The following is a 227,464-nucleotide window of genomic DNA, read 5'->3' on the forward strand; positions in this document are numbered from 1 at the left end:
CTCTTCCTTCCAGCGCACGCTGACGCCGAAATCATCCTGCATCGACACCGCCATCAATTCGGCTTCGCTGGGCGGCGTGCCGTAATGCAAGCCGCCACTGGTCAGCACCGGCAAGCCTGACGCCTTGGCCAGTCGCGCCGCATAACGCTCACGCTCAAGACCAACGCCGGTGGGCTGGTCGCTGCCCCAGGCGATGTCCCCACGCTCGCGCCCGGAGCCCAACACCACAATCGCATCGGCGCGCTGGGCGAGCGTGGCCCAGTCTTCGCGAGCCAATGGCGGCGCTGTCTCAAGCGCACGGGCGCCCCATTGCACCATCACCGGCAGGCTGATCAACCACATCCCGCCCAGCCCCAGGGCAAAGCACACCCCGGCCAGGCGCGGGCGGCTACGGCGAAACCACCAGGCACACGCCAACAACAACAAAAAAATGCCGGGCGGCAACAGCAATTGTTTGATGAAATAACGAAAAGGCATCGGGCATCTCCAAAGATGCCCGAAGCCTAAATGCAACGCGATCAAGCGACAATCTTTACCAGCCTGTTTCGACAACGTTAATGGATAGTACTGTGCTTCACTTGCACCGTACGGACCGGGACCTTTCCGGGCCGCGACCGGCCGCCAAGTCTTTGAGCCAAATGACCTTGGCCGAACGAGGAGGCTCCTGGGCTGGCGGGGAGGCCTGCCCATGAGAGGCGCGGTGTTGATTCAACTCCAGGTAAGTCCTGATCAATTCAAGCTCTGCCTGGCTCAAGCCTCGCAACTCCAGCTCCAGAGGCCGCTCATCACGCAATCGGCCTGCGGTTCTTGCAGCATCCAATGCCCGACCCAAACGGTCGATCAGTCCTTCATACAATTGCGGTTTCGTTAGAGTTCGCTGCGATTCAACCATCCCCTCACCTCATTGAAGAAATACTTGCTCCCCAATAAACAGCGTAGCCCCCGTTGCTGCACCTGCCCGGTGCCGCGACAGACGGCCCTTGCCGCGCAATCAGGGTTTCCCTCGATAGAGTGGGGTCATGTATGCTACGGCGCTTCCTGTAACTCCACTTCCCGCAGGGTTTGGGCACGGACGCGCCACTTTCTGGTGTCGAACAACCCGGACTATGCACCGAAGAGGATTAGGCCACCCCTATTCAGTTCAAAAGTAGCCATGCACGAACAATATCAGCCCCGTGAAATAGAAAATGCCGCACAAACCTTCTGGGACGAGCAAAAGTCCTTTGAAGTCAGCGAACAGCCAGGCAAGGAGACTTACTACTGCCTATCGATGTTCCCTTACCCCAGCGGCAAGCTACACATGGGGCACGTGCGTAACTACACCATCGGCGACGTGATTTCCCGCTACCAGCGCATGCTCGGCAAAAATGTCCTGCAACCCATGGGTTGGGACGCCTTCGGTATGCCGGCAGAAAACGCCGCGATGAAAAACAACGTGGCGCCCGCCAAGTGGACCTACGAAAACATCGCCTACATGAAGACCCAGCTGCGCAGCCTGGGCCTGGCGGTGGACTGGTCCCGCGAGGTCACCACCTGCAAGCCCGATTACTACCGTTGGGAACAATGGCTGTTCACGCGCCTGTTCGAAAAAGGTGTGATCTACAAAAAGAGCGGTACCGTGAACTGGGACCCGATCGACCAGACCGTACTGGCCAACGAGCAGGTCATCGACGGTCGCGGCTGGCGCTCCGGCGCGCTGATCGAAAAGCGCGAAATCCCGATGTACTACTTCAAGATCACCGCCTACGCGGATGAACTGTTGTCGAGCCTCGACGATCTGCCGGGCTGGCCTGAACAGGTCAAGACCATGCAGCGCAACTGGATCGGCAAATCCAAGGGCATGGAAGTGCAGTTCCCGTATAACGTCGATTCCATCGGCGAAGCGGGCGCCCTGAAAGTCTTCACCACCCGTCCGGATACGCTGATGGGCGCGACTTACGTCGCGGTCGCCGCCGAACACCCGCTGGCCACCCAGGCGGCACAGAACAACCCCGAGCTGCAGGCGTTCATCGCCGAATGCAAGGGCGGCAGCGTGGCGGAAGCCGACGTCGCCACCCAGGAGAAAAAAGGCCTGCCGACCGGCCTGTTCGTCGAGCACCCGCTGACCGGCGAGAAACTGCCGGTATGGGTCGCCAACTATGTGCTGATGCACTACGGCGACGGCGCCGTCATGGCCGTGCCGGCCCACGACGAGCGCGATTTCGAATTCGCCACCAAATACAGCCTGCCGATCAAGTCGGTAGTACGTACCAGCTCGGGCGACACCAACCCAGCCCCGTGGCAAGACGCCTACGGCGAGCACGGCACCCTGATCAACTCCGGCGAATTTGACGGCCTGGACTTCCAGGGCGCCTTCGACGCCATCGAAGTCGCGCTGATCAAGAAGAACCTCGGTGCTTCGCGCACCCAGTTCCGCTTGCGCGACTGGGGTATCAGCCGCCAGCGCTACTGGGGCTGCCCGATCCCAATCATTCACTGCCAAACCTGCGGCGATGTACCGGTACCGGAAGACCAACTGCCCGTCGTGCTGCCTGAAGATGTAGTGCCAGATGGTGCTGGCTCGCCATTGGCGCGCATGCCCGAGTTCTACGAGTGCAACTGCCCGAAATGCGGCGCACCGGCCAAGCGTGAAACCGACACCATGGACACCTTCGTGGAGTCCTCCTGGTACTACGCCCGTTACGCTTCGCCGCACTATGAAGGTGGCCTGGTGGAGAAATCCGCAGCCGACCATTGGCTGCCGGTGGATCAGTACATCGGCGGTATCGAACACGCCATTCTCCACCTGCTGTACGCGCGCTTCTTCCACAAGCTGATGCGTGACGAAGGCCTGGTGAGCTCCGATGAGCCGTTCAAGAACCTGCTGACCCAGGGCATGGTGATCGCCGATACCTACTATCGTCGCGAAGCCAATGGCGCCTACACCTGGTTCAACCCGGCGGACGTCGAACTTGAGCGTGACAGCAAAGCCAAGGTGATCAGCGCCAAACTGAAAGCCGACGGCCTGCCGGTGGAAATCGGTGGCACCGAGAAGATGGCCAAGTCCAAGAACAACGGCGTCGACCCACAGTCGATGATCGACCAATTCGGCGCCGATACCTGCCGTCTGTTCATGATGTTCGCCTCGCCGCCCGACATGAGCGCCGAATGGTCCGACTCCGGCGTCGAAGGCTCGCACCGCTTCCTCAAGCGCGTCTGGCGCCTGGCCCATGCCCATGTCAGCCAGGGCTTGCCGGGCAAGCTGGACGTCGCGGCCTTGAACGACGAGCAGAAAGCCATTCGCCGCAGCACTCACCTGGCCATCCGCCAAGCGAGCCTGGACGTAGGGCAGAACCACAAGTTCAACACCGCCATCGCCCAGGTGATGACGCTGATGAACGTGCTGGAAAAAGCCCCGCAGGCCACCGAACTTGATCGCGCGCTGATTCACGAGGGCCTGGAAACGGTTACCCTGCTGCTCGCACCGATCACGCCGCATATCAGCCACGACCTGTGGAACCGCCTGGGCCACAGCGGCGCCGTCATCGATGCCGCCTGGCCGGTACAGGATGACAGCGCCCTGGTTCAGGACACGCTGCAACTGGTCATCCAGGTTAACGGTAAACTGCGCGGCCAGATCGACATGCCGGCCAGTGCCAGCCGTGAAGAGGTCGAAGCGGCTGCTCGCATCAACGAAAACGTGCTGCGCTTTACCGAAGGCTTGACGATCCGCAAAGTGATCGTGGTGCCCGGCAAACTGGTCAACATCGTCGCCAGCTAAATCGGATCGGGCGCGGGGCTTGGGCCCTGCGCCGAACTAAACCTTTAGGGCCTGGATAAGGCCCACCTGGTTTCAAGGGGAGCAACAAAATGATCAAACGCAATCTGCTGGTTATGGGCCTTGCCGTGCTGCTGAGCGCTTGCGGCTTCCAGCTGCGCGGCACCGGCACCAACGAGCTGTCGCTCAAGGAACTCGACGTCAGCGCCCGCAACGCCTATGGCGAAACCGTCACCCAGCTGCGCCAGACCCTGGAGAACAGCGGCGTGCACGTGTACAACGGCGCGACCTACAAACTGATCCTGACGGACGAGAAAGAAACCCAGCGCAATATCAGCTACGCCAGTGCCGGCCGTGCGTCCGATGTGGAGTTGAACACTGCGCTCTACTTCGAAGTACAGGGTCGCGATCAGTTGCCGCTGATGGGTGACAAGATCCAGGTGCAGAAAGTCGTGAGCCACGATGGCAATAACCTGGTGGGTTCGGACTCCGAGACCCTCCAGGTGCGCAAGGAAATGCGTCGTGAGCTGATCCAGCGCATGATGACTCGCCTGCAAATGCTGACCCCGGAAAAGCTCGCCGCCCTGCAGCAAACCGCTGACAACAAGGCCAAGGCTGACGCCGATGCCCTGAAAGCCGCGCAAGAGTATGAAGACAACACGCCGAAACAATCGCCTGTTGAAGTTCCTGTCGAGTAAGCCAGACGGGGCGCCCCTGGCGCCCCGTTCGCCCTGCCTATGAAACTCGCCCCCGCCCAACTCGCCAAACACCTGCAAGGTGGCCTCGCGCCTGTTTATATCGTCAGCGGTGATGACCCGCTGCTGTGCCAGGAAGCCGCCGACGCCATCCGCACTGCCGCGCGCCAGCAAGGCTTCGATGAACGTCAGGTATTCAGTGCTGACGCCAGTTTCGACTGGGGTACCCTGCTGCAAGCCGGCGCGAGCATGTCGCTGTTTGCCGAAAAGCGCCTGCTGGAGCTGCGCCTGCCCTCGGGCAAGCCGGGCGACAAAGGTGCGGCGGCGCTGATGGAGTACTGCTCGCGCCCTGCCGAAGACACCGTGCTGCTGATCAGCCTGCCCAAGCTCGATGGCAGCGCGCAGAAAACCAAGTGGGGCAAGGCACTGGTAGAAGGTGCGCAAACCCAGTTCATCCAGATCTGGCCAGTGGACAGCAACCAGTTGCCGCAGTGGATTCGTCAGCGCCTGTCACAATCGGGGCTGGCGGCGACACAAGATGCCGTGGAGCTGATCGCCGCCCGGGTCGAGGGCAACCTGCTTGCCGCCGCACAGGAGATCGAAAAGCTCAAGCTGATGGCCGAGGATGGGCAGATCACCGTCGAAACCGTACAAGGCGCAGTGGCCGATAGCGCTCGCTTTGATGTGTTCGGCCTGGTCGATTCGATCCTCAACGGTGAGCCCGCCCACGCGCTGCGTATGCTTGAAGGCTTGCGTGGCGAAGGGGTGGAACCGCCGGTGATCCTCTGGGCCCTGGCCCGGGAGCTGCGAGTACTGGCGAATATCGCCTTGCAATACAGCCAGGGCACACCCCTGGACAAATGCTTCAGCCAGGCCAGGCCTCCGGTGTGGGACAAGCGCAAACCGCTGATGAGCAAAGCCCTGCAACGGCACTCGGCGCAACGCTGGGCGCAACTGTTGCTGGAAGCGCAACGCATCGATGCGCAAATCAAGGGCCAGGCAGCCGGCTCGCCGTGGATGAGCCTGAGCCGTTTGTCGCTATTGATGGCCGGCCAGCGCCTCACCCTGCCAGCCGAATAACCCTCTCTTGAAAACACCATAGATCCAATGTGGGAGGGGGCTTGCTCCCGATGGCAGTGTGTCAGGAATTTATGTTTCACTGATGTACCGCTATCGGGAGCAAGCCCCCTCCCACATTTGACCTGCGTACCTTTCCTACACTTCGCGGGGCTTTACAGCCGCTCAACTTAGGCAGATTATTTGCCCGCTCCACCACCCACAGAGACTAGACACCATGAGCAAAAAGCCATCCAAGCATGGCCCCAACAAGGCCAAATCCATCATCGCCCAGCCACTGTTCCGCAGCCGTCAGGAACGCGCCGGCAAGGGCAAAGGCAGCTACCGCCGCGAAGCCTTCCAGTCTAATAGCTGGGAGGCTTCTTACTTTCTGGCTGCCTGAAGGCAAGCGCCCCTCTGGCATGATAAGGTCTGTACCTGATTTGTAACCCCCTGGACCTGTGCATGCCCTCTAGTCTTTCTCGTCGTTGGCACCTACGCCAATTGATCGCTGCCTCCAGCCTCATTCTGCTTGTCGCCTGCGCGGAAAAACCCACCGCCGCGGACGCTCAGCCCCTGCCCAAGCTCCAGACGGCACCGGCTATCGCACCGGCTGTGGTAGCCCCCTTGGCAGTGGATAATCTTGATATCCAACCGACCCAGACCTTTGCCGAATGGCAGGCTGGCTTCCGTGCGCAAGCGCTGCAAGCCGGGATCACTGCGGCTGTGTTCGATAACGCTTTTGCCGGCGTCACCCCTGATATGGCGGTGATTCGCGCCGACCGCAGCCAACCGGAATTTTCCCGCCCGGTGTGGGAATACCTCGACGGCGCCCTGTCACCGGTGCGCGTGCGCAATGGTCAGGCGCTGCTGGTCAAGTACGCCGATATTCTGCAAAGCATCGAACAGCGCTATGGCGTCGACCGCCAGGCACTGGTCTCGGTGTGGGGCATGGAGAGCAACTTCGGCGCGTTCCAGGGCAATAATTCGGTGATCCGCTCCCTGGCCACCCTGGCCTATGAAGGCCGTCGCCCGGCCTTTGCCCAGGCGCAGCTGCTGGCAGCGCTGCAGATCATCCAGCATGGTGATATTCAGGCCGACCAGATGAAAGGTTCCTGGGCTGGTGCGATGGGCCAGACGCAGTTTATCCCGACCACCTATAACACCCATGCGGTGGACTTTGACGGTGATGGTCGTCGCGATATCTGGAACAGCCCGTCCGACGCCCTCGCCTCCACGGCGCATTACCTGCAAAGCTCCGGGTGGCAGAAAGGCCAGCCATGGGGCGTTGAAGTGCAGCCGCTGCCGTCGGGCTTCGACTACAGCCTGGCCGATGGCGGCGTGCGCAAGACCGTGGCGCAATGGCTGCAACTGGGCATCCAACTCCCCCCTGGCGTGAGCCTGCCGGCCAATGTCGACCAGTTGTCCGCCGCCCTGCTGTTACCGGCTGGCTACCGTGGCCCGGCATTCCTGGTATTGGATAACTTCCGCGCAATCCTCAAGTACAACAATTCGTCGTCTTATGCGCTGGCGGTTGGCCTATTGTCGGAGCGATTTGGCGGCGGCGGTGTGATTCGTGGCAGTTGGCCCAAAGATGAGCTGCCGCTGAGCCGCTCCCAGCGTATCGACCTGCAAACGGCACTCAGCGCCAAAGGCTATGACGCCGGTAATCCGGATGGGATTATCGGCGCCAATACGCGCAAGGCGATTCGCGCGGCGCAGCAGGCGTTGGGCTGGCCGGCGGATGGGTATCCGACGGTGAAGTTGCTGGAATCACTGCAAGGCCGGTAGATTGACTTATGGCGACTACCGCAATCGGGGGCAAGCCCCCTCCCACACTTGGAATGCATTCCAAAAATGTGGGAGGGGCTTGCCCCCGATTGCGGTTTAGCAGACTGTAAAAAACTCAGGGGTTGAACACTACATCCTGCTCCAACACCACCCGCCGCTCCCCCGCATCCAAGCGCACCAAAGCACCCATCGGCAACGTCAGGTTGGGGTCGCAATGCCCACTGCGCCAGCCGGCCAGCACCGGAACGCACAGGGGTTCGAAGGTCTGCTTCAGCAACCGCTCCAGCGCACCGTTATCCACACCCGCCACATCCCCTACCAGCACACCGGCGACCTGGGCCAGCTTGCCGGCCAGGCGCAGGTGAGTCAGCAGGCGGTCGATACGATAAAGCGGCTCGTTGACGTCCTCGATAAACAGGATGATGCCTTCGGCGTCTATCTCATACGGCGTGCCCATTGTTGCAGCAATCATCGACAGATTACCGCCCAGCAAGCGCCCACAGGCAATGCCTGGCTCGATCGTGGTCAATGGGTAGGCCACCGGGTGCGCAAGCACACTGCCGGCGCCCAGTTGGCCACGCAGCAGGCTGAACAGGGAGGATTCGGTTGGCTGTTGCTTGTCGCCCAGCAGGTCGGCATTGAGCATCGGCCCGTGGAATGTGACAAAACCGGCGTAACGGTTGATCGCCAAGTGCAAGGCGGTGATATCGCTGTAACCCACGAATGGTTTGGGGTGGGCGCGCAGCAGGTCGTAGTCCAGCGCGTCGAGCAAGCGCGGCGTGCCGTAGCCGCCGCGCAGGCAGAAGATGGCATCGACGTCGGGATTGGCGAAGGCGGCATGCAAATCGCGCAGACGCACTTCATCGCTGCCGGCCAGGTAGCCGTCGCGCTCGTATACACCGGGGTAAATACGCAGGTCGTAACCGCGGGCACGCATCCATTGCCCGGCTTTTTCAACATCCAGCGCGGCAGGGCCAGCGGGGGCGATCAGGCCGATGGTGCCTTCGGGGCGCAGTGCAGGTACGGCGGCGGTCATCTATGGTTCTCCCTATATGACGCAGAACGAAATGTGGGAGCTGGCTTGCCTGCGATGCAAGCGCCTCGGTGTATCAGTGACACCGAGGCGCTTGCATCGCAGGCAAGCCAGCTCCCACACAAGCCAGCATTTCACATTGATTCTGGGGGCGGCTTACGAAACCAGGCTCGCCTTGACCAGCTTGGCCTGCTCGTCGGCGTGGTACGAAGAACGCACCAACGGGCCCGACGCCACGTTCTTGAAGCCCATCTTGTAACCTTCCTCGGCGAACCAGGCGAAGGTGTCCGGGTGCACGAAACGCTGCACCGGCAAGTGGCTGCGCGATGGTTGCAGGTACTGGCCCAGGGTCAGCATGTCGATGTCGTGTTCGCGCATGCGCTTCATGACGTCGATGACTTCTTCGTCGGTCTCGCCCAGGCCCAGCATCAAGCCGGATTTGGTCGGGATGTGCGGCATCATCTGCTTGAATTTCTGCAGCAGGGTCAGCGACCACTGGTAGTCCGAACCCGGACGCGCAGCCTTGTACAGGCGCGGTACGGTTTCCAGGTTGTGGTTGAACACATCCGGCGGCTCGGCGGCGGTGATTTCCAGAGCCACGTCCATACGGCCACGGTAGTCCGGCACCAGGGTTTCGAGCATCACGTTGGGTGACAGCTTGCGGATCTCACGGATGCAGTCGGCGAAGTGCTGGGCACCGCCGTCGCGCAGGTCGTCACGGTCGACCGACGTGATCACCACGTACTTGAGTTTCAGGTCGGCGATGGCGATGGCCAGGCTTTGCGGCTCGTTGACGTCCAGAGGTTTCGGACGGCCGTGGCCTACGTCGCAGAATGGGCAACGACGGGTGCAGATGTCGCCCATGATCATGAACGTGGCGGTGCCGCCAGAGAAGCATTCACCCAGGTTCGGGCAGGACGCTTCTTCGCATACGCTGTGCAGTTTGTGTTTGCGCAGCAGGGACTTGATACGGTCGACTTCCGGCGAAACCGGGATGCGCACGCGAATCCAGTCGGGTTTCTTCGGCAGTTCGGTGGTCGGGATGATCTTGACCGGGATGCGTGCAACCTTCTCGGCGCCGCGCAGCTTGACGCCGGCTTCCACCTTGGCACGCGGGGCCGGGGCTGGACGCTCAGTGATGTCCAGCGTCGGGATCATGGTTTGCACAACATCAGTAGTCATATCAATCGATTCCGCCCGTCAGGGTCGTCTGCTCTGCATAGTCGAGGTGTTTGACGAGCTGCGCGCGCAGCCGGGCACTAACCTCGGCAAATTTAATCGGTGTGGCATGATCGCTCAGTTGGGTCATCGCCAGCCCGGCATAACCGCACGGGTTGATCCGCCGGAACGGCGCCAGGTCCATGTCCACGTTCAAGGCCAGGCCATGAAAGGAACAACCGTGGCGAATACGCAGCCCCAGAGAGGCGATTTTCGCGCCGTCTACATACACACCGGGTGCATCGGGCTTGGCCGCGGCGGTCACGCCATAACTGGCCAGCAGCTCGATCAGGCAAGCCTCCATGCGGCTGACCAGGTCGCGCACGCCAAAACCCAGCTTGCGCACATCCAGCAACAGGTAAGCCACCAATTGCCCTGGGCCATGGTAAGTCACTTGGCCACCCCGGTCGACCTGCACCACCGGAATATCACCCGGAAGTAACAGATGCTCGGCCTTGCCGGCCTGCCCCTGGGTGAATACCGGCGGGTGTTCCACCAGCCAGATTTCATCCGGGGCAGAGGTGCCGCGCTCGTTGGTAAAGCGCTGCATTGCATGCCAGACCGGCTCGTAGGCCATCTGGCCGAGCTCGCGAAAGCCCAGAACGTGCGACATCACAGCACCATGTGCACGAAGCCGGTGGCCCGCAGTTCGCTGTTGATGTTGTAGAGCTGGTCCTGATCGGTCGCAACGATGTGCAACTGAATCGTGGTGTACTTGCCGGTGGAGCTTTGACGCTCGTCCACGCGGTTGTCGTTGATCGTCGCGTGTTTCCTGACGATTTCGAGAATCTTGTCCTTGCGGCCGACACCGGTATCGCTGATCACCTTGACGGGATAATCCGTCACAGGGAATTCGATCTTTGGCGCCTTTACTTCTACGTCTTTATCGGTCATGGCAGAACAGCCTCGTAAGCGCTAAGCCGTGGCGACGGGCAAAGCCCCGCGCTGGATCAACGCGGGGCTTTGCAGGTGCACACAATCAGTTGAACAAGCCGTAGAAGAATAGACGGATGCTATCCCATACGCGGCGGAAGATACCACCTTCCTCGACAGCGTCCAGCGCGATCAGGTCGGCGCTATGCACCACCTTGTCGTCCAGCTTGACTTCGACTTTACCGATCACGTCGCCCTTGGCGATTGGGGCGACCAATTGCGGGTTCAGGGTCATGCTGGCGGCGAGCTTTTTCAGCTGGCCTTTAGGCATGGTCAGGGTCAGGTCGTCAGCCAGGCCGGCCTTGACTTGGGAGGTGGCGCCTTTCCATACCGGCGCGGTCGCAAGCTCGGCACCCTTCTGGTAGAAGGTCTGGGTTTCGAAGAAGCGGAAGCCGTAGGTCAGCAGTTTTTGCGTCTCGGCCGCACGGGCCTGTTCGCTGTTGGTGCCGAATACCACGGCGATCAGGCGCTGGCCATCACGCACAGCGGACGACACCATGCAGTAGCCGGCTTCGTCGGTGTGGCCGGTTTTCAGGCCGTCGACGGTCTTGTCGCGCCACAGCAGCAGGTTGCGGTTAGGCTGCTTGATGTTGTTCCAGAAGAACTCCTTCTGGGAGTAGATCGCGTAGTGCACCGGGTCAACGCGGATGATCGCGCGCGCCAGGATCGCCATGTCGTGAGCCGACGAATAGTGCTCTGGGTTCGGCAGGCCGGTCGGGTTCATGAAGTGGCTGTTGGTCATGCCCAGGTCGGCGGCAGTCTTGTTCATCACGTCGGCGAACGCATCTTCGCTGCCGGCGATGTGCTCGGCCAGGGCGACGCTGGCGTCGTTGCCGGACTGGATGATGATGCCGTGCAACAGGTCACTGACGGTGACTTGCGAGCCGACCTTGATGAACATCCGCGAACCACCGGTACGCCAGGCGTTTTCGCTGACGGTGACCGGATCGTTCTCGCCGATCTGGCCGCGACGGATTTCCAGGGTCGCGATATAGGCAGTCATCAGCTTGGTCAGGCTGGCTGGCGGCAGGCGTACATCACCGCCGTTTTCGACCAGCACGTTGCCACTGGCGGCGTCCATGAGGACCCACGACTTGGCGGCCAGTTGCGGGGAGGCCGGCACCATTTCAACCGCCCAGGCGGCCGGGGTGATGATCAGCGAGATAAGCAGGCACGTGCGTTTGGCTAAGGTGGTGATGTTCATCCGTCTCTCGAAATTGCTTATGGAAACTTGCCCTCGCGGGCAAAACTATTCAGACAGCCCGCTTCCAGACTGTCACGTGTTCGGTTGCCCGCTCACCCCTTGCCCCTGGGTTTTTATTGTTCAACGAGCCAACAACCTGGACTCAAGCGCGCAGGCGCACCTGAGCCATCAATCCGTTACTTATTCTGCGGTGACCACGCTGGGTTGCCCCAGGTTGGCCAGGCGGACGCTGTTCTGCACTTGCGCCACTTCACTTGGCGAACCGATCGGGCCCATGCGTACACGGTGCAACGTTTGCTGGTTACGCACGATGGAGCTGATGAAGACCGGCGCGCTGACCATACCGCTGAGCTTGGACCTTAACAGTTCTGCCGCATCCGGGTTGGCGAAAGCACCGACCTGCAGGTATTGCCCGCCCGCCATCGAGGCGCCCGGTGCTGCGTGAGGGACGACGACGGTATCCGGAGCATGTTGCGCCGGCGGCGGCGTCCACTGCTCGATCTTGCCGGTCGAGGCCGTCACTTGCGGTTGGGGGGTTGCCGGTTCGTTAAGCATCAACGGCGCCGGCTTGCCACGCTGGGCCCAATACTGTGCCGGGTCGATGCCCTCGACTTTCACCCGTGCAGTGCCGGTTTCGGCGTATCCAAGCTTCTTGGCCGCGGCGTAGGACAAATCGATGATCCGGTCCGAATAGAACGGCCCGCGGTCGTTGACCCGCAGGATCACCGTACGGTTGTTGTCCAGGTTGGTAACGCGAACATAGCTGGGCAACGGCAGGGTCTTGTGGGCCGCGCTCATGCCGTACAGGTCATACACCTCGCCATTGGCGGTGTTCTGGCCATGAAACTTGGTGCCGTACCAGGACGCGGTGCCGGACTGCACGTAAGTCTTGGATTCCTGCAGCGGGAAGTAATTCTTGCCCAGCACGGTGTAGGGGTTGGCCTTGTAGGGGCCGGTGTGCAGAGTCGGCGTGGCGTCCGGGATTTTCGAGACATCCACATCCCACCACGGCGCGCCGTCTTTGTGCGCACGGTTGATGTCCAGGCCCGGCTGGGCGAGCACCACCGCGCCACCGGCCTTCTTGGCAGGCGCACGGTTAGGGGTGGTGGAGCAACTGGCAACCAGCAAGGACAACGCGGCGAACGCCACCAGCTTGAGCGGTTTTTTGAACGGCGATACCCGCATTACTTGTTGCCCCGTGCTTGAACCAGCTCATCTGACAGCTGATGCACGGCCATGGCGTACATCACACTGCGGTTATAACGCGTGATTGCGTAGAAATTCTTCAGGCCCATCCAGTATTCCGGGCCGTTTGCACCTTCCAGGCGGAATGCCGTCACCGGCATGTCGTCGCGTGGCGCATTCTGACTCGACCAGCCCAGCGCTCGCAACTCCCCGACGGTCTTGACCGGCTCGATACCCTGGGTCAAGCCTTCATCGGCGCGCTCACCTGTGACATCGGCGCGGATAACCACCGGTTCGCCGCCAACCCAGCCGTGACGCTTGAAGTAGCTGGCCACGCTGCCGATGGCGTCGTCGGGGTTGCTCCAGATATTGATATGGCCGTCGCCGTCAAAGTCCACCGCATAGGCGCGAAAGCTGCTCGGCATGAACTGCGGCAAGCCCATCGCGCCGGCGTACGAGCCCTTGAGTGTCATCGGGTCGACCTGTTCTTCGCGGGCCAGCAGCAGGAATTCGCGCAGCTCCTTGCGGAAGAATTCGGCACGCGGCGGGTAATCGAAGCCCAGGGTCGACAAGGCGTCGATCACCCGGTAGCTGCCGGTATTGCGGCCGTAGAACGTTTCAATGCCGATGATCGAGACGATGACCTGGGCCGGCACGCCGTATTCCTGCTCGGCGCGGGCCAGGACGGCTTCATGCTGGCGCCAGAAGTCCACGCCGCGGGCAATACGTGCGTCAGTAAGGAACATCGGGCGATATTCCTTCCACTGCTTCACGCGTTCGGCGGGGCGGGAAATGGCGTCGAGGATCGCCTGCTTTTTCTGGGCTTCGCGGAACACGCCCATCAGTTGCTCGCCAGCAAAACCGTAGTCGCGGGTCATCTCACCGACAAATTCGGCGACCTGGGGTGAACCATCGTAGTCACCGGCCTGCGCCTCTTGCGTTGCCCCCAGCAGCCCAATCAGGCCCATCCAGGTCGCATGCCGAGTCGCCCAGCCGCGCATTACTTGCATTGACATCTTCACCTTATTCAAACCTGTGCGATCCACTTGCGATGCGTATGAATCGACATCAAAACCCCAAACGCTGACAGCAATGTCACCAGCGAAGTTCCGCCGTAGCTAATGAATGGCAACGGCACCCCAACCACCGGCAGCAGGCCACTGACCATACCGATGTTGACGAAAACGTAAACAAAAAAAGTCATGGTCAGGCTGCCGGCAAGCAATTTACCGAACAGCGTCTGCGCCTGGGCGGTAATCACCAGGCCGCGACCAATCAACAGCAGATAGATCAACAATAAGGCGCAAATGCCCACCAGGCCGAACTCTTCGCCCATCACCGCGATGATGAAGTCGGTATGACTTTCGGGCAAGAAGTCCAGATGGGACTGGGTGCCCAGCAACCAGCCTTTGCCGAATACGCCGCCGGAACCGATGGCCGCCTTGGACTGGATGATGTTCCAGCCGGTGCCCAACGGGTCGCTCTCCGGGTCGAGGAACGTCAGGATCCGTTGCTTCTGATAGTCGTGCATGAAGAAGAACCACATGGCCACGGCCACGGGGACGGCAGCGGCCAGCACGCTGAGGATCCAGCGCCAGCGCAAGCCCCCCATAAACAGCACGAACGCGCCACCGGCCAGAATCAGCAATGAGGTGCCAAGGTCAGGCTGGCGCACGATCAGAATAAACGGCACGCCGATTAGAAGCAGGCTGATCACCACGTGCTTGAGCTGTGGCGGCAAGGTGCGCTTGGACAAGTACCAGGCGATGGTGGCCGGCATCAGGATCTTCATGAATTCCGACGGTTGGAAGCGAATCACCCCGGGAATGTTGATCCAGCGCGTGGCTCCCATGGCGTTATGGCCCATGACATCCACCACCACCAGCAGCAACACGCCGGCGACATACCCCAGCGGCACCCAACGCGCCATGAAGCGTGGTTCAAGCTGGGCGATCACCACCATCGACAACAGGCCCAGGCCAAACGAGGACGCCTGTTTGATCAGCAGGTCCCAGTTCTTGCCGCTGGCCGAATACAGCACGAACAGGCTGCCGGCCGCCAAGGTCAGCAGCAGGATCAGCAGGGGGCCATCAATGTGCATGCGTTGCAGCAACGTCGCACGGCGACGCATCACATCCTCGCTGGAGAGGATGCGGTCAAAATTACTCTTCACGGGCCGTAACCTCGGGGCTTGATGGGGGGCCGCCATATTCGGGCTTGAGCTTGCCATCCTCGGCCAACAGCCAGGCATCCATGATCTGCCGCACCACGGGCGCCGCGACGCCAGAGCCGGACTCACCGTTCTCGACCATCACCGAGACCACGATTTTCGGGTCGTCAGCCGGGGCGAAGCCGACAAACAAGGCGTGGTCGCGGTGACGCTCCTGAACCTTGGAACGGTCATATTTTTCGCCCTGCTTGATCGCGACCACCTGGGCCGTACCACTCTTGCCGGCGATGCGGTATTGCGCGCCGGCTGCCGCCTTGCGTGCGGTACCCCGTGCGCCGTGCATGACTTGCTGCATGCCGTGGTTGACCTTGGCCCAGTCCGACGGGTCGCGCAGCACAATATCGGGAATCGGGTTGTCGTCTACCGGCTTTTCGCCTTCGATGGTCTTGGCCAGGTGCGGCCGATTCCAGATGCCTTTATTGGCCACCAGCGCCGTGGCCTGGGCCAGTTGCAGCGGCGTGGCCTGCATATAGCCCTGGCCGATCCCCAGGATCAGGGTTTCACCCGGGAACCATGCCTGACGGCGCGTCGCACGCTTCCATTCCCGCGACGGCATCAGGCCGGGAGACTCTTCGAACATGTCCAGAGAGACTTTCTGACCGAGGCCGAACTTGCCCATGTAGGCAGACAGGCGATCGATCCCCAGCTTGTGGGCCAGGTCGTAAAAATAGGTGTCGTTGGAGCGCATGATCGCGGTGTCCAGGTCGACATAGCCGTCACCGGAGCGGTTCCAGTTACGGTATTTGTGATCATAGTTGGGCAGCATGTAGTAGCCGGGGTCATAGACCCGACTGGAGGCCGTGACCACGCCGGAATCCAGGCCGGCGATCGCCACCGCCGGCTTGATGGTCGAACCCGGTGGATACAGGCCGCGCAATACGCGGTTGAACAGCGGTCGATCGATGGAGTCGCGCAGCTCGGCGTAGGCCTTGAAGCTGATGCCGGTGACGAACAGGTTAGGGTCGAAACTCGGCTGACTGACCATCGCCAGCACTTCGCCGGTTTTCGGGTCCAGCGCCACCACGGCGCCACGCCGGCCACCCAGGGCCATCTCGGCCGCTTCCTGCAACTTGATGTCCAGGCTCAGCACAATGTCCTTGCCCGGTATCGGGTCGGTGCGCTTGAGCACGCGCAAGACGCGGCCGCGGGCGTTGGTCTCGACTTCTTCGTAACCCACCTGGCCGTGCAGCTCGGGCTCGTAGAAACGCTCGATGCCGGTCTTGCCGATATGATGGGTGCCGCTGTAATTGACCGGGTCGAGGGTTTTAAGCTCTTTCTCGTTGATCCGCCCCATATAGCCGACCGAGTGGGCAAAGTGCGCCCCTTGCGGATAGTGGCGCACCAACTGCGCCACCACTTCCACACCCGGCAGACGGAACTGGTTCACGGCGATTCGGGCGATCTGCTCTTCGGTCAGCTCGAACAGGATCGGCACCGGCTCGAACGGCCGGCGCCCCTGCTTCATGCGTTTCTCGAAGATCACCCGGTCTTCCGGCGTCAGTTGCAGCACCTCGACAATCACATCGAGCACCTGCTGCCAGTCGCCGGAACGCTCACGGGTCATGCTCAGGCTGAAGCTGGGGCGGTTATCCGCGACCACCACGCCATTGCGGTCGAAGATCAGCCCACGGGTCGGCGGAATCGGCTGCACATGCACCCGGTTGTTTTCCGACAGCGTGGAGTGATAGTCGTACTGGATCACCTGCAGGAAATACAGACGCGCAATCAGCACGCACATCAACGCCACCACCAAAATCGCACCGAACACCACCCGCGCGCGTACCAGACGTGCGTCTTTCTCGTGGTCCTTGATGCGGATCGGCTGGGTCATCGGGGGCAGCGCAGACTATTTGTGGTAAGGGTGCCCGGACAGGACTGTCCAGGCGCGATACAGCTGTTCACCGATCAGAATCCTTACCAACGGGTGCGGCAATGTCAGCGCCGACAACGACCAGCGCTGATCGGCTCGCGCGCAGACTTCCGGCGCAAGCCCCTCGGGGCCACCGACCATGAAGTTGACCGTACGCGAATCCAGGCGCCAGCGATCCAGTTCCACCGCCAACTGCTCGGTGCTCCAGGGCTTGCCGTGCACTTCGAGAGTGACGATACGCTCGTTGGGGCCGACCTTGGCCAGCATGGCTTCGCCTTCCTGGCGAATAAAGCGCGCCACATCGGCGTTCTTGCCCCGGGTATTGAGCGGTATTTCCACCAGTTCAAGCGACAGCTCAGCGGGCAGACGCTTGGCATACTCGTGCCAGCCTTCTTCCACCCACTTGGGCATGCGTGAACCGACAGCGATCAGACGCAGGCGCACAGCCGTTCCTTATTCCTGGTCTTTGTTGAGCTTGTCGAAGTGCGCGTGGCCCACTTCCGGGCTGTGGTGCTTGCCATCGGCGGCACGGCTCTGCTCGGCGCCTTTCCACAGACGTTCCAGGTCGTAGAACTGGCGGGCGTTGGAGGTCATCATGTGAACGATCACATCGTCCATGTCCAGCAGTACCCAGTCGCTGTCGCCCTTGCCTTCCTCACCCAGAGGCTTCACGCCCTGGGCTTTGACGGCTTCGCGAACCTTGTCGAGCATCGCGCCGATCTGGCGGTTGGAGGTACCGGTGGCGATGATCATGAAGTCGGTGATGCTTTGCTTGTCGCGTACGTCCAGCACCTGGATGTCCTGGGCCTTAACGTCTTCCAGGGCGGCCACGGCCACTTTCACCAGCTCTTCGCCAGCCAATTCCGGGCCCACGTGGGCTTCAACCGGCAGCGGTGCGCTTTTGAAGGTGCCTTTGCGCTTAACTTTGCTTACGTCTTTGTTCGTCATATAAAACTCGTTTTGCTCGTATGTTCGGGCGCTTGCTGCACGGCTCGTGCGTTCAAGCGCGCCTTTTCAGTTCGACGCACGGTAAAGCCCGTGCGCATCGATGTAGGCCAGGACCGCGTCAGGCACCAGGAAACGTACCGACTTACCGCTGGCCAGCAGTTGACGGATCTGGGTGGCGGACACCGCAAGCGGGGTCTGCCAGACGAATGCAATATTCCCGTTCGGCCCGGTCAGGGCCAAGGGGTCACTTACCGACCGCGCGGCCAGCAGGTTGCGCAAGGCATCCGGCGGTTCGCTGTCGGCATCCGGGCGTTGCAAAACCAGGATGTGGCAATGCTGGAGGAGCTCCTCCCAGCGGTGCCAAGAGGGCAGGCCGCAAAATGCGTCCCAGCCCAAAAGCAGAAACAACTGGTCATCTGCGGCCATCTCGGCGCGCATCAGCTCCAGGGTGTCGACAGTGTAGGACGGTTTATCGCGCTTGAGCTCGCGGTCGTCCACCATCAACGGCTGTATGCCCTCTACGGCCACCTGCACCATTTCCAGACGCTGTTGCGCGGACACCTGCGGCGTATCGCGATGCGGCGGCCGAAAATTGGGCAGCAGCCGCACCTCGTCCAGCGCCAGGGCATCGGCGACTTCCAGGGCACTGCGCAAATGGCCGATGTGCACGGGGTCGAAAGTACCGCCGAGCAGCCCGATGCGTTTAGCCATCAAGTGCGCACATGACCGTCGCCGAACACTACGTACTTCTCGCTGGTCAGCCCTTCAAGGCCAACCGGGCCGCGTGCATGGAGCTTGTCGGTGGAGATACCGATCTCCGCCCCCAGGCCATACTCGAAGCCGTCGGCAAAACGTGTCGAGGCGTTGATCATCACCGAAGCGGAGTCCACTTCATTGAGGAAACGCCGGGCATCGCTGAAATGCTCGGAAACAATGGCGTCGGTGTGCTTGGAGCCGTATTTATTGATGTGTTCGATGGCCTGATCCAGGTCGTCGACGATGCGAATCGACAGGATCGGCGCCGTGTATTCGGTGTACCAGTCTTGTTCAGTCGCTTCGATCACATCGCTGCCGAGCAGTGCACGGGTACGCTCGCAGCCACGCAGTTCCACGCCCTTGTCACGGTAGATGGCAGCCAGCGGCGGCAGCACGCGCTCGGCAATGCCGGCGTGCACCAGCAGGGTCTCCATGGTGTTGCACGGCGCGTAGCGGTGGGTCTTGGCGTTGTCGGCAATGCGAATCGCCTTGTCGAGGTCGGCGGCGATGTCGATGAAGACGTGGCACACGCCGTCCAGATGCTTGATGACTGGCACCTTGGCATCCCGGCTGACGCGCTCGATCAGGCTCTTGCCGCCACGGGGCACAATCACGTCGACGAATTCCGGCATGGTGATCAACGCGCCCACAGCCGCGCGGTCGGTGGTTTCCACCACTTGCACCACTTCAGCTGGCAACTCGGCCACGGCCAGGCCTTGCTGGATGCAGGCGGCGATAGCACGGTTGGAATTGATCGCCTCGGAGCCGCCTCGCAGGATGGTAGCGTTGCCCGACTTCAGGCACAGGCTCGCGGCGTCGATGGTCACGTTCGGACGCGACTCGTAGATGATGCCGATCACACCCAGCGGCACGCGCATCTTGCCGACCTGGATACCGGACGGCAGGTAGCGCATGTCGCGGATTTCACCGATGGGGTCAGGCAGCTTGGCCACCTGACGCAGGCCTTCGATCATGTCGTCGATACGTGCCGGGGTCAGTGCCAGGCGATCCAGCAAGGCAGGTTCCAGGCCATTGGCGCGACCGTTGGCCAAGTCCAGTTCATTGGCAGCGGTCAACTCGGAGCGCGAAGCATCCAGAGCATCGGCAGCCGCCAGCAGCGCACGGTTCTTCTGCGCAGTGCTCGCACGGGCGATCAACCGCGAGGCCTGACGGGCAGCGCGACCCAGGCGGGTCATGTAGTCAAGAACGGACTCAGTCATGGTCAGGGAGTCTTGGCAAAGAGGAAAGCGGCAGATTATAGCTGTGACGCCGCTCGACTGACAGCGGTGAGGGGCGGATGGTCGAAATGAACTGTAAAAACCCGGGGTTCAGCGGTAATTAAGGTGAGAGTTGTTATTATTCCGTCACATTTAGCCGTAATAACCCTGAACGCCATGCCCGGACTTAACGCCCCACTCCCCGCAAGCGCCCTGCCCGACGGCTTCTTCGACCGCGATGCACAACTGCTCGCGCAAGAACTGTTGGGGAAAATCATTCGCCACCGTGTCGGTGATCTCTGGCTTTCGGCGCGAATTATTGAAACCGAAGCCTATTACGTGGCCGAAAAAGGCAGCCATGCGTCGCTGGGCTACACAGAAAAGCGTAAGGCTTTGTTTCTGGATGGCGGTCATATCTATATGTACTACGCCAGGGGCGGTGATTCCCTGAACTTCAGCGCCCACGGCCCGGGGAATGCCGTGCTGATCAAGTCGGCTTACCCGTGGGTCGATGAAATCTGCGGGCCGGCGAGCCTGGCGCAAATGCTGTTGAACAACCCCAACCCCGACGGCACCCCGCGCCCGGCGCAGAAGCTGTGCGCCGGGCAGACCCTGTTGTGCAAGGCACTGGGCCTGAAAGTGCCGATGTGGGACGCCAAGCGCTTCGATCAGGAACTGCTGTATGTCGAAGATGTGGGCCAGGTGCCCACACAGATTATCCAGACCACCCGGCTGGGCATTCCCAGCGGGCGCGATGAACACTTGATGTACCGCTTCGTCGATGCCGGCTATGCGCCGTACTGCACGCGGAACCCGCTGCGCCGCGGGCAGGTCGAAGGCCGCGATTATTTTTTGATCTAACGGGCGACACATCCCATGTGGGAGCTGGCTTGCCTGCGATAGCGGTGGGCCAGGCAACTTCCATGCTGACCATGCCGCAGCCATCGCAGGCAAGCCAGCTCCCACAGTGGAAATTCACCGTCTCATTATGGAGTGGATTGTATGGGCCAATGGCTCGATAGCATCACCGGCTGGCTGACCCTGAACCCGCAATGGCTGGCAGCCGCGGTGTTTATTGTCGCGTGCGTGGAGTGCCTGGCCATTGCCGGGCTGATCGTGCCGGGCACGGTATTGCTGTTTGCGATTGCCGCACTGGCCGGCAGCGGTGCGTTGTCACTGAGTGAAACCCTGCTGCTGGGCTTCCTCGGCGGTCTATTGGGCGACGGGGTTTCCTACTACCTGGGCCGACATTTCCATCAGAACATCCGGCGCTTGCCGGGCCTGCGACATCATCCGGAATGGATGAATGGCGCAGAAACCTACTTCCACAAGTACGGAATCGCCAGCTTGCTGGTCGGGCGCTTCATCGGGCCATTGCGCCCCATGCTGCCGATGGTCGCCGGTATGTGCGACATGCCGTTCCCGCGCTTTGCGATCGTCAGCCTGATCGCCGCCGCCGGTTGGTCAGTGGCGTATCTGCTGCCGGGCTGGGCAGCCGGTGCCGCGTTCCGCCTGCCCTTGCCGGAAGGTTTCTGGCCGGAAGCGGCGATTGTCGCGGCGTGCCTGGCGGCGCTGTTGGGATTAAGTTTGAACAGCAGCCTGCGCGCCCATCGTCGCGCAACGTTGTGGATCGGTTGTGCCAGCCTGACCCTGCTGATCGCGCTGTTTATCGGCTACCCGCATCTCAATGACTTCGATCAGGGCCTGAGCGCCCTGGTGCAGGAGCATCGCAGCCCGTGGCTGGATGAGGTGATGGTGCGGATCACGCAATTGGGCGAGTTCAAGAAAATGTTCGTCGCCAGCGCCGTGTTCACCGCCCTGTTGTTTGTGGCCCGGCAATGGCGCCACGCGCTGTTTGTGGGAGCGACCCTGGCAGGCGCGGCGGTGATCAACACCGGCACCAAGCTGTTCTTTGCCCGCGGCCGCCCGGAGATTCTGACCGACCCGTTGACCAGTTTCAGTATGCCCAGCGGCCATGCCTCCGGCGCTTTTGCGTTCTTCCTGGCGCTCGCGGTATTGGCCGGTCGCGGCCAACCCACGCGGTTGCGCCTGACCTGGATGCTGCTGGGCTGCATACCCGCCGCATTCATTGCTCTGTCGCGGGTGTACCTGGGCGCTCACTGGCCCAGCGACATCCTCGCAGGCACGCTACTGGCCATGACGGTGTGTGCGTTCAGCCTGACCGTGATCCAGTACCGCAGCCCGCTGCCGGCAATGACGCAAAAAGCCTGGTGGCTGGTATTGCCGGCGGTGGTGGCGGTGCTCGGCTTCATTGCATTCACCGGCACCTCCCATGCATTGCTCAGGTACGCCTACTGACCCTTGGCCGGGCCAATCCAGTCCACTGAAGCAGAGCGACGCTCCACGCAACGCTCGCGTCGCTCCAGCAGCATCTCGTCGGCAATGTCGGCGGCGCGCTCTGCGATGTACTCTGCGCCCCGGGTGGCGTCCTGCTGGAGCAATTGCGTGGTCACGCTGACAAAATACGTGTCCCAGGCCACTTGTTCCGATGGTGTCAGACGAATCATGGTCATCCCCGATCATTATGGTGTGATCGGAAAATATTGCAGGCGCCGCGCCTGAAATGACGTAGCAAAATCCGAAAGCAACCGCAGAAAATTCTGTATCTCAGGTGAACAACTCACCCTGCAATTCATCCAGCAACATCTGAATGGCATCCAGCCGCTGCTGCGGATCGTCAATTCGCAGCAAGTCGACCTTATCGGCGTCGGTAAACGGCAGCAGGTACGCCAGTTGGTTGCCGAGGGCCTGCTGGCTTTCGGCATGGGCGTTCATCTCCAGCGAAGCCACCATCGGGTGCTCCGCCAGGGCCTCCAGCAGCGCCAGCAAGTCGGCGTCCTCTTCTTCCAGAGGCCGATCCGGCATCTCCTCCAACCATTTAACCTCGGCCACCAGCAATTGATCTTTCTGCACCGTGACGTCTAGTACGCGGAAACGCCGGCCACCCTCGACACGAATCCCCAGCAGGCCATTGTCCTGCTGTTTGAAGTCGCGAATAAACGCTTCGCAGCCGATCAGCGCGTAGCCGTCCGGGGCTATGCCCACTTCCTGGTCATTGAAGATGCACACCACACCAAAGCTTTCGCCCTTTTTCATGCAGCGGCTGATCATGTCCAGGTAGCGCGCCTCAAATATCTGCAGGTCGAGGGTGCAGCCTGGGAACAGCACAGTGTTGAGTGGGAACAGCGCCAGACTCATAACGGTTTCCTTAAAACCCGGGTTAAACAATTACCGATACGGCCAACGGCAGAAACACCGCCGTCGCCACGCCCATCAGGCTCATGGCCAGCGCCGCAAAGGCGCCGCACTCTTCGCTTTCCTGCAGGGCCACCGAGGTGCCGACCGCATGGGCGGTCATGCCCAGCGCCATGCCCCGCGCTTCAGGGCTGTGCACGCCCAGGCGCGACAGATACGCCGGGCCGATCATCGCGCCGACCACCCCGGTGATCAGTACAAACACTGCCGCCAATGCCGCCACGCCACCAATCTGTTCGGCGACCAGCATGGCAATCGGCGACGTCACCGACTTGGGTGCCATGGTCATCAGCACCCTGTGTTCGGCACCGAACCACCACCCCAACAGCACACACAAGCCGGTAGCCAGCACCCCGCCTACCACCAGCGTAGTAAAAATCGGCCAGAACAATTGGCGAATCCGCCGCAGGTTGAGATAAAGCGGTACCGCCAATGCCACCGTTGCAGGCCCCAGCAGGATCCCCATGATCTCGGTGCTTTCGCGGTACTCGGCGTAACTCAGGCCACAGGCGAGCAACACACTGATCACCAGCAACATCGACACCAGCACCGGTTGCAGGAAGATCCAGCGGGTTTTCTCATACCCCGCCAGCACCAGCTGATAGGCGCCCAGGGTGATACCGATGCCGAACAACGGATGATGAATGACCGCCGTCCAGGCGCCCTGCCAGTCAAGCATCATTGGTCCTTCTCCTTGCGCCTGACCATCTGCTGCATCAGCACACCGACAAAGCCCATGGCGATCACCAGCGACAACACCAGCGCCCCGACGATAGCCCAGAAGTCCGCGACAATGTCCTTGGCGTAGACCATCACTCCCACGGCGGGCGGCACCAACAGCAACGGCAGATAACGCAACAGGCTGCCAGCCGCCAGGCTCAGCGGCTCGCCGACTTCACCGCGCCAGACCAGAAAGCCCAGCATCAGCAGCAGCCCGATGATCGGCCCCGGCAGTACCGGCAACAGCAAATGATTGATCGCCGTACCGATCAATTGAAACAGCACCAGCCAAGTCAGGCCACGTAACAGCATCCCGCTCTCTCCCCCCTCAAAGCCCATGCGCATTATAAGCACGCCCGCCCTATGCCCAGGCATTCGCCAAAAGCATGTTGGGTTGACCGGGCCATTTGCCCATGATGATCTACATTGGTTCTCTGTATCCCATATAAAACCCCTTATCAACGGGGGATAAAAATGATGAACCCAGGAGAGACGCAATGCCCTATGTACCCGTAGCGCAGCTCAAAGATTATGTCGGCAAGGAACTGGGACGTTCCGAATGGCTCACCATCGACCAGGCGCGCATCAACCTGTTCGCAGAGGCCACCGGCGATCATCAGTTCATCCACGTCGACCCGGTCAAGGCCGCACAAACCCCGTTCGGCAGCACCATCGCCCACGGTTTCCTGTCACTGTCACTGATGCCCAAGCTGATGGAAGACATCCTGATCATGCCCGAGGGCTTGAAAATGGCCGTCAACTACGGCCTGGACAGTGTGCGCTTCATCCAGCCGGTGAAGGTCGACTCCAAGGTGCGCCTGAACGTCACGCTCACCGACGTCACCGAGAAAAAACCCGGCCAATGGCTGTTCAAGGCCACCGCCACCCTGGAAATCGAAGGCCAGGAGAAACCTGCCTATATTGCCGAGTCGCTGTCACTCTGCTTCGTGTAAGGCCGACCCTGTGGCGAGGCAATAAACCTTGCCACAGTGTATGTAAATTTATGTATGAATCTCGCGGCTGCGGCATACTCGGCGCTCAATTATCCGGATCCCGCTATGCGCCCACTCGCTCCCCTTGCCCTTGCCCTGTTGCTGACCGCTTGCGGAGACGGCGAATCGCTGTTGCCGCCCGATGCGCGCCTGCCCGATGGCGGCCGCTACCGTGGCGATGTGGTCAACGGCCTGCTGCAAGGCCAGGGCCGCGTGGACTACCCCAACGGCAGTTGGTACGCCGGCCAGTTCGATAAAGGCCAGTGGCACGGCCAGGGCGAATGGCATGGCAGCAATGGCGAAGTCTATAAAGGCCAGTTCCAGCAGGGCCTGTTTGATGGCCAGGGCAGCTTGACTACCACGGGCAGCAGCTATGTCGGCAGCTTCAAGAACGGTCGACGCGATGGCGAAGGCACCCTCAAAGAAGGGCAGATGACCTATCGCGGCGAGTTCAAGGACGACCAGTACGCAGGCCTCGGTCGCCTGGAATTGGCCGATGGCAGCCAGTACCAGGGCCAATTTGCCCACGGCAAGCCCAATGGCGAAGGCCAGCGCAATGACGACAGCGGCAATCAGTTCAGCGGCCACTTTGTCGATGGCCAACTGGAAGGCAATGGCACCTTCAATAGCGCTGAGGGCGATATCTATATCGGCCAATTCAAGCAGAACCAACTCAACGGCAAAGGCCGCTATGAAAACGCCGACGGCGACGTATGGATCGGCCAGTTCAAGGAAGGCGCCCTCAGTGGCAAAGGCGAATTGATTGGCGCCGATGGCAGCCACTACGTCGGTCAGTTCAGTGACTGGCGCTTTACCGGTGAGGGGCGCTTGAACCTCACCGATGGCAGCTTCTATATCGGTGGCTTCGACAGCGACAACTATCAGGGGCGTGGCACCCTCGTGCTCACCGACGGCACCGTGCAGGCCGGCACCTGGGTCAATGGCCTGCGCGTGCGCGATGCCGATGGCAAGTTGCTGCCCGACCCACTGGAAACCGGCCTATTGGCCCAAGGCCGCTTGCTCGACGAGGCCCTGGCCGCCGTTCCGGCCTCGACACCTGCCGTCGAGCTTTATACGTTGGCGTTGGCAGGTGACGGCAAGCAAAGCGTGTTTCTGCGCGAAGCCGATTACGTCAGCAACCTGCTCACCACCCGCTTCGGCGCGCGCGGGCAGGTCCGCCTGGTCAACCACCGTGACCACATCGCCGACCGTCCGCTGGCCACCCGCGAAAGCCTGCGGCGTTCCGTGCAAACCCTGGCCGAACGTACCGGGCCCGAAGACCTGGTGTTCATCTACTTGACCAGCCACGGCACCCATGAACATGAGTTGGTGCTCGACCAGCCGCGCATGGAACTGGCCGACCTGCCCGCCGATGAACTGGCCGCCGTGCTGGCGCCGTTGAAAAACCGCGACAAGATCATCGTGATTTCCGCCTGCTACTCCGGCGGTTTCATTCCGGCCCTGAAAGATGAGCGCACGCTGATCATGACGGCATCCCGTGCGGATCGCGTGTCCTTTGGCTGTTCAGAAGAGGCGGACTTTACCTACTTTGGCGATGCCCTTTTCGCACAAGCCCTCAACCAAACGGACGATTTGCAACACGCGTTCAAACTGGCACAACTGCATGTGGCCGAACGCGAACAGGCGGACAACTTCGAAGCCTCGGAACCGCAGATATGGGCGCCCAAAGGCGTGATCGCCCATTGGCAACTATTACGCAAACAGCAGGCACGAAAGGCGCTCGAAAGCGTCTCAATGAATAGCAAGGAAGCCAAAGGCAACTAAGCTGTAACGTGTAACAAGGGGGAAACATCATGTACCTGACACCTCAGCATATCTTGCTGGCCGGGGCCTCTGGCCTCACCGGCGAACACCTGCTTGATCGCCTGCTCAACGAACCCACCGTGACCCGTGTACTGGCGCCGAGCCGCAAGCCGCTGGCTGAACACCCACGCCTGGAAAACCCGGTGGGCGACCCTGCAGTGTTCCTGCCGCAACTGAGCGGCCGGGTGGACATTGCCTTTTGCTGCCTGGGCACCACGATCAAGAAAGCCGGCTCGGAAACGGCGTTCCGTGCGGTCGATCTGGACATGGTGGTGGCCTTCGCCAAGCGCGCTCGGGAACTGGGTGCGCGGCATCTGATCGTGATCAGTGCGATCGGCGCCGACCCGAAATCCTCAGTGTTCTACAACCGAGTCAAGGGCGAAATGGAGCAGGCACTCAAAGCCCAGGACTGGCCGCAACTGACCATCGTGCGACCTTCCTTGCTGCTGGGGGAGCGGCTGGAACCGCGTCTGGCCGAACAGCTGGCCGGGCCGTTGTCGCGTTTGATTCCGGGCAAGTACCACGGCATCGAAGTCTGCGAACTGGCTCGCGCCATGTGGCGCCTGGCGCTGGAAGAACAGGATGGCGTACGGGTGGTGGAGTCGGATGAGCTGCGCAAGCTCGGCAAGTAAGAACGCCAATCCCAATGTGGGAGGGAGCAAGCCCCCTCCCACATTGGGTTCGTGTAGTTCTCAGAGTCCGCCAGTGGCGTTGAAGCCCACACCCAGCACGGTCAACAACGACAGTGGCAACAGCAGCGTATCGAGCAGCGCGCTGGCGGGCAGGTCGATATGAGGATAGGTGGGCGCCTCGGCACCAAAGCGGTCCTTGGCACAGCAGCCGCCATTGATCGCATACAAATCCAGGCGTGTACCGGCATACACCACTGGCGCGCCCGCTTGCGCGGCGTCCAGGGTGCGTGCCGTGGCGCAACCAGCGAGGTGCAACGCCAGTAATAGCAGCAGCACTTTATTCATCGCCGCCCAAATGGTGCTCGCCCCAGCGCGGCAGCATGTCCTGGGGAATGTTCAGCAGGTTGAGAATGCGCGCCACCACGAAGTCCACCAAGTCATCGATGGTCTGCGGCTGGTGATAGAAACCCGGCGACGCGGGCAAGATGGTCACGCCCATGTTCGACAACTTGAGCATGTGTTCCAGGTGAATACTCGAATACGGTGCTTCGCGCGGTACCAGGATCAATTGGCGACGCTCCTTCAAGGTCACGTCCGCCGCCCTTTCGATCAGGTTATTGCAGGCGCCCGTGGCAATCGCCGACAGGGTGCCGGTGGAGCATGGCACCACCACCATCGCCGCCGGCGCGCCGGAGCCCGAAGCTACGGGCGACATCCAGTCTTCCTTGCCATAGACCTTGATCTGCCCCGCTGCCGCACCGGTGTATTCGGTGAGGAACGCTTGCATCATCTGCACCTTGGCCGGCAATTGCACATCCGTCTCGGTCGCCAGCACCAATTGGGCGGCCTTGGAAATCAGGAAGTGCACTTCACGGTCTTCACGTACCAGGCAATCCAGCAGGCGCAGGCCGTAAGGCGCGCCGGATGCGCCGGTCATTGCCAGGGTGATACGTTCGGGGCCGCTCATTTCAACGCCTCGGCCAGCTTGCCGTGCAAGCCGCCAAAGCCGCCGTTGCTCATGACTACCACATGGGTGCCGGGCTTGGCCAAGTGCTTCACATGCTCAATGATGCCTTCCAGCGAATCACACACGGTCGAAGGCACGGTGCACAGCGCAGCGATCCCCGGCAGGTCCCAACCAAGGTTGGCAGGCGCGTACCAGACCACCTGGTCGGCGTCGTTGACGCTTTCCGGCAGGCCATCGCGGTGCGCACCCAGCTTCATGGAGTTGGAGCGCGGTTCAACGATCGCAATGATTTGGGCATCGCCAACGCGCTTGCGCAGGCCGTCGAGCGTAGTGGCGATAGCTGTTGGATGGTGGGCAAAGTCGTCGTAGATGGTAATCCCATTCACGTCGGCGACTTTTTCCATGCGCCGCTTGACGCTTTTGAATGCGCTCAAGGCCGCGATGCCCATGGCCGGCACCACACCGACATGCCGTGCAGCCGCCAGGGTTACCAGCGCGTTGGCAACATTGTGCTGGCCGGTCATATCCCACTCCACGACGCCTTGGGCTTGGCCTTCGAACAGCACTTCAAACCGGGAGCCGTCTTCGCTGAGCAACTTGACCTGCCATTGCCCGTCCACACCGGTGGTCTGCACCGGCGTCCAGCAGCCCATGTCGATCACGCGCTGCAACGCCGGTTCAGTGGTCGGGTGGATGACCAAGCCTTCACTCGGGATGGTACGCACCAAGTGATGAAACTGCCGCTCAATAGCCGCCAGATCGGGAAAGATGTCCGCGTGATCAAACTCCAGATTATTCAGGATCGCTGTGCGCGGACGGTAGTGGACGAACTTGGAGCGCTTGTCGAAAAACGCGCTGTCGTATTCATCGGCTTCGATCACGAAAAACGGCGTATCGCCCAGGCGCGCCGACACCGAGAAATTCTGCGGCACGCCGCCGATCAGGAAGCCCGGGCTCATGCCCGCATGTTCCAGCACCCAGGCGAGCATACTGCTGGTGGTGGTCTTGCCGTGAGTGCCGGCCACCGCCAATACCCAACGACCTTGCAACACATGATCAGCCAGCCATTGAGGGCCTGAGACGTAAGGCAAACCTTTATTGAGCACGTACTCGACCGCTGGGTTGCCGCGGGACATGGCGTTGCCAATCACTACCAGATCCGGCGCCGGGTCGAATTGCGAGGGGTCGTAACCTTGGGTCAGCTCGATACCTTGCGCCTGCAGCTGCGTGCTCATGGGCGGATAAACATTGGCATCGGAGCCCGTAACGTGATGGCCCAGCTCTTTGGCCAGAACCGCCATCGAACCCATGAACGTACCGCAGATACCCAGAATATGAATGTGCATAGTCGACCTCGTAAACATCGAGGCAGGTTAGCGTAGGGTGGGAAAGTTCGCACGCTTTAGCTGAGGGCGAAACGCCCGCCGGTAGGATCCGACGGGCAAAAGGGATGTCTTAAACCGTGGTGCCAGCTTTTTTAAGCTCAGCGTCTTTCAAGGTCATGATTCGTTCGGCCGCTTTTTCCATCGCGTCATACCGACGCTCTATTACGCCTAAGCGTCCCCCGGTACTGGGAGATGTTGACGACTCGATGTGAGGTTTGAAAATAACCCCGTTGTCCTCAGCCACTTGCCTCATATGGGTTTCTGAAACGCTCAGTAACTGCTCCAGGTTAGTCAAGCGTGCCCCACGCTCCTTGGGCCAGGCGTCGCCGATGGCAAGCCGGTCTGCGGTGCTGCCCGACGCCAGCGTCATGACGACATTGGCAAACTCCAGCACCACTTTCTCTACCCGATCCAGATGGCGCGTGGCTCCCGGCGCAGGCTCATCGGGTGCGGGTGGCGCAACGGTTTGCGGCATGGGCTTCTGATCGGGCTGTGCAACGCCGGGCAAATGCGGTGGCGGTGGCGCCACTGGCGACGGCACGTATTGGCCCTTGATCGCTTCCCCCGCGGCCACGGACCCGGCATACGCCCCCACATTGATCGGCGCGCTGACCATACCATTGACGCCTGCATTGATGAACGCGTCCTTGACCGTCTTGCTGGTAGAGGGTGATGTAGAAATAACGCCCGCTTTGACCAGCCTGTCGGCATCCAACAGTCGCTGGGTGACATCGGCCATGCTGACCTTGGGTGAATCGTCCTGTTTCACAGGGGCGGTCCCACCGCGGGGGGGCGTCTGAGGCCCCTTGGTCAGCACGTCCTTGAGTCTACCTGCGGTTGACTGGCTTGAACTGCCCGCGGTCGCACTGGCACCAGGGGTTTCGTGGCTTGTCGTCGGCTTTTTCCCACCCGCCGTGGTTTGGGGCCGGGTGGGCGAGGGACTGACCGGAGCAGGCGGCACTCTGGGCGATGGCGTGGGCGGCACGTGAGGCGTGGGGCGGGATCCTCCCCCGAACCGCCGTCCAAAAATTCCACGCTTGATGCGCACCTTCGGCGTTTGATCAGTCTCCTGCGCAGACAACTGCGTGCCAGGCTCAGGCTGAGTGGGGTCCATCGGTTCGCCCCAGCCCGCGGTTAAGGGTTGCGGTTGGGACGTGAGCGTAACGTCAAGTTGAACAGGGAGTTGTAGCACAGGAGTCGTTATTGGACTTGTAATGTTCATGTGTTGTCACCCTAGAAGTTTCAAACAACTGTGATTAAGGGCACGTGATGCTCTGCCCTTATTCCATCAGTGCTTAAAACAACGTGCAGCGTTCCGGGGCGACGTGAGTACATGGCGCGATAAAAAACCTTAAAGCCTGTGCGACAAAACTTGAGCCATCGGCAATAACTGAGTTATTCCGACAGGTGTCGCACTCCCTTAATGGGTGGAGTCCCTTGAGATTCCATGTTTGCGTAACTTGCGGTACAGCGTATTGCGACTGACCCCCAACTGTTCAGCCACATGGCTCATATGCCAGCGCTGCTGCGCCAACGCACCGAGTAATGCCTGACGCTCGGCGCTTTCCAGTGGCAAGGCGTACGGCGCATCCACCCTCGCCCCCAGCGGCTGCGCCTGACGAATCAATGCCGGCAAGTCGTCAAGCCCGACTCGGCCGTCCTCACAGAGCGCCACCACCGTGCGCAACACCGTACGCAACTGTCGCAGGTTGCCGGGCCAGGGGAATGCCAACAAAGCCTGGCGCGCCGACTCGTCTAGCATCACCTGTTCGGTGCCGGCCTCTTGGGCCAAGAGGAAGTCCAACAATTGCGCCTTGTCAGTGCGTTCGCGCAACGGCGGCAGGGCGACTTCCAAGCCGCTCAAGCGGTAATACAGGTCTTCGCGAAAGCTGCCATCGGCCACACGCTCCAACAAATTACGGTGCGTCGCGCTGATGATGCGCAGGTTCACGGCTTGAGGTTCGCCGCCGATAGGCACCACCAGGCGATCCTCCAGCACCCTTAACAAGCGGGTTTGCAGCGCCAGTGGCATATCGCCGATTTCGTCGAGAAACAGCGTACCGCCGTCGGCCTGTTGCAGCTTGCCGCGCATGCCTTCTTTAAGGGCGCCGGTGAAACTGCCGGCGCGATAGCCAAACAACTCGCACTCGATCAGGTTTTCCGGAATGGCCGCACAGTTCAGCGCGACAAAGGCCTTGTCGCCTCGCTGGCTGGCCTGGTGCACGGCCTTGGCGAAAGCCTCTTTACCGCAGCCGGTTTCGCCGTTGATCAGCAAGGGCACGTCGCGTTCGAATACTCGCGAGGCCTTGCGCAGCTCATTTTGCAACGCCGGATCGCCCAGGCAAATACCCAGTGGGCGTGGCGCCTGCGGCTTGACGACCGGGGCCGGCGTACTGCGGGGCTGGCCTCGCAGCGCTGCAAATAGAGGCCGACCATCGCGGCTACGCAGCGGCCAACTGGCCGTGGCATTCGCGCTGGCCCGCCCTAGCAACTGATCCAGGGAACAGTCGAAAAACGCGTCCACCGGCTGACCCACCAAGCCGCCGCGTAGCTGCCCCAACAGGTTCAGGGCGCTCTGGTTCACCGCACAAATGCGCCCTTCGCCATCGAACGCCAGCAAGCCTTCGCTGAACAACCCGACCGACTCAGCCTGCAGGTGAAAACGCAGCAGCCAATGGTGTTCGAAGTGGCGCAGGAAGTAGCAACTTTCGATCATCTTGGCCGACAGGTTCACCAGCGCCATGGTGTGGAACTGGCTCTGGCGCGACACGGCTTCGCGGGCCGAGGACACATCCAGCACCGCCAGCAATTCACCGTGAGGGTCGAACACCGGGCTCGCCGAACACGTCAGCCCGGTATGGCGGCCGCGAAAATGCTCGTCACGGTGGATGGTCAGGGATTGACGCTCCACCAGGCAGGTGCCGATGCCATTGGTGCCTTCGCAGGCTTCACTCCAGTCGGCGCCCAGCCACAGCCCGGCGCGTTCGAAAATCTTGCGCTCGGACGGCGCGGTGACACAGTTGAGGATCACCCCCCGGGCATCGGTGAGCAGCACCGCATGACCGGCCCCCGAGAGTTGCTGGTGCAGGCTGTTCATTTCGTTGCCGGCGATATGCAGCACCTGGCGCAGGCGTTCGCGGCTTTCCAGCAGGCGGCCATGCTCAAGCACGGTGGGCGCAACGGTCAGCGCGGGGTCGAGGTGGTAGTCCTCAACGCAACGCAGCCAGGAACGGGCGATGGAGGGATCGCTACCCGGCCCTTGAAGCGGCTCTTGCCCCCGGGTGACGGTGAGAACCTGCTGGGCATGGCGACTGAAATGATCGTTGTGCATGTTCTTATTATTCTCCCTGCGTGAGAGCGCCCAGCATCCACCAGCCATCCGGCCATTGCAATCCCGGGCCGACCCATCGGTCACAGGCTGTACCGTTTGCGGTACAAACTGTCACCCCTCCTGTATCGCCCCGGCCACATTCATGCCTTGTAAACAAAACCAAACCCTTGATTTACCTGGCCTGCACGCACTGGCCCAACCTTTGCTCTACGCTTTATAACGCGCTTGCAGCGCTGTACTCCGATAAACATAAAAGCAGGAGATGCCCACCATGCGTTATGCACACCCCGGTACCGAAGGCGCCATCGTTTCGTTCAAGGCCAAGTACGGCAACTACATCGGCGGCGAGTTCGTTGCGCCGGTCGATGGCAACTACTTCTCCAACACCTCGCCGGTCAACGGCAAACCTATCGCCGACTTCCCGCGTTCCACCGCCAAAGACATCGACAAGGCTCTGGACGCCGCCCACGCCGCCGCTGACGCCTGGGGCAAAACCAGCGCCCAGGACCGCTCGCTGGTACTGCTGAAAATCGCCGACCGTATCGAGCAGAACCTCGAACTGCTGGCTATCACCGAAACCTGGGACAACGGCAAGGCCGTGCGTGAAACCCTCAATGCCGACATTCCCCTGGCCGCCGACCACTTCCGCTACTTCGCAGGCTGCATTCGCGCCCAGGAAGGCAGCAGCGCCGAAATCAACGAACTCACTGCCGCCTATCACTTCCACGAACCACTGGGCGTGGTCGGCCAGATCATCCCGTGGAACTTCCCGCTGCTGATGGCCGCCTGGAAACTTGCCCCGGCCCTGGCCGCCGGCAACTGCGTGGTGCTCAAGCCCGCCGAGCAAACCCCGCTGGGCATCAGCGTACTGATGGAACTGATCGGCGACCTGTTGCCGCCAGGCGTACTGAACGTGGTGCATGGTTTCGGCAAGGAAGCCGGCGAAGCCCTGGCGACCAGCAAACGTATCGCCAAGATAGCCTTCACCGGCTCTACCCCGGTGGGCTCGCACATCATGCATGCGGCGGCCGAGAACATCATTCCGTCTACCGTTGAGCTGGGAGGCAAGTCGCCGAATATCTTCTTCGCCGACATCATGAAAGCGGAACCTGCATTCATCGAAAAAGCTGCCGAAGGCCTGGTGCTGGCGTTCTTCAACCAAGGCGAAGTGTGCACCTGCCCATCCCGCGCCCTGGTGGAGGAGTCGATCTACGACGACTTCATGAAAGTGGTGATGAAGAAGGTCGAGTCGATCAAGCGCGGCGATCCGCTGGACACCGACACCATGGTCGGCGCCCAAGCGTCCGAGCAGCAATTTGACAAGATCCTGTCCTACCTGGAAATCGCCAAGGGCGAAGGCGCGCAACTGCTGACTGGCGGCAAGGTTGAAAAGCTAACTGGCGATCTGGCCACCGGCTATTACATCCAGCCGACCCTGCTCAAGGGCACCAACGACATGCGTGTGTTCCAGGAAGAAATCTTCGGCCCGGTGGTGAGCATCACCACTTTCAAGGACGAAGCCGAAGCCCTGGCGATTGCCAACGACACCGAGTTCGGCCTGGGCGCCGGCCTGTGGACCCGCGACATCAACCGCGCTTACCGCATGGGCCGCGCGATCAAGGCCGGTCGCGTGTGGACCAACTGCTACCACCTGTACCCGGCGCACGCCGCGTTTGGCGGTTACAAGAAGTCTGGCGTAGGGCGCGAAACCCACAAGATGATGTTGGATCACTACCAGCAGACCAAGAACCTGCTGGTGAGCTACGACATTAATCCGTTGGGCTTTTTCTAACCCCACACCCCCTCCCACCTTTGAAATGCAATCAAGGGTGGGAGGGGGCTTGCTCCCGATCGGGGAGTGTCAGTGCAAGTATGAGTCACTGACCCACTGCTATCGGGAGCAAGCCCCCTCCCACATTTGGATCTTCATAAGTACTTGCGATGCGCATTCGGCACACACCGGCCGAGTTGAAAACAATAAGAATGGAAGGTACTTCCCATGCCCAGCGAACCCACGAGTTCTTCGGTCGACTTCGAAAAAGTCGGCACCGATTACTTTCAACAACGAGAATTGAAAAAAGGCGCTGCCGGCTGGGTGCTGTTAGTCGGCCTTGGCGTCGCCTACGTCATCTCCGGCGACTACGCAGGCTGGAACTTCGGCCTGGCCCAGGGTGGCTGGGGCGGCATGTTCCTCGCCACATTGCTCATGGCTACCATGTACCTGTGCATGTGCTTCTCCCTGGCCGAACTGTCTTCGATGATCCCCACCGCCGGCGGTGGCTACGGTTTTGCCCGCAGCGCCTTTGGCCCTTGGGGCGGGTTCCTCACCGGCACCGCGATCCTGATCGAGTACGCCATCGCCCCCGCCGCAATTGCGGTGTTTATCGGCGCTTACTGCGAGTCGCTGTTCGGCATTGGCGGCTGGATGATCTACCTGGCGTTCTACATCATCTTTATCGGCATCCATATTTTTGGTGTCGGCGAAGCCTTGAAGCTGATGTTTGTCATCACCGCCGTCGCCGCGATCGCTTTGGGCGTATTCCTGGTGTCGATGGTGCCGCACTTCAACGTCGCCAACCTGCTGGATATTCCGGTGACCGAGGCCAAAGGCGCCAGCAGCTTCCTGCCGTTCGGCTATGTGGGCGTGTGGGCGGCGATCCCTTATGCGATCTGGTTTTTCCTCGCAGTAGAAGGCGTGCCCCTGGCCGCTGAAGAAACCAAGAACCCCAAGCGCGACCTGCCCCGTGGGCTGATCGGCGCGATTGTGGTGCTGACCAGTTTTGCCCTGTTGATCCTGGTTATCGCGCCGGGCGGTGCAGGCACGTATGCGCTGATCAAATCCGGCAACCCGTTGGTGGAAGCCCTGGCGCTGTCCTACGGCGGTTCGACCTGGATGGGCAGCTTCGTCAACCTGATTGGCCTGGCCGGTTTGATCGCAAGCTTTTTCTCGATTATCTACGCCTACTCGCGGCAGATTTTTGCCTTGTCGCGCGCTGGCTACCTGCCGCGCAAATTGTCCGAGACCAACAAGAGCAAGGCGCCAGTACTGGCATTGGTGATTCCCGGGATTATCGGTTTCGGCCTGTCGCTGACCGGCCAGGGCGATTTGCTGATATTGGTGGCGGTGTTTGGCGCAACGATTTCCTACGTGCTGATGATGGCTGCGCACATCACCCTGCGCATCCGCCGCCCTAAAATGGAGCGCCCGTACCGCACGCCGGGCGGCATCTTCACCTCGGGCGTGGCGCTGGTACTGGCCTGCGTGGCCGTGGTAGCAGGCTTTTTGGTTGACCCACGCGTGGTGATTGGCGCGGCGGTCATCTATGGAGTATTAATTGCTTACTTTGCTTTCTACAGCCGGCATCACTTGGTAGCAGGCACGCCCGAAGAAGAATTCGCGGCGATCCAGGCCGCAGAGGCCGCCCTGCACTAAGTGCCGTAAACCTCGGCGCGGGCGCCTGCTCGCGTCGTCAAGGAGACACTGTATGGCAAGTTTTTCCCACGCGGTGGGTGCACACACCTATCGCTTCGACAGCCTCAAGGATCTGATGGCCAAAGCCAGCCCGGCGCGCTCCGGCGACTTCCTGGCCGGTGTCGCTGCGCAAAATGATGGCGAACGGGTCGCCGCCCAGATGGCGCTGGCAAATACACCCCTGAAGCACTTCCTGGAAGAAGTGCTGATTCCCTATGAAAGCGACGAAGTCACCCGGCTGATCATCGACACCCACGACAAACAGGCCTTTGCCACGGTGAGCCATCTCACCGTCGGTGGCCTGCGCGACTGGCTGCTCAGTGACGCGGCTGATGAACAATCCCTACGCGCACTGGCGCCGGGGCTGACACCGGAAATGGCGGCAGCCGTGTCCAAAATCATGCGCGTACAGGACCTGGTGCTGGTGGCACAGAAGATCCGCGTGGTCACCCAGTTTCGCGGCACCATGGGCCTGCGCGGGCGCTTGTCCACGCGCTTGCAGCCTAACCACCCCACCGACGAACCAGCAGGCATTGCCGCGAGTATTCTCGACGGCCTGCTCTACGGCAACGGCGACGCCATGATCGGCATCAACCCGGCCACCGACAGCATCGCCTCGATCTGCGCCATGCTGGAGATGCTCGACGCGATCATCCAGCGCTACGAAATCCCCACCCAGGCCTGCGTACTCACCCACGTCACCACCTCCATCGAGGCGATCAACCGTGGCGTGCCGCTGGACCTGGTGTTCCAGTCGATCGCCGGCACCGAGGCCGCCAACGCCAGTTTCGGCATCAGCCTGAGCGTGCTGCAGGAAGGTTACGAAGCCGGCCTGAGCCTCAAGCGCGGCACCCTGGGGCAAAACCTGATGTATTTCGAAACCGGCCAGGGCAGTGCGCTGTCGGCCAATGCGCACTTTGGGGTCGACCAGCAAACCTGTGAAACCCGTGCCTACGCCGTGGCCCGGCACTTCAAGCCGTTCCTGGTCAATACCGTGGTCGGTTTTATCGGCCCGGAGTACCTGTACAACGGCAAGCAGATCATCCGCGCCGGTCTGGAAGACCACTTCTGCGGCAAGCTGCTCGGCGTACCCATGGGCTGTGATATCTGCTACACCAACCACGCCGAAGCCGACCAGGACGACATGGACACACTGTTGACCCTGCTCGGCGTTGCCGGCATCAACTTCATCATGGGCATCCCCGGCTCCGACGACATCATGCTCAACTACCAGACCACCTCGTTCCACGACGCCTTGTACGCCCGGCAAACATTGGGTTTAAAACCGGCGCCGGAGTTTGAACAGTGGCTGGCGAAAATGGGCATCTTCACGCAAGAAGGCGGCAAAGTGCACTTCGGCAACAGCCTGCCACCGGCGTTTCGCCACGCTCTGGCGCAACTGGGATGAAGGAGCCGACCGTGCAACCAGAATTGCCTGACAACCCGTGGCTGGAATTACGCCGCCTGACCCCGGCGCGCATCGCCCTGGGCCGCACCGGCACCAGCATTCCTACCAGTGCCCAGCTGGACTTCCAGTTTGCCCACGCCCAGGCGCGGGATGCGGTGCACCTGCCCTTCGACCATGCCGCGCTCAGCGGCCAATTGGCCGAACGTGGCCGCGACAGCCTGTTGCTGCGCAGCGCCGCCACGGACCGGCATATGTACCTGCAACGCCCGGACCTTGGGCGACGCTTGAGCGATGAGTCGGCCCAAACCTTGCGCGACTACGCTTCGGCGCATCCGGGTGGCGTGGATTTGGCCATCGTGGTGGCCGATGGCCTGTCGGCATTGGCGGTGCATAAGCATACGGCTCCGTTTCTGACGCGCCTGGAGGAACAGACCCACGCCGAAGGCTGGTCCTTGTCACCGGTGATACTGGTGGAACAAGGCCGCGTGGCAGTGGCCGATGAAATCGGGCAATTACTCGGCGCCAAAATGGTGGTGATCCTGATCGGCGAACGGCCGGGGCTCAGCTCGCCGGACAGCCTGGGCCTGTATTTCACCTACAACCCCAAGGTGGGCCTCACCGATGCGTATCGCAATTGCATTTCCAATGTGCGGCTGGAAGGCTTGAGCTATGGCATGGCGGCCCATCGCCTGTTGTACTTGATGCGCGAGGCGTGTCGCCGGCAACTGTCGGGGGTCAACCTCAAGGATGAGGCACAGGTTCAGACGCTTGAATCCGACGACCCGGACTTGATGAAGGGCAATTTCCTGCTCAGCCCACCGAGTGACCGATAGCGGCACGATTGCGCTTTTTTGCCGCATTAGGCAGCATCAAGTCACGGCCGCTCGCGTGGTCATACCCCATTTGGAAGTTGAGGCCTGGCATGCGGATTACTCAAGCGACCCTGGAACACCTGGACCTGTTGACCCCGTTGTTCGTCAAATACCGCGAGTTTTACGGGGCCCTGCCATTCCCGGATTCATCCCGGGCCTTCCTGGAAAAGCGCCTGCGACGCAAGGAATCGGTGATCTACCTGGCCCTGGCCGATGATGATGACAAGCGACTGCTGGGCTTTTGCCAGCTGTATCCGAGCTTTTCCTCGTTGTCGCTGAAACGGGTGTGGATCCTCAATGATATCTATGTAGCCGAGGATGCCCGCCGGCAACTGGTGGCGGACAACCTGATGCGCACGGCCAAGAAGATGGCCAAGGAAACCCAGGCCGTACGATTGCGGGTATCCACCAGCAGCGACAATGAAGTGGCGCAGAAGACCTATGAGTCCATAGGCTTTCGTGAAGACACCGAGTTCAAGAACTACGTGCTGCCGATCAACGAAGACTGACCCCTAATCCCCCAAACACTGTAGATCTCTTGTGGGAGGGGGCTTGCTCCCGATGGCGGGGTGTCAGTTAACGAATTTGTCCCTGACCCACCGCAATCGGGAGCAAGCCCCCTCCCACAAAAAACCAAGCCAACCGCTTCACACTTTCACGACACTCCCCGCTACAAAAGCCACACGCTTTTCACCATTCAATCCGTATAATGCGGACCTCTCAAGGTTGTAAGAACCACGACATACACTTGTAGCCTTATTACCCGTCGTCCCCGCACTGGCCCGCTGAGCCGGGCCATTCACACAGGTGCCATCCATGGATTTCAACCCGCTTGACCTTATCCTGCATCTCGACGTTTACCTCGACATGCTGGTAACCAACTACGGTCCGTGGATCTACGCCATTCTGTTCCTGGTGATTTTTTGCGAGACCGGCCTGGTGGTCATGCCATTCCTGCCGGGTGATTCATTGCTGTTTATCGCTGGCGCCGTAGCGGCTGGCGGCGGTATGGACCCAGTGCTGCTGGCCGGCCTGCTGATGCTGGCGGCGATCCTCGGCGACAGCACCAACTACGTCATAGGACGAACGGCTGGCGAACGCTTGTTCAGCAACCCCAACTCGAAGATCTTCCGCCGCGACTACCTGCAAAAGACCCACGATTTCTACGACAAGCACGGTGGCAAGACCGTGACCCTGGCGCGCTTTCTGCCGATCCTGCGCACTTTCGCGCCGTTCGTCGCCGGCGTGGCCAAAATGCCCTACCCGCGCTTCTTCGGGTTCAGCGTACTCGGCACCATCCTCTGGGTCGGTGGCCTGGTGACCCTGGGCTACTTCTTCGGCAACGTGCCCTTCATCAAGAAAAACCTATCGCTGCTGGTGGTGTTCATCATTCTGTTGTCCCTGGTGCCAATGATCATTGGCGTGGTGCGCAGCCGCTTTGGCCGCACGTCCTCCGAAGCCAACCCACACTGATTGCCCATGTGGTCCCTAAGCGCCTGGCGTCGCCGGCGCCTGCTGGCCAAGCACCCGATTGCCGATGACACCTGGCAACGGGTGCGCCACCACCTGACCTTCCTCGACGGCATCAGCGCCGAGCAAGACCAGTGGCTGCGCGAAGCCTGCGTGATCTTCCTCGCCGAAAAACACCTCACCGCCCTGCCCGGCGTCGACCTGCACCAGGAACAACGCCTGCTGCTCGCCGCCCAGGCGCAATTGCCGCTGATGAACCTGGGCGACCTCGACTGGTATCAGGGCTTTCATGAAATCGTGCTGTACCCCGACGACTTCCTCAGCCCGCAGCGCCATCGCGATGCCAGCGGCGTGGAGCACGAGTGGGACGGCGAACACAGCGGCGAAGCCTGGCAACAAGGCCCGGTAATCCTCGCCTGGCCTGGGGTGCTCGCCAGTGGCCAATGGGAAGGCTACAACCTGGTCATCCATGAACTGGCGCACAAGCTCGACATGCTCAACGGCGACGCCAACGGCCTGCCACCGCTGCACCACGACATGCGCGTGCAGGAATGGGCCAGCGTGATGCAAAGCGCCTTCGACGACCTCAATCGCCAACTGGACGCCAACCCGGAGGCCGACACCGAGATCGACCCTTACGCGGCGGAAAACCCAGCCGAATTCTTTGCCGTCACCAGCGAGTACTTTTTCAGCGCACCGGATTTACTGGTCAACCGTTATCCACAGGTGTACGCCCAACTCAGCCGCTTCTACCGCCAGGACCCACTGGCGCGCCTGACCCAACTGCAAGCCGGCGACCCACGTTATCAGCCGCAAGGCGAATGACCGTACGACGCTTGGCGCATGGCATCGGCGTCAGAATATGCCTATAATCGCCGCCACTTTTAGGCCAATCCGGCCATGTCATATGGCCAACTAACGGGGGCAACGCCCAATGAGCTACAGCAAGATTCCGGCTGGCAAAGACCTGCCGAACGACATCTACGTCGCCATCGAAATTCCGGCCAACCACGCGCCGATCAAATACGAAATCGACAAAGACAGCGACTGCCTGTTCGTTGACCGTTTCATGGCCACCCCGATGTTCTACCCGGCCAACTACGGTTTCATCCCCAACACCCTGGCTGACGACGGCGACCCCCTCGACGTGCTGGTCGTGACCCCTTACCCGGTTACCCCAGGCTCGGTTATCCGCGCACGTCCAGTCGGCATCCTGAACATGACCGACGACGGCGGCGGCGATGCCAAAGTCATCGCAGTGCCACACGACAAGCTGTCCCAGCTGTACGTGGACGTGAAGGAATACACCGACCTGCCGCCACTGCTGCTGGAACAGATCAAGCACTTCTTCGAGAACTACAAAGACCTCGAAAAAGGCAAATGGGTGAAGATCGACGGTTGGGGCAACGCAGAAGCCGCCCGCGCCGAGATCATGAAGTCGGTTGCCGCCTACAAAGGCTGATACCCGCACCTCATTGCTTCGGCAAATAAAAAAGCCCCGTTAGTTCGGGGCTTTTTTATGGGCAAAATTAAACATCAAGTTCAATGTTTATTTTATGCTGTTTATATAAGTTGTACGCCTGAAAGATCGAGCCACAACTAAGCTAAATCCTACATATGCAATTCAACGCATGGTTTATTTGATTGGTTTTTCCCGCCAGTAAACTCTGCGTTTATGAATACATCAGGTGATCGTTTAAAAGCGCTACTCCGGGAAGTTAATCTTTCCGCCTCCGACTTCGCCAAGAACCGCGGTGTCACGCCTCAACACGTGAACAACTGGTTCAAACGCGGCGTTCCCATGGGCCGACTCAACGAGATAGCAGAACTGCTGTGCGTCTCAAGTCGCTGGTTAAGCGACGGCCGAGGCCCCAAACACCCGCCCGCCAACTACCTGCTGGAAGGCCCCGACACAAGGAAACTACTGCCCACCCGCGAAGACACCGGCAAATACCTCACAGGCCCCGCCTGCCGTCCGGAAACAACCGACGTGGAGATCCCCCTCCACCCCACATTCACCTCAAGCGAACGCATCCGCGTCTCCCGGCACAGCCTGCAAACCCTCAACGTCCATCCCGACCGCGCGGTAGGCGCTTACATGGTCGACAACAGCATGACCGACATCATCCAACAAGGCGCCACCCTTGCCATCGACCGAGGCCGCACCCAAATCATCGACGGCGAAATTTATGCGGTAGAGCACGACGGGATGCTGCGCATCAAATACCTCTACAACCGACCTGGCGGTGGGTTGCGCCTGCGCAGCCACAACGCCGCCGAACACCCGGACGAATACCTCAACCACGAAGAACGCTTCGAACAAAGCTTCAAGATCGTCGGCTGGGTATTCTGGTGGTCCACCCTCAACAACCGCCGGCCGCCCGTGCCGCTGGATGAACATCTATTGGGCTGGGAAGGCTCTAAATCGGAACCGGAGGTGGGCAACTGAAGTGAATGTGGGTATCATGCGCCGCACATTTGGCAGGGGGATGGCTTAGCTATCTGCCCTGTCAGGCGATGCGGAGGAGTTCCCGCGGATGCCCCTACTATTCAGCCCGACGCCATGTGGGCTGAGCGATTTGAAGGCTGGTGAGGTTTGTCAAAAACAAGCTGAGGCAGTCCCCGAGAAGCCGGCCACAAGCCGGCTTTTTAATGCCTGTAAGAATACAGTTCAATTGTCCAGCAGCTGCTGGACAATTGAATCGTCAACAAAGGCGGGCAGGTATCCTACCCATCCTTCAATAGGCGTTATTTAGGCTGCAAACACTCCACAGCCCTATCCGCCACCATCTTCGCCATCTCCACCAGATGCATCACCGCCCTCTGCGGCGCAGCCACTGACTCGCCGATCACCCGTGACGTAGCCAGCGCACAATGCAGCAGCTCAGCCACCTGCACCCAGGCATCCTCAAAGCTCAGATCTTCATTGACCGTGAATGAGTTGGTCGGGTGTGACGACAGCGTATCTGAACGAACGTTATCCATAGCAAAACTCCTAGCAGTAAGTGACTACCACCGTCCTTTCGCGACTAAACGAGCAGAGGTGGCGGCTGTACGCAGGTTAGTCGACCGGCCGCTAGGCACCGGCGCACCCGAGGGTGCCCTGCGCACAGCCACCATAAAGTGCAGGCGAGAAGACACCTGTCTTTGGGATGGCGCGTGCGCCCAGCGAGGTCCGGGCGACTAAACCCGATCACTGAATTAGCAGTGACGGTCAGCAGCCTAGTCACCCAATTCCACTGGCGCAAGCGGTTGGGATTCTCTCGGAAACGTCCTGCAAATGAAAGGGATCGTACCTGCTGGCTACTCAAAATCAGGCAATTCATTCGCGTTATGCGCATTAGTACGGCGCCCCCAATCGCTCGCTCTTTGTCTCCTTTAAGTTGACAGTAAGACTCGTCACACCCGATTTATCCCCCGCCACCCACCCATTAATCTGTGCCCATGTTGAACGCAACGCCCAACCAACCTAAACAAAAAAGGATTCAACCATGAGCGCTCCCACCTACAACCGCTTGAACAAAGACGACGCTATCGTTCTGCTGGTCGATCACCAAACCGGCTTGATTTCCCTGGTGCAGGACTTCTCGCCCAACGAGTTCAAGAACAACGTGTTGGCCTTAGCTGACCTGGCCAAGTTCTTCAACCTGCCGACCATCCTCACCACCAGCTTCGAGCAAGGCCCCAATGGCCCGCTGGTGCCAGAGTTGAAGGAAATGTTCCCGGAAGCGCCGTATATCGCTCGCCCTGGTCAGATCAATGCCTGGGACAACGAAGACTTCGTCAAGGCGATCAAGGCCACCGGGCGCAAGCAGATCATCATTGCCGGTGTGGTGACGGATGTGTGCGTGGCGTTCCCGACCTTGTCGGCGCTGGCGGAAGGCTTTGAGGTGTATGTGGTGACGGATGCGTCCGGCACGTTCAACACCACGGTGCAGCAGGCGGCGTGGAGCCGGATGACGCAGGCCGGTGCGCAGTTGATGAACTGGTTCTCGGTGGCGTGTGAGCTGCACCGCGACTGGCGCAACGATATCGAAGGCCTGGGTAACCTGTTGTCCCAGCGGATTCCCAACTATCGCAACTTGATGAACGGTTACGCGGCGCTGACAGCTCATCAGAAATAAGCAAACCCAGCGTGATAAGCCTGCCCTGAAAAGCAGGCTTTTTCCATTGCTTGCCCGCCCCTAGCCCGCCAACTCCCGTTCGATCTGCTCAATACTCGGCAAACTGGTTTGCAATTCTGCGGGCAAAGATTCCACCAATTGATATTCCGCCACGCCGATAGGTCGGTTGTTATCGCGCAGTGCATATTCAGCCACCACCTCATTTTTACCTTTGCACAACAACAGACCAATCGTCGGGCCATCCTGTGGGTGCTTTATCTCGGCATCCACAGCTGCGAGGTAGAAGCTCAGTTTGCCCAGATGTTCGGGCTTGAACTTGCCAGCCTTGAGTTCGATCACCACGTAGCAACGCAGCTTCAAGTGATAGAACAGCAGGTCGACGAAGAATTCATCACCGCCCACATTCAGCAGCACTTGCCGGCCTACGAAGGCAAAGCCTGCGCCCAATTCCAATAAGAAGTCGGTGACATGCTTGATCAGGGCGTTTTCAATATCACGCTCTTGCGCGTTCAGGCCCAGGCTGAGGAAATCAAAGCGATATGGGTCCTTGAGGGTTTCACGCGCCAGATCGGATTGGGCTTTGGGCAGATGGCTTTCAAAGTTACTGACGGCCTTGCCACTGCGTTCCAGCAGGCGGTTTTCAATGTGCATCATCAGCGTGTTGCGCGACCAGCTGTGTTTAACGGCCTGGAGAATGTACCAACGACGTGTTTCGGGGCCCGGAAGCTTATCGAGCAACACTAGGTTGTGACCCCAGGGCAATTGTGCAGCAGCTTGTTGCACAAATTCAGAATCCGGCCACGCCTCGGCAAAAGCACGCATGTACTTCAGATTGCGCGGCGAAAAACCCTTGATGTCTGGAAAGGCCGCCCGCAGATCCTGCGCAAGGCGGTCGATCACTTTGCTACCCCAGCCTTGATCGTTCTGACGGGTCAAAATATCGCGACCGATCTGCCAGTAGAGCAGCACCAGTTCACGATTGACCGCGATTGACGCACGCTGCTGTGCGTTATGGATACGGCCCTTGAGGTCTGTCAGCCAATCACTGTAGCCCTCTGGAGGTGCCGTCAACCCGATGGAGGTCTCGCTCATGCCTTTTTACTCTTGTGTTTTCAGCAGGCTAGTTAGCCCGCTGTGCCGTCACAAGCGCTCATGAGTACTCTCGGACGCGTCCTGCGTACCTTGCAGAAAGGTCCTGCTGGCACTGGCTGTGGCCCTTGACTCTCCCCTATACGGCACCCCCTACCCTGAACGCCCATTTCAGGAGCCTTCAGCATGAGTCAGCGCATCCTGGTCATTCTCGGCCATCCGTCCACCGATAGTTTTTGTTCAGCCATGGCGCAGACCTATATCCACGCTGCGAAAACGGCAGGTCACGAAGTACGCATCCTGCACCTGGGCAACCTCACATTCGACCCGATTCTTCACCACGGTTATACCCAGGCTCAAACACTGGAACCCGACTTGCTCAGCGCCCAAGCCGACATCCTTTGGGCCGAGCACCTCACATGGGTTTTCCCTGTTTGGTGGGGTGGTATCCCGGCACTGATGAAAGGCTTTATCGACCGAGTTTTCCTACCCGGCTTCGCCTTCAAATACCGCGCAGGCAAGGCATTCCCTGACAAGCTGCTCAAGGGCCGAAGCGCGCACTTGTTAGTGACCCTGGACACGCCGGCGTGGTATTACCGCTGGGTCTACCGCATGCCGGCCATCCACCAGATGCGTCGCACCACGCTGGCGCTGTGCGGCATCACACCGAGCAAGACGCTGCTGTTCGGGCCGGTGCTGGGCGCTACACTGACGCAGCGGGCCAAGTGGCTGAAACAGGCCGGCGCATTATTTGAGAAAGGGAATTTTCATGTACATCGGCAAAGCCGCGCAGTTGTCCGGCACGACCATCAAGGCGATTCGTCACTATGAGGCGATTGGATTGATGCCCGAGCCGCAACGCCTTGGTGGCTATCGGGTTTATACGGCGCAGAGCGTAGAGCGACTGACCTTTATCAAATGCGCCCAGCAGCTCGGGTTCAAACTCAAGGAGTTGCAGGAGATTTTGCTGGGGTACGACGGTGACGCCTTTCCCTGGGACAGGGCGGACCAAGCCATCACCAACAAGAAGCAAGCGCTGGCCGCGCAAATCACCGTGTTGCAACGGATGCAGGCGGGCTTGATTGAGTTTGAAACCCAACTGAAAGACGCCCAAGGGCACTGCTCGTCAATCAGTAGTGTCGCCATTTGAAGTAGCCCTTACGCATGAGTTGCCGCTGACTTTTGCGAGCCCCGTGTAAGGGCAATCTGATTTTCCAAACCGTTCATCCAGCCGCTTTTCGCTGCGGCAGACTCCGACGCCTTGCCTTCTGTCGAGACGTCATGGATGACCCACGCTGCCCACATTGCCGCTATCGAACATGAGCTGGATGGCTTCCATCAGAGCCTGGTGGAGTACCGCCAGCAAATGGGCGCCTGGTATTCGCGCGCGCTGGATTCGGTCAGCCATGCAGCGGATATGCCGTCGTTGCTGGGCATGGACCGAGTGTTGCGGGTTGGGGATTCGCAGCGTTCGGTGAGCATTACCGATGCAGATTTCTCCACCGTGGCCCGTTGCCCGGTGGGTGGCGTGCTGGAGATCGAGAGCAAATTCGAATCAGCGTATGACGTGCCGATTGGCGACATCCCGGTTGAGGTGATCGGCCTGGATGACGGCATCTCCACGCGGGTGATGCTCGATGAACACGGCAAGGGTTCGCACTACTGCGCCGCTGGCGGGCGCTATGAGGTGCGGGTTCAGGGCGGTGTTTCAGCGCAGCAAGTGGAGGCCTTGTTTACCTCCTATGCAGGGCTGACGGCGGACTTGGAACAGTGGCTTCGGTCACAGTGGAAAGACTTCAAACCCCACTGGGAACGCTCTAGTGCCAGCGCGATTGGCAGCGGCGTGCTGGCGGGCAGTTGGGCGGCGATCACGGATGTGTGGGACAGCATCAAGCTGGTGCAGGCGATGCTTGAAGACCCGCTGAAGTACGTCGAGCAACTGGGTAGCGAGGCGGCCAAGTTGGCGCAGATCGCCACCGATGCGCCCAAGGTCATGGAACAGGCGATGTTGCTCGCCAGTGACGAGGCGGCGCTGTACCTGTTACTGCGCACCGCCATGATCTGGCTGGACGCGTTACCGCCCCGTGAAGTCGCGCAAGCGGCCGCAGGTTTTATGGTGTCGTTGCTGATTGACCTGGTGATTGGCGCGGTGTTGACCATCGCGTTGCCGGCGGCGGGCGTGGCGTATTTGAGCGTTCGCCTGGTCAAGCATGGCGCACAAATTCTCAAGGCTGCCGTGGGCTTCGTGAAGGGGGTGCTGGCGATTCTCACCAAGTTCATGCAGGCGGTCGACCGTTATAAAGCGGTGGCGGTTCGCGGTGTGGTCGGCTGGGTGAAACAAGGCACGATGCAGATGCGCTGGCGGGCGCGGCAGAACGCGGTGCTGACGCAAAAAGAGCGTGTGGATGATGTGCCGGTCATGGCGTCGAATCCGAAGGGAGACGCGGCGACGCCAGCGGACAAGACGGTCACCAACGGCTGCCCAGTGTCGATGGTCACCGGGGAAGAATTGCTCACTCTTACCGACGGCGCGCTGGACGGGATTTTGCCGTTTGAGTGGACACGGCTGTATCGCACCAGTGCGGTGGGTGTGGATTGCGGGTTGGGGTTTGGCTGGAGCCATGCGCTGGCGCACAGGCTTTGTGTGTCGGGCGATTCGGTGGTGTGGATCGACCATGAGAACCGCTCGACCACCCTGCCCTTGCCTACAGCGGCTCGACCCGCGATCACCAATAGTCTTGCCGAAGCGGCAATTTACTTGGGCTCGACGCCTGATGAACTGGTGCTGGCCCAGGCGTCGCGGTTCTATCACTTTCGCGACGGTGCGTTGGTTTCTATCAGCGATGCGTATGACAACCGTCTACGCATTTGCCGTGATCGCTCGGGAAGGATCGAGCGGCTGGATAACGGTGCTGGTCGCTCGCTGCTGCTGCGTTATGAGCTGGATCGCATCGTGGCGGTGGACTACCAGGTGCATCGCGCCAAAGGGCGTGAGCCCTACGTCTGGGAAGCCGAGCAGAACGTTGTTTCCTACGCCTATGACGAAGACGGACGACTGGTTTGCGCGACCAATGCTGTCGGAGAAAGCGAGCGTTATAGGTACGACGATCAGCACGTCATTCTTGAGCGGCAGCTGGCCGGTGGGGCGAGTTTCTTTTGGGAATGGGAGCACGCTGGCAAGGCGGCGCGTTGCGTTCGGCATTGGGCGAGTTTTTCCCAGATGGACACGCGTTATGCCTGGGGGGATGACGGGCGTGTCACCGTACATAACGCCGATGGCAGCCAGGAAGTGTATGTCCACGACGACCGAGCGCGATTGGTGCAGCGCATCGATCCGGACGGCGCGCAGCATTTCAAATCCTACGATGCCAAGGGTCGGCTGACCGTCGAGCAAGACCCGCTGGGCGCGGTGACGGCGTATCAGTACGACGAAGCCGGACGCTTGGTGGCGTTGTTTCCCGGGGATGATGAGCCGACCTCCTACGAACATGACAACGGCTTCGTACGGGTTGTAAGGCGCGGCGAGGCTGTCTGGAAATACGAGCGTAATGAGCAAGGCGATATTACGCGTAGGATCGATCCTGACGGCGAGGTTACCGATTACAGCTACAACAAACACGGGCAACTGACCGGAGTTTGGTACCCGGATCACAGTTGCCATCGGCTGGTGTGGAATGAGCGTGGGCAGTTGCTGGAAGAGCAATTGCCCAATGGCGGGATCAAGCGTTATCGCTATGACGATTTAGGCCGACAGATTGCCCGTGAGGATGCACACGGCGCGCAGACAGTCTATGAATGGGACAGCGTCGGTAGGTTGATTCGCCTCGCCTTGCCAGGCGGCGCCACACGAGAGTTCAGCTACAACCCCTACGGAAAAATCATCGCCGAACGCGATGAGCTCGGCCACGTCACCCGCTACGAATATGCCAATGGCCTGCACCTGATCAGCCGCCGCATCAACGCCGACGGCACCCAGGTCAAGTATCGCTACGACAATGTTCGGTTACTGCTGACCGAAATCGAAAACGAAGTCGGCGAAACCTACCAACTCGACTACCACCCCAACGGCCTGATCCAACAGGAAACCGGCTTCGACGGCCAACGCACCGCCTACGTCTACGACCTCAACGGCAACCTGCTGGAAAAGACCGAACACGGCGACGACGGCAGTCAGCTCATCACCCGCTACGAGCGCGACCACGCCGGTCGCCTCGTACGAAAAACCCTGCCTGATGCCAGCGTTGTCGACTATGCCTACGACCGCCAAGGCAATCTCCTCAGCGTCGAAGACGGCCACTGGGCGTTGGCCTACGAATACGACCGCCAAAACCGCCTGACCGCCGAACACCACGGCTGGGGCACCTTGCACTACGGCTACGACGCCTGCGGCCAACTACAAAAACTGCGCCTGCCCGACAACAACCGCCTCACCTTCAACCATGACAAGGGAGGCCATCTCGCTACGGTCGAGCTCAATGGTGAGGTGCTCACTGCACATTTATTCAAGAGCGGCCGCGAACACCAACGCCAACAAGGTCAACTGCTCAGCCACTATCACTACGACGAGCAAAACCGCCTACACGCCCACGCCGTTACGCAGCAGCAAAACTACCTCTACCAACGCCAATACGACTACGACAAAAGCGGCACCCTCACCCGCCTGCTCGACAGCCGAAAAGGCGAACACCTTTACCGCTACGACCCACTGAATCGTCTGACCCGCGCCGATCATTCCCAAGACGTCCAGGAGCGCTTTGCCCACGACCCGGCGGGCAACCTGCTGATGCAAGACCGCCCCGGCCCGGACATCGTTGCCGGCAATCGCCTGATGATCCAGGGCGACCGCCATTACGACTACGACGCCTTCGGCAACCTGATCCGCGAACGGCGCGGCAAAGGCCATCAACTCGTCACCGAATATCGCTACGACTGCCAGCATCGGTTAATCACCATCACAAAGCCGAACGGCGAAACCGCTAGTTATCGCTATGACCCGTTTGGCCGGCGTGTCAGCAAGACCGTGGATGACATAACCACGGAGTTTTTCTGGCAAGGCGACAAGCTGATTGCCGAGCACCATGGGGACTGTCATCACAGTTATATCTACGAGCCCAACAGCTTCCGCCCGCTGGCACTGCTGGAAGGCTACGGACCACAAGCCACAACACCCTACCACTACCAACTCGACCACCTCGGCACACCGCAGGAACTGACCAGCCCCGAGGGCGAAATCGTCTGGTCCGCCCACTACCGCGCCTACGGTCAGATCGCCCGGCTCGACGTAGGCAAAATCGACAATCCGCTGCGTTTTCAGGGGCAGTATTTCGATCAAGAAAGCGGCCTGCACTACAACCGCCATCGCTACTACAATCCAGATATTGGTCGTTACCTGACGCCGGATCCGGTGAAGTTGGCGGGTGGGGTCAATGGGTACCGGTATGTACCCAATCCGACGGGATGGGTGGATCCACTAGGTCTAAATGCATGCCCCGGTGAAGATGGCTGTAAGCCCGAGATTGAAGCGCGTGAATCAGCCCAGGCAGTTCGAGTTAATGAGGGTCAACCAGAGCTACCAAAAGCAGGAGGAGCACAGCGAGCAGCCCGGTACTCGGCCAATTGGCAGACCGCTGACCTGAACGAAAATATCGTTAAATTTGCTGGACCTGACCCGATAGTAATAACTACAGATAAAGGAAAGAAAATATACAAAAACCCTCAGAGCGGGATTGAAATAGTGGAGGACCTTAATGGTAATTACTTTAGAATTCACGACCCGTCCTTGCCGGGATCCAGGCGTTATCTTAGTTTAGCCGGAGCAATCCCCAACAACAAAACCTCCTCTTCTGGCAAACAGATGGGAAGAACACAAAGCGAATACAATGAAGTCACACATTTTAAAAAAGGAAATTCTCGATGAAATTGATTTGTACGCCCTTGACTGGCGAAGCCATGTTTTTGCTAGACCTAAATGCGTGCCCAAACGACCAGATGGAGCGTGTGGTCCTCACAAGCATAGAGCACCAACAACTCTTGAAATCGGGAATATACGAGGAGATCAATGATTCTTTAAAAAAGATCATCGATGACTATGAGGACGAACACATTAACACTTCCGAAGAGCTCACCGAAATGCTAAGAATTTTAAAAAAAAAATCCTTGCCTGAAAACCCCGAACTATTAGAAAAAATAATCCATTTAACCCAGTTAGCTATCGATAGAAAAACCGGTGTTTTTTTCTACTTCTAGGCACTAGACGTGAAATTAAAGAAAGCACGAGTTATAGAAACCAGTATCCATATAGAAGAGGACGTAATACTGCTCATCGAGGGAGTCATCATTAATTGCTTCGTCAGCTATTCCCCACATGAGATAGAAGTCGGAAAGACGTATGACGTCGAGCTGACAATGAATCTATCTGACGATTACGAGATTGAAAGGGTTGAACCGAGAACACCACTGATTGAAAAGACAAATCCCGGATATGCTTACCTACTTTATGGAAACCTACGCGACACACAATTTCACAGCTTCGTCTCATTAAACGATGAGGACATTCACTACGACCATCCTGAATGTAACGAGCGCTTCATAAAACTAAAAGTCGACAGAATCGACGTCAGCTTCCGTTGAATATCAAACGCCCCCCTGAGAACGCACTCTGTGGCCCAGTAGCGCCTCGACGATGAGCCGAATACAAAGCACAATCAGCTCACAAAATGAGCCGAATACTCTCTCTATTCGGCTCACACGCCCCCAGGCGTCCCCTTATGAATCAACAACACGCCACCTGGCCGACCTACTGGAAAAAACTACCTGACACGCCTCCCCGGAGGCGGCCGCAGCACGCGTTATCAGATCAATCCCGCCCAGCAGTAACAGCCCCACTCATTTGCCCCAATCCCCCATGTCTGCTAGTGTCGCGCCGGTTTACCGTCTACCGGAATTGCCGCCATGGCCCGCAAAAAAGTTGCACTGGATTTCGAACAATCCCTCGCCGACCTGCAAACCCTGGTCGAGCGTCTGGAGAACGGCGAGTTGTCGCTGGAAGACTCGTTGACGGCATTTGAGCAAGGCATTGGCCTGACCCGCGACTGTCAGAGCGCGTTGGCGCAGGCGGAGCAGAAGGTCCAGGTGCTGCTGGAGCGCGACGGGGAGTTGGCGCAAGAGCCTTTCGATGCGGAACAGCCGGAATGATCAGCGCGTATCAGGCCAGTAGCCAAGCCCGGGTGAATGCGGCGCTGGAGCCCTTGTTTGCTGCGCCAAGCCCGGAATTGACGCGCCTCTATGAAGCCATGCGCTACAGCGTGATGAATGGCGGCAAGCGGGTGCGCCCGTTGCTGGCCTATGCGGCCTGCGAAGCCCTGGGCGCGCCGGCGGTCGAGGCCAATGGCGCAGCGTGTGCGGTGGAGTTGATCCACGCTTACTCCCTGGTACACGACGACCTGCCGGCGATGGATGACGACGATCTGCGTCGCGGCCAGCCCACGACCCACAAAGCCTTCGATGAGGCTTACGCGATCCTGGCCGGGGATGGCTTGCAGAGCCTGGCGTTCAGCGCGTTGCTGGACCCGGCGCTAAGCAGCGTCAACGCCGAGATCCGCCTGCGCATGGTTACTGCTCTGGCCCACGCTGCTGGCCCGGCCGGAATGGTCGGCGGCCAAGCCATCGACATGGGTTCGGTCAGCCTCAAGCTGGATCAAGAAGCCCTTGAATACATGCATCGCCACAAGACCGGCGCGTTGATCGAAGCCGCCGTGCACCTGGGCGCCCTGGCCAGCGGCCGCGCCGACGCCGAGCAACTGGCGGCCCTGCAGACTTATTCCCGCGCGATCGGCCTGGCCTTCCAGGTGCAGGACGATATTCTCGACGTGGAAAGCGATACCGCCACCCTCGGCAAACGCCAAGGCGCCGATATTGCACGGGACAAGCCGACGTATCCGGCTCTGCTGGGGCTGGAAGCCGCCAAGGCATACGCCATTGAGCTGCGTGACCAGGCCCTGGATGCCCTGCGACCTTTCGACGCGGCGGCCGAGCCGCTGCGTGACCTGGCGCGGTATATCGTCGAGCGCCGCCACTGACAGCCCCGGCCATTTGCGCCGCATATCGGCCAAGTTCGGCGCCCTGCGTGGGCAGTTTGCACCGCTTGAGGTAAACTGCCGCCTCTTCTATACCTATAACGATTCGCCTGATGCCCACGACGTTTCAAGAGATTCCCCGCAAACGCCCGTCCACGCCCCTGCTCGACCGCGCTGCCACGCCGGACGGCCTGCGTCGACTGGGTGAAGCCGAGCTGGAAACCCTGGCCGATGAGTTGCGCCTGGAATTGCTCTACACGGTCGGCCAGACCGGTGGGCATTTCGGCGCCGGGCTGGGCGTGATCGAGCTGACCATCGCCCTGCATTACGTGTTCGACACCCCGGACGACCGGCTGGTGTGGGACGTGGGCCATCAGGCATATCCGCATAAAATCCTCACCGGCCGTCGCGAGCGCATGGGCAGCCTGCGTCAGAAGGACGGCCTGGCCGCCTTCCCGCGCCGTTCCGAGAGCGAGTACGACACCTTTGGCGTCGGCCACTCCAGCACGTCCATCAGTGCAGCGTTGGGCATGGCGATTGCCGCCCGTCTGCAAAACAGCGATCGCAAGGCGATTGCCGTGATCGGGGATGGCGCGCTGACTGCCGGCATGGCCTTCGAAGCGCTCAACCATGCGCCAGAAGTGGATGCCAACATGTTGGTGATCCTCAACGACAACGACATGTCGATCTCGCGCAATGTCGGTGGCCTGTCCAATTACCTGGCGAAAATCCTCTCCAGCCGCACCTACGCCAGCATGCGCGAAGGCAGCAAGAAAGTACTGTCACGTCTGCCTGGAGCGTGGGAAATCGCCCGTCGCACCGAAGAATATGCCAAGGGCATGCTGGTGCCCGGCACCCTGTTCGAAGAGCTGGGCTGGAACTACATCGGCCCTATCGATGGCCACGATCTGCCGACCCTGATCGCCACCTTGCGCAACATGCGCGACCTCAAGGGCCCGCAGTTCCTGCATATCGTCACCAAGAAGGGCAAAGGCTTCGCCCCGGCTGAAGTCGACCCGATTGGTTACCACGCGATCACCAAGCTCGAACCCCTGGACGCGCCCGCCGCTGCGCCGAAAAAGGCCAGCGGGCCGAAGTATTCCGGTGTGTTTGGCGAATGGCTGTGCGACATGGCCGCCGCCGACCCACGCCTGGTGGGCATTACTCCGGCGATGAAGGAAGGCTCCGACCTGGTGGCGTTCAGCGAGCGTTTCCCGTTGCGTTACTTCGACGTGGCGATTGCCGAGCAGCACGCTGTCACCTTCGCCGCCGGCATGGCCTGCGAAGGCGCCAAGCCGGTGGTGGCGATCTACTCCACCTTCCTGCAACGCGGTTATGACCAGTTGGTTCACGATGTGGCGGTGCAGAACCTCGACGTGCTGTTCGCCATCGACCGCGCCGGCCTGGTGGGCGAAGACGGCCCGACCCATGCTGGCAGCTTCGACCTGTCCTACCTGCGCTGCATCCCCGGCATACTGGTGATGACGCCCAGCGACGAAAACGAACTGCGCAAGATGCTCAGCACCGGCCACCTGTACAACGGCCCGGCCGCTGTGCGGTATCCCCGGGGCAATGGCCCGAATGCCGTGATCGAGAAAGACCTGGAGCCGATTGAAATCGGCAAAGGCGTCGTGCGTCGCCAAGGCAGCAAAACTGCATTCCTGGTGTTTGGCGTACAACTGGCCGAAGCGCTGAAAGTGGCTGAAAAGCTTGATGCCACAGTGGTGGACATGCGTTTCGTCAAACCGTTGGATGAGGCGCTGGTACGCGAAATCGCCGCCAGCCATGAGTTGTTGGTGACCGTCGAAGAGAACGCCATCATGGGCGGCGCCGGCGCGGCAGTCAGCGAGTTCCTGGCGCGGGAGAACATCCTCAAATCGGTGCTGCACCTGGGCTTGCCGGATGTGTACGTCGAGCACGCCAAGCCGGCGCAGATGCTGGCTGAGTGTGGCTTGGACGAGGCCGGCATCGAGGCTTCGGTGCGCGAGCGTTTGGCGCTTCTGGCCCTGTAGAAACCGGGACTAAATGTGGGAGGGGCGGTGGGACGATTCGACTTGCTCCCGATCGCGGTGTATCAGTACCAGATGTTCTGACTGACACACTGTAATCGGGAGCAAGTCGAATCGTCGCACCGCCCCTCCCACATTTAACTTGTATCACCTTCAAAATCGCTATGGACAGCCCATGAAACGCCTGTGCCTCGCCCTGCTGCTTTTACCCGCCGCCGATCTGCTCGCCGACACCCGCGACCAGGCCTTGAAGCTCTCCGATGTGGTCATCAGCGCCAACCGCCAAGTGCAGGCGCGTAATGACAGCAGCGCCGCCAACACCGTCTTCACCCGCGCCGACATCGACCGCCTGCAACCCACCAGCGTCACCGACCTGCTCAGCCGCGTGCCCGGTGTGCAGGTTGCGCCGACCGGTGGGCGTGGCAGTTTGCCGGGGATCTTCATTCGAGGCACAAAGGCCGCACAAAGCCTGGTACTGGTGGACGGCCAGCGCATTGCCAACACCACCACCGGTGATAGTGGCCTGCAATATCTGAACGTCGATCAGATTGAGCGTGTAGAAGTGCTGCGCGGTTCCCGCTCGGTCATTTACGGCAGCGACGCGATTGGCGGAGTGATCCAGGTGTTTACCCGGCGCAATGTCGAGCAAGGCTTGCAGCCGCGCTTGAAGCTCGGGTTTGGCAGTAACCAGACGTGGGAACGTAGCCTGGGCTTGTCGGGCGGCGATGAACATACGCGCTTCAACCTGGGCGCAAGCCTGGATGAAACCGCAGGTATCAACGCGAGCCACGCGTCGTTCCCCAGTGACGGCGACCATGATGCCTACCGAAACCAGTCCATCAGCCTGAACCTCCGCCATTCGTTCAGCGATGAGCTGGAGGTAGGTTTCAATCTGCTGGATAACCGTGGCAAGTCGGAGTACGACAACAGTTATGGCCGCTACAACGGCGCCACCGGGCAGAGCGTCGGCCAGAAACCCTACACCGATTACACCGTCAGCAGCGCCAGCGGTTATGTCGATGCCAAGCTCAATGAGACCTGGCAGTCGCGCCTGGAGTTGGGCCACAGCGAAAACCGTGACACCAAGCGCGATACGCTCAGTGATGATTTCAGCGTGTTCAATACCTACCGCGACTCGGTCAACTGGCAGAACGACCTGACGCTGAATGAGCAGAACAACCTGATCGTCGGTGGCGACTGGTATGAAGACCGCTTCCACGGCTCCACCACCTTTACCGAAAACAGCCGCTGGAACCGCGCCGCCTTTGTGCAGCACCGCTTCCACAGCGAGTGGTTTTCCACCGAGCTTGGGCTGCGTCGCGACCAGAACCAGCAGTTCGGCGGTCAAAATAGCTGGAGCGGCACCCTGACCGTACCGGTCAACCCTGACAACGACCTACTCTTGAGCTACAGCGAAGGCTTCCGCGCGCCGACCTTCAACGACCTCTATTACCCCGACACGCAGTACAGCAACCCCAATCTGCAGCCCGAGACATCAAAGAGCTACGAGCTGCAATGGCGCAGCCAACTGACCGACAGCACACGGGTGGAAGCCTCGCTGTATCGTACCGACCTGAGCGACGCGATCATCCTTGACGCCGGCAAGCCGCAAAACGTGGCATCGGCGCGGATCAACGGCTTTGAAGCGGCGCTCAAGCAGGAAGTGTTTGGCTGGCAGGGCAACCTGGGCCTGTCGCTTATCGACCCGCGTGACCGTGACAGCGGCCACACCCTGGCACGTCGCGCTCGGCGTACATTGAACCTGGATCTGGATCGGCAGTTCGACAAGCTGGGCGTTGGCGCGAGCTGGCAGGCGATCAGCAGCAGCTACGATGATGAAGCCAACCGCAACCGTTTGGGCGGGTATGCCTTGTTGGGGCTACGCAGCAGTTGGGCGTTGAACCGAGAGGTGTCGTTGTCGCTGAAGGTGGATAACGTGCTGGACAGGTCCTATGCCCGGGCGAAGTACAGCTACCTCGGCGAGGCTCAGAATTATCGTGAAGAAGGTCGGGTGTGGATGGTTGGGCTGACATGGACGCCTGAGTTCTGAGGGACCTGCACCGACGTCATCACAGGCAAGCCAGCTCCCACAATTGAAATGCATTCCCCTGTGGGAGCTGGCTTGCCTGCGATAGCGGTTTCACAGGTTAGGCGATAAAACCTGACACAACCGCCCCACCGCCTCCAACATCTGCCCGCTGGGCCGCTCCAGGCCCTTGTCCGGCACTAATCGCACCCGCGAAGACATCATCGGCCATGCCTTCCACCCTTGTCTCTGAGCTTGATCACCCACCAGGATCACCTCGGGATCACGCGCCAGCACCGACTCGATATTGACCTGCGGCGCCGGCAACTTCAGATCATCAAACACATTACGCGCCCCGCACACACTGAGCGCATCGCTGATGATCTGCCCACCACCCACGGTGTACAGCGGTTGGTTCCACACTTGGTAAAACACCCGCAACGGCTCGGCCCGCTGATAGCGCTGGCGCAACTCGGCCAAGCGCTGGCGTAGTTGTGCAGCGAGCTGGCGCCCTGCCTCAGCTCGGCCCAATTGCTCGGCAATGGCCTGGACCTGAGTAGTCAGTTGCTCAAGGCTATGGGGCTCGGCGATATACACCGGGATATTCAACCGCTGAAGCTGCTCACGCTGGGCCGGGCCGACGCTGCCGGGCCACAGCAGGACCAGGTCGGGCTTCAGGCTGAGCAGACGCTCCATATCCAGTTGGCCGTAATGCCCGACCGACGCAACCGTTGCCAGTGCTGTTGGCCGCTCACCACCATCAAGCACACCCACCAACAGGTCGGCTGCGCCCAGCTCAACGACGATTTCAGACAGCGACGGCGCCAGGCTGACCACTCGTTCGGCTGCCATCGCCTGAACACTCAATACGAGCAGCAGTGCCAGCCAGTAGCGGCTCATCCCAGTTGACGCGGAATGCGGTAGAGGTAAAACAGCACCATGGTCGACATTGCCAGCAGGAACAGTGGCACCGCTTCCAGCCCCACGAACACCGCCAGCGCACCGATCCAGGCCGGTAGCGCGGCTACCAGCAAAGCCGTGCGCCGACGCGCCGCCAGGGTGATCCAAGCAGCAGGTTCTTCAGGGGTATCGAGGGCTTTGGAAGTGGCGATCAGCGCATGTTTATAGCCGTGAAAATAACGCAGGCTGAGAAACATCGAGGCCACGCCGGCAATGAAGAACGGCATGGCCAGCACGGGCAGCAGGGGTTCAGCGCGACCAAACAGCAGATTGATCACAAACAGGGGCAGCAATGCCAAAGCCAGGTACTGCCACCAGTTGAAGGATAACCGCCGTTTCACCTGGCCGCGAGTCACGCGCGGTCGACCTCGCCCTGGTGCTCGTTGCCCATCATATGGTCGAGCTTGCTGGCTTTGGTCGCCAGGTAGAGCTTGTTGTGCGGATTGTGCCCGGTGTGCAGCGGCACGCGCTCGGCCACGGTGATGCCCATCTCGGTCAAGGCTTTGACCTTGCGCGGGTTGTTGGTCATCAGGCGCAGGGATTTGACCCCCAGGTGCTCAAGCATCGGCAGGCAGATCGCGTAGTCGCGCTGGTCGGCGGCAAAGCCCAGGCGCTCGTTGGCTTCCACGGTGTCGGCGCCGCCATCTTGCAGTTCGTAGGCGCGGATCTTGTTCAACAAGCCAATGCCACGGCCTTCCTGACGCAAGTACAGCAGCACGCCACGGCCTTCACGGGCGATGGCTTGCAAAGCGGCTTCCAGTTGCGAGCCGCAGTCACAGCGCTGGCTGAACAGCGCATCGCCGGTCAGGCACTCGGAATGCACGCGCCCCAGCACCGGCGCGCCATCCGTGATGTCGCCGAGGCTGAGCACAACGTGCTCGCGCCCGGTGGCTTCTTCGAGAAAGCCGTTCATGGTGAACGTGGCAAAAGGGGTAGGCAGCTTGGAAGCGGCGACGAAAACGACGGGCACCGTGTGCTCCTGATTTCAGATTTCACAGAGGCGGCCATTGTAACAGCAGGTTCCTACAGACGCTTAAGCTGAATTATCGCTGATAAAGATCAATAGGTTCGATTGGCCTTCGCGTCAGTTCTATGGGCCCGGGAACGGATACGGCTGTTTCCAGCGCGCAAAAGTCGCTTTGAGCTCGCCGGTCTTGACCAGGGCGGCCAAACGCTGGTCATACACCGCCATCAACGCCCTGCCGCGCTCGGTATCGGCAAAGGCTATGTAGAGCGGCAACTCGGCGATATGCGTAAGTTTGAACAGCGCCGGGTCTTGCGCCTGGCTGAGTACATACTTGGCTTCAGTGAGGGCATCGATATAGAAATCGGCGCGACCGTATTGCAGCATTGGCAGGATACCGTCGCGCCGTTCGATCTGGTTGAAGCGGCGCACATTGGGCAGGTATTGCTCGTACTTGTAGCCACGCACCCAGGCCAGGCGGTAGTCGCCCAGCGTCGCCTGTGTCGGCGTAGGCGCAGTGGCGAGCCCAAGGGCGTATACGTGGTCGGCGTCGAAGTTCCAGCGGGGGTACAACACCCCGCTGACTTCATTGCGATAGGTGCCGACGCATCCATCCACCTCGCCACGCTGGGCCAGGCCGACCGAGCGGGTGTAGGGCTCGCTGCGGGTCTGCAGGGTGATGCCTACCGGCTCGAAGATCTGGCGCACCACGTCCCAGGCCAGGCCGCTGCCATCTTTATTGGTGTAGTCGTTCCACTCTTCGCCGGCCAGCATGACCTTGCCGGGCACCGACGCCTCATCCGCCTGAAGTACAGAGGTAAAGGCACACAGAGCGATCAGCAGCCAGCAGCGCACGACCATAGTGACGGCTTCCTACGTGGTAATCATCAGATAAAGGGTAGCGCAGGACGCTGGCTACGGCGTCTCGCGAAAATGCTGATAGCCGCGCACGGCCGGTGTAATGTCCTGACCATGGGCATCGAGCAGGGTCACGCCCTGCCCCGCTTCGACCCGACCGATCACGTGAATCGGCCAGCCGCCCGCTCGCAAAGGTGCCAACGCGGATATCGGCAAGGTAAATGCCAGCACGTAGTCATCGCCCCCGCTCAACGCCGCGACGCGGGCCTGATCCTCGCCGACAAATGTCAGCAAGGCGGTAGATAACGGCAACCTGTGACGTTCGATCACCAGGCTGACCGCCGAAGCCTTGGCGATATGCCCACAATCGGCCAGCAGCCCGTCGGAGATATCCATGGCCGCGCTCGCCTTGCCCCGCAACGTCAGCCCCAGGGCCAACTGCGGTTGCGGCGACCAGTAATGTGCCAGCAGCGGCTCGGCAACTGCCGCATCCGCCGTGCGTTGGCCCAAGACCAATGGCAAAGCACCAGCGGCATCGCCCAGTTCGCCGCCCACACACAGCAGGTCACCCGGCTGCGCACCACTGCGCGTCAACGCCTGCCCGGCCGGTACGCGGCCAAATACGGTCAGGGTCAGGCTCAGTGGCCCTCGGGTGGTATCGCCGCCCACCAAGCCCACGCCGCAACGTTGCGCCATGGCGTTCAGGCCTTGGGCATAGCGTTGCAGCCAATCGGCATCCACGGTCGGCGTGGTCAGGGCAAGTGTAAACGCGAGGGGGTCGGCGCCCATGGCGGCCAGGTCGCTCACCGCCACGGCCAGCGAGCGCTGGCCGAGCAGGTACGGGTCACAGGGGTCGGCAAAATGCACGCCGGCCACCAGCGTATCGGTAGAGACCGCCAGTTGCTCTCCGGCGGGCAGCGCCAGCAAGGCACAGTCGTCGCCGATCCCCAGGGCAATGCCATCGCCGCCTTGCGCACAAGGCGCGGCGGCGAAGTACTTGCGGATCAGCTCGAACTCGCCCATGCGGGACTCAAGCGCAGACTAGCGCTTGTGTTCCTTTACTTCGGCTTCACGCAGGCGCGGGGCCAGCTTGTCGAGCACGCCGTTGACGAACTTGTGACCGTCGGTCGAACCGTAGACCTTCGCCAGTTCGATGCCTTCGTTGATCACCACGCGGTACGGTACGTCAACGCGCTTGAGCAGCTCCCAGGTGGACAGGCGCAGTACCGCCAGCTCAACCGGGTCCAGCTCTTCGAGGGTCAGGTCCAGGCATGGCGTCAGCGCAGCATCGATCTCGGTCATGTTGGCCGGAACACCGTGCAGGATGTCGTGGAAGTAGGTCTGGTCAGCAAAGGTGAAGTCGTTATCGACGCGAAATTGCGCTTCGATCTCGTTCAGCGAAGTGCCAGCCATATGACGCTGGTACAGCGCCTGGGTGGCGAGCTGACGGGCCGCACGGCGCTTTTCGCTTTTCGAAGGCTTGCCGGCATCGGCTGGACGCTCGTCACGCGGGTTGAAACGATCGCTTTCGTCGGAAATCACTTGGCCTCCAACTGCGACAGCAGGCTGACCATTTCCAGCGCGGACAAGGCAGCTTCAGCGCCCTTGTTACCGGCTTTGGTGCCGGAACGCTCGATGGCTTGCTCGATGGAATCAACGGTCAGTACGCCGAAAGCGACTGGCACGCCGAACTCCATGGACACCTGGGACAGGCCCTTGGTGCATTCGCCGGCTACGTATTCGAAGTGCGGGGTGCCGCCACGAATGACCGCGCCCAGGGCGATGATCGCCGCGTATTCACCCTGCTGAGCAACTTTTTGCGCAACCAGTGGAATTTCGAAGGCGCCAGGGGCGCGGATAAGGGTGATATCGCTCTCGCTCACACCGTGGCGAACCAGGGCGTCAACCGCACCGCTTACCAGGCTTTCAACCACGAAGCTGTTGAAGCGGCCAACCACCAGGGCATAGCGGCCTTTGGGGGCGATGAAGGTACCTTCGATGGTCTTCAGGGTCATTCGACAAATCTCTTAAAGAGCCGGGACGCGAAAAGTGCGTCCCTCAGTGATGATTTAACCGCGAACAAGGGGCAAAAATCGCCGGCCTTTATTCGGAGGGCACGTATTCTACAACTTCCAGGTCGAATCCGGATATCGCATTAAATTTCATCGGTGCGCTCATCAGGCGCATTTTGCGCACGCCCAGGTCGCGCAGGATCTGCGAACCGGCACCGACGATGCTGTAGGTGGTCGGTTTTTTCACCGGCACGGCGTCGGCGGTTTCGCGGATGTGCGCCAGCAATACGTCGCCGTCCAGCGGGTGACCGAGCAACAGCACCACACCGCTGCCAGCCTCGGAAACCGCGGCCATGGCGGCGCGCAGGCTCCAGCGGCCGGGTTGCTTGACCATCAACAGGTCGCGCAGAGGGTCCATGTTGTGCACCCGCACCAGGGTCGGCTCTTCGGCGCAAATGTTGCCCAGGGTCAGGGCCATATGCACGTCGCCTTCCACTGAATCACGGTAGGTCACCAAATTGAATTGGCCCAGTTCGCTGTCCAGCGGCTGCTCGGCAATCCGCTGAACGGTACGTTCGTGGATCATGCGGTAGTGGATCAGGTCGGCAATGGTGCCGATCTTGAGGTTGTGTTCGGCGGCAAAGGCTTCCAGTTCGGTGCGACGGGCCATGGTGCCGTCGTCGTTCATCACTTCGCAGATCACCCCACTCGGCTCGAAACCGGCCATGCGCGCCAGATCGCAGGCGGCTTCGGTGTGACCGGCGCGAGCCAGGGTGCCACCCGGTTGAGCCATCAGCGGGAAAATGTGACCGGGGCTGACGATGTCTTCGGCCTTGGCATCTTTGGCGGCGGCGGCTTGCACGGTACGCGCGCGGTCAGCGGCGGAGATACCGGTGGTGACGCCAGTGGTGGCTTCAATCGATACCGTGAACTTGGTGCCAAAACCCGACCCATTGCGCGGCGCCATCAACGGCAGCTTGAGCAACTCGCAGCGTTCGCGGCTCATGGGCATGCAGATCAGACCACGGGCGTGCTTGGCCATGAAGTTGATGTGCTCAGGCTTGCACGCCTCGGCAGCCATGATGATGTCGCCTTCGTTCTCGCGATCTTCGTCATCCATAAGGATGACCATCTTGCCTTGGCGGATGTCTTCAACCAGTTCTTCGATGCTATTGAGCGCCACGCGGCACCCCCTTGGTCAGGATTTCAGGTAGCCGTTAGCGGCCAGAAAACTTTCGGTGATGTTGCCTGATGCAGGCTCTGCGGCCTTTTCGCCCAGCAACAGGCGCTCCAGGTAACGGGCAAGCAAGTCCACTTCCAGGTTCACCCGGCGCCCAGGCTGGTAGGAGGCCATGATGGTTTCGCTGAGGGTGTGGGGAATGATGGTCAGTTCAAATTCGGCGCCATTGACGGCGTTCACGGTCAGGCTGGTGCCATCAACGGTGATCGAACCCTTGTGGGCAATGTACTTGGCCAGCTCTTTGGGCGCACGGATGCGGAATTCCACGGCGCGTGCGTTTTCACTGCGGGCCACCACTTCGCCGACACCGTCGACATGGCCGCTGACCAGGTGACCGCCCAGGCGCGTGGTCGGCGTCAGGGCTTTTTCCAGGTTGACCGGGCTGCCGGCCTTGAGGTCGTTCATCGCGGTGCAGTCCAGGGTTTCCCGGCTGACGTCGGCGGCAAAGCCGTTGCCCGGCAGCTCAATAACGGTCAGGCACACGCCGCTGACGGCGATACTGTCACCCAGCTTGACGTCGCCGAGGTCCAGCTTGCCGGTTTCAACCAGCAGGCGCACGTCGCCGCCTTTGGGGGTCATTGCACGGATGCTGCCGATGGATTCGATAATGCCGGTGAACATTTCGCTCTCCTGAAAACGAGGGGCTGACGCTTAAGCGCAGGCCGGGAATTATACGCTCGCTGTCGGGACGGGAATGGCAGTGACTCGCCAGTCGTCGCCTACAGCGCGCATGTCAGTGATCTTGAGTTGGGGCGCGTCGACCAGCTTCTCAAGCGGCCAGTCCAGCAACGGCCGGGCAGCGGAGCCGAGGAACTTGCCGGCGATGAATATGACGTACTCATCCACCAGGCCCTGCTGGGCAAACGCGCCCGCCAGGCTCGGGCCCGCTTCCACCAGCACGTCGTTGACGCCACGGGCGGCCAATGCCACCAGCGCCGAGCGCAGGTCGACCTGGCCCTCCACGCCCGGTACCACCAGGCACTCTGGGCCACGGGGAAACTGGTTCTCCGGGGCCACGCAGGTGATGACCAGTGCCGGGCCTGCCTTGAAGAAGGGTGCATTGAGCGGCACGCGCAAGCGGCCGTCGATCAACACGCGCAGCGGCGGGCGCGACATGGCCAGGGCGGTGGTTTGTTCATCCAGGCCCAACTCAGCGGCGCGCACAGTCAAGCGGGCGCCGTCGGCCAGCACCGTATCGGCACCGGTCAACACCACACTCGCCTCGGCACGCAGACGTTGGACGGCGGCGCGGGCAGCGGGGCCGGTGATCCATTGGCTTTCGCCGCTGGCCATCGCCGTGCGGCCGTCCAGGCTCATGGCCAGCTTGACCCGCACGAACGGCAAACCGTGCTCCATGCGCTTGAGGAACCCCGGGTTAAGCGCCCGCGCCTCAGCTTCCAGGACACCACTGCGCACCTCGATACCCGCCTGGGCCAGACGCTGCATGCCACGCCCGGCCACTTCCGGGTTCGGGTCCTGCATACCTGCCACCACCCGCGCCACACCGGCGCTCACCAGTGCATCGGCGCACGGCGGCGTACGGCCATGGTGGCTGCACGGCTCCAGCGTCACGTACACCGTCGCGCCGCGGGCCTTTTCACCGGCGGCGCGCAGGGCATTCGGCTCGGCATGGGGCTCGCCGGTGCGCTCATGCCAGCCTTCGCCGACAATCTGCCCGTCACGCACGATCACACAGCCCACCCGTGGGTTGGGGTGGGTGGTGTACAGGCCCTTGCGCGCCAATTCGAGGGCACGCGCCATGTAATGGGCGTCGAGGACTGCCTGTTCAGACTTCATTGTTTGGAGGGCTCACGGGCCAGGCGGTCGATTTCTTCGCGGAACTCATTGAGGTCCTGGAAGCGTCGATACACCGAGGCAAAACGGATATAGGCGACTTCGTCGAGCTTTTGCAGTTCGCCCATCACCAGCTCGCCGACCACGAGGCTCTTGACCTCGCGCTCGCCGGTCGCCCGCAGCTTGTGCTTGATATGCACCAGCGCCGCTTCCAGGCGCTCGACACTCACCGGGCGTTTTTCCAGGGCGCGCTGCATACCGGCACGCAGTTTTTCTTCGTCGAAAGGCTGGCGGCTGCCGTCGGACTTGATCAGACGGGGCAATACCAGTTCGGCGGTTTCGAAGGTGGTGAAACGTTCACCACAGGCCAGGCATTCGCGCCGGCGACGCACTTGATCGCCCTCGGCGACCAGACGCGAGTCAATGACCTTGGTGTCGTTGGCACCGCAGAAGGGACAGTGCATGGTTGGCAGGCAACAAAAAATGGGAGGGCCATGGTAGCGCATCCCCGTCGCAAGACAAGCCATAGCCTTTACGGTATATAGGCAGGCTTATATGTTTGATATTTTTTAAGCCACGGATTTTGTCCTTTCTGGAGCCGTACATGCAGTTACGACCACTCGTTCTACTCACGCTGTTCAGTTTTCTGGTCGCCTGCAGCAGCGAAGCCCCCAAACCGGCCGCGCCTCAACCGACACCGGCACAAGAGAAAAAAGTCCCGGGTATTGAAGACCTCGGCCCCCTGCCCGCCTATCAACGGGAAATCAGCGGCAGCCTGACCAACGTGCCCGCCGGCGCCGAAGTCGAGATGGCGCTGCTGGTGATCGACGACCGTTCGCGCCCGCAGCAACTGCTCGCCAGCAGCGTGCTGAGCGGCAATGGCAAGCCCCTGGCCTTCCGCCTGCGCTTCAACCCTGAAGCCTTCCCGGCCGGTGCACGCGTTGAATTGCGTGGCCGCGCCAGCCAGTCCGGCCAGTTGATCCTGCACCTGCCCGCCGTGCGCGTCACCCAGGCGATCACCCAGAGCACCGGCCCCCTGCAACTCGTCAAGGCGCCATGACGCCACCGCTGCACCTGCAGCGCGCCTTGAGCGAGCTGATCGGCGACGCGCAATTGGTGCCCTGCCCGCTACCGGGCACCGAATTATCGCTATGGCTGCTCGATGCCGACAATATGGACCGCGCCTTCAGCCAGGAAGAAACCCGGCGCATCCTGCATGAGCCGCCCTATTGGAGCTTTTGCTGGGCCAGCGGCCTGGCGTTGGCGCGCTACCTGGCGGCGCATCCCGAGTGGGTCGCCGGTAAACGCGTGCTGGATTTCGGCGCAGGTTCGGGCGTAGCCGGGATCGCCGCCGTAAAGGCGGGTGCCCTGGAAGTAGTGGCGTGTGACCTGGACCCGCTGGCCCTGGCGTCTTGCCGCGCCAACGCCGAACTCAATGCGGTGGAGCTGGGCTATTGCGCCGACTTCTTCGCCGAAGCCGACCGTTTTGACTTGATCCTGGTGGCCGACGTGCTTTACGACCGCGCCAACCTGCCGCTGCTGGATCAATTCCTCACCCGTGGCCGCGAAGCGCTGGTGGCCGATTCGCGGGTGCGGGACTTCCAACACCCGCGTTATCAACGGCTGGAGGTTCTGGACGCGTTGACCCTGCCGGACCTGGCCGAGCCTTGGGAGTTTCGCAAGGTGAGTCTGTACCATTCGCGGCGCCAGCCCTTATAGTTGCCCCCATTCCCGCTTTATTCGAGACGCCCCATGAGTGAGCCCACGCCGTACATCTTCGACGTCACCACCGCCAACTTCGACCAGGCGGTGATTCAGAATTCTTTTGAAAAACCTGTGCTGGTGGACTTCTGGGCCGAATGGTGTGCGCCATGCAAGGCGCTGATGCCGATGCTGGCGCAGATTGCCGAGAGCTATCGCGGCGAGTTGCTGTTGGCCAAGGTCGATTGCGAGGCCGAACAGGACATCGTCGCGCGTTTCGGCATTCAAAGCCTGCCGACGGTGGTGTTGTTCAAGGATGGCCAGCCGGTGGACGGCTTTGCCGGTGCGCAGCCGGAGTCGGCAGTACGGGCGATGCTGGAGCCACATGTGCAGATGCCACCACCGGCTGCGGCGGATCCGCTGGAACAGGCCCAGGCGCTGTTCAGCGAAGGACGCATCAGTGAAGCTGAAGGGCTGCTGGTGGCGCTGTTGGGCGAAGACAACACTAACGCCCCCGCGTTGATCCTGTACGCACGCTGCCTGGCCGAACGCGGCGAATTGGGCGAAGCCCAGGCCGTGCTTGACGCAGTCAAAAGCGACGAGCACAAGGCCGCCCTGGCCGGGGCCAAGGCGCAGATCACCTTCCTGCGCCAGGCCGCAGACTTGCCGGACACCGCCGATCTGAAGAGCCGTCTGGCACAGAACCCGCAGGACGACGAGGCGGCCTATCAGTTGGCGATCCAGCAACTGGCGCGCCAGCAGTACGATGCGGCACTGGAAGGTTTGCTCAAGTTGTTTACCCGCAACCGCAGCTACAGCGAAGGCTTGCCGCACAAGACGTTGCTGCAGGTGTTCGAATTGCTGGGCAATGAGCACCCGCTGGTCACGGTGTACCGCCGCAAATTGTTTGCCGCGTTGTACTAATCACCGATCCAACGGTACAGCGGCGTATCCCCGCCGCTGCTCACCTTGACTTTAGCGCTATGGCGCAGGCGCACCAACAGGCGCTTGCCCGCGCCTGCATCGCCTGCCAACCCTTCCAGTTGATCGAGCAATTCCAGACCATTGAGCTGCCCGGCCTTGCGCAGCACATCCTGGGCGCTCTGCCATAGGTCGTCGTTCTGTTTGACCGGCGCCGCGGCTGGCGCACTGGGCGTTGGGGCGGCCTGAAGCTGTGCGCCCAAGCGCGCCCAATCGCCGTCGTCCAGTTCCAGGGTCAAGTCCACCGGCAGGTCGCCGATGGTTCCACGAATTCGCAACATCGCTGTACTCCTGCATTTTTCTGACCGTCATGCTCCCATGCAGCTTGCGCAACACCAAGCAGGCGGTCAAACTCTCGGCTCTATTGTTATAAGATCACATAACAAAACTTTCATCCTGGAGCCCTCCCATGCGCCGTTTGCTGCTTGCTTTGCCGTTCGCCCTGCTGCCACTGGCTGTTGCCCACGCTCACGAAGAGCATGACCACGAGCACGGCAGCCTCGGCGCCCATGAACACGGGGTCGGCCGTCTCAATGCCGTGCTGGATGGCAAGGCCCTTGAGCTTGAACTGGACAGCCCGGCGATGAACCTGGTGGGTTTCGAGCATGTAGCGACCAGCGCCGCCGATAAAGCCAAGGTCGCCGATGTACGCAAACAGCTGGAGAACCCATTTGCCCTGTTCAACCTGCCCAAGGCTGCAGGGTGTGTGGTCAGCAGCCAGGAACTCAATAGCCCGCTGTTCGGTGACAAACCAGAAGCCGACCATGACGACGATGACCACGCCACCGACGGCAAAGGCGCCGCCGCCCACGAGCACCATCACGACCACAGCGAAATCCACGCCCACTACCAATTCACCTGTGCCACGCCGACGGCCTTGGGCAACCTGGACTTGAGCCAAGTGTTCAAGACCTTCCCCGCCACCAAGAAAATTCAGGTACAACTGATCGGCCCGAGCGGTCAGCAAGGTGTTGACGCGACGGCCACCGCCGCCACCCTGAAGTTCTGACTTGAAAGCACAGTCCATGTGGGAGCTGGCTTGCCTGCGATACTGGCGACGCGGTGCAGCAGGCACACCGTAGCGATGCCATCGCAGGCAAGCCAGCTCCCACAGTGGATCGGCGCCATTTTCGACTACCAGGCGACACTGACTTCCCATGACTCAAGCGTTAATCGAACTGTCCGACCTGGGCTTCAACTGGCCCGGTCACCCGCAGTTGCTGGACATCCCCGCGTTCCGCCTGGAACCCGGGGAAACCCTGTTCCTCAAGGGCCCGAGCGGCAGTGGCAAGACCACACTGCTGGGGCTGCTGGGGGGCGTGCAGAAACCCAGCCAGGGCAGCATCCGCCTGCTGGGGCAGGAGTTGACCGAACTCTCGGCCGGCGCCCGTGATCGTTTCCGTGTAGACCACACCGGCTACATCTTCCAGCAGTTCAACCTGCTGCCGTTTCTATCGGTGCGCGAAAACGTCGAGTTGCCTTGCCACTTTTCCAGGCTGCGCGCGCAGCGGGCCAAGCAGCGCCATGGCAGTGTCGACCAGGCAGCCGCGACCCTGCTCGCGCACCTGGGCTTAAAGGATAAGGACTTGCTGGAGCGCCGCGCCGACTCGCTGTCTATCGGCCAGCAACAACGGGTGGCCGCTGCCCGTGCGTTGATTGGCCAACCGGAACTGGTGATCGCCGACGAGCCCACCTCGGCCCTGGACTATGACGCCCGCGAAGCGTTCATCCAGTTGCTGTTCGCTGAATGCCGTGAAGCTGGCGCCAGCCTGTTGTTTGTCAGCCATGACCAGAGCCTGGCGTCACTGTTCGACCGTAACCTGTCACTGGCCGAACTCAATCGCGCCGCCACGCCCGCAGAGGTTTGAGATGTATCTGTTTCGTCTAGCCATGGCCAGCCTGGCTAACCGCCGCTTTACTGCGATCCTCACTGCCTTCGCCATCGCGCTTTCCGTGTGCTTGTTGCTGGCGGTGGAGCGCGTGCGTGTCGAGGCGCGCAACAGTTTTGCCAGCACCATCAGCGGCACCGACCTGATCGTCGGGGCACGTTCGGGCTCGGTCAACCTGCTGCTGTATTCGGTGTTTCGCATCGGCAACGCCACCAACAACATCCGCTGGGACAGCTTTGAGCATTTCGCCGCCAGCCCCCAGGTGAAATGGGCCATTCCGATTTCCCTCGGCGACTCCCATCGCGGTTACCGCGTGATGGGCACCAACGAATCCTACTTCGAGCATTACCAGTACGGGCGCAAGCAAAACCTCGAACTGGCCAGCGGCCGCGCCTTCGCTACCGACCCGTTTGAAGTGGTGCTCGGCGCCGAAGTCGCCGACGCCCTGCATTACAAACTCGGCGACAAGCTGGTGCTGGCCCACGGTGTAGCGGTGGTCAGCCTGGTCAAGCACGACGACAAACCCTTCACCGTGGTTGGCATCCTCAAGCGTACCGGTACGCCGGTAGATCGCACATTGCACATCAGTCTCGGCGGCATGGAGGCAATCCATGTCGATTGGCACAACGGTGTGCCGGCCCAGGGCAAAGGCCGCGTCAGCGCCGACCAGGCGCGCAATATGGACCTGACGCCGCAAGCCATCACCGCGTTCATGCTCGGCCTGAACAACAAGATTTCCACCTTCGCCCTGCAACGAGATATCAATGAATTCCGTGGCGAGCCGATGCTGGCGATCCTGCCGGGCGTGGCGTTGCAAGAACTGTGGAGCATGATGGGCACCGCCGAGAAAGCCTTGTTCGTGATTTCGCTGTTCGTGGTGCTGACCGGGTTGATCGGTATGCTCACGGCGATCCTCACCAGCCTCAACGAGCGCCGCCGCGAGATGGCGATCCTGCGTTCGGTGGGCGCACGCCCCTGGCATATCGCGAGCCTGCTGATCTTCGAAGCCTTCGCCCTGGCCTTGTCCGGTGTGGTAGCAGGTGTGGGCCTGCTGTATGTCTGCATCGCCGCCTCCCGGGGTTACTTGCAGGCCAACTACGGGCTGGACCTGCCGATGTCCTGGCCGAGCGAATATGAATGGACTCTGCTGGCGGGTATCCTCGCCGCAGCGCTGTTGATGGGCAGCGTGCCCGCGTGGCGCGCCTATCGACAATCTTTGGCCGATGGCCTGTCCATCCGTTTATGAGGAAGGCTTCGATGCGTCGTGCCCTGTTTGCCCTGTTGCTGCTGACGGCCTTGCCCGTGTGGGCGGATGAACAGCCCAAGGACCTGTCCTGGCAGGAAATGATCCCGCCGGATGCGCCACCGGAAGTGCCTAATATGAAGCCGCTGCACGATCTGTCGAACATGGCCGATGCCTTGTCCGTCGAGGCGGCGCCGGCGGCCAAGCAGGATTTGCCCAACGCGCCGGTGGTGCAGAGCCTCGACGGCCAGCACATCCGCCTGCCGGGGTATATCGTGCCGCTGGAAGTCAGCGAAGAAGGCCGCACCACCGAGTTTCTGCTGGTGCCGTATTTCGGCGCGTGCATCCACGTGCCGCCACCGCCGTCGAACCAGATCGTGCATGTGAAAAGTGAAGTCGGGGTGAAACTCGATGAGTTGTATCAGCCGTACTGGATCGAAGGCGCGATGCAGGTCAAGCCGTCGTCGAGTGAACTGGCCGACGCCGGTTACCAGATGGATGCCCAGAAGATTTACATGTACGAGCTGCAGGAGTAGCGCTGATCACCCTTTCATTGAGCTGAGTCAAAAGACCGAACGGAACGATCTTTACCATTGGACGTACAACTTTTAAACGTCCTTTGGAGCTCCCATGAACAAGTCTCTGCTCGGCGCGTCCCTCTTCGCGCTCGCCCTCGTCGCCCCGGTCGCACACGCTCACCAGGCGGGCGATATTCTGGTGCGTGCCGGTGCAATCACCGTCAACCCGGAGGCCGACAGCGGCAAAGTCAAGGTTGACCAGGGCCCGCTGGCCGGCACCAACCTGGGCGGCAAGGCGACCATGAGCAGCGATACCCAACTGGGCTTGAACTTCGCCTACATGATCACCGACCACGTCGGTATCGAATTGCTGGCCGCTACACCGTTCGAGCATGACGTGAAACTCAAGAACACCGCACTGGGCGCCGCCAACGGCAAGCTCGGCTCGCTCAAGCACCTGCCGCCGACCCTGAGCGTCGTGTACTACCCGCTGGACAACAAGTCGGCATTCCAGCCGTACGTGGGCGCCGGTATCAACTACACCTGGATCTACGACGAACACGTCGGCGGTCGCGCTCAACAAGCCGGCTTCAGCAACTTCAAGGCCGAAAACTCCTGGGGCTGGGCCGCACAGATCGGCGCCGACTACATGATCAACGACAACTGGATGATCAACGCCCAGGCGCGCTACATCGACATCAGCACCAAGGCGACTGTGGATAACAATGCGCTGGGCCAGGGCACTCGGGCCAAGGTCAATGTGGACGTGGATCCGATGGTTTACATGGTGGGTATTGGCTACAAGTTCTAAGCAACACTGCATAACCCATGTGGGAGGGGGCTTGCTCCCGATAGCAGAGTGTCAGTCAACAGATTCATGGACTGACCCATCGCTATCGGGAGCAAGTCGAATCGTCGCACCGCCCCTCCCACATTTGGTTTTGTAGCGTGTCAGCTGTGGCGGTAGAACCGGTCCAGCAACGCCGGAAGTCCCGCCCGCCATGCCCTGGGCTTGATGCCGAAGGTATGCAGGATTTTCTTGCACGCCAGCACCGCGTGCTGCGGTTCATCCGCCGCATCCGGCCGAGCCGCGTGGGCCTGGGCAGTGGGGGATTCAATGGCCAACGCGTGGAAGTTGCGCGCTTCGGTCAGAATCGCCTGGCCCAGCGCCAACGGTGTGGTCGCCTCATGCCCGGCGTAATGATAGGTGCCCCACAGCGGAGCCGCGCAATCAAGCTGCTTGAGCACCGAGATAATCACCCGTGCGGCGTCGTCTACCGGCGTCGGGTTGCCACGACGGTCGTCGGCCATCAGTAGTTCATCAGGTTTTTCGGCCCGGGCCAGGAACCGCCCGAGCGTGCCGTCGACACTGTCATCGAGCAACCAGCCAAATCGCAGCAGCACATGTTGCGGGCAAGTGGCGCGCACGCTCTGCTCGATACGCCACAACGCCTGGCCGCGCAGGCCCAGGGGCACCGGCTCGTCTTTTTCGCTGTAGGCGGTGGCGCGGGAGCCATCGAACACCCGGTAGCTGGACGGTTGCAGCAGCGTGATGCTGTGGTGCTGGCACAATTCAGCCAGGCGTTCGATGGCGAACTCCTGGGCGGCCAGACGGGTTTCGCTCACGGTTTCGGCCTGGAACCAGTCGAAATAGTAGGCGAGGTTGATCAATGCATCGGGACGGGTGTCGTCGAGCAATTGGGTAAGGCTCGCGGCATCCCAGCCGTCTTGGGGCGGTTTGGGGGCGAGGAAACCGATGTCTTCCTCTGCACCGAGGCGAATCAGCGCCTGCCCGAGGGCATTCCCGCCGCCCAGTAACATAAGGCGCATTCGCATAGATTGAGCAGGCCCGGTCTGTTTGGAACGATGGTTATTATCGACAGGCGTGTGCGCCTTGCCGCAGGTAGTTGCCAGAATCGTTGCATTTTGCGGGTTTGTAGCGCAACCGTCACGGATAAAGTACGTGTTTGCAACTTGTTGGAGCAGGTGGCATCAATCACTTCATGAACCTTCCCGAATCAACGGCCAGCGCACTGGATGGTTTTCACCCCGCCGTCAGTGCCTGGTTTTGCAGCACCTTCCCCTCGGTGACCGGCGCCCAGGCCCAGGCGTGGCCGCTGATCCGCCAGCGGCGGTCAACGCTGATCGCCGCGCCCACCGGCTCGGGCAAGACCTTGACGGCCTTTTTGGCGGTACTCGACGATTTGGTCCACCAAGGCCTGGCCAACGGCGGGCAACTGCCGGACGAGACCCTGGTGGTGTATGTGTCACCGCTCAAGGCGCTGTCCAACGACATCCAGATCAACCTGCAAAACCCGCTGGCCGGCATTACCGAGCAGCTTCAAAGCCTGGGCCTGCCGCCGCTGGTGATCCGCACCGCCGTGCGCACCGGCGACACCCCGCAAAAAGACCGCGCACAGATGCGCAAGCGCGCGCCGCATATCCTGGTGACCACGCCCGAATCTCTGTATGTGCTGCTGGGTTCGGATTCCGGCCGACACATGCTCGCCAGCACGCGTACGGTGATCGTCGATGAGATCCATGCCATCGCCGCCGGCAAGCGCGGCAGCCACCTGGCCTTGAGCCTGGAGCGCCTGCAAGCGCTGTGCGCCGAGCCATTGACCCGTATCGGCCTGTCAGCCACGCAAAAACCCATCGACGCGGTCTCGCGGTTTTTAGTCGGCACCGACCGTGAGTGTGCCATCGTCGACATCGGCCATGCGCGCCCACGGGACCTGGATATCGAAGTGCCGCCAGTGCCGCTCTCGGCGGTGATGGCCAACGATGTGTGGGCCCTGGTCTACGACCGCCTCGCGCAATTGGCCCGCGAACACCGCACCACGCTGATTTTCGTCAACACCCGGCGCCTGGCCGAACGCCTGGCCCGGCATCTGAGCGAGCGGCTGGGCAAGACCGCCGTGGCCGCCCACCATGGCAGCCTGGCCAAGGAACTGCGCCTGGACGCCGAGCAACGGCTCAAGGCCGGCGAACTGCAAGTGCTGATCGCCACCGCGTCCCTGGAGCTGGGCATCGATATTGGCGAGGTGGATCTGGTCTGCCAGATCGGCTCACCCGGCTCGATCAATGGCTTTTTGCAACGCGTCGGCCGCTCCGGGCACCAGGTCGGCGGTACGCCCAAAGGGCGCCTGTTTGCCACCACCCGTGACGACTTGATCGAATGCGCCGCGTTGCTCGACTGCGTACGCCGTGGCGAGCTGGATACCTTGCATATTCCAGTGGCGCCGCTGGACGTGCTGGCCCAGCAGATCATTGCCGAAGTCAGCGCCCGTGAATGGCCGGAACAGGCGCTGCTGGCGCTTGTTCGCCGCGCTGCGCCTTACGCCGAGCTGGATGAGCGCCACTACCAGGCCCTGTTGCAGATGCTCAGCGAGGGCTACAACGGCCGCCAGGGTATCCGCAGCGCCTACCTGCACCGTGACGCCGTGACCCACACCCTGCGCGGCCGCCGCGGTGCCAGGCTCACCGCCGTCACCAGCGGTGGCACCATCCCGGACAACGCCGACTACAGCGTGTTGCTGGAGCCTCAGAGCCTGAACATCGGCAGCGTCAACGAAGACTTCGCGGTGGAAAGCATCGCCGGCGACATCTTCCAACTCGGCAATACCTCTTACCGCATCCTGCGGGTCGAAGCGGGCAAGGTGCGTGTCGAGGATGCCCATGGCCAACCGCCGACCATCCCGTTCTGGCTGGGCGAAGCACCCGGGCGCAGCAACGAGTTGTCGGTGGCCGTGGCGCGCTTGCAAGGGCAAATCGACAGCTTGCTGGGTGCCACGCCCGGCGACCTGCAACCGGCCCTCGACTGGCTAACCGGCACCCTGGGCCTGCATCGCGCCAGCGCCGAACAACTGCTGGATTACCTGGCCCGGTCGCGCCAGGCCCTGAGCGCCCTGCCCTCCCGGGACACGTTGATCATGGAGCGGTTTTTCGACGCGTCCGGCGGCACCCAGTTGATCATCCAAACGCCGTTTGGCAGCCGCATCAACCGCGCCTGGGGCCTGGCGTTGCGCAAGCGCTTCTGCCGCACCTTCAACTTCGAGCTGCAAGCGGCGGCCAGCGAAAACGCCATCGTGCTGTCGCTGTCTACCAGCCACAGTTTTGCCTTGGATGAGGTGTGGCGTTACCTCAACAGCAACAGTGCTGAACACCTCCTGATCCAGGCCGTGCTGGATGCGCCGCTGTTCGGCGTGCGCTGGCGCTGGAATGCCGGCGTGGCCCTGGCGTTGCCGCGCTACACCGGTGGGCGCAAGGTGGCGCCGCAGATCCAGCGCATGAAGAGCGAAGACCTGATCGCCAGCGTCTTTCCAGACCAGATCGCCTGCCTGGAAAACCTCGCCGGCGAGCGCGAAATCCCCCATCACCCACTGGTGGAACAAACCCTCGACGATTGCTTGCATGAAGCCATGGACAGTGGAGCCTGGCTGGCACTGCTGCGGCGCATGGAGCGCGGTGAAGTCCGATTGATCAGCCGCGACCTGCCCGCCCCTTCGCCCATGGCTGCGGAAATTCTCAGCGCCAAGCCCTACACCTTTCTCGACGACGCCCCGCTGGAAGAGCGCCGCACCCAGGCCGTGCTCAACCGACGCTGGAGCGACCCGCAGAGCACCGACGACCTGGGCGCACTGGATGCCGAGGCCATCGCCGGCGTTCGCGAAGAAGCCTGGCCCGCGCCCAACGGCGTGGATGAAATGCATGAAGCGCTGATGAGCCTGGCGTGCATCGCAGCCCCTGAAGTTGCGCCGCAATGGGCCGCATGGCTGCACGCCTTGGCCAAGGCCGGGCGAGCCTGTCAGTTGCACAACGGCATGTGGGTCGCCGTGGAGCGCTTGAGTTGCTTGCAAGCGCTCTACCCTAACGATTTGCCACTGCTGCCCGGGTTCGACGAGCCCTGGGAATTTGACGAAGCACTGTTAGAAGTACTGCGTGCGCGCCTCAGTGGTTTTGGCCCGTTGAACCTGGTCGAAATCGCTGCCCCCCTGGCGCTGCCCGTGGCGGCAATCACTCAGGCCCTGTCGCGCCTGGAGCAGGAAGGCTACGTGCTGCGCGGGCACTTCAGCCCCGGTGCCACGCAGGAACAATGGTGCGAACGTCACTTGCTGGCGCGCATTCATCGCTACACGGTCAAGCGCCTGCGCCGGGAAATCGAGCCGGTGGCGTTGCAGGATTTCATGCGTTTTCTGTTCGATTGGCAGCACCTGTCCGACAGCACCCGTGGCCAGGGCAGCGCCGTATTGCCGCAGATAGTCAGCCAACTCGAGGGCTACGCCGCCGCCACGTCGGCCTGGGACACTGACCTGCTCAGCGCGCGCATCAAGGATTATTCATCGACCTGGCTCGATGACCTGTGCCGCAGCGGCAAGCTGGTATGGACGCGCTTAAGCAACAAGGCCGGCGCCATGGCGTTGCGCAGCACCCCGGTGGTTTTGCTCCCCCGTAGCCAGGTAGCGTTGTGGAGCGGGCTGACCGAGCCCACCGACAGCACCACGCTGTCGCCCAAGGCGCAGAAAGTCCACTCGGCCCTGCGCGAACACGGCGCCTTGTTTTTTGATGAACTGGTGCACGAGGCCCACCTGCTGCGCAGCGAGCTGGAGACAGCCTTGCAGGAACTGGTAGGCGCCGGCCTGGTGAATGCCGACAGCTTCGCCGGGCTGCGCGCCCTAACCACGCCTGCCAGCAAACGCCAGGCTCGCAGCAGTCGACGTGGGCGCGGGGCGTTTGTCGGCGGCATGGATGATGCCGGTCGCTGGGCCTTGGTCCGCCGTTCAGCCAGCGCTGCTGGCCCACATTCGACCGAGACCCTGGAGCATGTGGCGATGACCCTGCTGCGCCGTTACGGCGTGGTGTTCTGGCGCTTGCTGGAGCGCGAGGCGGATTGGTTACCGAGTTGGCGTGAATTGCTGCGCACCTTCCATCGGCTGGAGGCACGCGGGGAGATTCGTGGCGGGCGGTTTGTCAGTGGGTTGGCGGGCGAACAGTTTGCGTTGCCGGAGGCGATACCCTTGCTGCGCGAGGTGCGGCGGCGGGCACATGACGGGAGCTTGATCGCGGTGTGCGGGGCGGATCCATTGAACCTTGTGGGCACGCTGCTACCGGGGGCCAAAGTGCCGGCGGTGAGCGGTAATCGGATTGTATATCGCGATGGGCTGCCGGCGGCGGTGATGGTCGCCGGCAAGCAGCAGGTGTTGCTGGAGATGGATCAGCAGGCAGTGCAGGAGAAGTTGATCAGGCGCTGACCTTTAGGCCCTCATCGGGAGCAAGCCCCCTCCCACATTTTGATGTGTGAACACATTCAAATGTGGGAGGGGGCTTGCTCCCGATAGGGCCGGAACAGCCACTCTCATCATTGCGGCCTGGCTTGCTCGGCCTCTGGCTCATCCTCCTGCGCCACACGCTTGGGCAACAACACCTGCTGTGGATAAGTCTGCGCAAAATGCACCTCGTCACAGTTATCCACAAGCTTTTTCAAGCGCTGATTGAACGCTCGACTCACCGCATATTGCCCACCCGATACCGTGCGGAATTGCGCCGTGAGCACCACGCCATTGAGGTCCATCTTGTCCACGCCGAACACTTCCAGTGGCCCTTGCAGGTTGTACTTGAGGAACACGTCGTCACGAATCGACTGGCCTGCTTCACGGATCAGCTCCACGGCCTTGTCCACGTCGGTGTCGTAGGTGAACTGCACCGAGAAGAACGCATAGGCGAATTGGCGCGACTGGTTGGTGACCGCCTTGATCTGCCCGAACGGTACCGAATGCACAAAGCCCTTGCCGTCGCGCAGGCGAAGGGTGCGGATGGTCAAGCCCTCGACGGTACCGGCGTGGCCGGAATCGAGCACCACCCAGTCGCCGATGGAGAGCGTGTCTTCGATGATGATAAACAGGCCGGTGATCACGTCCTGCACCAACTGCTGGGAGCCAAAACCAATCGCCAGGCCGACCACCCCCGCACCCGCGAGTAACGGCGCGACGTTGATACCCAGATTGGCCATGGTGGTGATCGCACAGATAACCACCAGAATGATTTTCACCGCATTACGCAGCAGCGGCAGGATGGTTTTGACCCGCGTACTGGGCTGGCGGCTGGAGCGTTTGTTCACCGGGGGCTTGAGCGCTTCCTGAATCGCCGTATCGAGCACCACCCAGAACAGCCACGTCATCAGCAGGATCAGGCCGATACTGCTGAGCGAATCGCTGATCGCCCGGCCCACTGAGTTGCGTTGGGCGAACTCGAACAGCGACACGCCCCAGATACGCCCCAGTATCTCGATAAAAGCGATGGCCATCACAATGCGCAATATCGCGTGCAACAGGCTGAGAAAGCGCTCCTTGTAGGCACTGCTGCGCTGTATCGCCACTTGGCTGCGCGACTTGAACAAGTGTTGCAGCACCGTGCTGAGAAATACCGTGCCGATCAGCAGGATGGTGGTCAACAAGGCGCAGCGCAGGGCCTTTTGATTATCGTCGCCGGCACCGATCAAGTTGATCGCCGAGACCAGTACCATCAACAGGATCGGCCAATACCACAGCCCGGAAAATATCCGCAGCGATTGCTGCAACGCCGGATGCTTAAGGCGCTGCGCCAACGGCCGGTTACGAATCAAATGCGCCACCGGGCGACGTAGGCGAACCACCAGCACACCGAAGATCACTGTCGCGAACAGCCCGGTAAACACCGCAACACTGCTGGTGATGTTGCCGCCCAGCTGCCGGGCGATCTGCGGGCTGGTGAGCGCGTCGCTGAGGGCGGCAAGGAAGCCGATCAGGAACAGCGGTTTGGGGCAATAGTCGCGAATGATCTGCACCGCCGGGCGCTTGTGGCCGACATTGAACATGACGATCACGCACAGCAGCATGGAGGTGGAAAAGATGCCGCTACTGGTGGCGTAGGCAAAACACAGCGCCAGTGCCCGTCCTACGGAAGAGGCGAGAAAATGGCTGACATACAGCGTCAATGGCAGGCAGATAACCGCAGGGATGGTGTAAGGCACCACATACCCCAGCACGCCCAGCAAGCGTGCCCGCCGGCGAAAAAAGGCGCGCAGGCTCAAGCGCCGCACGATAAAGCGCCCCAGTAACGTCAGCAGCGCAAAAGCACCCACCCAAACGGCGGATAACAGCAGGAAATCCCCGGCCACACTCCACGGCGAGCGTGCGGCGGTCTGGTCGACCAGCCGCCCGACTTCATTCGCGGCCCGGTCGGCCCGCAGGCGCCACTCGTCGATAAAGTTCTGGTTCAGATCGAGCTTCTGCTGCACATCATCAATGCTGGAACTGATGGCCCCGAGCAGGCCGCCCTCCACCAGCAACTCGGGCTTGGCCGCCGCGTCGGACTCAGGCGCGGTGGCAGCAGCTTGCAATGCGCCGCTGCCGCAGAACAGCAGCGCCCCTAGCAGTAATGCAGTCTTTAAATTCAGCAAAACAGCGGGCTCCTTCAGAAGGGTCTGTAAGGAACTGACGGGTTTGAGCCTTGATCGTTCCCTGTGTTTGCGGGCATGTGATTCAAATTGCGGGAGGGGGCTTGCTCCCGATAGCAGGCTGTCAGTCAGCAACTTCATGACTGATGCACCGCTATCGGGGGCAAGTCCCCTCCCACATTTCGCACCCCGTACCGTCTGTAGGAACGTGGAAACTTTCAGCCAAATATCGCAGTCATCCCATAACGCACCCCACCTCCCCAGGAGCAACCATGGCGGCGATTCATATCGGCATTTCCGGCTGGCGCTACACGCCCTGGCGCGGGGACTTCTACCCCGACGGGCTGACCCAGAAACGCGAGTTGCAGTTTGCGTCACGCGCCGTGAGCAGCATTGAAATCAACGGTTCTTTCTATGCGCTGCAAACCCCCAAGCGCTATGCGCAGTGGTACGCCGATACGCCTGAGGGATTCATGTTCAGCGTCAAGGCGCCACGCTATGTCACGCATATCCTGCGCTTGCGCGAGGTGCACAAGCCCATGGCCAATTTCTTCGCCTCCGGGGTGCTTGAACTGAAAGAAAAACTCGGCCCCATCCTTTGGCAGTTCCCGCCCAGCTTCAAATTCGACGCCGCGCTGTTCGAAGCCTTCCTGGCCGATTTACCCACCAACACCCAACAGGCCGCCGCCCTCGCCCGCCAGCACGAGCCGCGTCTGAACGGCAAGGCAAGCATGAAAGCCTATGGCAAAAAACCCTTGCGCCATGCGGTGGAAATTCGCCACAAGAGCTTTGCGGTACCGGAGTTTGTGCAGCTGCTGGACAAGTACGGTGTTGCCCTTGTCGTGGCTGACACCGCCGGCAAGTGGCCCTATATCGAAGACGTCACCGCCAACTTCATGTACCTGCGATTACACGGCGACAAGCAGCTCTACGCCAGCGGCTATACCGATGAGGCGCTCGAACGCTGGGGCGACCGTATCGAGCGCTGGGCCCACGGCAAACAACCGGCGGATGCGCACCTTGTCGCCCCGCAACGCAAACCCCGCGTGCGCAAACAGCGTGACGTGTTCTGCTTTTTCGACAATGACATCAAGGTGCGCGCGCCTTTCGATGCGCGCCAGTTGTTGCAGCGCTTCGGGCTGGACAAGCACCTGCTCACGGCACCCGGGCAGTTGCCGGAACCGGGAGTGTTGCCATGACTCACCCCGAGCTGATCCCCGTGCCCCCCACCACCGCCATCACGCGTTTTACCGTGCTAACGGTGAATATCCATAAAGGCTTCACCGCCCTGAATCGACGCTTCATCCTGCCCGAACTGCGCGAAGCGGTGCGCAGCGTCGGTGCCGATATGGTGTTCCTGCAAGAGATCCACGGCACCCACGAGCGCCATCCCCAGCGCTATAGCGACTGGCCGAAGATGCCGCAGTACGAATTTCTCGCCGACAGCATCTGGCCGCAGTTTGCCTATGGTCGCAATGCGGTCTACCCCCATGGCGACCATGGCAACGCGCTGCTGTCAAAATTCCAGATCATTCGTTACGACAACCTCGACATCTCCCAAAGCGGCCATGAGAACCGCGGCCTGCTGCATTGCGTACTGCGCCTGCCGGGCGGCGAACGCGAGGTGCATGCCATCTGCATCCACCTGGGCTTGCGCGAGGTACATCGCCAACAGCAACTGCGCTTGCTTGAGCAGCGTATTGGCCAGATCCCGGCGGATGCGCCCCTGGTGGTCGCCGGCGATTTCAATGACTGGCGGCAAAAGGCCGACCTGAGTCAAAGCGGCCTGCAGGAGGTGTTCATCCACGCCCACGGCAAGCCTGCGCGTACGTTCCCGGCACGCCTGCCGTTACTGCCGCTGGATCGCATCTATGTGCGCAACCTGACCATCCACAACCCGCGCGTGCTCACCACGCGGCCGTGGTCGCACCTGTCAGACCATGTGCCCCTGTCGGTGGAGATTGAGTTATGAGCATTGCGGTAGAACATATCGCCACCGACCAGCCGCCGGATGACAGCAAGGCCCGCGACCTGGACTACGGCTGGCAGAGCGGCAATCGTGTGCAATTGCTGGAAAATGGCGAGGCCTATTTTCCCGCGGTGTTCGAGGCCATGCGCGACGCCCAGCGGGAAATCCTGCTGGAGACCTTCATCCTCTTTGAAGACAAGGTCGGTCATGAGCTGCAAGGCATTCTCATCGAAGCGGCGCAACGCGGGGTCAAGGTGGTGGTCAGCCTTGACGGTTTCGGCTGCGGCGAGCTGAGCCCGGCCTTTCTGCGCGAACTGGCCGAAGCCGGCGTGATCGTGCAGATGTTTGACCCGGCATCCAAAACCCTCGGCATTCGCACCAACTGGTTTCGTCGCCTGCACCGCAAGATCGTGGTGGTGGACGCTAGCGTGGCGTTTATCGGCGGGATCAATTTTTCCGCTGATCACCTGGGGGACTTCGGCCCCGAAGCCAAGCAGGATTACGCGGTACAGATCATCGGCCCGGCAGTGGCCGACTTGCACCATTTCGCCCTCGCCCAAAGTGGCCGCCAGGTGCGCGCCCGTAGAGGTTGGCGCCGACGCCAGCAACGGCCTTCGCCATGGGCAGACGAGCACGGCGACGGGATGGTGCGCCTGATTTATCGCGACAATATCCAGCATCGCGACGACATCGAAGAAGCCTATATCCACGCCTTGAGCCAGGCCCGGCAGCGGGTGGTAATTGCCAATGCCTATTTCTTCCCCGGCTATCGCTTGCTGCGCGAGATTCGTAACGCAGCGCGCCGGGGCGTGCAGGTGCAGTTGATCATGCAAGGCCAGCCCGACGTGCTGCTGGCCAAGCTGGCGGCGCGCATGCTCTACGACTATCTGCTCAAGGATGGCGTGGTGATTCACGAGTACTGCCAACGCCCGTTGCACGGCAAAGTGGCGCTGGTGGACGACGAATGGAGCACCGTTGGCTCAAGCAATCTCGACCCGCTGAGCCTGGCGCTGAACCTGGAAGCCAACGTGCTGATTCGTGACCGCGCCTTCAACCAGCAGCTGTACCAGAGCCTGGAAGCCCTGGCACGAGACCATTGCCAGACCATGCCGGCCAAGCGCAAGCCGCGCCTGTGGTTGTGGCGCCTGACCGTGGGGTTTCTGGTGTTCCATGTCATGCGCCACTTTCCCGCGCTGGCGAGTTGGTTGCCGGCACACAAGCCGCGTTTGAAACCCATTGAGAGTCCGGCCCATGACGTCTGAGAAAAACGGCTCACGGTTCCAGCGCTGGAAGAAGCCCCTGACCATTGCGTTCTTCCTGCTGCTGATCGTGCTCTTCACCCTGCTTGCCCGGCGCATCGACTGGAGCGAAGTGCTGCAGACGTTGAGCGACTTCAAAGTCAGCACATTGCTGATCGCCGGCGCCCTGACGCTGTGCAGTTTTATCGTGTACGCCTGCTTCGATCTGATCGGCCGGACCTACATTCGCCAGCCCCTGCGCTGGAAGCAGATCCTGCCGGTGGGCATTATCAGTTATGCGTTCAACCTCAATCTGAGCGCCTGGGTCGGCGGCATCGCCATGCGTTACCGGCTGTATTCGCGATTGGGGGTAAGCACCAGCAATATCGCCAAGATCCTCGGCCTGAGCCTGGCCACCAATTGGTTCGGCTATATGGCCTTGGCCGGGGTAGTGTTCAGCAGCGGGCTGGTCACCTTGCCACCGGGTTGGAAGCTCAGCACCGGCGCTCTGCAAGGTGTGGGCGTGTTGCTGGTGATCGCGAGCCTGGGTTACCTGGCGGCGTGCCGGTTTTCGAAAAAACGTGCGTGGTCGATCCGCGGCATCGAGATCAATTTGCCGTCGCTGCGCATGGCCTGCCTGCAACTGGCCCTGGGCGCCTTGAACTGGTCACTCATGGCAGCGGTTATTTTTACCTTGCTGCCCGCCAAACTCGATTACCCGCTGGTATTGGGCGTGTTGCTGATCAGCGCGATTGCCGGTGTGGTCACCCATATACCCGCCGGGCTTGGGGTGTTGGAGGCAGTGTTTATCGGGTTGTTGCAGCATGAGGCGTCGCGCGGGAGTCTGCTGGCCGGGTTGATCGCGTATCGGGCAATCTACTTTATTTGCCCATTGCTGATTGCGTTGGTGATGTACCTGGGGGTGGAGGCCAAGGCCAAGGCGTTGCGGGTGAAGAAGACACCCGCTTAACGTCTATCGGGATTGGATAATGCTCAACCGCTCACCCACTACCATTTCGGTAATCCAGTCCACCAGGATCGAGGTATAGGCCTGTTGCGACACCGGGTCGCTCAAGGCATGGTCCGCGCCGTCGATGATGCGGTGGGTCAGGGAGTGAGTCTGCTGGCACGCCGCGCGATAACTCATGATGGTGGCATGGGGCACATGGTCGTCGGTTTCCGATTCCACAATCAGCACATCACCGGTAAATTGCGCGCAGGCGTGCAGGGCACGGTTGGTTTCGGCACGTACCAACGTGCCGCGGTAATCCATCAGGTCGGCTTTATCCAGCTCACGCTTGGGCTTGAGCCATTCCTGGTCGCGGTACAGCGCGGGCACCCGCAGCGCCAGCCAACGCACGGGGCGCAACGAAGTGAGAATTGCCGCCAGGTATCCGCCATAGCTGGTGCCCACCACCGCCACTGCCGAGGTGTCGATGGCCGGGTGGGACAGCAGCCGGTCGTAGGCGGCCAGCAGGTCGCGCAGATTGTCTTCGCGGGTGACGCGCGATAAGGGAATGCCGGTGCCGGCGTGCCCCCGCAGGTCGAAGGTCAGGCATACACAACCCAGCCCCGCGATGCCTTTGGCGCGTTCCAGGTCGCGCTCCTGGCTGCCGCCCCAACCGTGCACAAACAATACGCCGGGCACTTTGGACTTTGGGCTGAGGAATGTCCCACTCATCTGTTCATCATCTACATCGATACTGATGCTCTCGCTTCTAGCCGTCATAAGATTGAACCGTCACATACTTGAGAAGAAAGTCGCTGTCTTCGGCCGGGCCTCGGTACACCTCAATGGCATCCGCCGGCAGCGCTTGATCCACGTAGGTTTCCACCGAGGACACGCGGATGGCCTTGAGGCTCGGGTTGTTGATGAAACTCTGCAGCGCCGCGACTTCCGCGCTGCTGGCCCCGCCCATGCGCCAGGACTGTTCGAGCACGCCGCTACGGCGCTGGCCGTTACTGTCCAGGCCCTGGGCGATGTCGTAATTGCGCCGCGAGGCGTAGAACCCCGGGTAGGCTTCGTCGGCAGCATTATCGAAAACCCGGGCGTGCTCGATGGCTTGCCGCACATCGTCAGGCAGGGCCAATTGCAGCAAGTCTTCATAGTAGCCGGGCACGACCAGCAGGTTGGATCCGCCGTAGACCTCCTCGCCCTGCCCGTCCCGGGTCAGGTATTGCTCGCCGCAATAGCTGAATACGTGCTCACCGATAAAGCTCTGGCCCACGCTGTGGGTAACCACGTCGTGCAGGTCTTGTTCCAGCACCACGCCGGCGCTGAACAACTTTGCGGCGTCAGGACGCGCCACTATCGCGTCGAACTCATCGAGACTGTGGATCACTTCCTGGCCCCGTCCAGCACAGGCGTGCACCGGTTTCATACGGATCGGGCCACTATAGAGCAAGCGCGCGGCGGCGGGCTTGGCGTCTTCCAGGGCGAACACACTCAAGCCATCCAACACAACGTCGCGTACGCGCTCGCAGAAGATCGGCGACCAACCTTCAGGTGCCTTTGCTTCAGGGCTCAACAGGCCGTGGCTGATCGCTTTGGTACAAATGAAATCGTGATCGACATAGCCCCCCCACAAATCTTCCGGCCCTCTGACGTCAAGCTTCAACGCCAGGGCGGGACCGACCAGAGTTTGCGTGGGTAGCAGGTACAGCTCGCGACCGGCGTGCATCTGGGGGTCGTAACTGCCACCAAACTTGAGCCCCAATATCTGCGCCAGCCAGCGGGCCAATGCGCGGTTGGTTTCAACCTCATGCAATGGCGCACCTTCGCGCGTCGAGTGTGCGACCACCAATTTGTTGCGATTTGTCGGGGTCATGCGTCCCCCTTGGCTATCCCGCCATGTGTGTGGTGGGAAAGTTGCAGGGATCAGGCCAACGCGGCTTTGTGAGGGATGTTTATCAAATCAATGAGTTGCACTAAAAGCGATGGCAGTTAGCCTGCTCTATTCTGCACGACGATGCCCCAACCCCCCTGCGTTCTGCACGATTCAAACGCCAAACCGGGTGCGGTAGTCGCTGGGGGTCAAGCCAGTAATCTTCTTGAAGAGTGCACGAAAAGCGCTGGGGTCCTGATAACCCACGGTCCAGGCGATGTGGTCGATCGTGCCGTTGGTGAACTCCAGCATCTGCCGCGCCTTGCCGACCCGCAGATGCTGGCAGTACTCGGTGGGTTTAAGCCCCGTCGCACTGCGAAAACGGCGCAAAAACGTGCGCTCTTCCAGGTTTGCCGCCTGCGCCATCGCCGCCACCGAAACATCCACTGCGCCACTGGCTTGCAGCCAATGCTGGACCTTCAGGATCGCACTGTCGCCATGCCTGAGGATCGGCGCAAAGTTGCTGCCGCACTGGCTGGCACTGTCGCGGTGTTCGATCACCAGAAAACGCGCAGTGTCGGCGGCGACACTGGGCCCCATCAGCCGGTCGACCAGGCGCAGGCCCAGTTCGGACCAGGCCATCAGCCCGGCGGTAGTGATCAGGTCGCCGTCATCGACGATGGGCTTATCCGCTTCCAGGCGCACTGCCGGGTAACGGGCCGCGAAGGACTCCGAGGACGACCAGTGAGCGGTGGCGCTACGCCCATCCAACAGACCGCTACGCGCCAACATGATCGAGCCAATGCACACACCGCCAAGCACCGTGCCGGCAGCATGCTGCTGGCGGATCCACTCCAGCAGTGCGGGCGGCGCCTGGTCTTCGGTGAACTCGCCAATCGACGGCGGTACCAGCAGAGCCATCATCGGTTGGGCCGGCGACGGGTGGCTGTCGAACACGCGCGCAGGCGTGCCGTGGGCGTCCACCTGCCAGTGGCTGACCCGCAGCAGCGGCAGTTGCGCAGATTGGTACTCGGCGGCGATGCGATTGGCGACCCCGAACAGGTCGGTCAGGCCATGCACGGCGGCCAGTTGCGCGCCCTGATAGATCAATACACCCAGTTCGAGCGTCGCGCGTTCCACGGCCATTGTCAGTTTTCCCCCTGTTATTGTCGGTGCGCCCAATTCTCAACCTCGGCGCCAGCTAAGATACTGGGCCCATCAACCCATCAGGAGGCAACATACATGGCCAAGCAAGCGCTCATCCTAATCGATATCCAGAACGACTACTTCCCTCAGGGCAAGTGGCCGCTTGACGGCGTAGAAGCCGCGGCGGACAGGGCGGCGCAGGTGCTACAGGCATTTCGACAGGCAGGCGATGCGGTGATTCATGTACGCCATGAGTTTGAAGGCGACGACGCGCCGTTCTTCACGCCCGGCTCCGACGGCGCCCGCTTGCACGACAAGGTGTTGAACGAGGGTGATGAACCGGTAGTGCTCAAGCATTTTGTGAATGCGTTTCGCCAAACCAACCTGCGCGAATTGCTGGAGCAGCGCAGCATCACCGATCTGGTGGTGGTCGGCAGCATGAGTCATATGTGTGTGGACGCCGTGGTGCGGGCGGCGGCGGACCTGGGCTATAAGGTCACGGTGATCCATGACGCTTGCGCTACTCGCGATCAGGAGTTCAACGGCCAGGTGATTCCAGCGGCGCAGGTGCATGGGGCGTACATGGCATCCCTGGCATTTGGCTATGCGGGCGTCATGTCGGCGCAGGAATACCTGCAGGCGCAAACGGCGGCCGCGTGACCGCCACTTACGCCGATCACTTTAGCGTGTCGCGATGATGAACAGACGCGGAAAGGGCAGCAACACAGTGCCATCGGCCAGGGCTGGATAAGCCTGGGCAATTCGCGCCTGGTATTGCTGCAGGAAGGCGGCCTTTTCATCGTCGGTCAACGGCGCAAGAAAGGGCCGCAATGCCGACGCCTTGAACCACTCCACCACCGCCGCATGATCCGCCAACGGGTGCTGATAGGTAGTGCGCCACACATCCACCGTACTGCAGTGCTTACTCAGCAACTCGTAGTAGTAACTCGCGGTGTGCCGCTCATTGTGTTTGACCGCGCCGATCTTCGCCGACCATGGGCCGTCGGCCGCCACTTCGCGGGCCAACCGGTGGGCGGGCTCGTCGAGATTGTCCGGGGTTTGCACCGCCAGCGTACCGCCAGGGTTCAGTTGTTTGACCAAGTGCGGGTATAGCGCGGCGTGGTCGGGCAGCCATTGCAGTGAGGCATTGGCCAGAATCACATCGAATTTTTGTGCTGGATTCCAGGCGCCGATATCTGCCAGTTCGAAGCTCAACGCCGGCAAGCGCTCGCGGGCGTCGGCCAGCATGTCGTCGGAGCTGTCCATGCCGGTGACTCGCGCTAGGGGAAAGCGCTCGGCCAGTACCGCTGTGGAGTTGCCCGGCCCGCAGCCCAAGTCGACGGCAGTGCGCACGTCGGTTTCGGGAATCGCCGCCACCAGGTCACGGACCGGGCGAGTGCGCTGTTGTTCGAACAGGGTGTACTGCTTGGCAGACCAGGTCATCGCTGCTTTCCTTCTTGTCAAAGAGGGCTACAGCCTAAATCTTGTGATCCTTGAGAACAAATGCCGCCAAGTGAGCACGCAACCGATCAAAACGCAGAGGGCTGAGGCTGCCATTGTTGCGCGGTGAGGGGGTTGTCCAGCTCCATCTGTATCAACTGGCCAACGGTTTGCCCGACCTTTTGCACGGCCATCTCGACCTTGCGGGTGGGTGGGTTGGCGAAGTTCAGCCGGATGCAATTACGGTATTTTCCCGCTGCCGAGAAAATATTGCCGTTGGCCACCTGCACATCCTGCGCTTCCAACAGCCGGTTGAGGGCGTAGGTATCGAACTCCCCGGGCAATTCGACCCACAGCGTAAAGCCGCCCTGAGGCTGGCTGACGCGGGTCCCCACCGGGAAATAGCGGTTGACCCACTCACTCATCAGATCGCCGTTGCGCTTGTATTGCTTGCGCATACGCCGCAGGTGCAACTGGTAATTACCCTTGGCGATAAATTCGGCCACGGCCAATTGCGGTTGGGTGACGGTGGCGCCAGAGCCGATGAACTTCATATGCAGCACCTGGGGCAGGTAACGCCCCGGAGCGATCCAGCCGACGCGCAGGCCAGGGGCCACGGTCTTGGAAAACGAACTGCACAACACCACGCGGTTGTCTTCATCGAAGGACTTGAGCGAGCGTGGCCGCGGATAGCGATGCGACAGATCACCGTAGATATCGTCTTCGATGATTGGCACGTCAAAGCGTTGGGCCATGCGGATCAGCTTGAGCTTGCGCTCGTCGGGCATGATGTAGCCCATGGGGTTGTTACAGTTGGCGGTCAATTGGATGACCTTGATCGGCCACTGCTCCAGGGCCATCTCAAGGGCTTCCAGGTTGATGCCGGTCACGGGGTCGCTGGGGATCTCCAGCGCCTTGAGACCGGCCGCCTTGAGGATCTGCATCATCCCGTAATAGCTCGGCGAGGCGATCGCCACGATATCGCCGGGCGCGCAAATCGCACGGATTGCGGTAGACAGGGCTTCCTGACAGCCACTGGTGACAATCAGGTCGGCCGGGGTCAGGCGAACACCCGCATCGATGGACAGCCGGGCGATCTGTTCGCGCAAGGCCAATACACCCTGGATGTGGCTGTATTGCAGGCTGGTGTTGTCGCTGCGCCGGCTGATACGGGCCATGGCGGTCAGCAGCGGCTTGAGGGTCGGCACGCTGATGTCCGGCATACCGCACCCCAGTTGCACGATACCGGCGCCTTGATCGAGGCGTATCAGTTCCTGGACCATGTCCCACTGGGAAATGTCCACCGGCCGCAGGATGGGTCGGCCCATCTGTGGCAAAGGTGCCACGCGCCGGTCCGACGGCACGAAATAGCCCGACTTGGGACGCGATACCGCCAACCCCGAACATTCCAATACACGGTAGGCCTGTTGCACGGTCGTCAGGCTGACGCCGTGCTCATGGCTGAGGGTGCGTACAGATGGCAACCGCTCACCGGGCCCGTACAGGCCCTGCTCGATGCGGCTGCTGATGAATTCGGCGAGGTTCAGGTAAAGAGTCATAGGCCCGACTGTAGCTTCTGATCTGTCGCTTAAGAAGTTACAGATTGGCCTTTTTTTGAAAAATTTTCAGCATAAAACCCCAATCTGTATTCAAAAGATTGAGTTCTGCTGTATCTGCAATACACGTCGTCGCCTTGGGATGATAGGTCCCATAACAGTGCACGAGACCTTTGACAAGGTTGGTACAAAGTAGTCACAAAATAGTAAAGCAGCACTGTACGCACCAAATTTTCAGAAATGCCCTACAAAGCAAGCACCTTACAAACCAACCAGGTGTTTGAATCTGCCCAGCGAATACCAAATGGATCAAGCGCTATGACGACAAGGACGACGCTCACACCGCAGATGGCCGAGTACGAACAGAAATTCACCGATGCCGGTGAAGTTCGATGGCTGCCCTATTTGATGTACTTCCACCCCACTGACCATGCTTCCCCCGTGGTCAATACCGATTCATCCGGCTTTCGCTACTCCGAGTCATTGGGTACCCGCTATTCGGTGGTCGACGGTATCAAGGGTAATGGCCCGGTACGCCTGTTGGCGGGCAGCTCCACCGTGTTCGGCATTGGCGCCAGCGCCGACAGCTGGACCCTTGCTTCGCGCCTCACGAAGAACGATCCCCGTGGCCAGCGCTGGATCAATTTCGGCGGCCGCAGCTTCAACTCTACCCAAGAGCTGGTGCTGTTCACCCTCAACCGGCACCACCTGCCCAAGGTGGATGAAATCGTGCTGTTCTCCGGTTTCAACAACCTTGGCCTGGCACGTCAGCCTCACGCCTATCGGGGCGAGCACGGCGCGTTTTTCAACTGCCATCAGTTTTTCGATGCCTTGACGCCACAGCAGCCGACCGCCAGCAACTGGAGCCTGTCGAATCTGTTCGGCAAGCCTCAGGAGCCCGAGCAACCCACGCCGCCGTCGATGCAGGAACAGATCGACTACGCCGCCAACCTGACCTTGCAGCACCTGGATATCTGGCGCGCCCTGGCCACCGACATGGGTGCGAAGCTGACGTTCATCCTGCAACCGCTCGCCGGCTGGGTCCGCGAGACCGGCAGCCATGAGGAAGAGCAACTGTTTGCCGAACTCGACCAACTCGGTAATTTCACCGAGGTGTATGGCGACATCCTGCAAACCTCGGTGCGCGAAGCCTACGCCCAGCGCTTGCGCGACGGGGCGCGGGCCATGGGGGTGGAGTTTGTCGACATCACGCCATTGCTGGCCGAGGCACTGGGCCCGCAAGACTGGCAGTTCGTCGACCGCATCCATTTCACCGATGCCGGCAACGACCTGGTTTCAAAACTTATTCTCGATGTCACCCGCTAAAAGGACTTGCACATGAAATCCATCAAGAAGTTTTTCCAGCGCCTGTTTGGAAAAAAGAAGAAGAAACCTGACTCCTCCATTTATCCGATGTTCTGACGCGGCACTGGAAGGTAATGGCTATGGATGGCTCGATTCCAACACGCATCCCCGCAGACGACAGGTGGCGCGAACTCTATCGTTTGGCGCTGGAGCCTGAATGTTTCCTGGATACGGAGTACCTCGACACCCTGCTGGGCAAAGACGTCGAGCCGGTGCAGTTGCCGCTGCTGTCACAGCGGATCGATGCGTGGCAGTCGGAACAGGCGTCGGCGTATGCCGGCGCCGCCACCGCCGCCGTCGAACAGCACAACGCTCGCGCTTTTGCCCAGGCATTGGCGGTTTATTCGGCACCGATGGCCTCGGTGCTCGGCTGCTGGCTGCAGGGCCTGAGCGCACCCGGGGTATTTGAAGACCCCGCGCAGCTGCGCCTGATGCAACTGTTTGCCCATGACATCGGCGTCGGCTACCCGAACGCCTCCCGCGGCCATCACTTCAACGCGTTGTTGGGCCAGCTACAGCTGACCACCTACGCCTTGGCGCCGGCGCAATTGGCGACCCTGCCGGACCTGCATGACGACGCGTTCGAACTGCCCGCGCTGTTGCTTGCCCTCAGCCGACGCAGCGATGCCTACGGTGATGAACTCTGCGGTGTCGATTGGGCCTTGCGCGCCGTCGGGCTTTGCCCGGGCTGGGCAGCCATGGGCCAGCTTGAAGGGCTGGCGCTGGAACTCGGCCGGCTGGATCTGAGCGCGTCATTCCCCGGCCTGGAACCGGCTTCGTTGCGCCATATCAGCCAATGGGTCGCGCACCGCATCATCGAGCAGGGCGAAGAGCGCCAGGCCCGTCTGCTACGCGGCGCCAACTGGCTGTTCGGCGCGCTGCAACGCTGGAATGCGCGGCTGTATAACGCCTCGCTGACCGCCACTTCGCCCCAACAGGCCATGGCGCATTTGATGCAGCGTCTGGCGCGGGTGGGCGCGGTGTATCACCAGAGTTACCTGATTGAAGGGCGCAGCCTGGCGCTGTGGATCGAAGAAGCGCAGCGCGACCCGTTGCCCCTGCTGGATGTGCTGTCGCGCAGCCGTTTGATCGTGCCGGGCAACTCGAAAAAAAGCCTGCTGGTCACCAGCCTGGTGGCGCCGACCGGGCGCATGTTCCGCATCTTCAGCGAGGCAGACTTGAGCGTAATTCGCCAGTGGATCGACTGGTTGCCCCAGGCTGGCGCCACGCCGCAACTGCCACGCCAGCCAGTCGACAGCGCCGCCACGGTGCCCCGCCCTGACTCAGCCAGCCCTGCCGACACCGGACACTGGCCCAAGAGCCTGCGCGAAGCCTATTTTGTCTTGCAGGGGCGTGCGCTGCAGCCGGCCACCCGCCAGTTTGCCCATGCCTATGTGAGCCGTTGGCTTGAGCGTTCGCGCCAGTCGCTGAAGACGTCCGAGCGCCAATTGCCCGACCAGTGGGGCCCCAATGTGCTGCGCGCCTGGTTGCTGGACAAGCATGACCAGAACGGCCAACAGTTCGATGACAGCGACCCGGCGCAAATGCCCAGCCGTGAAGAAATCATCGAGTCGACCCTGCAACTGGCGCCGCTGACGCTGATCGACGGTGCGTGGCTGCAAGGCTTTACCGACCTGGGGCTAGCGTCTTCCCACGTGGGCTACACCCTGTTCCAGACCTATTGGGATGAATTGGGCAACGGCATCGAGGCGCTCAATCATCCGAAAATTTATCGCGATGGCCTGCGTGACATGGATTTCGAACTGGCCCCCACCGGTAGCCGTGAATTCGCCGAAGACCCGCGCCTGGACGAAGACTCCTTCCGCCTGCCCGTGTATTGGCTGTGCCTGGGCAAACTGCCGATGACGTTCATGCCCGAAGTGCTCGGCATGAACCTGGCGATGGAGCTGTCCGGCGTGGGCGGCAGCTATCGTTCGGCGCGGCGCTTTTTACGGCACTACGGGTTCAGCACGGCGTTCGTCGACCTGCACAACACCATTGATAACGTGTCCACCGGACATTCGGCCTGGGCTGCCGATGCGATCGATGCGTACATGCGTGCGTTGACCAGTGCCGAGCAGGTCGCCGCGCAATGGCAGCGCGTGCGCGTGGGCTATGAGTCCCTGGCGCCGATGCCAGGCAAATGGGCCTCGATGTTGCGTCGCTTGCGCCTCTCATCGGCCGACCATGTACTCCCGCGCCCAACCCGCACAGCGGCTTCAAAAGGCTATCTGCATCACTTGCCGATCACGCGGCAGGTATTGCTGCAAACCCACGAACAATAACGCCACGAGGAGCAATTATGTCTTTGGTAGAAGTGCATAACGAATGGGACCCCCTCGAGGAAATGATCGTGGGTATTGCCCATGGCGCACGCGTGCCGCGGCCGGACAAGGGCCTGTTCGCCCTCGACTACAGCGAGCACCACGACTCGCCCAATGAGATTCCGTCAGGGCCTTACCCCGAACAACTGGTTGAAGAAGCACAGGAAGACCTGGACGCCTTTGCCGCCTTCCTGGTCGGCCATGGGGTGACCGTGCGCCGGCCCAAAGAGACTTATCACGCGGCACTGTTCGGCACCGGCGACTGGAAGACCGACGGCGAATACAACTACTGCCCAAGGGACGTTCTGCTGCCGATCGGCAAAACCATCATTGAAGCGCCGATGGCCTTGCGCAGCCGTTACTTCGAACCTTTTGCCTACCGCGAACACCTGCAGGCGTACTTCGCCAGCGGCGCCAACTGGATTTCCGCGCCCAAGCCGGAACTGCCCGACAGTACCTACCGGGTCAACCCGCGCGAGGGCTCGATCATCGCCAACGATGAGCCGATTTTCGATGCCGCCAACGTGCTGCGCATGGGCCGCGACATTCTTTACCTGGTGTCGCGCAGCGGTAACCGCATGGGCTACGAGTGGCTCAAGCGCGTGCTCGGCGACCAATACCGCGTGCACGCCCTCAGCGGGTTCTACGACGGTACGCACCTGGACACCACCATCACCCTGGTGCGTCCAGGGCTGGTGGTGTTGAACCCCGAACGCATCGGCAAGGATCAGGTGCCCGAAGTGTTCAAGCACTGGGACATCATCTGGGCCCCCGACATGGTGGACACCGGTTACTGCTGGTCGTACCCGCGTGCCTCTATCTGGCAGGGCATGAACTTCATCATGGTCAACCCGTCGCTGGCGGTGATCAATGACCAGCAAGTGCCGCTGATTCGCGCACTGGAAAAACACGGCATCGATGTGGCACCGCTGAAGATGCGCCACGCGCGCAGTCTGAGCGGCGGTTTCCATTGTGTGTCCGTGGACATTCGTCGACAGGGCACGCTGGAAGATTACCGTTGAGCAGGGCATGACCATGCAGGCACTGGATTACTACTCGATCGTGCTGTTCGTGATTGCCACCTGTGTCACGCCAGGCCCGAACAACGTGATGTTGATGTCGTCCGGGGCCAATTTCGGCATCGGCCGTACCTTGCGCCATGTGGCCGGTATCAACATCGGCTTTCCGCTGATGCTGGTGGCGGTCGGGTTGGGGGCCGGGGCGGTGTTCCGCCAGTACCCGTGGTTGCATGACGGCTTGCAGGTGGTCGGCGCGTTGTACCTGTTGTTCCTGGCGTATCAGATTGCCAGTGCCCCCACCACCGATCTGGGTGACCAATCAGGCAAGCCTTTGGGGTTCACCGCTGCGGCGCTGTTCCAGTGGGTCAACCCGAAAGCCTGGGTGATGGCGGTGGGCGCAGTGCTGGCCTACACCTCGCCCTTGGGCTCGTACACGGTGCAGGTGTTTCTGATTGCGCTGTTGTTTTTTGTATTCGGTTCACCGTGTTCGATGGTCTGGGTGTTTTTCGGGCAGTACCTGCGGCGCTTCCTGACCCAGCCACAACGTTTGAAGGCGTTCAATATCACCATGAGCCTGGTGCTCGTGGTGTCCTTGATCCCGGTTCTACGAAGCCTGCCATTCGCGCAATGGTGGTCTTGATACGCAGAGAAGGTTGCCTACACGCCAGCAGTTCGATTGGCGCAGGCGACTCCATGGATTGGCGGAATGTGATGAGGATGCACAGTTAAATGGCTAATTATGTTTTAGGGATTTCTGCCTTCTACCACGACAGTGCTGCCGCCCTGGTCAAGGACGGCGTGCCCGTCGCTGCCGCCCAGGAAGAGCGCTTCACTCGCGTGCGCCATGACCCGGCGTTCCCGGCCCAGGCGATTGCCTATTGCCTGGACGCCGAGGGCATCAGCCTGGATGACCTGGAGGCGGTGGTTTATTACGAAGACCCCCAGGAAAAATTCTCCCGGGTGATTTCGTCGTTTGCCAGCGGCGGCATCGGCGGCGCACGTACGTTCATCAATGCGATGCCGGAATGGATTCGCTGGAAGTGGAACGTGCTCAAGTTCGTCGACGAGCAACTCGAAATCCTGGGCCGGGGCAAGGCGCCGCGCACCCAGGCTTCCCAGCATCACCGCTCCCACGCGGCGGCGGCGTTTTACCCGTCACCGTTCAAGAACGCGGCGGTGTTGTGCATCGACGGCATCGGCGAATGGCATTCGACCACGATCTGGCACGGCCAGGGCACCAATCTTGAACTGAAAAACTCGATTTCCTACCCCCATTCGGTGGGTTTGCTGTATTCGGCCATGACCTACTATTGCGGGTTCAAGGTCGACTCAGGGGAATACAAGCTGATGGGCCTGGCGCCCTATGGCCAGCCGATCTACGCCGACAAGATTCGCGACGAGCTGATCAATATCCGCGAGGACGGCTCGTTCACCCTGAACATGAAGTACTTCGAGTACCTGCGCGGTGAGCGCATGGTCGGCGAAGCGTTTGAAGAGTTGTTCGGTGGGCCGATCCGTCAACCCGAAAGCCCGATCTCACAGCGCGAGTGCGACCTGGCCGCGTCGATTCAAAAAGTCACCGAGGAAGTGGTGCTTGGCCTGGCCACTGCCGCGGTCAAGCAGACCGGAGAGCGCAATCTGTGCCTGGCCGGTGGCGTAGCCTTGAACTGCGTGGCCAACGGCGTGCTCAGCCGCTCGGGGCGCTTTGATTCGATCTGGATCCAGCCGGCGGCCGGTGATGCCGGTTGCGCCCTGGGGGCGGCGTTGGACTTTGCCGTCAAGCACAGCGGTCGTCCGCACCTGGAAGGTGGCAAGTCTGATGCCATGAGCGGCAGCCTGCTGGGGCCGGGCTTTGGCGACGAAGAAATCGCCCGCTTCCTGCTGGAAAACCACTACCCCTTCACCCGCTATGACGACGCCGGGCTGTATGACCAGGTTGCCAGTCGCCTGGCCGAGGGCGCGGTGGTGGGCTGGTTCCAGGGGCGCATGGAGTTTGGCCCACGAGCCTTGGGCGCGCGTTCGATTCTCGGCGATGCACGCAACCCCGAGATGCAGCGCACCATGAACCTGAAGATCAAATACCGCGAGTCGTTCCGCCCGTTTGCCCCGGCCGTGCTGGCCGAGGACGCCGGCAACTATTTCGATATCTGCGAAAAAAGCCCTTACATGCTGATGGTCGCGCCGGTCACCGACTCGATCAAATCCCAGCAGTCGCGGCAAGAAGGCGGCCCGGAGCGCGGGCTGGGCAGTATCAACAATATTCGCTCGCAATTGCCGGCGGTGACCCACGTCGACCTGTCGGCACGGGTGCAAACGGTGACCGAGGAAAACAACGCACCGTTCACCTACCTGCTGCGCAGTTTCAAGGAACGCACGGGGTGCTCGGTGCTGGTCAATACCTCGTTCAACGTGCGCGGTGAGCCCATCGTGTGCAAACCCGAGGAAGCGTACGCCTGCTTCATGCGCACCGAAATGGACGTACTGGTTTTGGGCCGTTACGTGCTGGAACGCCCCGGCCAACCGGCCTTCGTCGAGGCTGTGGACTGGCGCAGCGAGATCCCGCTGGATTGATCCTTACCTTTAACTCAATGGAGCTTTTACCGTGCTGAGATTTCTTGCGTTTCTGATGTTTATCGTCGTGTTGCTGCCCATCGGGCTGACGCGTTCGGTGTTTCACTCTTCCCGTTTCGGCCGGCGCTTTCACCAGGCGCCGACAGCCTGGGATCACGCTGTGAGTAAACGGTAACGCCCATTGCCTGAGGAACTGCGCCCATGTCAAAAGTGATCTACAAGAACCTCAACAGCTCACCGATCCTGGCGGTCGGCGGGAGTGGGGTTTGGCTTGAGGATGCAACGGGCAAACGCTACCTCGACACCTGCGGCGGTGTCGCAGTGTCGAGCCTGGGCCATGGGCACCCGCGGATCGCCGCGGCATTCGAGCGCGAAGCGAAGAAACTGGCCTGGGCCCATGCGGGCAGCTTCACCACCGCTGCCGCCGAGGAGCTCGCTGAGCGCCTGGTGGCAGCCAGTGGCGGCCTGGCGCGTGCGCAGTTCTTGTCCGGCGGCTCGGAGGTGATGGAGCTGGCGATGAAAATCGCTTACCAGTACCAGTGCGAGCGCGGCTTGCCCGACAAATCAGTGTTCATTTCCCGCCAACAGAGCTATCACGGCAGCACACTGGGCACCTTGAGCATCTCCGGCAACCCGCAGCGCCAGTCGGTATTCGGTCGACTATTTGCACCCGCCGAGTTCGTCTCCCCCTGCTACGCCTACCGTGATCAACGGCCCGACGAAAGCCAGGAGCAGTACGCCACGCGCCTGGCCGATGAACTGGACGCCAAGATTCGTAGCCTGGGCAGTGAGAACGTCGCGGCGTTCTTTGCCGAGACCGTAGTGGGCTCCACCAACGGCGCGGTGCCTGCGGTGCCCGGTTATTTTCGCAAGATCAAGGCGGTGTGCGAGCGCCACGATGTGCTGCTGGTCCTTGATGAGGTGATGGCCGGCATGGGGCGTACCGGGCAGCTGTTCGCCTATACCGACGACGGCATCGTGCCGGACATGGTCGCGGTCGGCAAAGGCCTGGCGGCGGGTTACATGCCGATCTCGGCGCTGTTGATCAGTGACCGGGTGCATTCGGTGATGGCCCGTGGCTCGGGTGTACTGGGCAACGGCCAAACCCATGTCAACCACCCGCTGGCCTGCGCCATTGCCCTGGAGGTACAGCAAGTCATCGTCGAAGAAGACCTGCTGACGCAAGTGCGCCAACGGGGTGAGCAACTGCGCACCTGGCTCAGGGAAAGCCTGGCTGACCTGGATATCGTTGGCGATGTGCGCGGGCGCGGATTGTTCGTGGGCGTCGAGTTTGTCGAGAGCCGTTCCACCAAGGCGCCATTCAGAGGCGGCGGCGCCTATGCCGCGGCCCTCAAGCAAGAGGCGCTGCAACGCGGCCTGCTGATTTATCCCGGCAGCGGCACAGTGCAAGGCACACAAGGCAATCATGTGCTGTTCGCACCGCCGTTTATCACCAGCGAAGGGGAACTGGGGCAAATGGTCGAGCGCTTCAATGCAGTGGTCAGGGCTGTCGCCTACTAGCGATCGAGCGGGCTTACCGGGGGACGGTCGTTGTCACCCACATTAGCTGGAAAGGGAGAAATGAAGATGCAGACGATCGAACCATGCAAGGACAAAGTCCTGCTGTCGGTGTGCACTATGGACTGGTGTGATCACGGCGTGGAATTCGCCAAGACCGTGTTCTCCAACCTCGAGGTGTTTTGCTGGGACCCGGGCGATCCCTACCCTTATCACCTGGATGATTGGGAAGGCGACTGGATCATCTCCTACCGTGGCGACTTCATCTTCCCGCAGAGCATCTACAAGAATGCCCGCAAAGGCGCGATCAACCTGCACCCGGCGCCCCCCAAATATCGGGGCCTGGGCAGCCAGCATTACGCGATCTACTACAACGATGAAACCTACGGTTCGACCTGCCATCACCTGGCCCCTTCGGTGGACAGCGGGCAGATCATCGATGTGGCGCGCTTCAACGTCGCGCCCGCCGAGACGGCTTCCTCGCTGCGCCTGCACGTGGGCGCCTATTGCCTGCAGCAGTTCATTCACCTGCTCACCGACTACATCCTGCAGGGGCGGCCATTGCCGGTTTCGCCGGAAAATTGGGGCGAGCGCCTGTACAAGCAATCGGAACTCAAGCCCTGGATGGAGAAGATTCGCGCCCAAGAGCCGGATCATCGTTGCTTCAAGTAGCTTTTTTGACCATCACTTCAAGCCGCGGTGGCTTGGGGTGCTCACTGCGCGCTGGCGCCACGGGTATGAGTGCACCTATGTTTGAGTTTTCAAGTTTTGCAGCGGCACTGGGGGTCTACGTGATCGGCACCGCCAGCCCGGGCCCAGGCAACCTGGCCATCGCCAACACCTCCTTGAACTACGGGCGCACACCGGGCCTGGCGCTGGCGGCGGGGGTTATTTCCGGGTCGTTGTGCTGGGGCGCGATGACCGCTGCCGGCGTGTCGGCGCTGTTAATGTCCAACACCCAGATCATCCTGTGGCTGAAGGTGTTCGGCGCCTGCTACCTGTTCTTCCTGGCCTGGAAGTCGGTGCGCAGTGCGCTGGCGCATAACGCCACGACGGTGGCCAAAGCGCGAGCAAAACAGACGCGCAACCTGGGCTTCTATCTACAAGGGTTGGGCATTCACCTGACCAACCCCAAGGCGGCCTTGACCTGGTTCACCGTGACCACAGTGGGGCTGAGCGTCAACGCACCGGCATGGGCGAGTTTTGTGCTGGTGGCGGCCTGTGCGTTGTTGGGTTTCCTGATTTTCTGCACCTACGCCCTGGCGTTTTCCGCCCATTCGGCAGAACCTTTTTTTGCCCGGACCCGCAAGTCCTTCGGGCTGATTTGCGCAGCGTTCTACTCGATGGTTGCCATCGGCTTTCTCAGTTCGTTGCTCTGACTCCAACTTTAAGTGGCCTCCGTACACCTGTAACCGCGAAACCCGAGTGGCAGGTGACGTGCTAAGGCCCGTTCCAGGAAAAAACCATGTCCTTGTCGTTTGATTTGATGCTGGCGTTTGCTTTATTTGCGTTTGTCACGTCCGTCACCCCGGGCCCCAATAACGCCATGCTGCTGGCCTCAGGGGTTAATTTCGGCTTCCAGCGCACCATCCCGCATATCCTGGGCATCAGCTCCGGATTCCTGGTGCTGGTATTGGCGGTGGGGCTTGGGCTGGGCGCGGCGTTTACCGCCTATCCGGTGCTCTACACCATCCTGCGCTACGCGGGCGCGGCTTACTTGCTGTACCTGGCGTGGAACATCGCCCGTTCGGGCCCGGCATCCGAAGACACTGAAGGTAAAGGCAAGCCTCTGGGGTTCTGGGGCGCGGCGGCGTTTCAATGGGTCAATCCCAAGGCGTGGGTGATGGCAATCGGTGCAATCAGCACCTACACACCGTTGCAGGGCTACACCATGAACGTGGTGATCATCGCTACGGTGTTCGCCCTGATCAATGCGCCGAGCGTGGGGGTTTGGGCAGGATTCGGCAGTGTGTTGCGCAACGTGCTGCGCAACCCGCGCTGGTTACGCGTGTTCAACTTCGGCATGGCGGCGTTGCTGGTGATATCGCTGTATCCGTTGCTGCAGCAGACGAGCTGAGTTCCGGCGCTGTATTTTTTGCACCACCAAGATCTGCGCTCATAAAAAAAGCGAAGCCAAATCAATGGCTTCGCTTTTTTGGATTACGTTCTGAAAAGCTGAGGGTCAGAACGGAATATCGTCATCAAAGCTGTCGAAATCCTGAGCCGGTTGCGGCGCAGCCTGTTGTGGCGCTGGACGCGACTCACGCTGTGGCTGCTGGGTTGGCTGTGGACGCGACTGCTGTGGACGCGGTGCCGAGTTGGACATGCCGCCCTGGCCCTGTTGGTCGCCCTGTGGACGGCCGCCCAGCAATTGCATGGTGCCTTGCATGTCGACCACGATTTCGGTGGTGTAACGCTTGATGCCGTCTTTTTCCCACTCGCGGGTTTGCAGTTTGCCTTCGATGTAGACCTGCGAACCTTTGCGCAGATATTCGCCGGCAATCTCAGCGACCTTGCCGAACATCGACACGCGGTGCCATTCGGTTTTCTCGACCTTCTGGCCGGTCTGCTTGTCGGTCCACTGTTCGCTGGTCGCCAGACTCAGGTTGGTCACGGCATTACCGTTAGGCAAGTAGCGAACTTCGGGATCCTGGCCGCAAGTACCGACCAATATGACTTTGTTAACCCCACGGGCCATAACGTTCTCCTAGGCTGGGCGCGCTGTCGGCACTGGGTTGACCAGTTGCTCGAGCGTCGCGCGATCCAATAATTCGGTGTCCAATTTGATGTAAATGGCCGCCTCTTCAGCGACCACGACTGCATCCGTTACCCCTACGACGGCCTTCAGGCGCTCTACCAGACCAGCCTCGCGGATCGCCTCGGGCGATAGCGGCAAACGCAGACTTGTGACGTAGGGAGGTTCGCGCATGGTAACAGCAAAGACCAGCCAAAGTGCAGCCAGCCCGGCGCATCCGAGGAAGACAACCGACAAACCGCCATGCTGGAACATCCAGCCACCCATGATGCCGCCCAACGCCGAGCCAAGGAACTGGCTGGTGGAGTACACCCCCATCGCCGTGCCCTTGCCGCCAGCCGGTGAAACTTTACTGATCAGCGACGGCAGCGAAGCTTCCAGCAGGTTGAACGCGGTGAAAAACACCACCGTACCGATGACCAGTGCCCGCAGGCTATCGCCGAACTGCCAGAAGAATAGTTCAGTGAGCATCAATGTCGCGACGGCGCCGAGTAAAACTCGTTTCATTTTGCGTTTCTTCTCGCCATAGATGATGAACGGGATCATGGCGAAGAACGAAATCAGCAGCGCGGTGAGGTAGACCCACCAATGCTGCTCCTTGGGCAGGCCGGCTTTTTCCACCAGGGCCAGGGGCAAGGCGACGAAGCTGCACATCAGCATTGCGTGTAATACGAAGATACCTAAATCCAGGCGCAGCAGGTCCGGGTGCTTGAGCGTCGGCAGCAGCGCCTGACGTGCGACGCCCGATTCTCGGTGCTGCAGCGTGCCGGTAGAGCGCGGCACCATAAAGGCTACGATCACAATCCCGACCAGGGCCAGGCCGCCAGTGGCCAGAAACAACCCGTGCAGACCAAAAGCGCTCGTCAGCAACGGGCCGACCACCATGGCCACGGCGAACGACAGACCGATGGTCATGCCGATCATGGCCATGGCCTTGGTGCGGTGCTGTTCTCGGGTCAGGTCCGACAGTAAGGCCATGACCGCGGCGGAAATCGCCCCGGCGCCTTGCAGGATGCGTCCGGCAATCACGCCCCAGATTGAATCGGACTGGGCCGCAAGCACACTGCCAAGGGCGAACACGATCAAGCCAAGATAAATCACCGGGCGACGGCCAATGCGGTCGGAAATAATCCCGAACGGGATCTGAAAAATCGCCTGGGTCAGGCCATAGGCGCCAATCGCCAGGCCGATCAACGCGGGGGTAGCGCCTGCGAGATCCATTCCATAGGTCGCCAGCACCGGCAACACCATAAACATGCCCAGCATACGGAAGGCGAACACCAGGGCCAGACCGCTTGCCGCTCGGGTCTCGCCGCTACTCATGCGTTCGCTGTGGGGATCGTGCATGGAAAAACCTCGTGTGAACCGGCGGCGATTCTACCAGTCCCATCGATTGAGAGGGTATATGCGGCGCTTTGCCGCGCAGCTTTCATCTAAGGCTGCAAGCGGCCTTTTGACAGTGTATATTCATCCAGTCTTTAGCCGTATACTCCGGCATTATTTACGCCCGCCGTGCGAGGCCATCTTGGACAAGATCCTGATTCGTGGGGCTAGAACCCACAACCTGAAGAACATCGACCTGACCCTGCCCCGGGACAAACTGATCGTCATCACCGGCTTGTCCGGCTCCGGCAAGTCGTCCCTGGCGTTCGACACGCTATATGCCGAAGGTCAGCGTCGCTATGTGGAATCCCTGTCGGCCTATGCCCGGCAATTCCTGTCGATGATGGAAAAGCCCGACGTCGACACCATCGAAGGCTTGTCGCCGGCCATTTCCATCGAGCAGAAGTCGACCTCCCACAACCCGCGTTCCACCGTGGGCACCATTACCGAAATCTACGACTACCTGCGCCTGCTGTATGCGCGCGTGGGTATTCCGCGCTGCCCGGACCACGATATTCCCCTGGAAGCCCAGACCGTCAGCCAGATGGTCGACCTGGTACTGGCCCAGCCGGAAGGCGCCAAGCTGATGCTGCTGGCGCCCGTCATCCGCGAGCGCAAGGGCGAGCACCTTTCGGTCTTCGAAGAGCTGCGCGCCCAGGGTTTTGTACGTGCGCGCATCAACGGCAAGCTCTATGAGCTGGATGAAGCGCCCAAACTCGACAAGCAGAAAAAGCATTCCATTGATGTGGTGGTCGACCGCTTCAAGGTACGCGCCGACCTGCAGCAGCGTTTGGCGGAATCGTTCGAGACCGCGCTGAAGCTGGCCGACGGCATTGCCCTGGTGGCGCCGATGGATGACGAGCCGGGCGAAGAGATCATCTTCTCCGCGCGCTTCGCCTGCCCAATCTGTGGGCACGCCATCAGCGAACTGGAGCCCAAGCTGTTTTCCTTCAACAACCCAGCCGGCGCCTGCCCGACGTGCGATGGCCTGGGCGTGAAGCAGTTCTTCGATATCAAGCGCCTGGTCAATGGCGACCTGACCCTGGCCGAGGGGGCGATACGCGGCTGGGACAGGCGTAACGTCTACTATTTCCAGATGCTCGGGTCATTGTCCTCGCACTACAAGTTCAGCCTGGAAGTGCCATTCAACCAGCTGCCGGCAGACCAGCAGAAGGTCATTCTTCATGGCAGCGGCTCGCAGAATGTCGACTTCAAGTACCTGAACGACCGTGGCGACATCGTCAAGCGCTCCCACCCGTTCGAAGGCATCGTGCCGAACCTGGAACGTCGCTACCGCGAGACCGAATCGGCAAGTGTGCGTGAAGAACTGGCAAAGTTCCTCAGCACACAGCCTTGCCCGGATTGCCGTGGCACACGCCTGCGCCGTGAAGCGCGGCATGTGTGGGTGGGCGAAAAAACGTTGCCGGCAGTGACTAACCTGCCAATCGGCGATGCGTGTGAATATTTTGGTGTCCTCAAGCTCACCGGGCGTCGTGGGGAAATTGCCGACAAGATCCTCAAGGAAATTCGCGAGCGCCTGCAGTTCCTGGTCAACGTTGGCCTGGACTACCTGTCACTGGACCGCAGCGCCGATACCTTGTCGGGCGGTGAAGCACAGCGGATCCGGCTGGCCAGCCAGATCGGTGCGGGCCTTGTTGGCGTGCTGTATATCCTCGACGAACCGTCGATTGGCTTGCACCAACGGGATAACGATCGCCTGCTCGGCACGTTGAAACACCTGCGGGACATCGGCAATACCGTGATTGTGGTCGAGCACGATGAAGATGCCATCCGCCTGGCGGACTACGTGGTCGATATCGGCCCGGGTGCAGGTGTGCATGGCGGACATATCGTTGCCGAGGGCACGCCTGCCGAAGTGATGGCGCATCCTGATTCGTTGACCGGCAAGTACCTGTCTGGCCGGGTGAAGATCGAAGTGCCCGCCAAGCGTACGCCGCGTAACAAAAAGATGGCACTGCATCTCAAGGGCGCGCGCGGCAACAACCTGCGCAATGTCGACCTGGAGATTCCGCTGGGCCTGCTGACCTGTGTGACCGGTGTTTCCGGTTCGGGCAAGTCGACGCTGATCAACAACACGCTGTTCCCACTCAGTGCCACCGCGCTGAACGGCGCGACCACCCTGGAAGCGGCGGCGCACGACAGCATCAAGGGCCTGGAGCACCTGGACAAGGTGGTCGATATCGACCAAAGCCCGATTGGGCGTACCCCACGCTCCAACCCGGCCACCTACACTGGGCTGTTTACGCCGATCCGCGAGCTGTTCGCGGGTGTACCCGAGTCCCGCTCGCGCGGCTATGGACCTGGGCGGTTCTCGTTCAACGTCAAGGGCGGGCGCTGTGAGGCCTGCCAGGGCGATGGCTTGATCAAGGTGGAGATGCATTTTCTGCCGGACATCTACGTGCCGTGCGACGTGTGCAAAAGCAAGCGCTACAACCGCGAAACCCTTGAGATCAAGTACAAGGGCAAGAGCATCCATGAAACCCTGGAGATGACCATCGAGGAAGCTCGCGAGTTCTTCGACGCGGTGCCGGCGTTGGCGCGCAAGCTGCAAACGCTGATGGATGTGGGCTTGTCGTACATCAAGCTGGGGCAATCGGCGACTACGCTGTCAGGTGGCGAGGCACAACGGGTCAAGCTGTCTCGCGAGCTGTCCAAGCGCGATACCGGCAAAACCTTGTACATCCTCGATGAACCGACCACCGGTCTGCACTTCGCGGATATCCAGCAATTGCTGGACGTGCTGCACCGCCTGCGAGACCACGGCAATACCGTGGTGGTAATCGAGCACAACCTTGATGTGATCAAGACCGCTGACTGGCTGGTGGACCTTGGGCCGGAAGGTGGTTCCAAGGGTGGCCAGATCATCGCAGTGGGTACGCCGGAGCAAGTTTGCGAAATGCCACAGTCGCACACCGGTTACTACTTGAAACCGTTGCTGGCGCGCGACCGGGCCTGACTTTTTCTAGCCCAATAAAAAGCCCCTGTCACTTTGCGGTGACGGGGGCTTTTTTACAGCTGGGAATCAGAACTGCGATTGCAGGTAATTCTCCAGGCCAATCAACTTGATCAGGCCCAACTGTTTTTCCAACCAATAGGTGTGATCTTCTTCGGTGTCGGCCAACTGCACGCGCAGAATTTCCCGGGTGACGTAGTCGTTGTGCAGCTCGCAAAGTTCGATGCCCTTGCAGAGCGCAGCACGAACTTTGTACTCGAGGCGAAGGTCGGCAGCGAGCATGTCCGGTACCGTGGTCCCCACATCGAGATCATCAGGACGCATACGCGGCGTGCCTTCGAGCATCAGGATACGGCGCATCAGTGCGTCGGCGTGCTGTGCCTCTTCTTCCATCTCGTGGTTGATACGCTCGTAGAGCTCGGTAAAGCCCCAGTCTTCGTACATGCGCGAATGGATGAAATATTGGTCACGAGCTGCCAGTTCGCCCGTCAGCAACGTGTTGAGGTAATCGATTACGTCGGGGTGACCTTGCATCGCCCTACATCTCCCTGCTTGAAAGACTGTAGTTTGAACCATGATGACTTGAAGGTCACGGGATCAACGGCAGAAAAGTGAAGATTTCCGTAGAAAAGTAGCTGAAATAACGCAAAAACCGCCCAAATGAGGGCGGTTCTGCTTATCGTTTAGAGTCAGTTAAGCGATACACCCAGTGCCTTTGCGATTGCTTCTCCATAAGCCGGGTCGGCCTTGTAGAAGTGCTGCAATTGACGCTGGACCACATCGCTGGAAACGCTAGCCATCGCACCGGCAATGTTATTGGTCAGCAGGGCTTTCTGCTCATCATTCATCAAGCGGAACAGCGCGCCCGCATGGCTGTAGTAGTCCGTATCTTCGCGGTGATCGTAACGATCAGCAGCGCCGCTCAGGGCCAGTGCCGGCTCTGCGTACTGCGGGGCTTGCTTGGGCGCATCGGCATAGCTGTTTGGCTCGTAGTTGGGAGCCGCACCGCCATTACTGCCGAAGGCCATAGAACCGTCACGCTGGTAACTGTTAACCGGGTTGCGCGGCGCGTTTACGGGCAGTTGCTGGTGGTTAGTGCCGACACGGTAGCGGTGGGCATCTGCGTAGGCAAACACTCGACCTTGCAACATACGATCGGGTGACAGGCCAACGCCTGGAACCATGTTGCTCGGACCAAATGCAGCCTGCTCCACTTCAGCGAAGTAGTTCTGCGGATTACGGTTGAGCTCAAGCTCGCCCACTTCGATCAGCGGGAACTCTTTTTGCGACCAGGTCTTGGTCACGTCAAACGGGTTCTCATAATGAGCGTTTGCTTGAGCCTCAGTCATGATCTGGATGCAGACGCGCCATTTCGGAAAATCACCGCGCTCGATAGCACCAAACAGATCACGCTGGGCATAGTCAGGGTCGGTACCCGCCAGGCGTGCAGCCTCGGCCGGGGCCAGGTTCTTGATGCCTTGCTTGGTCTTGTAGTGCCACTTCACCCAGTGGCGTTCGCCCTTGGCGTTGATCAGACTGTACGTGTGACTGCCGAAGCCGTGCATGTGGCGATAGCCGTCTGGAATGCCACGGTCCGAAAACAGAATGGTGACCTGATGCAGCGCCTCTGGAGAGTGCGACCAGAAGTCCCACATCATCTGCGCGCTTTTCAGGTTGCTCTGCGGCAGGCGTTTCTGGGTGTGGATAAAGTCCGGGAATTTCAGCGGATCCCGGATGAAGAACACAGGGGTGTTGTTGCCCACGATGTCCCAGTTGCCCTCTTCGGTATAGAACTTCAGGGCAAAACCACGTGGATCACGCTCAGTGTCAGCAGACCCGCGCTCACCACCCACAGTGGAGAATCGCAGGAATGTAGGCGTTTGCTTGCCAACAGATTCGAACAGCTTGGCACTGGTGTACTGGGTGATGTCTTGGGTAACGGTGAACGTACCGTAGGCACCCGATCCTTTGGCATGCACGCGCCGCTCAGGAATGTTTTCACGGTTGAAGTGAGCGAGCTTCTCGATCAGATGGAAATCGTCGAGCAACAATGGGCCACGAGGGCCTGCGGAACGGGAGTTCTGGTTATCCGCAACAGGAGCCCCGCTGGCGGTGGTAAGGACTTTATTCTGGCTCATGCGCAATCTTCCTCAGGTCGGACTTTGAACTGCCGGCTAAGCGGCTTGGAGGGAGTATTGATCATCAACACTACGCCTACAAATTCATTAAATCGTATGCGTCGATAGAAAATAACTAACAAGACTCCGCTCGCTATAGTGCAGCGCACTGTCTATGGAAGCTTGTATAAGTTGCGCTTTTGTTACGCGCACAAAAAACCGGGCGCGAGGCCCGGTTTTTTGTTGCAGCTTGTCGTCTTACTCGGCGCTTACAGCTTCGCCGGCAGTAGCACGATCAACCAACTCGACGTACGCCATAGGCGCGTTGTCGCCAGCGCGGAAACCGCACTTGAGGATGCGCAGGTAGCCACCCTCACGGGTAGCGTAACGCTTGCCCAGGTCGTTGAAGAGCTTACCAACGATAGCTTTCGAACGAGTACGGTCGAAAGCCAGACGGCGGTTAGCCAGGCTGTCTGTCTTGGCCAAAGTGATCAGCGGCTCAGCAACGCGACGCAGTTCTTTAGCTTTCGGCAGTGTAGTTTTGATCAGCTCGTGCTCGAACAGCGACACCGCCATGTTTTGGAACATGGCCTTGCGGTGCGAGCTGGTACGGCTCAGGTGACGACCACTTTTACGATGACGCATGGTTCATTCCTTACCAAACTCACGTTCGGTGATTACGACGATCAGGCAGTCGCCTTGTCGTCCTTCTTAAGACTTGCAGGCGGCCAGTTGTCGAGGCGCATGCCGAGGGACAGACCGCGGGAGGCCAGAACGTCCTTGATTTCAGTCAAGGATTTCTTGCCCAGGTTCGGAGTCTTCAACAGTTCTACTTCGGTACGCTGAATCAGGTCGCCGATGTAGTAAATGTTTTCCGCCTTAAGGCAGTTAGCCGAACGTACAGTCAGTTCCAGATCGTCAACCGGGCGAAGCAGGATCGGATCGATCTCGTCTTCCTGCTCGATTACCACTGGTTCGCTGTCACCTTTGAGGTCGACGAACGCAGCCAACTGCTGTTGCAGAATGGTTGCAGCGCGGCGGATAGCCTCTTCAGGATCCAGGGTACCGTTGGTTTCCAGATCAATAACCAGCTTGTCCAGGTTAGTACGCTGCTCGACACGGGCGTTTTCCACCACGTATGCGATACGGCGAACCGGGCTGAACGAAGAGTCAAGCTGCAAGCGACCAATGCTGCGGCTTTCGTCTTCATCGCTCTGACGCGAGTCGGCCGGTTCATAACCACGACCACGAGCTACAGTGAGCTTCATGTTCAGGGCGCCGTTAGACGCCAGGTTAGCGATTACGTGATCGGGGTTAACGATCTCGACATCATGATCCAGCTGAATATCGGCAGCGGTAACCACCCCCGAACCCTTCTTCGACAAGGTCAGCGTAACTTCGTCACGGCCGTGCAGCTTGATAGCCAGACCTTTAAGGTTCAACAGGATTTCAATTACGTCTTCCTGTACACCTTCGATGGCGCTGTACTCGTGGAGCACACCGTCAATCTCGGCCTCGACTACTGCACAGCCGGGCATTGAGGACAACAGGATGCGGCGCAGCGCGTTGCCCAGGGTGTGGCCAAAACCACGCTCGAGAGGCTCGAGAGTAATTTTGGCGCGGGTTGGACTGACAACCTGCACATCAATGTGGCGGGGTGTCAGGAACTCATTTACCGAAATCTGCATGGATGCACCTATTTTCTAGCCCTTACTTGGAGTAGAGCTCGACAATCAGGCTTTCGTTGATGTCGGCGGACAGATCACTGCGAGCAGGAACGTTCTTGAAAACGCCCGACTTCTTCTCAGTGTCTACTTCTACCCATTCTACGCGGCCACGTTGGGCACACAGATCGAGAGCTTGGACAATGCGAAGTTGGTTTTTAGCTTTCTCGCGAACTGCGACCACGTCACCAGCACGAACCTGGTAAGACGGAACGTTTACGGTCTGACCGTTAACGCTGATCGACTTGTGCGATACCAGCTGACGGGATTCGGCACGAGTCGAACCAAAGCCCATACGGTATACAACGTTGTCCAGACGGCATTCGAGCAGTTGCAGCAGGTTTTCACCGGTTGCACCTTTCTTGCCAGCAGCTTCTTTGTAGTAGCCGCTGAACTGACGCTCGAGAACGCCGTAAATACGACGGACCTTCTGCTTTTCACGCAGTTGGGTGCCGTAATCGGACTGGCGACCGCGGCGTTGGCCGTGGATACCAGGTGCTGCTTCAATGTTGCACTTCGATTCGATCGCGCGCACGCCGCTCTTCAGGAAGAGATCGGTGCCTTCGCGACGAGCGAGTTTGCATTTTGGACCAATGTAACGAGCCATTCTTTACAATCTCCTGGATTACACGCGGCGCTTCTTCGGCGGACGGCACCCGTTGTGCGGGATTGGCGTCACGTCGGTGATGCTGGCGATCTTATAGCCACAGCCGTTCAAAGCACGGACAGCAGACTCACGACCTGGACCTGGACCTTTGACGTTAACGTCGAGGTTTTTCAGGCCGTATTCCAGCGCAGCTTGACCAGCACGTTCAGCAGCTACTTGAGCAGCAAACGGGGTGGACTTGCGGGAACCGCGGAAACCCGAACCACCGGAGGTAGCCCAAGAAAGCGCGTTACCTTGACGGTCGGTGATGGTCACGATTGTGTTGTTAAAAGATGCATGGATGTGGGCGATGCCATCAACCACTGTCTTTTTAACTTTTTTACGAGGACGAGCAGCAGGTTTTGCCATGATAATTTTCCTGTCGATTCGCTGGGGCGATTACTTGCGGATCGGCTTACGCGGACCTTTACGGGTACGCGCGTTAGTCTTGGTACGCTGACCGCGTACTGGAAGACCACGACGATGACGCAGACCGCGATAGCAACCGAGGTCCATCAAACGCTTGATTTTCATGTTGATTTCGCGACGCAGGTCACCTTCAGTGGTGAACTTCGCCACTTCGCCACGCAGCTGTTCAATCTGCTCGTCGCTCAGATCCTTGATCTTAGCGGCTGGGTTTACCCCAGCAACTGCGCAAATTTTCTGCGCAGTAGTGCGACCAACACCATAGATGTAGGTCAGCGAGATAACAGTGTGCTTGTTATCTGGAATGTTAACGCCTGCAATACGGGCCATTCAGTGGGACTCCAATTGACAGCTACCTACGCCCCGGAAGCCAAGAAATAGGGCGCGAGATAATATCGCTGTAATAACAAATAATCAACCCGGCAGCGCACTAGCTGCCGGGCTTCAAGCGGATCACACTCAGCCTTGGCGCTGTTTGTGACGCGGTTCCGCGCTGCAAATTACTCGAACAACACCTTCGCGGCGAATAATCTTGCAGTTACGGCACAGCTTTTTCACCGATGCACGAACTTTCATCACCAACTCCTCGAACCTTATGGGGTACTCAGCGCAACATGCCGCTGCCGTAGCCCTTCAGGTTGGCTTTCTTCATCAGGGATTCGTACTGGTGCGAAACGAGGTGCGATTGTACTTGGGACATGAAGTCCATCACAACCACGACCACGATCAGCAACGAGGTCCCGCCAAGGTAGAACGGAACGTTTGCTGCAACCACCAGGAACTGGGGCAACAGACACACGGCCGTCATATATAGAGCACCGAACAGGGTCAAACGAGTCAGAACGCCATCAATGTAGCGTGCCGACTGCTCACCTGGACGGATACCCGGAATAAAGGCACCGGACTTCTTCAGGTTTTCCGCTACGTCTTTCGGATTGAACATCAACGCCGTATAGAAGAAGCAGAAGAAAATAATCCCTGCACTAAACAGCAGAATATTCAACGGCTGACCAGGAGCGATCGACTGAGAGAGGTCCTGCAGCCAGCCCATGTTTTCGGACTGACCAAACCAGGTACCCAACGAAGCCGGAAACAGCAGAATGCTGCTCGCGAAAATTGCCGGAATAACACCGGCCATATTCACTTTCAGCGGCAAGTGGCTGGTCTGCGCAGCAAAAACCTTACGGCCCTGCTGACGCTTGGCGTAGTGAACAGCAATACGACGCTGACCACGCTCAATGAACACCACAAAACCGATAATCGCTACTGCCAGCAAACCGATGGCAACCAGGGCGAAAATGTTGATATCACCCTGACGTGCAGACTCGAAAGACTGCCCGATCGCTCTCGGAAGACCGGCGACGATACCTGCGAAAATCAACATCGAGATACCGTTGCCAACACCACGCTCAGTAATCTGCTCACCCAGCCACATCATGAACATCGCACCAGCCACGAATGTGGATACCGCGACGAAATGGAAGCCAAAGTCACCAGTGAACGCAACGCCCTGCCCTGCCAGGCCAACGGACATGCCGATAGCTTGAACCAGGGCGAGGACTACAGTGCCGTAGCGGGTGTACTGGCTAATCTTGCGACGGCCAGCTTCACCTTCCTTCTTCAACTGCTCCAGCTGCGGGCTGACGGCTGTCATCAGTTGCATGATGATCGACGCCGAAATGTACGGCATGATCCCCAGTGCAAAGATGCTCATCCGCTCCAGCGCACCGCCGGAAAACATGTTGAACAAGCTAAGAATGGTCCCCTCATTCTGTCGAAACAGGTCTGCGAGTCGGTCCGGGTTGATACCTGGAACCGGGATGTGTGCGCCTATTCGGTAGACGATAATCGCCAGGAACAGAAAACGCAGACGAGCCCAAAGTTCAGACATACCGCCTTTGCCGAGCGCTGAGAGAGCACCTTGCTTAGCCATTTATTCCTCGAACTTGCCGCCAGCTGCTTCGATAGCCGAACGCGCACCTTTGGTGGCGCCGATTCCCTTGCCGATAGTGACAGCGCGAGTCACTTCACCGGACAGCATGATTTTCACACGCTGTACGTTGACGTTGATCACGTTGGCATCTTTCAGGGTCTGCACAGTAACGATGTCGCCTTCCACTTTAGCCAGCTCGGACAGACGCACTTCTGCGCGGTCCATGGCTTTCAGGGATACGAAACCGAACTTAGGCAGGCGACGATGCAGCGGCTGTTGACCGCCTTCAAAGCCTGGAGCGATGGTGCCACCGGAGCGGGAGGTTTGACCTTTGTGGCCACGGCCACCAGTCTTACCCAAACCGCTACCGATACCACGGCCCGGACGATGCTTTTCGCGACGGGAACCCGGCGCTGGACTCAGATCATTGAGTTTCATCGATTAACCCTCTACACGCAGCATGTAGTAAGCCTTGTTGATCATCCCGCGATTCTCGGGAGTATCCTGGACTTCTACAGTGTGACCGATGCGACGCAGACCCAAACCTTTAACACACAGTTTGTGGTTAGGGATGCGGCCGGTCATGCTTTTGATCAGCGTTACTTTAACGGTAGCCATGATCAGAAGATCTCCTTGACAGTCAGACCACGCTTGGCAGCGATGGACTCAGGAGATTGCATAGCTTTCAGACCCTTGAAAGTGGCGTGAACCACGTTTACCGGGTTAGTCGAGCCGTAGCACTTGGCCAGAACGTTCTGAACGCCAGCAACTTCGAGGACAGCACGCATAGCGCCGCCAGCGATGATACCGGTACCTTCAGAAGCAGGCTGCATGTACACCTTCGAAGCGCCGTGAGCGGACTTCATTGCGTACTGCAGAGTGGTGCCGTTCAGATCAACTTGGATCATGTTGCGACGAGCAGCTTCCATTGCCTTCTGGATCGCGGCAGGCACTTCACGTGACTTGCCACGGCCGAAGCCAACACGCCCTTTACCATCACCCACCACGGTCAACGCGGTGAAAGTGAAGATACGGCCGCCTTTAACGGTTTTGGCTACGCGGTTAACTTGAACCAGCTTCTCAATGTAGCCTTCGTCGCGCTTTTGGTCGTTATTTGACATAACTTAGAACTCCAGCCCAGCTTCACGAGCAGCATCAGCCAGCGCTTTCACGCGACCGTGGTACTTGAAGCCAGAGCGGTCGAAAGCCACTTGCGAGACGCCAGCGGCCTTAGCACGCGTAGCGACCAGCTGGCCAACCTTTGTGGCCGCGTCGATGTTGCCAGTGGCACCATCACGCAGTTCTTTATCCAAAGTCGAGGCGCTTGCCAGGACTTTGTTGCCGTCGGCCGAGATGACCTGGGCGTAGATGTGCTGCGACGAGCGGAACACGCAGAGACGCACGACTTCGAGTTCGTGCATTTTCAGGCGTGCTTTGCGAGCGCGACGCAGTCGAGTAACTTTTTTGTCGGTCATTTGCTATGCCCTACTTCTTCTTGGCTTCTTTACGACGGACGACTTCGTCCGCGTAGCGCACACCTTTGCCTTTGTACGGCTCTGGTGGACGGAAGTCGCGGATCTCAGCGGCCACTTGACCTACCAGCTGCTTGTCGATGCCCTTGATCAGGATATCGGTCTGGCTAGGAGTCTCAGCAGTGATGCCCGCTGGCAGTTCGTAATCCACTGGGTGCGAGAAGCCAAGGGCAAGGTTCAAAACCGTGCCTTTTGCTTGCGCTTTGTAACCAACACCGACCAGCTGGAGCTTGCGCTCGAAGCCTTGGCTTACGCCTTGGACCATGTTGTTTACCAACGCACGCGTGGTACCGGCCATTGCGCGAGTTTGTTGATCGCCATTGCGAGCAGCGAAACGCAGCTCACCAGCTTCTTCAACGATCTCAACGGACGAATGGATGTTCAGTTCAAGAGTACCCTTGGCACCCTTCACCGAAAGCTGTTGGCCTGCGAATTTGACTTCGACACCGGCTGGCAGCTTAACGGGGTTCTTAGCGACGCGAGACATGCTTATCCCCCCTTAGAACACAGTGCAAAGAACTTCGCCGCCGACACCGGCAGCGCGCGCAGCACGATCCGTCATCACACCTTTGTTGGTGGAGACGATAGACACGCCCAGACCGCCACGAACTTTCGGCAGATCTTCAGCGGACTTGTACTGACGCAGGCCTGGACGGCTAACGCGCTTCACTTCCTCGATGACCGAACGGCCTTCGAAGTACTTCAGCTCGATGGACAGCAGTGGTTTGATTTCGCTGCTGATCTGATAACCCGCAATGTAGCCTTCGTCTTTCAGGACTTTGGCAACAGCTACCTTCAACTTGGAAGATGGCATGCTTACGACGGACTTTTCAGCCATCTGGGCATTACGGATACGAGTTAGCATGTCCGCTAACGGGTCCTGCATACTCATGGGCTAGACGCTCCTAATACAAAAAAATTAGCCTTGCGGCTACATATGTCGCCGAGAATCTCCGAGCACAAAAAACACGGGCTCAGGCGAGCCGCGTATTTTAGACACACTCCAGAAATGAAACAAGCCCCAAAAGGGGCTTGATCCAGATTCAAGGTCACCGGCGGTCAGTATCTTGCGATTCCGACCACCTGGACGTTGAAAGTACTTACCAGCTGGCTTTAACCAGACCTGGTACGTCACCACGCATTGCCGCTTCACGCAGTTTGTTACGGCCGAGGCCGAACTTGCGGTAAACGCCGTGTGGACGACCGGTCAGGCGGCAGCGGTTACGCATGCGCGAAGCGCTTGCGTCACGTGGCTGCTTCTGCAGAGCAACTGTAGCTTCCCAACGCGCTTCTGGACTTGCGTTCAGATCAACGATGATTGCTTTCAGTGCTGCACGCTTCTTGGCGTACTTGGCAACCGTGAGCTGACGCTTCAGCTCGCGGTTTTTCATGCTCATCTTGGCCATGGTCCTACTCCAATCAGTTGCGGAACGGGAATTTGAAAGCACGCAACAGGGCGCGACCTTCATCATCGTTCTTGGCAGTGGTGGTCAGGGTGATGTCCAGACCGCGGAGAGCATCGATCTTGTCGTAGTCGATTTCCGGGAAGATGATCTGCTCTTTCACGCCCATGCTGTAGTTACCACGACCATCGAAGGACTTGGCATTCAGGCCGCGGAAGTCGCGGACCCGAGGCAGGGAGATCGACAGCAGACGATCCAGGAATTCGTACATACGCTCACGGCGCAGAGTCACTTTGACGCCGATCGGCCAACCTTCACGGACTTTAAAGCCAGCGATGGATTTCCGAGCGTAAGTCACAACGACTTTTTGACCGGTGATCTTTTCCAGGTCGGCAACAGCGTGCTCGATGACTTTTTTGTCGCCGATCGCTTCGCCCAGACCCATGTTCAGGGTGATTTTGGTGACGCGCGGAACTTCCATCACGTTCCCGAGCTTAAGTTCTTCCTTAAGCTTAGGGGCGATTTCCTTCCGGTAAATCTCTTGTAGTCGTGCCATGGTCTAATCTACCTAGCAGTGTTCAAGCATCAACCGCTTTTTGGGTCGACTTGAAGACACGAATTTTCTTACCGTCTTCTACTTTGAAACCAACGCGGTCAGCCTTGTTGGTTTCGCCATTGAAGATGGCGACGTTAGAAGCGTCCAGCGGAGCTTCTTTCTCGACGATACCGCCCTGCACGCCCGACATCGGGTTAGGCTTGGTATGACGCTTGACCAGGTTCAGACCACCGATAACCAGACGGTTATTAGCGAGAACCTTAAGCACCTTACCGCGCTTACCTTTGTCTTTGCCGGCGATCACGATGATCTCGTCGTCACGACGAATCTTTTGCATGTCGGATCTCCTTACAGCACTTCTGGGGCGAGCGAGACGATCTTCATGAACTTCTCAGTACGAAGTTCACGGGTCACTGGCCCAAAGATACGGGTGCCGATCGGCTCTTGCTTGTTGTTCAGAAGAACAGCAGCGTTGCCATCAAAGCGGATAATGGAGCCATCAGCACGACGTACGCCGTGACGAGTGCGGACTACAACAGCAGTCATCACTTGGCCTTTTTTCACCTTACCGCGAGGAATTGCTTCCTTGACGGTAACTTTGATGATGTCACCGATACCAGCGTAACGACGATGGGAGCCACCCAGCACCTTGATGCACATAACACGGCGAGCGCCGCTGTTATCGGCCACATCGAGCATGGATTGAGTCTGAATCATATAATTTCTCCGACCCCTAGTCCTTAGACTTCCACAGCGCGTTCGAGAACATCAACCAGCGCCCAAGACTTGGTCTTGGCCAGCGGACGAGTTTCACGAATAGTGACTTTGTCGCCGATGTGGCACTGATTGGTTTCGTCGTGCGCGTGCAGCTTAGTCGAACGCTTAACATATTTACCGTAGATCGGGTGCTTAACGCGACGCTCGATCAAAACGGTGATGGTTTTGTCCATCTTGTCGCTGACAACACGGCCAGTCAGCGTACGGACAGTCTTTTCGGCTTCAGCCATGATCACTTACCTGCCTGCTGGTTGAGCACAGTCTTCACGCGAGCGATGTCACGCTTAACTTGCGAGAGCAGATGAGACTGCCCCAACTGGCCAGTTGCTTTCTGCATACGCAGATTGAACTGGTCGCGCAGCAGGCCGAGCAGTTGCTCGTTCAGCTGCTGTGCGGATTTTTCACGAAGTTCATTCGCTTTCATCACATCACCGTCCGTTTAACAAAGGAGGTGGCGAGCGGCAGCTTTGCAGCAGCCAGGGCGAAAGCCTCACGCGCCAGCTCTTCAGAAACACCCTCGATTTCATACAGGACTTTGCCTGGCTGAATCTGGGCAACCCAGTATTCCACGTTACCCTTACCTTTACCCATCCGAACCTCGAGAGGTTTTTTGGAGATCGGCTTGTCCGGGAATACACGGATCCAGATCTTGCCGCCACGTTTTACGTGACGGGTCAGAGCACGACGCGCTGACTCGATCTGACGAGCGGTGAGACGACCACGAGCTACAGACTTCAGCGCGAACTCGCCGAAGCTGACTTTGCTACCGCGCTGAGCCAGACCACGGTTGTGGCCTGTCATCTGCTTGCGGAACTTCGTACGCTTAGGTTGCAACATTTGGCGTACCCCTTACTTAGCAGCTTTTTTACGAGGCGCTGGTGCTTGTGGTTTCAGTTCTTCTTGGCGACCACCAATTACTTCGCCTTTGAAGATCCAAACCTTTACACCGATCACACCGTAAGTGGTGTGAGCTTCGTAGTTGGCATAGTCGATGTCGGCACGCAGGGTGTGCAGTGGCACACGACCTTCGCGATACCATTCAGTACGTGCGATTTCAGCACCGCCGAGACGACCGCTCACTTGGATTTTGATGCCTTTGGCACCAATGCGCATGGCGTTCTGTACGGCGCGCTTCATAGCGCGACGGAACATTACGCGACGCTCCAGCTGCTGAGCTACGCTCTGCGCAACCAGCATACCGTCGAGCTCCGGCTTGCGGATCTCTTCGATATTGATGTGCACAGGCACACCCATTTGCTTGGTCAGGTCCTGACGCAGTTTCTCAACATCTTCACCTTTCTTCCCGATAACGATACCTGGACGAGCGGTGTGGATGGTGATACGTGCAGTTTGGGCCGGACGATGGATATCGATACGGCTTACGGACGCGCTTTTTAGTTTGTCTTGGAGATACTCACGCACCTTCAGATCAGCGAACAAATAGTCCGCATAAGTCCGACCGTCTGCGTACCAGACGGAGGTGTGCTCCTTGACGATTCCCAGGCGAATGCCAATGGGATGTACTTTCTGACCCATCTCTTCGACTCCGTTACTTGTCAGCAACCTTGACAGTGATATGGCAAGACCGCTTGACGATGCGATCAGCACGGCCTTTGGCACGTGGCATGATGCGCTTCAGCGAACGCCCTTCGTTGACGAAAACGGTGCTGACCTTCAGGTCATCAACGTCTGCGCCTTCGTTATGCTCGGCGTTGGCTACGGCCGACTCCAGCACTTTCTTCATGATCTCGGCGGCTTTCTTACTGCTGAAAGCCAACAGGTTGAGCGCTTCGCCCACCTTCTTCCCGCGGATCTGGTCGGCGACCAAGCGGGCTTTCTGGGCGGAGATTCGAGCGCCCGACAACTTAGCGGCTACTTCCATTTCCTAACCCCTTAACGCTTGGCTTTCTTGTCTGCCACGTGCCCACGATAAGTGCGGGTACCGGCAAACTCGCCCAGTTTGTGGCCGACCATGTCTTCGTTAACGAGAACTGGGACGTGTTGACGACCGTTGTGTACTGCGATGGTCAGACCGACCATTTGTGGCAGGATCATCGAACGACGCGACCAGGTCTTAACTGGTTTGCGATCGTTCTTTTCCGCCGCCACTTCGATCTTCTTCAGTAGGTGAAGATCAATAAAAGGACCTTTTTTCAGAGAACGTGGCACTGTCGTATCCCTCTATTTACTTGCGACGACGGACGATCATTTTGTCGGTACGCTTATTACCACGAGTCTTCGCGCCCTTAGTCGGGAAGCCCCATGGCGATACCGGATGACGACCACCAGAGGTACGACCTTCACCACCACCGTGTGGGTGGTCAACCGGGTTCATGGCAACACCACGAACGGTTGGGCGAACGCCACGCCAGCGTTTGGCACCAGCTTTACCCAACGAACGCAGGCTGTGCTCGGAGTTCGAGACTTCGCCCAGGGTCGCACGGCATTCAGCCAGTACTTTACGCATCTCACCAGAACGCAGACGCAGGGTCACGTAGACACCTTCACGAGCGATCAGCTGAGCCGAAGCACCAGCGGAACGAGCGATTTGCGCGCCTTTACCTGGCTTCAATTCGATGCCGTGTACGGTGCTACCAACTGGAATGTTACGCAGTTGCAGAGCGTTGCCCGGCTTGATCGGCGCCAGAGCACCTGCGATCAGCTGGTCACCAGCACTCACGCCTTTAGGGGCGATGATGTAGCGACGCTCGCCATCTGCGTACAGCAGCAGAGCGATGTGAGCAGTACGGTTTGGATCGTATTCAATACGCTCGACAGTGGCAGCGATGCCATCTTTGTCGTTGCGACGGAAATCGACCAGACGATAATGCTGCTTATGGCCACCACCGATGTGACGAGTGGTAATGCGACCATTGTTGTTACGACCACCAGACTTCGATTTTTTCTCGAGCAGCGGTGCGTGAGGAGCGCCTTTATGCAGCTCCTGGTTGACCACCTTGACCACAAAACGGCGGCCAGGGGAAGTCGGTTTGCATTTAACGATTGCCATGATGCACCCCTTCCTTACTCAGCACTGCTGCTGAAATCGAGATCTTGGCCTGGCTGAAGGGAGATAACTGCCTTCTTCCAGTCATTACGCTTGCCCAGACCGCGAGCAGTGCGCTTGCTCTTACCCAGAACATTCAGGGTAGTAACACGCTCTACTTTCACGCTGAACAGGCTTTCGACGGCCTTCTTGATTTCCAGCTTGGTTGCGTCAGTTGCAACCTTGAAAACGAACTGGCCTTTCTTGTCAGCCAGAACCGTAGCCTTTTCGGAAACGTGCGGGCCAAGCAGAACTTTAAATACGCGTTCCTGGTTCATCCCAGCAGCTCCTCGAATTTCTTCACGGCCGACACGGTGATCAACACCTTGTCGTATGCGATCAGACTAACTGGATCGGAACCTTGCACGTCACGTACATCAACGTGTGGCAGGTTGCGAGCAGCCAGGTACAGGTTCTGATCAACAGCTTCGGACACGATCAAAACGTCGGTCAGGCTCATGTTGTTCAGTTTGCCCAGCAGATCTTTGGTTTTTGGACTTTCGACAGCGAAGTCCTGAACCACGACCAGACGATCAGTACGCACGAGTTCAGCAAGGATGGAGCGCAGAGCTGCGCGGTACATCTTCTTGTTGAGCTTCTGAGAGTGATCCTGTGGACGAGCTGCGAAAGTGGTACCGCCGCCACGCCAGATTGGGCTACGGATAGTACCGGCACGAGCACGGCCAGTGCCTTTCTGACGCCAAGGGCGCTTACCGCCACCACGTACGTCGGAACGGGTCTTTTGCTGCTTGCTACCTTGACGGCCGCCGGCCATGTAGGCCACGACTGCTTGGTGAACGAGCGTCTCGTTGAATTCGCCGCCAAATGTCAGTTCGGAAACTTCGATCGCTTGAGCGTCATTTACATTTAATTGCATGTCAGCTTCCCCTTAACCGCGAGCCTTGGCCGCTGGACGTACAACCAGGTTGCCGCCAGTAGCGCCAGGAACAGCACCCTTGACCAACAACAGATTGCGTTCAGCGTCGACGCGCACTACTTCGAGGGACTGCACGGTCACGCGCTCAGCGCCCATATGACCGGACATTTTTTTGCCCTTGAATACACGACCAGGAGTCTGGCACTGGCCAATAGAGCCCGGGACGCGGTGGGAAACGGAGTTACCGTGAGTGTTGTCTTGACCACGGAAATTCCAACGCTTGATCGTACCCTGGAAGCCTTTACCTTTGGACTGACCGGTTACATCAACCAGTTGACCAGCGGCGAAGATTTCAGCGTTGATCAGATCGCCAGCCTGGTAGTCGCCGTCTTCAAGACGGAACTCCATAACAGTACGACCAGCTGCAACGTTTGCTTTAGCGAAGTGACCTGCTTGAGCAGCAGTCACGCGCGAAGCACGACGCTCGCCGACAGTGACTTGCACTGCACGATAGCCATCGGTTTCTTCAGTTTTGAACTGGGTGACGCGATTCGGTTCGATCTCAATGACCGTGACCGGAATGGAGACACCTTCTTCGGTGAAAATACGGGTCATACCGCATTTACGACCGACTACACCAATAGTCATGTTGTAAACCTCATGAGTGTACGGGGCTTTCACCCGCTATGGCCGCCCATTTCAGAGCGTTACACGACTAAGACCCAAGTCTTAGCCGAGGCTGATCTGTACTTCCACACCGGCCGCCAGATCGAGCTTCATAAGTGCATCAACGGTTTTATCCGTTGGCTGGACGATGTCCAGTACGCGCTTATGAGTACGGATCTCGTACTGGTCACGCGCGTCTTTGTTGACGTGCGGGGAGACCAGAACGGTGAACCGCTCTTTACGGGTAGGCAGTGGAATTGGACCACGCACTTGAGCACCAGTACGTTTCGCGGTTTCCACGATTTCCTGGGTGGATTGGTCGATCAGGCGATGGTCAAAAGCCTTCAACCTGATACGGATTTGCTGATTTTGCATTGGATTTCAGACTCCGGCTGCTATTCCCACCGGGCGCAATACGCCCGTTAAAAGGAGGCGCAATTCTATAGACGCCCTAGATAGGTGTCAACCCAATAAAAAAGCCCCCGCTAAGCGGGGGCTTTCTCAAAACATCAAAGCTCACTCAAAAGAGAGATTACTCGATGATTTTAGCTACAACGCCAGCACCAACGGTACGGCCGCCTTCACGGATTGCGAAGCGCAGACCGTCTTCCATTGCGATGGTTTTGATCAGGGTAACAGTCATTTGAATGTTGTCACCTGGCATTACCATTTCAACGCCTTCTGGCAATTCGCAGTTACCGGTCACGTCAGTAGTACGGAAGTAGAACTGTGGACGGTAGCCTTTGAAGAACGGAGTATGACGGCCGCCTTCTTCTTTGCTCAGAACATAAACTTCTGCGGTGAACTTGGTGTGCGGCTTGACCGAACCTGGCTTAACCAGAACCTGGCCACGCTCAACGTCGTCACGCTTGGTACCACGCAGCAGAACGCCGCAGTTCTCGCCAGCACGACCTTCGTCGAGCAGCTTGCGGAACATTTCAACACCGGTGCAGGTGGTGACGGTAGTGTCACGCAGACCAACGATTTCCAGTGGATCCTGAACGCGAACGATACCGCGCTCGATACGACCAGTCACAACAGTACCGCGACCGGAGATCGAGAATACGTCTTCGATTGGCATCAGGAACGGCTTGTCGGTCAGACGAACTGGTTCTGGGATGTAGCTGTCCAGAGTTTCAACCAGTTTACGAACGGCAGTGGTGCCCATTTCGTTTTCGTCGTTGCCTTCCAGAGCCATACGAGCAGAACCGATGATGATCGGAGTGTCGTCACCTGGGAAGTCGTAAGTGCTCAGCAGATCGCGCACTTCCATCTCAACCAGTTCCAGCAGCTCAGCGTCGTCTACCAGGTCAGCCTTGTTCAGGAAAACCACGATGTACGGAACGCCAACCTGGCGGGACAGCAGGATGTGCTCACGGGTTTGTGGCATCGGACCATCAGCGGCCGAGCAAACCAGGATCGCGCCGTCCATCTGGGCAGCACCAGTGATCATGTTCTTCACATAGTCAGCGTGACCTGGGCAGTCAACGTGAGCGTAGTGACGAATAGTCGAGTTGTACTCAACGTGCGCGGTGTTGATGGTGATACCACGAGCTTTTTCTTCTGGTGCGCTGTCGATCTTGTCGAAGTCAACACGAGCCGAACCGAAAACTTCGGAGCAGACGCGAGTCAGAGCAGCGGTCAGAGTGGTTTTACCGTGGTCAACGTGGCCGATGGTGCCAACGTTTACGTGCGGTAGGGAACGATCAAATTTTTCTTTAGCCACGACAATTAACTCCTTGCCTAAAGGACTGAATCAGCCTTGTTTTTTGGATACAGTTTCAGCGATGTGCGCCGGAGCTGTGTTGTATTTTTTGAATTCCATAGAGTAGCTTGCGCGACCCTGGGACATGGAGCGAACGTCGGTCGCATAACCGAACATCTCACCCAACGGAACCTCGGCGCGAATCACTTTGCCGGAAACCGTGTCTTCCATACCCAAGATCATGCCGCGACGACGGTTAAGGTCGCCCATGACATCACCCATATAGTCTTCAGGTGTAACAACTTCTACCGCCATGATTGGCTCAAGCAACTCACCACCGCCCTTCTGGGCCAGTTGCTTGGTTGCCATGGAAGCAGCCACCTTAAACGCCATCTCGTTGGAGTCGACGTCGTGGTAAGAACCGTCAAAAACGGTTGCTTTCAGGCCGATCAGCGGATAGCCGGCAACAACACCGTTCTTCATCTGCTCTTCGATACCCTTCTGGATAGCAGGGATGTATTCCTTAGGAACCACACCACCTACTACTTCGTTCACGAATTGCAGACCTTCCTGACCTTCGTCAGCAGGAGCAAAACGGATCCAGCAGTGACCGAACTGACCACGACCGCCGGATTGACGAACGAACTTGCCTTCGATTTCACAGTTCTTCGTGATGCGCTCACGATAGGAAACCTGAGGCTTACCGATGTTGGCTTCGACGTTGAACTCACGGCGCATCCGGTCAACCAGGATGTCCAGGTGCAGCTCGCCCATGCCAGAGATGATCGTTTGACCAGTCTCTTCATCAGTCTTGACGCGGAAAGATGGATCTTCCTGAGCAAGCTTGCCCAGAGCGATACCCATTTTTTCCTGGTCATCCTTGGTCTTAGGCTCTACGGCAACCGAGATAACCGGCTCCGGGAAGTCCATGCGAACCAGGATGATTGGCTTGGCAGCGTCGCACAAAGTCTCACCAGTGGTGACGTCCTTCATGCCGATCAGGGCCGCGATGTCACCAGCGCGTACTTCCTTGATCTCTTCGCGAGCGTTTGCGTGCATTTGCACCATACGGCCCACGCGCTCTTTCTTGCCTTTAACCGAGTTGATCACGCCGTCGCCGGAGGCCAACACGCCCGAGTAAACGCGAACGAAGGTCAAAGTACCCACGAATGGGTCTGTAGCGATCTTGAACGCCAGAGCCGAGAACGGCTCGTTGTCGTCAGCATGACGCTCCATCTCTTCTTCCTCGTTATCAGGGTTGGTACCCTTGATAGCAGGAATGTCGGTTGGAGCAGGCAGGTAGTCGATAACGGCGTCGAGAACCAGGGGAACACCCTTGTTCTTGAAGGAAGAACCGCAAACAGCCAAGACGATCTCACCAGCGATAGTACGCTGACGCAGAGCGGCCTTGATTTCCACGTTGGTGAGCTCTTCACCTTCGAGGTACTTGTTCATCAGCTCTTCGCTGGCTTCAGCCGCAGCCTCAACCATGTTGTTGCGCCACTCGTCAGCCAGTTCCTGAAGCTCTTCAGGGATAGGCTTGCGAACAGGAACCATACCTTTATCGGAATCGTTCCAGTAGACAGCTTCCATATTGATCAGATCAATCTGACCCTGGAAGTTATCTTCAGAACCGATCGCCAACTGGATAGGCACCGGAGTGTGACCCAGACGCTGCTTGATCTGACCGATCACGCGCAGGAAGTTGGCGCCAGCACGGTCCATCTTGTTTACATAAACAAGACGTGGAACACCGTACTTGTTGGCTTGACGCCATACGGTTTCCGACTGAGGCTCAACACCCGAGGTGCCGCAGAACACAACGACAGCGCCGTCGAGTACACGCAGGGAACGCTCAACTTCAATAGTGAAGTCTACGTGGCCCGGGGTATCGATTACGTTGAAGCGATGCTCGTCTTTGTACTGCTTCTCGGAACCTTTCCAGAAGGCGGTAATAGCAGCAGAAGTAATGGTAATACCACGCTCCTGCTCCTGAACCATCCAGTCTGTGGTCGCGGCGCCGTCATGCACCTCGCCCATTTTGTGACTTTTGCCGGTGTAAAACAGTACGCGCTCGGTGGTGGTGGTTTTACCAGCATCCACGTGAGCGACGATACCGATGTTACGGTAGCGGCTAATCGGAGTAGTACGAGCCATAAAGCCCTCGCAAAATTAGTGAAGCTAAAATTAGAAGCGGTAGTGCGAGAAAGCTTTGTTAGCTTCAGCCATACGGTGCACGTCTTCACGCTTCTTAACAGCAGCACCTTTACCTTCAGCAGCGTCCAACAGTTCGCCGGCCAAACGCAGAGCCATAGACTTCTCGCCGCGCTTACGGGCGAAGTCTACCAACCAGCGCATTGCCAGAGCGTTACGACGGGACGGGCGAACTTCAACCGGAACCTGGTAAGTAGCACCGCCTACACGGCGCGACTTCACTTCGACCAGCGGAGCGATGGCGTCGAGAGCTTTCTCGAAGATTTCCAGGGGGTCGCTGTTCTTGCGTTCTTTAACCTTTTCCAGCGCGCCATAAACGATACGCTCGGCAACGGCTTTTTTGCCGCTTTCCATCACGTGGTTCATGAACTTGGCCAGAATTTGGCTTCCGTATTTTGGATCGTCAAGCACTTCGCGCTTGGCTGCTACGCGTCTTCTTGGCATGGATAAGCCCTCAAACGGTCTTCAGGTTCGCTCGGAATCGGTGCCCTTTCGGGACGCCTCCGACCTTACTCTTATCGACTCAGAAAATAAGATGATTCAGGTTTACAAAAAGCCGCTACTACTTAGGCTTCTTGGTACCGTACTTCGAACGACCCTGGTTACGACCTTTAACGCCGGAAGTATCCAAGGAGCCGCGTACGGTGTGATAACGAACACCTGGCAAGTCTTTTACACGACCGCCGCGGATCAGTACCACGCTGTGCTCTTGCAGGTTGTGGCCTTCACCGCCGATGTACGAGGAAACCTCGAAACCGTTGGTCAGACGCACACGGCATACTTTACGCAGTGCCGAGTTAGGTTTTTTCGGCGTGGTGGTATACACACGGGTGCATACGCCACGACGTTGCGGGCAGTTCTGCAGCGCAGGTACGTCGGATTTCTCGACGATACGCTTACGCGGCTGACGTACCAGCTGGTTGATAGTTGCCATCTACTAGCTCCACTGTTGTCTTGCGACGCTATTGTCTTGCAAGAAAAGCAAAATGGCAGGAACGAATTCCCGCCAAATTTAGGGGTACAAGAGTCTAAAGAGGATCTTGTCCCCAGTCAAGGCAAGGCCCCGACCTCCCCTCGCGCCGAACCGGGGCAAAAATGCCTCGATCCGACGAACGGGAGTGTCAGGGCCCAGACTCATCTATCGCAGAACTCAGTTACCGCTTGAGTTCAGTGCTTCGGTCAGTGCAGCTTCCACTTCACTGGCGCTCACGCGCAGCGGCTTGTCAGCATCACGGCGACGCTTACGCTCGCTGTGGTAAGCCAAACCGGTACCCGCCGGGATCAGACGACCCACGACCACGTTTTCTTTCAGGCCGCGCAGGTAATCGCGCTTGCCGGTTACCGCTGCTTCGGTCAGTACGCGAGTGGTCTCCTGGAAGGAGGCCGCCGAGATGAACGACTCAGTGGACAACGACGCCTTGGTGATACCCAGCAGCACGCGAGTGAACTTGGAAACGAATTTCTCTTCGTTCGCCAGGCGCTCGTTTTCTACCAGTACGTGAGTCAGTTCCATCTGGTCGCCCTTGATGAAACTGGAATCGCCGGATTCAGCGATTTCAACTTTACGCAGCATCTGACGCAGGATGGTCTCGATGTGCTTGTCGTTGATCTTCACGCCTTGCAGACGGTAAACGTCCTGGATCTCGTTAACGATGTACTTGGCCAGAGCACTCACACCCAGCAGACGCAGGATGTCGTGTGGATCGCTCGGGCCGTCGGAGATAACTTCGCCGCGGTTTACCTGTTCGCCTTCGAACACGTTCAGGTGACGCCACTTCGGAATCAGCTCTTCATACGGATCGCTACCGTCGTTCGGAGTAATGACCAGACGGCGCTTGCCTTTGGTTTCTTTACCGAACGCGATGGTGCCGCTGACTTCAGCCAGAATCGACGCTTCTTTCGGACGACGAGCTTCGAACAAGTCGGCAACACGCGGCAGACCACCGGTGATGTCACGGGTCTTCGAAGTTTCTTGCGGGATACGCGCGATAACATCACCGATCGCGATCTTCGCACCATCCGCTACACCGACCAGGGCGTTGGCTGGCAGGAAGTACTGAGCGATTACGTCAGTGCCTGGCAGCAACAGATCCTTGCCGTTGTCATCAACCATCTTCACGGCAGGACGGATGTCTTTACCGGCAGCTGGACGATCTTTGGCGTCGAGTACTTCAATGTTGGTCATACCGGTCAATTCGTCAGTCTGACGCTTGATCGTGATGCCTTCTTCCATGCCCACGTAGGTCACGGTACCTTTCATTTCGGTAACGATTGGGTGAGTGTGCGGATCCCACTTGGCCACGATTGCGCCAGCGTCGACCTTGTCACCTTCTTTAACCGAAATCACAGCACCGTACGGCAGCTTGTAACGCTCGCGCTCACGACCGTAATCATCAGCGATTGCCAGCTCACCGGAACGGGACACAGCAACCAGGTGGCCATCCACTCGCTCAACGTGCTTGAGGTTGTGCAGGCGGACGGTACCGCCATTCTTCACCTGAACACTGTCGGCTGCGGAGGTCCGGCTTGCCGCACCACCGATGTGGAACGTACGCATGGTCAGCTGGGTACCCGGCTCACCGATGGACTGGGCAGCGATAACGCCGACCGCTTCACCGATGTTTACCTGGTGACCACGAGCCAAGTCACGGCCGTAGCACTTGGCGCAAATGCCATAGCGGGTTTCGCAGCTGATCGGCGAGCGAACGATCACTTCGTCGATGCTGTTGAGTTCGATGAACTCGACCCACTTTTCGTCAACCAGGGTGCCAGCAGGAACGATAACTTCCTCGGTACCTGGCTTGAACACGTCACGGGCAATCACACGACCCAATACGCGCTCACCCAGCGGCTCTACAACGTCACCGCCTTCAATGTGCGGAGTCATCAGCAGGCCGTGCTCGGTGCCGCAATCGATCTCGGTTACAACCAGATCTTGTGCAACGTCTACCAGACGGCGAGTCAGGTAACCGGAGTTAGCGGTTTTCAACGCGGTATCCGCAAGACCCTTACGAGCACCGTGAGTGGAGATGAAGTACTGAAGTACGCTCAAACCTTCACGGAAGTTCGCAGTGATCGGCGTTTCGATGATGGAGCCATCCGGCTTGGCCATCAGGCCACGCATACCGGCGAGCTGACGGATCTGCGCAGCAGAACCCCGTGCGCCCGAGTCGGCCATCATGTACATCGAGTTGAAGGATTCCTGGTCAACTTCGTCGCCGTGACGGTCGATGACTTTCTCTTTCGAGAGGTTGGCCATCATCGCCTTGGAAACTTCGTCGTTCGCCTTGGACCAAAGGTCGATCACCTTGTTGTACTTCTCGCCCTGGGTTACCAGGCCGGAGGCGTACTGGCTCTCGATCTCTTTCACTTCGTCAGTGGCGGCACTGATGATGCGAGCTTTTTCATCCGGGATAACGAAGTCGTTAACGCCGATGGAAACGCCGGAGATAGTGGAGTAAGCGAAACCTGTGTACATCAACTGGTCAGCGAAGATAACGGTCTCTTTCAAACCAACCACGCGGTAGCACTGGTTGATCAGCTTGGAGATCGCCTTCTTCTTCATCGGCAGGTTGACGACATCGTACGACAGACCTTTTGGCACAACCTGGTACAACAGCGCACGGCCGACAGTGGTGTCGACGATACGGGTGTTGCTCACGCTGCCGCCGTCACGGTCATTGACGGTTTCGTTGATCCGCACTTTGACCTTGGCGTGCAGTGCGGCTTCGCCGGCACGGAACACACGGTCAACTTCCTGCAGGTCAGCGAACACACGACCTTCGCCCTTGGCATTGATCGCTTCACGGGTCATGTAGTACAGACCCAATACAACGTCCTGCGACGGAACGATGATTGGCTCACCGTTGGCTGGCGACAGAATGTTGTTGGTCGACATCATCAACGCGCGCGCTTCCAACTGGGCTTCCAGTGTCAGCGGTACGTGCACGGCCATTTGGTCGCCGTCGAAGTCGGCGTTGTACGCAGCACAGACCAGCGGGTGCAGCTGAATAGCCTTACCTTCGATCAGTACTGGTTCAAACGCCTGGATACCCAGACGGTGAAGGGTCGGTGCACGGTTGAGGAGAACCGGGTGTTCGCGGATCACCTCGGCGAGAACGTCCCAAACTTCTGGCAGTTCGCGCTCGACCATTTTCTTGGCCGCTTTGATGGTGGTCGCGAGACCGCGCATTTCCAGCTTGCCGAAGATGAATGGCTTGAACAGCTCAAGTGCCATCTTCTTGGGCAGACCGCACTGGTGCAGACGCAGGGTCGGGCCTACGGTAATTACCGAACGACCGGAGTAGTCAACACGCTTACCGAGCAAGTTCTGACGGAAACGACCTTGCTTACCCTTGATCATGTCAGCCAAGGATTTCAGAGGACGCTTGTTGGAACCGGTGATAGCGCGGCCACGACGACCGTTGTCGAGCAAGGCATCGACAGCTTCCTGCAACATACGCTTTTCGTTGCGCACGATGATGTCCGGAGCGGACAGGTCAAGCAGGCGCTTCAAGCGGTTGTTACGGTTGATCACGCGGCGATACAGGTCGTTGAGGTCGGACGTCGCGAAACGACCACCGTCCAACGGTACCAGCGGACGCAGGTCTGGCGGCAGAACCGGCAGAACGGTCAGCACCATCCACTCTGGCAAGTTGCCGGAACCCTGGAAGGCTTCCATCAACTTCAGACGCTTGGACAGCTTCTTGATCTTGGTTTCGGAGTTGGTTTGCGGAATTTCTTCGCGCAGACGGCCAATCTCGTGCTCCAGGTCGATAGCGTGCAGCAGCTCGCGGACAGCTTCGGCACCCATACGGGCATCGAAATCATCACCGAACTCTTCCAGCGCTTCGAAGTACTGCTCGTCGTTCAGCAGCTGACCTTTTTCAAGGGTGGTCATGCCTGGATCGATAACGACATAGCTCTCGAAGTAGAGAACGCGTTCGATATCACGCAGAGTCATGTCCATCAGCAAGCCGATACGGGACGGCAGCGATTTCAGGAACCAGATGTGGGCAACCGGCGAAGCCAGTTCGATGTGCGCCATACGCTCACGACGAACCTTGGCCAGTGCGACTTCAACGCCGCACTTCTCGCAGATCACACCACGGTGCTTCAAGCGCTTGTACTTACCGCACAGGCACTCGTAATCCTTTACCGGGCCAAAGATCTTGGCGCAGAACAGGCCGTCACGCTCAGGTTTGAACGTACGGTAGTTGATGGTTTCCGGCTTTTTAACTTCACCGAACGACCACGAACGGATCATCTCAGGCGATGCCAATCCAATACGGATGGCGTCGAACTCTTCGACTTGACCCTGGTTTTTCAGCAAATTCAGTAGGTCTTTCAAGGCCTTTCCTCCTGGCGGAGCAGAGAGCGGACCAAACGGCCACGCTCTCGATTCGCGTCACGTGTTATTCGGTTTCCAGATCGATATCGATGCCGAGGGAACGAATTTCTTTGATCAACACGTTGAAGGACTCGGGCATGCCCGGCTCCATACGGTGATCGCCGTCCACGATGTTTTTGTACATCTTGGTACGACCGTTCACATCGTCCGACTTCACTGTGAGCATTTCTTGCAGAGTGTATGCAGCACCGTATGCTTCCAGTGCCCAGACCTCCATCTCCCCGAAACGCTGACCACCGAACTGAGCCTTACCACCCAGCGGCTGCTGGGTAACCAGGCTGTACGAACCAGTAGAACGAGCGTGCATCTTGTCGTCTACCAAGTGGTTCAGCTTCAGCATGTACATGTAGCCAACAGTAACCGGGCGCTCGAACTTGTTGCCGGTACGACCGTCGAACAGCTGCATCTGGCCGCTTTCCGGCAGGTCTGCCAGTTTCAGCATGGCCTTGATTTCGCTTTCCTTGGCACCGTCGAACACCGGGGTAGCCATTGGAACGCCGCCGCGCAGGTTCTTCGCCAGATCCAGGATTTCCTGGTCGGAGAAGGTATCCAGCTCTTCGTTGCGACCGCCGATCTCGTTGTAGATCTCGTGCAGGAACTTGCGCAGGTCTGCGACCTTGCGCTGCTCTTCGATCATACGGTTGATCTTCTCGCCCAGACCTTTGGCCGCGAGGCCCAGGTGGGTTTCAAGGATCTGACCAACGTTCATACGCGAAGGTACGCCCAACGGGTTGAGGACGACGTCGACCGGGGTGCCATTGGCATCGTGCGGCATGTCTTCAACCGGCATGATCACGGAGACCACACCTTTGTTACCGTGACGACCGGCCATCTTGTCGCCCGGCTGGATGCGGCGACGGATTGCCAGGTAAACCTTGACGATTTTCAGCACGCCTGGAGCCAGGTCATCGCCCTGCTGCAGTTTGCGCTTCTTGTCTTCGAACTTGTCGTCCAGCAGACGGCGGCGATCAACGATGTAGGCCTGGGCCTTCTCGAGCTGCTCGTTCAGAGCGTCTTCAGCCATGCGCAGTTTGAACCACTGGCCGTGCTCAAGACCGTCGAGAATTTCGTCGGTGATGTCCTGACCTTTCTTCAGACCTGCGCCGCCTTCGGCCTTGTGGCCTACCAGAGCGGAGCGCAGACGTTCGAAGGTCGCGCCTTCAACGATACGGAACTCTTCGTTCAGATCCTTACGGATCTCGTCGAGCTGGGTCTTCTCGATGGACAGTGCACGAGCATCACGCTCAACGCCGTCACGGGTGAAGACTTGTACGTCGATGACAGTACCTTTGGTACCGGTAGGTACACGCAGGGAGGTGTCTTTAACGTCGCTGGCTTTTTCACCGAAGATGGCACGCAGCAGCTTCTCTTCCGGAGTCAGTTGGGTCTCGCCTTTCGGAGTGACCTTACCCACCAGGATGTCGCCTGCGCCAACTTCAGCACCTACGTAAACGATACCGGCTTCGTCCAGCTTGTTCAGTGCAGCTTCACCCACGTTCGGGATGTCTGCAGTGATTTCCTCAGGCCCAAGCTTGGTGTCACGTGCCACACAGGTCAGTTCCTGAATGTGGATCGTGGTGAAGCGGTCTTCTTGAACCACACGCTCGGACAGGCAGATGGAGTCTTCGAAGTTGAAGCCGTTCCATGCCATGAACGCGATGCGCATGTTCTGACCCAGAGCCAGTTCACCCATATCGGTGGACGGGCCATCGGCCATGATGTCGCTACGCTGAACGCGATCACCCTTGCTCACCAGCGGACGCTGGTTGATGCATGTGTTCTGGTTCGAGCGGGTGTATTTGGTCAGGTTGTAGATGTCGACACCGGCTTCGCCAGTTTCTACTTCGTCATCGGCAACACGAACCACGATACGGCTGGCATCAACAGAGTCGATAACGCCGCCACGACGAGCCACGACGCAAACGCCGGAGTCACGGGCTACGTTACGCTCCATGCCGGTACCTACCAGCGGCTTGTCAGCACGCAGGGTCGGTACAGCTTGACGCTGCATGTTGGAACCCATCAATGCACGGTTGGCGTCATCGTGCTCCAGGAACGGGATCAGCGACGCTGCAACCGAAACTACCTGCTTCGGAGAAACGTCCATCAAGGTGACGTCTTCCGGCGCCTTGACGGTGAACTCGTTCAAGTGACGAACAGCTACCAGCTCGTCGATCAGGACTTTCTTGTCGTTCATCGTGGCCGAAGCCTGAGCGATCACGTGATCAGCTTCTTCGATGGCGGACAGGAACACGATCTCGTCGGTGACCAGAGCGTCTTTCACCACACGGTACGGGCTCTCGAGGAAGCCATACTGGTTGGTACGCGCATAAGCGGCCAGGGAGTTGATCAGACCGATGTTCGGACCTTCCGGCGTTTCGATCGGGCAAACACGACCGTAGTGCGTCGGGTGTACGTCACGAACTTCGAAGCCAGCACGCTCACGGGTCAGACCGCCCGGGCCCAGTGCGGATACACGGCGCTTGTGGGTGATCTCGGACAGCGGGTTGTTCTGGTCCATGAACTGGGAAAGCTGGCTGGAACCGAAGAACTCTTTCACCGCCGCAGCCACTGGCTTGGCGTTGATCAGGTCTTGCGGCATCAGGCCTTCGCTTTCAGCCATCGACAGACGCTCTTTGACCGCACGCTCAACACGCACCAGGCCAACGCGGAACTGGTTCTCGGCCATTTCGCCTACGCAGCGAACACGACGGTTACCCAGGTGGTCGATGTCATCGACGATGCCTTTGCCGTTACGGATGTCGACCAGCGTCTTCAGTACCGCGACGATGTCTTCCTTGCACAGCACGCCCGAACCTTCGATCTCGGTACGACCGATACGACGGTTGAACTTCATCCGGCCGACCGCAGACAGGTCATAGCGCTCAGGGCTGAAGAACAGGTTGTTGAACAGGGTTTCGGCAGCGTCTTTGGTTGGTGGCTCACCAGGACGCATCATGCGATAGATCTCGACCAGCGCTTCCAATTGGTTGCTGGTGGAGTCGATCTTCAGAGTGTCGGAGATGAACGGACCGCAGTCGATGTCGTTGGTGTACAGGGTCTCGATGCGAACAACCTGGGCCTTGGCGATTTTCGCCAGGATCTCGGTGTTCAGCTCGGTATTGCACTCAGCCAGGATTTCGCCTGTAGCCGGGTGAACGATGACCTTGGCGGTCGTGCGACCCAGAACGTAGTCCAGAGGCACTTCCAGCTCTTTGATACCAGCCTTTTCGATCTGGTTGATGTGGCGCGCAGTGATACGACGGCCAGCCTCAACGATGACCTTGCCTTTCTCATCCTGGATGTCCAGGACAGCAATTTCACCACGCAGACGCGAAGCGATCAGCTCCAGCTTGAGGGTTTCATCCTTCAGGCTGAATACGTTGGTGGTATAGAAAGCGTCCAGCACTTGCTCAGTGGTATAGCCGAGCGCGCGCAGCAGTACCGAGGCCGGCAGCTTGCGACGACGGTCGATACGCACGAACACGCAGTCTTTCGGGTCGAACTCGAAGTCCAACCACGAACCGCGGTACGGAATGATCCGCGCGGAGTACAGGAGTTTGCCGGAGCTGTGCGTCTTGCCGCGGTCGTGGTCGAAGAACACGCCCGGGGAACGGTGCAGCTGGGAAACGATTACACGCTCGGTACCGTTGATAACGAAGGTACCGTTCTCAGTCATCAATGGGATCTCGCCCATGTAGACTTCTTGCTCTTTGATGTCCTTGATCGCTTTGTTCGACGATTCTTTGTCGAAAATGATCAGACGGACTTTTACCCGCAAAGGTACGGCGTACGTAACGCCACGCAACACGCATTCTTTGACATCAAATGCCGGTTCGCCCAGGCGATAACCGACGTACTCCAGCGCAGCATTGCCGGAGTAGCTGATGATCGGGAAAACGGATTTGAAGGCCGCATGCAGGCCCACGTCGCGGAACTGATCTTTGGTCGCTCCCGCCTGCAAGAATTCACGATACGAATCCAGCTGGATAGCCAGAAGGTACGGGACATCCATGACGTCCGGCAACTTGCTAAAGTCCTTGCGGATACGTTTTTTCTCAGTATATGAGTAAGCCATCAGCGTTCCCCAGCTTGGTCACCTGCTTGTTTGGCCCCTCCGACGGGAGCAGCCAGAAAATCTTGCAAACCCCATGGTTTGCACCACCGCTTCGGGTGGCTACAGCGCGTTAATGGCGGCGACCGAGTCGACAGCCAAGAACGGAAAAAGGCCGGTGGCAAGAGCCACCAGCCATCAGCCTTCAGCTTAACGCTTGGGCTGGAGACGCAAGGTCGATGCTTACTTCAGCTCGACTTTAGCGCCTGCTTCTTCCAGAGTAGCTTTGGCTTTGTCAGCTGCGTCTTTGGCAACAGCTTCCAGAACCATGGCAGGAGCGCCGTCAACTACAGCCTTGGCTTCTTTCAGGCCCAGACCGGTCAGTTCACGTACTGCCTTGATCACGTTTACTTTCTTCTCGCCAGCTTCGGTCAGCATGACGTTGAATTCGGTTTGCTCTTCAACAACGGCAGCAGCAGCAGCTGGGCCAGCGGAAGCAGCGGCAGCGGAAACGCCGAATTTTTCTTCGAAAGCTTTGATCAGCTCAACAACCTGCAGAACCGACATTTCAGCTACGGCGTTGAGGATATCGTCTTGGGAGATAGACATTGCTGTATTTCCTGAATTGGGGGACGGCCTACGCGGCCATCGAAATAAACAAAAATACGCGAGAGAAGTTGCTCAGCCTTAGGCTGCGGCAGCTTCTTTTTGCTCGCGAACTGCAGCCAGAGTACGAGCCAGCTTGCTGGTAGCGCCTTGAATCACGCTCATCAGCTGCGAAATGGCTTCGTCGCGGGTCGGCAGTGTTGCCAGTACGTCGATTTGGTTAGCTGCGAGGAACTTGCCCTCGAACGCAGCTGCCTTGATCTCGAACTTATCCTGACTCTTGGCGAACTCTTTGAACAAACGGGCAGCAGCGCCTGGATGGTCCTTGGAGAACGCGATCAGAGTCGGGCCAGTGAACACGTCGTTGAGAACACTGTATTCAGTGTCAGCAACAGCGCGCTTGAGCAGGGTGTTACGTACAACACGTACGTATACGCCAGCTTCACGAGCCTCTTTACGGAGTCCGGTCATAGCGCCTACTGTCACACCACGGGCATCAGCCACGACAGCGGACAGAGCAGCTTTGGCAGCCTCGTTGACTTCAGCGACGATGGCCTTCTTGTCTTCGAGATTAATTGCCACGGGTTTAACTCCTGCTTGTTACCGTTTCATCTGGCCGAGGCCGGATGTCGTTTTGGTGTCTGATTCGGTAAGGAACCGGGAGCACCATCTGCGTAGGCTTGTTGGTTTAAGACTTGCGTCGCCTACGGTCTTGGATAGCCCCCGCCAGGCAGGGACCCCAATCTTTCAATTGGCGCAATCGCTTGCGCCAATTTGTGTCTTATACGTCCAGCGAGCCTTGGTCGATGACCAGACCTGGGCCCATAGTGGTGCTCAGGGTAACGCGCTTGACGTAGATGCCTTTCGAGGAAGCTGGCTTGATACGCTTCAGATCAGCGATCAGGGCTTCAACGTTTTCCTTCAGCTTGACGGCGTCGAAGCCGACCTTGCCAACGGAGGTGTGAATGATGCCGTTTTTGTCGGTGCGATAACGAACCTGACCAGCCTTGGCGTTTTTAACCGCGGTAGCTACGTCTGGCGTTACGGTACCGACTTTAGGGTTAGGCATCAGGCCACGTGGACCCAGGATCTGACCCAACTGACCTACAACGCGCATTGCATCCGGGGAAGCAATAACGACGTCATAGTTCAGATCGCCGCCTTTCATTTCGGCAGCCAGATCGTCCATACCAACGCGATCAGCGCCGGCAGCCAGAGCAGCTTCAGCCGCCGGGCCCTGAGTGAAGACAGCAACACGTACAGTCTTGCCAGTACCGTGTGGCAGCACAGTAGCGCTACGAACGACCTGGTCGGATTTACGCGGGTCAACACCCAGGTTCACAGCAACGTCAACAGACTCGCTGAACTTGACAGTCGACAGCTCGGTCAGCAGAGCAGCAGCGTCTACGAAGTTGTAGGACTTGCCTGCTTCGATTTTGCCGGCGATAGCCTTTTGGCGCTTGGTCAGCTTAGCCATTACACACCCTCCACGTTAAGGCCCATGCTACGAGCAGAACCGGCGATGGTACGCACGGCTGCATCCATATCAGCTGCAGTCAGATCCGCGTTTTTGGTTTTCGCGATTTCTTCCAGCTGAGCACGAGTTACGGTGCCAACCTTAACGGTGTTCGGACGAGCGGAACCGCTAGTCAGACCAGCAGCTTTCTTCAACAAAACCGAAGCCGGGGTCGACTTGGTTTCGAAAGTAAAGCTACGGTCGCTGTATACAGTGATGATCACTGGAGTCGGCAGACCTGGCTCAAGACCCTGAGTACGGGCGTTGAAGGCCTTGCAGAATTCCATGATGTTCACGCCGTGCTGACCCAGAGCTGGACCGACGGGTGGGCTAGGGTTGGCCTGAGCGGCCTTCACTTGCAGCTTGATGTAAGCGGTAATCTTCTTGGCCATGAGGCACTCCAATTACGGGTTCAAACGCCTAGAAAGGCTCCCCGGTTACTTGCGCGTTTATCCCAGTGACGACAAAACCCCACAGCCTAAGGCTGCGGGGTTGGGATGCTTTTTCAGCTAGACCTTCTCGACCTGGCTGAACTCCAACTCTACCGGAGTAGAGCGACCGAAAATGAGCACTGCCACTTGGATCCGGCTCTTTTCGTAGTTAACTTCTTCGACGGTGCCATTGAAATCAGCGAAAGGACCATCTGTAACACGAACAACCTCACCCGGCTCGAACAATGTCTTCGGCTTGGGCTTGTCGCTACCGTCAGCAACACGACGCAGAATTGCTTCTGCCTCCTTGTCAGTGATCGGAGCAGGCTTATCAGCAGTACCGCCAATGAAACCCATGACACGAGGAGTATCCTTGACCAAGTGCCAAGTACCTTCATTCATGTCCATCTGTACCAGCACGTAGCCAGGGAAGAACTTGCGCTCACTCTTGCGCTTCTGGCCATTCCGCATTTCAACCACTTCTTCAGTGGGAACCAGAATTTCGCCGAAGCCATCTTCCATGCCTGCCAGCTTTACGCGCTCCAGCAAAGAGCGCATAACATGCTTCTCGTAACCCGAGTAAGCATGCACAACGTACCAACGCTTAGCCACGGGACACCCTTAGCCAACAATCAAGGAAACAAGCCAGCCGAGCAGGGAATCGAGCCCCCACAACAGCAACGCCATAACCAGAACAACAGCCACAACAATCAATGTGGTCTGCGTGGTTTCTTGGCGAGTCGGCCAAACGACTTTACGAATTTCGGTGCGAGCTTCCTTTACCAGGACCGCGAAAGACTTGCCTTTAGCAGTCTGCAGGCCTACAAAGGCAGCTACAGCAGCGAGGGCGAGCAATGCGAGGACACGGTACAGGATCGGCGAAGCAGAATAGTACTGATTGCCAACAACGCCTACGACCACCAAGGCGACTACAGCGAGCCACTTGAACAGATCGAAACGAGAGCTTTGAGCTTCAGCCTTAGGAGTCATCTATGAAGATCCTGTGAAAAGAAAGCCAGACACACCACGTGAATCTGGCAGGTCAGGAGGGAATCGAACCCCCAACCTACGGTTTTGGAGACCGTCGCTCTGCCAATTGAGCTACTGACCTAAAACAAAATCAGGCCGACCATTATGCAGGCCTGAAAAAGACTTTACAACAACCAACCCCAACAGACTTGAAATCACCTGACAATCACAGCCAGACATAACACGATACAAGCCGAGGCAGCTGTTAAAACAAAGGCAGATATTTTCATATCTGCCTTGTTATATGGAGCTCTTGAGCGGATTTGAACCGCTGACCTCACCCTTACCAAGGGTGTGCTCTACCAACTGAGCTACAAGAGCAAAACACCTTGCACAACCTGCAAACTTGGAGCGGGTAGCGGGAATCGAACCCGCATCATCAGCTTGGAAGGCTGAGGTTCTACCACTAAACTATACCCGCGGAGCTTGCAGCTCACGCTAAAAATGGTGGAGGGGGAAGGATTCGAACCTTCGAAGTCGTAGACGTCAGATTTACAGTCTGATCCCTTTGGCCGCTCGGGAACCCCTCCTAAGCGAGCCGGCATTCTACATCACGCCGGCCTTCTGTCAAGCATTTTCTCATTAAAAATATGAGGTTAGCTGCGTTGACCTTCGTTTCACCTTGAAGCCCTTAAAGGTCTTCACTGCGAAGCGGGCGCCATTCTATGCAAACTATTCGAGAGTTGCAATGCCTTCGCACAGCATTATTTTATGTTTTAACTCATTGAATTCATTAGCAAGGCTTTCAAAGGGCAGATCGTCAGCCAAGCGCCTACTCTCAGGGGCTACTCGCAACCAGTAACCCGAGGCTTCAGGCGCGCTCAACAATTGAAGCCTGACCCTTATGTCCAAGCTTGTCAGCCGCTGCTCGAGAGAGAGCGCCTGGTGACGATCCGAGAAACCACCAATGTACAGACAGGTGCTTTGTGCATCAGCCCCCCTTGCTCGATCACGCCGCGCCACCGTGTCGGCAGACTCACTCAGGAGCCGAATATCTTGCTGCGTTCCACGATAGAGACTCAATGGTGTGACGTCCTTGGCACGCAATGGAGCTTCTTGCTGATGCCAGACGTAGTAGAAAACATTGAGGACAAGTAAAAGCAAAAACAGCCAGCGCATAATCACCTCAAGACAAAGGACACGCCATTGCCAAACCAACAAACACAAGGTCCGGGACCAAACAAGCCTGAGGTGCAGCATCCCTGACCAGGTCGGCATCCCCCCCCGTCAGGAAGACAGTGAAATCCTCGCCCCAATAGCTTCTCGCCAATTCAAGCTGGGTCAACACGAACCCTCTTAGCATAAGCGTACAACCGCGCTCGACAGCCTCTACGGTCGTCCGCCCAGGAGAGAGACGCTCAAGAGCTCTCTCAGCCGCGGCATCGTCATAACGTATCTTGCGCGTATGGGTTCGCAACTGATTGCGCATAAGTGGCAAGCCCGGGCAAATAAACCCACCCAAGTGCTCACCATCAACATCAATAAAGTCTGCGGTCGCCGCCGTACCAAAATCGAGCACTACGCATGCGCCGGACGCTAACTTATATGCACCCAGCATCGCCAACCAACGATCCAGCCCAAGCCGCTCGAACTCTTCGTAGCCATTGTGCACACCGGCCATTTGTCGCGCGGAACCCGCACAGGAAACGGTAACGCCAAATGCCTTCACCAACGCCTCTACCAGCTTGTCGGTTTCCTCAAGCGCTCGAACACTCACTAACCGACAACGCGTGAGCAGAAGGCCAGGAAGCGCTATCAGGCTCTCAATCAACGCATCATCCGAACCCACCACGCCTTCGGCGGAGACACTTGCATCACTCGCCTCAAGCACGCGCCACTTTATGAAGCTGTTCCCACAGTCGAGCTCAAGAATCATCACGCAACCTCAGGCTTAACTCACCACCGCTGTATATTTTCTCGACGCCATCGACATTCAAGCGCAACGCGCCCTGATGATCCACGCCCAACACCACCCCATCAATCTGGGTAACACCAGCAACGAGAGACACAGGCTTGCCCTGCCACAAGTGATGCCGCTCCCACTCATCTTGCAGCCCGGCAAAACCGGCAGTCTTATGTCGATCCAGATAGCCTTGCAACTGCATCCCCAGACGCGCCACCAATTGGTTGCGATCAATAGCAGAACCGGTCTCGAGCTGAATTGAAGTCCATTGCTGATCCACATCATCGGCTTTCTGCATATTCACATTGATGCCTATCCCTAGGACAACGTGACAGATATCCGCAGGATCCCCCACCAGCTCCAGCAAGATGCCAGAAATTTTCTTGCTCCCGACCAAGACGTCGTTTGGCCATTTCAAAGCCGCGCCCTGTACACCGGTCTCACGCAACGCCTGCATAACGGCTAAGCCAACTACGAGACTCAACCCCTCCAACTGTCGCAGACCACCTTCAATGCGCAGCACGAGACTGTAGTAGACATTTTGCGCAAACGGACTGACCCATTTTCGACCACGCCTTCCCCTACCAGCCGTCTGCTGCTCCGACAGTACGACAAAGGGGGCTGCGCACCCTGAGTCAACGAGACGCAAAGCTTCGGCGTTAGTGGAGTCGATGGAATCGAAAATATGAACTGGCCAGGTTAAAGAGGCCGCATTCAGGGAAATTTGCTCTGCACTCAAGAACACCAACGGCGCAGCCAATTGATACCCACGACCTCGGACCTTATGAATGGGCAGCCCTAACTCTGCCTCAAGATGCTGAAGCTGCTTCCACACAGCGCTGCGACTGACGCCCAGGGCGGCGCCAAGCGCTTCTCCAGAATGGAATCGACCGTCTTTCAGTAGTTTCAACAACATCAGCATGCAAATATCGCCTCACAATGAGGCACGCATAATAGCCATGCGTAAGGTCATTGCATAGAAACGCAGGGCGTTTGCACTCAGGACATGAGCGATGGTTTTTTAGTTTTTTCGACCGCCCAAAACAAAACCCCTGTCTGCGTTAGCAAACAGGGGTTCTGGAATTTAATCTTGACGATGACCTACTCTCACATGGGGAAACCCCACACTACCATCGGCGATGCATCGTTTCACTGCTGAGTTCGGGATGGGATCAGGTGGTTCCAATGCTCTATGGTCGTCAAGAAATTCGGGTACTGAGTCGTGACCAGTTGGTCTCGCTTCAGCAAATTGGGTATGTGACAGTTTTCGGTGTTTTGTGAGCGTCGAACTTTCGGTTCATTTTCGTCTTCACACACCGCAATCTGGTCTCTTTCGCTTTTCAGCTCAGAGCATGCAAATTGCTTGGGTGTTATATGGTCAAGCCTCACGGGCAATTAGTATTGGTTAGCTCAACGCCTCACAGCGCTTACACACCCAACCTATCAACGTCGTAGTCTTCGACGGCCCTTCAGGGAACTCAAGGTTCCAGTGAGATCTCATCTTGAGGCTAGTTTCCCGCTTAGATGCTTTCAGCGGTTATCTATTCCGAACATAGCTACCCGGCAATGCCACTGGCGTGACAACCGGAACACCAGAGGTTCGTCCACTCCGGTCCTCTCGTACTAGGAGCAGCCCCTCTCAAATCTCAAACGTCCACGGCAGATAGGGACCGAACTGTCTCACGACGTTCTAAACCCAGCTCGCGTACCACTTTAAATGGCGAACAGCCATACCCTTGGGACCGGCTTCAGCCCCAGGATGTGATGAGCCGACATCGAGGTGCCAAACACCGCCGTCGATATGAACTCTTGGGCGGTATCAGCCTGTTATCCCCGGAGTACCTTTTATCCGTTGAGCGATGGCCCTTCCATACAGAACCACCGGATCACTAAGACCTACTTTCGTACCTGCTCGACGTGTCTGTCTCGCAGTCAAGCGCGCTTTTGCCTTTATACTCTACGACCGATTTCCGACCGGTCTGAGCGCACCTTCGTACTCCTCCGTTACTCTTTAGGAGGAGACCGCCCCAGTCAAACTACCCACCATACACTGTCCTCGATCCGGATAACGGACCTGAGTTAGAACCTCAAAGTTGCCAGGGTGGTATTTCAAGGTTGGCTCCACGCAGACTGGCGTCCACGCTTCAAAGCCTCCCACCTATCCTACACAAGCAAATTCAAAGTCCAGTGCAAAGCTATAGTAAAGGTTCACGGGGTCTTTCCGTCTAGCCGCGGATACACTGCATCTTCACAGCGATTTCAATTTCACTGAGTCTCGGGTGGAGACAGCGCCGCCATCGTTACGCCATTCGTGCAGGTCGGAACTTACCCGACAAGGAATTTCGCTACCTTAGGACCGTTATAGTTACGGCCGCCGTTTACCGGGGCTTCGATCAAGAGCTTCGCGTTAGCTAACCCCATCAATTAACCTTCCGGCACCGGGCAGGCGTCACACCCTATACGTCCACTTTCGTGTTTGCAGAGTGCTGTGTTTTTAATAAACAGTCGCAGCGGCCTGGTATCTTCGACCGGCATGAGCTTACGGAGCAAGTCCTTCACCCTCACCGGCGCACCTTCTCCCGAAGTTACGGTGCCATTTTGCCTAGTTCCTTCACCCGAGTTCTCTCAAGCGCCTTGGTATTCTCTACCCAACCACCTGTGTCGGTTTGGGGTACGGTTCCTGGTTACCTGAAGCTTAGAAGCTTTTCTTGGAAGCATGGCATCAACCACTTCGTTAACTAAAAGTTAACTCGTCATCAGCTCTCGGCCTTAGAATCCCGGATTTACCTAAGATTCCAGCCTACCACCTTAAACTTGGACAACCAACGCCAAGCTGGCCTAGCCTTCTCCGTCCCTCCATCGCAATAACCAGAAGTACAGGAATATTAACCTGTTTTCCATCGACTACGCTTTTCAGCCTCGCCTTAGGGACCGACTAACCCTGCGTCGATTAACGTTGCGCAGGAAACCTTGGTCTTTCGGCGTGGGTGTTTTTCACACCCATTGTCGTTACTCATGTCAGCATTCGCACTTCTGATACCTCCAGCAAGCTTCTCAACTCACCTTCACAGGCTTACAGAACGCTCCTCTACCGCATCACTTACGTGATACCCGTAGCTTCGGTGTATGGTTTGAGCCCCGTTACATCTTCCGCGCAGGCCGACTCGACTAGTGAGCTATTACGCTTTCTTTAAAGGGTGGCTGCTTCTAAGCCAACCTCCTAGCTGTCTAAGCCTTCCCACATCGTTTCCCACTTAACCATAACTTTGGGACCTTAGCTGACGGTCTGGGTTGTTTCCCTTTTCACGACGGACGTTAGCACCCGCCGTGTGTCTCCCATGCTCGGCACTTGTAGGTATTCGGAGTTTGCATCGGTTTGGTAAGTCGGGATGACCCCCTAGCCGAAACAGTGCTCTACCCCCTACAGTGATACATGAGGCGCTACCTAAATAGCTTTCGAGGAGAACCAGCTATCTCCGAGCTTGATTAGCCTTTCACTCCGATCCACAGGTCATCCGCTAACTTTTCAACGGTAGTCGGTTCGGTCCTCCAGTTAGTGTTACCCAACCTTCAACCTGCCCATGGATAGATCGCCCGGTTTCGGGTCTATTCCCAGCGACTAGACGCCCTATTAAGACTCGCTTTCGCTACGCCTCCCCTATTCGGTTAAGCTCGCCACTGAAAATAAGTCGCTGACCCATTATACAAAAGGTACGCAGTCACCCAACAAAGTGGGCTCCCACTGCTTGTACGCATACGGTTTCAGGATCTATTTCACTCCCCTCTCCGGGGTTCTTTTCGCCTTTCCCTCACGGTACTAGTTCACTATCGGTCAGTCAGTAGTATTTAGCCTTGGAGGATGGTCCCCCCATATTCAGACAAAGTTTCTCGTGCTCCGTCCTACTCGATTTCATGACTAAGAGATTTTCGCGTACAGGGCTATCACCCACTATGGCCGCACTTTCCAGAGCGTTCCGCTAATCTCAAAGCCACTTAAGGGCTAGTCCCCGTTCGCTCGCCACTACTAAGGGAATCTCGGTTGATTTCTTTTCCTCAGGGTACTTAGATGTTTCAGTTCCCCTGGTTCGCCTCTTGCACCTATGTATTCAGTACAAGATAACCATCTTATGATGGCTGGGTTCCCCCATTCAGACATCTCCGGATCAAAGTCTGTTTGCCGACTCCCCGAAGCTTTTCGCAGGCTACCACGTCTTTCATCGCCTCTGACTGCCAAGGCATCCACCGTATGCGCTTCTTCACTTGACCATATAACCCCAAGCAATCTGGTTATACTATGAAGACAACATTCGCCGAAAATTCGAATTTCTCGATTAAGAGAACTCACAAATTTTACCTTAGCCTGATCCGTTACCAGTGAAAGTAACGTTCAGTCTATCTTTCTATCACATACCCAAATTTTTAAAGAACGAACTAGTCAAAGACTAGAAATCAACATTCACCATCACAACGATGGAATGCTCATTTCTAAGCTTTATACAAACAGAAGCAGTAGTGGTGGAGCCAAACGGGATCGAACCGTTGACCTCCTGCGTGCAAGGCAGGCGCTCTCCCAGCTGAGCTATGGCCCCGTATTTCTACAGGCGTTTCCCACACAAAATTGGTGGGTCTGGGCAGATTCGAACTGCCGACCTCACCCTTATCAGGGGTGCGCTCTAACCAACTGAGCTACAGACCCAATTTCGGGCTGCTTCTTTTCGTCTTCTTCAATGAATCAAGCAATTCGTGTGGGAACTTATGGAGCAGCTGATGTCGTCGATTAAGGAGGTGATCCAGCCGCAGGTTCCCCTACGGCTACCTTGTTACGACTTCACCCCAGTCATGAATCACACCGTGGTAACCGTCCTCCCGAAGGTTAGACTAGCTACTTCTGGTGCAACCCACTCCCATGGTGTGACGGGCGGTGTGTACAAGGCCCGGGAACGTATTCACCGCGACATTCTGATTCGCGATTACTAGCGATTCCGACTTCACGCAGTCGAGTTGCAGACTGCGATCCGGACTACGATCGGTTTTATGGGATTAGCTCCACCTCGCGGCTTGGCAACCCTCTGTACCGACCATTGTAGCACGTGTGTAGCCCAGGCCGTAAGGGCCATGATGACTTGACGTCATCCCCACCTTCCTCCGGTTTGTCACCGGCAGTCTCCTTAGAGTGCCCACCATTACGTGCTGGTAACTAAGGACAAGGGTTGCGCTCGTTACGGGACTTAACCCAACATCTCACGACACGAGCTGACGACAGCCATGCAGCACCTGTCTCAATGCTCCCGAAGGCACCAATCCATCTCTGGAAAGTTCATTGGATGTCAAGGCCTGGTAAGGTTCTTCGCGTTGCTTCGAATTAAACCACATGCTCCACCGCTTGTGCGGGCCCCCGTCAATTCATTTGAGTTTTAACCTTGCGGCCGTACTCCCCAGGCGGTCAACTTAATGCGTTAGCTGCGCCACTAAAAGCTCAAGGCTTCCAACGGCTAGTTGACATCGTTTACGGCGTGGACTACCAGGGTATCTAATCCTGTTTGCTCCCCACGCTTTCGCACCTCAGTGTCAGTATTAGTCCAGGTGGTCGCCTTCGCCACTGGTGTTCCTTCCTATATCTACGCATTTCACCGCTACACAGGAAATTCCACCACCCTCTACCATACTCTAGTCAGTCAGTTTTGAATGCAGTTCCCAGGTTGAGCCCGGGGATTTCACATCCAACTTAACAAACCACCTACGCGCGCTTTACGCCCAGTAATTCCGATTAACGCTTGCACCCTCTGTATTACCGCGGCTGCTGGCACAGAGTTAGCCGGTGCTTATTCTGTCGGTAACGTCAAAATTGCAGAGTATTAATCTACAACCCTTCCTCCCAACTTAAAGTGCTTTACAATCCGAAGACCTTCTTCACACACGCGGCATGGCTGGATCAGGCTTTCGCCCATTGTCCAATATTCCCCACTGCTGCCTCCCGTAGGAGTCTGGACCGTGTCTCAGTTCCAGTGTGACTGATCATCCTCTCAGACCAGTTACGGATCGTCGCCTTGGTGAGCCATTACCCCACCAACTAGCTAATCCGACCTAGGCTCATCTGATAGCGCAAGGCCCGAAGGTCCCCTGCTTTCTCCCGTAGGACGTATGCGGTATTAGCGTCCGTTTCCGAACGTTATCCCCCACTACCAGGCAGATTCCTAGGCATTACTCACCCGTCCGCCGCTCTCAAGAGAAGCAAGCTTCTCTCTACCGCTCGACTTGCATGTGTTAGGCCTGCCGCCAGCGTTCAATCTGAGCCATGATCAAACTCTTCAGTTCAAACATCTTTGGGTTTTTAAGAAACCCTAAACTTGGCTCAGCAATCGTTGGTTACATCTTTGATTTCTCGCGGAGTAACTTGTGATGCTGATAATCTTGTTGACTACCAGTCTGACTCCACAAGCACCCACACGAATTGCTTGATTCAGTTGTTAAAGAGCGGTTGGTTAAGATCTTTCGTCTCAACCGAGGCGCGCATTCTACAGCAGCCTCATTTGCTGTCAAGTGATTATTTTCAGAAGCTTTCGAAGATTTCTTCAACAACTTCAACCACTTGCGCTTAAGATCTCTCCGAAGCGGGAGGCGAATTCTACAGCGTTACACGCTGCTGTCAACACCTCTTTTTCAACTTCCTTTTGGCTTCGATGAACTGAAGCAACCTGCTGCCGAAAACTACGTAACTCATTGTTTACCAAGGAGTTTTCCGTTTCGACTGCGCCGGAAGTGGGGCGAATTATAGACAGATATAATTCGCCGTCAACATCTAATTTCAGACTTATTCGGATTTGAGCGTAATTCGCGCAAACGCCTTCTTACCCGCCTGACAAACGTGAGTGGCGCCCAGCTCATACATAAATGTGCGATCAACCACTTCACCATCTATACGTACACCACCCGACCCCAAGAGATCACGAGCGACCGCCGAGTTCTTCACCAAGCCCGCCTTATTAAGGACAGCCGCAATCGGCATAGCCTCGGCAGCGGTCAGTTCAATCTCCGGCAGATCGTCCGGCAGCTCACCATCCTTCATACGATTACCAGCTGCACGATGCGCACTGGCAGCAGCCTCTTCGCCATGGAAGCGCGCGACAATCTCCTCAGCCAGCTTGATCTTCACATCACGCGGATTGGCGCCTGCCTCTACGTCCGCACGCAACGCATTGATTTCGTCCATCGAGCGGAAGCTCAACAGCTCGAAGTAACGCCACATCAGCGCATCAGGAATGGAAACCAGCTTGCCGTACATTACGCCCGGCGCCTCCTGGATACCGACATAGTTACCCAGGGACTTGGACATTTTCTTGACGCCATCCAACCCTTCCAGCAACGGCATAGTCAGAATGCACTGAGCCTCCTGACCGTATGCGCGCTGCAACTCACGCCCCATCAGCAGGTTGAACTTCTGATCGGTACCGCCCAACTCAACATCCGCACGCAGCGCCACCGAGTCATACCCCTGGACCAATGGGTAGAGGAACTCATGAATCGCGATCGGCTGATTGGTGGAGTAGCGCTTGTCGAAATCATCGCGCTCGAGCATACGTGCCACGGTGTACTGGGAGGTCAGGCGAATAAAGTCTGCCGGCCCCATCTTGTCCATCCAGGTGGAGTTGAATGCCACCTCGGTCTTGGCCGGATCAAGGATCTTGAACACTTGGGTCTTGTAGGTCTCGGCATTATCGAGAACCTGCTCACGAGTCAGCGGCGGGCGCGTAGCACTCTTGCCGCTGGGATCACCGATCATTCCCGTGAAGTCACCGATAAGAAAGATGACTTGATGGCCCAGCTCCTGAAACTGACGCAGCTTATTAATAAGCACGGTATGACCCAGGTGCAGATCCGGCGCAGTCGGATCAAAGCCAGCCTTGATACGCAGGGGCTGGCCACGCTTAAGCTTTTCGATCAGCTCAGCTTCAACCAACAGTTCTTCCGCACCACGTTTTATCAGCGCTAGCTGCTCTTCAACCGACTTCATAACAGACCCGCAAGGCTCAGATTCAAAAGGGAACCAACCATACAAGATCAGGGACTAATTACAAGTTTTGCCCTGCGCACGGACACCGTTCAGCGAGCCCAGCATTCGCGAGCTTGCGCCACAGATGATTTGGTTATATTTTATACAGTTATTTCATCTTCATCATGTCATTCATCTTTTCCATTTCATCTTCAAAGTCAAATTACCTATGACCACTGAACCGTCTAAAGCGCCGCCGCTTTACCCGAAGACCCACCTGCTCGCCGCAAGTGGTATCGCCGCCCTTCTCAGCCTGGCACTGCTGGTATTCCCTTCCAGTGACGTAGAAGCCAAACGAACATCCCTGAGCCTTGATCTGGAAAGCCCAGTTGAACAACTGACACAAGATCAAGACGCTTCCGACGCCCAACAAGCCACAAACACTGCAACTGAATCACCTTTCGCACAGATCGAAAGCGCTCCCGAAGACACCCAGCAAGCCGCCCAGGAAGCACCTGCGGCAGCTGCCGCAAAGAATCCCCAGCATCGCGAAGTCATCGTGGGCAAAGGCGACACGCTATCCACCCTGTTCGAAAAGGTTGGGCTGCCTGCCACCGCTGTGAATGAAGTGCTGGCCAGCGATAAGCAAGCCAAGCAATTCACCCAGCTCAAACGCGGCCAGAAGCTTGAATTTGAACTGACGCCAGACGGCCAGTTGAACAACCTGCACACCAGCCTCAGCGACCTGGAAAGCATCAGCCTGAGCAAAGGTGCCAAAGGCTTCGCCTTCAACCGCATCACCACCAAGCCGGTTATGCGTTCCGCCTACGTACACGGGGTGATCAACAGCTCCTTGTCACAATCGGCTGCCCGAGCCGGCTTGTCCCACAGCATGACCATGGACATGGCCAGCGTATTTGGCTATGACATCGACTTCGCTCAGGACATCCGCCAGGGCGACGAATTCGATGTGATCTACGAACAGAAAGTGGCCAACGGCAAAGTGGTGGGCACTGGCAATATTCTTTCTGCGCGCTTCACCAACCGCGGCAAAACCTACACAGCCGTTCGCTACACAAACAAACAAGGCAATAGCAGCTATTACACGGCCGACGGCAATAGCATGCGCAAGGCCTTCATCCGTACGCCCGTGGACTTCGCCCGTATTAGCTCGCGTTTCTCCATGGGCCGCAAGCATCCAATTCTGAACAAAATTCGCGCACACAAGGGTGTGGACTATGCCGCTCCGCGTGGCACACCCATCAAGGCGGCGGGCGACGGCAAGGTACTGCTGGCGGGGCGCCGGGGTGGTTACGGCAATACGGTGATCATCCAGCACGGCAACACTTACCGTACGCTATACGGCCACATGCAAGGGTTCGCCAAGGGCGTCAAAACCGGCGGCAACGTGAAGCAAGGTCAAGTGATCGGCTACATCGGCACCACCGGCCTGTCCACCGGACCGCACTTGCATTATGAGTTCCAGGTCAACGGCGTACACGTCGACCCCCTGGGTCAAAAACTGCCAATGGCCGATCCGATCGCCAAGGCCGAACGCGCACGCTTCATGCAACAGAGCCAGCCGTTGATGGCACGGATGGATCAAGAGCGCTCCACCTTGCTGGCTTCGGCGAAGCGTTAAGGTATGCCGCTCTATATCGGTGTGATGTCCGGAACCAGCCTTGATGGACTGGATATCGCCCTTATCGAGCAAGGTGCGGCGATCAAGCTGATCGCCACGCACTACATCCCGATGCCAGACACCTTGCGGGCTGAACTTCTGAGCCTGTGCGCCAGCGGCCCGGATGAAATCGCCCGCTCGGCAATCGCCCAGCAACAGTGGGTAACACTCGCCGCGCAAGGCATCCGGGCCTTGCTGGAGCAAAACCGCTTCAAGCCTCAGGACATCCGCGCAATTGGCAGCCATGGGCAAACGATCCGCCATGAACCCGCTCGAAGCTTTACGGTGCAGATCGGCAACCCTGCCCTGCTCACCGAGCTGACAGGGATCAGCGTAGTCAGCGACTTCCGCAGCCGTGATGTTGCCGCCGGAGGCCAGGGAGCCCCTCTGGTTCCAGCGTTTCATGAAGCTCTGTTTGGCGAGCACACTGGCAATCGCGCAGTGTTGAATATCGGCGGGTTCAGCAACCTCAGCCTCATCGAGGCGAGCAAGCCTGTAGCGGGTTTCGACTGCGGTCCCGGGAATGTTCTTCTGGATGCGTGGATTCACCACCAGCGCGGTGAACACTTCGACCGCGACGGGCAATGGGCCGCTAGCGGCAAGGTTCAGCCTCAACTACTCAACGCATTGCTCAGCGACCCGTTCTTCTTGACCAAAGGCCCCAAAAGCACAGGTCGCGAAGTGTTCAATCTGGCCTGGCTGCAACAGCACCTGAGCCCGTTGCCCGTCTTTGAGCCCGAAGACGTGCAGGCCACTCTGCTGGAGCTGACGGCTCTCACCATCGTCGAATCTCTGCAAAGCGCACAGACGAGCACTGAGACGTTGCTCATCTGCGGCGGCGGCGCGCACAACACGATGCTGATGAATCGGCTGACCGCGCTATTGCCTTCTACTCACGTCAGTAGCACAGCCACTTACGGGGTAGACCCGGACTGGGTCGAAGCCATGGCCTTCGCCTGGCTGGCGCACTGCTGCCTGGAAGGCATCGCCGCCAACCGCCCTAGCGTAACCGGCGCCCGTGGGTTACGGGTGCTCGGCGCCATCTACCCGGCCTAAACTGGCTTCAGACAGCAAAACGCCGCTTGGCCCATAAAAGCCAAGCGGCGTTTCTGTATCCGCTACCGATCAGATCGAGAACGAAGATCCGCAGCCACAGGTAGTGGTGGCATTAGGGTTCTTGATCACGAAACGCGAACCTTCCAGACCTTCCTGATAATCCACCTCGGCACCAGCCAGGTATTGGAAGCTCATCGGATCCACGACCAGGCTGACGCCCTCGCGCTCGACGATGGTGTCGTCATCGGCCACATCTTCATCGAAGGTAAAACCGTACTGAAACCCTGAACAACCGCCGCCCGTAACAAATACGCGCAGCTTCAAGCGATCATTACCCTCTTCATCGACCAGGCTCTTCACCTTGTGCGCAGCACCGTGGGTGAATTGCAAAGCCGTGGGGGTGAAGGATTCAACGCTCATGCTGATAATCTCCCGGCGTAGCGCCGCCATATGCGTAATGACCGGCATTATCCGCTTCTCCTAGAAAAGCGGTCAACTATTGTTACGGTATATCAATCTGTGCAGCCGCCATAAAAACACGAAAGGCCCGATCACCGGGCCTTTTGCGTAACCACCAGACTGCGTTAAGGCAACATTCCCGCGTGGGCCAGGCCCAACTTCTCATCCAGACCGAACAGGATGTTCATGTTCTGCACCGCCTGGCCCGACGCGCCTTTGACCAGGTTGTCGATCACCGACAGCACCACAACCAGGTCGCCATCCTGCGGACGATGCACGGCGATACGGCACACATTGGCACCACGCACACTACGAGTCTCCGGGTGGCTGCCCGCCGGCATCACGTCGACGAACGGCTCATTGGCATAACGCTTTTCAAACAGCGCCTGCAAGTCGACCGAGCGATCAGTGACGGTTGCATAAAGCGTGGAGTGAATCCCACGGATCATTGGCGTCAGGTGCGGCACAAAGGTCAGCCCCACATCCTTGCCCGCGGCGCGACGCAACCCCTGGCGGATTTCAGGCAAGTGGCGATGGCCTTTTACCGCATAGGCTTTCATGCTTTCCGACGTTTCGGAGTACAAAGACCCCACCGCCGCACCACGACCAGCGCCGCTGACGCCCGATTTGCAGTCGGCGATCAGGCGCGACGCATCCGCCAAGCCAGCTTCCAGCAATGGCAGGAACCCCAACTGTGTCGCCGTCGGATAGCAACCTGGTACCGCAATCAGGCGTGCTTGCTTGATCTGCTCACGATTGACTTCCGGCAAGCCGTACACCGCCTCCTCCAACAACTGCGGCGCTCCATGAGGCTGACCGTACCACTTGGCCCACTCATCGGCGTCCTGCAAGCGGAAGTCGGCCGACAAGTCGATAACCTTGGTGCCGGCCGCCAGCAACTCACCGGCCAGTGCATGGGCGACACCGTGAGGCGTGGCGAAGAACACCACGTCGCACGCGCCCAGGGTCTTGATGTCCGGCACGCTGAACGCCAGGCCGTCATAGTGGCCTCGCAGGTTCGGGTACATATCGGCCACGGCCAGCCCAGCTTCGGATCGGGAAGTGATGACCGCCACCTCAGCTTGCGGATGCTGAGCCAACAGACGCAGCAATTCGACACCGGTGTAACCGGTGCCGCCGACGATACCGACCTTGACCATAAACCTGCCCTCAACGAACCCACTGGAAAGCCGTCGATAATAGGGGCCGTATCGTCCTGCGACAACCGTCAACGTGACGTACGGGCGCATGAGCCACTACTATCTTCGCTACCGTGAACCTGGGAATAACCAAAATGCTCTATCTATGGGTCAAAGCCTTCCACATCGTCAGCATCGTCTGCTGGTTTGCCGGGCTGTTCTACCTGCCGCGCCTGTTCGTCTACCACGCCCAAAGCGAAGACAGCGTCAGCAAGGAGCGCTTCAGCGTTATGGAGCGCAAACTGTACCGCGGCATCATGGGACCGGCGATGATTGCCACACTGGTCTTCGGTATCTGGATGCTGGCGCTCAACCCCGGCATTTTCCAGTCAGGCGCGTGGATGCACGCCAAACTGACCCTGGTCGTTCTGCTGATCGGCTACCACCATATGTGTGGAGCGCAGGTAAAACGCTTCGCCCGTGGCGAAAACACCCGCAGCCATGTCTTTTATCGCTGGTTCAATGAAGTACCGGTTCTGATATTGCTGGCTATCGTAATTTTGGTCGTGGTCAAACCGTTCTAGTTTCAATTACTCGGGGGAACTTCCAATGTCGCTGCCCGCTTTACTGGAACAACATCTGCGCCTACCCGTCGTGGTGGCGCCGATGTTTCTGATTTCCAATCCGCAACTGGTCCTGGCCTGCTGTCGTAATGGCGTGGTTGGCAGCTTCCCGGCGCTCAACCAGCGTGAAAGCAGTGGTTTCAGGGCCTGGCTGGAAGAAATCGAAGCGGGCTTGGCCCAGTTGGACAACCCTGCTCCCTATGCTGTGAACCTGATCGTGCACAACAGCAACCCACGGTTGGAAGCAGACCTGGCAATCTGCGTAGAGCACAAGGTACCCATCGTCATCACCAGCCTCGGCGCGGTAAAGGAACTGGTCGATGCCGTCCACAGCTACGGCGGCCTGGTGTTTCATGACGTCACCACCCGGCGACATGCCGAGAAAGCCGCTGAGGCGGGCGTCGATGGCCTGATTGCCGTAGCCGCGGGTGCCGGTGGCCACGCTGGCACCTGGAGCCCCTTCGCTCTGATTGCCGAGATTCGCCAGTTCTTTGATAAAACCCTGCTGCTGGCCGGTTGCCTCAACCACGGCCACGAAATTCTCGCCGCCCAGTTGCTGGGCGCCGACTTGGCGTATTTCGGCACGCGCTTTATCGGTACTACCGAAAGCCACGCGCCAGATGCCTATAAAGAGATGCTGCTCACGTCGCGCGCCGCCGACATCGTGCACACTCCGGCAGTTTCCGGCGTACCTGCGAGCTTTATGCGCCAGAGCCTGGAAAATGCCGGTTTCGACCTCGCCGCGCTGCAAGGCAAAGGTGAAGTCAATTTCGGTTCCAAGCTCAAACCATTGAGTGATGAGGCCAAAGCGTGGAAAACTGTATGGTCAGCGGGCCAGGGCGTCGGTGAAATCGATGATTTACCCAGCGTCGATGAACTCGTCGCCCGCCTGGATGCCGAATACCGCAAAGCACGCGAGCATGCCGCGCAACTGCGCTGGCCACGCTGACCTACTGCACGGCCCGCCGATTGGACGGGCCTGCACACCCTCCCTGATTATTAAGTGACAAGGATGCCCGCATGAGCGACAACCGTTTCAAGATTGTGTTTGACGGAGCCTTGCTTCCGGGTGTCGAAAGCACCACCGCCAAGCTGAACCTCGCCGAGCTGTTCAAGAGCGATGTCGAGGCGATCGAAAAACTCTTTACCGGCCGCCCGGTCGCGCTCAAACGCGATCTTTCCCGCCCCGATGCCGAAACCTACCTGACGGCATTGAAAAACGCCGGGGTCGACGCACGCATCGAAGCCGAACAGCCCGTGGCGTTCAGCCTCGCTGAAACCCACGAGACGAGCTCCCCTGGCTCCGACTTTTCCCGCTCCGAAGCTTCGCCTTATGCCCCGCCACGCGCAGCGGTTGGCGATGACTTGCCGGAGTTCGCCACACTCAAGGTCTTCACCATCCACGGGCGCATCGGGCGCCTGCGTTATCTGGCCTGGACACTGGCGCTGACCGTCGCGTTGCTGGTAGCCGCAGGCATCATCAGTACCGTCGGCTTCGCAGTGGCGACAGCCTCGCCAACCATAGCCATCATCCTCGGCTCGCTACTGGGTTTCGCACTGTTTGTTGCTCTGGTAGTCGTGAGCGTGCAAATCGGTGTGCAACGCTTGCACGATATGGGCTGGTCTGGCTGGCTGTACTTGCTGAACCTGGTTCCAGTGGTCAATAGCGTGTTCCCTATCCTGTTGCTGGTATTGCCGGGGAACGCGGGTGCCAACCAATACGGCGCACCGCCACCACCGAATTCTACTGCGGTGAAAATCCTGGCCTCGCTGTGGCTGGCGTTTATTCCATTGATGCTCATCATCGGCCTGACCCTGGGCATGAACGGCTACCTGGATCAACTTGAAGCCAACATGGACAGCAGCTACGAAAGCAGCTCAATGACCTCCGATGAAGGCGCCGATCAAAGCGTCATCACTGATGAGGCCGCAGAGCAAAGTGCTGACGACGCAGCCGAACCTGTAGACTCTACGCAACAGTGAAGAAACGCCCGCCTGCCTGTGACGCCACTGTCACAGGCAGGCGACGTTGCGATGGAGAAAGGCATGACCCGTTACGCTCTGATCACCGGCGCCTCCAGCGGCATCGGCCTGGCTTTGGCCGAAGCGCTGGCTCGACGCGGCCGCAGCCTGATTCTCGTGGCCCGTCAACGTGATCAGTTGGAAAGCATTGCCATCGAACTGACCCAACGCTTCGGTGTCGAGGTGTTGTTTCGTGCCTGCGACTTGGGCGAGCCGCTGCGTTTGTCCGGTTTTTTGCTGGAACTCGAAGAAGGCGAGCGGCAGATCGACCTGCTGGTCAACTGCGCAGGCATCGGCACCAGCGGGCCATTTTTGGCCCAGGACTGGATGACCGAGCAAGACCTGATCGAAGTCAACATCCTGGCGCTAACCCGTATGTGCCATGCCCTCGGCAACTCCATGGCGCTGCAAGGCGGCGGGCAGATACTCAATGTCGCTTCGATCGCCGCCTTTCAGCCAGGCCCGTGGATGAGCAGCTACTACGCCAGCAAAGCTTATGTATTGCACTTCTCTGAGGGCTTGCGCGAAGAACTGAAGACCTGCGGCATCAAGGTTTCAGTGCTGTGCCCCGGCCCTACGCGCACCGCGTTCTTCGGCACTGCGCAGATGGACACCGCAAAACTCGACCGCAGCCAGCAGCTAATGAGCCCGGAGGAAGTCGCGCTCTACACCGTACGCGCGCTGGAAAAGAACAAAGCCATCATCATTCCCGGGCGCCGCAACCGCTGGCTGGCATTCAGCCCACGTTTCAGTCCACGCTGGCTGACCCGCAAGATTGCCGGCGCCATCAATAAAGCCTATTGCCCACGCTAACCGCCTGATTACACTTACCTAGACTTTCACCCTGGAGAAACAGCTGTGGATACTCTGTTCACCAAGATCATCAACCGAGAAATACCCGCCAGGATTATCTATGAAGATGATCAAGTCCTCGCCTTCCACGATATCGCCCCACAGGCGCCGGTGCATTTTCTGGTTATTCCGAAAAAGCCGATTCGTACCCTCAATGACTTGACCGAGGAAGACAAAGCCCTGGCCGGCCATATTTTGTTCACCGCCCAGCGCCTGGCCGTGGAACAGGGCTGCGAAAAAGGCTTTCGTGTGGTGATGAACTGCAATGAAGACGGTGGGCAGACTGTCTACCACATCCATATGCACGTGCTGGGTCAACGTCAGATGAACTGGCCGCCGGGTTGAGTGCCCAGGGTCAAATTGACTCAGCGCAAACGCTTCGTCCTCTCTTGCGGTAAACTGGCCGCCGAGATTCTTCCCGGAGGTCAGCATGACTACCCAACGTCACTACTCGCCGATTGACCGTCTGCTGCTGCAAGCCGATATGGCCATGCGCACGCTGTTGCCATTCAGTGGCCAACCGTACCGCCCGTCACCGGCCATCGTACAGCCCGATGCCCAGATGAGCGAAACGGACACCCGCCATGTCGCCGGCCTGATGCGCATCAACCACACCGGCGAAGTGTGTGCCCAGGCGCTGTATCAAGGCCAGGCGTTGACTGCCAAATTGCCGCAGGTACGTGCAGCGATGGAGCATGCGGCCGAGGAAGAGATCGACCACCTGGCCTGGTGCGAACAACGTATCCGCCAATTGGGCAGCCACCCCAGCGTGCTGAACCCGCTGTTTTACGGTTTGTCATTTGGTATCGGCGCCGCCGCTGGTTTGATCAGCGACAAAGTCAGCCTCGGATTTGTCGCCGCGACAGAACATCAGGTGTGCAAGCATCTGGATGAGCATCTTGAGCAACTGCCGGCCGAAGATGAAAAATCCCGCGCCATCCTTGAGCAGATGCGCATCGATGAAGAACACCATGCAGATAGCGCGCTGGACGCAGGCGGTTTCCGCTTTCCAGCACCGGTGCGCTTCGGCATGAGCGTTTTAGCCAAGGTCATGACCAAAAGCACCTACAGGATCTAAACCCAAAAAAGGGCGCTCGAAGCGCCCTTTTTTTTGCCAATTGCCGCAATCAGCCCAACTCGATGATTTCATAATCGTGAGTGATGGCCACACCCGCGGCCCCCAGCATGATCGACGCCGAGCAATACTTCTCGGCCGACAGCTCGATGGCACGCTTGACCTGGGCTTCCTTCAACGCCCGGCCCTTGACCACGAAATGCATATGGATCTTGGTAAATACCTTGGGGTCTTCAGTGGCGCGCTCGGCTTCCAGGAAGGCTTCGCAGCTTTCCACTGCCTGGCGGGACTTCTTCAAGATGCTGACCACATCAAAATTGCTGCAACCGCCAACACCCAGCAGCAACATTTCCATCGGGCGTACACCCAGGTTACGGCCACCGGCTTCCGGCGGACCGTCCATGACCACCACATGGCCACTGCCCGACTCACCGAGGAACATGGCTTCGCCCGCCCATTGGATGCGTGCCTTCATCGCCCAGACTCCACTGCTAAAAAAGGGTCGCCAGCTTAGCACAGGCCCTTGAAACAGCAGCGCCCCGGATAAAATCGATAAATGACTGCGTTTGCCGGTAAATTGGCTAATCGAGGCAGAATGTGTCTGGTAAGCTGGCGCCAAATCAATGGCGCATTGCCATGATTCTTACAGCCGGCATCAATGCCGATGCAGCTGGATAAAAACAACGCCACTTACACCGTGCAGTCTTTTCGGGATACAACCATGGTTGCTCTTACTCCCACACCCAAGATCAAGAACCTCGACAAGCTGTTGATGCATTGTCAGCGTCGGCGTCATCCGGCCAAGCACAACATCATCTGCGCCGGCGAGCGCTCGGAAACCCTGTTCTTCATTATCAAGGGCTCAGTCACCATCCTGATCGAAGATGAAGACGGTCGCGAAATGATCATTGCCTACCTCAACACCGGCGATTTCTTCGGAGAGCTGGGGTTGTTTGAACAAGCAGGCAAAGAACAGGAGCGTAGCGCCTGGGTCCGAACCAAAGTCGAGTGCGAAGTGGCCGAGATCAGCTATGCGAAATTTCGCGAATTGGCCCAGCAAGATCCGGATATCTTGTACGCCCTGAGCGGCCAGATCGCCCAGCGCCTGCGCGACACTACGCGCAAAGTCGGCGACCTGGCGTTCTTCGATGTGACCGGTCGTGTGGCGCGTTGCCTGTTGGAGTTGTGCAAGCAACCCGATGCCATGACCCATCCCGACGGCATGCAAATCAAGATCACCCGCCAGGAGATCGGGCGCATTGTCGGCTGTTCGAGGGAGATGGTCGGCCGCGTGCTCAAGGACTTGGAAGAGCGCAACCTGGTACACGTCAAAGGCAAGACGATGGTGGTATTCGGCACCCGTTAAACCGGCAGGAAGCTGGCCAGCATCTGACGGTACAAGGTATCGAGCCGAGTGATCGCATCCGGTGCCGGAAAGGCTTCGTGCAGCGCGATATGGCTCTCGGCGCGAACCCGCTGCTCCAAGCCACAGGCTTGATTGAAGCGGTTGACCGCCGCAATCAACTCCTCACGATCATTCTCCAGCAACATCGCCCCATGCACCAACCCGACCGGGCGGCCACCGCTTTGTCGCCAACGCTGGGCCGTGCCCACCATTTTGCGACCATTGAGATTGACGTTGTAACGACCGTCGCAAAAGGCACCGTCAATTTCGCCGACAGATGCATCGCCGCCCAATTCAATCAATAGATCACAGATCGGTTGGCACAAGCGCTGATAACCCGTCTCGATGCGCCCTTGGTCGCCTTCGCTACGGGGCGGGGCATAGACCAGGGCGATATTGACCGTGGCGCCGGACTGCGGCACAGGCTCACCGCCGGTTTCACGCAGCAATACCGGCCAACCCGCACCGGCCGAGACTTGGCTCGCCGCCGCGAAGGCAGGCAGCCGGCTCAAACGGCGCGGCATGACCAGCGCTTGGTCGCTGGGCTGCCAGAACAGCAGCCCGAATTCCTGCTCATGCTCGCAAACGGCTGCCAATAGGGCTTGCTCGGCGGCAAGGCCTGCTTCGACAGTCATGATCACGGGCTGGAGCATCGAACACTTACCTATCTGAATAAACACAAAACCCAATATGGGAGCTGGCTTGCCTGCGATAGCGGTGTGTCAGCTACACAGAGGTTGGCTGACCCGCCGCTATCGCAGGCAAGCCAGCTCCCACAGTTTCGAGCGTATTTCACATCAATCCAATGTCGAACTGCTGATCGTCGTACCGCGCTCCGGAAAGAACAGGCGCTGCAGTTCTGCTCCCGGGTTCTCGGCGCGCATAAATGTCTCGCCCACCAGGAATGAGTAAACGCCGCTGATTTCCATCAGTTCCACATCGGCACGGTTGACGATGCCACTCTCGGTAATCACCAGGCGGTCGCGAGGAATACGCGGCAACAAATCCAGGGTATTTTCCAGGCTGACTTCAAAGGTATGCAGGTTACGGTTGTTGACCCCCACCAGCGGGGTGTCGAGGGTTTTCAATGCGCGCTCCAGCTCATCGCCGTCATGCACCTCAACCAACACATCCAGGCCGACACTTTTGGCCACGGCCGCCAACTCCGCCATCTTCACGTCATCCAGCGCCGAGACGATCAGCAATACGCAGTCGGCGCCCAGAGCACGGGCTTCGACGATCTGGTACGGGTCAACCATGAAATCCTTGCGGATCACCGGCAACTTGCACGCCGCGCGAGCTTGTTGCAGGAATAGGTCGCAACCCTGGAAGTAGTCGATATCGGTCAACACAGACAGACAAGTCGCCCCGCCCTTCTCATAGCTGACGGCGATTTCAGCTGGTACGAAGTTTTCGCGGATCACGCCTTTGCTCGGCGAGGCTTTCTTGACCTCGGCGATCACTGCCGGTTGCTTGAGCTTGGCCTGGGCGATCAGAGCATTGGCAAAGCCACGCGGCGCATCAGCAGTTTTAGCCTGCGCCTCAAGCTCAGCCAGGCTCACACGGGCGCGGCGTTCGGCCACTTCCTCGGCCTTGCGGGCCAGGATCTTTTCCAGAACGGTTGGCACACTCATCCCTCATTCTCCATCTTGAATACGGCAGTGAATGCACCCAGCTCTTCGAGCTTCTCTCGAGCCAGACCGGTGTGCAGCGCATCGTGGGCCAACGCGACACCTTCCTTAAGACTATAGGCATGGTCGGCTGCGTAAAGTGCCGCGCCAGCATTCAGAACGATCATTTCCGCAGCTTTCTGACCGTTTTCGGTTTTGCGACGCCCCAGGGCATCGCGAATCAGTTCCAGCGAAGCTGCCGGGCTCTCCACTGCCAGACCGTGCAAACTCTGGCTTTTCATGCCCAAGTCTTCAGGCTCGACCCAGTATTCGATGACCTCGTCGTTTTTCAGCTCTGCAACAAAGGTCGGCGCCGCCAGGCTGAACTCGTCCAGGCCGTCTTTGGAATGCACTACCAGCACATGCTTGCTGCCCAAGCGCTGCAAGACTTCGGCCAGCGGCCGGCACAACGCCTGGCTGAACACTCCCACCACCTGATGCTTCACACCGGCCGGATTCGTAAGCGGGCCAAGCATGTTGAACAGGGTACGCAGGCCAAGGTCCTTGCGCGGGCCGGCCGCGTGTTTCATGGCGCCGTGATGAGATTGGGCAAACATGAAGCCGATGCCAACGCTGTCGATACAGCGCGCGACTTGCACAGGCGTGAGGTTCAGATAGATGCCGGCCGCTTCCAGCAAGTCGGCACTGCCGCTCTTGCCGGACACCGCGCGGTTACCGTGCTTGGCAACGGTGCAACCAGCGGCGGCCACCACGAAGGATGACGCTGTCGATACGTTGAAAATATTCGCACCGTCACCGCCGGTGCCGACCACATCGACGACGCCGTCGAGGGTCTTGAGCTCAACCTTGTCCGCCAGCTCGCGCATCACCGAGACCGCGCCGACGATTTCGTCGATGCTCTCGCTCTTCATGCGCATTGCCATCATAAAGGCGCCGATCTGCGCGTCGGTGCATTGACCGGTCATGATTTCGCGCATCACATCGCTCATTTCAGCGGTGCTCAGGTCCAGATGGCCGACGATACGGCTCAGGGCAGTCTTGATATCCATGAAAAGTCCTTAGCGCGTGCCGCCGCTCTGCTTGAGAAAGTTGGCGAACAGCTCGTAGCCCTGCTCGGTCAGGATTGATTCAGGGTGAAACTGCACCCCTTCGATGTTCAGTGTCTTGTGACGCAGGCCCATGATCTCGTCGACCGAACCGTCTTCCAACTGGGTCCAGGCGGTCAGCTCCAGGCATTCAGGCAAGGTGTCACGCTTGACCACCAGCGAGTGGTAACGGGTCACCGTCACCGGCATGTTCAGGCCTTGGAATACACCAAGGTCCTTATGAAACACCGGGCTGGTCTTGCCATGCATCACCTGACGCGCACGCACCACATCGCCGCCAAACGCCTGACCAATGGACTGGTGACCCAGGCACACGCCCAGGATCGGCAGCTTGCCGGCGAAATACTGGATGGCTTCCAGCGAGATACCCGCCTCGGTCGGCGTGCAAGGGCCAGGCGAAACCACAATGCGCTCAGGGTTCAGGGCGGCGATTTGCGCAACGGTCAGCTCATCATTGCGCACCACCTTGACATCCGCACCCAGCTCGCCCAGGTACTGCACAACGTTGTAGGTAAAGGAATCGTAGTTATCAATCATCAGCAACATGTGGGTTCAAACCTCTTGAATTCACTGATTTCAAATGACCGCCTTCCAGAAGGGTAACCCGCTGCCAAACGCACGTTCCGGTTGCCGGGGTTGGCCGGCAAGGGGCGTCAGACACAGGGTGAAGAAGGCAGATCGGTACAGGTCCGGCCAGGCCGGCAGAGAAAAATGTCAGGCGCGCCAACGCCAACGGGCGTGTGCCTTGACTACTCGCATCAAGAGTTTGCTGATGATCAACACGGGGAGGGTCTCATTCATACGTTCAGGCACAGTAACGTAGCCTCGCCAGCGGTGCAATATGGAGCAGCAAATACGGGGGCCTGCGTAGACGCATTCCGCATATCTCTAAAGAAAATGCCGGAAGTTTTGCTAGTGTTTCGTTTCCTGCATAAAAACAACCAAATGGAATTCTCATGCTCAAACCAGCGTTTTTCACACCCCTTGCCGGCTGCCTCTTGGCACTGGCCTGCACCCAAGCCTTTGCCGCCCCGTCACCTTATTCAGCCATGGTGGTTTTCGGCGACAGCCTGGCCGATGCAGGCCAGTTCCCCGATGGTTCGAATGGCTCGACACTACGTTTTACCAACCGGACAGGTCCAAACTTCCAGGGTGAGTACGGCCTGGTTTCATCAACCCTGTTGGGCACCAAACTGGGTGTGGCCCCCAACGACTTGAATGCCTCCACCTCACCGGTTCGGGCGGCCCAAGGCTTGCCAGATGGAAGCAACTGGGCGGTCGGTGGCTACCGCACCGATAACATCCTGGACTCTATTACCTCGGTCTCCAACGCCGCGATCCCACCCGGAAATCCTGGCGGTGGTACAGTGTTGCGCAGTCGCCAGGGCTATCTACCGGCTAACGGCGGACGAGCCGACCCGAACGCGCTCTACTTCCTCTCCGGTGGTGGCAATGACTTCCTTCAAGGCCGCGTGCTCAGCCCCGCGCAAGCAGTCGCCGCAGGTGGGAGACTGGCCGACAGCGCCCAAGTGCTGCAGCAAGCCGGTGCGCGTTACATCATGGTGTGGATGCTGCCCGACCTGGGGCTGACGCCCGCCATCAACGGCACCCCACAGCAGGCCGCGACCTCTGCCCTGAGCAATATTTTCAACCAATCGCTGGTACAGCGCCTGTCGCAAATCGATGCCCAGGTTATTCCACTGAACATCCCGCTGCTATTGAACGAAGCCTTCGCCGATCCTGCGCGCTTCGGCCTCGCAACCGGGCAAAACCTGACCGCCACCTGCTTCAGCGGCAACAGCTGCACCGCCAACCCGGTCTATGGCATCGGCGGTACCAACCCGGACCCGACCAAGCTGGTCTATAACGACTCGGTCCACCCCACCGTAGCCGGGCAACAGCTGATCGCCGACTATGCTTACTCGCTGCTCGCAGCGCCCTGGGAGCTGACCTTGCTGCCGGAAATGGCCCAAGGCACGTTGCGCGCCCATCAGGACGAACTACGCAACCAATGGCAAGCAGACAACGGCCACTGGCAAGCCGTCGGCCAATGGCGCGCAATCGTGGCCGGCGGCGGTCAGCGCCTGGACTTCGATGATCAGAGCAGTTCAGCCAGTGGTGACGGCAGCGGCTATAACCTGAATATCGGTGGCAGCTACCGGCTTGATGACAATTGGCGTGTGGGCGTTGCAGCCGGCCTGTACCGGCAGACACTCGAAGCCGGGGCCAGCGACTCGGACTACAAGCTCAACAGCTACATGGGCACGGCATTCGCGCAATATCAGCACAATCAATGGTGGGCCGACGCCGCGTTAACGGGTGGCAAGCTGGACTTCGACAGCCTCAAACGCAAGTTCGCCCTGGGCGTCAACGAAGCGTCCGAGAAAGGCGACACCGACGGTTGGCTCTGGGCCTTGAGCGCTCGCTTGGGTTACGACCTTGCTGCACCGGGTAGCGATTGGCACCTGTCACCCTTCGTCAGCGCCGATTACGCACGCGTCGAAGTGAATGGCTACTCGGAGAAAAACAGTCGCTCCACCGCACTGACCTTTGATGACCAACAACGCGACTCCAGGCGCCTGGGCGTCGGCCTGCAAGGTAGCTACCGCATCACCCCGCAAACCCAGGTATTTGGCGAAGTGGCCCACGAGCATGAGTTCGAAAATGACACCCAGAAGGTGAACATTTCGCTCAACAGTGTTCAGGGGATCGACTTCAAGCTGGACGGCTACACGCCTCGCAGCAACTCTGACCGTTTGAGCCTTGGGGTCAGCCACAAACTGACTCAGGAGCTGGCGTTGCGGGCGGCATATAACGTGAGGAAGGATGACAACCTGACCCAGCAAGGGGTCAATGTGGGGGTGAGTCTGGATTTCTAAATACCACGCAAAACAAATGTGGGAGCTGGCTTGCCTGCGATGGCGGTGGATCAGTCACTGAATATCTCGACTGATACACCGCCATCGCGGGCAAGCCCGCTCCCACACTTTTTATTCCAGCTTTAGTCTTGTGGGGTTTGCTCTGCCAGCGCCACAGCACGAAACATCGCCCGGCGCTTGTTCAAGGTTTCTTCCCACTCAAGGGCCGGCACCGAGTCCGCCACAATCCCGCCACCGGCCTGTACATGCAGTTCGCCATCCTTGATCACCGCGGTGCGGATCGCGATCGCAGTGTCCATATTGCCGTTCCAGGCGAAGTAACCGACGGCACCGCCATACACGCCACGCTTGACCGGCTCCAGTTCGTCGATGATTTCCATCGCACGGATTTTCGGTGCGCCCGACAAGGTGCCCGCCGGCAAAATCGCGCGCAGTGCATCCATCGCCGTCAGCCCGGCCTTCAGTTCGCCAGTCACGTTGGACACGATGTGCATCACGTTGGAGTAGCGCTCGATGACCATCTTCTCGGTCAACTTCACCGAACCGATTTCTGAAACACGCCCGGTGTCATTGCGCCCCAGGTCGATCAGCATCAGGTGCTCGGCGATTTCCTTGTCATCGCTGAGCAGGTCTTCTTCCAGCGCCAGGTCTGCCTCTTCGGTTGCGCCACGTGGGCGTGTGCCGGCAATCGGGCGTACGGTGATCAGGTTATCTTCGACGCGCACCAGCACTTCCGGCGAGCTGCCCACCACGTGGAAGTCGCCAAAGTTGAAGAAGTACATATACGGCGTCGGGTTGAAGCACCGCAGCGCACGGTACAGGTCGATCGGCGCGGCCTTGAAGTCGATGGACATGCGTTGTGACGGCACCACTTGCATGCAGTCACCGGCGAGGATGTATTGCTTGATGGTATCGACTGCGCGCTCGTAGTCATCCTGCGTAAAGCTGGAGCGAAACACCGGGTCGGCCGCAGGTGGGCGGCTCAGGTCAAGGCCGCGACGCGGGGTGATCGGCTGGCGGAGTTTTTCCAGCAGCGCCTGCAGACTGGCCTGGCCTTGCTCGAAGGCATCCGCTTGAGCAGGGTCGGCAAGGACAATCGCATGCATCTTGCCGGCAAGGTTGTCGAACACCACTACTGCGTCGGAGACCATCAGCAATATGTCCGGCACACCCAATGGGTCTGGGTTCGGACATTTCCCAAGACGCTTTTCGACATAGCGCACGCAGTCATAGCCGAAATACCCCACCAGGCCACCGTTGAAACGCGGCAGGCCGGCAATGGTCGGTACGTTGTAGCGCGCCTTGAACGCTTCGACGAAGGCCAGCGGGTCTTCAACGTCATGGCTTTCGATCTCTACGCCATCGTGGGTGATGCTGACATGATGGTCGTGCACGCGCAGCACCGTGCGGCATGGCAGGCCGATGATCGAGTAACGGCCCCATTTCTCGCCGCCCTGTACCGATTCGAGCAGGTAAGAGTTGGGCGCATCGGCAAGCTTCAGATAAATCGACAACGGCGTGTCGAAGTCGGCCAGGGTTTCGCAGGCCAGGGGAATACGGTTATAGCCGGCAGCGGCCAAACGCAGGAATTCTTCACGGATCATGGGGGAGCCTCGTGGCTTGAGGGTCAAACGGTCAGGTAGGCAAACGTGCCGCAGCGCGGCGAGAATCAGTCAGGCGCGCCAACGCCAGCGGGCCAGGGCCTTGATGACTTTCATCCAGAGTTTGCGAGTGACCACCACGATGGCGTTTCCAGAAGGGGACGGATCAATGTCGGGCAACGTTATCTCAGCGCCCGCTCCCAGGCAACCGGGGATTAGCAGGCGCAGATCATCAATCACCAGCGCCGGCGACTCTTCGGCAATCGGGCGCCCGTGGTTGTAGCCGTAGCTCAAGGCTACGCATTGCACGCCTGCAGCTTTTGCCGCCAGTACATCACTGCGCGAATCGCCGACAAACAATGACTGGGACGCCGGGATATTCGCCATTTTCATCACAAAGAACAGTGCGGCCGGGTCAGGCTTCTTCTGCGGCAAGGTATCGCCACCGATGATCCAGCGAAAATAACGGCCGATTTTCATCTGGTCCAACAGCGGCGCGACAAAGCGCTCCGGCTTGTTGGTGATCAAGGCCATTTCCACGCCCTGCTTGCTCAGCCATTTGAGAGTGTCACGCACGCCGGGGTAGACCACGGTGAGTTCGTGGCCGTTTTCGTACGCGACATTGAACAGTTCCAGAGCGTGCTCGGCTTCCACCTCATCGACACCCGAAGCGTCGATATTGTTGGCCAGGGCCCGGCGCACCAGCATCGGCGCGCCGTTGCCGACCCACTCGCGCACCGACTCGATCCCCGCCGGCTTGCGCCCCAGTTTGAGCAGCATCTGGTCCACCGCCGCTGCCAGGTCAGGCACCGAGTCGATCAGCGTACCGTCCAGATCGAACATCACCAGCCGTGGCAGCTTGCCGGGGAACAGCTGCTCGAAGCCGCTCATGGACGCGTCAGCGCCAGTTCGGCACGCATCGCGTCGATGACGGCCTGGTAGTCCGGTGCGTTGAAGATCGCCGAGCCTGCCACGAAGGTATCGGCGCCGGCGGCAGCGATTTCACGAATATTGTTGACGTTGACCCCGCCGTCGATCTCCAGGCGGATATCGCGCCCTGAGGCGTCGATCAGCGCTCGCGCTTCACGCAGCTTGTTCAGGGTGCCCGGGATGAATTTCTGCCCGCCGAAACCTGGGTTGACGCTCATCAGCAGCACCATGTCGACCTTGTCCATCACGTACTCAAGTACGTTCAGCGGAGTGGCCGGGTTGAACACCAGGCCCGCCTTGCAGCCGCCTTCGCGGATCAGTTGCAGGGTGCGGTCGACGTGCAGCGTGGCTTCCGGGTGGAAGGTAATGTAGGTCGCACCGGCCTCGATGAAGTCACCGATGATGCGGTCCACGGGGCTGACCATCAGGTGGGCGTCGATCGGCGCGGTGATGCCGTATTTGCGCAGCGCTGCGCAGACCATCGGGCCTATGGTCAGGTTGGGTACGTAGTGGTTGTCCATGACATCGAAGTGCACGAAGTCGGCACCCGCGGCCAACACCTTGTCCACTTCCTCACCCAGGCGGGCGAAGTCGGCGGAGAGAATCGATGGAGCAATGACGAAGGGCTGCATGACGCACCTTTTTTGAGCTAAATCACGATGGCGCGCATTGTATACCTCATGCTTTGCTGCGCGCACCGTGACCTAACTCAACGGTTAGTAAGCCGCCCGGTAGATTTTCTCGATATCGGCCGCACTGAGCTGACGCGGGTTATTGCGCATCAGGCGCTCGATACCCGCAGCTTCCGTGGCCATGGAGGCAATGGCGTCCTCGGGCACCCCGAAACTGCGCAGCCCTGCGGGAATCTCGACAGCGGCGCACAGTCGCGTCATAGCCTCCACCGCGCGGTCGGCAGCCTCGCTGACACTCAAGCCCGTCACATTCACGCCCATGGCTTGGGCAATATCCTGCATACGTTCGACGCAGGCCAACTTGTTCCAATGCATGACGTACGGCAGCAACAGCGCATTGCTCACACCATGGGCAATATTGAAACGCCCGCCCAACGGGTAAGCCAGCGCATGCACGGCACCGACTCCGGCATTCCCGAATGCCATGCCGGCCATGAGGCTGGCAGTAGCCATGTCATCACGGGCCTGCAGGTTGGCCGGGTTGGCGTAAGCCTTGGGCAGCGCGTTGGCAATCAGCTTGATGGCGCCGATGGCCAGGGCGTCGGTGATCGGCGAGGCGTTCAGTGACAGATAGGACTCAATGGCATGCACCAAGGCGTCCACACCACTGGCCGCGGTGACACTGCGCGGGCAGGTCAGAGTCATTTGCGGGCTGATCAGCGCGACATCCGGCAGCAGGTAGTCGCTGACGATGCCTTTTTTCAGCTGTGCGGCCTTGTCGGAGAGGATCGCCACATTGGTCACCTCCGAACCGGTGCCCGCCGTGGTCGGGATGGCGATCAGCGGCGGGCCCTTGCGCGGCACCTGGTCGACCCCGAACAAATCCGCCAGCGCACCGTGGTAGCCGGCATACGCCGCCACGCTCTTGGCGATATCGATGGCACTGCCGCCGCCCACACCAATGAGGCCGTCATGCCCGCCTTCGCGGTACGCACGCATGCAGTCTTCAACGATGGCGATTTCCGGGTCGGGCAGTACGCGATCGAAGATTTCGTAAGCACGATCGCCCAGCTGTTCGAGGGCCAGGGCCACAGTGCCAGACTTGACCAGGGCCGCATCGGTGACGATCAGCGGGTTATCCACATCCAGCCGGGTCAGTTCCGCGGCCAATTGCTCGATGGCGCCCGCGCCGGTCAGCAGTTTATGGGCGATCTTGAATGAGGAAGTACTCATGTGCGCGGCCTCTTATGAATGATGGGCTGGCACAAGAATAGCTGCCCATCGCGTGTTGTCTGCCATTCACTGGTTGAATGGTCATCGCCGATAACCTGCTGGCAGAAAACCACGCCCCACATCACTGACAAATACTGACCAACCCATTAGGCTGCTCACATCACTTATGGCCGGAAATTAACGATGCTTTTTCTCCACCGTTCGGCACTGCCAACGTTGTGCCTGTCGCTACTATGTGCCAGCGCCCTGCCTGCTCACGCCGCCGACGCGCCCGCGCCCGCTGCCGAAAAACCTGCTGAGCGCCAACCTCTGCCCGAGCGCAGCCAGTCGCAAGCCAGCGCTCTGGAGCGCCAGATTCCGCAACCGGAACAACAACAGCTGCAAGCCGGTAGCGATTCGTTCCTGGCCCTTTGGAAACCCGCCAACGGCGCAGAGGCCGAAGGTGTGGTGATTATCGTACCGGGCGCCGGGGAGAACGCCGACTGGCCGCAAGCAATCGCCCCCTTGCGGCGCAAGTTACCGGATGCGGCCTGGGGCACCTTGAGCCTGTCACTGCCGGACGTAAATGTAGACACCTTGCCGCCACGGGTCATCGAACCGCCAAAAGCTGCGGTCGACACCAGCAGCAAGGACGGCAGCACGGCTGCCAAACCTGTCGAACAGGCCGCCAGCGCCGAGGCCGAAGGTACTGATCCGGCGGTGGTGCCGGATGCGGATGAACAGGACAAGACCGACGCCAAGCGCATCTTCGACCGCATCGACGCCGCCGTCGCCTTCGCCCAGACCCAAAGCGCCCGCAGTGTGGTGCTGCTCGGCCACGGCACCGGTGCCTGGTGGGCCGCACGTTACCTGAGCGAGAAACAGCCATCCCAGGTGCAGAAGCTGATCATGGTGGCCGGGAAGACGCCGGCGGCTCGCCAACCGGACCTGCAACAACTGGCGCCGAGCTTGAAGGTGCCCACGGCGGATGTGTTTTATCAAGACACACCCCAGGAACGCAAAAACGCGCAGGAGCGTATCCAGGCGGCCAAGCGCTCGAAGAATGACGGTTACAAGCAGGTATCGCTCACGGCGTTGCCCGGCAATAGCGCAGCAGAGCAGGAACAGTTGTATCGGCGGGTTCGCGGATGGCTCAGCCCGCAGGGCGGCGCAGACTGATCATGTCTTCGAACCTGTTGCAGAAACAATGTGGGAGGGGCCTCTCAGGCCGACAGCCTCAGCGAAAATCCCGACGCTCGCGAATCAACGCGTAAGCGTTATGCAGCTCCCGGGTGCGTTCGGTGGCTTCACGCACTTGTGCAGGGCTGGCGCCCGTGCCGGCGATCTTGTCCGGGTGGTGGCGGCTGAGGAGGCGACGGTAGGCGCGTTTGATCACCGAGGGCTCAGTGGTCGCCGTCACACCCAGAACCCGCAACGCCTCCTGATAGGCTCCACCACGATTGGCCAGCGGCTTGCGCTGCGGCGCGTAATCGGTTGCCAGTGCCTGGAGTTGTTGCGGCGTCCAGCCCAGCCATTTGCCCCACAGATCGATCAGGTCGCGCTCGGCGTCATCCGCCCGCCCGTCCGCCCAGGCCATGCGCCAACAGGCACGTAGCACGCCTTCCGCCGCATGGGGTTGCGCCTTGAGCACACGCAGGTAGCTGCGCACACGGTCGCTGCCAGACTTGCCCCGGTTGAAGGCGCTGATAGCGCGACGCTGGGCCGGCTCGGACATATCCAAGGCGCGCATCTCCTGACGCGCCTGCTGGATATGCCCATCCACAACCCGGCCGTTACTCTTGGCCAACCGCCCCAACAGCACAAACAACAGTTCGTCGTTGCGCAACGCCGAGCGCCCGCCCAGGCGTTCGCGCAACTGCGCCCAACTGTGCAGTTGCAGGCGACGATCCAGCGCCTGCCCCAGCAATGCACCCAACAAGGCCCCCGGAATACTGGCAATGGCAAAGCCAGCCCCGGCGCCGATCAGCGTCCCTGGCCACAACATCCTACTGCTCCGCTGTCAGCAAGGTTTCGACTTGCGCCAGACGCTTCAGCGTCCCGACATCCACCCAGCGTCCCGTCATGTGCTCCCCCGTTACCAGACCTTTAGCCATGGCCGCACGCAACAGCGGCGCCAACTTGAAGGCACCGGCGCTGCAACCCGCGAACAATTTGGGGTCGAGCACTGAAATGCCACTGAAGGTCAGGTTATCGGCACCGGGCGCGGCATCATGAAGCAGACCTTTATCCAGGTAGAAATCCCCGCCTGACGGGTGGTGCTCAGGGTTGTCGACCATCACCAAGTGCGCCAGGCCCTGGATCGGCTGCCCGAGGCGGGTAAAATCGTAGTCAGTCCAGATATCGCCATTGACCACCAGGAAGGGGTCATCCCCCAGCAGCGGCAACGCCTGGAATATCCCGCCCCCCGTTTCCAGCGGCTCCCCCTCCGGCGAGTAGCGGATGCGCAGCCCGAACTGGGCGCCGTCACCCAAGTAGTTTTCAATCTGCTGGCCAAGCCAGGCATGGTTGATCACGATCTCGGTAAAGCCGGCCTTCGCCAAAGCTTCAAGGTGATACTCGATCAACCGCTTGCCGCCGGCTTGCACCAGCGGCTTGGGCGTATGCAGGGTGAGCGGACGCATGCGCTCGCCCTTGCCCGCCGCAAGGATCATCGCCTTCATACAATGGCCTCGGCGGGCTGGCGCAGGCTGGCGAGCAGTTCGCCCAGGTCGCTCAACTCGGGTCGGTCGGCGAGCACCGCGTCTATATAAGCAAAGAAACGCGGCACGTCGGCCAGGTAGCGCGGTTTGCCGTCACGGTGGCAAATACGCGAAAAAATACCGATGACCTTGAGATGACGCTGCACGCCCATCAGGTCGCTGGCGCGCAGAAAGTCTTCGAAGTCGTCCTGCACCGGGATCCCCAACTGCCCGGCGCGCTGCCAGTAGCCGTGTTGCCATTCACGCACACGCGCCTGGGGCCAACTGAGGAAGGCGTCCTTGAACAGGCAGGTAATGTCATAAGTCACCGGGCCGTAGACTGCATCTTGAAAATCCAGTACGCCGGGGTTCGGCTCACTGATCATCAGGTTGCGCGGCATATAGTCGCGATGCACCAGCACCTTGGGCTGCGCCAGGGCACTGTCGATCAATTTTTCGCTGACGCGTTGCCAGAGGGCTTGTTGCTCAGCGTCGAAGTCGATCCCCAGGTGACGGCGCACATACCATTCCGGGAATAATTCAAGCTCGCGACGCAACAAGGCCACGTCGTAGCTGGGCAATGGTGCGTCCAGCGGCAATTGCTGGAAAGCCAGCAGCGCATCGATGGCATCGGCAAATAATTGATCGGCATTTTCAGCGTCAATCACATCCAGATAGGTTTTTCTGCCCAGGTCATTGAGCAAAAGAAAGCCACGAGGCAAGTCTTCTGCATAAATTTTTGGCACATTTATTCCTGATTTCGCCAGTAAATGAGCGATATCGACGAAAGGTTTGCAGTTTTCCTGGGGGGGTGGCGCGTCCATTACGACGAACGTATGGGCACCGCCCTCCCACCGGAAGTAACGCCTGAAACTCGCGTCGCTGCTGGCCGCGGTCAATGTGGCCGGGGGTACGGGGCCCCAGTCCTGAGCGTTGAAGAGGATCGGCAACTGCTCATCCAGCCAGACTTCCAGCTGTTGTAAACGTAGATCTTGCTCGGGCATTACAAGGGTCTCCGACGGCGCTAGCCGTCAAGCGGGGCATGCTTTATTATCACGCATCTTTTTCAGACCATCGAGAGGCGTGCGGCCCAAACCGCGGGCAGATGGCACGCAGGAAGCCCGGACTAATAAGATGGCATTGAAATCCCCCGCGTTTCGTAGAAAATTTCCGTTGCTGGTAACCGGCAGTCTGCTGGCCTTGCAACCTTTCGCCACCTCATTCGTGGTCGCCGCGGAACAGTATGACTGCTCAGTCTCTGCTTCGGGTGCCTGGGATTGCGCGCCGAAGACCGCCGCAGCCCCATTGCCACCGCGCCCGGTGCATGACGGTTCTGCCGTCAGCTCGGCCAACGGCACGCCGCAAGGCAAGGCTGGCGGCAGCGTCGACGCCGAGCCCAAGACCGTGCTGGTCACCGAATCCAAGGGCCGTGGCCTGCGCTCGCGCAGCGCCGACTACAGCCACCTGGACTGGGTGCCTCGCGACAAGCTGACTGCAGCGCAACTGGCCGAGACCGGCCCTTACTGCGGCGGCGCCTACATCGAGCCGACTCGTCCTGGCATGAACGACAAGACGGACAAGAGCGATGCGCCGACCTTCATCGGTGCCAAGGCCTCGCGCTACGAGCAGGAACAGCAGGTCGCCACCCTGGCCGGTGACGTGGTCATGCGCCAGGGCAGCATGCAGCTTGAAGCGGACGAAGCCAGCCTGTACCAGGCCGAGAACCGTGGCGAGCTGAACGGCAAGGTGCGACTGCGCGACAACGGCGCGCTGATCGTGGGCGACCATGCCCAGGTCCAGCTAGACACCGGCGCCGCCCAGATCGACAACGCCGAATACGTGATGCACAAGTCGCGCATTCGCGGTAACGCCCTGTACGCCAAGCGTGCCGAGAACGCGATCATCCGTCTCAAGGACGGTACGTACACCACCTGCGAGCCGGACAGCAACGCCTGGCAGCTCAAGGGCAACAACATCACGTTGAACCCGGCCACCGGTTTCGGTACGGCCACCAACGCGACGTTGCGGGTCAAGAACATCCCGATCCTGTACACCCCGTACATCTACTTCCCGATCGACGACCGTCGTCAATCCGGCTTCCTGCCGCCGAGCTTCAGCACCGGCAGCGAGACTGGCTTTACGCTGGTAACGCCGTACTACTTCAACCTGGCACCGAACTACGATGCCACGTTGTACCCGCAATACATGACCAAGCGCGGCTTGTTGATGGAGGGCGAATTCCGCTACCTGACCAAGTCGAGTGAAGGCCAGTTTGGTGGGGCGTATCTCAATGATGATAGCGACGAGCGGAAGAAGCAGACCGATTACGAAAAAACCCGTTATATGCTCAATTGGCAGCATAAGGGTGGGTTGGATTCGCGTCTGACGACTCAGGTCGATTACACCAAGATCAGTGATCCTTTCTACTTCCAGGACTTGAAGTCGTATCAGGAAGGCGTTGAGAGCCAGGACTACCTGAATCAGCAAGGCTCGGTGACCTACCGTGGTGACAGCTATCAAGCTCGCGTGAATCTGCAGTCGTATCAATTGGCGACGATTTCGCAGATCACTCCGTATGACCGTTTGCCGCAGATCACCTTCAATGGTCAACTGCCGTATCACCCGGGTGGGCTCAACTTCTCCTACGAGACTGAAGCCGTAAGATTTGACCGAGACCTTCGAAAGGGTAATGTGGTCAATGAAGACGGCGGGCCGTTCAACGAAGATGGCACCATCGGTGAACGACGCCTGGATACCTACGTAAACGGCCTGACCCGTGCAAACGGAACACGCTTGAACGTAGCTCCCGCTGTCGAGTACCCAATGAACTGGAGCTATGGCTTCATTACGCCGAAACTCAAGTACGTCTATACCAAATATGATCTTGACCTCGATAGCATAGGCAAGGGTGACATTGTCCGCGCGCAGCAGGCTGCTGCTCAGCCTGGCGCAGCCCCTTATGCCGGCGGCGTGTTCAAAAGTTCACAAGATCGTGCAGTCCCGATCGCCAGCATCGACAGCGGCCTCTACTTTGACCGCACCACCAATTGGTTCGGCAAGGACTACAACCAGACCCTTGAGCCTCGCGCCTTCTATCTTTACGTACCAAACAAAGATCAAAGCGATATCCCGGTCTTCGATACAGGTGAGTACTCGTTCAGCTACTCCTCCCTGTTCCGCGATAATCGTTTCAGCGGTTCAGACAGGATCGGTGATGAGAATAAGCTTTCCCTGGGCGTAACCAGCCGCTGGATCGAAGAAAACGGCTTTGAACGCCAGCGTGTTTCCGTCGGTCAGGCTGTGTACTTCAAGGATCGCGAAGTCCAACTGCCGGGTGTATTGGCCGCTGATCGCGACGATGCACGCTCAAACGTCTCGCCTATCGCTCTGGAATACGCGTTCCGCTTCAACCGCGATTGGCGTGCAACAGCCGACTACAACTGGGACCCGGAAAGCCACGCCCCTCGTTCGGGCAGCGCGATGTTCCACTACCAGCCGGAAGACAACCCGAACAAGGTCGTCAACCTCGGCTATCGCTATCGCAACGACCAGGTGGTCTACAACCAGCTGACCGGCAAATGGCAGTTTGGTGGTGATTACGGCCAACCAAGTGATCCGAACTACGTGAAGGATTACTACAAAATCCAGCAACACGACTTCTCGATGATGTGGCCGATCATTCCTCAGTGGAACCTGATCACCCGCTGGCAGTATGACTATGCCCGCAACCGCACCCTGGAAGCCTTCGGTGGTTTCGAGTACGACAACTGCTGCTGGAAACTGCGCGTCATCAATCGCTATTGGGTTTCCAACGACGAATACAGCCAGATCGCCCCGCTTAACGAAAAGGGTGACCACGGGCTCTTCTTCCAGATCGTCCTTAAAGGACTCGGCGGCCTGACCGGCGCCAAGGTAGAGAGCTTCCTCGACAAAGGCATTGAAGGTTATCGTGAACGTGAAGACAAAGCTTTCTGAGTGTTTGCGCCCGCTAGTGCTGGGCGCGCTGTTCCTGGGTACTGTTTCGGCACACGCCGCGGTTCAACAGCTGGATAAAGTAGCGGCCATCGTCGACAACGACGTGATCATGCAGAGCCAGCTGGACCAACGGGTCAAGGAAGTTCAGCAAACCATCGCCAAGCGTGGCGGTGGTGTGCCGCCGACCAGCGTCCTGGAACCCCAGGTACTGGAGCGTCTGATCGTCGAAAACCTGCAGTTGCAGATCGGCGAACGTTCCGGCATCCGGATTTCGGACGAAGAGCTGAACCAGGCCGTCGGCACCATTGCTCAACGCAACAACATGAGCATTGATCAGTTCCGCGCCGCCCTGGCTCACGATGGCTTGTCCTATGAGGACGCCCGCGACCAGATCAAGCGCGAGATGATCATCAGCCGTGTGCGCCAGCGCCGTGTGGCCGAACGGGTCCAGGTATCGGAGCAGGAAGTGAAGAACTTCCTGGCCTCGGACCTTGGCAAGATGCAGCTCTCCGAAGAACTGCACCTGGCCAATATTCTTATTCCTACCCCTGACGCCGCCAACTCCGAGCAACTGAATGCCGCTGCGGCCAAGACCCAAGCGGTGTACGACCGCCTGAAAGCCGGTGCTGACTTTGCCCAGACCGCCATTGCCGTCTCCGGCAGCGATAACGCACTGGACGGCGGTGACATGGGCTGGCGTAAAGCCGCACAGCTGCCGCCTCCGTTCGATCGCGAGCTGAGCTCCATGGAAGTCGGCGGCATCACCCAACCGGCACGTACCCCAGGTGGCTTCATTATCCTCAAGCTGCTGGGCAAGCGCGGCGGCGAGACCTCGCTGAAAGACGAAGTACACGTTCGTCACATCCTGGTCAAACCAAGCGAAATCCGTACCGAGGCACAAACCAAGGAACTGGCGCAGAAGATCTACGACCGCATCGAAAGCGGTGAAGACTTCGCCACCCTGGCCAAAAGTTTCTCGGAAGACCCTGGTTCTGCCCTTAACGGCGGCGACTTGAACTGGATCGACCCGAAAGCCCTGGTGCCCGAGTTCCAACAGGTCATGGCCGACACACCGCAAGGCGTATTGTCCAAGCCGTTCAAGACTCAATACGGCTGGCATGTCCTGGAAGTCCTTGGCCGTCGCGCCACCGACAACACCAACCAGGCCCGCGAGCAGCAAGCCCTGACCGTGCTGCGTAACCGCAAATACGACGAAGAGCTGCAAACCTGGTTGCGTCAGATCCGTGACGAAGCCTACGTAGAGAACAAGCTGCCAGGCGCCGAGCAAACAGGCACCGACCAGGCAACCCAGTGAAACCCCAGCGTTTCGCGGTGACACCCGGCGAGCCGGCCGGCATTGGTCCAGACCTGTGCCTGCTGCTCGCCTCGCAACCTCAGCCACACCCCCTGATTGCCATTACCAGCCGCGACCTGCTCCTTGAGCGGGCCGCGCAGTTGGGCGTGGCTGTCAACTTGCTGGAAGTGGCACCGGGCAATTGGCCGGACCTGCCCGCCCCGGCCGGCAGCCTGTATGTATGGGACACCCCTTTACAGGCCAAGGTGGTCGCCGGGCAACTGAACAAGGCCAATGCAGCCTTTGTGCTGGAAACCCTGACACGCGCCGGGCAAGGCTGCATCGACGGCGACTTTGCCGGCATGATCACCGCGCCCGTGCATAAAGGCGTGATCAACGAATCCGGCATCGCGTTTTCCGGCCATACCGAATTCCTCGCCGAGCTGACCCATACCGAACAGGTCGTGATGATGCTGGCGACCCGTGGCCTGCGTGTTGCGCTGGTGACCACACATCTGCCACTGCGCGATATTGCCGACGCCATCACCGCCGAGCGCATAGAGCGCGTCACGCGCATCCTGCATGACGACCTGCAACACAAATTCGGCATTGCCCGACCGCGTATCCTGGTCTGCGGGCTAAACCCCCATGCCGGTGAAGGCGGCCACTTGGGCCATGAAGAAATCGACATCATTGAACCGACATTAGAGCGCCTGCGCCAAGAAGGCATGGACCTGCGTGGCCCATTGCCTGCAGACACTCTGTTTACCCCCAAATATCTGGAGCACTGCGACGCAGTGCTGGCGATGTACCACGACCAGGGGCTGCCCGTGCTGAAGTACAAAGGCTTCGGCGCTGCAGTCAACGTGACACTGGGCCTGCCGATCATCCGCACCTCCGTCGACCATGGCACAGCCCTGGACCTGGCGGGCAGCGGCAAGATCGATACCGGCAGCCTGCACGTAGCCCTGGAAACCGCCTATCAGATGGCCGAGACCCGTATATGACTGAGCATTACCAACACCGGGCGCGCAAGCGCTTCGGGCAAAACTTCCTGCACGACGCGGGTGTCATCGATCGCATCCTGCGCTCCATCCACGCCAAGCCAGAAGACCGCCTGCTGGAAATCGGCCCGGGCCAGGGCGCGCTGACCCAAGGCCTGCTGGCGAGCGGCGGGCAGCTGGACGTGGTGGAACTGGACAAGGACCTGATCCCGATCCTGAACCAGCAGTTCGCTGGCAAGCCCAACTTCAACCTGCACCAGGGCGATGCGCTGAAGTTCGACTTCAATAGCCTGAATGCCGCCCCCAATAGCCTGCGGGTGGTGGGCAACCTGCCGTACAACATCTCCACACCGCTGATTTTCCACCTGCTGAACAACGCCGGGATCATCCGCGACATGCACTTCATGCTGCAGAAGGAAGTGGTGGAGCGCCTGGCCGCAGGCCCTGGCGGTGGTGATTGGGGCCGTTTGTCGATCATGGTCCAGTATCATTGCCGCGTGGAGCACCTGTTCAACGTCGGCCCGGGCGCGTTCAACCCGCCGCCGAAGGTTGATTCAGCCATCGTACGCCTGGTGCCGCATGCCGTGCTGCCCCACCCAGCCAAGGATCACAAGCTGCTGGAGCGCGTTGTGCGTGAAGCGTTCAACCAACGCCGCAAGACGCTGCGCAACACGCTCAAGGCCCTGCTGAGCAACGCTGAAATCGAAGCTGCCGGTGTCGATGGCAGCCTGCGCCCCGAACAGCTGGACTTGGCCGCGTTCGTACGCCTGGCTGACCAACTGGCGATTCAGCCAGCTCCGACAGAAGGATAAGGCTCAACGCGATCCAATGTGGGAGGGGGCTTGCTCCCGACAGGGGAGTATCAGTGGATACATTTTCAACTGACACACCGCTATCGGGAGCAAGCCCCCTCCCACATTTGGATCACGTATCTGGCCTAGTGCCCACCTCATGGCCTAGACTGACCCGCATCTGCTGTCCCCTGCTTTTAAGGCCTCTTGCATGTCCGATCCTCGCTATCAGATCGACGTCAGCGTCGTCACCCGCTTCCTGGCGGACCAATCGCAACCCGAACAGAACCGCTTTGCCTTTGCCTACACCGTCACCGTAAAAAACAACGGGTTGGTCCCGGCCAAGCTGCTGTCGCGCCACTGGGTCATTACCGATGGCGACGGCCAGGTCGAGGAAGTGCGTGGAGCAGGCGTTGTCGGCCAGCAACCCTTGATCAACAGCGGCGCCAGCCACACCTACAGCAGCGGCACGGTGATGACCTCCAAGGTCGGCACCATGCAGGGCTCGTATCAGATGAAAGCTACCGACGGTCATTTGTTCGACGCAACGATCAAGCCCTTCCGCCTCGCGGTGCCCGGAGCCCTGCACTGATGGCGACGTACGCGGTCGGCGACCTGCAAGGTTGCCTGGAACCTCTCAAGTGCCTGCTCGAGCGCGTAGCCTTTGACCCCGCAAGCGATCGCCTGTGGCTGGTGGGCGACCTCGTCAACCGAGGCCCCCACTCCCTGGAGACCCTGCGCTATCTCTATAGCCTGCGTGACTCGCTGGTATGCGTACTCGGCAACCACGACCTGCACCTGCTCGCGGCCGGCAATAACATCGAGCGCCTGAAAAAGGGCGACACCCTGCGCGAAATCCTCGAAGCGCCGGACCGCGCCGAGTTGCTCGACTGGCTGCGCCGGCAAAAACTCATGCACTACGATGAGGGCCGCAACATGGCCTTGGTGCATGCAGGCATCCCACCTCAGTGGACGCTGAAAAAAGCCCTCAAATGCGCCGCTGAAGTCCAAAGTGCACTGGCCGATGACACCCTGTACACCACCTACCTGGACGGCATGTACGGCAACGAACCGGTGAAGTGGGACAACGACCTCACGGGCGTAACCCGCCTGCGCGTGATCACCAACTACTTTACGCGGATGCGCTTCTGCACCGCTGAAGGCAAGCTGGACCTCAAGAGCAAGGAAGGCGCCGACACCGCGCTACCCGGCTACAAGCCATGGTTCGCCCATAAGGAGCGCAAGACCCGTGATACGAAGATCATCTTTGGTCACTGGGCCGCCCTGGAAGGCAAATGCGACGAACCCGGCGTGTTCGCCCTCGACACCGGCTGCGTATGGGGCGGCGCCATGACCCTGATGAACATCGACACCGGCGAGCGCTTCGGCTGCCAGTGTGAACCCCCTCTTTCCATTACCCAGCCGGCCGCCGCCAAACCATAGGAGCCCGCCATGACCGAATTCAAACGTATCCCTCCCCAAGAAGCCCAAGCGCTGCGCGAGCAAGGCGCGGTGGTCGTCGATATCCGCGACCAGCCTACCTATGCGGCAGCTCATATCCCCGGCGCCAAGCATCTGGACAACGTCAACATCGCCGACTTCATCCGCGCCGCCGACCTCGATGCGCCGCTGATCGTAGCCTGCTACCACGGCAATTCCAGCCAGAGCGCGGCCGCTTACCTGGTCAGCCAGGGCTTCTCCGACGTCTATAGCCTGGACGGCGGCTTTGAGCTGTGGCGTGGGACCTACCCTTCGGAAATTTCCGAAGGCGATTCGCAATAATTTTTTTCACACCCCGCTACCCCGCGTGACGCTTGGGCTTGCGCCGTTTCTGACGAACGGCGCAGCCAAACTAATTGCGCATCGCGCCTTGACCTCCCGGATTCCGAACTATCCTTAAGCGCAGGCCATCCGAATCAGGGGAGAGCCGGTACACCGGCGTACGGGTCATCGGTAGCGTTTCAGGGTGTTCTGGGGGGAAAACAGCCATTGGCGTACGTCAATGACTGCCAGCATCCGCTGATTGATCCGGCGTCGGCTCCACGTATCGAGCGAGGTGACGACGTCATGAGTATCTTTAGCCACTTCCAACAACGCTTCGCGTCCACGCAGCAGGAAGAACTCACGCTTCAAGAGTATCTCGAGCTGTGCAAGCAAGACCGCAGCACCTATGCCTCTGCCGCCGAACGCCTGCTATTGGCGATCGGCGAGCCGGAGCTGGTGGAAACCGCCAACAATTCGCGCCTGTCGCGAATATTCTCCAACAAGGTGATCCGCCGCTATCCGGCCTTTGAAGACTTCCATGGCATGGAAGAATGCATCGACCAGATCGTCTCCTACTTCCGCCATGCCGCCCAAGGCCTGGAAGAGAAGAAACAGATCCTTTACCTGCTCGGGCCAGTCGGCGGCGGCAAGTCGTCCCTGGCGGAAAAGCTCAAGCAGTTGATCGAGAAGGTGCCCTTCTACGCGATCAAGGGCTCGCCGGTCTTCGAGTCGCCCCTGGGCCTGTTCAACGCCACGGAAGATGGCGCGATTCTCGAAGAAGACTTCGGTATCCCGCGGCGCTACCTCAACACCATCATGTCGCCTTGGGCCACCAAGCGCCTGGCCGAGTTCGGCGGTGATATCAGCCAATTCCGCGTAGTGAAACTCTACCCGTCGATCCTCAACCAGATCGGCGTAGCCAAGACCGAACCGGGCGACGAAAACAACCAGGATATTTCGGCACTGGTGGGCAAGGTCGATATCCGCAAACTCGAAGAATTCCCACAGAACGACGCTGACGCCTACAGCTACTCGGGCGCGCTGTGCCGGGCCAACCAAGGCTTGATGGAGTTCGTGGAGATGTTCAAGGCGCCGATAAAGGTGCTCCACCCACTGCTCACCGCTACCCAGGAAGGCAACTACAACAGCACCGAAGGCCTGGGCGCGATTCCGTTCACCGGGATCCTGCTGGCCCACTCCAATGAATCGGAATGGCACACCTTCCGTAACAACAAGAACAACGAAGCCTTCATCGACCGGATCTATATCGTCAAGGTGCCGTACTGCCTGCGGGTCAGCGATGAGATCAAGATTTACGACAAGCTGCTGTTCAACAGCTCCCTGGCCAAGGCCCACTGCGCACCCGACACGTTGAAGATGCTCGCCCAGTTCACCGTACTGTCGCGCCTCAAGGAGCCGGAGAATTCGAATATCTATTCGAAAATGCGGGTGTATGACGGCGAGAACCTCAAGGACACCGATCCCAAAGCCAAGTCGATCCAGGAGTATCGTGATACAGCGGGCGTCGATGAGGGCATGAATGGCCTGTCGACACGCTTTGCGTTCAAGATCCTGTCCAAAGTCTTCAACTTCGACCCCCACGAGATCGCCGCCAACCCGGTGCATCTGCTGTATGTACTGGAGCAGCAGATCGAACAGGAGCAATTCCAGGCGGAAACCCGCGAACGCTACCTGCGCTTCCTCAAGGAATACCTGGCACCGCGCTACATCGAGTTTATCGGCAAGGAAATCCAGACCGCGTACCTGGAGTCCTACAGCGAGTACGGTCAGAACATCTTCGACCGCTATGTGCTGTACGCCGACTTCTGGATTCAGGACCAGGAGTACCGCGATCCGGAAACCGGCGAAATCCTCAATCGCGTGGCGCTCAACGAAGAACTTGAGAAGATCGAGAAACCGGCCGGCATCAGCAATCCAAAGGATTTCCGCAACGAAATCGTCAACTTCGTACTGCGCGCCCGTGCCAACAACAATGGCAAGAACCCCACCTGGCTCAGCTACGAGAAGCTGCGGGTGGTCATCGAAAAGAAAATGTTCTCCAACACCGAGGATCTGCTGCCGGTCATCAGCTTCAATGCCAAGGCCAGCAAGGAGGATCAGCAAAAACACAACGACTTCGTCACACGAATGGTCGAGCGCGGCTACACCGACAAACAGGTACGACTGCTCTCCGAGTGGTACTTGCGGGTGCGTAAATCGCAGTAAGGCAGCGACAAGCCAACGCTGCCAGGCATCCGGCCTGGCGGCTGACCGCTTGTCTCTAAGCTTCCAGCTCGCGGCTTGAAGCTTGTAACGTGAAGCTGCCCGGAGGGCTCCCCATGAGCTATGTGATCGACCGACGCCTTAATGGCAAGAACAAGAGCACGGTAAACCGCCAGCGTTTCCTGCGGCGTTACCGTGACCACATCAAAAAGGCCGTAGAAGAAGCCGTCAGCCGCCGCTCCATTACCGACATGGAGCATGGCGAGCAAATCAGCATTCCCGGCCGGGACATCGACGAGCCCGTGCTTCACCACGGGCGCGGCGGCAAACAGACCGTCGTGCACCCCGGCAACAAGGAATTCACCACCGGCGAACACATCCAGCGCCCACAAGGCGGCGGTGGCGGCAAAGGTCCGGGCAAGGCCGGTAATTCCGGCGAAGGCATGGACGAATTCGTGTTCCAGATCACCCAGGAGGAATTTCTCGAATTCATGTTCGAAGACCTGGAGCTACCCAACCTGGTCAAGCGCAACCTGACCGGCACCGACACGTTCAAGACTGTACGCGCCGGGATCAGCAACGAAGGCAACCCCTCGCGCATCAACATCATCCGCACCTTGCGTTCAGCCCATGCACGACGCATCGCCCTCTCGGGCAGCAGCCGCGCAAAACTGAAGGCGGCCAAGGAAGAGCTGGCGCGTTTGAAGCGTGAAGAACCAGACAACTTCGGCGATATCCAGGAAATCGAGGCAGAAATCGAGAAACTCAGCGCACGCATTCACCGCGTGCCGTTCCTCGACACCTTTGATTTGAAATACAACCTGCTGGTCAAGCAACCCAACCCCAGCTCCAAGGCCGTAATGTTCTGCCTGATGGATGTCTCCGGCTCCATGACCCAGGCCACCAAGGACATCGCCAAGCGTTTCTTCATCCTGCTGTACCTGTTCCTGAAACGGAACTACGACAAGATTGACGTAGTTTTCATTCGCCATCACACCAGCGCACGGGAAGTGGATGAAGAAGAGTTTTTTTATTCGCGGGAAACCGGCGGCACCATCGTATCCAGCGCCTTGAAGCTGATGCAGGAAATCATGGCCGAGCGCTACCCTGCCAACGAATGGAACATCTACGCTGCACAAGCTTCGGATGGCGACAATTGGAACGACGATTCGCCGATCTGCCGCGACATTCTGATCAACCAGATCATGCCGTTCGTGCAGTACTACACCTATGTTGAAATCACCCCCCGTGAGCATCAGGCCCTGTGGTTCGAATACGAGCGCATCGGCGAAGCCTTTGCCGACACGTTCGCCCAACAGCAACTGGTCTCGGCCGGCGATATCTATCCGGTCTTCCGTGAACTCTTCCAGCGCAGGTTAGTGACATGACCGCCAAAAAAGAGAACAAGCGCCAACCCCTATCCACTGGCTCCGAGTGGACCTTTGAACTGATCCAGGCCTATGACCGGGAAATCAGCCGTATCGCGGCAGGTTATGCCCTGGACACTTACCCCAACCAGATTGAAGTGATCACCGCTGAGCAAATGATGGATGCCTATGCCTCGGTGGGCATGCCGCTGGGTTATCACCACTGGTCCTATGGCAAACACTTCCTCAGCACCGAGAAGTCCTATACGCGAGGCCAGATGGGCCTGGCCTACGAGATCGTGATCAACTCCGACCCGTGCATCGCCTATCTGATGGAAGAAAACACCATCTGCATGCAGGCGCTGGTGGTGGCTCATGCCTGCTATGGACATAACAGTTTCTTCAAAGGCAACTACCTGTTTCGAACCTGGACCGACGCCAGCTCAATCATCGATTACCTCGTGTTTGCCAAGCAGTACATCATGCAATGCGAAGAACGACACGGCATTGATGCGGTGGAAGACCTGTTGGACTCCTGCCATGCACTGATGAATTACGGGGTCGACCGCTACAAGCGTCCCTATCCGATTTCAGCCGAGGAAGAGCGCCTGCGCCAGAAGGAACGCGAGGAGCACCTGCAGAAACAGATCAACGACCTGTGGCGCACCATTCCCAAGCGCGCCGGCAAAAACAACGACAAGGACAATGCACGCTTCCCCGCCGAACCCCAGGAAAACATCCTGTATTTTCTGGAAAAACACGCCCCGCTGCTGGAGCCTTGGCAACGTGAGATTGTGCGTATCGTGCGCAAGATCGCCCAGTATTTTTATCCGCAGCGTCAAACACAGGTGATGAACGAAGGCTGGGCAACATTCTGGCACTACACGCTGATGAACGACCTGTACGACGAGGGCCTGGTCACGGACGGCTTCATGATGGAGTTCCTCACGTCCCACACCAGCGTAGTCTTCCAACCCGGCTTCGACAGCCCGTATTACAACGGCATCAACCCCTATGCCCTGGGCTTTGCCATGTACCGCGATATCCGTCGCATGTGCGAGCACCCCACCGAGGAGGATCGTCGCTGGTTCCCGGAGATCGCTGGCAGCGACTGGTTGTCGACCATCAAGTTCGCCATGAGCAGCTTCAAGGACGAGAGTTTCATCCTGCAGTACCTCTCACCTCAGGTGATTCGTGACCTCAAGCTGTTCAGCATTCTGGATGACGACCTGAAAGACGACCTTGTGGTCCCGGCTATCCATGATGAACCCGGCTACCGCATCATTCGCGAAACCCTGGCCGCCCAATACAACCTGGGCAACCGCGAGCCCAACGTGCAGATCTACAGCATCGATGTGCGCGGCGACCGTTCGCTCACCCTGCGTCATCAGCAACACGACCGTAAGCCGTTGGGCGATTCCACCGAGGAAGTGCTCAAGCACCTGCACCGACTGTGGGGGTTTGACATCCACCTGGAGACCCTGCAAGGCGATCAGGTGATGAAAACCCATCATGTGCCCCCGCGCAGCGATCATAACGACAACGACTACGGCCGCTTGGACATGGCCGTCGTTCATCTCTGAAACAGCAAAGCCTCCATTGCTCAGGCACAGGCGTTATCCTGTGCCGCTAATGGAGGCTTTTTCATGAAAATCTACAAAGTCGGCGGTGCGGTGCGTGATCGCCTGCTGGGCATCAAGGTCACCGATATCGACCGTGTCGTCGTAGGTGCAACGACCGAAGAGATGCTCGCCAAAGGCTATAAGCCCGTAGGGGCCGATTTCCCGGTATTTCTCGACCCGAAAAACGGCGATGAGTACGCCCTCGCCCGCACCGAACGCAAGAGTGGCCGAGGCTACGGTGGTTTTGTGTTTCACGCGAGCCCCGATGTCACGCTGGAGGAAGACCTGATTCGTCGCGACCTGACCATCAATGCCATGGCAGAAGACGATGACGGCACCCTGACCGACCCTTATCACGGCCAACGCGATCTTGAAGCGCGCATTTTGCGTCATGTTTCCCCCGCGTTCGCCGAAGATCCTCTGCGAGTACTGCGCGTCGCCCGCTTTGCCGCACGTTATGCACACCTGGGTTTCAAGGTCGCACCCGAGACGCTGGAATTGATGCGCCAGCTCAGTGAGTCCGGCGAACTGGAGGCCCTTACCCCCGAGCGCAGCTGGAAAGAAATCTCCCGCGCACTGATGGAGGATCAGCCACAGGTTTTCATCCAGGTGCTACGCGACTGCGATGCGCTGAAAACCCTGATGCCGGAGGTAGATGCCCTGTTCGGCGTACCGCAACCCGAAGCCCATCACCCGGAAATAGATACTGGCGTACACACCTTGAGCGTGCTGGAACAAGCTGCATTGTACAAACAGCCGCTGACCGTACGCTGGGCCTGCCTGCTGCACGATTTGGGCAAGGGCCTGACGCCTGTGGATAAGTTGCCGCAGCATATTGCCCATGAGCACCGTGGCTTGAAGCTGATCAAGGCGGTGAACGAACGCTTCAAGGTACCGAGGGATTGCCAGGAATTGGCCTTGCTGGTGGGGCAATTTCATACCCATGGGCATCGAGCGCTGGAGCTGAAAGCCTCGACTTTGCTGGAGTTGCTGCAAAGCTTTGACGTGTACCGCCGGCCGCAACGCTTCGAAGAATTTGTGATGGCCTGCGAAATGGATGCCCGGGGCCGCAAGGGTCTTGAGCAGCGCAGTTATCCACAGGCGGATTATTTGCGCGGCGCGGCGAAGGCTGCACGCGAAGTACCGGTCGCACCACTGCTGGAAAAAGGTTTCAAAGGCCCCGAGCTGGGAGAAGCGCTCAAGCGCGAACGGCTGAACGCGCTGAAAGCCTACAAGGAACAGCCTTCACCGAAATAACGGCCTTTGTGGCGAAGGAGCTTGCTCTCGCTGGAGTGCGAAGCGCTCCCAAAATAGTGGGGCTGCTGCGCAGCCCAACGGGAGCAAGCTCCCTCGCCACGGCAAGCTCGGCTTCTACAGGAGGGTGTCCGGTGTAAGTTGCTGGCCTTGCCACTCGAAGCCGACAGGCGCCAGCACCTGATCGATCTGCGCATCGCGCCACAGCTCGGCCATTGTCTTGCCCGCCTCAGGGTGAACACGGTCCGGCGCCATCATCGACAGCGGCCACAATACAAAGGCATTTTTCAGAATTTCGGCTCGCGGCAGGATCAATCCATCAAAATCCCCCACCAAGTCGCCATACAACAGCACATCGATATCCAGCGGTAACCCTTTGCGGTCAGGTGCATACCGGCCATTATCGGCCTCGATGAGTTTGAGTCGACGGTCCAGCTCCATCAACGGCAGGTCGGTATAGGCCGACACCACCAGGTTGAAAAACGGCCCGCTCTTGATACCCACCGGCTGGCTCTCGAACACCGCCGAGCAGCGCATCTGCGTCAGGAACCCTGCCAGCGCATCCAGGCCGGCACATAGACGGCTCTCGCGCTCGATGTTGCTGCCAAGCCCGAGGTAAACCTGAGTCAACGACATCCGCGCTCGATCTCCACGCCCACGCCCTTGGCAGCGGGCACCGCGCCTGGCTTGGTCAACTTGAGGTGCAACCAGGGAATCTGGAATTCGCTCATCAGCACTTCGGCCAGGCGCTCGGCAAAGGTTTCCACCAACTGATACTGGGAATGCTCGGCAAAGGCCTGGATACGCGCGGATACACTGGCGTAGTCCAGCGCCAGGGTCAGGTCATCACCCGCGGCGGCCGGGCGATTATCCCAAGCAAAGCTCAGGTCCAGGCGCAGGCATTGACGGATGCCGCGCTCCCAGTCGTAGGCACCGATCACGGTGTCCACTTCCAGGCCTTCGATAAACACTCTGTCCAAGCACTCTTCTCCGCAGCACGACAAGGGCGCGATGCCCCGTTAGAATCAGGGCGTCCTCGCCCGGAATAGTTAGCATGTTTTGGTCACTGGCGATTTTCGCCTACCTGCTCGGCTCGCTGTCCTTCGCCATTTTGCTCAGCCGCCTGACGGGAAATCCCGATCCGCGAATGAGTGGTTCAGGCAATGCCGGCGCCACCAATATGTTGCGCCTGGCCGGCAAGAAACTTGCCGTCCTGACCCTGCTGGGCGACGTTTGCAAGGGCCTTCTGCCCGTGCTGATCGCCAGTCTCGCCGGCCTTACTTTGCAACAGCAGGCCTGGGTGGGCATATGCGCCGTCCTCGGTCACCTGTTCCCATTGTACTTCCGCTTTCGCGGTGGCAAGGGTGTCGCCACCGCGGCCGGGATGCTGCTGGGCATCTACCCACCGGCAGCATTGCTGGCCATGCTCGCCTGGCTGCTGACGTTCTACCTGACCCGTACCAGCTCGTTGGCCGCGCTGATTGCCACGCCGCTTACCCTGCCGCTATTGGCCTGGCAGGCACCGCAGGCGTTACTGCCGATGAGCGTGCTGACACTGCTGATCGTCTGGCGCCACCGCGGCAATCTACGCGACCTGTTTGCCGGGCGCGAACGGCATTTTTAAATACGCCGGGCGAAACCGGTTCACGTAAGCCCTACAGCGGCGGCAACTGCTCCATCGGCCAGCGCGCCTGCACGCTGATCGCCAGGCTTTCATGCTGCCCGGCCTGCAAGCGCTGGCAGCCGGCGTAGGCAATCATCGCGCCGTTGTCAGTGCAGAATTCCGGGCGGGCGTAGAACACATGGCCTTGCATGTCGCCGAGCATTTTTTCAAGCGAACTGCGCAACGCCTTATTGGCGCTGACGCCGCCTGCGATCACCAGCCGCTTCATACCTGCCTGCTTGAGGGCGCGCTTGCACTTGATGGTCAAAGTCTCTACCACGGCCTGCTGGAACGCCAGTGCGATGTCGCAACGGGCTTGCTGACCGTCGTCCCCGGCGCTGACGCTCTGCTGCCAGGTATTCAGCGCGGACGTTTTCAAACCGCTGAAACTGAACATCAGCCCCGGCCGATCACACATCGGACGCGGGAAAACGTAGCGCCCGGCGACGCCTTTCTCGGCCAGACGGGCGATTTCCGGACCACCAGGATAGTTAAGCCCCATCATCTTCGCGGTTTTGTCGAACGCTTCACCGGCGGCATCATCCAGGGACTCGCCCAACAGCGTGTATTGGCCGATTCCATCGACCTGAACCAACTGCGTATGACCACCCGACACCAACAAAGCGACGAACGGGAACTCTGGAGGTGTTTTTTCCAACATCGGCGCCAGCAAATGGCCTTCCATGTGGTGCACGCCAAGGGCGGGAATACCCCAGGCAAAGGCCAGCGCCTGGGCGCAAGAAGCCCCAACCAGAAGGGCTCCGACCAATCCGGGGCCTGCCGTGTAGGCGATGGCGTCGATCTCGGTCGGCACACAGCCGGCCTCATCCAGCACCTGGCGAATCAACGGCAGCATGCGTTTGACATGATCACGGCTGGCCAGCTCCGGAACCACGCCGCCATAGGCGCGGTGCAGGTCGATCTGACTGAACAGTGCATCGGCCAAAAGCCCGCGTTCACTGTCGTATAGTGCGACTCCGGTTTCGTCGCAGGAGGTTTCAAGTCCCAGTACTAGCATGGGTTTGCGCCTTGTAGAGGCTGAATTCGAAGGCGCGCATAATAGTCGCCACTCCCCCTCCCGACTAGCGGTTTTCGATCAGAGGCTTTGCATTCCGGCCAATGAGGGGTTAACATCCGCAACCCTTAAAAACCGACGACCTCAGCCGCGAATTTTTTGCGACGAGAACGTTGATTCCCGGTAATGAAAGAAGGTAGCTCTGGATGCCAGCCGTCAAAGTAAAAGAGAACGAACCCTTCGACGTAGCTCTGCGTCGTTTCAAGCGCTCCTGCGAAAAAGCCGGTGTTCTGGCTGAAGTTCGTAGCCGCGAATTTTATGAGAAGCCAACTTCTGAGCGTAAGCGTAAAGCAGCAGCCGCTGTTAAGCGTCACGCCAAGAAAGTTCAGCGCGAACAGCGCCGCGCCGTTCGTCTGTACTAATACACAGACGTTCGTAGCAAGCTTCTGCCAAGCCCGGCCCTCAGCCGGGCTGTTGGCATTTGCGGATATCGCTTGATGCTTCACCGTCGACGCCGCACATGCGACCGAGACACTGCTTCACACGTCAGGGCTGGCTCTTTTGCCAGCGGTGCACGTCTCTTCTGACGAGCCTAACAAGGCTACTGACGAGCACACCTATTCTTCAAGCAGACGATCAACTGTATCGGCTGTGCCCATCGATGCGTTTCCGAGGCCCACCATTGGCCAAGACCGGACGCCCGGGCAACATTTCCATGCCGAACACTGATCAGAAACTACCCTCAGTGAATATTCGGCAGATACACTTCCTGAAGACCCATGCAGACGATGATGATCAAGCACTCCATACGTGCGCTTGAACACTTCACGGGCCCTCATTTACACGCAGTGATGACGAGAACGCCATGGCCGGGCTGATTCCCCAGAGCTTTATTGACGACCTTCTGAACCGCACCGACATCGTCGATGTTGTCAGCTCACGCGTACAGCTGAAAAAAGCCGGCAAAAACTACACCGCCTGCTGCCCGTTCCATAAAGAAAAAACGCCGTCATTCAGTGTCAGCCCCGACAAGCAGTTCTATTATTGCTTCGGTTGCGGCGCTGGCGGCAACGCCCTCGGCTTCCTGATGGACCACGACAACCTGGACTTTCCCCAGGCCGTCGAGGATCTGGCAAAAGCCGCGGGCATGGAAATCCCCCGGGAAGAAAGTGGCCGCCCGCACAAACCCCGGCAACCTACCGATTCGCCGCTGTATCCGCTGCTGACCGCGGCCGCCGACTTCTATCGCCAGGCGCTTAAAAGCCATCCGCAGCGCAAGGCCGCCGTTGACTACCTCAAGGGCCGCGGCCTCACCGGTGAAATCGCCCGCGACTTCGGCCTAGGTTTCGCGCCGCCCGGCTGGGACAACCTGTACAAACACCTGAGCAGCGACACCCTGCAGCAAAAGGCCATGATCGATGCCGGCCTGCTGATAGAAAACGCCGAGACCGGCAAGCGTTATGACCGTTTCCGCGACCGCGTGATGTTTCCGATCCGCGACAGCCGTGGCCGCATCATCGCCTTCGGTGGCCGCGTACTCGGGGACGACAAGCCCAAGTACCTGAACTCCCCGGAAACCCCGGTGTTCCACAAGGGCCAGGAACTCTACGGCCTGTTCGAAGCGCGCAAGAACAACCGCAACCTCGACGAAATCATCGTGGTTGAAGGCTATATGGACGTGATCGCCCTGGCCCAGCAAGGTCTGCGCAACGCCGTGGCAACCCTGGGCACCGCCACCAGCGAAGAGCATTTGAAGCGCCTGTTCCGCGTTGTGCCCAGCGTGCTGTTCTGCTTTGACGGCGACCAGGCCGGCCGTAACGCCGCCTGGCGTGCGCTTGAGGCCACACTGTCAAGCCTGCAGGACGGGCGCCGCGCACGCTTCCTGTTCCTGCCCGAAGGCGAAGACCCGGATACCCTGGTCCGTTCGGAGGGTACCGACGCGTTCCGTGCGCGCATCAATCAACATGCGCAGCCGCTGGCGGATTATTTTTTCCAGCAATTGACCGAAGAAGCCGACCCGCGCTCGCTCGAAGGCAAGGCTCATATGGCCACCCTCGCTGCGCCATTGATCGACAAGGTGCCAGGCGCCAATTTGCGCACGCTGATGCGCCAGCGCCTGCTGGAAATTACCGGTTTGAGTGGCGAAGCCGTGAGCCAGCTGGTGCATAGCGCACCGCAAGATGCGCCGCCAGCCTACGATCCAGGCATGGATTACGACGCCATGCCGGACTATGCCGACTTTCACCAGCCTCAGGAGGCCTTTGCCCCCCAACAGGAGTGGACGCCGAAAAAGCCCGGGGCCGGCGGCAAGAAATGGGACAAGAAACCCTGGAGCAAAAATGGCAAGCGCGGTGATCGCGATGAAGCCTACGCTCCACGCACACCCGTAGCAGTGGAAGCCCCGACGCTTATTGCGCTGCGTACGCTGATTCATCACCCACAACTGGCCGGCAAGGTTGAAAGCGCCGACCACTTTGCCAACGAAAGCAACACCTACGCCCAGGTGCTGATTGCCCTGATCGAGGCGGTGCAGAAAAATCCCAAGCTAAACTCAATCCAGCTGATGGCTCGCTGGCACGGCACGGAACAAGGCCGTTTATTGAAAGCATTGGCGGAAAAGGAGTGGCTAATTGACGGCGACAACCTTGAACAACAGTTTTTAGACACCATTAATAGGTTATCTGCGGGTCAACACACTCAGACCCTCGATGAGCTCATTAAGAGAGCAAGGCAGCCGGGATTGTCGGCTGAAGAGCAGATTCAGATAGCAAAACAGATGCGCGACCTCTTAAAACAGAATGTTTACGCATCAAACCCGACCTCAGCTGGCGTGTGAGGTCATAGCTCGGGTATAATCCTCGGCTTGTTTTTTGCCCGCCAAGACCTTCAGTGGATAGGGTGTTATGTCCGGAAAAGCGCAACAGCAGTCTCGTATCAAAGAGTTGATCACACTTGGTCGTGAGCAGGGTTACCTGACTTACGCGGAGGTCAACGACCACCTGCCTGAGGATATTTCAGATCCAGAGCAGGTGGAAGACATCATCCGCATGATTAACGACATGGGGATCAACGTATTCGAAGTCGCGCCAGATAAGGATTCCCTTATGCTGGCCGACGCTGATACCGACGAGGCCGCCGCTGAGGAAGCTGCTGCCGCGCTGGCTGCAGTAGAGACCGATATCGGCCGCACGACGGACCCGGTGCGCATGTATATGCGTGAAATGGGTACTGTCGAGCTGCTGACACGCGAAGGCGAAATCGAAATCGCCAAGCGTATCGAAGAGGGCATCCGTGAAGTGATGGGCGCAATTGCGCACTTCCCAGGCACGGTTGACCACATTCTCTCCGAGTACACCCGCGTCACCACCGAAGGTGGCCGCCTGTCCGACGTCCTGAGCGGTTACATCGACCCGGACGACGGCATTGCGCCGCCTGCCGCCGAAGTACCGCCGCCTGTCGACGCCAAAGCCGCGAAAGCGGATGACGACGCCGAAGACGACGACGCCGAAGCCAGCAGCGACGACGAAGATGAAGTCGAAAGCGGCCCGGACCCAATCGTCGCGGCCCAGCGTTTCGGTGCGGTTTCCGATCAAATGGAAATCACCCGCAAGGCCCTGAAGAAGCATGGTCGCTCCAACAAGCAGGCAATTGCCGAGCTGGTGGCGCTGGCTGAGCTGTTCATGCCGATCAAGCTGGTGCCCAAGCAATTCGAAGGTTTGGTCGAGCGCGTTCGTAGCGCCCTTGAGCGTCTGCGTGCACAAGAGCGTGCAATCATGCAGCTGTGCGTGCGTGATGCCCGTATGCCGCGTACCGACTTCCTGCGCCAGTTCCCGGGCAACGAAGTTGACGAAAGCTGGACCGACGCACTGGCCAAGGGCAAGGCGAAATACGCCGAAGCCATCGGCCGCCTGCAGCCCGATATCATCCGCTGCCAGCAGAAGCTGACTGCGCTTGAGACCGAAACCGGTCTGACGATTGCTGAAATCAAGGACATCAACCGTCGCATGTCGATCGGTGAGGCCAAGGCCCGCCGCGCGAAAAAAGAGATGGTTGAAGCGAACTTGCGTCTGGTGATCTCGATCGCCAAGAAGTACACCAACCGTGGCCTGCAGTTCCTGGACCTGATCCAGGAAGGCAACATCGGCTTGATGAAAGCGGTAGACAAGTTCGAATACCGTCGCGGCTACAAGTTCTCGACTTATGCAACCTGGTGGATTCGTCAGGCGATCACTCGCTCGATCGCCGACCAGGCCCGCACCATCCGTATTCCGGTGCACATGATCGAGACCATCAACAAGCTCAACCGTATTTCCCGGCAGATGTTGCAGGAAATGGGTCGCGAACCGACCCCGGAAGAGCTGGGCGAACGCATGGAAATGCCTGAGGATAAAATCCGCAAGGTATTGAAGATCGCTAAAGAGCCGATCTCCATGGAAACGCCGATTGGTGATGACGAAGACTCCCATCTGGGTGACTTCATCGAAGACTCGACCATGCAGTCGCCAATCGATGTCGCCACCGTTGAGAGCCTGAAAGAAGCGACTCGTGACGTACTGTCCGGCCTCACCGCCCGTGAAGCCAAGGTACTGCGCATGCGTTTCGGCATCGACATGAATACCGACCACACCCTTGAGGAAGTCGGTAAGCAATTTGACGTGACCCGCGAGCGGATCCGTCAGATCGAAGCCAAGGCACTGCGCAAGTTGCGCCACCCGACGCGAAGCGAGCATCTGCGCTCCTTCCTCGACGAGTGATACCAGAACCCCCGGCCCAGGCCGGGGGTTTTGTTTTGCACAGATAAAATTCCCCGCAACACCCCTCCCCTGAAATGCCCGTCTACACTCGAACTATTCCCCGTGCCATAACGAGACCGTTATGCCCAGATTGCCGACCGTGTTGCTACTGTCGCTGCTGACCTGGACCGCAACGGCTGGCGCGTTGACTCTCACGGAGGATGAGCGTAGCTGGTTGGCGGACCATCAGGAGCTTCGCCTTGGGGTGGACGCGTCCTGGCCCCCCTTTGAATACCGTGATGAGAATGGTCGTTACCAGGGCCTGGCTGCCGACTATGTGCGCCTGATCCAGGACCGACTGGGTGTCAGGATCAAGCTGATCGAACCGGCAAACTGGACCGCTGTACTTGAACAAGCCCGGAGCAACCAGCTCGACTTACTACCCGGCATCATGTCCACTCCGGAGCGCCAAAGCTACCTGGCCTTTACACGCCCCTACCTCGACTTTCCCATCGTCATCCTTGCCCATGAAGGCGGCGCGAAACCACGCAACCTAAAGGGTTTGTACGGGCTGAAAATTGCCGTGGTGGAAAACTATGCGCCCCATGAATTGCTGCGCACTCACCACCCGGACCTGAATCTGGTGGCGATGCCCAACGTCAGTTCTACGCTGCAAGCCCTGGCCACCGATGAAGTGGATGCCGTCGTCGGCGACTTGGCGTCCAGCGTCTGGAGCCTGCGCCAACTCAAGCTCGATGGCTTGTACGTCAGTGGCGAAACGCCCTATCGCTACCAATTGGCAATGGGCGTCCCGCAGGAACAGAAAATGCTGGTGGGCATCCTGGACAAAGTCCTCGCCGACCTTAGCTCAGCCGAAACCGATGCGATCCAGCAACATTGGGTCGGCAGCTTCACCGATCACCGCACCTTCTGGGTCGACCTGCTGACGTACGGCCTGCCCGCTGTATTGTTGCTCAGTACCGTGCTGGCGGTGGTCATTCGGATCAATCGCCGGCTCAGTTCGGAAATCTCCCGCAGGGTCGCCCTCGAACAAGAACTGCGCAGCAGCGAATACCACTATCGCGGCCTGGTAGAGAGCTTGTCCGCCATCGCCTGGGAAGCGAGCATCAGCGATTTCACCTACAGCTATGTATCGCCCCATGCCGAAGATTTGCTCGGCTATCCGCGCGCCCACTGGCTGATTCCGGGCTTCTGGCGCAACATCATTCACCCGGCCGACCTCACGCGCACCGAAGCGTATTGCTACCGGGAAACCCGTGCCAATCGTGATCACAGCGTCGATTACCGGGTCATCACGGCGGACGGCCGTTGCTTGTGGGTGCGCGATATTGTCAGCCTGATTGAACACGGACATGAGCCAGTGCTGCGCGGCCTGATGATCGATATCAGCGAAGCCAAGCGCACGGAGGAAGCCCTGCAACTGTCCGAGCAGAAGTTTGCGTCGGTGTTCCAGCAATGCCCCGACATTCTGGTGATCGCCAGGCTATCCGATGGCTGCCTGCTGGAGGTCAACAAGGCATTCGAGGACCAGATTGGCCTGACCGCCGACGAGGTTGTGGGCAAAGCCGCCTCAGATCTGAATATATGGCGCATTCAGGGCGTCGGGCCGGATTTGCTGCAGCGGGTACAGACCACCAGTATCCGCAACCTGGAAATGTCCTTTCTGCGCAGCAACGGCCAAGCGTTTACGGGGCTGATCTCAGCTGAGCCTTTCCAACTCGACACCACCGAAGCTCTGGTGGTGGTGGTGCGCGATATCACCCAGCTCAAGGAAACCCAACAGCAGCTGCAAACCTCCGAAGAGAAATTCGCCAAGGCGTTCCATGCGTCCCCCGACGGCTTGCTGCTGAGTCGCCAAAGGGATGGCCTATTGATTGAGGTGAACGAAGGTTTCAGCCATCTGACCGGCTTCACCAGCGCCTCTTCGCTCGACCAATCAACCCTGGACCTGGGTATCTGGGTCGATCTCAACGAACGCAAGCACATGCTGGAGTTGATGCAGCGCGACGGCTTCGTGCGTGATTTCATCTGCCATATCCGTCGCGCCGACGGCCAGCTTCGCCTCTGCGAAGTCTCCAGTCGCCCGCTGCCCATCGGTGACGAAGACTGCATGCTGACCATCGCCCGGGACATCACCGAACGCCAGCAGATGCAGGAAAAACTGCAACAGGCCGCCACGGTATTCGAGAGCACCGCTGAAGGCGTTTTGATCACCGACACACGACAGAACATCAGTGCCGTCAATCGCGCCTTCAGTGAGATCACCGGCTACAGCGAAATCGAAGCACTCGGCCATACCCCGCGCCTGCTCGCCTCGGGCCTGCATGACAGCGCATTCTATGCGGCGATGTGGCACCAATTGACGGCCCATGGACACTGGCAGGGAGAGATTTCCAACCGCCGCAAGAACGGCGAGGTGTACCCAAGCTGGCTGACCATCAGCGCCGTGCGTAACCGCGACCAATTGATCACGCACTTCGTTGCCGTGTTTGCCGACATCTCCAGCCTCAAGCTGGCCCAGGCACGCCTGGACTATCAGGCCCACCACGACCCGCTGACCGGTCTGCCCAACCGCACCCTGTTTGAAAATCGACTGCAGGCCGCCCTTAACGGCCAGCAGGAAAGCGGCAGGCAAGGCGCGGTGTTGTTTCTTGACCTGGACCGTTTCAAACACATCAACGACAGCCTCGGCCACCCGGTCGGCGACCTGCTGCTCAAAGACATCGCCGTACGTCTCAAGCAGCAACTGCGCGACGTCGACACCGTTGCCCGCCTGGGCGGGGATGAATTCATCATCTTGCTGCCCGGCTTGCAGCAGGCCGGCGATGCCCAGTATCTGGCGAACAAACTGCTCGACTGCTTTACACCCCCATTCCAGGCCGGTGACCATGAGTTTTTTATCAGCGCCAGTATTGGCACCAGCCTTTACCCACAGGATGGCACCGACGTCGCCACTCTGGTCAAGAACGCCGATGCTGCGATGTATCGCTCCAAGGCCAAGGGCCGCAACCGTGTCGAAAGCTATACCCGCGACTTGACGGCCCAAGCCAATGAACGCGTAGCGCTGGAGCACGAGCTGCGCCGTGCCATCGAACGTGAAGAACTGAGCCTCTATTACCAACCCAAGCGCAGCCTGTTGACCCAGGAGCTGATCGGCGCCGAAGCCCTGATCCGCTGGCATCACCCGACCTTGGGCGACGTCCCGCCCGAACACTTCATCGCCCTGGCCGAAGAGAACGGCACGATCCTGCAGATTGGCGACTGGGTGCTGGAACAAGCCTGTCGGCAGTTGCACGCCTGGCAAGAGGCTTTCGACGATTTCGGGCCACTGTCGGTCAACCTCGCAGGCGCGCAGCTGCGTCACCCCAACCTGTTGTCACGCATCGAACAACTGCTGCGCGATTACCGCCTTGAACCTGGCTGCCTGCAATTGGAGATCACCGAGAACTTCATCATGAGCCAGGCCGAAGAAGCCCTGGGGGTTCTGCATCAACTCAAACGCTTGGGCGTCCAGCTTGCGATCGATGATTTTGGCACTGGCTACTCGTCCCTCAGCTACCTCAAGCGCCTGCCCCTGGACTTCCTCAAGATCGACCAATCCTTCGTTCGAGGCCTGCCCGACGATCCCCACGACGTCGCCATCGTGCGCGCCATCATCGCGCTGGGCCACAGCATGCAATTCACCATCATTGCCGAAGGCGTGGAGACCCCCGCACAGCAAACATTCCTCGCCGCCGAAGGCTGTGAACAGATGCAAGGCTACATCGTCAGCCTGCCCCTGCCGCCGGAGCTTTTTGCCGCGAGCTTCCTTCGTACGAAACTGGAGGATTTTTCGGATGGCACAGTGAACAAACCATCGTTATAATCCGCGACCTACTGAGGGCCTATAGCTCAGTTGGTTAGAGCAGGGGACTCATAATCCCTTGGTCGCAGGTTCGAGTCCTGCTGGGCCCACCAACTTGAAAGCCGCGCATTGCGCGGCTTTTGCGTGTCTGGTGTAACGGTTCTTTCGGCCGGACCCAGCCTGTACCATGCGTACTCATTGTCGTCCGCACCGGAGTCCCCCCCTTGCCCGCCCTAGACGAAATCGACCGCCAACTGATCGCCGCCCTGCAGCTCAATGCCCGCGAAAGCGTGGCCATGCTTGCCCGGCAACTGGGGATTGCGCGCACCACAGTCACGTCACGCCTGGCACGCCTGGAGAAAACCCAGGTGATCACCGGTTACGGCGTACGCTTGGGCCAGCGCGTCGCGGATGGGGGTTTGCAGGCTTATGTGGGGATTACCGTGCAACCACGCTCAGGCAAAGAGGTGCTGCGCAGGCTGAGTGCCATGGCGCAGGTGCAGCAGTTGTGTGCGGTCAGCGGCGAATTCGATTACGTGGCCTGGCTGCGCACCGATTCGCCGGAGCAACTGGACCAACTGCTCGACCAGATCGGCAGTGTCGACGGTGTGGAGAAAACCACCACCTCGATCATCCTCAGCAACAAATTGGATCGCGGACAGCCAATCTGATCAACCATTTCGTCATATTGACAAAAATCAGCGCAATCCGACGACACATTGCGTCTTATTAACGAGCGCTACGCTCCCTAAACTGGCTGCCATCTTTTCCTATACTCAACGGGCCATATCCCGCCGAGCCGTCAGTAAGGTCAGCCATGAGCATTCCGTCCAGCACTATCAGCAAGACCAATCGTCACCCAGCAGACGGCAAGAAACCCATCACCATTTTCGGCCCGGATTTCCCGTTCGCATTTGATGACTGGATCGAGCACCCCGCCGGGCTGGGCAGTATTCCCGCCGCCAACCATGGGGCCGAAGTGGCGATCGTGGGCGCCGGTATCGCTGGTTTGGTCGCGGCCTACGAGCTGATGAAGCTGGGGCTCAAGCCAGTGGTGTATGAAGCCTCGAAGATGGGTGGCCGCTTGCGCTCCCAGGCCTTCGAAGGCGCCGAAGGCATCATCGCCGAGCTGGGCGGGATGCGTTTCCCGGTGTCGTCGACGGCGTTCTACCATTACGTAGACAAGTTGGGGCTGGAAACCAAACCCTTTCCCAACCCGCTGACCCCGGCGTCCGGCAGCACTGTGATTGATCTGGAAGGCCAGACCCACTACGCACAAAAACTCTCCGACTTGCCTGCGCTGTTTCAGGAAGTGGCCGATGCCTGGGCCGATGCACTGGAAGCCGGCTCGCAGTTCGGCGATATCCAGCAGGCGATCCGCGACCGTGATGTACCGCGGCTCAAAGAACTGTGGAACAAGCTCGTGCCGCTGTGGGATGACCGTACCTTCTACGACTTCGTCGCAACCTCCAAGGCCTTTGCCAAGTTGTCGTTCCATCATCGCGAGGTGTTTGGCCAGGTCGGCTTTGGCACCGGCGGCTGGGACTCGGACTTCCCCAACTCCATGCTGGAAATCTTCCGCGTGGTGATGACCAACTGCGACGACCATCAACACCTGGTCGTTGGCGGCGTAGCGCAAGTGCCCATGGGCATCTGGCGTCATGTGCCGGAGCGCTGCGCCCATTGGCCGGCCGGCACCAGCCTCAGCTTGCTGCATAGAGGCGCACCACGGGCAGGGGTCAAACGCATTGCTCATGCGGCCGATGGCCGTTTCGCCGTCACTGACAACTACGGTGATACCCGCGAGTACGCCGCGGTGCTGACCACCTGCCAAAGCTGGCTGCTGACCACTCAGATTGAATGCGACGAAACCTTGTTCTCGCAAAAAATGTGGATGGCCCTGGACCGCACGCGCTACATGCAGTCGTCGAAAACCTTCGTGATGGTTGACCGCCCATTCTGGAAAGACAAAGACCCGCAAACCGGCCGCGACCTGATGAGCATGACCCTCACCGACCGCCTGACCCGCGGCACCTATCTGTTCGATAATGGCGACGACAAGCCGGGGGTGATTTGCCTTTCCTACTCGTGGATGAGCGACGCCCTGAAAATGCTGCCCCAGCCTATCGACAAGCGGGTGAAGCTGGCCCTGGACGCGTTGAACAAGATCTACCCCAACGTCGATATCAAGGCGCGCATCATCGGCGACCCGATCACGGTTTCCTGGGAAGCCGACCCGCACTTCCTCGGGGCTTTCAAAGGTGCACTGCCCGGCCACTATCGCTACAACCAGCGGATGTACGCGCACTTCATGCAAAAAGACATGCCCGCCGAACAACGCGGGATTTTCATCGCCGGTGACGACGTATCGTGGACGCCCGCCTGGGTCGAAGGCGCCGTACAAACCTCGCTCAACGCGGTGTGGGGCATCATGACTCACTTCGGTGGCAGCACCCACCCAGAGAACCCGGGCCCCGGCGATGTGTTCGATGAAATCGGGCCAATCGCCCTGGCCGAGTAAGGAGCTGAACATGCGTGTCGCCCTGTACCAATGCCCGCCGCTGCCGCTGGATGTGGCCGGTAATATCCAGCGCCTGCGCCAACTGGCGCAAGAGGCATCCGACGCCGATGTGCTGGTGCTGCCAGAGATGTTTCTCTCGGGCTATAACATCGGCGCCGAAGCCGTTGGCGCGTTGGCCGAGGCGCGGGATGGGGAGTCTGCCCAAGCCATTGCCGAGATCGCGCAAAACGCCGGGCTGGCCATTCTTTACGGCTATCCGGAGCGGGCTGACGATGGGCAGATCTACAACGCCGTCCAGTTGATCGACGCCGAGGGTCAGCGCCTGTGTAACTATCGCAAGACCCACCTGTTTGGCGATCTGGATCACGCCATGTTCAGCGCAGGCGACGATGATTTTCCGGTGGTAGAACTCAACGGCTGGAAGCTGGGGTTTCTGATTTGCTACGACCTGGAGTTTCCGGAGAATACCCGGCGTCTGGCCCTGGCCGGCGCCGAACTGATTCTGGTGCCCACCGCCAACATGGTGCCGTTCGATTTTGTCGCCGACGTCACCGTGCGTTCGCGGGCGTTTGAAAACCAGTGCTTTGTGGCCTATGCCAATTACTGCGGGCACGAAGGCGAGATTCATTACTGTGGACAAAGCAGCATTGCCGCACCGGATGGCCAACGTATCGCCCAGGCCGGCCTGGACGAAGCCTTGATCGTCGGCACCCTGGATCGCCAGTCAATCCTCAGCGCACGCGCCGCCAACCACTACCTGCAAGACCGACGCCCCGAACTCTACGGCGCGCTGCACAAGCCCTGACCCCACGGGTTTGCTAGCATAGGCACTTCTCACGCCTCGGAAGTGCCCATGCCTGCGCCGGTTCACCCTCACCCCGTTCATCTGACCCTGGCCAATGGCCTGCGAGTATCCCTGCGCCATGCGCCGCGCTTGAAGCGCTGCGCCGCCGTTCTGCGCGTGGCTGCCGGCAGTCACGATGTGCCATTGGCCTGGCCGGGGCTGGCACACTTTCTTGAGCATTTGCTGTTTCTCGGTACCGAGCGTTTTCCGGCCGGGGAAGGATTGATGGCCTACGTGCAGCGCCTCGGTGGGCAGGTCAATGCCAGTACCCGCGAGCGAACCACCGAGTATTTCTTTGAGCTGCCGGTGTCGGCCTTCGCTGACGGGCTGGCGCGGTTGGCAGACATGGTGACTCATCCACGCCTGACGCTCGACGATCAACGACGTGAACGCGAAGTGCTGCACGCGGAGTTCGTGGCCTGGTCCGAGGACGCCAGGGCACAACACCAAGTTGCGTTGTTGCAAGGTTTAGCGGCCGATCACCCGCTGCGAGGATTCCATGCCGGCAACCGCGACAGCCTGACGGTGGAAAGCGACGATTTTCAGCAAGCCTTGCGCGAATTCCATAGGCACTTCTATCAAAGCGGGCAGATGACCTTGAGCCTCGCCGGTCCGCAATCGCTGGCAGATTTGCAAACCCTTGCCCAGCAGTTCGGTGACGAACTGATTGCCGGCCCCCTGCACCCGCAAACCGCGCCCCCCCCCCTGATGCACGGCCAGGCACGCAGCTATCAACACACCGCCAGCCAGCACCTGCATCAGGTCATCACCTGTAACGCCCCCCGCCAAGCACTGGAGTTTCTCTGCACCTGGCTCAACGCTTCGGCGTCGGGCGGGTTGTTGGCCGAACTGAAAGCTCGCCAACTGGCCAGCGCGCTGCATGCGTCTGTGCTGTACCACTACGCGGACCAGGCGGTACTGGATATCGACGTTACCCTCGATAGCGACCGCCAACCGGCGACGCAGATCGAAGCCTTGTTGTATGACTGGCTGAGCTTTTTCGCACACAGCGACTGGAATCCATTACGTGAAGAGCTTGCCTTGCTCAATGCGCGTCAACAGCAGGTTCAAGGCGCCCTGACACTGGCTCGCGACGACAGCGAAGACCTGTCGGACCAAGGCATTGCAGCCCTCAAGGCCATGCTTGCATCGCTGCATCTGCCCGCGTCTGAACACAGTTGGCAACTTCCACCGGGCAACCCCTTTCTTCGTGCGCCGGCCAAGGAAGAACGCGCCGGTTTGATCCGCGGCCAAACCAGCGCCCATCGGGGCTTGCGTACCTTTGCCCAGGATCGCTTACGGGGCCGGAGGGAGTTATCGGCGCTGACCTTCAGCAACGCACTGGCGGATGACACCGAGGAAGGCGCGCTGTACCTGCATTGGCGGTTTGACGCTGCCGTACCCGCCGGATTGGAAAGCCTATTGCAGCCGTTGCGCGAGCAAGCCCGTCAAGCGGGTGTCGAGTTGTCTTGCGAAACCATTGGCAACGATTGGCGGGTGAACATGCACGGCCTTCACGAACCGATGCCGGCCGTGCTCGAAGCGTTGGCGCGCAGCCTGAGCAGCTCGGATGCACATCTGTCATCACCGACGCCCCCGCCGATGATCGCCATTCGCGAACTTCTCAAGGCGTTGCCAGCTTGCTGCGTCGGTGTTTCAGCCGACTCCTCGGAGACACCAGCGTCGTGGTCCACTGCTCACTGGCAGGGGCTGGGTGCGGGTTTGCCTGCGGCCAGTGAAGCGGCGATCAAAATCGCCGCCGCCCGCTTGCCAGGGCAGCCGGCCAACATTCAATGCACACCTGAAGTTCTCAACGGGCAGCGGATCTGGCACCCGGTGAACACCGCATCCAGCGACGCTGCGCTGCTGCTTTTTTGTCCAGTGCCGAGCCAGTCTCTCGTCGATGAGGCCAACTGGCGACTGCTCGGGCATATGCTCCAGGGCCCGTTCTACCAACGTTTGAGAGTTGAGCTGCAAATCGGCTACGCCGTGTTCAGCGGCATCCGACAAATCAACGGGCAAACCGGCCTGTTGTTTGGCGTGCAATCGCCCAGCCTGTCACTGGGCAGGATCGCCGAACACCTGCAAGCCTTCCTGCAACAACTGCCGTCTTTGATCGAACGCAGCGCAGACGTGGGCAATCAGCCTCTTGCGCAGCAATTCACGGCGCAGGCACTCCCCGTCAGCCAAGCCGCCGATTTGCTTTGGCACGCGCAGTTGGCGGGTCATTCGTCGAGTTACCTGGATCAACTTCAACACCTGATCCAAAGCCGCACACGCGAGGACTTGCAGCACGCAGCCCAACAACTCCTTGAAGCAGCAGGCGGCTGGCGCTGCGTGGCTAACGGCCCGCGTATCAGCGATGACTGGCAAGCGGCGCAATGATCGTTGCCAACCCTGCAACAGGCTTTTTCCATCGAGACAGCGCTAACTTGAAAAGAATTGCGTAACATTGCGCAGCAATATCTGAACATCTCCAATGGGAGGTGGACTATATGTATTACTTGGTAGTGAACGTCCCATCCCTTGATAGGAGTAAGAATATGACCTGGTCCAAACCTGCTTACACTGATCTGCGTATTGGTTTCGAAGTCACCATGTACTTCGCCAGCCGTTGATTGGCTGAGTAATACAACGCCTCGGTTCGCCCGGGGCGTTTTTGTTTTGAGCTGCGCTTGATGGAGAGATCATGTTTGTCCAGATTCTAGGTTCCGCCGCCGGCGGTGGCTTCCCGCAGTGGAACTGCAACTGCGTGAACTGCGCAGGCTTTCGCGATGGCAGCCTGCGGGCCCAGGCGCGCACCCAGTCGTCCATCGCGATCTCCGACGACGGTGTGAATTGGGTACTGTGCAACGCGTCGCCGGATATCCGCGCGCAACTCCAGGGCTTTGCGCCCATGCAACCCGGGCGCGCCCTGCGCGATACCGGTATCAGCGCAATCATCCTGATGGACAGCCAGATCGACCACACCACTGGCCTGTTGAGCCTGCGTGAAGGCTGCCCGCATCAGGTATGGTGCACCGACATGGTCCATGAAGACCTGAGCACCGGGTTCCCGTTGTTCACCATGCTGACCCACTGGAACGGCGGCCTGGCCTGGAACCGCATCGAACTGGACGCCAGCTTCACCATCCCGGCCTGCCCCAACCTGCGTTTCACCCCACTGCCGTTGCGCAGCGCCGCGCCGCCCTACTCGCCGCACCGCTTCGACCCGCACCCTGGTGACAACATCGGCCTGATCGTCGAAGACCTGCGCACCGGCGGTAAACTGTTCTACGCCCCGGGCCTGGGCAAGGTCGACGCGCCGCTGCTGGATATCATGGGCGGCAGCGATTGCCTTTTGATAGACGGCACGATGTGGGATGACGATGAAATGCAGCGCCGTGGCGTCGGCACCCGCACCGGTCGCGAGATGGGCCACCTGGCGCAGAACGGCCCGGGCGGTATGCTCGAAGTGCTGGAGCAGTTGCCCAAGCAGCGCAAGGTGCTTATCCACATCAACAATACCAATCCGATCCTCGATGAAGATTCCCCCGAGCGAGCCGAGTTGGTGCGGCGCAATGTCGAAGTGGCGTACGACGGCATGAGCATTGAATTGTAGGAGCCACTGAAATGACTGACACACCGCTGACGACCGCCGAGTTCGAAGCAGCCTTGCGGGCCAAGGGCGCCTTCTACCATATCCATCACCCCTACCATGTGGCGATGTATGAAGGCCGCGCTACCCGCGAGCAGATCCAGGGCTGGGTCGCCAATCGCTTCTATTACCAGGTGAACATCCCCCTGAAAGACGCCGCGATCCTGGCCAACTGCCCGGACCGTGAGATCCGCCGCGAGTGGATCCAGCGTTTGCTCGATCACGACGGCGCACCGGGGGAAGACGGCGGTATCGAAGCCTGGCTGCGCCTGGGCCAGGCTGTTGGCCTCGACCCGGACCAGCTGCGCTCCCAGGAACTGGTGCTGCCCGGCGTACGCTTCGCGGTGGACGCCTACGTCAACTTCGCCCGCCGCGCCAGTTGGCAGGAAGCTGCCAGCAGCTCGCTGACCGAGCTGTTCGCGCCGCAGATCCACCAATCGCGCCTCGACAGCTGGCCGCAGCACTACCCGTGGATCGACCCGGCCGGCTACGAATACTTCCGCACCCGCCTGGGCCAGGCTCGTCGCGATGTGGAACATGGTTTGGCGATCACCTTGCAGCACTACACCACCCGCGAGAGGCAGGAGCGCATGCTGGAAATTCTCCAGTTCAAACTGGATATTCTATGGAGCATGCTCGATGCAATGAGCATGGCCTACGAACTCAAACGCCCGCCCTATCACAGCGTGACCGAGCAGCGGGTGTGGCATAAAGGGATCACCCTATGAGCTTTGATCGCAGCAAAATACCGACCTGGCGCCAGGGCTACCGTTTCCAGTATGAGCCTGCGCAAAAAGGCCATGTGTTGCTCTATCCGGAAGGCATGATCAAGCTCAACGACAGCGCCGCGTTGATCGGCGGTTTGATCGACGGCGAGCGCGACGTGGCAGCCATCATCGCCGAGCTGGACCAACAATTCCCCGGCGTACCGGAGCTCGGTGAAGACATCGAGCAATTCATGGAGGTCGCCCGTGCTGAGCACTGGATCACCCTTGCCTGAAAAACCCGCCATCGGCTTGCCGCTGTGGCTACTGGCAGAGTTGACCTATCGCTGCCCGCTGCAGTGCCCGTACTGTTCCAACCCGCTGGATTTCGCCGAGCAGGGCAAAGAGCTGAGCACCGAGCAATGGATCAAGGTGTTTCGCGAAGCCCGCGAGATGGGTGCCGCACAGCTGGGGTTTTCCGGGGGTGAACCACTGGTGCGACAGGACTTGGCCGAACTGATCGCCGAGGCCCGCAAGCTGGGCTTCTATACCAACCTGATCACCTCCGGTATCGGCCTGACCGAGCAGAAAATCAGCGACTTCAAAAAGGCCGGGCTGGATCATATCCAGATCAGTTTCCAGGCCAGCGACGAACAGGTGAACAACCTGCTGGCCGGCTCGAAAAAAGCCTTCGCGCAAAAACTGGAAATGGCCCGTGCGGTCAAGGCACACGGCTACCCGATGGTGCTGAACTTCGTCACCCATCGGCACAATATCGACAAGATCGACCGCATCATCGAGCTGTGTATCGCGCTGGAAGCGGATTTTGTCGAACTCGCCACCTGCCAGTTCTACGGCTGGGCGCAGCTTAATCGCGTGGGCTTGTTGCCGACCCGAGACCAGTTGGTGCGCGCCGAACGCATCACCAATGAATACCGCGCCAAACTGGAAGCCGAAGGTCATCCGTGCAAGCTGATCTTCGTGACACCGGATTATTATGAAGAGCGTCCGAAAGCCTGCATGAACGGCTGGGGCAGCATCTTTCTGACGGTGACACCGGACGGCACCGCCCTGCCCTGTCACGGCGCGAGGCAGATGCCGGTGCAGTTTCCCAATGTGCGCGACCACAGCATGCAGCACATCTGGTACGACTCGTTTGGTTTCAATCGCTTTCGCGGCTACGACTGGATGCCCGAGCCCTGCCGCTCATGCGATGAAAAGGAAAAGGATTTCGGCGGCTGCCGTTGCCAGGCGTTCATGCTCACCGGTGACGCCAGCAATGCCGACCCTGTATGCAGTAAGTCCGAGCAGCACGGCATCATCCTGCAGGCACGGGAAGAAGCCGAACATGCCACCCAGACCATCGAGCAACTGGCCTTTCGCAATGAGCGCAACTCACGGCTCATTGCAAAAGGCTGAGGGCTTCAACGCTTGGCGATGATGTACACCGCGTGGATGATGCCAGGGAAGTAACCGCACAGGGTCAGCAGGATATTCAGCCAGAATGCACCGCCGAAGCCTACTTGCAGGAACACACCCAGTGGCGGCAGCAGAATAGCGATGATGATACGAATAATGTCCATGGGTCAGCTCCAGAAAATCGGCTCGTGTGAGCCGTGTAGCTAATCGACATTGGCGGTTCGTGAGGGTTCAGTGGATTCTGGCATCGGGCCATCTCACGCCAGAATCTGCAGACCATGCTTCTTCACGACGCTCAACAACTTGAGTGCCATGCCGCTGGGCCGTTTCTCGCCCGACTCCCATTTTTTGACCGTGGAAGCACTGGTGTTCAGGTAGCGGGCAAATACAGGTTGGCTGACATGGCTGCTTTCACGCAGTTGCTTGATCTGTTCGGCAGGGATTTGGTCCGGCATGGCAGATAAGCATGCTTCATCATATTCTCGAAGCGTGGTTTTGCTGATGGCGCCGATGGCATGAAGCGCTTCGGCAGACTGATGAATGGACTCAAGCGCCTCACTTTTATACTTCTTGGTCATGATGTATCTCCACAAACTCCCTGAGATCCAGCATGCGCTGAATCTGTGCTTCGTTTAACCCTTCATAAACCCAATAATGCCTGCCCTTGGCCAATACAACAGACCGATGCCGATTCTGGTTGAGACGTTTTTTCCAGACACCACCTCCCAGATTATCTGCCTGCCCCCTCAACATTTCGCCAAACGCCTTCCTCAACTCAGAATCGCAGATCCAGACTTTAGTGGCCGCCTCGGCAAATCGCCTTGTTTTGAACAACCTGAGCCTCATGGAGATCCCTTCCTAAAACATACCACCCAGTGGTATAGATTAAAAGTCGAGCACGTCGTGCCCCTCCGGCAGTCCTTGCCGACGCTCGCTAAAAAGCCATCGTTTCCAAAGAGACTCAATAAACGTTTTCACACCAGAAATTACTCAGGCAAAAAAACGCCCCCAGCCAAAAGAATCAGGCTGAGGGCGCCGCGTATACCGCGAGACGGTTCAGGAATTGGACGGTTAAACAGCAATGCCCTTTCGGCATTGCAGTTGCGCGGTGCGCACCCGTGAGAAGGCGCGGGCCAGGCGCAGGAGCATTTCGTCGATGTTGCTTTTGCTCACCGTCAGCGCCGGTGTGAAGCGCAGGCAGTCGGGTTGCGGCGCGCTGAGGATCAGTCCCTCTTGCAGCGCGGCTTTTACCACCGCATCCGCAGAATCATCCGATAAGGTAAGCCCCCACATCAGGCCATTCCCGCGCAATGGGCCATGGCCGTAGCGATAGGCCAGACGGGCAAGCCCTTCGCCCAGGTGACAGCCCAACACGCGTACATGCTCAAGAAAACCGGGCTCAAGCACGGTATCGGTGACGGCCAACCCAGCCGAGGCCATCAATGCATTGCCATGATGGGTACCTTCCAGCTCACCCACTTCAAAGCAACAGGCCTTGCCCCGTGCCAGCAGCGCCGCCAACGGCACACCGCCGCCCAGGCCCTTGCCCAGGGTGATGATGTCGGCATGCACGCCGTACTGTTGCTCGGCAAGCAAGGTGCCACAGCGGCCCATGCCGGTTTGCACTTCGTCGAGGATCAGCAGGATCCCCAGTTCGCGGCACAGCCGCTCGACGCCTTTGAGATAGTGTTCGGTCGCCGGGATCACGCCGGCTTCGCACTGGATCGGTTCCAGCAGAATGGCCACCGTCTGGGCATCCACGGCAGCATGCAGGGCGGGAAGATCATTGAAGGGAACGTGACTGAAGCCCGACAATTGCGGTTCGAAGCGGTTTACCAAGGTACCAGCCGAAGCGGCTAGCGTAGCGAAGCCATGTCCATGGCAACCGTTGCTGGCGCTGATAATGCGATAGGCCCCGCCACGGTGCAGTTGCCCCCACTTGCGCGCCAGTTTGATTGCCGCCTCGCAGGCTTCCGCGCCGCTATTGAGCAGGTAAGCCTGGTCGCTGCCGGTATGCTGGCAAAGGCGCTCGACGAGATTGAGTTGGGCACGGTTATGCAGGCCATTGCCGGGATTGATCAGCGCCTGGGTTTGCGCAGCCAGGGCCTTGATCAATACCTGTGGGCTATGGCCCAGGCTGTTGGCGGCATTGCCTTGGCTGAAGTCCATATAGGCACGCTCATCACTGTCCCACAGCCACGAGCCCTGGCCTCGCACAAACACTTGAGGTGGGCGCGCCACAGTGGGCATCAAATGCTCGGTTGAATGCGTGTCGCGTGGGGCATCCTGGATCAGGTCATCCAGGCTCGGGGCGGGGCGGCGGATGTTGAACAGATTCACAACTTACCCCCGTTGGCAACCTGACCTTGGTGGTTACGGCCGGACCATTGCACCTGAGGTTTTTTTGCCTTGCCTATATAAACGCTATCAACAAAAACGCTGTTCATTGTCCGATCCGGCCCTGTAAGCCCTGCGAATAGGCGCTAGACTAGGCGTCTCGGGGGCCAGCGGCCATTTCGATTTTCCAGCTTTTTCGATAAGTAAGCCTTATGGATTTCAAGCAACTGCGTTATTTCGTCGCGGTGTATGAGGAAGGCCACGTAGGGCGTGCTGCGGAGCGTCTTTCGATCTCGCAACCGGCCTTGTCACAACAGATTCGCCAGCTGGAGCAGAACCTTGATGTAAGTCTGTTCGAACGCAGCAGCAAGCGGCTGCTGCCGACCCTGGCGGCGCACACCTTATACAACCACGCGTTGCCGCTCATTGATGGCATGCAGCAAGCCGTCGAAGCGCTACGCAACTTCAAGGGCCAGGCCATGCGGACCCTGGCCATCGGCGTGCTGCAAACCGTGCACACCAGCCTGGTGCCGCAAATGCTTGAGCGCGTGCGCAAGGCCCAGCCTCATTTGGTGGTGCAGATTTACGAGCTGACGGGGCTTGAGATTGAGCGGCGGTTGCTCAACGGCTCCCTCGACATTGGCATCAGCTACCTGCCGCCACGTCAGCCGGGCCTGCACGGTGTGCTGCTGTATGAAGATGAGTTGAAGGTGGTGATTCCCGACGACCATCCGCTGCGCGAATTCAAGAAAGTCTCGCTCAAACAAGCTGCCGAGTTACCGATGCTGCTGTTGGGAGAGGAGTTTCAAGTCAGGCAGATCTGGCAGGGCCAGTTGGCCAACCTGGGGCGGCGCCCGCAGGTGCAAGCGGAGCTCAACACCATGGTGGGAATACTCGACAGCCTGCCCCACACCAAGCTGGCGACGGTGCTACCGGGGCGTTCCCAGGACGAACACAACAGCCAGGCGCTTTTGTGGAAACCCTTGAGCGAACCGAGGGTGCCATTGAAGGTGGGGCTGGTCTGCCGCGATGTGCAACGCCAACAGGCCACCGTCGCATTGCTGCGCACCCTGCTGGAAGACGTGATGAATGCCCCGCAGGCAAGCGCCTGACTTTTTCGCGGGCAAAAGAAAACCCCGCCGAAGCGGGGCTTTGCAGACTGTTTCCCTGACATCCATTTCACTCCGCCGTCCTGGCAGAATCCTACGTGTCCGTGTTGTTGCTTTGCGCTTCCTGCGCGACGTCCATGTGAAGTAGATTATCCGTGGATCCAATTTGGCGATAGAGGACGATTAGCAGCACGTCATGTAAGAGATTGCTTACACGCCCTACAGGCCCTTAAAACAGTGCTTCATCCATCAGGAACAGCGATTCGCTACCAGCTTTTACCGACGCGCTCAACGAATGGATACGCGGCAGCAGACGGGCAAAGTAGAAACGTGCAGTCCCCAGTTTGCTGGCGTAGAAAGCCTCCTCGGCCTCTTTGCCCAACGCGGCCTTGGCCATGCGCGCCCACATATAGGCGTAGGCCATGTAGCCGAATGCATGCAAGTACTCCACCGACGCTGCGCCGATTTCATTCGCGTTGCTCTTGGCGCGGTCCAGTACCCAGGCCGTCAATTCATCCAGGTTATCCACCGCTGCGCTGAGCGGCGTGGTGAACTCGGCCAGCTCGGCCCCCGATCCAGCGATGAACTGGCGGATCTCATCGGCGAACAGCGTGTAGAACGCACCGCCGCTGCCGACGATCTTGCGTCCCATCAAATCCAGCGCCTGAATGCCGTTGGTGCCTTCGTAGATCTGGGTGATGCGCACGTCACGCACCAACTGCTCCTGGCCCCATTCGCGAATATAGCCATGGCCACCAAACACTTGCTGGCCGAGCACAGTGGTTTCCAGGCCCAGGTCGGTGAGGAACGCCTTGGCCACGGGTGTCAACAACGCCACCAGGTTATCGGCGCGCTCGCGCGCCTGCGCATCGTCGCTGAACTTGGCGATGTCCAACTGCGTCGCCACGTAGGTGGAGAACGCACGACCGCCTTCGTTGGCCGCCTTCATGGTCAGCAGCATACGGCGTACGTCCGGATGCACGATGATCGGATCTGCCACTTTATCCTTGGCCTGTGCACCCAGCGGGGAGCGGCTTTGCAGGCGGTCGCGGGCGTATTCAATCGCGTTCTGATAGGAGCGCTCGCCGGAGGCCAGGCCCTGGATGCCCACCCCCAGACGCTCGTAGTTCATCATGGTGAACATCGCCGCCAGGCCACGGTTAGGCTCACCGACCAGATAACCCACGGCTTCGTCGAAGTTCATCACGCAGGTCGCGGACGCCTGGATCCCCATCTTGTGTTCAATCGAACCGCAGGTCACCGGGTTGCGCGCGCCAAGGCTGCCGTCGGCGTTCACCATGAACTTGGGCACCAGAAACAGCGAGATGCCCTTGGGCCCCGCCGGTGCATCCGGCAGTTTGGCCAGCACCAGATGGATGATGTTCTCGGTCAGGTCGTGCTCGCCACCGGTGATGAAGATCTTGGTGCCGCTGACCTTGTAGGAACCGTCCGCCTGAGGCTCGGCCTTGGTGCGAATCATGCCCAGGTCGGTGCCGGCATGGGCTTCGGTCAAGCACATGGAACCTGCCCACTCACCGGAATACATCTTCGGCAAGTACGCGGCCTTGAGCTCTTCGCTGGCGTGGGTGTTGATCGAGACACAGGCGCCGGAGGTCAGCATCGGGTACAGGCCGAATGCCAGGCTCGACGAGTTGATCATTTCTTCAACCTGCGCCGACACCGCCTTGGGCATACCCATGCCGCCATAGGTCGGATCGCCGCCCACACCCACCCAGCCGCCTTCGGCGTAGGTCGCATAAGCCTGGGGGAAACCGTCCGGGGTACGCACCGCGCCGTCGGTCCAATGGCAGCCTTGCTCATCGCCGCCGCGGCTCAAGGGCGCGATGGATTTGGCGGTAACCTTGCCGGCCTCTTCGAGGATCGCCTCAACGGTTTCGGCATCAACGGTGTCTGCCAATGCCGGCAGTTCGGCCCAAGTCTTGGCGACTTCAAAAACTTCGTTGAGGACGAAGCGCATATCACGCAACGGCGCTTTGTAATCAGCCATGGCAAACCTCGTGGGAACATGAAAAGTGATTCGATAGGATCGGTTTTACAGACCCCGAGTGTACCCGAACAACTTTTCAGACACATAGGGTCTGCTTGTGACTATCTGGTATTTTTAAGTCACAGTAAATACAGCGCGCTGACTCAACCCGCAGCGCTTTGCGTGCGCACCGCGCCACGACGGGTTTGCCCGGCCGCAATCACGCAGTTACGCCCGGCGCCCTTGGCGGCGTACAGCGCCTGGTCGGCGGACTTGAGCACCTCTTCAGGGTTACGCTGCTCGGCCTGACGCTCGGCCACGCCGATGCTGACCGTCACCGACACGCTGGAGGCTCCGCTGCCCGCACGCCGTTGACGGCCTTGGTGGTCGTCATGAGGACGATCCGGGTTACGCAACTTGATGGCGTAGCCGGCAATGATCTCGCGAATCTCCTCCAGGTGCGGCATGCATTCATCCAAGGTCTTGCCGGCAAACACCACGGCAAATTCTTCACCGCCATACCGGTAGGCGCGCCCGCCGCCGTTGACCTTGGACAGCTTGCTCGCCACCAGGCGCAGCACCTGGTCGCCCACGTCGTGGCCATGGGTGTCGTTGAAACGTTTGAAGTGATCAACGTCACTCATCGCCAGCACATAGTTGCGCCCCAGCCGTTGCATGCGTTCGTTGAGGGCGCGTCGTCCCGGCAAGCCGGTCAGTTCGTCGCGGAACGCCATTTGATAGGCTTCGTGGGCCACACCGGCAGCAATCATCAACATCACTTGGCTGCACATGATGTTGAGGGTGAACGGCAGGATGAAGGTTTGCGGCAACATCCAGAACAGGCCCAAAAACCCCACCAATTGGGCGGCGTGCAGCGGGCGCGGCTGATACCAATACTGGGCGGCCAGGGTAAGGAAGCCGATCAGGAACATGGGATAGGACAGCTGGATCAGGCTCATCCACGCGCCATGCAGCATCGGCCAGCGAATCTCCGCCAACCAGCCCAGCAAAGCCTGGGGGAAACTTTGCTCCAGGGCCAGCGCCACACTGCCCACCGCCAGCAACACCGCGCAGCGGGCGACGAAGTCACGGAACAGATGGGTTTTTTCCTGCCACAGCGCATAGATGCTGAACAGCAACGGCAACAGCAGGCAACACAGGTGGAACACCACCGCGGCGTCGTCACGCACGCGGCCATTGTCGCGGTAGAAATCGGTCTGGGTATCCAGCAGGAAATAGGCGACGTACACCGTGATCATCAGGAACAGTTCACGCTGGCGCCGATAGACCGCGCAGTACGCGCCGCCGAGCAGCAGGACCAGGGTCGGCAACACGTTGAAGAGCGAGGTGAAGAAGACGTTGAGGTCCTTGACGTACGCAGCCGAAAGCCCGGCCAGCAACAGCAGCAGCGAAGGTAGGAAATGACTGAAACGTACAGCAGACACGCGTGACAAGGGTAAAACTCCGACCCGCAAAATAATGGCACTGTGCCTTTATGCAGCCAGTTAAGCACAACCGGGCTGACACGTATCACATTGCCACTACTGTAACGGCAGCGGGTTGTAATCCCTGAGTGCATTACTGCGGTTTTTTATGCCCGTACTCTGTAGGAGGGCAAAAAAAACCGCCGCGTCCCGAAAGAAGCGGCGGTTGCAGAAAGAACCGGTAAGGCTTAGTAAGCCAGGCCGAAGTCTTCTTCTTTCATGTCCATCAGGTTGTTGGCGCCCGACAGCATGGTCGCCACGTGGGTACGGGTACGCGGCAGGATGCGCTGGAAGTAGAAGCGCGCGGTCTGCAACTTGGCGGTGTAGAACGCCTCTTCGCTGGTACCGGCAGCCAGTTTCTCGGCGGCCAGGCGCGCCATGTCGGCCCAGAAGTACGCCAGGCACGCGTAGCCGGAGTACATCAGGTAATCCACCGAAGCGGCACCGACTTCTTCGCGGTCTTTCATCGCGGCCATGCCGACCTTCATGGTCAACTCGCCCCACTCTTTGTTCAGTGCCGCCAGCGGTGCAACGAACTCTTTAACCGCGTCGTTACCTTCGTTGGCCTGACAGAACTTGTGCACAATCTTGGTGAAGCCCTTGAGCGCTTCGCCTTGGGTCATCAGTACTTTGCGGCCGAGCAAGTCCAGGGCCTGGATGCCGGTGGTGCCTTCGTACAGCATCGAAATACGGCTATCGCGCACGTTCTGTTCCATGCCCCACTCGGCGATGAAGCCGTGGCCACCGTAGATCTGCACGCCGTGGTTGGCCGATTCAAAGCCGACTTCGGTCATGAACGCCTTGGCGATCGGGGTCATGAATGCCAGCAGGCCATCGGCCTGTTTCTTGGCTTCGTCATCGGTGCCGTACTTGACGATGTCCACTTGCTTGGCGGTGAAGTACACCATCGCGCGGTTACCTTCGGCGAAGGCTTTCATGGTCAGCAGCATGCGGCGTACGTCTGGGTGCACAATGATCGGGTCAGCGGCTTTGTCCGGTGCTTTAGGGCCGGTCAGGGAGCGCATCTGCAGGCGATCACGCGCATATTTCAGGCCGCCCTGGAAGCCGATTTCGGCGTGGGCCAAGCCTTGCAGGGCAGTGCCCAGGCGAGCGGTGTTCATAAAGGTGAACATGCAGTTCAGGCCTTTGTTCGCCGGGCCGATCAGGAAACCGGTGGCTGCGTCGAAGTTCATAACGCAGGTGGCGTTGCCGTGGATGCCCATCTTGTGTTCCAGGGAACCACAGGTGACCGCATTGCGCTCGCCCACTGAACCATCGGCGTTGGGCAGGAACTTTGGCACGATAAACAGCGAGATGCCTTTGGTGCCGGCCGGTGCGTCCGGCAGGCGGGCCAGTACGATGTGGACAATGTTGTCGGCCATGTCGTGTTCACCGGCCGAGATGAAGATCTTGGTGCCGGAGACTTTGTAGGAACCGTCAGCCTGAGGCTCGGCCTTGGTGCGCAGCATGCCCAGGTCGGTACCGCAGTGTGGCTCGGTCAGGCACATGGTGCCGGTCCATTCGCCCGACACCAGCTTGGTCAGGTAAGCCTCTTGCTGCTCGGGGGTGCCGTGCTCGGAAATGGTGTTCATCGCGCCATGGGACAGGCCAGGGTACATGCCCCACGACCAGTTGGCTTCGCCGACCATTTCGCTCACGGCCAGGCCCAGGGATTCCGGCAGGCCTTGGCCGCCGTGCTCCACGTCATGGGCCAGGCTCGGCCAGCCGCCTTCGACGAACTGTTTGTAGGCTTCTTTGAAACCGGTAGGGGTCTTAACGCCTGACTCACTCCAGGTACACCCTTCGATGTCGCCCACGCGGTTCAGCGGTGCCAGCACTTGCTCACAGAACTTGGCGCCTTCTTCGAGGATGGCGTCGACCATGTCCGGGGTAGCGTCCTGGCAAGCCGGCAGGCTCTGATAGTGCGCTTCATAACCGAGCAGTTCGTCACGAACGAAGCGAATATCACGCAAGGGGGCCTTGTAGTCAGGCATAGCGATAAACCTCTGCTGATGTATCTGGGATGAACAACCGCGTGGATTTGTTATGGCGGTCAAACAGGTGTTTGAAACATACGTTTACGACCCAGGGTTGTCAAGCGTCGGCCAGATGCCGTTTGTCTTGACGCAGGTCATCGCCAGGCACGGCAAGGCCTGCGGCGGGATGCCACTGCAAAAAACGAATAGAGAACTAGCTCAGGGCCAGGCACAGGCAAATGTGGGAGGGGGCTTGCTCCCGATAGCGGTAGGTCAGCTATGAATGGGCACGCTGATACACCGCATCGGGAGCAAGCCCCCTCCCACATTTTTAATTGAGTTCAGCAGGGGATCAGGCGTAGGTATCGATCAACGTACCGAGCATTTCGTCCGAAGCCTTGGCGACTTTTGCCCCCAGCTCGACTTGAAACTTGCCCTGGGCCATTTCCACCATATTGCTCGCCGAGTTTGACGCTTGGGCGCGGTCATTAGCTTGCAGACGATCGCTTTGCGCGGCCGATGGCTGGGCTGTTGCGGCGCTGGCAATCTTGCCGGCCGCCTGGTCGACACGGCTCTGCCCGGTCTGAATACTGCTCAGGCCCGAATAAAACGCGCTGCTTCCAGAGATTTCCATGGCTTAAGCCTGCCTTGAGAGAATCGTGAAGGTGGATTGAAGCAGACATCCCGGCAAAAGGCCCGTCAAAAACACTAATGGCATAATGCCTTGCGATAGCCAAAATCAGTCAAGCAGGTCTAACTCCAGGTACTCCGCCACGGCGGCGGCACTGGCATCCTTGAGCTTCGGCACGCGCCCCAGGCAGGGCGCCGGCAAGCGCTCGGCCAGGGTGGCGAGGTTTTCTTCCAGACGGGAGGTCTTGGGATCGATGATATTCGCCACCCAACCGGCCAGCGGCAAGCCGTCCCGTGCGATCGCTTCGGCGGTCAACAACGCGTGGCTGATGCAGCCCAGGCGCACGCCCACCACCAGGATCACCGGCAATTTGAGCGCGATGGCCAGGTCAGACAGGTTGGCCTGATCGGCCAAGGGCACGCGCCAGCCGCCCGCCCCTTCGATCAAGGTAAAGTCGGCTCCACGGGCCAGGATCTGTTGCATCGGCTTGAGCAACGATTGCACCGTCAGCCCCACGCCCGCCTCGCGCGCAGCCAGATGCGGCGCGATAGCCGGCTCGAATGCCACCGGGTTGACCTCGGCATAACTGAGCGGCAATGAGCACTCGGCCAGCAACGCCAGGGCATCGGCATTGCGCAAACCCTGGGCAGTCAACCGGCACCCCGACGCCACCGGCTTCCCGGCGGCCGTGCTTTTGCCCGCGAGCCTGGCAGCATGCAACAGGCCGGCCGCGATAGTGGTCTTGCCCACATCGGTGTCGGTGCCGGTGATGAAGTACGCGACGCTCATAGCGGTTTCTCCAGTACGGCGTACACCACCTGATACGTGGCGGGCAGGCCCTGAGCCTGACGGAACTGCTCGTATGCGTCTACCAGTGCAACAATCCGCGCGCGCCCCGTCAAGCCGCCGGGGCGGCCGGGGTTGAGGTTATGGGCGCCCAACGCTTTGAGCTCGTGGGTCAGGCTGCGCACATCCGGGTAATGCAGCACATGGGGCTGTCGCGCGAGACTCACCACCCGCAAGCCGCTGGCCGCACATAACTGCTGATAAGCCTCGAAGGTGCGAAAGCGATTGACGTGAACCAAGCCGTCTACCGCTCGCCAGCTTTCGCGCAGTTCATCCAGGGTACCCACGCACAGGCTCGCGAACGCCAACACACCGCCAGGTTGCAATACGCGCTGAGCTTCGCTGAGCACTGCATCGAAGTTGGCACACCATTGCACGGCGAGGCTGGAGAAGAGCAGCTCGAAGCTGTCAGCCTTCAGCGGCAAGCGTTCAGCATCGCCAGCCATGAAATGCGCGGCGCCACCCAACGGACGCGCGTGGTTGAGCATGCCTTCGGCGATATCCAGCGCCACGCCCTCGCTCCCGGGCAAACGCTCACCCAGCACGCGACTGAAATACCCTGTGCCGCAACCCATATCCAGCCAGCGTTGTGGCAAAAGCTCGCTGGGCAAACGGCGGAGCAACTCATGCCCTACTGCGCGCTGCAACTCGGCCACGCTGTCGTAGCTGGCCGCTGCACGGGAGAACGAGGCAGCAACCTGGCGCTTGTCCGGCAAGGCACCCGGCAAACAAGGGTGGGATAAGTCAGTCATCAACACACTCATGCAAAAAAGCCTGGATGGCCCCCGCTACACCGTGGGGGTCTTCCAGAAGAAACGCGTGACCGGCCTGTTCAATCAGGCCGACTTCTACATCCGGGAGCAACGCCAGCAGGTCACTGGCAGCTTCGGCAGGTACCAGCCCATCCAGGCCGGCAAACAGATGCAACTGCGGCCCGCGAAATGCCTGCAAGGCCGCGCGGGTATCCAGTTGGGCCAGCAGCTCCAGGCCGGGCATCAACACGCTGGGGGCGGTATGCGGCGCGCCGCTGACCAGCAAGCGCGAGAGCCCGCGAGGCTCCTGCGCGCCCTTGGCACACAACAGGCCGAAGCGCTTGAGGGTGACCTGGGAGTCGGCGTGGCAGCCCGCCAGGAACGCATCGAAGGTCTCGGCGGGCATCCCGTGAGGCCAACCGTCATGGGCGACGAAGCACGGGTTGCTCGCCAAAGTCAGCAAACCGCAGCAACGTTCGCCACGGCGTGCCGCAAGCTCCGAAGCAAGCATCCCGCCCAGGGACCAGCCCCCGAGCCAGACGTCGTCCGCCAGCGTCGCATCGAGCTCGTCGAGCCATTCATCCAGATCACTGGAATCCAGCGCCGGTAAAGGCTCGATCTGTACCCGCAGGTGCTCGTTGAGGCCCTGCAGCGCCGCGGCCAACGGCTCCAGCGGCGACACACCGAGCCCCCACCCGGGCAGCAGTATCAGGCGATCACGCATGGTCGGGCTCCGCTGCGTTCAACAACCGGAAACATTGCTCTAATCCGTTTAACAATAGCTGCACCTGCGCTTCGCTGTGCGCCGCCGTCAATGTCACGCGCAACCTTGCACTGCCGGCCGGTACAGTCGGCGGGCGGATTGCAGTCACCATCAGCCCACGTTCGCGCAGCATCTGTGACAGACGCAACGCCCGGGCGCTGTCGCCAATCAGGATTGGCTGGATCGGCGTAAAGCTGTCCATCAATGCCAGGCCCACCTGCTCGGCACCGCGGCGGAACTGGCGGATCAACCCGTTGAGGTGCTCACGCCGCCAGTGTTCGCTGCGCAGCAGTTCCAGGCTTTTGAGGGTGGCGCAGGCCAGTGCTGGTGGCTGGCTGGTGGTGTAGATATACGGCCGGGCAAACTGGATCAGGCTTTCGATCAAGTCTTCACTGCCTGCCACAAATGCCCCGGCGGTGCCGAAGGCTTTGCCCAAGGTGCCAACCAGCACCGGTACATCGTCCTGGCTCAAGCCAAAATGTTCGACGATGCCGCCGCCATGGGCGCCCAGCGGGCCAAAGCCATGGGCATCATCTACCATCAGCCAGGCACCTTTGGCCCTGGCTTCCCGGGCCAGCGCTGGCAGGTCGGCCAGGTCGCCGTCCATGCTGAACACACCATCGGTGACCACCAGCGTACTGCCGGTGGCCTTTTCTAGGCGCTTGGCCAGGCTGCCGGCGTCGTTATGCAGGTAGCGGTTGAACCGCGCCCCGGACAATAAGCCGGCATCCAGCAACGAAGCATGGTTGAGGCGATCTTCCAGCACCGTATCGCCCTGCCCCACCAGCGCCGTGACCGCGCCCAGGTTGGCCATATAGCCGGTGGTAAACAGCAACGCACGCGGGCGCCCGGTCCAGTCAGCCAGGGCTTCTTCCAACTCATGGTGCGGCGTGACGTGGCCCACCACCAAATGCGAAGCGCCGCCACCCACGCCCCAACGAGCCGCACCGGCGCGCCAGGCTTCGATCACCTGCGGGTGATTGGCCAGGCCCAGGTAATCGTTGTTGCAGAACGCCAGCAATGGCTGGCCATCCACCACCACTTCAGGGCCTTGGGGGCTCTGAAGCAACGGGCGTTGACGGTAAAGATGTTCGGCACGGCGGGCCGCGAGGCGCGCGGCGAGATCAAAAGACATGCTGGCCTCGATCAAACAGCGGCGTTATAGAACTGCTCGCTGCTCTTTTGCTCCACCAGCGCCTGCTCGATCGCTGCCTGATGAACTTCATCGGCGTGCTCTTCACGAGCTTCGGGCAGGATGCCCAGGCGTGCGAACAGCTGCATGTCCTTGTCAGCCTGAGGGTTGGCGGTGGTCAGCAATTTATCGCCGTAGAAGATCGAGTTGGCACCGGCAAAAAACGCCAGGGCCTGCATCTGCTCGTTCATGGCTTCGCGGCCAGCGGACAGGCGCACGTGGGATTGCGGCATCAGGATGCGCGCCACCGCCAGCATACGGATGAAGTCGAAGGGGTCGATGTCCTCGGCGTTTTCCAACGGCGTACCGGCCACCTTCACGAGCATGTTGATCGGCACCGACTCCGGATGCTCTGGCAGGTTGGCCAGTTGGATCAGCAGGTTGGCACGGTCGTCGAGGGACTCGCCCATGCCGAGGATGCCGCCCGAGCAGATCTTCATCCCCGAATCACGCACGTAGGCCAGGGTTTGCAAGCGCTCGCTGTAGGTACGGGTGGTGATGATCGAGCCGTAGAACTCTGGCGATGTGTCGAGGTTATGGTTGTAGTAATCCAGGCCGGCCTGGGCCAGCGCTTCGGTCTGGTCCTGATCGAGACGGCCCAGGGTCATGCAGGTTTCCAGGCCCATGGCCTTTACGCCTTTGACCATCTCCAGCACGTAGGGCATGTCTTTGGCCGACGGGTGTTTCCACGCCGCGCCCATGCAAAAGCGCGTCGAGCCGATGGCCTTGGCGCGGGCGGCCTCTTCGAGGACCTTCTGCACCTCCATCAGCTTCTCTTTTTCCAGGCCGGTGTTGTAGTGGCCCGACTGCGGACAATATTTGCAATCTTCCGGGCAGGCGCCGGTCTTGATTGACAGCAGGGTCGATACCTGCACGCGGTTAGCGTCGAAATGCGCGCGGTGCACGGTCTGCGCCTGGAACAACAGGTCATTGAACGGCTGCACGAACAGGGCTTTGACTTCGGCCAAAGACCAGTCGTGACGCAGGGTGGCAGAGGTGCTGGCGCTCATGGGCGATTCCTTGATTATGCTTTGGCTAACGCTGCGGGAAGGGCAATACCCACAGGCACGACACGGATGCTCGGCATATTTAAGGAAGATTCATGCACTGTCAACCTGAGTACAAACACCAAGTTTACATCTGGTTAAAAAACAAACAGATCTGTCTGATCTGTGACGAATGCACAGACTCCGCCGAAAATGTATGCAATACCTGCGAAACAGAACTGCCATGGCTGCTTGAGCATTGTGAACAGTGCGCCTTGCCTTTGCCGATGGACGGGTTGATCTGCGGCCAGTGCCAAAAACACCCTCCGGCCTTTAACCAGGTGATCGCACCCTGGACCTACAGTTTTCCCATCGACACCCTGGTCAGCCGCTTCAAGCATCAGGCTCGCTGGCCGCTGGGCCACATGCTGGCGCGCCTGCTGGGGCAGCACCTGCAGCACCGCTTCGATAACGCCGAACTCAACCGCCCCGACTATCTACTGCCGGTCCCCATGGCCCGCAAACGCCTGCGCCAACGCGGCTTTAACCAGGCGCAGATGGTGGCTCGCTGGCTCAGTAGCGCGCTCGACATTCCCCTCAATGAGCACGCGCTGCTGCGCCCGCTTGAAACCGTGGCGCAGCAAGACCTCGACGCCAAGACGCGTAAGCGTAACCTGCTCAACGCCTTTGCCCTGGCGCCCGGCGCTCAAGTCGCAGGGCAACACCTGGCGCTGGTGGACGATGTACTCACCACCGGCGCTACCGCCCACAGCCTGGCGCGGTTATTGATGGGCGCCGGCGCACGCCAGGTCGATGTCTATTGCCTGGCCCGCACCCCCAAACCCGGCGCCTGACTTGACTCCCCTGCTTCAGAGCGGCAACGTCGGCTTATCTCATCCAAGCGTATGCCCATGTCTCTGCCCAGCCCACTCAGCCAGCACATCATCCGTCGCCCCCAACGCATTGCCTTGCTGGGGCATATCGCCGAGCAGGGCTCCATCACCCGTGCCGCCAAAAGTGCGGGGTTGAGTTACAAGGCCGCCTGGGACGCCATCGATGAACTGAACAACCTGGCGCAAAAACCGCTGGTGGAACGCAGCGTCGGTGGCAAAGGCGGTGGCGGCGCCAAGCTGACGCAAGAAGGTGAACGAGTGCTGCGCCTTTATCAGCGCCTGCAAGTGCTGCAGGCCGAGCTGCTCGGTTCGGACGAAGCGGCCAGTGACTTCAACCTGCTCGGCCGCTTGATGCTGCGCACCAGTGCACGCAACCAATTGCACGGCCAGGTCATCGCCATCGACAGCCAGGGCCGCAACGACAGGATTCGCCTGCAACTGGCCGGCGACCTGTACCTCGACGCCCAGATTACCCACGACAGCACCCAACGGCTGGAGCTGCAGGCCGGCGTGGAGGTGGTCGCCCTGATCAAAGCGGGATGGCTGGAGTTGCGGGCGATCGGGCACCCAGAAACACCTGGACACAATTGCATGAGCGGTGTGATCGAGACGATTCTCGACGCCAAGGATGGCCCCAGCGAGGTGCGTATCGCCTTGCCCAACGGCCAAGTGTTATGCGCGCTGGCACCGCCCGCTGCACTCCTGGTACTCAACGCTGCCGAGGGCCAGCCGATCCAGGTGCAATTCGCACCCAGCAATGTGCTGCTCGGGACCCCGGTATAACGTCTTCAGGCTGCAACAATTTGGTCACAACCGCTCCTTAAGGTATCTGCAAAAATCGCGGGAGCCTGAGATGAGCCTATTAGAAGAAAACCAAGCCACTGACCTTGAACAAATGGTCGGCCTGACCCGCCGTCGCTTTATCGGCGCGGGCGCCCTGTGCGGCGCCGCGATGTTCCTCGGCGGTAACCTGCTGAGCCGCAGCGCCCTGGCGGTGAATGCTGCCTCCGCCAGCCCGCTGTTGGGTTTTACCAGCATCGCCGCCGCCACCAGCGACACCATTACCCTGCCCCCTGGCTACAGTGCTTCGGTGCTGATCAGTTGGGGCCAGCCGCTGCACAAGAACGCCCCGGCTTTCGACCCGTCGGGCAATGGCACGGCCAAGGCCCAGGAACAGCAATTTGGCGACAACAACGACGGCATGAGCCTGTTTCCGTTCCCGGGCGACGACAACCGCGCCTTGATGGCGATCAACAACGAATACACCAACTACCGCTACCTCTACGCCCACGGCGGCGCGCCACAATCGGCCGAGGAGGTACGCAAGGCCCTGGCCAGCGAGGGCGTGTCGGTGATCGAAGTACGGCGCAAGGGCGACACCTGGCAGTTCGTCCAGGACTCACGCTACAACCGGCGCATCCATGGCAACTCACCAATCCGCTTGAGCGGCCCCGCTGCCGGCCATGACTGGTTGAAAACCACTGCCGACAAAACCGGCAAGAAAGTCCTGGGTACGTTCCAGAACTGCGCCAACGGCAAGACACCGTGGGGCACCTACCTGACCTGCGAAGAGAACTTCACCGACTGCTTCGGCAGCAGCAACCCGCAGCAAGCGTTCGACGCCGGGCAGAAACGCTACGGCGTAGTGGCCGCCAGCAAAGACATCAACTGGCACCCGCACGACCCACGCTTCGACATGGCCAAGAACCCCAACGAACTCAACCGCCATGGCTGGGTGGTGGAAATCGACCCGTTCGATCCGCAATCCACTCCGGTCAAGCGCACGGCCCTGGGCCGCTTCAAACATGAAAACGCGGCGCTGGCCGAAACGCGCGACGGCCGCGCCGTGGTGTACATGGGCGACGACGAACGCGGCGAGTTCATCTACAAGTTCGTCAGCCGCGATCAGATCAACCACGCCAATCCGAAAGCCAACAAAGACCTGTTCGACCACGGCACCTTGTACGTGGCCATCTTCGATGCGGGCGACGGTAACGCCGATCATCCCAAGGGCAAAGGCCAATGGGTTGAACTCACCCATGGCAAAAACGGCATCGACGCCGGCAGCGGTTTCGCCAACCAGGCAGAGGTGCTGATCCATGCGCGCCTGGCCGCCAGCGTAGTGAAGGCCACGCGCATGGACCGCCCGGAGTGGATCGTCGTCAGCCCCACCGACGGCCAGGTCTACTGCACCCTGACCAACAACGCCAAGCGCGGCGAAGACGGCCAGCCGGTGGGCGGCCCCAACCCGCGAGAGAAAAACGTCTACGGGCAGATCCTGCGCTGGAAAGCCGACGCCGATAACCACGGCGCCACAGACTTTACCTGGGACCTGTTCGTAGTGGCCGGAAACCCGGGCGTGCACGGTGGTACGCCGAAGGGCGGCTCGTCCAATATCAACCCACAGAACATGTTCAACAGCCCCGACGGCCTGGGCTTCGACAAGGCCGGGCGCCTGTGGATCCTCACCGACGGCGACTACAGCAACGCGGGCGACTTTGCCGGCATGGGCAACAACCAGATGCTGTGTGCCGACCCGAGCACCGGGGAAATCCGCCGTTTCATGGTCGGGCCGGTGGCGTGTGAGGTCACCGGGATCAGCTTTGCGCCGGATCAGAAGACGTTGTTTGTGGGGATTCAGCATCCGGGAGAAACCGGTGGTTCGACTTGGCCTGAACATCTGCCGAACGGCAAGCCGCGTTCGTCGGTGATGGCGATTCGGCGGGATGATGGCGGGATCGTAGGCGCCTGACAGGGCCTCATCGGGGGCAAGCCCCCTCCCACAATTCTGAATTGCGAATACATTCAAATGTGGGAGGGGGCTTGCCCCCGATTGCAATAGCACAGCCACCACCTATCCCAGCCCCGGTGCGTTACCATACCCGGCCGGACGCGGCGCCCTGCTGCGCGCAGGAGTTCGCATGGCTCACCCGTTTGAAACACTCACCCCTGATCTGGTCCTCGACGCCGTCGAAAGCATCGGCTTTCTCAGCGATGCGCGCGTGTTGGCGCTCAACAGCTACGAAAACCGCGTGTACCAGGTGGGCATCGAAGACGCCGAACCGCTGATCGCCAAGTTCTACCGGCCCCAACGCTGGACTAACGAGGCGATCCTCGAAGAGCACCGCTTTACCTTCGAACTGGCCGAGTGCGAAGTGCCCGTGGTGGCCCCGCTGATTCACAACGGCGAGAGCCTGTTCGAACACGCAGGTTTCCGCTTCACCCTGTTTCCCCGCCGTGGCGGCCGCGCGCCGGAGCCAGGCAACCTCGACCAGCTTTATCGCCTTGGGCAGTTGCTCGGCCGTTTGCACGCCGTGGGGTCAACCCGCCCGTTCGAACATCGCGAAGCCCTGGGCGTGAAGAACTTCGGTCACGATTCCCTCAACACCTTGCTCGAAGGCAACTTCATTCCCAAAAGCCTGTTGCCGGCCTATGAATCCGTGGCCCGCGACCTGCTCAAGCGTGTGGAAGAGGTTTATAAAGCGACGCCGCACAAGAACATCCGCATGCACGGCGATTGCCACCCCGGCAACATGATGTGCCGCGACGAGATGTTCCATATCGTCGACCTCGACGACTGCCGCATGGGCCCGGCGGTGCAAGACCTGTGGATGATGCTCGCTGGCGACCGCCAGGAATGCCTGGGCCAGCTGTCTGAACTGATGGACGGCTATCAGGAGTTCCACGATTTCGACCCCCGCGAACTCGCCCTGATCGAACCGTTGCGCGCCTTGCGCCTGATGCACTACAGCGCCTGGCTGGCACGGCGCTGGGACGATCCGGCGTTTCCCCACAGCTTCCCGTGGTTTGGCACCGAGCGGTATTGGGGCGACCAGGTGCTGGCGTTGCGTGAGCAACTGTCGGCGCTCAATGAAGAACCGCTAAAACTCTTCTGACTGCTTTGCTTTATGTGGGAGCGAGCCCCCTCCCACATAAAAATCCCCATTGCCAAGCAAGTCCCCATTGTCTGACAAATATCCTTACAATCGCGCTTTGTTAGCTGCCTAAGCAAGGATTCTGCAATGCAAGCCGCCAACCCTCGCAAGGGGTACATCCTGGGCCTGAGCGCCTACGTCATCTGGGGTCTGTTCCCGCTCTATTTCAAAGCCATCGCCAGCGTGCCCGCCGCCGAGATCATCGTGCACCGCGTGCTGTGGTCAGCGCTGTTCGGCGGCTTGCTGTTGATGGTGTGGAAGCACCCTGGCTGGTTTCGCGAACTGCGTGACAACCCCAAGCGCCTGGCGATCCTGGCACTCAGCGGTTCGCTGATCGCGGCCAACTGGCTGACCTATGTGTGGTCGGTGAACAGTGGGCGCATGCTTGAAGCCAGCCTGGGTTACTACATCAACCCGCTGGTGAATGTACTGTTGGGTATGTTGATACTCGGTGAACGCCTGCGCCGCCTGCAATGGGTGGCGGTGGGGTTGGCGGCGGTCGGTGTGGCGCAACAAGTGTGGCAGGTGGGTAGCTTGCCATGGGTGTCGCTGGCGCTGGCGTTGACGTTCGGTTTTTACGGCTTGATCCGTAAACAGGCCCCGGTCAAGGCACTTCCGGGGCTGGTGGTGGAAACCTGGATGCTGGTGCCGATTGCCGTCGCCTGGTTGCTGTTCAATCCATCGGCCCACAGTGCACAACTGGAATTCTGGAGCACCTCCGAAGCCTGGTGGTTGGTGGCCGCAGGTCCGGTAACCCTGATTCCATTGGTCTGCTTTAACGCCGCAGCACGGCATTTGCCCTATACCGCACTGGGCTTTTTGCAATACGTGGCGCCGACCCTGGTGCTGTTGGAAGCGGTATTGCTGTTCGGCGAACACCTGGCGCCGGCCACGCTGATTGCCTTCGCCTTCATCTGGGCCGGGCTGGTGATCTACAGCGTGGATGCATGGCTGACGGTGCGCAAACGCTGATCAAATAACGCACAAACCTTTGCAAGCCACGGCGCCCGTGGCTTGCAGCGTTTCACCCCAAGGTTATCCACAACCTGATCCCCGCCATTTGTGCACAAGCC

Annotated in this window: 218 protein-coding genes, 7 tRNA genes, 3 rRNA genes and 1 pseudogene (1 of these 229 only partly in view); 97 read left to right on the plus strand and 132 right to left on the minus strand. The window is 59.3% G+C overall.

The annotated features are described in order from the left end of the window. A protein-coding gene (locus LJX92_RS23365) for a YdcF family protein (RefSeq protein WP_005791728.1) crosses the window boundary here: on the minus strand, positions 1-477 show its 5' portion. The gene continues 285 nt to the left of window position 1, outside the view; the window shows 477 of its 762 coding nt (coding positions 1-477); the start codon lies at positions 475-477; the stop codon falls past the left edge of the window. A gap of 97 nt (positions 478-574) precedes the next feature. Continuing rightward, positions 575-892 carry a hypothetical protein gene (locus LJX92_RS23370; protein ID WP_005791730.1) on the minus strand — a complete coding sequence of 106 codons (318 nt, stop codon included), beginning with the start codon at positions 890-892 and terminating at the stop codon, positions 575-577. 261 nt (positions 893-1,153) lie between these two features. On the opposite strand from LJX92_RS23370, the gene leuS reads away from it, so the two are divergent. The 5 genes from leuS (at position 1,154) to LJX92_RS23395 (ending at position 7,299) form a co-directional block, all read left to right on the plus strand. After that, the gene (gene leuS, locus LJX92_RS23375) at positions 1,154-3,760 is read left to right on the plus strand and encodes a leucine--tRNA ligase (protein ID WP_005791732.1); all 2,607 of its coding nucleotides are present in this window, start codon (positions 1,154-1,156) and stop codon (positions 3,758-3,760) included. Positions 3,761-3,849: 89 nt separating this feature from the next. Next, positions 3,850-4,455 (plus strand): LPS assembly lipoprotein LptE, encoded by a 606-nt coding sequence (gene lptE, locus LJX92_RS23380; RefSeq protein ID WP_032879303.1) that lies wholly within the window; start codon positions 3,850-3,852, stop codon positions 4,453-4,455. Between the two features lie 39 nt (positions 4,456-4,494). Continuing rightward, positions 4,495-5,532 (plus strand): DNA polymerase III subunit delta, encoded by a 1,038-nt coding sequence (holA, locus tag LJX92_RS23385; protein ID WP_228309015.1) that lies wholly within the window; start codon positions 4,495-4,497, stop codon positions 5,530-5,532. Positions 5,533-5,746: 214 nt separating this feature from the next. Beyond that, positions 5,747-5,911, plus strand: coding sequence for an alternative ribosome rescue factor ArfA (arfA, locus tag LJX92_RS23390; RefSeq protein ID WP_003176285.1), 165 nt, complete (start codon positions 5,747-5,749; stop codon positions 5,909-5,911). A gap of 62 nt (positions 5,912-5,973) precedes the next feature. Further along, positions 5,974-7,299, plus strand: coding sequence for a lytic murein transglycosylase (locus LJX92_RS23395; protein WP_032879301.1), 1,326 nt, complete (start codon positions 5,974-5,976; stop codon positions 7,297-7,299). A gap of 115 nt (positions 7,300-7,414) precedes the next feature. Here the strand turns inward: LJX92_RS23395 and LJX92_RS23400 are convergent, their stop codons facing one another. The 13 genes from LJX92_RS23400 to LJX92_RS23460 all read right to left on the minus strand — a co-directional run bounded on the left by LJX92_RS23400 (position 7,415) and on the right by LJX92_RS23460 (position 19,896). Next, positions 7,415-8,335, minus strand: a complete 921-nt coding sequence (locus LJX92_RS23400; RefSeq protein ID WP_148854013.1) for a S66 peptidase family protein — start codon at positions 8,333-8,335, stop codon at positions 7,415-7,417. A gap of 153 nt (positions 8,336-8,488) precedes the next feature. After that, positions 8,489-9,490, minus strand: coding sequence for a lipoyl synthase (gene lipA / locus LJX92_RS23405; RefSeq protein WP_179119850.1), 1,002 nt, complete (start codon positions 9,488-9,490; stop codon positions 8,489-8,491). A gap of 25 nt (positions 9,491-9,515) precedes the next feature. Continuing rightward, positions 9,516-10,163 (minus strand): lipoyl(octanoyl) transferase LipB, encoded by a 648-nt coding sequence (gene lipB / locus LJX92_RS23410; RefSeq protein WP_032879294.1) that lies wholly within the window; start codon positions 10,161-10,163, stop codon positions 9,516-9,518. Beyond that, a complete protein-coding gene (locus LJX92_RS23415; RefSeq protein WP_005791752.1) occupies positions 10,163-10,444 on the minus strand; it encodes a DUF493 domain-containing protein in 282 nt (93 codons plus the stop codon). The genes lipB and LJX92_RS23415 overlap by 1 nt, the downstream gene beginning before the upstream one ends. 85 nt (positions 10,445-10,529) lie before the next feature. Then, positions 10,530-11,687 (minus strand): D-alanyl-D-alanine carboxypeptidase family protein, encoded by a 1,158-nt coding sequence (locus LJX92_RS23420; RefSeq protein ID WP_005791754.1) that lies wholly within the window; start codon positions 11,685-11,687, stop codon positions 10,530-10,532. A 180-nt stretch (positions 11,688-11,867) separates the two neighbouring features. Next, positions 11,868-12,872 (minus strand): septal ring lytic transglycosylase RlpA family protein, encoded by a 1,005-nt coding sequence (locus LJX92_RS23425; protein WP_228309016.1) that lies wholly within the window; start codon positions 12,870-12,872, stop codon positions 11,868-11,870. Further along, positions 12,872-13,882, minus strand: coding sequence for a lytic murein transglycosylase B (mltB, locus tag LJX92_RS23430; protein WP_005791758.1), 1,011 nt, complete (start codon positions 13,880-13,882; stop codon positions 12,872-12,874). Before mltB ends, LJX92_RS23425 begins: the two co-directional genes overlap by 1 nt. Before the next feature lie 17 nt (positions 13,883-13,899). Next, entirely contained in the window at positions 13,900-15,003 is a 1,104-nt protein-coding gene (gene rodA, locus LJX92_RS23435) for a rod shape-determining protein RodA (RefSeq protein ID WP_050549432.1), read from the minus strand. Positions 15,004-15,034: 31 nt separating this feature from the next. Continuing rightward, on the minus strand, positions 15,035-16,933 hold the full coding sequence (gene mrdA / locus LJX92_RS23440; RefSeq protein WP_032879291.1) for a penicillin-binding protein 2: 1,899 nt from the start codon (positions 16,931-16,933) through the stop codon (positions 15,035-15,037). Between the two features lie 15 nt (positions 16,934-16,948). After that, on the minus strand, positions 16,949-17,416 hold the full coding sequence (rlmH, locus tag LJX92_RS23445; RefSeq protein ID WP_003176297.1) for a 23S rRNA (pseudouridine(1915)-N(3))-methyltransferase RlmH: 468 nt from the start codon (positions 17,414-17,416) through the stop codon (positions 16,949-16,951). 9 nt (positions 17,417-17,425) lie between these two features. Then, positions 17,426-17,920, minus strand: coding sequence for a ribosome silencing factor (gene rsfS / locus LJX92_RS23450; protein ID WP_003176298.1), 495 nt, complete (start codon positions 17,918-17,920; stop codon positions 17,426-17,428). 66 nt (positions 17,921-17,986) lie between these two features. Then, positions 17,987-18,631: a nicotinate-nucleotide adenylyltransferase gene (gene nadD / locus LJX92_RS23455; RefSeq protein WP_032879289.1), complete on the minus strand. Its 645-nt coding sequence runs from the start codon at positions 18,629-18,631 to the stop codon at positions 17,987-17,989. After that, positions 18,631-19,896 carry a glutamate-5-semialdehyde dehydrogenase gene (locus tag LJX92_RS23460; RefSeq protein ID WP_005791769.1) on the minus strand — a complete coding sequence of 422 codons (1,266 nt, stop codon included), beginning with the start codon at positions 19,894-19,896 and terminating at the stop codon, positions 18,631-18,633. Before LJX92_RS23460 ends, nadD begins: the two co-directional genes overlap by 1 nt. A gap of 174 nt (positions 19,897-20,070) precedes the next feature. Here LJX92_RS23460 and LJX92_RS23465 point away from each other — a divergent pair, with 174 nt between their 5' ends. Further along, a complete protein-coding gene (locus LJX92_RS23465) occupies positions 20,071-20,754 on the plus strand; it encodes a DNA-3-methyladenine glycosylase (RefSeq protein WP_228309017.1) in 684 nt (227 codons plus the stop codon). A gap of 141 nt (positions 20,755-20,895) precedes the next feature. Further along, a complete protein-coding gene (locus tag LJX92_RS23470; RefSeq protein ID WP_032879286.1) occupies positions 20,896-22,212 on the plus strand; it encodes a bifunctional DedA family/phosphatase PAP2 family protein in 1,317 nt (438 codons plus the stop codon). On the opposite strand, the gene LJX92_RS23475 is transcribed toward LJX92_RS23470, so the two are convergent. From LJX92_RS23475 to LJX92_RS23490, 4 genes are all read right to left on the minus strand, one after another. Beyond that, on the minus strand, positions 22,206-22,421 hold the full coding sequence (locus LJX92_RS23475; RefSeq protein ID WP_032881203.1) for a hypothetical protein: 216 nt from the start codon (positions 22,419-22,421) through the stop codon (positions 22,206-22,208). The genes LJX92_RS23470 and LJX92_RS23475 overlap by 7 nt on opposite strands. A 100-nt stretch (positions 22,422-22,521) precedes the next feature. Next, the gene (locus LJX92_RS23480; protein ID WP_032879285.1) at positions 22,522-23,112 is read right to left on the minus strand and encodes an LON peptidase substrate-binding domain-containing protein; all 591 of its coding nucleotides are present in this window, start codon (positions 23,110-23,112) and stop codon (positions 22,522-22,524) included. A gap of 22 nt (positions 23,113-23,134) precedes the next feature. Beyond that, positions 23,135-23,851: an LrgB family protein gene (locus LJX92_RS23485; RefSeq protein WP_228309018.1), complete on the minus strand. Its 717-nt coding sequence runs from the start codon at positions 23,849-23,851 to the stop codon at positions 23,135-23,137. Next, positions 23,848-24,201: a CidA/LrgA family protein gene (locus LJX92_RS23490; protein WP_005791782.1), complete on the minus strand. Its 354-nt coding sequence runs from the start codon at positions 24,199-24,201 to the stop codon at positions 23,848-23,850. Before LJX92_RS23490 ends, LJX92_RS23485 begins: the two co-directional genes overlap by 4 nt. Before the next feature lie 185 nt (positions 24,202-24,386). Between LJX92_RS23490 and LJX92_RS23495 the strand changes: the two genes are divergently transcribed. The 3 genes from LJX92_RS23495 to LJX92_RS23505 all read left to right on the plus strand — a co-directional run bounded on the left by LJX92_RS23495 (position 24,387) and on the right by LJX92_RS23505 (position 27,337). Continuing rightward, positions 24,387-24,842, plus strand: a complete 456-nt coding sequence (locus LJX92_RS23495; protein WP_005791783.1) for a MaoC family dehydratase — start codon at positions 24,387-24,389, stop codon at positions 24,840-24,842. A gap of 105 nt (positions 24,843-24,947) precedes the next feature. Next, positions 24,948-26,666, plus strand: a complete 1,719-nt coding sequence (locus LJX92_RS23500) for a C13 family peptidase (protein WP_228309019.1) — start codon at positions 24,948-24,950, stop codon at positions 26,664-26,666. A gap of 29 nt (positions 26,667-26,695) precedes the next feature. Then, positions 26,696-27,337 carry an oxidoreductase gene (locus tag LJX92_RS23505; protein WP_032879283.1) on the plus strand — a complete coding sequence of 214 codons (642 nt, stop codon included), beginning with the start codon at positions 26,696-26,698 and terminating at the stop codon, positions 27,335-27,337. A 60-nt stretch (positions 27,338-27,397) separates the two neighbouring features. Here LJX92_RS23505 and LJX92_RS23510 read toward each other — a convergent pair whose 3' ends face one another. The 5 genes from LJX92_RS23510 to LJX92_RS23530 form a co-directional block, all read right to left on the minus strand. Continuing rightward, entirely contained in the window at positions 27,398-27,682 is a 285-nt protein-coding gene (locus LJX92_RS23510; RefSeq protein WP_148853997.1) for a YceK/YidQ family lipoprotein, read from the minus strand. Beyond that, the gene (ubiX, locus tag LJX92_RS23515) at positions 27,675-28,304 is read right to left on the minus strand and encodes a flavin prenyltransferase UbiX (protein WP_005791790.1); all 630 of its coding nucleotides are present in this window, start codon (positions 28,302-28,304) and stop codon (positions 27,675-27,677) included. The genes LJX92_RS23510 and ubiX overlap by 8 nt, the downstream gene beginning before the upstream one ends. Further along, positions 28,301-29,650, minus strand: a complete 1,350-nt coding sequence (gene mpl, locus LJX92_RS23520) for a UDP-N-acetylmuramate:L-alanyl-gamma-D-glutamyl-meso-diaminopimelate ligase (RefSeq protein ID WP_032879281.1) — start codon at positions 29,648-29,650, stop codon at positions 28,301-28,303. The genes ubiX and mpl overlap by 4 nt, the downstream gene beginning before the upstream one ends. A 109-nt stretch (positions 29,651-29,759) precedes the next feature. Then, complete coding sequence (locus LJX92_RS23525; protein ID WP_228309020.1) at positions 29,760-30,458, minus strand: hypothetical protein; 699 nt, start codon at positions 30,456-30,458, stop codon at positions 29,760-29,762. 651 nt (positions 30,459-31,109) lie between these two features. Continuing rightward, on the minus strand, positions 31,110-33,020 hold the full coding sequence (locus tag LJX92_RS23530) for a sigma-54-dependent Fis family transcriptional regulator (RefSeq protein ID WP_228309021.1): 1,911 nt from the start codon (positions 33,018-33,020) through the stop codon (positions 31,110-31,112). A 271-nt stretch (positions 33,021-33,291) separates the two neighbouring features. On the opposite strand from LJX92_RS23530, the gene LJX92_RS23535 reads away from it, so the two are divergent. The 9 genes from LJX92_RS23535 (at position 33,292) to LJX92_RS23575 (ending at position 42,691) form a co-directional block, all read left to right on the plus strand. Next, the gene (locus LJX92_RS23535) at positions 33,292-34,812 is read left to right on the plus strand and encodes an aldehyde dehydrogenase family protein (protein WP_005791797.1); all 1,521 of its coding nucleotides are present in this window, start codon (positions 33,292-33,294) and stop codon (positions 34,810-34,812) included. Between the two features lie 207 nt (positions 34,813-35,019). Further along, positions 35,020-36,453: an ethanolamine permease gene (gene eat / locus LJX92_RS23540; protein ID WP_103734866.1), complete on the plus strand. Its 1,434-nt coding sequence runs from the start codon at positions 35,020-35,022 to the stop codon at positions 36,451-36,453. Positions 36,454-36,505: 52 nt separating this feature from the next. Next, positions 36,506-37,900 carry an ethanolamine ammonia-lyase subunit EutB gene (locus LJX92_RS23545; protein ID WP_032879276.1) on the plus strand — a complete coding sequence of 465 codons (1,395 nt, stop codon included), beginning with the start codon at positions 36,506-36,508 and terminating at the stop codon, positions 37,898-37,900. Next, positions 37,897-38,733: an ethanolamine ammonia-lyase subunit EutC gene (eutC, locus tag LJX92_RS23550; protein ID WP_228309022.1), complete on the plus strand. Its 837-nt coding sequence runs from the start codon at positions 37,897-37,899 to the stop codon at positions 38,731-38,733. Before LJX92_RS23545 ends, eutC begins: the two co-directional genes overlap by 4 nt. A gap of 89 nt (positions 38,734-38,822) precedes the next feature. Beyond that, on the plus strand, positions 38,823-39,281 hold the full coding sequence (locus LJX92_RS23555) for a GNAT family N-acetyltransferase (RefSeq protein ID WP_005791806.1): 459 nt from the start codon (positions 38,823-38,825) through the stop codon (positions 39,279-39,281). 307 nt (positions 39,282-39,588) lie between these two features. Then, complete coding sequence (locus LJX92_RS23560; protein ID WP_003194521.1) at positions 39,589-40,245, plus strand: DedA family protein; 657 nt, start codon at positions 39,589-39,591, stop codon at positions 40,243-40,245. Positions 40,246-40,251: 6 nt separating this feature from the next. Beyond that, a complete protein-coding gene (locus tag LJX92_RS23565; RefSeq protein WP_005791808.1) occupies positions 40,252-41,067 on the plus strand; it encodes a zinc-dependent peptidase in 816 nt (271 codons plus the stop codon). Between the two features lie 109 nt (positions 41,068-41,176). Then, positions 41,177-41,704 (plus strand): inorganic diphosphatase, encoded by a 528-nt coding sequence (gene ppa, locus LJX92_RS23570; protein ID WP_005791810.1) that lies wholly within the window; start codon positions 41,177-41,179, stop codon positions 41,702-41,704. A gap of 213 nt (positions 41,705-41,917) precedes the next feature. Further along, a complete protein-coding gene (locus LJX92_RS23575) occupies positions 41,918-42,691 on the plus strand; it encodes a LexA family transcriptional regulator (RefSeq protein WP_032879273.1) in 774 nt (257 codons plus the stop codon). A gap of 299 nt (positions 42,692-42,990) precedes the next feature. Here LJX92_RS23575 and LJX92_RS23580 read toward each other — a convergent pair whose 3' ends face one another. Further along, positions 42,991-43,227, minus strand: coding sequence for a hypothetical protein (locus LJX92_RS23580; RefSeq protein ID WP_032879272.1), 237 nt, complete (start codon positions 43,225-43,227; stop codon positions 42,991-42,993). A 506-nt stretch (positions 43,228-43,733) separates the two neighbouring features. Here LJX92_RS23580 and ycaC point away from each other — a divergent pair. Continuing rightward, positions 43,734-44,366: an isochorismate family cysteine hydrolase YcaC gene (gene ycaC / locus LJX92_RS23585; RefSeq protein WP_228309023.1), complete on the plus strand. Its 633-nt coding sequence runs from the start codon at positions 43,734-43,736 to the stop codon at positions 44,364-44,366. A gap of 60 nt (positions 44,367-44,426) precedes the next feature. Here ycaC and LJX92_RS23590 read toward each other — a convergent pair whose 3' ends face one another. Next, positions 44,427-45,458, minus strand: a complete 1,032-nt coding sequence (locus LJX92_RS23590; protein WP_216090361.1) for a PDDEXK nuclease domain-containing protein — start codon at positions 45,456-45,458, stop codon at positions 44,427-44,429. A 183-nt stretch (positions 45,459-45,641) separates the two neighbouring features. Between LJX92_RS23590 and LJX92_RS23595 the strand changes: the two genes are divergently transcribed. The 9 genes and pseudogenes from LJX92_RS23595 (at position 45,642) to LJX92_RS23630 (ending at position 57,589) form a co-directional block, all read left to right on the plus strand. Next, on the plus strand, positions 45,642-46,286 hold the full coding sequence (locus LJX92_RS23595) for an NAD(P)H-dependent oxidoreductase (protein ID WP_216090362.1): 645 nt from the start codon (positions 45,642-45,644) through the stop codon (positions 46,284-46,286). Then, entirely contained in the window at positions 46,225-46,605 is a 381-nt protein-coding gene (locus LJX92_RS23600; protein ID WP_228309024.1) for a MerR family transcriptional regulator, read from the plus strand. Before LJX92_RS23595 ends, LJX92_RS23600 begins: the two co-directional genes overlap by 62 nt. 135 nt (positions 46,606-46,740) lie before the next feature. Further along, positions 46,741-51,372 carry an RHS repeat-associated core domain-containing protein gene (locus tag LJX92_RS23605; RefSeq protein ID WP_228309025.1) on the plus strand — a complete coding sequence of 1,544 codons (4,632 nt, stop codon included), beginning with the start codon at positions 46,741-46,743 and terminating at the stop codon, positions 51,370-51,372. Further along, the gene (locus LJX92_RS23610; RefSeq protein WP_223018195.1) at positions 51,369-51,701 is read left to right on the plus strand and encodes a hypothetical protein; all 333 of its coding nucleotides are present in this window, start codon (positions 51,369-51,371) and stop codon (positions 51,699-51,701) included. The genes LJX92_RS23605 and LJX92_RS23610 overlap by 4 nt, the downstream gene beginning before the upstream one ends. A 526-nt stretch (positions 51,702-52,227) precedes the next feature. Beyond that, positions 52,228-52,331: pseudogene (locus LJX92_RS27175) on the plus strand (hypothetical protein); the annotation flags it as partial. 75 nt (positions 52,332-52,406) lie between these two features. Beyond that, positions 52,407-52,649, plus strand: a complete 243-nt coding sequence (locus LJX92_RS23615) for an exodeoxyribonuclease VII small subunit (protein WP_005791829.1) — start codon at positions 52,407-52,409, stop codon at positions 52,647-52,649. Then, positions 52,646-53,533 carry a (2E,6E)-farnesyl diphosphate synthase gene (gene ispA, locus LJX92_RS23620; protein WP_223018194.1) on the plus strand — a complete coding sequence of 296 codons (888 nt, stop codon included), beginning with the start codon at positions 52,646-52,648 and terminating at the stop codon, positions 53,531-53,533. The genes LJX92_RS23615 and ispA overlap by 4 nt, the downstream gene beginning before the upstream one ends. A 110-nt stretch (positions 53,534-53,643) precedes the next feature. Continuing rightward, entirely contained in the window at positions 53,644-55,542 is a 1,899-nt protein-coding gene (gene dxs / locus LJX92_RS23625) for a 1-deoxy-D-xylulose-5-phosphate synthase (protein WP_005791833.1), read from the plus strand. A gap of 172 nt (positions 55,543-55,714) precedes the next feature. Next, on the plus strand, positions 55,715-57,589 hold the full coding sequence (locus LJX92_RS23630) for a TonB-dependent receptor domain-containing protein (protein WP_223018193.1): 1,875 nt from the start codon (positions 55,715-55,717) through the stop codon (positions 57,587-57,589). Between the two features lie 90 nt (positions 57,590-57,679). Here the strand turns inward: LJX92_RS23630 and LJX92_RS23635 are convergent, their stop codons facing one another. From LJX92_RS23635 to nrdR, 11 genes are all read right to left on the minus strand, one after another. Next, positions 57,680-58,465: a cobalamin-binding protein gene (locus tag LJX92_RS23635; RefSeq protein WP_223018192.1), complete on the minus strand. Its 786-nt coding sequence runs from the start codon at positions 58,463-58,465 to the stop codon at positions 57,680-57,682. Continuing rightward, the gene (locus LJX92_RS23640; RefSeq protein ID WP_032879254.1) at positions 58,462-58,881 is read right to left on the minus strand and encodes a nuclear FMR1 interacting 1 family protein; all 420 of its coding nucleotides are present in this window, start codon (positions 58,879-58,881) and stop codon (positions 58,462-58,464) included. Before LJX92_RS23640 ends, LJX92_RS23635 begins: the two co-directional genes overlap by 4 nt. Continuing rightward, positions 58,878-59,495 (minus strand): GTP cyclohydrolase II, encoded by a 618-nt coding sequence (gene ribA / locus LJX92_RS23645; RefSeq protein WP_005791841.1) that lies wholly within the window; start codon positions 59,493-59,495, stop codon positions 58,878-58,880. The genes LJX92_RS23640 and ribA overlap by 4 nt, the downstream gene beginning before the upstream one ends. 120 nt (positions 59,496-59,615) lie before the next feature. After that, the gene (locus LJX92_RS23650; RefSeq protein WP_032879252.1) at positions 59,616-60,350 is read right to left on the minus strand and encodes a substrate-binding periplasmic protein; all 735 of its coding nucleotides are present in this window, start codon (positions 60,348-60,350) and stop codon (positions 59,616-59,618) included. A 54-nt stretch (positions 60,351-60,404) separates the two neighbouring features. Next, positions 60,405-61,370, minus strand: coding sequence for a thiamine-phosphate kinase (gene thiL / locus LJX92_RS23655; protein ID WP_078822442.1), 966 nt, complete (start codon positions 61,368-61,370; stop codon positions 60,405-60,407). Between the two features lie 18 nt (positions 61,371-61,388). Next, the gene (nusB, locus tag LJX92_RS23660) at positions 61,389-61,889 is read right to left on the minus strand and encodes a transcription antitermination factor NusB (RefSeq protein ID WP_228309026.1); all 501 of its coding nucleotides are present in this window, start codon (positions 61,887-61,889) and stop codon (positions 61,389-61,391) included. After that, positions 61,886-62,362 carry a 6,7-dimethyl-8-ribityllumazine synthase gene (gene ribE / locus LJX92_RS23665; protein ID WP_078822443.1) on the minus strand — a complete coding sequence of 159 codons (477 nt, stop codon included), beginning with the start codon at positions 62,360-62,362 and terminating at the stop codon, positions 61,886-61,888. Before ribE ends, nusB begins: the two co-directional genes overlap by 4 nt. 88 nt (positions 62,363-62,450) lie before the next feature. After that, positions 62,451-63,542, minus strand: coding sequence for a bifunctional 3,4-dihydroxy-2-butanone-4-phosphate synthase/GTP cyclohydrolase II (gene ribBA / locus LJX92_RS23670; RefSeq protein ID WP_003194579.1), 1,092 nt, complete (start codon positions 63,540-63,542; stop codon positions 62,451-62,453). A gap of 15 nt (positions 63,543-63,557) precedes the next feature. Continuing rightward, positions 63,558-64,220: a riboflavin synthase gene (locus tag LJX92_RS23675; protein ID WP_005791849.1), complete on the minus strand. Its 663-nt coding sequence runs from the start codon at positions 64,218-64,220 to the stop codon at positions 63,558-63,560. Between the two features lie 48 nt (positions 64,221-64,268). Further along, on the minus strand, positions 64,269-65,396 hold the full coding sequence (ribD, locus tag LJX92_RS23680; protein ID WP_032879247.1) for a bifunctional diaminohydroxyphosphoribosylaminopyrimidine deaminase/5-amino-6-(5-phosphoribosylamino)uracil reductase RibD: 1,128 nt from the start codon (positions 65,394-65,396) through the stop codon (positions 64,269-64,271). After that, entirely contained in the window at positions 65,393-65,857 is a 465-nt protein-coding gene (gene nrdR, locus LJX92_RS23685) for a transcriptional regulator NrdR (RefSeq protein WP_019818855.1), read from the minus strand. The genes ribD and nrdR overlap by 4 nt, the downstream gene beginning before the upstream one ends. 140 nt (positions 65,858-65,997) lie before the next feature. Between nrdR and LJX92_RS23690 the strand changes: the two genes are divergently transcribed. From LJX92_RS23690 to trxA, 3 genes are read left to right on the plus strand one after another with little or no spacing between them, the layout of a single operon-like run. After that, positions 65,998-66,453: a YbaY family lipoprotein gene (locus tag LJX92_RS23690; protein WP_005791855.1), complete on the plus strand. Its 456-nt coding sequence runs from the start codon at positions 65,998-66,000 to the stop codon at positions 66,451-66,453. After that, on the plus strand, positions 66,450-67,112 hold the full coding sequence (locus LJX92_RS23695) for a class I SAM-dependent methyltransferase (RefSeq protein ID WP_032879244.1): 663 nt from the start codon (positions 66,450-66,452) through the stop codon (positions 67,110-67,112). The genes LJX92_RS23690 and LJX92_RS23695 overlap by 4 nt, the downstream gene beginning before the upstream one ends. Before the next feature lie 33 nt (positions 67,113-67,145). After that, positions 67,146-68,018 (plus strand): thioredoxin, encoded by an 873-nt coding sequence (gene trxA, locus LJX92_RS23700; RefSeq protein WP_032879242.1) that lies wholly within the window; start codon positions 67,146-67,148, stop codon positions 68,016-68,018. Here trxA and LJX92_RS23705 read toward each other — a convergent pair. Continuing rightward, complete coding sequence (locus tag LJX92_RS23705; RefSeq protein ID WP_228309027.1) at positions 68,015-68,356, minus strand: hypothetical protein; 342 nt, start codon at positions 68,354-68,356, stop codon at positions 68,015-68,017. The two genes, trxA and LJX92_RS23705, sit on opposite strands and share 4 nt — an antisense overlap. 128 nt (positions 68,357-68,484) lie before the next feature. On the opposite strand from LJX92_RS23705, the gene LJX92_RS23710 reads away from it, so the two are divergent. From LJX92_RS23710 to LJX92_RS23730, 5 genes are all read left to right on the plus strand, one after another. Continuing rightward, positions 68,485-69,084 carry a DUF2796 domain-containing protein gene (locus tag LJX92_RS23710; protein ID WP_228309028.1) on the plus strand — a complete coding sequence of 200 codons (600 nt, stop codon included), beginning with the start codon at positions 68,485-68,487 and terminating at the stop codon, positions 69,082-69,084. A 148-nt stretch (positions 69,085-69,232) separates the two neighbouring features. Next, positions 69,233-69,943: an ABC transporter ATP-binding protein gene (locus LJX92_RS23715; RefSeq protein ID WP_194439352.1), complete on the plus strand. Its 711-nt coding sequence runs from the start codon at positions 69,233-69,235 to the stop codon at positions 69,941-69,943. 1 nt (position 69,944) lies between these two features. Next, complete coding sequence (locus LJX92_RS23720; RefSeq protein ID WP_228309029.1) at positions 69,945-71,210, plus strand: ABC transporter permease; 1,266 nt, start codon at positions 69,945-69,947, stop codon at positions 71,208-71,210. An 11-nt stretch (positions 71,211-71,221) separates the two neighbouring features. Then, entirely contained in the window at positions 71,222-71,743 is a 522-nt protein-coding gene (locus tag LJX92_RS23725; protein WP_228309030.1) for a DUF3299 domain-containing protein, read from the plus strand. A gap of 94 nt (positions 71,744-71,837) precedes the next feature. Then, positions 71,838-72,536: an OmpW/AlkL family protein gene (locus LJX92_RS23730; RefSeq protein WP_005791869.1), complete on the plus strand. Its 699-nt coding sequence runs from the start codon at positions 71,838-71,840 to the stop codon at positions 72,534-72,536. A gap of 140 nt (positions 72,537-72,676) precedes the next feature. Here LJX92_RS23730 and LJX92_RS23735 read toward each other — a convergent pair whose 3' ends face one another. Next, positions 72,677-73,561: a sugar nucleotide-binding protein gene (locus tag LJX92_RS23735; protein WP_032879234.1), complete on the minus strand. Its 885-nt coding sequence runs from the start codon at positions 73,559-73,561 to the stop codon at positions 72,677-72,679. Positions 73,562-73,728: 167 nt separating this feature from the next. Here LJX92_RS23735 and LJX92_RS23740 point away from each other — a divergent pair, with 167 nt between their 5' ends. Continuing rightward, positions 73,729-77,976, plus strand: a complete 4,248-nt coding sequence (locus tag LJX92_RS23740) for a DEAD/DEAH box helicase (RefSeq protein ID WP_228309031.1) — start codon at positions 73,729-73,731, stop codon at positions 77,974-77,976. Between the two features lie 107 nt (positions 77,977-78,083). On the opposite strand, the gene LJX92_RS23745 is transcribed toward LJX92_RS23740, so the two are convergent. Continuing rightward, positions 78,084-80,162 carry a mechanosensitive ion channel family protein gene (locus tag LJX92_RS23745; protein ID WP_228309032.1) on the minus strand — a complete coding sequence of 693 codons (2,079 nt, stop codon included), beginning with the start codon at positions 80,160-80,162 and terminating at the stop codon, positions 78,084-78,086. A gap of 269 nt (positions 80,163-80,431) precedes the next feature. On the opposite strand from LJX92_RS23745, the gene LJX92_RS23750 reads away from it, so the two are divergent. From LJX92_RS23750 to LJX92_RS23765, 4 genes are read left to right on the plus strand one after another with little or no spacing between them, the layout of a single operon-like run. After that, positions 80,432-81,358 carry a DUF72 domain-containing protein gene (locus tag LJX92_RS23750; RefSeq protein ID WP_228309033.1) on the plus strand — a complete coding sequence of 309 codons (927 nt, stop codon included), beginning with the start codon at positions 80,432-80,434 and terminating at the stop codon, positions 81,356-81,358. Continuing rightward, the gene (locus LJX92_RS23755; RefSeq protein WP_032879229.1) at positions 81,355-82,131 is read left to right on the plus strand and encodes an endonuclease/exonuclease/phosphatase family protein; all 777 of its coding nucleotides are present in this window, start codon (positions 81,355-81,357) and stop codon (positions 82,129-82,131) included. Before LJX92_RS23750 ends, LJX92_RS23755 begins: the two co-directional genes overlap by 4 nt. Beyond that, entirely contained in the window at positions 82,128-83,390 is a 1,263-nt protein-coding gene (gene clsB, locus LJX92_RS23760; RefSeq protein ID WP_228309034.1) for a cardiolipin synthase ClsB, read from the plus strand. Before LJX92_RS23755 ends, clsB begins: the two co-directional genes overlap by 4 nt. Then, a complete protein-coding gene (locus tag LJX92_RS23765) occupies positions 83,380-84,336 on the plus strand; it encodes a lysylphosphatidylglycerol synthase domain-containing protein (RefSeq protein ID WP_005791882.1) in 957 nt (318 codons plus the stop codon). Before clsB ends, LJX92_RS23765 begins: the two co-directional genes overlap by 11 nt. Positions 84,337-84,339: 3 nt before the next feature. On the opposite strand, the gene LJX92_RS23770 is transcribed toward LJX92_RS23765, so the two are convergent. The 3 genes from LJX92_RS23770 to LJX92_RS23780 form a co-directional block, all read right to left on the minus strand. After that, positions 84,340-85,095, minus strand: a complete 756-nt coding sequence (locus tag LJX92_RS23770; protein WP_032879226.1) for an alpha/beta hydrolase family protein — start codon at positions 85,093-85,095, stop codon at positions 84,340-84,342. Next, positions 85,085-86,194 (minus strand): DUF3182 family protein, encoded by a 1,110-nt coding sequence (locus tag LJX92_RS23775; RefSeq protein ID WP_228309035.1) that lies wholly within the window; start codon positions 86,192-86,194, stop codon positions 85,085-85,087. The genes LJX92_RS23770 and LJX92_RS23775 overlap by 11 nt, the downstream gene beginning before the upstream one ends. A 171-nt stretch (positions 86,195-86,365) precedes the next feature. Further along, a complete protein-coding gene (locus LJX92_RS23780) occupies positions 86,366-87,337 on the minus strand; it encodes a GlxA family transcriptional regulator (RefSeq protein ID WP_228309036.1) in 972 nt (323 codons plus the stop codon). A 96-nt stretch (positions 87,338-87,433) separates the two neighbouring features. Between LJX92_RS23780 and LJX92_RS23785 the strand changes: the two genes are divergently transcribed. After that, the gene (locus LJX92_RS23785) at positions 87,434-87,997 is read left to right on the plus strand and encodes a cysteine hydrolase family protein (RefSeq protein ID WP_032879223.1); all 564 of its coding nucleotides are present in this window, start codon (positions 87,434-87,436) and stop codon (positions 87,995-87,997) included. Between the two features lie 21 nt (positions 87,998-88,018). Here LJX92_RS23785 and tam read toward each other — a convergent pair whose 3' ends face one another. Together tam and LJX92_RS23795 are read right to left on the minus strand one after the other, a co-directional pair. Then, on the minus strand, positions 88,019-88,780 hold the full coding sequence (tam, locus tag LJX92_RS23790; protein WP_223018187.1) for a trans-aconitate 2-methyltransferase: 762 nt from the start codon (positions 88,778-88,780) through the stop codon (positions 88,019-88,021). Between the two features lie 86 nt (positions 88,781-88,866). Further along, positions 88,867-90,336: a PLP-dependent aminotransferase family protein gene (locus LJX92_RS23795; RefSeq protein WP_148853977.1), complete on the minus strand. Its 1,470-nt coding sequence runs from the start codon at positions 90,334-90,336 to the stop codon at positions 88,867-88,869. A gap of 315 nt (positions 90,337-90,651) precedes the next feature. Here LJX92_RS23795 and LJX92_RS23800 point away from each other — a divergent pair, with 315 nt between their 5' ends. The 10 genes from LJX92_RS23800 (at position 90,652) to LJX92_RS23845 (ending at position 101,207) form a co-directional block, all read left to right on the plus strand. After that, positions 90,652-91,659: an SGNH/GDSL hydrolase family protein gene (locus LJX92_RS23800; protein ID WP_032879218.1), complete on the plus strand. Its 1,008-nt coding sequence runs from the start codon at positions 90,652-90,654 to the stop codon at positions 91,657-91,659. Between the two features lie 119 nt (positions 91,660-91,778). Then, positions 91,779-93,983, plus strand: a complete 2,205-nt coding sequence (locus tag LJX92_RS23805) for an iron-containing redox enzyme family protein (RefSeq protein WP_223018186.1) — start codon at positions 91,779-91,781, stop codon at positions 93,981-93,983. 17 nt (positions 93,984-94,000) lie between these two features. Beyond that, positions 94,001-95,044 (plus strand): hypothetical protein, encoded by a 1,044-nt coding sequence (locus tag LJX92_RS23810; RefSeq protein ID WP_005791891.1) that lies wholly within the window; start codon positions 94,001-94,003, stop codon positions 95,042-95,044. A 13-nt stretch (positions 95,045-95,057) separates the two neighbouring features. Further along, on the plus strand, positions 95,058-95,681 hold the full coding sequence (locus LJX92_RS23815; RefSeq protein ID WP_032881200.1) for a LysE family translocator: 624 nt from the start codon (positions 95,058-95,060) through the stop codon (positions 95,679-95,681). Between the two features lie 89 nt (positions 95,682-95,770). After that, positions 95,771-97,612 (plus strand): carbamoyltransferase, encoded by a 1,842-nt coding sequence (locus LJX92_RS23820; protein WP_005791895.1) that lies wholly within the window; start codon positions 95,771-95,773, stop codon positions 97,610-97,612. Positions 97,613-97,643: 31 nt separating this feature from the next. Then, positions 97,644-97,787 carry a hypothetical protein gene (locus tag LJX92_RS23825; protein ID WP_005791897.1) on the plus strand — a complete coding sequence of 48 codons (144 nt, stop codon included), beginning with the start codon at positions 97,644-97,646 and terminating at the stop codon, positions 97,785-97,787. Positions 97,788-97,813: 26 nt separating this feature from the next. Further along, positions 97,814-99,133: an aspartate aminotransferase family protein gene (locus tag LJX92_RS23830; RefSeq protein ID WP_078822461.1), complete on the plus strand. Its 1,320-nt coding sequence runs from the start codon at positions 97,814-97,816 to the stop codon at positions 99,131-99,133. Positions 99,134-99,199: 66 nt separating this feature from the next. Next, positions 99,200-99,802 (plus strand): formyltransferase family protein, encoded by a 603-nt coding sequence (locus LJX92_RS23835; protein WP_005791900.1) that lies wholly within the window; start codon positions 99,200-99,202, stop codon positions 99,800-99,802. A 77-nt stretch (positions 99,803-99,879) separates the two neighbouring features. Continuing rightward, positions 99,880-100,509, plus strand: a complete 630-nt coding sequence (locus LJX92_RS23840) for a LysE family translocator (RefSeq protein ID WP_005791901.1) — start codon at positions 99,880-99,882, stop codon at positions 100,507-100,509. 86 nt (positions 100,510-100,595) lie between these two features. Continuing rightward, positions 100,596-101,207, plus strand: a complete 612-nt coding sequence (locus LJX92_RS23845) for a LysE family translocator (protein ID WP_032879215.1) — start codon at positions 100,596-100,598, stop codon at positions 101,205-101,207. 105 nt (positions 101,208-101,312) lie between these two features. Here LJX92_RS23845 and LJX92_RS23850 read toward each other — a convergent pair whose 3' ends face one another. Beyond that, positions 101,313-101,828: a single-stranded DNA-binding protein gene (locus tag LJX92_RS23850; RefSeq protein ID WP_005791904.1), complete on the minus strand. Its 516-nt coding sequence runs from the start codon at positions 101,826-101,828 to the stop codon at positions 101,313-101,315. A gap of 9 nt (positions 101,829-101,837) precedes the next feature. After that, a complete protein-coding gene (locus LJX92_RS23855) occupies positions 101,838-103,232 on the minus strand; it encodes an MFS transporter (protein WP_005791905.1) in 1,395 nt (464 codons plus the stop codon). Between the two features lie 178 nt (positions 103,233-103,410). Between LJX92_RS23855 and uvrA the strand changes: the two genes are divergently transcribed. Further along, entirely contained in the window at positions 103,411-106,245 is a 2,835-nt protein-coding gene (gene uvrA, locus LJX92_RS23860) for an excinuclease ABC subunit UvrA (RefSeq protein WP_228309037.1), read from the plus strand. A 66-nt stretch (positions 106,246-106,311) separates the two neighbouring features. Here the strand turns inward: uvrA and bfr are convergent, their stop codons facing one another. The 55 genes from bfr to tyrS all read right to left on the minus strand — a co-directional run bounded on the left by bfr (position 106,312) and on the right by tyrS (position 148,824). Next, entirely contained in the window at positions 106,312-106,776 is a 465-nt protein-coding gene (gene bfr, locus LJX92_RS23865; RefSeq protein WP_032879213.1) for a bacterioferritin, read from the minus strand. 155 nt (positions 106,777-106,931) lie between these two features. Then, positions 106,932-108,380 (minus strand): catalase, encoded by a 1,449-nt coding sequence (locus tag LJX92_RS23870; protein WP_078822462.1) that lies wholly within the window; start codon positions 108,378-108,380, stop codon positions 106,932-106,934. A gap of 237 nt (positions 108,381-108,617) precedes the next feature. Then, positions 108,618-109,004, minus strand: a complete 387-nt coding sequence (gene rplQ / locus LJX92_RS23875) for a 50S ribosomal protein L17 (protein ID WP_003176402.1) — start codon at positions 109,002-109,004, stop codon at positions 108,618-108,620. Positions 109,005-109,045: 41 nt separating this feature from the next. Then, entirely contained in the window at positions 109,046-110,047 is a 1,002-nt protein-coding gene (locus LJX92_RS23880) for a DNA-directed RNA polymerase subunit alpha (RefSeq protein WP_003176403.1), read from the minus strand. 22 nt (positions 110,048-110,069) lie between these two features. Next, the gene (rpsD, locus tag LJX92_RS23885; RefSeq protein ID WP_003176404.1) at positions 110,070-110,690 is read right to left on the minus strand and encodes a 30S ribosomal protein S4; all 621 of its coding nucleotides are present in this window, start codon (positions 110,688-110,690) and stop codon (positions 110,070-110,072) included. Between the two features lie 18 nt (positions 110,691-110,708). Then, positions 110,709-111,098, minus strand: a complete 390-nt coding sequence (gene rpsK, locus LJX92_RS23890; protein WP_002555466.1) for a 30S ribosomal protein S11 — start codon at positions 111,096-111,098, stop codon at positions 110,709-110,711. Between the two features lie 30 nt (positions 111,099-111,128). Beyond that, a complete protein-coding gene (rpsM, locus tag LJX92_RS23895) occupies positions 111,129-111,485 on the minus strand; it encodes a 30S ribosomal protein S13 (RefSeq protein WP_003194635.1) in 357 nt (118 codons plus the stop codon). 129 nt (positions 111,486-111,614) lie between these two features. Further along, positions 111,615-111,731 carry a 50S ribosomal protein L36 gene (gene rpmJ, locus LJX92_RS23900; protein ID WP_002555468.1) on the minus strand — a complete coding sequence of 39 codons (117 nt, stop codon included), beginning with the start codon at positions 111,729-111,731 and terminating at the stop codon, positions 111,615-111,617. A gap of 28 nt (positions 111,732-111,759) precedes the next feature. Then, positions 111,760-113,088: a preprotein translocase subunit SecY gene (gene secY, locus LJX92_RS23905; RefSeq protein WP_003194637.1), complete on the minus strand. Its 1,329-nt coding sequence runs from the start codon at positions 113,086-113,088 to the stop codon at positions 111,760-111,762. Continuing rightward, positions 113,089-113,526 carry a 50S ribosomal protein L15 gene (rplO, locus tag LJX92_RS23910; RefSeq protein WP_003176407.1) on the minus strand — a complete coding sequence of 146 codons (438 nt, stop codon included), beginning with the start codon at positions 113,524-113,526 and terminating at the stop codon, positions 113,089-113,091. It abuts the gene before it with no gap. A 3-nt stretch (positions 113,527-113,529) separates the two neighbouring features. Further along, the gene (gene rpmD / locus LJX92_RS23915) at positions 113,530-113,706 is read right to left on the minus strand and encodes a 50S ribosomal protein L30 (protein ID WP_003176408.1); all 177 of its coding nucleotides are present in this window, start codon (positions 113,704-113,706) and stop codon (positions 113,530-113,532) included. A gap of 2 nt (positions 113,707-113,708) precedes the next feature. Next, positions 113,709-114,209, minus strand: coding sequence for a 30S ribosomal protein S5 (gene rpsE / locus LJX92_RS23920; RefSeq protein WP_003176409.1), 501 nt, complete (start codon positions 114,207-114,209; stop codon positions 113,709-113,711). Positions 114,210-114,212: 3 nt separating this feature from the next. Then, positions 114,213-114,563 carry a 50S ribosomal protein L18 gene (gene rplR, locus LJX92_RS23925; protein ID WP_003186037.1) on the minus strand — a complete coding sequence of 117 codons (351 nt, stop codon included), beginning with the start codon at positions 114,561-114,563 and terminating at the stop codon, positions 114,213-114,215. Positions 114,564-114,573: 10 nt separating this feature from the next. Continuing rightward, on the minus strand, positions 114,574-115,107 hold the full coding sequence (rplF, locus tag LJX92_RS23930) for a 50S ribosomal protein L6 (protein WP_003194640.1): 534 nt from the start codon (positions 115,105-115,107) through the stop codon (positions 114,574-114,576). A gap of 12 nt (positions 115,108-115,119) precedes the next feature. Continuing rightward, the gene (gene rpsH, locus LJX92_RS23935) at positions 115,120-115,512 is read right to left on the minus strand and encodes a 30S ribosomal protein S8 (RefSeq protein WP_003176413.1); all 393 of its coding nucleotides are present in this window, start codon (positions 115,510-115,512) and stop codon (positions 115,120-115,122) included. Positions 115,513-115,720: 208 nt separating this feature from the next. Further along, positions 115,721-116,026, minus strand: coding sequence for a 30S ribosomal protein S14 (gene rpsN, locus LJX92_RS23940; protein ID WP_003176414.1), 306 nt, complete (start codon positions 116,024-116,026; stop codon positions 115,721-115,723). A 13-nt stretch (positions 116,027-116,039) separates the two neighbouring features. Next, positions 116,040-116,579, minus strand: a complete 540-nt coding sequence (gene rplE / locus LJX92_RS23945) for a 50S ribosomal protein L5 (RefSeq protein ID WP_003194642.1) — start codon at positions 116,577-116,579, stop codon at positions 116,040-116,042. A 22-nt stretch (positions 116,580-116,601) separates the two neighbouring features. Further along, on the minus strand, positions 116,602-116,916 hold the full coding sequence (gene rplX, locus LJX92_RS23950; protein ID WP_003176416.1) for a 50S ribosomal protein L24: 315 nt from the start codon (positions 116,914-116,916) through the stop codon (positions 116,602-116,604). Positions 116,917-116,927: 11 nt separating this feature from the next. Further along, a complete protein-coding gene (rplN, locus tag LJX92_RS23955) occupies positions 116,928-117,296 on the minus strand; it encodes a 50S ribosomal protein L14 (RefSeq protein WP_002555479.1) in 369 nt (122 codons plus the stop codon). Positions 117,297-117,319: 23 nt separating this feature from the next. After that, a complete protein-coding gene (rpsQ, locus tag LJX92_RS23960) occupies positions 117,320-117,586 on the minus strand; it encodes a 30S ribosomal protein S17 (RefSeq protein ID WP_003176419.1) in 267 nt (88 codons plus the stop codon). 2 nt (positions 117,587-117,588) lie between these two features. Continuing rightward, positions 117,589-117,780 (minus strand): 50S ribosomal protein L29, encoded by a 192-nt coding sequence (gene rpmC, locus LJX92_RS23965; RefSeq protein ID WP_002555481.1) that lies wholly within the window; start codon positions 117,778-117,780, stop codon positions 117,589-117,591. After that, on the minus strand, positions 117,780-118,193 hold the full coding sequence (gene rplP, locus LJX92_RS23970; protein WP_003176421.1) for a 50S ribosomal protein L16: 414 nt from the start codon (positions 118,191-118,193) through the stop codon (positions 117,780-117,782). Before rplP ends, rpmC begins: the two co-directional genes overlap by 1 nt. A gap of 12 nt (positions 118,194-118,205) precedes the next feature. Next, positions 118,206-118,892, minus strand: a complete 687-nt coding sequence (rpsC, locus tag LJX92_RS23975; RefSeq protein ID WP_003176422.1) for a 30S ribosomal protein S3 — start codon at positions 118,890-118,892, stop codon at positions 118,206-118,208. A 13-nt stretch (positions 118,893-118,905) separates the two neighbouring features. Then, positions 118,906-119,238 (minus strand): 50S ribosomal protein L22, encoded by a 333-nt coding sequence (rplV, locus tag LJX92_RS23980; protein ID WP_003103908.1) that lies wholly within the window; start codon positions 119,236-119,238, stop codon positions 118,906-118,908. Between the two features lie 11 nt (positions 119,239-119,249). After that, positions 119,250-119,525 (minus strand): 30S ribosomal protein S19, encoded by a 276-nt coding sequence (gene rpsS / locus LJX92_RS23985; protein WP_002555486.1) that lies wholly within the window; start codon positions 119,523-119,525, stop codon positions 119,250-119,252. Between the two features lie 16 nt (positions 119,526-119,541). Next, positions 119,542-120,366, minus strand: a complete 825-nt coding sequence (rplB, locus tag LJX92_RS23990) for a 50S ribosomal protein L2 (RefSeq protein ID WP_003186055.1) — start codon at positions 120,364-120,366, stop codon at positions 119,542-119,544. Positions 120,367-120,380: 14 nt separating this feature from the next. Beyond that, positions 120,381-120,680: a 50S ribosomal protein L23 gene (rplW, locus tag LJX92_RS23995; RefSeq protein WP_002555488.1), complete on the minus strand. Its 300-nt coding sequence runs from the start codon at positions 120,678-120,680 to the stop codon at positions 120,381-120,383. After that, the gene (gene rplD, locus LJX92_RS24000) at positions 120,677-121,279 is read right to left on the minus strand and encodes a 50S ribosomal protein L4 (protein WP_003176424.1); all 603 of its coding nucleotides are present in this window, start codon (positions 121,277-121,279) and stop codon (positions 120,677-120,679) included. Before rplD ends, rplW begins: the two co-directional genes overlap by 4 nt. 12 nt (positions 121,280-121,291) lie before the next feature. Next, positions 121,292-121,927 (minus strand): 50S ribosomal protein L3, encoded by a 636-nt coding sequence (rplC, locus tag LJX92_RS24005; protein ID WP_003194649.1) that lies wholly within the window; start codon positions 121,925-121,927, stop codon positions 121,292-121,294. Positions 121,928-122,008: 81 nt separating this feature from the next. Beyond that, positions 122,009-122,320 (minus strand): 30S ribosomal protein S10, encoded by a 312-nt coding sequence (rpsJ, locus tag LJX92_RS24010; RefSeq protein ID WP_003186070.1) that lies wholly within the window; start codon positions 122,318-122,320, stop codon positions 122,009-122,011. A gap of 157 nt (positions 122,321-122,477) precedes the next feature. Beyond that, a complete protein-coding gene (gene tuf / locus LJX92_RS24015; RefSeq protein WP_005791980.1) occupies positions 122,478-123,671 on the minus strand; it encodes an elongation factor Tu in 1,194 nt (397 codons plus the stop codon). Between the two features lie 30 nt (positions 123,672-123,701). Then, positions 123,702-125,807 (minus strand): elongation factor G, encoded by a 2,106-nt coding sequence (fusA, locus tag LJX92_RS24020; RefSeq protein WP_005791981.1) that lies wholly within the window; start codon positions 125,805-125,807, stop codon positions 123,702-123,704. 30 nt (positions 125,808-125,837) lie between these two features. Then, the gene (gene rpsG, locus LJX92_RS24025) at positions 125,838-126,308 is read right to left on the minus strand and encodes a 30S ribosomal protein S7 (RefSeq protein ID WP_002555493.1); all 471 of its coding nucleotides are present in this window, start codon (positions 126,306-126,308) and stop codon (positions 125,838-125,840) included. Between the two features lie 118 nt (positions 126,309-126,426). After that, positions 126,427-126,798 (minus strand): 30S ribosomal protein S12, encoded by a 372-nt coding sequence (rpsL, locus tag LJX92_RS24030; RefSeq protein WP_002555494.1) that lies wholly within the window; start codon positions 126,796-126,798, stop codon positions 126,427-126,429. Between the two features lie 216 nt (positions 126,799-127,014). Next, entirely contained in the window at positions 127,015-131,214 is a 4,200-nt protein-coding gene (rpoC, locus tag LJX92_RS24035) for a DNA-directed RNA polymerase subunit beta' (RefSeq protein ID WP_005791982.1), read from the minus strand. A gap of 64 nt (positions 131,215-131,278) precedes the next feature. After that, positions 131,279-135,352, minus strand: coding sequence for a DNA-directed RNA polymerase subunit beta (gene rpoB / locus LJX92_RS24040; RefSeq protein ID WP_019819139.1), 4,074 nt, complete (start codon positions 135,350-135,352; stop codon positions 131,279-131,281). Positions 135,353-135,571: 219 nt separating this feature from the next. Then, positions 135,572-135,937 carry a 50S ribosomal protein L7/L12 gene (rplL, locus tag LJX92_RS24045; protein ID WP_005791984.1) on the minus strand — a complete coding sequence of 122 codons (366 nt, stop codon included), beginning with the start codon at positions 135,935-135,937 and terminating at the stop codon, positions 135,572-135,574. 78 nt (positions 135,938-136,015) lie between these two features. After that, positions 136,016-136,516 carry a 50S ribosomal protein L10 gene (gene rplJ, locus LJX92_RS24050; protein ID WP_003232405.1) on the minus strand — a complete coding sequence of 167 codons (501 nt, stop codon included), beginning with the start codon at positions 136,514-136,516 and terminating at the stop codon, positions 136,016-136,018. A gap of 199 nt (positions 136,517-136,715) precedes the next feature. After that, positions 136,716-137,411, minus strand: a complete 696-nt coding sequence (rplA, locus tag LJX92_RS24055; protein ID WP_003176434.1) for a 50S ribosomal protein L1 — start codon at positions 137,409-137,411, stop codon at positions 136,716-136,718. After that, entirely contained in the window at positions 137,411-137,842 is a 432-nt protein-coding gene (gene rplK / locus LJX92_RS24060) for a 50S ribosomal protein L11 (protein WP_003176435.1), read from the minus strand. The genes rplA and rplK overlap by 1 nt, the downstream gene beginning before the upstream one ends. A 117-nt stretch (positions 137,843-137,959) precedes the next feature. Beyond that, positions 137,960-138,493 carry a transcription termination/antitermination protein NusG gene (nusG, locus tag LJX92_RS24065; protein WP_003176436.1) on the minus strand — a complete coding sequence of 178 codons (534 nt, stop codon included), beginning with the start codon at positions 138,491-138,493 and terminating at the stop codon, positions 137,960-137,962. Positions 138,494-138,502: 9 nt separating this feature from the next. Then, on the minus strand, positions 138,503-138,871 hold the full coding sequence (gene secE / locus LJX92_RS24070) for a preprotein translocase subunit SecE (protein ID WP_005791990.1): 369 nt from the start codon (positions 138,869-138,871) through the stop codon (positions 138,503-138,505). Positions 138,872-138,916: 45 nt separating this feature from the next. Further along, positions 138,917-138,992 (minus strand) — tRNA-Trp (locus LJX92_RS24075). A gap of 163 nt (positions 138,993-139,155) precedes the next feature. Further along, positions 139,156-139,231: transfer RNA gene (locus LJX92_RS24080), tRNA-Thr, on the minus strand. Between the two features lie 26 nt (positions 139,232-139,257). Next, a tRNA-Gly gene (locus tag LJX92_RS24085) sits at positions 139,258-139,331 on the minus strand. A gap of 24 nt (positions 139,332-139,355) precedes the next feature. After that, positions 139,356-139,440 (minus strand) — tRNA-Tyr (locus LJX92_RS24090). Positions 139,441-139,582: 142 nt separating this feature from the next. Then, complete coding sequence (locus LJX92_RS24095; protein WP_005791992.1) at positions 139,583-140,029, minus strand: hypothetical protein; 447 nt, start codon at positions 140,027-140,029, stop codon at positions 139,583-139,585. Between the two features lie 7 nt (positions 140,030-140,036). Next, the gene (locus LJX92_RS24100; protein WP_032879212.1) at positions 140,037-140,786 is read right to left on the minus strand and encodes a pantothenate kinase; all 750 of its coding nucleotides are present in this window, start codon (positions 140,784-140,786) and stop codon (positions 140,037-140,039) included. Then, on the minus strand, positions 140,776-141,735 hold the full coding sequence (gene birA / locus LJX92_RS24105) for a bifunctional biotin--[acetyl-CoA-carboxylase] ligase/biotin operon repressor BirA (protein WP_032879211.1): 960 nt from the start codon (positions 141,733-141,735) through the stop codon (positions 140,776-140,778). The genes LJX92_RS24100 and birA overlap by 11 nt, the downstream gene beginning before the upstream one ends. A gap of 166 nt (positions 141,736-141,901) precedes the next feature. Then, positions 141,902-142,017, minus strand: a 5S ribosomal RNA gene (gene rrf / locus LJX92_RS24110). Positions 142,018-142,187: 170 nt separating this feature from the next. Next, positions 142,188-145,079, minus strand: a 23S ribosomal RNA gene (locus LJX92_RS24115). A 247-nt stretch (positions 145,080-145,326) separates the two neighbouring features. Next, positions 145,327-145,402: transfer RNA gene (locus tag LJX92_RS24120), tRNA-Ala, on the minus strand. A gap of 30 nt (positions 145,403-145,432) precedes the next feature. After that, positions 145,433-145,509 (minus strand) — tRNA-Ile (locus LJX92_RS24125). A gap of 82 nt (positions 145,510-145,591) precedes the next feature. Continuing rightward, positions 145,592-147,128, minus strand: a 16S ribosomal RNA gene (locus LJX92_RS24130). The 16S, 23S and 5S rRNA genes sit together here with 2 tRNA genes alongside, the layout of an rRNA operon. A gap of 496 nt (positions 147,129-147,624) precedes the next feature. Further along, positions 147,625-148,824 carry a tyrosine--tRNA ligase gene (gene tyrS, locus LJX92_RS24135; protein WP_103735226.1) on the minus strand — a complete coding sequence of 400 codons (1,200 nt, stop codon included), beginning with the start codon at positions 148,822-148,824 and terminating at the stop codon, positions 147,625-147,627. 208 nt (positions 148,825-149,032) lie between these two features. On the opposite strand from tyrS, the gene LJX92_RS24140 reads away from it, so the two are divergent. Together LJX92_RS24140 and LJX92_RS24145 are read left to right on the plus strand one after the other, a co-directional pair. Then, the gene (locus tag LJX92_RS24140) at positions 149,033-150,445 is read left to right on the plus strand and encodes a peptidoglycan DD-metalloendopeptidase family protein (protein ID WP_005792000.1); all 1,413 of its coding nucleotides are present in this window, start codon (positions 149,033-149,035) and stop codon (positions 150,443-150,445) included. 3 nt (positions 150,446-150,448) lie between these two features. Beyond that, positions 150,449-151,540, plus strand: coding sequence for an anhydro-N-acetylmuramic acid kinase (locus tag LJX92_RS24145; RefSeq protein ID WP_148854048.1), 1,092 nt, complete (start codon positions 150,449-150,451; stop codon positions 151,538-151,540). Positions 151,541-151,609: 69 nt separating this feature from the next. On the opposite strand, the gene erpA is transcribed toward LJX92_RS24145, so the two are convergent. Together erpA and argC are read right to left on the minus strand one after the other, a co-directional pair. Next, the gene (gene erpA / locus LJX92_RS24150; protein WP_003176443.1) at positions 151,610-151,960 is read right to left on the minus strand and encodes an iron-sulfur cluster insertion protein ErpA; all 351 of its coding nucleotides are present in this window, start codon (positions 151,958-151,960) and stop codon (positions 151,610-151,612) included. A 164-nt stretch (positions 151,961-152,124) separates the two neighbouring features. Next, entirely contained in the window at positions 152,125-153,159 is a 1,035-nt protein-coding gene (gene argC / locus LJX92_RS24155) for an N-acetyl-gamma-glutamyl-phosphate reductase (protein WP_103735227.1), read from the minus strand. A gap of 134 nt (positions 153,160-153,293) precedes the next feature. Here argC and hemJ point away from each other — a divergent pair, with 134 nt between their 5' ends. The 6 genes from hemJ to coq7 all read left to right on the plus strand — a co-directional run bounded on the left by hemJ (position 153,294) and on the right by coq7 (position 157,713). Next, positions 153,294-153,722: a protoporphyrinogen oxidase HemJ gene (gene hemJ / locus LJX92_RS24160; RefSeq protein ID WP_005792007.1), complete on the plus strand. Its 429-nt coding sequence runs from the start codon at positions 153,294-153,296 to the stop codon at positions 153,720-153,722. 25 nt (positions 153,723-153,747) lie between these two features. Continuing rightward, positions 153,748-154,710: an NAD(P)H-dependent flavin oxidoreductase gene (locus tag LJX92_RS24165; RefSeq protein WP_005792009.1), complete on the plus strand. Its 963-nt coding sequence runs from the start codon at positions 153,748-153,750 to the stop codon at positions 154,708-154,710. Between the two features lie 71 nt (positions 154,711-154,781). Next, entirely contained in the window at positions 154,782-155,744 is a 963-nt protein-coding gene (locus LJX92_RS24170) for a DUF805 domain-containing protein (RefSeq protein ID WP_032879205.1), read from the plus strand. 63 nt (positions 155,745-155,807) lie between these two features. Further along, on the plus strand, positions 155,808-156,596 hold the full coding sequence (locus LJX92_RS24175; RefSeq protein WP_032879204.1) for an SDR family NAD(P)-dependent oxidoreductase: 789 nt from the start codon (positions 155,808-155,810) through the stop codon (positions 156,594-156,596). Between the two features lie 45 nt (positions 156,597-156,641). Continuing rightward, positions 156,642-156,980, plus strand: coding sequence for a histidine triad nucleotide-binding protein (locus LJX92_RS24180; protein WP_032879203.1), 339 nt, complete (start codon positions 156,642-156,644; stop codon positions 156,978-156,980). Between the two features lie 85 nt (positions 156,981-157,065). Beyond that, positions 157,066-157,713 carry a 2-polyprenyl-3-methyl-6-methoxy-1,4-benzoquinone monooxygenase gene (coq7, locus tag LJX92_RS24185; protein ID WP_005792017.1) on the plus strand — a complete coding sequence of 216 codons (648 nt, stop codon included), beginning with the start codon at positions 157,066-157,068 and terminating at the stop codon, positions 157,711-157,713. Between the two features lie 49 nt (positions 157,714-157,762). On the opposite strand, the gene LJX92_RS24190 is transcribed toward coq7, so the two are convergent. Then, entirely contained in the window at positions 157,763-158,185 is a 423-nt protein-coding gene (locus LJX92_RS24190; RefSeq protein WP_005792019.1) for an OsmC family protein, read from the minus strand. A gap of 246 nt (positions 158,186-158,431) precedes the next feature. On the opposite strand from LJX92_RS24190, the gene crp reads away from it, so the two are divergent. Next, positions 158,432-159,076, plus strand: coding sequence for a cAMP-activated global transcriptional regulator CRP (gene crp, locus LJX92_RS24195; RefSeq protein WP_103735280.1), 645 nt, complete (start codon positions 158,432-158,434; stop codon positions 159,074-159,076). Here crp and LJX92_RS24200 read toward each other — a convergent pair. From LJX92_RS24200 to LJX92_RS24215, 4 genes are all read right to left on the minus strand, one after another. Continuing rightward, entirely contained in the window at positions 159,073-159,768 is a 696-nt protein-coding gene (locus LJX92_RS24200) for a lipoyl protein ligase domain-containing protein (protein ID WP_228309038.1), read from the minus strand. The two genes, crp and LJX92_RS24200, sit on opposite strands and share 4 nt — an antisense overlap. A gap of 144 nt (positions 159,769-159,912) precedes the next feature. Then, on the minus strand, positions 159,913-160,749 hold the full coding sequence (gene trpC, locus LJX92_RS24205; protein ID WP_032879200.1) for an indole-3-glycerol phosphate synthase TrpC: 837 nt from the start codon (positions 160,747-160,749) through the stop codon (positions 159,913-159,915). Then, entirely contained in the window at positions 160,746-161,795 is a 1,050-nt protein-coding gene (gene trpD, locus LJX92_RS24210) for an anthranilate phosphoribosyltransferase (RefSeq protein ID WP_032879199.1), read from the minus strand. Before trpD ends, trpC begins: the two co-directional genes overlap by 4 nt. Positions 161,796-161,804: 9 nt before the next feature. Beyond that, entirely contained in the window at positions 161,805-162,398 is a 594-nt protein-coding gene (locus tag LJX92_RS24215) for an aminodeoxychorismate/anthranilate synthase component II (protein ID WP_032879198.1), read from the minus strand. Positions 162,399-162,808: 410 nt separating this feature from the next. Between LJX92_RS24215 and estP the strand changes: the two genes are divergently transcribed. Beyond that, entirely contained in the window at positions 162,809-164,731 is a 1,923-nt protein-coding gene (gene estP, locus LJX92_RS24220) for an esterase EstP (protein WP_032879196.1), read from the plus strand. 122 nt (positions 164,732-164,853) lie between these two features. Here estP and trpE read toward each other — a convergent pair whose 3' ends face one another. From trpE to LJX92_RS24240, 4 genes are all read right to left on the minus strand, one after another. Continuing rightward, the gene (gene trpE, locus LJX92_RS24225) at positions 164,854-166,335 is read right to left on the minus strand and encodes an anthranilate synthase component I (protein WP_005792028.1); all 1,482 of its coding nucleotides are present in this window, start codon (positions 166,333-166,335) and stop codon (positions 164,854-164,856) included. Positions 166,336-166,404: 69 nt separating this feature from the next. Continuing rightward, positions 166,405-167,223, minus strand: a complete 819-nt coding sequence (locus LJX92_RS24230) for a phosphoglycolate phosphatase (RefSeq protein ID WP_005792030.1) — start codon at positions 167,221-167,223, stop codon at positions 166,405-166,407. Next, positions 167,220-167,894: a ribulose-phosphate 3-epimerase gene (gene rpe, locus LJX92_RS24235; protein WP_228309039.1), complete on the minus strand. Its 675-nt coding sequence runs from the start codon at positions 167,892-167,894 to the stop codon at positions 167,220-167,222. Before rpe ends, LJX92_RS24230 begins: the two co-directional genes overlap by 4 nt. A gap of 84 nt (positions 167,895-167,978) precedes the next feature. Then, the gene (locus tag LJX92_RS24240; RefSeq protein WP_005792033.1) at positions 167,979-169,127 is read right to left on the minus strand and encodes an iron-containing alcohol dehydrogenase; all 1,149 of its coding nucleotides are present in this window, start codon (positions 169,125-169,127) and stop codon (positions 167,979-167,981) included. Between the two features lie 183 nt (positions 169,128-169,310). Between LJX92_RS24240 and LJX92_RS24245 the strand changes: the two genes are divergently transcribed. Then, on the plus strand, positions 169,311-170,285 hold the full coding sequence (locus LJX92_RS24245) for an alpha/beta hydrolase family protein (protein ID WP_032879192.1): 975 nt from the start codon (positions 169,311-169,313) through the stop codon (positions 170,283-170,285). Between the two features lie 58 nt (positions 170,286-170,343). Here the strand turns inward: LJX92_RS24245 and LJX92_RS24250 are convergent, their stop codons facing one another. Genes LJX92_RS24250 through LJX92_RS24260 form a run of 3 tightly spaced genes read right to left on the minus strand, consistent with a single transcriptional unit; the run spans position 170,344 to position 172,809 of the window. Then, the gene (locus LJX92_RS24250; protein ID WP_228309040.1) at positions 170,344-171,111 is read right to left on the minus strand and encodes a TerB family tellurite resistance protein; all 768 of its coding nucleotides are present in this window, start codon (positions 171,109-171,111) and stop codon (positions 170,344-170,346) included. Position 171,112: 1 nt separating this feature from the next. Then, entirely contained in the window at positions 171,113-171,787 is a 675-nt protein-coding gene (gene murU / locus LJX92_RS24255) for an N-acetylmuramate alpha-1-phosphate uridylyltransferase MurU (protein WP_148854053.1), read from the minus strand. Next, complete coding sequence (locus LJX92_RS24260; RefSeq protein ID WP_228309041.1) at positions 171,784-172,809, minus strand: aminoglycoside phosphotransferase family protein; 1,026 nt, start codon at positions 172,807-172,809, stop codon at positions 171,784-171,786. Before LJX92_RS24260 ends, murU begins: the two co-directional genes overlap by 4 nt. A 130-nt stretch (positions 172,810-172,939) precedes the next feature. On the opposite strand from LJX92_RS24260, the gene LJX92_RS24265 reads away from it, so the two are divergent. The 11 genes from LJX92_RS24265 to LJX92_RS24315 all read left to right on the plus strand — a co-directional run bounded on the left by LJX92_RS24265 (position 172,940) and on the right by LJX92_RS24315 (position 187,102). Continuing rightward, on the plus strand, positions 172,940-175,780 hold the full coding sequence (locus LJX92_RS24265; RefSeq protein WP_228309042.1) for an LPS-assembly protein LptD: 2,841 nt from the start codon (positions 172,940-172,942) through the stop codon (positions 175,778-175,780). Next, positions 175,761-177,095, plus strand: coding sequence for a peptidylprolyl isomerase (locus tag LJX92_RS24270; RefSeq protein ID WP_143508490.1), 1,335 nt, complete (start codon positions 175,761-175,763; stop codon positions 177,093-177,095). Before LJX92_RS24265 ends, LJX92_RS24270 begins: the two co-directional genes overlap by 20 nt. Then, positions 177,092-178,081 carry a 4-hydroxythreonine-4-phosphate dehydrogenase PdxA gene (pdxA, locus tag LJX92_RS24275; protein ID WP_078822479.1) on the plus strand — a complete coding sequence of 330 codons (990 nt, stop codon included), beginning with the start codon at positions 177,092-177,094 and terminating at the stop codon, positions 178,079-178,081. The genes LJX92_RS24270 and pdxA overlap by 4 nt, the downstream gene beginning before the upstream one ends. Further along, the gene (rsmA, locus tag LJX92_RS24280; RefSeq protein ID WP_005792048.1) at positions 178,078-178,890 is read left to right on the plus strand and encodes a 16S rRNA (adenine(1518)-N(6)/adenine(1519)-N(6))-dimethyltransferase RsmA; all 813 of its coding nucleotides are present in this window, start codon (positions 178,078-178,080) and stop codon (positions 178,888-178,890) included. The genes pdxA and rsmA overlap by 4 nt, the downstream gene beginning before the upstream one ends. A 190-nt stretch (positions 178,891-179,080) precedes the next feature. Beyond that, the gene (gene apaG / locus LJX92_RS24285) at positions 179,081-179,461 is read left to right on the plus strand and encodes a Co2+/Mg2+ efflux protein ApaG (RefSeq protein ID WP_032879182.1); all 381 of its coding nucleotides are present in this window, start codon (positions 179,081-179,083) and stop codon (positions 179,459-179,461) included. Beyond that, on the plus strand, positions 179,461-180,312 hold the full coding sequence (locus LJX92_RS24290; protein WP_078822480.1) for a symmetrical bis(5'-nucleosyl)-tetraphosphatase: 852 nt from the start codon (positions 179,461-179,463) through the stop codon (positions 180,310-180,312). The genes apaG and LJX92_RS24290 overlap by 1 nt, the downstream gene beginning before the upstream one ends. Positions 180,313-180,321: 9 nt before the next feature. Then, on the plus strand, positions 180,322-180,651 hold the full coding sequence (gene glpE, locus LJX92_RS24295; protein WP_032879179.1) for a thiosulfate sulfurtransferase GlpE: 330 nt from the start codon (positions 180,322-180,324) through the stop codon (positions 180,649-180,651). Positions 180,652-180,936: 285 nt separating this feature from the next. Next, on the plus strand, positions 180,937-182,859 hold the full coding sequence (locus LJX92_RS24300) for a PrkA family serine protein kinase (RefSeq protein ID WP_003194732.1): 1,923 nt from the start codon (positions 180,937-180,939) through the stop codon (positions 182,857-182,859). A 113-nt stretch (positions 182,860-182,972) separates the two neighbouring features. Next, positions 182,973-184,244 (plus strand): YeaH/YhbH family protein, encoded by a 1,272-nt coding sequence (locus LJX92_RS24305; RefSeq protein WP_032879178.1) that lies wholly within the window; start codon positions 182,973-182,975, stop codon positions 184,242-184,244. After that, entirely contained in the window at positions 184,241-185,806 is a 1,566-nt protein-coding gene (locus LJX92_RS24310) for a SpoVR family protein (RefSeq protein ID WP_005792056.1), read from the plus strand. Before LJX92_RS24305 ends, LJX92_RS24310 begins: the two co-directional genes overlap by 4 nt. 63 nt (positions 185,807-185,869) lie before the next feature. Continuing rightward, positions 185,870-187,102 (plus strand): multifunctional CCA addition/repair protein, encoded by a 1,233-nt coding sequence (locus tag LJX92_RS24315; RefSeq protein ID WP_228309043.1) that lies wholly within the window; start codon positions 185,870-185,872, stop codon positions 187,100-187,102. 114 nt (positions 187,103-187,216) lie between these two features. On the opposite strand, the gene folK is transcribed toward LJX92_RS24315, so the two are convergent. Next, complete coding sequence (folK, locus tag LJX92_RS24320) at positions 187,217-187,735, minus strand: 2-amino-4-hydroxy-6-hydroxymethyldihydropteridine diphosphokinase (RefSeq protein ID WP_032879174.1); 519 nt, start codon at positions 187,733-187,735, stop codon at positions 187,217-187,219. Next, positions 187,726-188,079 carry a dihydroneopterin aldolase gene (folB, locus tag LJX92_RS24325; RefSeq protein ID WP_032879173.1) on the minus strand — a complete coding sequence of 118 codons (354 nt, stop codon included), beginning with the start codon at positions 188,077-188,079 and terminating at the stop codon, positions 187,726-187,728. Before folB ends, folK begins: the two co-directional genes overlap by 10 nt. Before the next feature lie 74 nt (positions 188,080-188,153). Between folB and plsY the strand changes: the two genes are divergently transcribed. Next, on the plus strand, positions 188,154-188,723 hold the full coding sequence (gene plsY / locus LJX92_RS24330; protein WP_005792062.1) for a glycerol-3-phosphate 1-O-acyltransferase PlsY: 570 nt from the start codon (positions 188,154-188,156) through the stop codon (positions 188,721-188,723). A gap of 31 nt (positions 188,724-188,754) precedes the next feature. Here plsY and tsaD read toward each other — a convergent pair whose 3' ends face one another. Next, complete coding sequence (gene tsaD / locus LJX92_RS24335; RefSeq protein ID WP_005792063.1) at positions 188,755-189,780, minus strand: tRNA (adenosine(37)-N6)-threonylcarbamoyltransferase complex transferase subunit TsaD; 1,026 nt, start codon at positions 189,778-189,780, stop codon at positions 188,755-188,757. A 203-nt stretch (positions 189,781-189,983) separates the two neighbouring features. Between tsaD and rpsU the strand changes: the two genes are divergently transcribed. The 14 genes from rpsU (at position 189,984) to pqqE (ending at position 207,500) form a co-directional block, all read left to right on the plus strand. Continuing rightward, positions 189,984-190,199 (plus strand): 30S ribosomal protein S21, encoded by a 216-nt coding sequence (gene rpsU / locus LJX92_RS24340; protein ID WP_002551877.1) that lies wholly within the window; start codon positions 189,984-189,986, stop codon positions 190,197-190,199. Positions 190,200-190,642: 443 nt separating this feature from the next. Further along, positions 190,643-192,613 (plus strand): DNA primase, encoded by a 1,971-nt coding sequence (gene dnaG / locus LJX92_RS24345; protein ID WP_005792066.1) that lies wholly within the window; start codon positions 190,643-190,645, stop codon positions 192,611-192,613. Positions 192,614-192,680: 67 nt separating this feature from the next. After that, positions 192,681-194,531, plus strand: a complete 1,851-nt coding sequence (gene rpoD / locus LJX92_RS24350; protein WP_005792068.1) for an RNA polymerase sigma factor RpoD — start codon at positions 192,681-192,683, stop codon at positions 194,529-194,531. 121 nt (positions 194,532-194,652) lie between these two features. Continuing rightward, a complete protein-coding gene (locus LJX92_RS24355) occupies positions 194,653-198,396 on the plus strand; it encodes a bifunctional diguanylate cyclase/phosphodiesterase (protein WP_032879171.1) in 3,744 nt (1,247 codons plus the stop codon). A 15-nt stretch (positions 198,397-198,411) separates the two neighbouring features. Beyond that, positions 198,412-198,488, plus strand: a tRNA-Ile gene (locus LJX92_RS24360). Positions 198,489-198,599: 111 nt separating this feature from the next. After that, positions 198,600-199,046 carry an Lrp/AsnC family transcriptional regulator gene (locus LJX92_RS24365; protein WP_003194755.1) on the plus strand — a complete coding sequence of 149 codons (447 nt, stop codon included), beginning with the start codon at positions 198,600-198,602 and terminating at the stop codon, positions 199,044-199,046. Positions 199,047-199,213: 167 nt separating this feature from the next. Beyond that, on the plus strand, positions 199,214-200,896 hold the full coding sequence (locus LJX92_RS24370; RefSeq protein ID WP_032881195.1) for a flavin monoamine oxidase family protein: 1,683 nt from the start codon (positions 199,214-199,216) through the stop codon (positions 200,894-200,896). Positions 200,897-200,906: 10 nt separating this feature from the next. Beyond that, entirely contained in the window at positions 200,907-201,701 is a 795-nt protein-coding gene (locus LJX92_RS24375) for a carbon-nitrogen hydrolase family protein (RefSeq protein WP_032879127.1), read from the plus strand. Between the two features lie 48 nt (positions 201,702-201,749). Continuing rightward, positions 201,750-204,125 carry a pyrroloquinoline quinone biosynthesis protein PqqF gene (pqqF, locus tag LJX92_RS24380; protein ID WP_228309044.1) on the plus strand — a complete coding sequence of 792 codons (2,376 nt, stop codon included), beginning with the start codon at positions 201,750-201,752 and terminating at the stop codon, positions 204,123-204,125. Positions 204,126-204,283: 158 nt separating this feature from the next. Further along, positions 204,284-204,358, plus strand: coding sequence for a pyrroloquinoline quinone precursor peptide PqqA (gene pqqA / locus LJX92_RS24385; RefSeq protein ID WP_003194766.1), 75 nt, complete (start codon positions 204,284-204,286; stop codon positions 204,356-204,358). A 71-nt stretch (positions 204,359-204,429) separates the two neighbouring features. Beyond that, entirely contained in the window at positions 204,430-205,341 is a 912-nt protein-coding gene (gene pqqB, locus LJX92_RS24390; RefSeq protein ID WP_103735240.1) for a pyrroloquinoline quinone biosynthesis protein PqqB, read from the plus strand. 11 nt (positions 205,342-205,352) lie between these two features. Next, the gene (gene pqqC / locus LJX92_RS24395; protein ID WP_228309045.1) at positions 205,353-206,105 is read left to right on the plus strand and encodes a pyrroloquinoline-quinone synthase PqqC; all 753 of its coding nucleotides are present in this window, start codon (positions 205,353-205,355) and stop codon (positions 206,103-206,105) included. Continuing rightward, positions 206,102-206,377 (plus strand): pyrroloquinoline quinone biosynthesis peptide chaperone PqqD, encoded by a 276-nt coding sequence (gene pqqD, locus LJX92_RS24400; RefSeq protein ID WP_032879124.1) that lies wholly within the window; start codon positions 206,102-206,104, stop codon positions 206,375-206,377. Before pqqC ends, pqqD begins: the two co-directional genes overlap by 4 nt. Next, positions 206,370-207,500: a pyrroloquinoline quinone biosynthesis protein PqqE gene (pqqE, locus tag LJX92_RS24405; protein WP_050549385.1), complete on the plus strand. Its 1,131-nt coding sequence runs from the start codon at positions 206,370-206,372 to the stop codon at positions 207,498-207,500. Before pqqD ends, pqqE begins: the two co-directional genes overlap by 8 nt. Before the next feature lie 5 nt (positions 207,501-207,505). On the opposite strand, the gene LJX92_RS24410 is transcribed toward pqqE, so the two are convergent. From LJX92_RS24410 to LJX92_RS24425, 4 genes are all read right to left on the minus strand, one after another. Next, a complete protein-coding gene (locus LJX92_RS24410) occupies positions 207,506-207,664 on the minus strand; it encodes a YqaE/Pmp3 family membrane protein (RefSeq protein WP_003194776.1) in 159 nt (52 codons plus the stop codon). A 93-nt stretch (positions 207,665-207,757) separates the two neighbouring features. Further along, on the minus strand, positions 207,758-208,078 hold the full coding sequence (locus LJX92_RS24415; RefSeq protein ID WP_032879122.1) for a helix-turn-helix domain-containing protein: 321 nt from the start codon (positions 208,076-208,078) through the stop codon (positions 207,758-207,760). Beyond that, entirely contained in the window at positions 208,062-208,346 is a 285-nt protein-coding gene (locus tag LJX92_RS24420) for a type II toxin-antitoxin system RelE/ParE family toxin (RefSeq protein ID WP_148854059.1), read from the minus strand. Before LJX92_RS24420 ends, LJX92_RS24415 begins: the two co-directional genes overlap by 17 nt. Positions 208,347-208,571: 225 nt before the next feature. Further along, a complete protein-coding gene (locus LJX92_RS24425) occupies positions 208,572-209,840 on the minus strand; it encodes an aspartate aminotransferase family protein (protein WP_103735241.1) in 1,269 nt (422 codons plus the stop codon). A gap of 209 nt (positions 209,841-210,049) precedes the next feature. Here LJX92_RS24425 and LJX92_RS24430 point away from each other — a divergent pair, with 209 nt between their 5' ends. Beyond that, positions 210,050-210,949, plus strand: a complete 900-nt coding sequence (locus LJX92_RS24430; RefSeq protein ID WP_005792083.1) for a LysR family transcriptional regulator — start codon at positions 210,050-210,052, stop codon at positions 210,947-210,949. 226 nt (positions 210,950-211,175) lie between these two features. Here the strand turns inward: LJX92_RS24430 and LJX92_RS24435 are convergent, their stop codons facing one another. The 9 genes from LJX92_RS24435 to bioB all read right to left on the minus strand — a co-directional run bounded on the left by LJX92_RS24435 (position 211,176) and on the right by bioB (position 221,587). Beyond that, the gene (locus LJX92_RS24435; RefSeq protein ID WP_228309046.1) at positions 211,176-212,954 is read right to left on the minus strand and encodes an acyl-CoA dehydrogenase C-terminal domain-containing protein; all 1,779 of its coding nucleotides are present in this window, start codon (positions 212,952-212,954) and stop codon (positions 211,176-211,178) included. Between the two features lie 143 nt (positions 212,955-213,097). Beyond that, a complete protein-coding gene (locus LJX92_RS24440) occupies positions 213,098-214,387 on the minus strand; it encodes a sensor domain-containing diguanylate cyclase (RefSeq protein WP_032879116.1) in 1,290 nt (429 codons plus the stop codon). A 218-nt stretch (positions 214,388-214,605) separates the two neighbouring features. Then, complete coding sequence (locus tag LJX92_RS24445) at positions 214,606-216,411, minus strand: phenylacyl-CoA dehydrogenase (RefSeq protein WP_103735243.1); 1,806 nt, start codon at positions 216,409-216,411, stop codon at positions 214,606-214,608. Between the two features lie 334 nt (positions 216,412-216,745). Beyond that, positions 216,746-217,027: a hypothetical protein gene (locus LJX92_RS24450; protein WP_032879113.1), complete on the minus strand. Its 282-nt coding sequence runs from the start codon at positions 217,025-217,027 to the stop codon at positions 216,746-216,748. Positions 217,028-217,132: 105 nt separating this feature from the next. Continuing rightward, on the minus strand, positions 217,133-217,813 hold the full coding sequence (bioD, locus tag LJX92_RS24455; protein ID WP_032879112.1) for a dethiobiotin synthase: 681 nt from the start codon (positions 217,811-217,813) through the stop codon (positions 217,133-217,135). Further along, complete coding sequence (gene bioC / locus LJX92_RS24460; protein ID WP_228309047.1) at positions 217,810-218,622, minus strand: malonyl-ACP O-methyltransferase BioC; 813 nt, start codon at positions 218,620-218,622, stop codon at positions 217,810-217,812. The genes bioD and bioC overlap by 4 nt, the downstream gene beginning before the upstream one ends. Beyond that, positions 218,615-219,346, minus strand: coding sequence for an alpha/beta fold hydrolase (locus LJX92_RS24465; RefSeq protein ID WP_032879110.1), 732 nt, complete (start codon positions 219,344-219,346; stop codon positions 218,615-218,617). Before LJX92_RS24465 ends, bioC begins: the two co-directional genes overlap by 8 nt. Next, positions 219,339-220,520, minus strand: coding sequence for an 8-amino-7-oxononanoate synthase (bioF, locus tag LJX92_RS24470; RefSeq protein ID WP_078822516.1), 1,182 nt, complete (start codon positions 220,518-220,520; stop codon positions 219,339-219,341). Before bioF ends, LJX92_RS24465 begins: the two co-directional genes overlap by 8 nt. A gap of 11 nt (positions 220,521-220,531) precedes the next feature. Next, positions 220,532-221,587: a biotin synthase BioB gene (gene bioB, locus LJX92_RS24475; protein WP_005792092.1), complete on the minus strand. Its 1,056-nt coding sequence runs from the start codon at positions 221,585-221,587 to the stop codon at positions 220,532-220,534. A gap of 92 nt (positions 221,588-221,679) precedes the next feature. Between bioB and LJX92_RS24480 the strand changes: the two genes are divergently transcribed. The 5 genes from LJX92_RS24480 to rarD all read left to right on the plus strand — a co-directional run bounded on the left by LJX92_RS24480 (position 221,680) and on the right by rarD (position 227,363). Then, the gene (locus LJX92_RS24480; RefSeq protein WP_228309048.1) at positions 221,680-222,417 is read left to right on the plus strand and encodes a ComF family protein; all 738 of its coding nucleotides are present in this window, start codon (positions 221,680-221,682) and stop codon (positions 222,415-222,417) included. 57 nt (positions 222,418-222,474) lie between these two features. Then, entirely contained in the window at positions 222,475-223,239 is a 765-nt protein-coding gene (locus tag LJX92_RS24485) for a TOBE domain-containing protein (RefSeq protein WP_103735246.1), read from the plus strand. 70 nt (positions 223,240-223,309) lie between these two features. After that, entirely contained in the window at positions 223,310-225,208 is a 1,899-nt protein-coding gene (locus LJX92_RS24490) for a PhoX family protein (protein ID WP_228309049.1), read from the plus strand. 169 nt (positions 225,209-225,377) lie between these two features. Then, positions 225,378-226,352, plus strand: coding sequence for a serine/threonine protein kinase (locus LJX92_RS24495; RefSeq protein ID WP_103735247.1), 975 nt, complete (start codon positions 225,378-225,380; stop codon positions 226,350-226,352). A 126-nt stretch (positions 226,353-226,478) separates the two neighbouring features. Continuing rightward, entirely contained in the window at positions 226,479-227,363 is an 885-nt protein-coding gene (gene rarD / locus LJX92_RS24500) for an EamA family transporter RarD (RefSeq protein ID WP_005792097.1), read from the plus strand. The last annotated feature ends 101 nt before the right edge of the window (positions 227,364-227,464 follow it).

The sequence above is a fragment of the Pseudomonas sp. HN8-3 genome, from assembly GCF_020790195.1.
Classification (GTDB): domain Bacteria; phylum Pseudomonadota; class Gammaproteobacteria; order Pseudomonadales; family Pseudomonadaceae; genus Aquipseudomonas; species Aquipseudomonas synxantha_A.

Excerpts from the sequence above, each read along its gene's own strand:
- LJX92_RS23370 (WP_005791730.1), bottom strand. The coding sequence starts at position 892 with ATGGTTGAATCGCAGCGAACTCTAACGAAACCGCAATTGTATGAAGGA.
- leuS (WP_005791732.1), top strand. The coding sequence starts at position 1,154 with ATGCACGAACAATATCAGCCCCGTGAAATAGAAAATGCCGCACAAACC.
- lptE (WP_032879303.1), top strand. The coding sequence starts at position 3,850 with ATGATCAAACGCAATCTGCTGGTTATGGGCCTTGCCGTGCTGCTGAGC.
- holA (WP_228309015.1), top strand. The coding sequence starts at position 4,495 with ATGAAACTCGCCCCCGCCCAACTCGCCAAACACCTGCAAGGTGGCCTC.
- arfA (WP_003176285.1), top strand. The coding sequence starts at position 5,747 with ATGAGCAAAAAGCCATCCAAGCATGGCCCCAACAAGGCCAAATCCATC.
- LJX92_RS23395 (WP_032879301.1), top strand. The coding sequence starts at position 5,974 with ATGCCCTCTAGTCTTTCTCGTCGTTGGCACCTACGCCAATTGATCGCT.
- LJX92_RS23400 (WP_148854013.1), bottom strand. The coding sequence starts at position 8,335 with ATGACCGCCGCCGTACCTGCACTGCGCCCCGAAGGCACCATCGGCCTG.
- lipA (WP_179119850.1), bottom strand. The coding sequence starts at position 9,490 with ATGATCCCGACGCTGGACATCACTGAGCGTCCAGCCCCGGCCCCGCGT.
- lipB (WP_032879294.1), bottom strand. The coding sequence starts at position 10,163 with ATGTCGCACGTTCTGGGCTTTCGCGAGCTCGGCCAGATGGCCTACGAG.
- LJX92_RS23415 (WP_005791752.1), bottom strand. The coding sequence starts at position 10,444 with ATGACCGATAAAGACGTAGAAGTAAAGGCGCCAAAGATCGAATTCCCT.
- LJX92_RS23420 (WP_005791754.1), bottom strand. The coding sequence starts at position 11,687 with ATGAACATCACCACCTTAGCCAAACGCACGTGCCTGCTTATCTCGCTG.
- LJX92_RS23425 (WP_228309016.1), bottom strand. The coding sequence starts at position 12,872 with ATGCGGGTATCGCCGTTCAAAAAACCGCTCAAGCTGGTGGCGTTCGCC.
- mltB (WP_005791758.1), bottom strand. The coding sequence starts at position 13,882 with ATGCAAGTAATGCGCGGCTGGGCGACTCGGCATGCGACCTGGATGGGC.
- rodA (WP_050549432.1), bottom strand. The coding sequence starts at position 15,003 with ATGCGTCGCCGTGCGACGTTGCTGCAACGCATGCACATTGATGGCCCC.
- mrdA (WP_032879291.1), bottom strand. The coding sequence starts at position 16,933 with ATGACCCAGCCGATCCGCATCAAGGACCACGAGAAAGACGCACGTCTG.
- rsfS (WP_003176298.1), bottom strand. The coding sequence starts at position 17,920 with ATGACGAACAAAGACGTAAGCAAAGTTAAGCGCAAAGGCACCTTCAAA.
- nadD (WP_032879289.1), bottom strand. The coding sequence starts at position 18,631 with ATGGCTAAACGCATCGGGCTGCTCGGCGGTACTTTCGACCCCGTGCAC.
- LJX92_RS23460 (WP_005791769.1), bottom strand. The coding sequence starts at position 19,896 with ATGACTGAGTCCGTTCTTGACTACATGACCCGCCTGGGTCGCGCTGCC.
- LJX92_RS23465 (WP_228309017.1), top strand. The coding sequence starts at position 20,071 with ATGCCCGGACTTAACGCCCCACTCCCCGCAAGCGCCCTGCCCGACGGC.
- LJX92_RS23470 (WP_032879286.1), top strand. The coding sequence starts at position 20,896 with ATGGGCCAATGGCTCGATAGCATCACCGGCTGGCTGACCCTGAACCCG.
- LJX92_RS23475 (WP_032881203.1), bottom strand. The coding sequence starts at position 22,421 with ATGATTCGTCTGACACCATCGGAACAAGTGGCCTGGGACACGTATTTT.
- LJX92_RS23480 (WP_032879285.1), bottom strand. The coding sequence starts at position 23,112 with ATGAGTCTGGCGCTGTTCCCACTCAACACTGTGCTGTTCCCAGGCTGC.
- LJX92_RS23485 (WP_228309018.1), bottom strand. The coding sequence starts at position 23,851 with ATGATGCTTGACTGGCAGGGCGCCTGGACGGCGGTCATTCATCATCCG.
- LJX92_RS23490 (WP_005791782.1), bottom strand. The coding sequence starts at position 24,201 with ATGCTGTTACGTGGCCTGACTTGGCTGGTGCTGTTTCAATTGATCGGT.
- LJX92_RS23495 (WP_005791783.1), top strand. The coding sequence starts at position 24,387 with ATGCCCTATGTACCCGTAGCGCAGCTCAAAGATTATGTCGGCAAGGAA.
- LJX92_RS23500 (WP_228309019.1), top strand. The coding sequence starts at position 24,948 with ATGCGCCCACTCGCTCCCCTTGCCCTTGCCCTGTTGCTGACCGCTTGC.
- LJX92_RS23505 (WP_032879283.1), top strand. The coding sequence starts at position 26,696 with ATGTACCTGACACCTCAGCATATCTTGCTGGCCGGGGCCTCTGGCCTC.
- LJX92_RS23510 (WP_148853997.1), bottom strand. The coding sequence starts at position 27,682 with ATGAATAAAGTGCTGCTGCTATTACTGGCGTTGCACCTCGCTGGTTGC.
- ubiX (WP_005791790.1), bottom strand. The coding sequence starts at position 28,304 with ATGAGCGGCCCCGAACGTATCACCCTGGCAATGACCGGCGCATCCGGC.
- mpl (WP_032879281.1), bottom strand. The coding sequence starts at position 29,650 with ATGCACATTCATATTCTGGGTATCTGCGGTACGTTCATGGGTTCGATG.
- LJX92_RS23530 (WP_228309021.1), bottom strand. The coding sequence starts at position 33,020 with ATGCACAACGATCATTTCAGTCGCCATGCCCAGCAGGTTCTCACCGTC.
- LJX92_RS23535 (WP_005791797.1), top strand. The coding sequence starts at position 33,292 with ATGCGTTATGCACACCCCGGTACCGAAGGCGCCATCGTTTCGTTCAAG.
- eat (WP_103734866.1), top strand. The coding sequence starts at position 35,020 with ATGCCCAGCGAACCCACGAGTTCTTCGGTCGACTTCGAAAAAGTCGGC.
- LJX92_RS23545 (WP_032879276.1), top strand. The coding sequence starts at position 36,506 with ATGGCAAGTTTTTCCCACGCGGTGGGTGCACACACCTATCGCTTCGAC.
- eutC (WP_228309022.1), top strand. The coding sequence starts at position 37,897 with ATGAAGGAGCCGACCGTGCAACCAGAATTGCCTGACAACCCGTGGCTG.
- LJX92_RS23555 (WP_005791806.1), top strand. The coding sequence starts at position 38,823 with ATGCGGATTACTCAAGCGACCCTGGAACACCTGGACCTGTTGACCCCG.
- LJX92_RS23560 (WP_003194521.1), top strand. The coding sequence starts at position 39,589 with ATGGATTTCAACCCGCTTGACCTTATCCTGCATCTCGACGTTTACCTC.
- LJX92_RS23565 (WP_005791808.1), top strand. The coding sequence starts at position 40,252 with ATGTGGTCCCTAAGCGCCTGGCGTCGCCGGCGCCTGCTGGCCAAGCAC.
- ppa (WP_005791810.1), top strand. The coding sequence starts at position 41,177 with ATGAGCTACAGCAAGATTCCGGCTGGCAAAGACCTGCCGAACGACATC.
- LJX92_RS23575 (WP_032879273.1), top strand. The coding sequence starts at position 41,918 with ATGAATACATCAGGTGATCGTTTAAAAGCGCTACTCCGGGAAGTTAAT.
- LJX92_RS23580 (WP_032879272.1), bottom strand. The coding sequence starts at position 43,227 with ATGGATAACGTTCGTTCAGATACGCTGTCGTCACACCCGACCAACTCA.
- ycaC (WP_228309023.1), top strand. The coding sequence starts at position 43,734 with ATGAGCGCTCCCACCTACAACCGCTTGAACAAAGACGACGCTATCGTT.
- LJX92_RS23590 (WP_216090361.1), bottom strand. The coding sequence starts at position 45,458 with ATGAGCGAGACCTCCATCGGGTTGACGGCACCTCCAGAGGGCTACAGT.
- LJX92_RS23595 (WP_216090362.1), top strand. The coding sequence starts at position 45,642 with ATGAGTCAGCGCATCCTGGTCATTCTCGGCCATCCGTCCACCGATAGT.
- LJX92_RS23600 (WP_228309024.1), top strand. The coding sequence starts at position 46,225 with ATGTACATCGGCAAAGCCGCGCAGTTGTCCGGCACGACCATCAAGGCG.
- LJX92_RS23605 (WP_228309025.1), top strand. The coding sequence starts at position 46,741 with ATGACCCACGCTGCCCACATTGCCGCTATCGAACATGAGCTGGATGGC.
- LJX92_RS23610 (WP_223018195.1), top strand. The coding sequence starts at position 51,369 with ATGAAATTGATTTGTACGCCCTTGACTGGCGAAGCCATGTTTTTGCTA.
- LJX92_RS23615 (WP_005791829.1), top strand. The coding sequence starts at position 52,407 with ATGGCCCGCAAAAAAGTTGCACTGGATTTCGAACAATCCCTCGCCGAC.
- ispA (WP_223018194.1), top strand. The coding sequence starts at position 52,646 with ATGATCAGCGCGTATCAGGCCAGTAGCCAAGCCCGGGTGAATGCGGCG.
- dxs (WP_005791833.1), top strand. The coding sequence starts at position 53,644 with ATGCCCACGACGTTTCAAGAGATTCCCCGCAAACGCCCGTCCACGCCC.
- LJX92_RS23630 (WP_223018193.1), top strand. The coding sequence starts at position 55,715 with ATGAAACGCCTGTGCCTCGCCCTGCTGCTTTTACCCGCCGCCGATCTG.
- LJX92_RS23635 (WP_223018192.1), bottom strand. The coding sequence starts at position 58,465 with ATGAGCCGCTACTGGCTGGCACTGCTGCTCGTATTGAGTGTTCAGGCG.
- LJX92_RS23650 (WP_032879252.1), bottom strand. The coding sequence starts at position 60,350 with ATGGTCGTGCGCTGCTGGCTGCTGATCGCTCTGTGTGCCTTTACCTCT.
- thiL (WP_078822442.1), bottom strand. The coding sequence starts at position 61,370 with ATGGGCGAGTTCGAGCTGATCCGCAAGTACTTCGCCGCCGCGCCTTGT.
- ribE (WP_078822443.1), bottom strand. The coding sequence starts at position 62,362 with ATGACCCTGAAGACCATCGAAGGTACCTTCATCGCCCCCAAAGGCCGC.
- LJX92_RS23675 (WP_005791849.1), bottom strand. The coding sequence starts at position 64,220 with ATGTTCACCGGCATTATCGAATCCATCGGCAGCATCCGTGCAATGACC.
- ribD (WP_032879247.1), bottom strand. The coding sequence starts at position 65,396 with ATGAAGTCTGAACAGGCAGTCCTCGACGCCCATTACATGGCGCGTGCC.
- nrdR (WP_019818855.1), bottom strand. The coding sequence starts at position 65,857 with ATGCACTGTCCCTTCTGCGGTGCCAACGACACCAAGGTCATTGACTCG.
- LJX92_RS23690 (WP_005791855.1), top strand. The coding sequence starts at position 65,998 with ATGCAGTTACGACCACTCGTTCTACTCACGCTGTTCAGTTTTCTGGTC.
- LJX92_RS23695 (WP_032879244.1), top strand. The coding sequence starts at position 66,450 with ATGACGCCACCGCTGCACCTGCAGCGCGCCTTGAGCGAGCTGATCGGC.
- trxA (WP_032879242.1), top strand. The coding sequence starts at position 67,146 with ATGAGTGAGCCCACGCCGTACATCTTCGACGTCACCACCGCCAACTTC.
- LJX92_RS23705 (WP_228309027.1), bottom strand. The coding sequence starts at position 68,356 with ATGTTGCGAATTCGTGGAACCATCGGCGACCTGCCGGTGGACTTGACC.
- LJX92_RS23710 (WP_228309028.1), top strand. The coding sequence starts at position 68,485 with ATGCGCCGTTTGCTGCTTGCTTTGCCGTTCGCCCTGCTGCCACTGGCT.
- LJX92_RS23715 (WP_194439352.1), top strand. The coding sequence starts at position 69,233 with ATGACTCAAGCGTTAATCGAACTGTCCGACCTGGGCTTCAACTGGCCC.
- LJX92_RS23720 (WP_228309029.1), top strand. The coding sequence starts at position 69,945 with ATGTATCTGTTTCGTCTAGCCATGGCCAGCCTGGCTAACCGCCGCTTT.
- LJX92_RS23725 (WP_228309030.1), top strand. The coding sequence starts at position 71,222 with ATGCGTCGTGCCCTGTTTGCCCTGTTGCTGCTGACGGCCTTGCCCGTG.
- LJX92_RS23730 (WP_005791869.1), top strand. The coding sequence starts at position 71,838 with ATGAACAAGTCTCTGCTCGGCGCGTCCCTCTTCGCGCTCGCCCTCGTC.
- LJX92_RS23735 (WP_032879234.1), bottom strand. The coding sequence starts at position 73,561 with ATGCGAATGCGCCTTATGTTACTGGGCGGCGGGAATGCCCTCGGGCAG.
- LJX92_RS23740 (WP_228309031.1), top strand. The coding sequence starts at position 73,729 with ATGAACCTTCCCGAATCAACGGCCAGCGCACTGGATGGTTTTCACCCC.
- LJX92_RS23750 (WP_228309033.1), top strand. The coding sequence starts at position 80,432 with ATGGCGGCGATTCATATCGGCATTTCCGGCTGGCGCTACACGCCCTGG.
- LJX92_RS23755 (WP_032879229.1), top strand. The coding sequence starts at position 81,355 with ATGACTCACCCCGAGCTGATCCCCGTGCCCCCCACCACCGCCATCACG.
- clsB (WP_228309034.1), top strand. The coding sequence starts at position 82,128 with ATGAGCATTGCGGTAGAACATATCGCCACCGACCAGCCGCCGGATGAC.
- LJX92_RS23765 (WP_005791882.1), top strand. The coding sequence starts at position 83,380 with ATGACGTCTGAGAAAAACGGCTCACGGTTCCAGCGCTGGAAGAAGCCC.
- LJX92_RS23770 (WP_032879226.1), bottom strand. The coding sequence starts at position 85,095 with ATGACGGCTAGAAGCGAGAGCATCAGTATCGATGTAGATGATGAACAG.
- LJX92_RS23775 (WP_228309035.1), bottom strand. The coding sequence starts at position 86,194 with ATGACCCCGACAAATCGCAACAAATTGGTGGTCGCACACTCGACGCGC.
- LJX92_RS23780 (WP_228309036.1), bottom strand. The coding sequence starts at position 87,337 with ATGGCCGTGGAACGCGCGACGCTCGAACTGGGTGTATTGATCTATCAG.
- LJX92_RS23785 (WP_032879223.1), top strand. The coding sequence starts at position 87,434 with ATGGCCAAGCAAGCGCTCATCCTAATCGATATCCAGAACGACTACTTC.
- tam (WP_223018187.1), bottom strand. The coding sequence starts at position 88,780 with ATGACCTGGTCTGCCAAGCAGTACACCCTGTTCGAACAACAGCGCACT.
- LJX92_RS23795 (WP_148853977.1), bottom strand. The coding sequence starts at position 90,336 with ATGACTCTTTACCTGAACCTCGCCGAATTCATCAGCAGCCGCATCGAG.
- LJX92_RS23800 (WP_032879218.1), top strand. The coding sequence starts at position 90,652 with ATGACGACAAGGACGACGCTCACACCGCAGATGGCCGAGTACGAACAG.
- LJX92_RS23805 (WP_223018186.1), top strand. The coding sequence starts at position 91,779 with ATGGATGGCTCGATTCCAACACGCATCCCCGCAGACGACAGGTGGCGC.
- LJX92_RS23810 (WP_005791891.1), top strand. The coding sequence starts at position 94,001 with ATGTCTTTGGTAGAAGTGCATAACGAATGGGACCCCCTCGAGGAAATG.
- LJX92_RS23815 (WP_032881200.1), top strand. The coding sequence starts at position 95,058 with ATGCAGGCACTGGATTACTACTCGATCGTGCTGTTCGTGATTGCCACC.
- LJX92_RS23820 (WP_005791895.1), top strand. The coding sequence starts at position 95,771 with ATGGCTAATTATGTTTTAGGGATTTCTGCCTTCTACCACGACAGTGCT.
- LJX92_RS23830 (WP_078822461.1), top strand. The coding sequence starts at position 97,814 with ATGTCAAAAGTGATCTACAAGAACCTCAACAGCTCACCGATCCTGGCG.
- LJX92_RS23835 (WP_005791900.1), top strand. The coding sequence starts at position 99,200 with ATGCAGACGATCGAACCATGCAAGGACAAAGTCCTGCTGTCGGTGTGC.
- LJX92_RS23840 (WP_005791901.1), top strand. The coding sequence starts at position 99,880 with ATGTTTGAGTTTTCAAGTTTTGCAGCGGCACTGGGGGTCTACGTGATC.
- LJX92_RS23845 (WP_032879215.1), top strand. The coding sequence starts at position 100,596 with ATGTCCTTGTCGTTTGATTTGATGCTGGCGTTTGCTTTATTTGCGTTT.
- LJX92_RS23850 (WP_005791904.1), bottom strand. The coding sequence starts at position 101,828 with ATGGCCCGTGGGGTTAACAAAGTCATATTGGTCGGTACTTGCGGCCAG.
- LJX92_RS23855 (WP_005791905.1), bottom strand. The coding sequence starts at position 103,232 with ATGCACGATCCCCACAGCGAACGCATGAGTAGCGGCGAGACCCGAGCG.
- bfr (WP_032879213.1), bottom strand. The coding sequence starts at position 106,776 with ATGCAAGGTCACCCCGACGTAATCGATTACCTCAACACGTTGCTGACG.
- LJX92_RS23870 (WP_078822462.1), bottom strand. The coding sequence starts at position 108,380 with ATGAGCCAGAATAAAGTCCTTACCACCGCCAGCGGGGCTCCTGTTGCG.
- rplQ (WP_003176402.1), bottom strand. The coding sequence starts at position 109,004 with ATGCGTCATCGTAAAAGTGGTCGTCACCTGAGCCGTACCAGCTCGCAC.
- LJX92_RS23880 (WP_003176403.1), bottom strand. The coding sequence starts at position 110,047 with ATGCAGATTTCGGTAAATGAGTTCCTGACACCCCGCCACATTGATGTG.
- rpsD (WP_003176404.1), bottom strand. The coding sequence starts at position 110,690 with ATGGCTCGTTACATTGGTCCAAAATGCAAACTCGCTCGTCGCGAAGGC.
- rpsK (WP_002555466.1), bottom strand. The coding sequence starts at position 111,098 with ATGGCAAAACCTGCTGCTCGTCCTCGTAAAAAAGTTAAAAAGACAGTG.
- rpsM (WP_003194635.1), bottom strand. The coding sequence starts at position 111,485 with ATGGCCCGTATTGCAGGCGTTAACATTCCAGATAACAAGCACACTGTT.
- rpmJ (WP_002555468.1), bottom strand. The coding sequence starts at position 111,731 with ATGAAAGTTCGTGCATCGGTGAAAAAGCTGTGCCGTAACTGCAAGATT.
- secY (WP_003194637.1), bottom strand. The coding sequence starts at position 113,088 with ATGGCTAAGCAAGGTGCTCTCTCAGCGCTCGGCAAAGGCGGTATGTCT.
- rplO (WP_003176407.1), bottom strand. The coding sequence starts at position 113,526 with ATGAAACTCAATGATCTGAGTCCAGCGCCGGGTTCCCGTCGCGAAAAG.
- rpmD (WP_003176408.1), bottom strand. The coding sequence starts at position 113,706 with ATGGCTACCGTTAAAGTAACGCTGATCAAAAGCATGACCGGCCGCATC.
- rpsE (WP_003176409.1), bottom strand. The coding sequence starts at position 114,209 with ATGTCAAATAACGACCAAAAGCGCGACGAAGGCTACATTGAGAAGCTG.
- rplR (WP_003186037.1), bottom strand. The coding sequence starts at position 114,563 with ATGACCGACAAAAAAGTTACTCGACTGCGTCGCGCTCGCAAAGCACGC.
- rplF (WP_003194640.1), bottom strand. The coding sequence starts at position 115,107 with ATGTCTCGCGTCGCTAAGAACCCCGTTAAGCTGCCAGCCGGTGTCGAA.
- rpsH (WP_003176413.1), bottom strand. The coding sequence starts at position 115,512 with ATGAGTATGCAGGACCCGTTAGCGGACATGCTAACTCGTATCCGTAAT.
- rpsN (WP_003176414.1), bottom strand. The coding sequence starts at position 116,026 with ATGGCCAAGATGAGCATGAAAAACCGCGAGCTGAAGCGTCAGCTCACG.
- rplE (WP_003194642.1), bottom strand. The coding sequence starts at position 116,579 with ATGGCACGACTACAAGAGATTTACCGGAAGGAAATCGCCCCTAAGCTT.
- rplX (WP_003176416.1), bottom strand. The coding sequence starts at position 116,916 with ATGCAAAAGATTCGTCGTGACGACGAGATCATCGTGATCGCCGGCAAA.
- rplN (WP_002555479.1), bottom strand. The coding sequence starts at position 117,296 with ATGATTCAGACTCAATCCATGCTCGATGTGGCCGATAACAGCGGCGCT.
- rpsQ (WP_003176419.1), bottom strand. The coding sequence starts at position 117,586 with ATGGCTGAAGCCGAAAAGACTGTCCGTACGCTGACTGGCCGTGTTGTC.
- rpmC (WP_002555481.1), bottom strand. The coding sequence starts at position 117,780 with ATGAAAGCGAATGAACTTCGTGAAAAATCCGCACAGCAGCTGAACGAG.
- rplP (WP_003176421.1), bottom strand. The coding sequence starts at position 118,193 with ATGTTGCAACCTAAGCGTACGAAGTTCCGCAAGCAGATGACAGGCCAC.
- rpsC (WP_003176422.1), bottom strand. The coding sequence starts at position 118,892 with ATGGGTCAGAAAGTACATCCCATTGGCATTCGCCTGGGAATCGTCAAG.
- rplV (WP_003103908.1), bottom strand. The coding sequence starts at position 119,238 with ATGGAAGTAGCCGCTAAGTTGTCGGGCGCTCGAATCTCCGCCCAGAAA.
- rplB (WP_003186055.1), bottom strand. The coding sequence starts at position 120,366 with ATGGCAATCGTTAAATGCAAACCGACTTCCCCTGGCCGCCGTTTTGTG.
- rplW (WP_002555488.1), bottom strand. The coding sequence starts at position 120,680 with ATGAACCAGGAACGCGTATTTAAAGTTCTGCTTGGCCCGCACGTTTCC.
- rplD (WP_003176424.1), bottom strand. The coding sequence starts at position 121,279 with ATGCAATTAAATGTAAATGACGCTCAAGCGATCGAAGTTTCCGAACTG.
- rplC (WP_003194649.1), bottom strand. The coding sequence starts at position 121,927 with ATGACTATTGGTGTAGTCGGTCGTAAATGCGGTATGACCCGTATTTTC.
- rpsJ (WP_003186070.1), bottom strand. The coding sequence starts at position 122,320 with ATGCAAAATCAGCAAATCCGTATCAGGTTGAAGGCTTTTGACCATCGC.
- fusA (WP_005791981.1), bottom strand. The coding sequence starts at position 125,807 with ATGGCTCGTACTACTCCGATTAGCCGCTACCGTAACATCGGTATCGTC.
- rpsG (WP_002555493.1), bottom strand. The coding sequence starts at position 126,308 with ATGCCAAGAAGACGCGTAGCAGCCAAGCGCGAAGTGCTTGACGATCCA.
- rpsL (WP_002555494.1), bottom strand. The coding sequence starts at position 126,798 with ATGGCAACTATCAACCAGCTGGTACGTCAGCCGCGTAAGCGTATCGTC.
- rpoB (WP_019819139.1), bottom strand. The coding sequence starts at position 135,352 with ATGGCTTACTCATATACTGAGAAAAAACGTATCCGCAAGGACTTTAGC.
- rplL (WP_005791984.1), bottom strand. The coding sequence starts at position 135,937 with ATGTCTATCTCCCAAGACGATATCCTCAACGCCGTAGCTGAAATGTCG.
- rplA (WP_003176434.1), bottom strand. The coding sequence starts at position 137,411 with ATGGCTAAGCTGACCAAGCGCCAAAAGGCTATCGCCGGCAAAATCGAA.
- rplK (WP_003176435.1), bottom strand. The coding sequence starts at position 137,842 with ATGGCCAAGAAGATTACCGCTTACATCAAGCTGCAAGTGAAGGCCGCT.
- secE (WP_005791990.1), bottom strand. The coding sequence starts at position 138,871 with ATGACTCCTAAGGCTGAAGCTCAAAGCTCTCGTTTCGATCTGTTCAAG.
- LJX92_RS24095 (WP_005791992.1), bottom strand. The coding sequence starts at position 140,029 with ATGCGCTGGCTGTTTTTGCTTTTACTTGTCCTCAATGTTTTCTACTAC.
- LJX92_RS24100 (WP_032879212.1), bottom strand. The coding sequence starts at position 140,786 with ATGATTCTTGAGCTCGACTGTGGGAACAGCTTCATAAAGTGGCGCGTG.
- birA (WP_032879211.1), bottom strand. The coding sequence starts at position 141,735 with ATGCTGATGTTGTTGAAACTACTGAAAGACGGTCGATTCCATTCTGGA.
- tyrS (WP_103735226.1), bottom strand. The coding sequence starts at position 148,824 with ATGAAGTCGGTTGAAGAGCAGCTAGCGCTGATAAAACGTGGTGCGGAA.
- LJX92_RS24140 (WP_005792000.1), top strand. The coding sequence starts at position 149,033 with ATGACCACTGAACCGTCTAAAGCGCCGCCGCTTTACCCGAAGACCCAC.
- LJX92_RS24145 (WP_148854048.1), top strand. The coding sequence starts at position 150,449 with ATGCCGCTCTATATCGGTGTGATGTCCGGAACCAGCCTTGATGGACTG.
- erpA (WP_003176443.1), bottom strand. The coding sequence starts at position 151,960 with ATGAGCGTTGAATCCTTCACCCCCACGGCTTTGCAATTCACCCACGGT.
- argC (WP_103735227.1), bottom strand. The coding sequence starts at position 153,159 with ATGGTCAAGGTCGGTATCGTCGGCGGCACCGGTTACACCGGTGTCGAA.
- hemJ (WP_005792007.1), top strand. The coding sequence starts at position 153,294 with ATGCTCTATCTATGGGTCAAAGCCTTCCACATCGTCAGCATCGTCTGC.
- LJX92_RS24165 (WP_005792009.1), top strand. The coding sequence starts at position 153,748 with ATGTCGCTGCCCGCTTTACTGGAACAACATCTGCGCCTACCCGTCGTG.
- LJX92_RS24170 (WP_032879205.1), top strand. The coding sequence starts at position 154,782 with ATGAGCGACAACCGTTTCAAGATTGTGTTTGACGGAGCCTTGCTTCCG.
- LJX92_RS24175 (WP_032879204.1), top strand. The coding sequence starts at position 155,808 with ATGACCCGTTACGCTCTGATCACCGGCGCCTCCAGCGGCATCGGCCTG.
- coq7 (WP_005792017.1), top strand. The coding sequence starts at position 157,066 with ATGACTACCCAACGTCACTACTCGCCGATTGACCGTCTGCTGCTGCAA.
- LJX92_RS24190 (WP_005792019.1), bottom strand. The coding sequence starts at position 158,185 with ATGAAGGCACGCATCCAATGGGCGGGCGAAGCCATGTTCCTCGGTGAG.
- crp (WP_103735280.1), top strand. The coding sequence starts at position 158,432 with ATGGTTGCTCTTACTCCCACACCCAAGATCAAGAACCTCGACAAGCTG.
- LJX92_RS24200 (WP_228309038.1), bottom strand. The coding sequence starts at position 159,768 with ATGCTCCAGCCCGTGATCATGACTGTCGAAGCAGGCCTTGCCGCCGAG.
- trpC (WP_032879200.1), bottom strand. The coding sequence starts at position 160,749 with ATGAGTGTGCCAACCGTTCTGGAAAAGATCCTGGCCCGCAAGGCCGAG.
- trpD (WP_032879199.1), bottom strand. The coding sequence starts at position 161,795 with ATGGATATCAAGACTGCCCTGAGCCGTATCGTCGGCCATCTGGACCTG.
- LJX92_RS24215 (WP_032879198.1), bottom strand. The coding sequence starts at position 162,398 with ATGTTGCTGATGATTGATAACTACGATTCCTTTACCTACAACGTTGTG.
- estP (WP_032879196.1), top strand. The coding sequence starts at position 162,809 with ATGCTCAAACCAGCGTTTTTCACACCCCTTGCCGGCTGCCTCTTGGCA.
- trpE (WP_005792028.1), bottom strand. The coding sequence starts at position 166,335 with ATGATCCGTGAAGAATTCCTGCGTTTGGCCGCTGCCGGCTATAACCGT.
- LJX92_RS24230 (WP_005792030.1), bottom strand. The coding sequence starts at position 167,223 with ATGAGCGGCTTCGAGCAGCTGTTCCCCGGCAAGCTGCCACGGCTGGTG.
- rpe (WP_228309039.1), bottom strand. The coding sequence starts at position 167,894 with ATGCAGCCCTTCGTCATTGCTCCATCGATTCTCTCCGCCGACTTCGCC.
- LJX92_RS24240 (WP_005792033.1), bottom strand. The coding sequence starts at position 169,127 with ATGAGTACTTCCTCATTCAAGATCGCCCATAAACTGCTGACCGGCGCG.
- LJX92_RS24245 (WP_032879192.1), top strand. The coding sequence starts at position 169,311 with ATGCTTTTTCTCCACCGTTCGGCACTGCCAACGTTGTGCCTGTCGCTA.
- LJX92_RS24250 (WP_228309040.1), bottom strand. The coding sequence starts at position 171,111 with ATGTTGTGGCCAGGGACGCTGATCGGCGCCGGGGCTGGCTTTGCCATT.
- murU (WP_148854053.1), bottom strand. The coding sequence starts at position 171,787 with ATGAAGGCGATGATCCTTGCGGCGGGCAAGGGCGAGCGCATGCGTCCG.
- LJX92_RS24260 (WP_228309041.1), bottom strand. The coding sequence starts at position 172,809 with ATGCCCGAGCAAGATCTACGTTTACAACAGCTGGAAGTCTGGCTGGAT.
- LJX92_RS24265 (WP_228309042.1), top strand. The coding sequence starts at position 172,940 with ATGGCATTGAAATCCCCCGCGTTTCGTAGAAAATTTCCGTTGCTGGTA.
- rsmA (WP_005792048.1), top strand. The coding sequence starts at position 178,078 with ATGACTGAGCATTACCAACACCGGGCGCGCAAGCGCTTCGGGCAAAAC.
- apaG (WP_032879182.1), top strand. The coding sequence starts at position 179,081 with ATGTCCGATCCTCGCTATCAGATCGACGTCAGCGTCGTCACCCGCTTC.
- LJX92_RS24290 (WP_078822480.1), top strand. The coding sequence starts at position 179,461 with ATGGCGACGTACGCGGTCGGCGACCTGCAAGGTTGCCTGGAACCTCTC.
- glpE (WP_032879179.1), top strand. The coding sequence starts at position 180,322 with ATGACCGAATTCAAACGTATCCCTCCCCAAGAAGCCCAAGCGCTGCGC.
- LJX92_RS24300 (WP_003194732.1), top strand. The coding sequence starts at position 180,937 with ATGAGTATCTTTAGCCACTTCCAACAACGCTTCGCGTCCACGCAGCAG.
- LJX92_RS24305 (WP_032879178.1), top strand. The coding sequence starts at position 182,973 with ATGAGCTATGTGATCGACCGACGCCTTAATGGCAAGAACAAGAGCACG.
- LJX92_RS24310 (WP_005792056.1), top strand. The coding sequence starts at position 184,241 with ATGACCGCCAAAAAAGAGAACAAGCGCCAACCCCTATCCACTGGCTCC.
- LJX92_RS24315 (WP_228309043.1), top strand. The coding sequence starts at position 185,870 with ATGAAAATCTACAAAGTCGGCGGTGCGGTGCGTGATCGCCTGCTGGGC.
- folK (WP_032879174.1), bottom strand. The coding sequence starts at position 187,735 with ATGTCGTTGACTCAGGTTTACCTCGGGCTTGGCAGCAACATCGAGCGC.
- plsY (WP_005792062.1), top strand. The coding sequence starts at position 188,154 with ATGTTTTGGTCACTGGCGATTTTCGCCTACCTGCTCGGCTCGCTGTCC.
- tsaD (WP_005792063.1), bottom strand. The coding sequence starts at position 189,780 with ATGCTAGTACTGGGACTTGAAACCTCCTGCGACGAAACCGGAGTCGCA.
- rpsU (WP_002551877.1), top strand. The coding sequence starts at position 189,984 with ATGCCAGCCGTCAAAGTAAAAGAGAACGAACCCTTCGACGTAGCTCTG.
- dnaG (WP_005792066.1), top strand. The coding sequence starts at position 190,643 with ATGGCCGGGCTGATTCCCCAGAGCTTTATTGACGACCTTCTGAACCGC.
- rpoD (WP_005792068.1), top strand. The coding sequence starts at position 192,681 with ATGTCCGGAAAAGCGCAACAGCAGTCTCGTATCAAAGAGTTGATCACA.
- LJX92_RS24355 (WP_032879171.1), top strand. The coding sequence starts at position 194,653 with ATGCCCAGATTGCCGACCGTGTTGCTACTGTCGCTGCTGACCTGGACC.
- LJX92_RS24375 (WP_032879127.1), top strand. The coding sequence starts at position 200,907 with ATGCGTGTCGCCCTGTACCAATGCCCGCCGCTGCCGCTGGATGTGGCC.
- pqqF (WP_228309044.1), top strand. The coding sequence starts at position 201,750 with ATGCCTGCGCCGGTTCACCCTCACCCCGTTCATCTGACCCTGGCCAAT.
- pqqB (WP_103735240.1), top strand. The coding sequence starts at position 204,430 with ATGTTTGTCCAGATTCTAGGTTCCGCCGCCGGCGGTGGCTTCCCGCAG.
- pqqC (WP_228309045.1), top strand. The coding sequence starts at position 205,353 with ATGACTGACACACCGCTGACGACCGCCGAGTTCGAAGCAGCCTTGCGG.
- pqqD (WP_032879124.1), top strand. The coding sequence starts at position 206,102 with ATGAGCTTTGATCGCAGCAAAATACCGACCTGGCGCCAGGGCTACCGT.
- LJX92_RS24410 (WP_003194776.1), bottom strand. The coding sequence starts at position 207,664 with ATGGACATTATTCGTATCATCATCGCTATTCTGCTGCCGCCACTGGGT.
- LJX92_RS24415 (WP_032879122.1), bottom strand. The coding sequence starts at position 208,078 with ATGACCAAGAAGTATAAAAGTGAGGCGCTTGAGTCCATTCATCAGTCT.
- LJX92_RS24420 (WP_148854059.1), bottom strand. The coding sequence starts at position 208,346 with ATGAGGCTCAGGTTGTTCAAAACAAGGCGATTTGCCGAGGCGGCCACT.
- LJX92_RS24430 (WP_005792083.1), top strand. The coding sequence starts at position 210,050 with ATGGATTTCAAGCAACTGCGTTATTTCGTCGCGGTGTATGAGGAAGGC.
- LJX92_RS24435 (WP_228309046.1), bottom strand. The coding sequence starts at position 212,954 with ATGGCTGATTACAAAGCGCCGTTGCGTGATATGCGCTTCGTCCTCAAC.
- LJX92_RS24445 (WP_103735243.1), bottom strand. The coding sequence starts at position 216,411 with ATGCCTGACTACAAGGCCCCCTTGCGTGATATTCGCTTCGTTCGTGAC.
- LJX92_RS24450 (WP_032879113.1), bottom strand. The coding sequence starts at position 217,027 with ATGGAAATCTCTGGAAGCAGCGCGTTTTATTCGGGCCTGAGCAGTATT.
- bioD (WP_032879112.1), bottom strand. The coding sequence starts at position 217,813 with ATGAGCGTCGCGTACTTCATCACCGGCACCGACACCGATGTGGGCAAG.
- bioC (WP_228309047.1), bottom strand. The coding sequence starts at position 218,622 with ATGACTGACTTATCCCACCCTTGTTTGCCGGGTGCCTTGCCGGACAAG.
- LJX92_RS24465 (WP_032879110.1), bottom strand. The coding sequence starts at position 219,346 with ATGCGTGATCGCCTGATACTGCTGCCCGGGTGGGGGCTCGGTGTGTCG.
- bioF (WP_078822516.1), bottom strand. The coding sequence starts at position 220,520 with ATGTCTTTTGATCTCGCCGCGCGCCTCGCGGCCCGCCGTGCCGAACAT.
- bioB (WP_005792092.1), bottom strand. The coding sequence starts at position 221,587 with ATGAGCGCCAGCACCTCTGCCACCCTGCGTCACGACTGGTCTTTGGCC.
- LJX92_RS24480 (WP_228309048.1), top strand. The coding sequence starts at position 221,680 with ATGCACTGTCAACCTGAGTACAAACACCAAGTTTACATCTGGTTAAAA.
- LJX92_RS24485 (WP_103735246.1), top strand. The coding sequence starts at position 222,475 with ATGTCTCTGCCCAGCCCACTCAGCCAGCACATCATCCGTCGCCCCCAA.
- LJX92_RS24490 (WP_228309049.1), top strand. The coding sequence starts at position 223,310 with ATGAGCCTATTAGAAGAAAACCAAGCCACTGACCTTGAACAAATGGTC.
- LJX92_RS24495 (WP_103735247.1), top strand. The coding sequence starts at position 225,378 with ATGGCTCACCCGTTTGAAACACTCACCCCTGATCTGGTCCTCGACGCC.
- rarD (WP_005792097.1), top strand. The coding sequence starts at position 226,479 with ATGCAAGCCGCCAACCCTCGCAAGGGGTACATCCTGGGCCTGAGCGCC.